The sequence below is a fragment of the Pseudomonas sp. Leaf129 genome, from assembly GCF_001423465.1.
Classification (GTDB): domain Bacteria; phylum Pseudomonadota; class Gammaproteobacteria; order Pseudomonadales; family Pseudomonadaceae; genus Aquipseudomonas; species Aquipseudomonas coleopterorum.
This window is the reverse complement of the sequence record NZ_LMOC01000006.1, coordinates 477,472-708,157: the sequence shown is the minus strand read 5'-3', so window position 1 is coordinate 708,157 and position 230,686 is coordinate 477,472. Positions and strand designations below refer to the sequence as shown.

Sequence of the window (230,686 nt, the reverse complement as noted above, 5' to 3'; positions counted from 1 at the left end):
TATAGCCTGTTGCTGCGCAACCTGTGGCAGCCCGAGGGCTGGCAATGGCTGGCCAACGAGTTGCTACACGATGTGCTGCCCGTGGCGTTCGTGGTGTATTGGGCGTGTTGCGTGCCAAAAGGCACGCTGCACCTGCGGCACGTGGCGGCCTGGGCGATCTACCCTGTGGTCTACTTCGCCTACCTGTTGCTGCGTGGACACAGCATCGGCGTGTATCCCTATCCGTTTCTGGACGTCTCGAAACTGGGCATGGGCCAGGTATGGCTGAACGCACTGGGAGTGCTGCTGGCCTTCATTGGGTGCTCCGCGCTGGTGCTGGTGATAGACCGCTGCTGGGGACGCGCTGGCGCGCGCTAGGCGCCCGCGCAAGTACCCCTGGCGACAGCCTCACTCGCTGTCGTCACCCTCATGACGCCAGTAGCCGGCGGCCTTGATCTGCTCCTCGCTCAACTTGTGGTCGTCCAGCAGCACGCGCCGCAACTTGCGTGACAGCCCGGCCTCCGTCGCGATCCAGCCATAGACCACACCGTCGGGCAGGCGTACGTCCTTGACGGTCTGCAGCAGGTCGCCCTGGTGCCGGTCGACCCAGATCACGTCGAAGGTCGCCGCGCTGTCGAATGATTGCCGCTCCTGAGGGTTCTCCACTTCGATGACCAAGAGCGCGCGGCGGTTGCCCGGCAGCTCTTCCAGGCGTCGGGCCATGGCCGGGATGGCGGTTTCGTCGCCTATCAACAGGTAGGCATCGAACACATCCGGTACGTGCATCGAACTGCGGGGGCCGCCGATGTGCAGGAATTGCCCTGGCTCGGCCTGGGCCGCCCAGGTGGCCGCGGGACCGTCGCCATGCAGGACGAAGTCGATGTCCAGCTCGCCAGCCGCAAGGTCGATGCGCCGCGGGGTGTAGTCGCGCATCTCGGGCTTGGCGCCTTCGGGCGTGGGCGCACCGAGCACCATGGTGTCGAGCGCCGCCTGCTGCTCCGGGGTGGTGGCGAACATCAGCTTGATGTGGTCATCGCAGCCTTCGCTGACGAAACCGGCCAGCTCCGGACCGCCGAGGGTGATGCGGCGCATGCGCGGGGTCAGTTGCGCCACGCGCAGCACCTGCAGGCGGCGACGTTTGATCTCGTGCATGACGCGCTGAATACCGAACGGATTTTCTGCCTTCATTGCGAGGGGCTCCTGGGCCGATAGGGGGCTATCGATATAGCTTATTACGCGGCCACACGAGAGTCGATGAATTCGCAGCCCCGTTCAACGCGCCGCCTGCAAGGGCGCATTGCACTGTGTATGAGCCCCCGGCTGCAGGTAGGGCGTCAGGATCGGCGCCATGCCCTTGAGCACCTGCACCGGCAGCGCCGAGGTGAAGCGGAAGCCCTCGGCGGCCTTGCCCGGCACGAAGGCGGTCAGGGTGCCGAAATGGTTTTCGCCGATGAAGAATACGAAGGTCGCGGTACGGTTGATCGCCTTGGAGCTGATCACCCGGCCTCCGGCGCCGAAGCTTGCGATGCGGTTGTCCCCTGTGCCGGTCTTGCCGCCCACCACCAGCGCAGTGCCGTCATCGCTCTTGAAACTGCCCGACACGCGCCGCGCGGTGCCGGCATCCACCACCTGCGACAAGGCTTCGCGCATGGCTGCCGCGACCTCGGCAGGCAGGACCCGCTTGCCACGGTCCGGGTCACTGATCACCCGTGTGTCATAGGGGGTGTCGGCGGCGAAATGCAGGGTGTCGATGCGCACGGTGGGCAGCTTGATGCCGTCGTTCTGAATGATGCCGATCAGCTCGGCCAACGCTGCAGGACGGTCACCCGAACTGCCGATGGCGGTTGCCAGCGAGGGTACCAGATGATCGAACGGATAGCCCACGCGCTGCCAGCGCTGGTGAATATCGGTAAAGGCTTCGATCTCCAGCATGGTGCGGATGCGGTTATCGCGGGCGCGCTTGTGGCGGCTGTTGAACAGCCAGCCGTAGACTTCCTGACGCTCGAACCGGCTGGTCGCACTCGCTTCGCCGAAAGTCGCCTCCGGGTGATTGAGCAGGTAGCCCAACAGCCACAGGTCCAGTGGATGGACTTTGGCGATATAGCCTTGATCCGGCAGGTTGTAGCGGCCAGGGCCATAGCTGACGTACATCTCGTTCAGGCGCTTGTCGGTGACGCTGTCGCTCTTGCTGTGCTCGCGCACGAAGCGATCGAAGGATGCCTGCGTCGCGTTGGGGTAGAGGTAGCGGTGCACCGCGGCCAGGCGCTGCGGGGTCGGGCGCATGCCGTCGAGAAAGGTTTCCAGGCGTTGCTCGGTGCTCTTGCGCTGGTACTTCTTCCAGAACCGCTTGAGGAATTCGGTGCCTTCGCGGTCGGCGAAGCGTGCCAGGTATTCCTGCCGACGCGGATCGTCATCGTCCTTGAGCAACTGGCCGCTGTTGCCCGGCGCCGAGTAGGTGCTGTAGCGCACCAGGTCGCGCATCAGGCGAATGAAGGGCAGGTTGATGGACTCCTGCAGCGCTTCCTTGAGCGTGGGAATACGGCCGTTGTCCTCGCGGCGAAAGTTGCCGAAGGTATGAATCCCGCCGCCGGTGAAGAAGCTTTCGGCCGGGCTTGCCGAATACTTGCGCTCCAGGGCTGCGGCGAGCAGCGTCCGTGCGTCCATGCCCGGGTTCTGGATCAAGGTATCGAGCACCCAGCGCGACAGCCGATCGGCGTCCTCGATCTTCACCTGGCGCAGTTGCGCAGGCGTCTGCCCGGCATAGCGTTCATGCAGTTCGTGGATGATTTCCAGGTAGGTGGTCAGCACACGCATTTTGGCGGTCGAGCCCAGCTCCAGCTTGCTGCCTTCGTTGATGTCGAATGGCTGGTCGGTGTTGTCGGTCTGTACCCGCACGCGCGAGCCGTCAGCCGTGCGCTCGAAGAGGGTGAAGCTGTAGCTGACTTCACGGGTGCTCGCCGGGGTCAGCAGGCGCTCGCCGATCAGGCCGATCTGCTGGGCGAAGGCCGGGTCGGCGAGTTGGCGCAGGTAGTCGCTGGCCTGTTTCTGCAGGTCGGCATTGAGGGTCGTGGTGGCTGAAAGATCCAGACGGTCGAGGTCGTACAGCGGCCGGTCGAGCATGGACGACAGGCGATTGCGCACTACGCTGATGCCCTTGTTCGACTCGTTGGGTTGCCAGGTCGGCTCCTGCACCCAGTCGCGGTAGATGACCTGGCTGGCCAGCGCGGCGGCTGCCAGGGTCGGATCGACGATGCCATTGGCGGCGAGCAGGCGAATGTGACTGTCGGTCAGCTCGACGAGGTCGTCATGGCCCTTGTTGAGAAAGTACGACGGCCGACGCTGGGCGATCATCAGCGACAGCACCTGACGCAGGGCCAGGCCGCGCGCGGCCTCGCTGGCAGGGTCGGTGGTGGTGCTGGCAAGCGCGCGGTTGACCTGCTCGAAATCGGCGCCGTACCAGACTCGCAAGCCTTCGGCCATGCCATGCACCTCGCCGTGGCCGGGCACCGCCGACAGCGGCACGCTGTTGAGGTAGTCACGCACGATGCGCTGACGCGCCTCCAGCGTCTGCGGACCGCCTTGATAGGCCCTCACACTGGCCGAAATCATCTGGCGGATCTTCTCCGGCCCCGAGCCGGTCAGGCCGTCGGGCGAATGGCGGTACTTTTCTAATTGCGTGGCGAGGGTACTGCCACCGGCCGATTGTCCAGGCAGCGCGAACATCCGCGCCACTTGCGACCAGGCCGCCTTGGCGAAACGCGGCCAATCCACAGCCGGGTTGAGCAGCGGTTCGGGGCTGTCGAGCAGGCCGCGGTTTTCGACGAACAGCAGGCTGTCGACCATCACCGGTGGTATCTGGGCGAATTCGGTGTAGAGCTGCTGCGGGTAGCGATACAGGTACAACGGATCGCCCCGGCAATCGGTGATCACCAGCCCGGCCTGGGATTTTTCCTGGTAGGGCACGAACAGGTCATGCCCGGCGTAGCTCATCAAGGCCGGCGAGAACTGGGTCTGCCGTTCAATCACGTAGTTGCGCTTGAGCAGGCGCGGCAGGAAGTCACCCAGTGCGCTGTAGCCCAGACGCTTGTCGAACGGGCCGGCGCCTGGGTAGACGATGGCCTGGCTCGGTCCCGGCCGCACCTCATAGGTCAGCGAGTTCGCCCAGCGACTGAACTCGCGCGCCTGCAGACGCGAGGTGCGCATCTCGGCATACATCGCGTACGCCAGCGCGGCGATCGTGATCACGACCAACAGCCAGAACAGACGCCGCCACAGGTGACGTTGACGTGGGCTATCTGGCAATGGCGACGGATCAGGACGGGTAGCGTTGGCTGCAGTCTTGTCAGGTTCGGTTTGCCACAGGACGCCCATAGATATTCACACCGGTCACGGAAAATTCATCGCACCTGAAGCAAGTCTAGACGCTAGAGCGGTCGCGTGAAAAAAATGTGAAAACCAATGTATCGAATCGTGTGAGAAGGTTTTGCGTGAACAAGCGGGCCCGGGCAGGCCCGCAGGGGTATTCAGCGCAGCATGTCCTTGACCAGCCGGTCCTGCTCGATCAGCTCCCGCTGCCGAGCGTCGATGCGCGAAGCGAGCTGGAAGTTGTCCGCAGCTCGGCGCTTGGCCAGGTCCAGTTGCTGGATAGCCTGGTCGAACTCGCCGACCAGTGCGAAAAACTCGGCGCGCGCCTGATGCAGGCCGATGATATTGCCATTCTGCCCGCGGGTTTCGGCCACCAGGTACCACACGTCCGGGTCGTCCGAACGGGTCTTGAGCAGGTTTTCCAGCGCTCTCTCTGCATCGGCCATGCGGTTCTGCTTGAGCAGTACATCGACCCGCTTCTGGTTGATCGGGTAGTTGCCCGGGTACTGCGTCAGCAGCCGGTCGATGCGCTGTTGGGCGTCGGGAATGCGGTTGTTGGTAATGTCCAGGTCGACCTGCGCCAGGTTGACGGTGATGTCGTCCGGCTGCTTGGCCAACAGCAGCTTGAGGTTTTCACGCGCCTCGTTCAGCTGCCCTGCTTTGATCTGGGCCAATGCCAGACCGTAGCGCGCAGGCAGCGCGTTGGGGTTGTCATCCAATTGCGCGCGAAAGCGTTTGGCCGCGAGCCCCGGCGTTTCCTCGTAGTACAGCTGCACTCGGGCACGCATCAGCTGGTACCACAGGCTGTCTTCCTTGCCCCCTGGGGCGGCCTGCTCGGCGCGGTTGCGGGTGTCGGCGATACGCGATTCGCTGACCGGGTGGGTCAGGAGAAATTCCGGCGGCCGGGCATCGAAACGATACTGGCGCATCAGCCGTTCGAACATGGTCGGCATGTTGCGGGGATCGTACCCGGCCTTTTCCATGTTGATGATGCCGATGCGGTCGGCCTCCTGCTCGTTCTGCCGAGAGAAGCGCCGTTGCTCCTGAATGGCCGCCGCCTGGCTGCCGGCAATCGCCGCGATGCCAGCATCCCCGGCACCCGAGGCGGCAATCACGATACCGGCCAGCAACGCCGCCATCATCGGCAATTGCATGCGCTGCTGAGCCTCGACGCCCCGGGCGAAGTGGCGTTGCGACAAGTGCGCCAGTTCGTGGGCCAGCACGCCGATGTACTCGCCCTCGGTTTCGGCATTGAAGAACAACCCGCCGTTGACCCCGACGATGCCCCCCGGCGCTGCAAAGGCGTTGAGCTCCTTGCTGTCGATCAGAATGAATTCCAGGCGCCGATCGTTCAGTTGGCTGGTCTCGGAGAGGCGATACACGCTGGTCTCGACGAAGTCCTTGAGCAACGGGTCATTGAGCTGCTTGACCTGGCCGCGCAACAGGCTCAGCCAGGCACGACCCAATTGATGCTCCTGCTGGGGCGAGACGATCGCCGAGCTGGCGTCGCCAAGCGAGGGCAGGTCGCTGGCGTGGCCGGGTAGCGCCAGCAGGCAGGCGAGGGTCAGCAGGGTAGGGCGCAGAAAGGGCATGCACTGAGCTCGGCAGATGAAAGGCCCTACTGTAGCCGCCCCATTCGGCGACCACCAGAGGCGGCAACCTTGGGTTATTCTGTCGCGCCGCAGTCTGCCGGGATTCACCGCAGCGCCACGGCACCCTTTGGCTGGAGAAGATATCGATGAACGATGTGCCCGAATGTGACGTCGAGCTGGACACCAGCGGTCTTAATTGCCCGTTGCCATTGCTCAAGGCCAAGCTGGAACTCAACCGCATGGCCAGTGGTACGGTACTGAAGGTGATCGCCACCGACGCCGGCTCGCAGCGCGACTTCCGTTTGTTTGCCACCTTGGCAGGTCATGCGCTGTTACACGAAAAGGCGCTGGACGGGGTCTACTCGTATTGGTTGCGCAAGGCCTGAGCCACCACCCTGGTAGCTGGGTCATTCAAGGGAATTTCAATGTTCAAAGTGCTACGCGACTGGATCCAGCGTTACTTTTCCGATGAGGAGGCCGTCATTCTGGCGGTGCTGCTGGTGCTGGCGTTCACCGCCGTTCTGACCTTGGGCGGGATGCTGGCACCCGTGCTGGCGGGGATGGTGCTGGCGTTCCTCATGCAAGGCCTGGTCAACATTCTGGAGCGCCTGCGGGTGCCCTCTGGCGTGGCCGTCGGCGCGGTGTTCGCGCTGTTCATGGGCGCGCTGGCGCTGTTCATGCTGGTGCTCGTGCCGCTGCTCTGGCACCAAGTGATCACCCTGTTCAACGAGCTGCCCGGCATGCTCGGCAAATGGCAGTCGCTGCTGTTGCTGCTACCCGAGCGCTATCCGCACCTGGTCAGCGACGAGCAGGTGTTGCAGGCCATCGAAGCGGCCCGCGGCGAGATCGGCAAATTCGGCCAGTGGGCACTGACCTTTTCTCTGTCCAGCCTGCCTCTGCTGGTCAACGTCATGATCTATTTCGTACTGGTGCCCATCCTAGTGTTCTTCTTCCTCAAGGACCGGGTGATGATCGGCCGCTGGGTCAGCGGTTACCTGCCGCGCGAGCGTGCGCTGCTGACTCGCGTGGCGCAGGAAATGAACCGGCAGATCGCCAATTACATCCGCGGCAAGGTCATCGAGATCTTCATCTGCGGCGTGGTGACCTACATCGCCTTCGTCGCACTGGGGCTGAACTACGCCGCTCTGCTGGCACTGCTGGTGGGGTTGTCGGTGGTGGTGCCCTACGTGGGGGCAGTGGTGGTGACGGTCCCGGTCACGCTGATCGCGCTGTTTCAGTGGGGCTGGGGTGACCAGTTCATCTACCTGATGGTGGTGTACGGCATCATCCAGACCCTGGATGGCAACGTGCTGGTGCCGTTGCTGTTCTCCGAGGCGGTGAACCTGCACCCGGTGGCGATCATCTGCGCGGTGCTGTTGTTCGGCGGGTTGTGGGGATTCTGGGGCATCTTCTTCGCCATTCCCCTGGCGACCCTGTTCAAGGCCGTGCTGGATGCCTGGCCAAGGCAGGAGCCTACCGTCGCGCCGATGCTCTGAAGACTGCAGTGCGTTCTTCGCGGCCACTGACCGCTCCTACGGGTGATCCTGTCTGTAGGAGCGGTCAGCGGCCGCGAAGGGGCCACCGCCGATATCAACCCTTGCTCAACGCCTGGGCCGCCTCCAGCACACTCTGCACATGCCCCGGCACCTTCACGCCACGCCATTCCTGGCGCAATACGCCGTCCCGATCGATCAGGAAGGTGCTGCGGTCCACGCCCAGGTACTCCTTGCCATACAGCTTCTTCAGCTTGATCACATCGAACAGCTGGCACAGCGACTCGTCCTTGTCGCTGATCAGCTCGAAGGTGAAGCCCTGCTTGGCCTTGAAGTTCTCGTGGGACTTGAGCCCGTCGCGCGACACACCGAACACCTCGGTGTCGGCGGCCTTGAACTGCTCGAGCAGGTCGCGGAAGTCCTGGCCCTGAGTGGTGCAGCCCGGCGTGCTGTCCTTGGGGTAGAAATAGACCACCACCTGGCGGCCCTTGAGCTCGCTCAGGCTAACGGTCTGGCCGCCAGTGGCCTGGGCTTGGAAATCGGCAACAGGTTCATTGAGAGCGACAGCCATCGGTCAATCCTTACATGGGGTTCTGTGGACGCCAGGGTTCGATCAGCGCATCCAGGTTCAGCGCATCGGCGAAGTCCAGGAACTGGTCGCGCAACCAGCTGATCTGCACACCGGCAGGCAGCGTCACGGTGAACGTGGCATTGAGCATGGTGCCACCGGTCTGCGGCGCTTGGTAGGTGTCGCAGGTCAGGTTCTCGAGCTCGACGTTGTGGTCGATGAAGAACTGGCACAGCTCGTTGATGATGTCGGAACGATACGCCGAACTGACATAGGCCACGTAAGGCAGCGCCTGCGGGCGGCTGTCCAGAGTGGCGCTGCGCACCAGGCTGACGGTGAAGTCGTGCTTCTTGGCCAGCGAGCTCAAGCCGGTTTCCAGGCGCGCCAGGGCGTCCCAGTTACCCGATACCTGCAGAACCAGGGCGCTGTATTCGCCATGACGGGTCAGGCGCGAGGTGGACACCGAGCAGCGGGCGTCGTGGGCCGCGCGGCACAGTACATTGGTCAGTTCCATGGGGTTGCGGCCCAGGGCGCTGATGACGAGGAATTGTTCGCGAACTGTGGGGGTGGACATGCAGCATTCCTAAAGCGATGAGCGGTCGGCAGCTTGAAGGGGCCGGATGACTGGTTCAAGGCCTGCGCCGTACCTCGTGCGAACCTGCGCTGACTGCCCGGCAACGCCCGCAGATACGGGGTGACACCAGGTGACAAGGCTCAGGGACGGGGTTCGAAGCGCCGTTACGGCAGGCGATGACCAGGCAAGAAAGGCAACCCCTGCCGATCAAAGTCTGAAAGGGTATAGAAAAGCGGCGCGAAGGGGAATGCTCGCGGCGTGGTACTTCGCTTGTGCAAGGTGGTTGGCGCCAGTACCATTACCGCTCTCTTTTTCCGGCAGGAGCGGTTGCATGATTGCGGGCAGTATGGTGGCACTGGTCACACCCATGGACGCCCAAGGGCGTCTGGACTGGGACAGCCTGAGCAAGCTGGTGGACTTCCATCTGCAGGAGGGCACCCATGCCATCGTCGCCGTCGGCACCACCGGCGAGTCGGCGACCCTTGATTACGAAGAGCACATCAAGGTCATCGAGCACGTGGTCAAGCAGGTGAACGGGCGTATCCCGGTCATTGCCGGCACCGGTGCCAATTCCACCCGCGAGGCCGTCGAGCTGACCCGCAATGCCAAGCGCGCCGGCGCCGATGCCTGCCTGCTGGTGACCCCGTACTACAACAAGCCGACCCAGGAAGGCCTGTACCAGCATTTCAAGCACGTCGCCGAAACCGTCGACATCCCGCAGATCCTCTACAACGTTCCCGGTCGCACCGCCTGCGACATGCTGGCCGACACCGTCGTGCGGCTGTCCAAGGTGCAGAACATCATCGGCATCAAGGAAGCCACCGGCAACCTCGAGCGCGCCAAGGACATCATCAGCCGTGTCGACAGCGATTTCCTCGTGCTGTCCGGTGACGATCCGACAGCCGTCGAGCTGATTCTGCTGGGCGGCAAGGGCAATATTTCGGTCACTGCCAACGTCGCCCCGCGCGCCATGGCCGACCTGTGCAACGCGGCGTTGAACGGCGAGGCGGAACTGGCTCGCGCCATCAACGACAAGCTGATGCCGCTGCACAAGAACCTGTTCCTGGAAGCCAACCCGATTCCGGTCAAATGGGCGTTGCACGAAATGGGCTTGATGCCCGAAGGCATTCGCCTGCCGCTCACCTGGTTGAGCGCCACCTGTCATGAACCGCTGCGGCAGGCCCTGCGCCAGTCCGGCGTCCTGGTTTAATTGAGGAAGTAAGACGCATGAAGCGATTGGCTGGCCTTTCTGCCCTTGCCTTGGTCATTTCGAGCACCAGCGGTTGCGGGTGGCTCTGGGGCGAAAACGGTTATTTCCGCGATCGTGGCAATGATTACCTCGAGGCGACCCAAACCGCCCCGATGCAACTGCCGCCCGGCGTGCAAACCGACAAGCGTCTGGATCCGCTGCTGCCGATCCCGCGCAACGTCGCCGACGACAACGCCAAGGCGTCCGAATTCGAAGTACCGCGTCCACTGCCCTTGCAGGTGGCGGCCCAGGCCAGCGACTTCTCGCTGCAGCGCAGCGGTGAAAACCGCTGGATCCTGGCCCAGCGCGCGCCTGCCGAAGTCTGGCCGATCGCGCACCAGTTCTTCGAGGACAACGGTTTCCGCATCGCCGAAGACCGCCCGCAGACCGGTGAATTCACCACCACCTGGCAGCGCTTCGACGAGCTCTCCGCCTCCATGGCGCAGCGCCTGAGCGGCGCGACCACCTCCGGTGAAAGCGAAACCCGCGTGCGCGTGCGCATCGAGCCAGGCGTGCAACGCAACAGCAGCGAAATCTACGTAGTCAGCGTCGAGCGTCCGGGTGGCAGCACCAGCGAGCCCGATTTCCCCGCACGTTCGGTGAACACTGGCCTGGATTCGATTCTGGTCGACCAGATGCTCGCCAGCATGACCCGCGACTCGGAACGCGGCGGCTCGGTGTCTCTGGTTGCCGCGCGTGATTTCGACGCGCCCAGCCGTGTAGCCATGAGCGAAGACGGCAGCGGCAACCCGGTGCTCAACGTCGGCGCCGACCTGGACCGTGCCTGGTCCAGCGTGGGCCGTGCCCTTGAACAGGGCCAGTGGCGCATCGAAGACATCAACCGCAGCCTGGGCCTGTACTACATCAACCTCGCCGAGTCCGCCCAGCGCGCCGACGACAAGCCCGGCTTCTTCAGCCGCGTGTTCGGCAATGCGCCGAGCAAGGAAGAAATCGAAGCCCGCGCCGAGCGTTACCAGGTGCGCCTGAGCAAGGTGGGCGACACCGTTCAGGTCACCGTCGAGAAGAACATCAACACCGTGGCCCCGGCAGACGTTGCCCGCCGCGTGTTGGGTGTGATTCAAGACAACCTGGGCTAAGCGATGCGTTTTGCCGTTCTCGGAAGCGGTAGCCAAGGGAATGGCACGCTGGTCAGCAGCGAAGACACTCACGTGCTGGTCGACTGCGGTTTCTCCCTGCGCGAAACCGAACGTCGGCTGGCCCGTCTGGGCCTGAGCGCCGCGCAATTGAGCGCCGTGCTGGTGACCCACGAACATGCCGACCACGTGCATGGCGTGGAGCTGCTGGCGCGGCGTCATGGCGTGCCCGTCTACATGAGCCAGGGCACCGAGCGCGGTCTGCGCAAGCCGGTGCCGGTGCGCAGCCATGTGCGCTGTGGCGACGTGCTGGACGTCGGGGCGTTGCACATCGAAGTGGTCTCCGTGGCCCACGATGCTCTGGAACCCACCCAGTACGTATTCACCGACGGCAAGCGCCGCTTCGGTCTGCTGACCGACCTGGGCTCCCATTGCGCAAGGGTTCGCGACCACTATCAGGGCCTGGACGCCTTGATGATCGAAAGCAACCATTGCCGCGACATGCTCGCCCGTGGGCACTACCCTTATTTCCTCAAGCAGCGCGTCGGCGGTGACTGGGGTCATCTGAACAATCACCAGGCTGCCGGCCTGGTGGAACAGTTGGGCTGGAAGAACCTGCAACACCTGGTGCTGGCCCATCTGAGCAGCAAGAACAACCTGCCGCAGCTGGCTCGGCAATGCTTCGTCGACACCCTGGGGTGCGACGCGGACTGGCTGCAAGTGGCCGATCAAGATTCAGGGCTCGACTGGCGCCACATCGCCTAGCGTCCCAAAGGGGCGCCTAGCCCATACTTTTAGCAAGCGGAGCCCATCATGGAAAAACGTGAAGAACTCTACCGCGGCAAAGCCAAGTCGGTGTACAAGACCGACGACGCTGACCGCTTGATCCTGCTGTTCCGCAACGACACCTCGGCGTTCGATGGCAAGCGCATCGAACAGCTCGACCGCAAGGGCATGGTGAACAACAAGTTCAACGCCTTCATCATGCAGAAGCTGGAAGCGGCGGGCATCCCGACTCAATTCGACAAGCTGCTGGCCGACAACGAAGTGCTGGTCAAGAAGCTCGACATGATTCCGGTCGAATGCGTGGTGCGCAACTACGCCGCCGGCAGCTTGGTCAAGCGTCTGGGCGTCGAAGAGGGCATGAAGCTGAACCCGTACACCTTCGAGCTGTTCCTCAAGGACGACGCCAAGGGTGACCCGTTCATCAACGAATCCCACGTCGTGGCCTTCGGCTGGGGCACCGCCGAGCAACTGGCGAAGATGAAAGAGCTGTCGCTCAAGGTCAACGACGTGCTGACCAAGCTCTTCGACGACGCCGGCCTGCTGCTGGTCGACTTCAAGCTCGAATTCGGCGTGTTCAGCGACGGCTCCATCGTCCTGGGCGACGAATTCAGCCCTGACGGCTGCCGCCTGTGGGACAAGGACACCCGCAAGAAAATGGACAAGGACCGCTTCCGCCAGGGTCTGGGCGACGTCATCGAAGCCTACGAAGAAGTGGCCAACCGCCTGGGCGTGCCGCTGTAACACCGCTGTAGACGCGCAAGCGCCTGAATTCGCAAATTATTTTGCATCAGGGGCTTCGCGTTTGGCGCAGACGCTGGTATGATTCGCGCCGTTGGAGAGATGCCAGAGTGGCCGAATGGGACGGATTCGAAATCCGTTGTACCTTCACCGGTACCTAGGGTTCGAATCCCTATCTCTCCGCCATCATTTGGAAAGCCCCGAGTGCTCATAGCCTCGGGGTTTTTTTGTTTCTGCATTGTACGTAATGATTGTACGTAAATCCCTTCCTGAGCTTTTCTGTGAGCGGCCCTGTAAGGCTGCTAGAGGCTTGCTATTAGCAACCCTTCCTCCTAGGTTGACTTACCAGCCTACTCGCCTTGTACGATTCTACAGCCGCTCCTGTGCTATAGATAATATGTGGGTCGTTAGTCATGGTAGTACATTCATAAAGGCATTCGAAAAACGCTCAATTATCTCACGCTAAACCACATGAAAGTATGAGTTATTTGGCTTCGCTATGGCTCTTGGCTGTCGGGAAGCGTCCAATTTCCGGGGCTGTTGCTTAGCAAAGGTTTGATTGCGACCCAGTTTGAGGTTTACCGCACTACTAATGCATAATCATGCTCAAAACCGGTCCCCGATTCGAAGTTCTACCCTTCAACGCAGGCCAGTAATGACGCAGGCTCCAGCATTTGTTAGTCAGTGGTGTAGAAGAACGCTTGAATTTGCAAGTATAGGAGGGGGACTCCGAGTGAGAGTGTTCATCTGCAGGGCGGTCAGTGTGTGAGTGAGACAAGTGAAGAGAAGACAAAAATAAAGTATCTGACAGTCCTTCGTGGTTACCAGTGGTCATACCAACATTCAGTCTTCTACGATGATCCAGAACGAAGCCTCGGGTTATTGAAAGAAATGGTTTCGTTTAAGCAAATGCTTCGTAGGCGGTGTCCTGATCAACCATTCCTGATTCGGGTACAGGCACTGAAGAAGGGTGCTGTCCATCAGGCGTTTCTCTCGATCATCACCACAGCTAAGGTGGATGACCTAGTGGAGATCGCGAACAAGACGTTCCCTGCGAAAATGAATGTCGTTGGTCGTCGTCTCTCAGCTGAGAGGCTGTCCCAGCAGGCAGGCGTTATTGAAGAAGCCAAGCCGCATGATCTATCTAAGCTGTTCGACAAGTCTGGGATCAATCGGTGGACATTGCTGAACAAGTATCATCTAGCTGATGTGGATGATGCGTTTTGATTGAAGGATGGTTAGAGTATGGCCCAGTGTGGCGTTCCGTCAGTCCCATAGCGTAGGTCATCGAGGAGCTGTGATGGGTGAGGAAAACAAGGTCAAGGAAACGGTTGAGGCTGTCACAGGGCTCGTCCAAGCCATCCCAATTTATCAGGACTTGGCTCAGCCTGCTGTGAAGCAAGTAGGCAAGGCACTTGAAACTGTAGGGAAGGCGATTAATGTCGCTCTTGCCCCTGTAGGAGCACTGGTTTGGGGTTATGAGAAATGCCAAGACTTCATATCCACCAAGGTGGCAGATCGCCTCAAGGATATTCCACCAGAAGACATCATTACACCAAAGCCAAATGTGGCAGGTCCAGCTATTGAGGCTCTAAGGTACACGGGCCACGAGGAAGTCCTTAGCGACCTGTATGCAAATTTGCTTGCATCCTCAATGGACAGAAAAACAGCCTCAGGGGCTCATCCTGCATTTGTTGAGATTATCAAGCAACTCACGCCAGATGAGGCGAAGCTTGTAAAACTCTTCACAGCGGATCGGGCATACGCGCTGTTGAGTCTTCGCTCGAGCTACCGGGTGGAGGACGAGATACACAGAGGGGGGAATGAGGTTCTGGTCAATTTCTCTTTGCTAGGAGTTGAAGCTGGCGTTGAGTTCCCACATTTGACGCCTGCTTATCTCGATAATTTGTGCCGTTTGGGTCTGGCTGAGATACCTGGGATGGGTTATGAGTACACGGCAAAGGGAGTTTATGAGCCTTTGGAAAATCATCCGGATGTATTGTTCACGAAGCAGCAGATTGAGCTCGATCCTGCAAGGGTGTGCGAGATGATGCGGGGAGGGCTTCGAGTGACGACGCTAGGAAAGCAGTTTGCTCAAGTGTGCGTCTTGCGAGCACAGTGAAGCTAGTTTCTAACCTTCCGCCGAGTTTTAGCGTCGTATGTTTACCGACGTGAAGCCTCGATTTTCATCCTGCATTACCATGGGCTTGTAGTGGTCAACTGATCCCGGACACTAAATTGAGTTTTTCCTCAGCGACCGCAGGCGCTAACCCTTTGTTGAACTGATGCGGTCGCCGCCGGTTGTATCGCTCCATCAGGAACCGGCCAATATCCTGTTGCGCTAGCGAAGCGCTCATATAGCCCACCGTCGGTATCCATTCAGTTTTCAGGCTGCGAAATAGCCGTTCCATGGGCGCATTGTCATGGCAGTTACTGCGCCGACTCATGCTCTGTGTGAAGCGGTATCGCCATAGTCTTTGGCGGAAACTTCGGCTGCCATATTGGCTGCCCTGGTCGCTGTGAAGCAATACGTTTTGCGGCCTGCCACGCTGCTCGTAAGCCATGTCCAGTGCCTTGATTACCAGGTCGGCGTCGGGCTTGGGTGACAACGCCCAACCCACAACACGGCGGGCGTAAAGGTCGATGACAGCCGCCAGATAGTGCCATCGGCCTCCAGCCCAGACGTAGGTGATGTCACCGCACCAGACCTTGTTTGGGGATGCGACGCTGAATCCTCGATCAAGCACGTTCGGAATATCAGGTCGCTCCACGGTCGCTTTTTATAGGCGTGCGAACCGGGCTGGTTGCTGATCAGGTTCATCTCGCGCATCAACTTGCAGTACCTTGAATCGCCCGATCTGCATGCCGTCCTCTTTCATCATCAGCATGATGCTCCGGCTGCCCGCAGCGCTTCGGCTTTGCGTAAACAGCTCGTTCACGCGGCTGCACAAAACCACCCGTTCGGCATTCTGATACCGACGTTTCCGGCAGTACGCGTAGTAGCAAGATCGGGTTACTTTAAATACCGAGCACAACAGATCAATCGGCTCTTGAGCCCGCAATTGATCGATTAACGCGAACGCTCGTGTTCCTCGGCCATCAAGAGCGCGGTGGCCTTTTTTAAAATCGATTTCTCTCGTTCCAGGCGGTTGATTCGGGCTTCCAGTTCCTGGATTTTCTGCTGCTCGGGTGTCAGCGCTTTGCTAGTCGGCGTGGCACCGCCTCGTTCCTGCTGGAGCTGGTTGACCCACCGGCGCAAGGCCGACTCTACCAACCCAAGCGACTGGGCTGCATCAGCGTGGCTGTAGCCCTGGTCAAGCACCAAGCTGGCAGCTTCGCGCTTGAATTCGGGGGTGAAGGTACGTCGTTGTCTGCTCATCGAACACCTCTGTGTGGCGAGCATTCTCGCCTAAATGAGTGTTCGGGGTTAGTAGACCACTACAGTTGCACGAGGGGCGCTCGACGTAAATCTTGACACAATCTAATCGACCAAAAAGTTGCGACCCCCTTGATCTGGCAGTAAGTTCGATCTCCCCACACCAAGGAGGGTGTGACAAACAGGCGGTAACCTTAACCCCGGGCAAGTTACGCCCAACCTAATTGGCGTAGCCTGCGCCCGAGACTTTGACGTTCAGGGAGAACCGATAAATGCAAAAAACTTCAAGCCCGCTGCTGTCCATTATCACCGACCGCTCCAAACTTGCTGGGCTTTTGACGATTCTTCTGCCCGTGCTGCTCGTCACCCTCGACAACACTATCCTTAACTTCGCTCTACCCAAAATCGCCGGCGCCCTAGGCCCTTCGGCTGCCGAACAGCTATGGGTAATCGATGCCTATTCATTAGTGCTCGCTGGCCTTTTGATCACCATGGGCAGCGCTGGTGATCGCGTAGGCTACCGGCGTCTGTTGTGTGTGGGATGCACTGGTTTCGCCGTTGTCTCGGTTGCCATTGTGTTCTCTCAACAGGCCTGGCACCTAATCGCTGGCCGTGCAGTATTAGGGTTGTTTGGCGCGATGATCTTACCTGCGACGCTCGCCCTGATCCGCACCGCCTTCGACGACCGAGAAGAAAGGCGCCTTGCCGTCGCGGCATGGGCGACTTGCCTGACATTGGGTGCGGCGGCTGGACCACTGCTCGGTGGTGTGCTGCTCCAATTCTTGAGTTGGCAGTCGGTGTTTCTTGTTGCAGTACCGTTCCTGCTACCGGTGTTGCTGCTTTCACCAATGATTCCAGAGTCCCAAAGGCAGGCCGGGGTGATGATCGATTATCCGAGCATTCTGTTGAGTCTAGGGGCTATGACGGGCGTGATGCTTTCTCTCAAGCATTTGGCCACGGTGGGTGTAGATGCCTACGCAACTGTGGGAATGCTGATGGGTCTTCTCATGGGGATCGCTTTCGTCCAACGGCAGCTGCAGTTGCAAGAGCCCCTACTCGATCTACGCCTGTTTGACTCGAGCACATTCTGCGTGTCTATCACCGTCAATCTCGTCAGCCTGGGGGCGTTGATAGGGTTCCTCTTTTTCGCTACCCAGCTGTTGCAGCTGGTCTTGGTTCTGCAACCCATTGCCGCAAGCTTGATACTGCTACCTGGTCAAGTCTGTGCAGTGGCCGCAGGTATCGCTATCGTACCGATTGCACAACGGGTGGCGCCGAACATAGTCATTCCAGGTTGCTTGTGTTTGGCAGCGAGTGCGTTTGCGGTAATGGCGTTATTTACAGCGACGGCGATGAGCGTAGCAGCGGCTTTTATACTGCTCAATGCTGCAGTTGCAGCGATTACCAGCGTTTCCAACGACCTTGTACTGAGCGCAGTGCCCGCTGACAAGGCAGGGAGCGCGTCTTCTGTGAGCGAGACGGCGTATGAGGTCGGCGTGGTGTTGGGGACAACTTTAGTGGGAGGGGCCGTGGCGGCTTGGTATCGATTGAGTCTGGTTTTGCCCGAGGAGCTAAAGGACACAACGGCTGCTATTACGGCGACGTTGGGAGGTGCTCATTCACTTGCGCAGGATTTACCTGCCGAAGTTGGACTGGTGTTGACTGAAGCCGCGAACACCGCTTTCAGTGTAGCAGTAGCAATCGCCAGTGGTCTGGTCGCGGGAGTGATCGTTTTGTTTGCCATATATGCCCGTCATGGCTTACGCAAGGTGTGACGGCCTGAATTGATTCTTGGGCTGGGTGTTGTCGACCTCAAGCATCAACCAACTGGGTCCCAGGGAATGAGGGATATTGAAATGCTTTGTTATGGCGGTGGAACTTGGATGGTATCCGCCTAGCATGGCTAGCCGCTGAGTTTCTATGAGGCCATGATGTAATAATAAACTGGGATACTGCAAGGTTTAGGCTACTTGGGTAACCTGGGTTTAAGACATACAAACTCGTACTTAATCGTTGCGGCGTAGTTCGTCTATCAGTAAGTTGCGAATTCGCAAGTAAAGGAGGTTGTGAAATGGCGCCGTCTAGACGTGACGCAGAATTTGTTGATTGGTGGCTCGATGTCAACACACGCTTCGGCAACTGCGTAACGTCCGATGATCTTTTTGCGCAAGTGGAACAGGAGATTCGGGCGTTGGATTTCGACTGTTTCGCGTACGGATATCGAAGGCCTGTTCCTTTCAATCAGATCGAAGGATGCGTTAAGGGAAGTTATCCCGCAGAGTGGCTGTCGTACTATGAGGAGAGACGTTACGGGGAGATTGATCCGTCAGTGATTATGGCTCGAGAAATAGGATTTGTGATCTGGGCCGACCACAGGGAAATGATGGGTTCTCCAATTTTTTGTGAGGCAAGGGAGTGGGGTTTGAACATCGGTGCGACCTTCATGATGCGTGGCAGAGATCAGACTGTGCATGCGATAGGTGTTTCACGCCGTAGTGGATCAGTGTCTGCAAACGAAGCGCTGCTACTACGATTGAAAATTAGCAATATCTTGGCATTATTGGAGGACTACATCCATCCAGTGGATATAATCACCGCGTCGAATATAAAGTTGAGCTGCAGGGAGCTCGAAGTTCTGAGATGGATCGGTGATGGAAAATGCTCACAAGATGTTTCTTGCATTTTAGGTATTTCTGAGAACACTGTGAATTTTCACGTCAAGGGAATTCAACGGAAATTTGGATCAAGTAACAGAGTGCTAGCAGCGGCATATGCTGCCGCATTGGGATTAATCTAAGTGCAGCAAAATAAATCTACGCTATGACTGACTATTGCGACCGGGTCTGCAGCGATAATCCGACCTAGAAGCTGCCCTGTCGACCTAGCAAACCTACTTTTTTTAGTAGTTGTGAGCTCTTTTTGGTTGTTCTAAATTCTACCCTGTTGCACGAGAATAGATAGCCACAGGGGATACTCTCAATGTACCGGTTTGAGTGTAAACAATATATCCAATTGGATGAGGGCGTGATTCAAGATTTAGGGAGATTTAGGGACAGGATATTCATTGGCAGGCTCAAGTGGAGCATCGGCGATACGCAAGAAAATGCAGGTGTGGAATTAGACCAATTTGACGTGCCGAATACTTACTACGTAATTGCTCGGGATGCTAGCGGGAATATCGTTGGATGTACTCGATTATTGCCTACCGTGAAGCCTTTTCTGTTGGGGGATATTTTTCCCGAACTATGTGGCGAGGGCGTGCCTCGAAATCAACACACATGGGAGATATCCCGCGGCGCAGCATTGAATATCAACAAGGGTCGCTTGGCGGCAGAACTGTTCGATCTTTCACTTCGATTCGCACTGGCACAGGGTGCTCTAAATGTTGTTGCTGTGGTGACCTGCAGCCTTGAACGCTACTTTAAGCTACGAGGGTTCGACTGTGTTCGATTGGGTACGGCGGTGAATTATGGGCGCGATCTGCTAGTCGCCCTGAGCTTCTCCACCGAACAGTTTTAGTTTAAAGCTAGAAGTAGATAATTCTGAAGCAATTTTTGAACATGCTTATTAGTTCAATTAGCTTGTGCCTTTGCGTAGGCTGCATGTTTTTAAAGTGATTGCTACTATGATTTGATAGCTTGGAGGCGGGGATGATTTACGATGTAGTAGTTGTTGGAAGTGGAGCTATAGGCGGCTCGATTGCGTTTGAGTTGGCTAGCCGAGGCTTGAAAGTATGCAGAGTGGGAGAAACTTTTCGTACTAATGCTGCTTCAAAGGCTGCCGGCGCTATGAACGGATGCTTTGGTGAGGTCACTGCAGGCCTGATGGCCAGTGAGCATGGCCGCCTTAAGTTACAGATGGATATTCAGGCGAAAGGAATGTGGGATGCGTGGTCGGAACGACTTACTAATGCTTCAGGGGACACGAGACCACTCTTCGCTGCGCATGGAACGCATGTGATCCTTAATTCCGCCGGTATGGCCGACATTGACAGCGTCAACTATGCTGCGATTGTGCAGGCACTGGATGACCATGGTGAGCCCTCGACAGTATTGAATCCATCTGAACTTGACTGGATTAAAGCCAATGACTTGGTACGGCTACTACAGGCGCTTCTAATCGCTAACGAACATGCCCTGAATTCTCACGTGCTGCTTGAAAAACTTGATAAGGCGTTGCTTTCGTCGAGCGGAGAGGTTGTCGAAGCGAATGTCCGCACGTTAGTGACAGAGCAGCGTGCTATCTCTGGAGTAGAGCTAGAGAGTGGAGAAGTAATATCCGGCAAGCAGGTCGTAGTAGCCGCTGGAGTTCATTCTCTTGGACTGTTTGATAGCTTGCATGATGTAAAAGACCTTATTCCACCTGTGTTCGCCGGCTACGGTGTATCGATATTAGTCAAAGTCAAACGAGGGCACACCGTTCCCTCCACGGTCATTCGCACTCCTAATAGGGCTTTCGCCTGCGGCCTGCATTGTGTGCCGCGCTCACCTGAACTGCTCTATCTAGGAGCAACCAACATTTTGGCTGAAGAGCCCCGTTCTCATGCATCGGTTTCCGACGTACAGTTTCTCCTTGACTGCGCGGTCGATCAGTTAAACCTAGACCTGCACGATGCGGAAATTATGAGTATTCAGGTCGGTAATAGGCCTATACCGGCTGATGGTTTCCCACTGATTGGCCCATGCGGCTATAAGGGGCTGTGGATGGCTACAGGCACTTACCGGGATGGTCTGCACCAGTCTCCGCTGTTAGCTAACTGGATGGCTGATCAGATACTAGGTATTGCTAATGATATAGATCTATCCCGCTTCACCCCTATGCGTAAGCCGTTACAAGGTATTTCACGAAGCATGACTGTTGTGGAAACAGTTAAGCAGATGTTTGCTACAGGTTATGAGTATCGTTGGAATATCAAGCCGTACTGGCTGCCGCTGTTAGATAAGGGCATGACCAATAACTACGAAGATTTAATCAATTCTCTGCATCCAGAATTCACTCCCCCGCCTGAACTTGTCGCGTTCGCTTATCTGTATCCCTCGATGTATGACCGTCTCGCCCGCTATTACGGAGCATGGTCATGAGTACAGAGCTAGAACAGGAGCGTGCATGCGCGCTGGCAGCATTGCTCAAAGCGGGTGTCTGGGATGCTGAGGGTGATCTACAAGCTCTGGTTGAACAAAATTTTCCAAGTACTGAGGTGCTAAGCGACCGAGCAGTCAAAACATTTCGGCAAGACGTTTCCGAACGCTGCTTGCGGATTCCGCTAGGGCATATTCTCGGTTACGCCGACTTCGCAGGTATCCGCTTCGTAGTGGGTAGTGGGGTATTTGTTCCCCGGCGGCAGAGCATGGCTATTGTGCAGTGGGTGGAAAAAAAGCTAAACCTGGATAGGACATCAAAAGTTTACGACCTGTGTGCCGGGGTAGGGGCGATTGGCTTATCTATAAGTTCTCGGTTAGGAGTTGGCGTGGTGTGTGTCGATAAAGATCCCACGGCGCTAGCCTATCTACAACGCAATTTTTACCGACTTGGCGCCTCAAAATATGGTGCCATATATAAGTCAGCAGATATTATGAATCTTGCGGAATTTCAAGCCGCCGCCGGTACTGTCGATGTCGTAGTTTCCAATCCGCCATATGTTCCTGAAGGCACGACATTGGAGCCTGAGTGGAGTGAGAACCATCCCCCTGGTTCTATCTTCGCACCTGATGAGGGCAAAGGTCTGATTGAAGCGTCGGCAAGTGTAGCCAGCCTGCTACTCAAACCTGGTGGTACGTTTTTACTTGAGCATAGTGAAGTGCAATCTTTTCAAGTAAGTATGATTCTAGATGGTGCTGGATTCAACACGGTGCGCACCTTATTGAGCGAAGAGTTTAGCGACGCCACAGGGCCGTCTGTAATCACCGTTGGAGTTAGAGCATGAAAAAAATTACAGGAGATTCAAAGAGTAATACTAATGTTCGTAGAGATACCTGGATGAACATTCGAGAGCGACGTACAAGTGACGTAACGACCACGGCTTCTGGAACAGGCGTTACAGCCTTTGAAGTAGTTTCTCGCAAGGGAAAAGTACTCATGTTGGCAGATGGGACCAGCTGTACCGAGTTCATATCATGTTCGTATCTTGGATTGGAAAGCCACCCGGCATTAGTCGGAGCAGCTCAATCGGCTTTAGAGCGCATAGGAGTTCATCTATCTGCCAGTCGGAGCGCGATGAGCCCTTCATATCTGCGAGAGCTCGAGCAATTGCTAAGTGATATCTATGGAGGCTGCAGCATTACTGTCTTCACCTCAACAAGTAATGTGCATCTTGGTGTCCTACCTCTCTTGGGTAGTGGAAGGATGGAAGGCTATCCCACAAAGCGCGCCGTTAAGTGGCTAGTTGATCGCACAGCTCATGCGTCGATGCAGATCCTCCGCGGGGTAATGTCTCAGTTCGGAAACGTCGATCGTGTGGATACTCGAGATCTAACAGGGTTGAAGACAGCGTTGGCAACGTGTGTCAGAGATCACATTACGCCTGTCCTGCTTATTGATGGAGTGGGCTCCATGTCAGGGTTGCTCCCGGTGAATGAGCTCAGCGATCTTCTGGCAACCGCTGGGGGTTACCTTTATGTCGATGACGCACATGGCATCTCCATCACGGGGCGTCATGGTGCAGGTTATGCGTTCGAAGCACTCGGGTACTGCCTACGTCCAAATACGCTGATTGCTGGCTCGCTGAGCAAGGCATTTGGCGGCGCAGGTGGTTTCATAGTTCTAAACGCAGATTATAACTCGGCGCAGCTACGCGCTCTCGCTAATCCGCTAGTATTCGGACACACCGTGTCGGTACCACTTTTGGCTGCCAATGTCGCTTCAGCTCGGCTCCATCTCTCCTCGGATATAGTTGAGTTACAGAATGCCTTGTGGGCAAACGTTCGTCGTTTCGATGGACAAATGGAACACAAATTAATGAACGATTCTCTACCTGCGCCTATTCGTGGTGCGTTGTTCCACACTGAAAAACAGGGCGTTACCGCAGCTAGCAACTTGCGGGATGCTGGTCTTGTGGTATTTCCGGTCTTCTATCCAATTGTTGAAACCGGTAAGGCAATGCTGAGGTTCGCTTTTTCGTCGCTTCACACTCCAAGTCAGATAGATGCTTTGGCCCATCAAATCACTAGTCAACTTTACCACGCTGAGCTTTGAATAGGGTAAGGAGTTCCCATGTCCACAGATAGCGATACAGATCTATCACGCGCCAGTCTGGTACTTTCACCTTACCGCGAGCAGATTGACCAGCTAAATCATATACTTGTGGATCTTTTGGCGAAGAGGATGGAAATCTGTCGGGGGGTCGCGAGGGTCAAGTGTGCTAATAATATCGCCATGATGCAGCCGCAGCGCGTGACATCAACTTTGGATCAGATGAAATTGCTAGCTCCTTCGCGGCAACTTAGGCCTGAGTATCTAGCGGAAATCTTTAACATCATTATTGAGGAGACTTGTGAAGAAGAACGGCGCTTAATGGACGCGATTTCGAATTCAAAAAAGGAGGGTTAACTGTGAAAATTTTGATCGTGGATAATTTTGATTCCTTCACCAATAATATTTCTCAATACCTTTATGAAGCGTCTGGTGAGCATCCAACGGTCTTGCCCAATACTGTTACTTTTGAGTGCCTAGAGCTTGATAAATACGATGCAGTAGTTCTATCTCCAGGGCCAGGGCATCCAGCACGCGAAGCGGATTTCGGCATCTGCCGTCAAGTATTGGCTCGCAGCAAATTACCGATACTAGGCGTATGTCTTGGTCATCAGGGAATCAATTGCTTCTATGGCGGAACGGTTGATCATGCGCCGAAGCCTGTACATGGTTACCGAGCGCGTATTAGCCACTCGGGCACAGATCTCTTTGAAGGTGTTCCCCAGTACTTTGAAGCAGTTCGATATCATTCATTGGTCTGCACTGATATACCATCCTGTCTTGAGGTCACGGCAAGTTCAGCATGTGGGTTAGTGATGGGGATTGCCCATCGTGATCTGCCGATCTGGGGAGTGCAGTTTCACCCCGAGTCAATTGAATCAGAATATGGTATTAAGATATTTAGAAATTTTGTTCAGATGGCAAAAACATATGCCATAGACTGTGAGGACTCCGAAGGAAGTACCGTTCAAGCCGCAATTCAGAAGGTTGGCGGCCCTGCGCACTTGTTCGTCACTTTCGAGCGTCTAGCGCAGAGAGTATCTTGTGCGGAGCTTTTTACCGCTAATTTTCCTGACAGTAAACCGGTGTTTTGGCTTGACTGTGAATTATCTAGTAACTCGCAATCGCACTACTCGTTGATGGGTAACTGTGGTGCTGATTGTGCTTTGATTTTCAGTTATGATGTCAAAAACAGAGTTCTATCCATCCATGGCCCTGCAGGATCCGCGACAGTCACAGGTGATTTCTTCAGCTTGATGGAGAAGTTTACCAATTTGCTTACGGTCGAAACGCCACGCCAACTTCCTTTTCCTTTCAAAGGCGGGCTGGTTGGCTACCTCGGCTATGAACTAAAAGCCTTGGTCGGTACAAGCAACTCACATGAGTCGGAATTGCCAGACGCCATATTCTATCTTCCTCAGAATATTCTTGTGATTGATCATGCTGAAGAAGTTACTTACTCATGCCATCTATGGGGACGAAATCCTGTAGTGCTTGCTTCTAATTCAACGACCCCGTTGAATAAGTTAAAGTACTCACCAGGGCCCGTTGAAGAATCTAAGCTTTCGTTGGCGGATAGTTCAGCCGCGTATATGGCAAAGGTTAATGAGTGTCTTCAGCAAATAATCAATGGAGAGTCATATGAGATCTGTCTAACCAATCGAGCCCAGGTTAAGTGTAAAGTGTCTCCCATCAGCTGTTATTTAAGAATGCGGCGTATCAGTCCGGTTCCATATGGCGCTTACATTAATACCGGCGCGTTCTGGATTTTGAGCGCATCACCTGAGACGTTTCTCACCATTCAGCCTTCTGGCCGTATTACCTCAAGACCTATTAAGGGGACTCGGCCTAGAGGTCAAACGCCTGAGACAGACGCCATGCAAAAACAAAGCCTTGCTTCCTCGGCTAAAGATCGCGCAGAAAATCTGATGATCGTTGACCTTGTGCGCCACGATTTAAATAGCGTTTGCGTGCCTGGCTCCGTCAGGGTTCCCCAGGCCTTCGATATCATGAGCTACTCCTCCGTTCATCAACTGGTTTCCACTGTAGAGGGTAGGCTGCGCATGGGGGTTACACCCTTCGCAGCAATCAAAGCATGTTTTCCAGGTGGTTCAATGACGGGCGCGCCAAAGCTCCGTACCATGGAGATTATCGACCAGCTTGAGACGTCCGCGAGAGGTATCTACTCTGGAGCTCTGGGTTGGATAGGACTGGACGGTTATACGGATCTAAGTATTGTCATTCGGACCGCGGTGATTAAGGATGGAATTGCTTGTTTTGGGATTGGTGGTGCTATCGTCGCAGACTCTGTTCCTTGCGAAGAAATGGAGGAAACGTTAGTCAAGGCGAGTGTGCCTTTCCATAGCATCACAGGGCAGGAGTAACAACTTGAATAATGTTCTGATATTGGGCGGCGCGGGAAGGGTGGGGCAATTCATGGCTAAGATTTTAGAGCCTCACACCAGCGCTATAACTATAGCCGATCTTGTAGCGCCACCGCCGCAGTATCGCCACTACCTTCTGAGCGCGCTGGACGTGGTTGAACATAGATCGGATATATTGCAGGAAAACACAACAATTGTTTTTGCATTGGCTGAGGACTTGGCGATCGCAACACTCGAAAGTCTTTCCCGAAAACATTCTCCAGTCGAAGTCATCATAAATACTTGCTCAATTCAAGAGGCATTTCATGCGAAGACCGCGGTGTTGTTTCCAGGCGTAGTTTCAGTAGGAGTAAATTTTATGTTCTCCCCAGATCTTGACTGCCGTGGTCGGAGTGTAGCGGTGTGCGAGTACCGTCAGAGCAAGGCAGGAGAGTTACTTGAGACAATACTTTCGCACAATGAAATGGAGGTTGCCAAGGTGGCGCCTGCTGAGCATGACGAACTAATGGCTGTATGCCAAAGCCTGCCTCATGCTGCGATTCTAGCCTTTGCTTTAGCACTGCAGCGATCAGGATTTGACATAGAAACATTGAACGCTCTGTCCCCTCCGCCTATGAAAGCTATGTTGAGTATGGTTGCTAGGGTTCTCCGGAATTCGCCTGAGACGTATTGGGATATCCAAAAATATAACGCCGGCGCTCAGCAGCAGCGTGATCAGATGATTTCAAGCCTAGGGCTGCTCACTGATTTAAGTCTAGAGAATAGCAGTAACAACTTTTCTGATGAGTTGTGTAAAGTAAGGCAGTATCTGGGTAAGCATCTCCAGATCTATACTGACGCGAGCGCGCAGTTTCTCGATGTTCTCAATCGTACTCGGATCATCAGTTGAGCTATCGATTTATAGGGCGCCATAACCGCTGCTGCATTTATTGCCAGCATAGAAGGCAACCTGCAACACTAGTCCTTCAATATCGCACTTGATACTCAGTGAGACTCGCCCAGCAGGTGGCTAAGGTTTTACTTGCGGTAATGTTCCAGTCATCGACGGCGTTATTTCGCCAGTTATCGCTGTCGGAAGGCCGTAGATTTTTTTTGCTTGCGCTTTTTCTATGCAAGGGGCTGCGGTGTCCGTCGGTTTAAATGATTAGCGGTAGACGCTGACCTTCTCTTCTTAGCGGTTGGTGTTATTGCTATTAGGATGATGAAAGTTTGTAGATCACTAGATCTTGATGCACCTCCTAATAAACACCTCCAGCTTGCCCGGCTCAGATCGATGCCTGGGGTGACACAAAACGACCTCGTCGCTACCCTGCACTAACCCTCAGGGCCTGCACGTAGGTTACGTGACGCTGATTTGAGATTGACTAGCCCGGCCATCCACAGCACTATTTGCCCATGATCTACATACGCCAAATGAACATGATGTATCCCTCCATGACCGCCGCTGGCGGGCCATGAGGCCATACGTGCTTAGCATTTGACGTATGACCCCAAGCCCCGCCAGAGATGGACGGGGCTTTTTAGTTCTCCGTCCGAACAAGGTTAACGGAGAGTGAAATGTTCGAGATTAGACGCGCCAACCACAGTGATTCCCAGACAGCATTCACCATTCGTCTTCTAGCGATCCGGCATCAATGCATTGGAGCCTATTCCGAGGCGCAGCTATTGGCTTGGACGGCCGGTGCGGCAGAGGATGGATATTACTCCCTGATGGAAAAGCATTTCTATCTAGGCTGTATTGAGGGAGAGCCTGTGGCGACTGGAATGCTTGACTTTGAGAACGGTGAAATCGGCGCGATCTTTGTGCATCCTGGCTATGTGCATCGAGGTATCGGTAGGAAGGTTTTGGATCATCTCGAATGTCTGGCACGAAATTTGGGCCTGAAAGAAGTCAAGCTAGATGCTACTTTGAATGCAGCTGACTTTTACCGACGTTATGGTTTCACTGGTGAGGAAACTGCGATTTACCATTCTCCTTCGGGGCTTCAGTTGGCGTGTGTCCCTATGGTGAAACGGCTGATACTGGTCTGAATGGATGCTCAGAGCTTGGGGCGGAAAATGATACTATCGTAGTTTTCTGAAGAATCGACTTTCAAGTTTCTAAGGCAGAGTGCGCTTACGCGATGGAGTTATGAATAACCTGAGGCGGCACGTGGAGCTTGCCGTCGGTTCATAATCCACCTTAGGTGGTGTTTTCTTTCGAGTGTGTCACGAGAAAAACGCCTACCCGACTGGATTACAATAGTTATACGAAACCTCACTTGCACTGGCCTTTGCCAAACTGGACACCAACCCTTCGTAGGAAAAAGTATGAAGCGCTGTGGCCATGAAACTGCTCGCCGGTATCGCCTGGTTAAGCGCGCTATTCATCCCGGGTCTGATGGGATTTATGGAGCGCTTACGATTTCCAGAGCTGAATGATCCAGTCCCTGCTATTCGTGTCCCCAAGCCTCACCAGCCCCCCGGAAAAAGCGCGGCACACTTATTGCTCTGCTAACAATAAATTCATAGATAGCTAGCAAAGTCAGGGCCTCGAATCATGATCGCTACCTCTTCTCATGCTGTGATCTGCACGCCTCACGCCCAAGCCAGTGCCGCAGGGATGCAGATCCTCGATGCGGGTGGCACGGCCATTGATGCCATGCTGGCAGCCAGTGCCATGCTGGCCGTGGTGTTCCCGCACATGACCGGCCTGGGTGGGGATGCCCTCTGGATGATCCACGACACCCGGGTCCGCACCATCGTGGGGATCGGGCAGGCCGGGCAGCGGTTGCCCGACGGCGGAGTCATCGGTTTGAGAGGTCCATCGTCGGTCGCCACCACGGCGGGTGCGCTGGCGAGTTGGCAGACGGCGGCGACTATCAGCCGGCAGGAGTGGGGCTCCCATTTGGGTTGGGCCGACCTGTTGCAGGACGCCGCAAGCGTGGCGGAGGCGGGCACGCCTGTTTCACAGTCCCAGCTGTTTTGGCAGACACTGCGGCAGCCACTCATCGAGCAGTTGCCGGACCTGCACGGTGTCTGCAAGACCGATGGGCGCTGGTTGCGCGCAGGCGATACGCTGCGTCAGCCGGCGCTTGCCAACACCCTGCGGCATCTGGCCAGGTACGGTGTCGAGGATTTCTATCAGGGCGAGTTGGCTCACGCGTTCGGGGCGGCGTTCGATCGGCTCGGTTGTGGCTTGACCCAGGCCGACCTGGCGGCCACGCACGCACCGCTGGTGGCCCCTGTTTCGGTGCCTTACCGGCAGGGCCGACTCTACAATGTCGCACCGCCGTGCCAGGGTCTATACACCCTGCAAGCCATGGCCGCACTGCAGCATAAGCCACTCGCGCAGGTCGGCAATGGCAGCGCGCTTTACTACCACTATCTGGTCGAAGCCATCAAACAAGGTCTGCTGCGCCGCAACGCGCAATTGTGCGATCCGCTGAGCACCGCTTGGGATTTCGCCGCCAGTCTCGATGAGCGGCACGTTCAGGGGTATGCCGATGCCATCGACGACCAGCGTGCAGCGCCGTGGAACGAGCCGGGACGCCCGGCCGATACGGTCTGGATGGCTGCGACCGATGCCCAGGGCCGGACGGCCTGCCTCATCCAGAGCCTGTTTCACGACTTCGGCTCGGGCTGTATTCTGGGCGACACCGGGGTGCTGTGGCAGAACCGTGCTGCGGGTTTCAACGCCAATCCCGAACACGTCAATGGCTGGGCCCCCGGCAAGCGTCCCGCGCACACGCTCAACCCATCCTGTTACCTGGCCGACGATGGTCGCCGCTGGTTCTTCGGCACTCAGGGAGGCGATGGTCAACCGCAGACGCAGATGGTCCTGGCGACGCAGCTCATCGACTATCAGCAGCCTATCGATCAGGCCTTGGGCTTCCCCCGCTTTTTGCTGGGCCGCAGTTTTTTCGACAGCACCGACAACCTCAAACTCGAAGGCGACATGAGCGCCGCGAGCATCGAAGGCCTGGCGGCGCTGGGTCATGGGGTGGAAATCATACCGGCGCAGAGCCCAATGACGGGCCATGCCGGTATCATCGCCATCGATGCCCAGGGGCGGCGCAGTGCCATGCATGATCCGCGAGGCGAGGGTACGGCACTTGGTCAGGCAGACTGAAGGTTGAACGGGTATTTGCCGGATACTAGCCATCTCGTGTATAGGCATGAGGCTTTCTAGACAACAGAGGAAACGATGGGGTTGAGTACCGTCACTGCCAAACAGCTTGAGGTGCAGCGTATCGTCGATGCGCTGTTCAAGGCTATTGCCCACCATCGCCTGCCGCCTGGCACTCGGTTGGTCGAAGCCCACATCGTCGAAACCTTGCAGGCCAACCGCAACCATGTGCAAGTCGCCCTGCAGCGGTTGGCGATGCAGAAAGTAGTGACCATCGAAGCCAATCGGGGCGCCATGGTGGCCCAGCCCACCGCCAAGGAAGCGCGGGATATCTTCAGCGCCCGTCGCGCCATCGAACGGGCGATCGTCGAGGCCATTACCCCGGCCTTGATGCGCAAGCACCGCCAGCGCATTGCCAGCCATATGAACAACGAGCGCAAAGCCACCAGCGATACCGATCGACGCGCCATCGTTCGCGAGCTGAGTGAATTTCACCTCATGCTCGGCGAGATCAGTGGAAACGTCGTGCTCAGCGATATCCTGGGCAATCTGATGGTGCGCAGCTCATTGATCGTGGCGCTGTACCAGCGTAACGATGTGCCGTCATGCGCGTCGGACGAACATCAGCAGATCATCACCGCGCTGGAACAGGGCGATAACGCGGGGGCCGTACGGGTCATGCTGGAGCACCTGGACGAACTGGAAGGGCAGTTGGCGCTGGAAGAGCGAGCCTTGGAGGAGTTCAACCTCAAGCAGGCGCTGAGTGGCTGACGAGCAGGCTTGCCCGTTCAATCATGGCCTCAGCAACGTCCCGACCGGTCGACTGAATGTTTGCCTGCCACCCTTGAAGCCCATCACTGGGGCGCTTATCTCGGCGATCACCGCTGCGGGCGACGGCGCGTCGAACACGATGAAGTCGGCGCGGCAGCCCGGTAGCAGGCCGTAATGTTTCAGCCTGAGCAGGCGTGCCGATTCGCTGGATACCCAGGCCAGGCACTGCAGCAATTGCGGCACTGTGCCCATCTGGCTGACGTTGGCGAAAAGGTTGGCCTGACGCACCAGCGAAGCATCGCCATAGGGCGTAAAGGGGTTGCCGACATTGTTGGTGGACACCGAACACGTCACGCCGCAGGCGTGCAGATGCGCCAGCGGTGCCAGCCCCCGAGGTTTGTTGTGGAACACGTCGCGACCCATCAGGAACAGGTCGGTGCTGGGCAGGCAGGTCACCTGAACGCCCGCTTCGGCCAGCTCCAGTGCGAGCACCGTCAGTGACTCCTGGGGCAAGGCGGACAGCTTGGTCACATGGCCGATGGTCACGCGTCCGCCCCAACCATGCAGCCGAGTGCAGCGCGCGACTTCCATGACGGTCAGGCCTTCGGGGTTCAAATCGAAATCCAGATGCAGGTCCAGGTCGCAGTCGTAGCGTGTGGCCAGTTCGAATAGCCGCTGGATCTGCCCCAGCGGGTCGCTGTCCATATACGGGCACCCACCCAGGACCGTTGCACCGCTTTCCAGCGCCTGGCACAACAGTGCCTCGGTCCCTGGGTTGTTGAGCATTCCTTCCTGCGGAAACACACACAGTTCCAGGGTGATCGCCCATGCATAGTCGGCCTGCAAACGGCGAATGGCATGGAAACCGGTCAAGCCGATCTGCGGATCAAGCTCCACATGAGTGCGCATGTGCGTGGTGCCTTGCACGATGGCCTTGTCCAGCACCTGCGCGCCGCGCCTATACACATCGTCTTCGGTAAACCCGGCTTTGGCCGCTCGGGTTTGGGCCACCGCTTCCGCCAGCGTACCTTCCTGAAGATGGCATCGCTGCATGATGCAGGCTTTGTCCAAGTGAATGTGGGTTTCGATCAGGCCGGGCATGACGAGCTGCCCATGCAAATCGAGGGTTTCCCGCGGGCTTGCGTCAGCGCTCAAGGCTTCGACGAAATAGCCGTTCTCGACCTGCAGTTCGCTCAGGTGGTTATCGGCGCCAAGCCGCACATTGATGATCTTCATCGCCTTCATGCACTGACACCTTCGCCCAGGTAGGCCGCAGCCAGGTCTTTGTCTTCGCGTAATTGAGCGGCGCTGCCGGTTTTCACGATGGTCCCGGTTTCCAGCACATACGCACGATCTGCCACTTGCAGCGCCAGGTTGGCCATCTGGTCCACCAGCAGAATGGTCACGCCCTCGTCACGCAGGGCAGCCAGCGCGTCGTAAAGCTCGCCGATCATGGCGGGCGACAGGCCCAGGGAGGGTTCGTCGAGCAACAGGATTTTCGGCTTCGCCATCAGGCCGCGACCCACGGCGACCATTTGCTGTTCACCACCGGACAGCAGGCCGGCCGGGTTGTCGATGCGATCGCGCAGGCGAGGGAAGCGCTTGAGGATGGCCTCGATTTCAGCGTCGGTATCGAAGGCTTCGCGGCGTGAGTAACCGCCCAGTAGCAAATTGTCGCGCACGCTCAGGTAAGGGAAGACCTGACGGCCTTCGGGCACCAGTGCCAGGCCCTGTGCGGCAATCAGGCTGGCGCTGGTCTGTTCGATATTTTCGTTGTCGAGCAGGATGCTGCCGCTGCTGGCGCGATGCAGGCCGGCCAGGCATTGCAGAATGCTCGATTTGCCAGCGCCGTTCGCGCCGAGAATGGCCACCAGCTCGCCAGGATTGACCAGCAGATTGACCTTGTTGACTACGGCGGACGCGCCGTAGTCAATGACCAGATCCTTGACGTACAGACGCGCATCGCGGCTACCGGCCCATGGTTGTGCACGCGCGGTGGCCTGATAGTCGGTGCCGCCCAGATAGGCCGCGATCACTTGCGGATTCTGGCGTATTTCAGACGGCGGCCCCGAGGCGATCGGCTTGCCAGCGTCAAGCACCAGTAAATGCTCGGACACCGACATGACCAGCGTCATGTCGTGCTCGACCAGAATGACCGTGAGGCCGAAGTCCGCCAGCTTGCGCAGCAGTGTCGCCAGATCGTCGGTGTCGCGACGACTGAGGCCTGCCGCAGGTTCATCCAGCAGCAATACCGCCGGTGCGGTCGCCAGCGCCCGGGCTATTTCCACCAAACGACGGTCTACGTGAGGCAAATCTTCGGCGGGAATATTCACCTCGCCGCGGTAGCCCACCAATGCCAGCAGATCCAGCGCCAGGCTGCGTTGTGTGTCCAGGGCGCGGCTGAATGGCAGACCCAGGCGTCCCATCTGCATTGCCACCAGCAGGTTGTCGAGTACGGACATTTCGCCGAACAGCAAGGTGGTCTGGTAAGTACGGGCGATGCCGGCCCTGGCGGTTTTCCAGGCGGGTAGGCCGGCCAGCGGTTGCTGCAATTCGATCTGGCCGCTGTCTGGTGCGTAGAATCCACTGATCATATTCAGAACGGTGGTTTTGCCCGCGCCGTTGGGGCCGATGATGCTGGTGATACTGCCAGCGGGTGCCTGCAGGCTGACGTGTTGCGCGGCCTGCACACCACCGAAGCGAATGCCGATATCGGAAACCCGCAACCCCGAGGACGGGCCACGGCTGCGTAGATGCGCGGCCATGCGTGCTTGATCGATGGACGTCGGCGGCAGCAAGCGCACCGGTTTGATCAGGCGTCGGGCAAGGGCGCCCAGCAGTCCGTTGGGCGCGATCCACAACACGATGAGCAGGAGCAGGGAGAAGATCAACAGCCGGTATTCGGCAAAATCCGAGAGCAGTTCCGGGACCAGCACGATCAACACTGCGCCGATCAGCGGCCCGAACAGCATGCCACTGCCGCCCACGATCACGGCCAGAACGAACAGGATGGATTGGGAGAAGGGAAAGGATTCCGGGTTGATGAACATCAGCAATGGCGCGAGCAAACCGCCTGCCAGCCCGGTCAGGGCCGCGGACAATGCGAACGCCAGGGTCTTGCTGATCACCGGATTGAAGCCCAGCGAGCGTGCCGCGATTTCCGAGGTTTTCACCGCACGCATGGCCTTGCCCCAGCCGCTCTGGCTCAGGCGTCGATAGAACAGCAGCGCGCCGATCATCAGCGCGGCGGCCAGCAGGGCGAGCAGGATCGCCGGATCCAGGCCGGCGAACTCCGGTAACGGGATACCCATCAAGCCGTTGGAGCCTCCGGTCACGTCCCGCCATTCGATCAAGCCGTGATGCACCACGAACGCAAAGGCGATGGTGATCATCGCCAGGTAAGGGCCGCTGACCCGAAGCGCGGGGATCGCCAGCAGCGCGCCAATCAGACCCGCCACCGCACCGGCCATTGGCAGGGCCAGCCACAGCGTCCATCCGGCCATGCTCAAGAGTGCCGATACATAGGCGCCTATCGCGTAGAACGCGATATGTCCGAAAGAAATCTGTCCGCTCAGGCCAATCAGGATATTGAGGCCGACGCCGACCACTGCCGCCAGGGCGCAGAGGGTGAAAACCAGTAACGAGTAGCTGTCGAGCGCGAACGCCATGACGCCGCAGACCACAGCGAGCAAGGCGATGAACGCTGGAGCGACCAGGGTTTTGAGGTTGTTCATACTTTCACCAATACCCGGCTGCCGAACAGGCCGTTAGGCCGAATCGCCAGCGCCAGAATGACCAGCGCAAACGTGAATATCTGGGTGAATGCCGAGCCGAAGTACAGGGTGATCAACGCCTCGGCCAGGCCGAACAGCAATCCGGCGGCGAACACACCGCCCGCGCTGCCGATGCCACCGAGAATCGCCACCGCAAAGGCTTTCAATCCGAACAACATGCCCATTTCCGCGTTGACGCTGAACAGTGGCGCAATCAACAGGCCCGCCACCGCCGCGAAGACGGTCGACAGCGCAAAGGCGATGGCGACCACACGATTGACGTTGATGCCCATCAGCATCGCGGCGCGCGGATTTTGCACGCAGGCTTCCAATACCTTGCCCAGTCGGGTGTAACGCCGTACCAGGTACAGCGCCAGGGCGACAGCCGCGCCTGCCAGTGGAATCAACAGCTGCAGAGCGCTGATATGGCTGCCGAACAGCTCGACATTCAGGTTCACCAAGCGGCTCTCGAACTGCCGAGGTTCCTTGCCGAAGGTAAACAGCGCAAGGTTGTCCACCAGAATCCCGCCCGCCACCGTTGCCATCAGCCAGGCCTGCGAACCACGGCTGTGGAAGGGCCGCACCAGGTAGCGCTCGATCACCAAGCCATACAAGGCACAGAGGATCAGTGTCAGTGGCACGCCCAGCCACAATGGCCAGCCCCAGTTGATGCAAAACAAGTAGCCGAGCACCGCACCCACCATCATGGCGCTGCCCTGGGCAAAGTTGACGGTGCGCGATACGACGTAGGTGAGGTGAAAACCCAATGCCAACAAAGCGTACATGCTGCCCAGGCCGAGCCCGGTGATAACGGCGGCGGTGAACATCGCTTACTCCTGAGGCTTGAGCGGTACGATCTGGTCGTTGACGAAGTGGGTGAAGATATAGTCGTCAGGGCCCAGGGCATCATGCTTGGATGGGCTGAACGGCTGCTTGTAGTGCTTGATCAAGCCGTCATAGTCCGTGACTGCGTAGAAACCGTCGCGCACGGCAGGGCCCTGCGTGGTGCCGGCCTTTTCGATGGCTTGAGCGGCGAGATGCAGCGCGTCGTACGCATTGGCGATGCCGACTGCCGGGGTGACGTCGGCCACGGTCTTGATCTGCGGGTAGGCCGTCTTCAATGCGGCCAGCAATGCATCGCCCTTGGCACCGTTGTGTTCCGTGAACACGTAGGTCTGAATGAAATGGACCTTGGACGCGTTCGGCCCCGCCAGTTCGCCGAAACGACCACCCGCCGGCCCCCAGTGAGAAACCACAGGCACGTCCCAGCCCATGCGGTCCAGGGATTTGACCACCTGTGCCGAAGGACCCACGTTGCCCACCATCAGCAGAGTGTCCGCACCGGCGTTTTTCAGGCGAGTCAGTTGCGGAACCACGTCCAGGTCGCTGTCCTGAATGCGCTCGACACCGGCATTGGCCAGGCTGCGTTTTTCCAGGGCGCGCTTGAAACCTGCCTCGTTGGATTCCCCCCAGGGATTATTGATGAGGATCATGCCCGGCTTTTTCATGCCGTTGTCGACCCCGTATTGCACCAGGGCCTCGTCCACCAGCTCATCGACGGCAGAGACCCGGAACACGTAGTTGTCTGCCGCACCGTTTTCGGTGATTTTCGTACCCGCGGCCCAGATGCCCATGAACGGTACTTTCAGCTGATTGGCCAGCGGCACGATAGCCAGAGAGACCGGCGTGTCCAAGCCGCCGAACAGCACGGTGACCTTCTCGCGCTGGACCAGTTCGCGCGCGGCGAGCATCCCCTTGGACGGGTTGCTTTCATCATCTCGACGCACCAGCTCCAACTGACGGCCAAGCACGCCGCCGCTGGCATTGACCTCATTGATGGCCATGGTGAGGCCGCGGGTCAGGGCTTCCCCGGACTTGGCCGATTGGCCCGAAAGGGCGGCTACCAAACCGACTTTGATCGGCGGTTCGACCGCTTGCGCGCCTTGGATCATCGCCAGGTTGAGCGTGGCTGCCGCAGCCACGGGGAACAGCAGACGTTGCAGGTTTGGAAGCCAGGTGGCCATGGTTTACTCTCCTGATTGCTAGCATTTGCATATTTATTGCTAGCAAGTAGGATGCCAGTCGCTGGATCCACAAAAATGGCTGATATGTCCGTGAATACCGCGGTCTGCGCGCCAAAATAAAGCGTTTCGCACCAAGCGGATGCATCCGCCATCAGCGGACTTACCTTGATTCAGGAGTTATGACGATGATCGAGATGAACAAAGACGTACAGATTGTTAGCAGTTTCCTCGAAGCCTCGATGGCTCCGGATCCGGTCCGCGCCGCGACGTTCATGAGTGAGGATGTGCAGATCACCTTTACCGGCGGACGGGTGATGCCCGATCCCCGGGCAATCACTGCGTTCAACGGTTCACGTTACGCGTGGGTCAAGAAAGCCATGGGTAATTTCGACTGGATGGACCGTGGTGATCACACCGTGGTGTATTCAAACGGAACGCTTTATGGCGAATGGGCTGATGGCCGCAGTTTCTCGGGCAACCGTTACCTGGATCGATTCGAGGTGCGTAATGGCAAGATAGTCCGCATGAACGTCTGGAATGACAGTGCCGAATGGCTGCTGACGCCAGAAATTGCCAAGGCCTGAAAAACGACCTGGCAAACCTCCGGCCCGAGTGTCTGCCCCCCCGTATCTATGGGCAAAGTGAGCCGTTGCGTTCCGGCTCGCTAACCCGTGCTTTCGCCAAAAAAGCTGCGCAGCAGAAACCCTGTAAGAAAAATCTGAAAATCCCCCCTTCGCCTATCATCCCACCCCGTCCACTGCCAACCTCCCGCATCCCTACCTGAGACCCGAGCCGGAGAGCTGCATGGACGTCGCCTTGTGCACCATCAACAACACCGTTTACGACATCGCCGGATTCGAGGCGCTGAGCCCCAAGTGCATTGGTGTCATGCGGCGCAATCTGTTGTGTCCGCGTTGCATGGGGCCAGGGTTCTATCGCAAGGCGGCGCGCAGTGGACAGGCCTCCTGCTTCGGTGCCCGGCCCCATGCCGAGTTCTGCGACATGGGCGGGCCGCAGAGTGCGTCGTACCGCGGTGACACGCTGGAGCAGGACGATGTGGTCAACCGGGGCGAACGCATCGAGGTGGACTTTGCCTTTGGCGCACCGTTGCATCATCACGCCGTGGAGGAGGGCGCAGAGGCCACCTATGGCGCAGGCCGGCAGAGTGGCGGGCATGCCGCACAAAGAACCCAGACCCGTCATCGGCGCTTGAGCACGTTGCTGAAGAACCTGATCCTGAGTGAGGACTTTCGTCGTTCGGAGCAGTTGATCTCGGTGGAAAGCGGGCTGTTCAAGGTCCGCGATTTCTTCGTGCCGTTCGCCCATGCCGAGTGTGATGAGCTGGAGCGCATGCGCGGTTATTGGGGCTTGATCTCCGATGCGGCGCAGTCGGGCGATCAGCCGCCGAGCCTGTGGCTCAACACCGGCGGGCGGCAGGACTTGAGCGTGGTGGTCGACAGTTCGCTGGCCGATGATTTCACCCAGCGCTTTCCCATTCACGACCTCGAGGACCTGGCCGGTGCCTACGTGCTGGTGTTTGGATGCGTGCGTGTGTCGAAGAATGCCAAGAAGTACATCGCGGTCCACGATATCTCGCGTATAACGCTCAACAAGACGCCTTGATGTCGCGCCGGATCTACACGACCGGCGCAGTTGGTTCGATTGTGAAGGAGTGATGCATGTTGTTGGAGTACGGTGCTATCACCGTGATGTTCCCCATTGCGCTGGTGATTGCCGGTTGGTTGTGGTTCAGCTGCGCCCGCGCCGCATGTGCCGTGTGGTTGCTGACGGTGCTGTGCGCCTACGCCCTGGTCGGCGCCAGCAAGATTCTGTTCAAGGGCTGGGGCATCGGCCTGCCGTCGTTGAACATTGCCGTGTTCAGTGGCCATGCGATGAATGCGTGTTTGATGATGCCGGTGCTGGCGAGTGTGCTCGCGCGGCAGATCCACCGACGGATGCGATGGCCAGCGGCGCTGGCGGGTCTTGGCTTTGGGGTCTGGTTCGCGGCAACGCTGGTGGGCAATGTGATCCACCCGATGGCGGAGGCCATCATGGGTGCGGTGATCGGCGGGAGTGCCGCGTTCGCGTTTCTTCTGGTGTTGGAACGTTGGAACCTGCGGCGTCTCGGGCTGGCTGCGCTGGTGCCTGGGTTGATGCTGATCGTGCTCGCTGCCAGTGCGCCAAAATTTACCGCCGAGCATTGGCTCGATCAGGTGGCCACATCCTTGTCCGGGGCGACCAAACCGTTTCGCCATGCGGACCTGAAGCGCGAATCCTCGGCGCTGTGAGGACTGTGGAAGCGGCGCGCCTGCGCCGCCTCCCATGCTCGCACTAGCCCAGCTGCTGGACGATCTTGTCCTTGATCAGCAGACGTTTTTCCTTGAGCTTCTTGACCTCGTCGTCCGGCGCGGCGCGGTCTTCGGCCTTGACCACGTCGGCGTCGCTGACGTGGTATTCGGTGAGTAGCTGGCTGAGTCGATCATCGCTCTTGGCGCGGGTTTCGACCTCTTCCTTGCTCAGTTTCAGGTCAGCGAACAGGTTGTGTTTTACCGGCATCTCAACACCTCTGGTCAGTGTGGATAGAATGGCGGGCCATCGAAAACGACCCCATGCCTAGGTTCGACCCACAACGAGGGGCGGATCGTTCAATGCATGTGCCCGCAACAGGTACTCTCAGGATTGGCGACCGCAGGCACGGATGGATGTCCCCGTGGAAGCAGGGCCGATATATACTGCGCGCCATTATTCGTGGGAGAGGCTTGTGGCCATCGATATTCACTGGATTCGCGACGATGCCAGCCTGGCTGAGCATTGCGCCCACTGGCAGCGCCTGCCGTACGTCGCCCTCGACACCGAATTCATGCGGGTCGACACCTTCTACCCGATCGCCGGACTGCTGCAGATCGGCGACGGCGCCAGCGCTTTTCTGATCGACCCCTTGTCGATCACCCAATGGCAACCGCTGACTCAACTGCTGGAAAACCCTGCGGTGATCAAGGTGCTGCACGCCTGCAGCGAAGACCTGGAAGTTTTGTTGCGCCTGACCGGCAGCCTGCCGGCCCCGCTGTTCGACACCCAATTGGCGGCGGCCTACCTCAACCTTGGTTTCTCCATGGGTTACTCGCGCCTGGTTCAGGAAGTGCTGGGCATCGAGCTGCCCAAGGGCGAGACCCGTTCGGATTGGCTGCAGCGACCGTTGTCCGATACCCAGGTCAGCTATGCCGCCGAAGATGCCGTGCACCTGGCCGAAGTATTCGAGAAGCTGCGTCCGCAGTTGTCCGAGAACAAGTACGCCTGGGTCCTTGAAGACGGCGCGGAACTGGTTGCCCAGCTGCGCCGCGAAGTGAACCCCGACGAGCTGTACCGTGACGCCAAGCTGGCGTGGAAGTTGTCGCGCGCACAGTTGGCGGTGCTGCGCGAGTTATGCGCCTGGCGCGAGCGCGAGGCCCGTGCGCGCAACCTGCCACGCAACCGCATCGTGCGTGAGCAGTCGCTGTGGCCATTGGCCAAGCTGCAACCGGACAACCTGCAGACCCTGGCCAAGATCGAAGACATGCATCCGCGTACCGTCCGCCAGGATGGCGAGCAGATTCTGGAGTTGATCAAGACCGGTGCCAGCGTTCCGCCTGAGCAGTGGCCGGCGGCGCTGCCCGAGCCTTTGCCCATCGAAAGCTCGGCCGTGCTCAAGCAACTGCGCGCCATCGGCCAACGCGAAGCGGAGCGCCTGAACATGGCACCCGAGCTGATGCTGCGCAAGAAAACCCTTGAGGCCTTGCTCAAGACCGGCTACCCCGATGGCCCTTATCAATTGCCCGATTCGCTGCGTGGATGGCGACGCGAGCGCATGGGGCAGGCCCTGCTCGACAGCCTGGCCAACGCTGGAGACCCGTCATGAAACGCATCTGCTCGATCTATCGCAGCCCGCGCAAGAACGAAATGTACCTCTATGTGCTCAAGAGCGACGCGTTGGAGCGCGTGCCCGAAGGCCTGCTGGGGGTGTTCGGCAAGCCGGTGCACGCCTTCGACCTGGTATTGAGCCCCGAGCGCGCCCTGGCGCGTGAAGATATCAATCTGGTGCTGGAACACCTGGACACCCAGGGCTACCACCTGCAGATGCCGCCCGCCGAAGACGAGTACATCGAGCATCTTCCCGAAGAACTGCTGCGCCGCAACGACCCCATCTGATCATCCCTATCTGCTGCCGCCCTGCTGAAACAGGGTCGGCCAGCTGTCTTGACCAAGGTTTCGCAATGACCCGCGTTCTGATCGCCGAACACGATTACGCCGTTTACGCCAGGTTGCTCGGCGCAGCTGCTCCTCATTTGAATGTACAGACCAGCGGCGATCCGGCCGAACTGGCGAGGTTGGCGGCAGACTGCCCGGTGTGGCTCGGCCAGCCGGACCTGTTCGTCAACCTGTTGCGCACCGGCGCGACCCCGCAATGGGCGCAGTCGACCTGGGCGGGGATTACGCCGCTATTGAAGGAAGGCTTGCCGCGCGGCTATCGCCTGACCCGTGCGGTGGGTATTTTCGGTCAGGTCATGGCCGAGTACATGCTGACGTACATGCTCGGCCATGAACGCGAGGTGCTGGCGCGACTGGTCAGCCAGGTCGAGCGCAAATGGGATCCGCGTCCCGGCTCGAGCCTGGCCGGGCGTAGCGTGCTGATCGTCGGTGTCGGCGAGATTGGCCAGGCGGTGGCGAGTTTCCTGCAACCCTTCGGTGTCGCCCTCAATGGGGTCGCGAGCAGTGCAAGAACGCTGGCGCCTTTCGCCGAAGTGGCGCCGCTCGCCGAGCTCGGGCGACTGGTGGCGCAGGCCGACTATGTCATCAATCTGCTGCCCGACACCCCGCAGACCCACGATCTGTTCGATGCGGCGATGTTCAAGCGTTTCAAGCCCGAAGCACTGTTCATCAACGCCGGACGCGGCGTGGCGGTGGTGGACGCGGATCTGGTGGAAGCGCTCAAGGAAGGGCACCTGGCCGGTGCGGTCATCGACGTCTGTCGGCAGGAGCCGTTGCCGGTCAAGCATCCCTTCTGGACCGCGTGGGGCTTGCTGCTCACCGGCCACAGCGCAGCACCGACCTCGCCGTCGGCCATGGTTGAGCTGTTCGTCGAGAACCTGCAGGCGTGGCAGGACGGCAAGCCGCAACGCGGCGAAGTGGATTTCGCTCGCGGCTATTGAGTTGCGAAGATGGGGAAGCAGGGTCGGCGGCGGATGGCGCGCCGACCCTTCGGATCACAGCGTGAAGTCGCCTTCGGCCACCAGTTGGCTCAGAGGCAGACGCGGGCTCGGCAGCTCGCGGCCTTGCAGGTATTCGGCCAGGGTGGCCTTGTCGCCCAGCTTGCCGATGGCCACGGCGGCGTGCAGCGCGTATTCGGCGGGGACTTTCAGCTCTTCACGGGTCTTGTCCTGGTCGAAACCGGCCATGCCGTGGGTGTGCCAGCCGCTGATGCTGGCTTGCAGCGCCAGGTGAGCCCAAGCCGAACCGGTGTCGAAGGTGTGCCACAGCGCGGGCGATTCCTCGGTCGCGCCGGGTGCGGTGAAGGTGGTCTTCGAGGCGATGATCACGATCGCCGACGAATGCTGCGCCCAGGAGCGGTTGAATTCATTGAGCAGGCCCAGGTAACGCTCCCAGTTCGGCGTGCCACGGCGCGCGTAGAGAAAGCGCCAAGGTTGCGAGTTGTAGGCCGAAGCGGCCCAGCGAGCGGCTTCGAAGAAGCTGAGCAGGGTGTCCTGTTCGATCTCGACCGGCTCGAACGCACGGGGCGACCAGCGATTGATGAATTGCTCGTGGATGGCGTAGTCGGCGATGCGGGGATTGGCGCTCATGGCATTCCTGAATGAGAGAGTGATGGATGACAGGGGCAAAACCTACTGCGAATCGATCGCGCCTGACAAGTGAAGCTTGACCGATAGTCGCCAAGGCTTGGCCCGCGCGCCGCAGCGCACTAGACTGGCGGCCCTTTCAGGTACCGCCCATGCCTGAACCGTCAATTTCGTACAGGACACTCGGTAACATGGCCGCCATCGTCGAACCCTTCTGGATGCGCAAGACGCTCGACCAACTCGATCAGGTCGAGTGGGAGTCGCTGTGCGACGGGTGCGGCCTGTGCTGTCTGCAGAAGCTCGAGGACGAAGACGACGAGAGCGTCTACTACACCCGCGTGGCGTGCAAGATGCTGGACCTCAAGACCTGCCAGTGCAGCGATTACCCAAGGCGCAAGCTCGAAGTGCCTGACTGTATCCAGCTGACGCCGGGCCAGGCCGACCAGTTCAAGTGGCTGCCGCCTACCTGCGGCTACCGCCTGGTCAGCCAGGGGCAGGACTTGCCGCTGTGGCATCATCTGGTCTGTGGTGATCGCGAACAGGTGCACAAACAGCGTATTTCGCAGTCTGGAAAAATGGTCAGCGAGAAAGATGTCGATGAAGACGACTGGGAAGACTATCTGATTTTTCGGGCGGGCTGATCGAGCGCAGGGCTCGTTTGGCGAGGGTCGATTCACGCGGGTGAAACGCATCCCCGCAGCGTGCAGGGATGCGCCTGATACCGGACGCTTAGACCTTGGGGGTCACAGCCGGATCTTCACCGGTCACGGTCGCCGTGTCGGTGGCCGAATCGGCATTCTTCTTCAGATTCAGCAGGTCTTCGCCAGCGCGCTCGATCTTGCTGCGGATCTCTTCCAGATCGCTACGACCTTTTTCGGCCAGCGACTTGGCTGCGCAGTGACCGCTCCAACCGCGTGCCAGGGCGGCGCCGCCGATGGCCACCTGGATCAGGCCGAAGATCCCGCCGCGGCGCAGACCCTTGCCGATCGTGACGACGCCTACCAGCAGCGAGCCGGCACGTTCCCAACCCTTGACGTTATGGTAGTCGGGCTGAGTAACGGATTTGATGACGTCCACGGTTTTGCTGTCGCTCATGGTGAATCTCCTGATAGGGCAGTGATAACAAGCTGACTGCCAAATCGTCACGCTGTTCCATCGGCTTATTTGAATTTGGGCCCGGAACGCGTGTTGTTGCCCTTGGCCAGTCGATCGTAGAGCACGACGTTGACCGTGGCCGCCAGGTTCATGCAGCCGCTGGTGGGAATGTAGATGGTGTCTTCGCACCAGTCGCGCACGCTCTGGTCGAGGCTGCCGTCTTCGGGGCCGAAAATGTAGATGGCACGGTCCGGGTGGGTGTACTCGGGCAGCGGGCGTGCGCCGTCGACCAGTTCCACGGCCACGGGCGTGCAGCCCAGGGGGATGATCTTCTGCAGGTCGTCGATGCCGATGAGCGGGATGTCGTAGTGAACCCGCTTGGTGTCGGTGACGAAATCCCGCGCACGCTCGTAGCGCTTGCCGGTGTAGAACACCGAATTGACCCCGTAGCAACCGGCGGCGCGCATCACCGAGCCGACGTTTTCCGGGGATTTGGGGTTGAACAACCCGATGCAGCTGTACCGTTTGTTGGCCACGTGCTCGCTCAGTCTTTTTTCATCAATCCGGCCAGGGCCGCGAAGGGGTTGTGGGTCGCCTTGGCGATGGTCGGGCTGCTGGTCGAGCCTTCGGCGTAGTACTGCTGGTCGGTGTAGCGCGAGTGCTCGTTGTCGTGGCAGTACAGGCACAGCAGTTCCCAGTTGGAGCCGTCCTGGGGGTTGTTGTCGTGGTTATGGTCGCGGTGGTGCACGGTCAGCTCGCTCAGGCGCTTGCCGGCGAACTCGCGGGCGCAACGGCCGCATACATGGGGGTACATGCGCAGGGCCTTGTCGCGGTAGCCGCTTTCGCGCTCGCGCTGGGTATCGGCCAGAATGCGATCGAGCTTGGCGGTGTGGGGTGTGGACGAACTCATGGGGTTCACCTCGGATAATGACGGTCGTGCACTATATTAACGGTTTCCCTCGTCCGTAGGAGCGGTGCTTGGCCGCGAAAAGGGCGGCGCATCCCATGACCGCTCCTGCATCAGGCTGTGATGTATACTGCGCGCCGGTTTTTTGAGGTGCCGCCCCATGAGTACAGAAGATCCCCGTTTCGCCGGTATTGCCCGCCTGTATGGTCTGGAGGGCATGCAGCGCCTGCGTGATGCGCACGTGGCCATCGTGGGTGTGGGCGGCGTCGGCTCCTGGGCGGCGGAAGCGATTGCCCGCACCGGGGTGGGCGAGATCTCGCTGTTCGACCTGGACGACGTCTGCGTCAGCAACGCCAACCGTCAGTTGCATGCGCTCGACAGCACCGTGGGCAAGCCCAAGGTCGAGGTGATGGCCGAGCGGCTGCGCGGCATCAACCCCGGTTGTACCGTGCACGCGGTGGCTGATTTCGTCACCCGCGACACCATGGCTGAATACATCACGCCGAACATCGATTGCGTGATCGACTGCATCGACAGCGTGAATGCCAAGGCCGCGCTGATCGCCTGGTGCAAGCGGCGCAAGATCCAGATCATCACCACGGGCGGCGCCGGCGGGCAGATCGATCCGACCCTGATTCAAGTGTGCGACCTGAACCGGACGTTCAACGATCCGCTGGCGTCCAAGGTGCGCTCGACACTGCGTCGCGACTATGGCTTTTCGCGCACGGTCACCCGTCACTACAGCGTACCCTGCGTGTTCTCCACCGAGCAGCTGCGCTATCCCAAGGCCGATGGCAGCATTTGTCTGCAGAAGAGTTTCGTCGGTGACGGGGTGAAACTGGACTGCGCGGGGGGCTTTGGCGCCGTGATGATGGTGACGGCGACTTTCGGCATGGTGGCGGCGACCAAGGCGGTCGACAAGATCGTCGCCGGAGTGCGGCGGCCGGCGGACCGGGTCAAGGCGGGAGTCTGAGGGAAGGGCTGCTCACCCGACCAACAGGTTCACGCCAGTTCGCTCATCCGCTTCAATACCGCGTTCAGCCCATTGCTGCGCGAAGGTGACAGCTGGCGGCCCAGGCCCAGTTGCTCGAACCAGGCGTTAAGATTCAACTCACGCAACGCTTGGGAATCGAGCCCCTGAACCCGCACCAGCAGCAGCGCCAGCAAGCCGCGGATCATTCGGGCATCGCTGGCCGCCTTGAAGTGCCAGTGCTCGCCCTGCCGCTCCGCCACCAGCCACACCACGCTCTCACAGCCGTGCACGCGATTGGCCTCCACTTTCTGCTCGTCGCTCAGCGGTTCCAGGCGTTCGCCCCACTGCATCAGCAACCGCGCGCGTTGCTCCCACCCGGCGGCCTGGGTGAACACCTCCAGTGCTTCTTGCGCCTGTGGACTCATCGTCATACGAGTATCTCCAGCGACTTGTCCAACGCGTCGAAAAACCGCTGCAAATCCCCTGAGTCGTTGTACAGGCCAAGGGAAACACGAATGGCGCCCGACAAACCCAGGTGCTTCATCAGCGGCATGGCGCAGTGATGTCCAGCCCGCACGGCGATGCCCTGATCGGTCAACAGGTGCGCCAGGTCGGCGTTGTGCACGCCCTCCACGACAAAGCTGGCCAACGCCACCTGCGGTGCGCCGAGCAGTTGAACGCCACTGCGCGCGCGCAACCCTGCCAGCAGTTGTGCATGCAGGGCTGCCTCGTGTTCGGCGACCGCCTGCGCATCCAGGCCGCTCAGGTAATCCAGAGTCGCGCCCAGGCCGATGACGCTGGCGATAGGCGGTGTGCCTGCCTCATGGCCCAAGGGCGCGGGATGAAAGCTGGCGCTCTGGTAGTCGGCCTGGTGCACCATCTCGCCGCCGAACTGCCAGTGCGCGAGCTTCTGCAACGCCTCGCGGCGTCCATACAACACGCCGACGCCGTCCGGGCCGTACAGTTTGTGGCTGGAAAACACATAGAAGTCGCACTGCATGTGTTCCACATCATGGCGTCCGTGCACCACGCCCTGGGCGCCATCCACCACCGTGATCGCACCCTGAGCCCGAGCCAGGGTCAGCAGCTCCGGTAGCGGTTGCCACGCACCGAACACATTGGACAACTGACTCACTGCCAATACCCGAGTACGTGGGCCGATGATCTGTGCGGCCGCTTGCAGATCAACCACGCCGCTGGCTTCCAGTGGCAGAACCCGCAACGACAGGCCACGACGCTTGGCCAGTTGCTGCCAGGGCAGCAGGTTGGCGTGGTGCTCGGCGGCGCTGATCACCAGTTCATCGCCTGGCTGAAACTGCTCGGCCAGGCCATACGCCAGCAGGTTCAGGGCACTGGTTGCACCGTGGGTGAAAACGATCTGCTCCGCACTGCTTGCATTGAGCCACTGCGCGACCTTCTCGCGGCTGGCTTCGAACGCACGCGTGGCCAAGGAGCCAGGCAGATGCTGCGCGCGATGCACATTGGCCGCACCCTGCGCGTAGTACTGGCCGATGGCGTCGATCAGGGCGTGTGGTTTCTGCGTGGTGGCAGCGCTGTCCAGGTAGGTCTGCTGCTGGTGTTGCAAGGCGGCGATGGCTGGGAAGTCAGAGCGCCAGGGGGAGGCGTGGAACATGGTCGAAGACCCCGGGCAAGAGGCCCGGCAGAGATGCCGGGCCCGATATCGCCACTTAGTTGTGAGCGTGCAGCGCTTCGTTGAGTTCGATGGCCGACTTGTGGCTCTTGCACTCCACGGCGCCGGTGACCGAATTGCGACGGAACAGCAGGTCGGGCTGGCCCGCCAGGTCGCGCGCCTTCAAGGTCTTGACCAGTTGGTTCTGCTCGTCGAGCAGGGCCACCTTGGTGCCCGCCGTGATGTACAGGCCGGCTTCGACGGTGTTGCGGTCGCCCAACGGGATGCCGATACCGGCATTGGCGCCGATCAGGCAGCCTTCACCGACCTTGATCACGATGTTGCCACCACCGGACAGGGTGCCCATGGTCGAGCAGCCGCCGCCCAGGTCCGAGCCCTTGCCGACGAACACACCGGCCGAAACCCGGCCTTCGATCATGCCCGGGCCCTGGGTGCCGGCGTTGAAGTTGACGAAGCCCTCGTGCATGACGGTGGTGCCTTCGCCGATGTAGGCGCCCAGTCGCACGCGCGCGCTGTCGGCGATGCGCACACCGGCCGGCACGACGTAGTCGGTCATCTTCGGGAACTTGTCCACCGAGAACACTTCCAGCAACTCGCCCTTTAGGCGCGCTTCCAGCTGACGCTCGCCCAGTTCGGCCAGATCGACCGCGCCCTGGCTGGTCCAGGCGACATTGGGCAGCAACGGGAAAATGCCGGCCAGGTTCAGACCGTGCGGCTGGGCCAGACGGTGCGACAGCAGGTGCAGCTTCAGGTACGCCTCGGGCGTGGAGGTCAGCGCGGCGTCTTCGGCCAGCAGGGTCGCGACCAGTGGCTTGTGGCTCTCGGCCAGGCGAGTGAGCAGGGCAGCCTGGGCCGGGTCGACGTGCTTGAGCGCCTCGGCCAGCTGCGAAGCCTGGGTGTTACTGAAGGTGATGGCCTGGTTGCCGCCGGTGTAGTTCAACAGGGGTGCAATGGCGTCGACCAGCGCGGCAGACGGGTTGGTCAAGGGCTGGGCGTAGAACACTTCCAGCCAGGTGCCTTGACGGTTTTGCGTGCCGACGCCGAAGGCCAGGCTGAACAGAGAATGGGACATGGAATTACCTCGTGCAGAATGAGTGCGGGCCCGTGTCAAGCAAGGGCCGCTGCGTAGATGTCGGGCTTGAAGCCGATCACGGTCTTGTCGCCAAGCTGCAACACCGGGCGCTTGATCATCGACGGCTGGGCGAGCATCAGCTCGATGGCACGGGCCTGGTCGATGTCAGCCTTCTGTTCGTCGGCAAGCTTGCGGAAGGTGGTACCGGCCTTGTTCAGCACGATCTGCCAGCCGTGCTCGTCGCACCAGCGGGCCAGGTGCTCGCGGTCGATGCCAGCGGTCTTGTAGTCATGGAAGGCGTATTGCACCTGGTGCTCGTCGAGCCAGGTGCGGGCCTTCTTCATCGTGTCGCAGGCTTTGATGCCGTAGAGAATATGCGTCATTGATCTAGGAGGGGCTACGAATGCGCCCCACTGCCTCCCGAAAACGAATCGGGGAATTATGCGGCATCGACTGTGACAGCGCCATGCTTGCGTGGACTGGGCTTGACGGGATTGCTGAACTGCGACATCCCGGTCGCGTCCAAACCTGTTGCAAACCGTTACCATGGCTGCTGCCTGTCGATTCAAAGGAAATCCTGCCCCATGCAAACCGCCTACACCGTGCTGATCCTGTTGATGCTGGTCGGCGTTTCGCGGTTGTTCGCCCGCGTCATTCCCTTGCCATTGCCACTGCTGCAGATCGCCGCCGGGGCCATCCTCGCCTGGCCGACCCTGGGCCTGCACGTTGCGCTGGAACCCGAGCTGTTCCTGTTTCTGTTCCTGCCGCCACTGCTGTTTTCCGATGGTTGGCGCATTCCCAAGCGCGATCTCTGGCATTACCGCGGCCCTGTGCTGATGCTGGCGGTGGGCTTGGTACTGTTCACGGTACTGGGGGCGGGATACTTCATTCACTGGCTGCTGCCCGACATTCCGCTGCCGGTGGCCTTCGCCCTGGCGGCGGTACTGTCGCCGACCGACGCCGTGGCGGTGTCGGCGATTGCCCAGGACCGCTTGCCGACCCCGCTGATGCGCATCCTTCAGGGCGAAGCGCTGATGAACGATGCCTCGGGCCTGGTGACCTTCAAGTTCGCCCTGGCGGCAGCGATCACCGGCGTGTTCTCGCTGGCCGATGCTAGTGTCACGTTCGTCCTGGTGGCGGTCGGCGGCCTGGCATTGGGCGTGCTGCTGAGCTGGGTGGTGGGGCGCCTGCGGGTCTGGATGATCGCGCGCGGCTGGGACGATCCGGCGACCCATGTGGTGTTCATGCTGTTGCTGCCGTTTGCCGCCTATGTGCTGGCCGAGCGCCTGGGTGCCTCGGGCATCCTCAGCGCGGTGGCTGCCGGCATGATGCAGAGCTGGCTGGACCTGCTGCCCCGGCAGACCCGCACGCGCATCCTCAACCGCAGCGTCTGGGCGCTTCTGGAATTTGCCTTCAACGGCTTGATCTTCCTCCTGCTCGGCTTGCAGTTGCCGGACATCGTCAAGGCAGTGCTGAGCCACGAGCCGACGTTGTGGCCTGCGTTGTCGTGGCGCTGTCTGGAGGTGCTGGCGATCTTCGGCGTCTTGCTGGTGCTGCGTTTCGTCTGGGTGCAAAGCACTTGGCGCGCGATGACGTGGATACGCCGCCTGCGCGGCAAGGCCACCATCACGCGGCTGCCCGATGCCCGCTCCTGCGCCCTGCTGACCCTGGGCGGTGTGCGCGGCGCGGTAACCCTGGCGGGCGTCATGTCGGTGCCGCTGTTGATGGCACCCGGTCAGGACTTCCCCCAGCGGGACCTGCTCATCTTTATCGCGGCCGGTGTCATCCTGTTGTCGCTGGTCGTGGCCTGCATCGCCTTGCCGCTGTTGCTGCGCGGCGTGGCCACCAGTGATGATCAGGGCGCTCACCAGGAAGTGCGGGATGCCTGGCGCCACACCGCCGAGTCGGCCATTCGCTCGCTCGAAGAGGAAGATCCGACGCAAAAAGCCACCGAGCAGGACGCCAGTCAGGCGGCCTTGGCGACCGAGCTCAAGGCGCGGATCATGTCCGAGTACCGCCAGCAGTTGGACGCATTCGAGGATTCTGCCGAGGCTCAGGCGCTGGCGCGGCAAATGGATCAGCTCGAACGCCACTTGCGGATCAAGGCACTGCGCGCGCAGCGCCTGGCACTCTATGAAATGCGCCGCGAACGCCGGATCGGCGACGATGCCGTGCGCGAGGTGCTGGCCGAGCTGGACATGAGCGAGGCCAACCTTGGCCACGGGCGCTGAGCCTTGGCCGCGGGCTTGAAAGCGCTCTGCGGCGGGCCGCCAATAGAGCTCCCGCAGAACGAGCGCCGCGCTGGATGATCAGCGCTGCGCGTCTGTGGAGGAAGCTAACCCAACGGCACCTGTGGGAATCTCGACGACAAACACGGTGCCCGCTTCAGCGCTCGAGGTGACGTCCACATGCCCCTGACAGGCGCATGAAGACGGATCCGTTGTCATGAAGCCCCTGATGGCACCCCGGTGTACGGATTAAACCATTAATGCGCCGGTGGGTGTTCCGCAACCACGCCAGCGATCTTGAGGAGCCTGTTGAATCATGCTGAGTGCAGAGCTGAAGGCGTTCTACACCGTCGCCCTTTTGGGTAGTGTCACCCAGGCAGCCAAGAAGCTTGGCTTGAGCCAGCCGACGGTCACTACGCAGATTCGGCAGCTGGAAAGCCGCTACGCGGTCGAGTTGTTCTATCGAGGCGGGCGTCGTCTGACCGTCAGCGATGAGGGGGCTAGGCTGTTGCCCAAGGTGAAAGTCCTGCTTCAGCATGAAGCCGATATCGAGTTCCACCTGCGAAACTGCGGCCAGGGCAGGGGGGCACTCAGAATAGGTGCGACAGCGCCTTATTACATACTCGATCTGGTCAAGACATTTCGCGAACGTTTGCCCCACATCGACGTGTCAGTGGAAATAGGCAACTCTCAGGACGTCCTCGAGGCGCTGGAAGAGTACCGAGTAGACCTGGCGGCGTCCTCGCAATGGCTGGAGGATCCGCGTTTGATGCACCTGGTGCTGGGCACCGATCCCTTGGTGCTGGCCGTCCACAAGCAGCACCCGCTGGCCATGCATGATTGCGTGCCGCCCAGCGCGCTGGCCGGACAATGCCTGTTGATGCGTGAGCACGGTTCCACCACCCGAACGTTGACCGAGACCTTCTTGACCACCCATCAGGTTCGCCCTGTTATCGAACTGGAAATCGGCAGCCGCGAATCCATTCGCGAGGCCGTTCTGCGCAATATCGGTGTGAGTCTCATTGCCCGCCAGGAGGTACCCGTCAATCCGGATCTGCGAATCATCGCGGTAGAGGGCGCGCCGCAGATCGCCGAGTATCTGTATTGCCTCAAGGATCGCAGGCAGGCACGTTTGCCCGCCGCCTTTCTCGACGTCGCTCGCGACAGTCTTGAGCGGTAGATGCTTAACAAATTTGCCGATATGACTATCGCCAGCTTTTGGCTATCTGCCACATCGCCGTCGCAATAGCACCCTAGCATTGCCTCATCGACACGAATGCCGCGTTGCACACGCGGCTCGTGCTCCATTTGATGAGGTGCATCCATGCTCTGTTCCCTTCCCACCGCTGAAGCCTCCCCGAGCGTACAGGTTCGGATCGCTGACTTGCAGAAGAGCTTCGGCGCCTTCAAGGCATTGGATAATGTGTCATTGGCCGTCTCGCCTGGCGAGCTGGTCTGCCTGCTGGGGCCATCGGGGTGTGGCAAAACCACCTTGCTGCGATGCATCGCCGGATTGGAGCGCCAGAACCGGGGCACTATCTATCTGGGGGGCAGGGATGTATCCAATCTACCGCCCCAGGCCCGGGACTACGGCATTGTGTTCCAGTCGTATGCCTTGTTTCCGAATCTCAACGTCGAGCAGAACATCGGCTATGGGCTCACCGGCAGCGCCCGTGACATCGTTCGTCAGCGGGTTGGCGACATGCTTGAGCTGGTAGGGCTGACCGGAAGCGAGAAGAAGTATCCCGGCCAGCTGTCCGGCGGTCAGCAGCAGCGCGTGGCACTGGCTCGCGCACTGGCACCCGCACCGTCGTTGCTGCTGCTGGATGAGCCCATGTCGGCGCTTGATGCGCAGGTGCGCGAACACCTGTGTATGGAGTTGCGCAGCCTGCAGCAGCGCCTGGGCATCACCACGTTGATGGTCACGCACAATCAGGAAGAAGCCATGCTGATGGCTGATCGGATTGCGGTGATGAACCAGGGATGCATCGAGCAGTACGCCAGCCCGCAATCGATCTATGAACATCCGCAGACGCCATTCGTGGCCAATTTTGTTGGCCAGGGCAACTGGTTGAGTTTCGAAGGCAATGGCAGCGGTCACGCGCAAGTCGGGGCACTGCAGTTGCGACTGGCCGGTGGAGTCGCGCCTCGCGCCGCTGGGCGACTTTTTTGTCGTCCCGAGGCAATCTGCGTGAATCCTCTGCAGGGGGAGGAAAACCTTTTCGCTGCGCAGATGAGGGACGTGACCTTCCTTGGCAACAGATGCCGAGTGAGTTTCGAATTCGACGCATTGCCGGGTCAATCACTGACCGCCGAAATCAGTGCGCGTCAGTTGCCATCTCCGGGGACGCGCAATATCCAGGTAGCCCTGCCTCCAAGTAGCCTGCAGGTGTTTGCCTAATATGCTTGACGTGAACATGCCGGTTGGCGACCGGGTCCAGATCCGCCGGATCGAACGCTCCGGTTGGGCCGACCGATTATTCGTATTCGGCGGGAAAGTACTGTTTCTCGTCGTTCTGGCGATGGCGCTGCTTCTGCCCCTGCTGGCGATCTTCTGGCGCGGCTTCAGCAACGATATGGGGCAGGGCGGCGGATTTGCCGCAGCTCGGCAATTGCTGGCCAGCGAGCATTTCCATTGGTTGCTGGGCAACAGCCTGCGTGTCTCCTTGACTGTCGCGATCATTGTGGTGCCTCTGGCCTATGTGTTCGCCTACGCGCTGCAACGCACGTTGATTCCCGCCAAGGGCCTGTGGCGCGCAATATCCCTGCTGCCGCTGTTGGCGCCATCGATGCTGCCCGCCATTGCGTTGATCTACCTGTTCGGTAACCAGGGACTGCTGCGCGGCCTTTTTGCAGACAATATCTATGGTTTTTGGGGCATCGTGATCGGCGAGGTGATCTACACGTTTCCCCACGCGCTGATGATTCTGCTTTCGGCCCTCTCGCTGAGTGACGCGCGTCTGTTCGACGCGGCATCGAGCATGGGTGCAAGCGCCTGGCGGTCTTTCCACAGCATCACCTGGCCCGCCTCTCGACAAGCCGTGTTTGCCGCGTTCTGCCTGGTCTTCACGCTGACCATCACCGACTTCGGCGTGCCGGTGATTGTCGGTGGCGACTATCAGGTGTTGGCCATCGAGGCCTACAAGGCTGTGGTGGGGCAGCAACAATTCGGTCGTGGAGCTCTCATCGGTATGGTCTTGCTGGTGCCCGCGCTGATCAGCTTTTCCATGGATGCCTGGTTGCGCCGGCGCCAACGTTCGTTCATGAGTGGCCGCGCGCAGGTATTCATGCCACAGCCTTCGACATGGCGAGATGGCGGTTATCTGGTGATCGTCGTACTCATCTGCACAGCACTGCTGGCCGTATTGGGGATGGCGGTGTTTTCCTCTCTGGTCAAGTTCTGGCCCTACAACCTGTCGTTGTCGCTCAAGCACTACCTGTTCAATGAAAACGCAGGCGGTGGATGGCTGGCCTATCGCAACAGCCTGGTACTGGCGAGCTGCAGTGCGGTGATCGGCAGCGCGTTGATCTTCACCGGTGCCTATCTGATGGAGAAAACCCGTGGGCAGGCTGGCCTTGATCTGGCCCTGCGCATACTCACCTTCATACCCATGGCCGTGCCGGGGCTGGTGCTCGGACTTGGCTATGTCTTTTTCTTCAATCTGCCCGACAACCCGTTGCACCGCCTATACGGGAGCATGGCGTTGCTGGTGATCTGCACCATTGCCCATTACCTGACCACGGCGCACATGACCGCGACCACTGCCTTGCGCCAGTTGGACACCGAGTTCGAAGCGGCGGCGCTTTCGCTCAAGGTCCCTTTGCATCGGCACTACCTGCGGGTCACCTTGCCGATTTGCCTACCTGCAGTGCTGGACATCGTCCGTTACTTGTTCGTCTCGGCGATGACCACCGTTTCCGCAGCCATTTTCCTGTACTCGCCAGACAGCATTCTCGCTGCCGTGGCAGTACTCAACATGGACGACGCAGGCAATGTCGGCGGCGCAGCCGCCATGTCGACGCTGATTCTGTTCACCTCGGCGGCCGTTTCACTGTTGCTCGCCTGGACGTCTCGAGGGCTGTTGCGACGTTCACAAGCCTGGCGCCAGAGCACCCCATCCCACTGATCTGCGGAGACCCTGATGCACTATCGATCCCCCATACGGCTGCAGGCGGCCATTCTCGACTGGGCTGGCACCGTCGTCGATTTCGGCTCGTTCGCGCCTACTCGAATCTTTGTCGAGGCCTTCGCCACATTCGATATCGAGCTGAGCCTCGAAGAAGCCCGTGGCCCCATGGGCATGGGCAAGTGGGACCACATCCGCAGCCTGTGCAACCAGCCACAGATCGCTGCGCGTTTCGAGCGACGACCCAGCGATGCCGACGTGACAGCCATCTACGAGCGGTTCATGCCGTTGCAGATCGCCAATGTCGGCAAGCACAGCGCCCTCATTCCCGGGGCACTCGCCGCAATCGAGCACCTGCGCCAGACCGGACTTAAAATCGGTACCACTTCGGGATATCCCCGGCAGGTGATGGATCATGTCGTGGCCATGGCCGCCGTGGCCGGCTATCGGCCCGATCATGTGGTCGCGGCCGATGACCTGCTCACTGGGCGACCTGGCCCAGCTCAGGCGCTGGCCAATGTGATCGCGCTGGGCATCGGTGACGTCGCCGCCTGTGTGAAAGTCGATGACACCCTGCCGGGTATTCTCGAAGGCCGCAGTGCCGGAATGTGGACGGTCGGGCTGCGCTTCTCCGGTAATTTCCTCGGTCTGGATTACCCGGCCTTCGAGGCGCTCACCCCCTCCGAGCTCGAGCAGCATCGACAGCGCATCGATGCGCTGTTCACCCCGGCACGCCCGCATTACTTGGCAGACACCATCGCTGATCTGCCAGCGCTCATCGATGAAATCAACCTACGTATGACCCGGGGTGAAACACCCTGCAGTCCATGACCAAGCGTCTGACTGATCGACAACTTCTTCGCGAACCTCTCAGGATCACTTCATGTTCAAGCCCCTCGCCCTTGCCGCAGTGCTCGCAGGCTTCAGCCTCCACGTTCAGGCCGCCACGGAACTTACGGTGTATACCGCCCTGGAAGCCGAGCAACTGCAGACCTACGAAAAAGCTTTCGAGAAAGCCAACCCGGATATCGATATCAAATGGGTGAGGGACTCGACCGGAATCATCACGGCCAAGCTGCTCGCGGAAAAGGCCCGTCCGCAAGCTGATGCCGTTTGGGGGCTGGCAGCCTCGAGTCTGGCCATCCTCGATCAACAAGGCCTACTCGACGCCTACGCGCCCAAGGATCTGCCCAAGATTGGCGCCCAGTACCGTGATCCGGCCAACCCGCCGGCGTGGGTCGGCATGGATGTCTGGGCCGCCACCCTTTGCTTCAACACCATCGAAGCCGAGAAGCAGAACCTGCCGCGCCCTGTCAGTTGGCAAGACCTGACCAACCCGGTCTATCGCGGCAAGATCGTGATGCCCAACCCGGCCTCGTCCGGTACCGGGTTCCTGGACGTAAGCGCCTGGCTGCAGACTTTTGGCGAAGCGCAGGGCTGGGCCTACATGGACGATTTGCATCGCAACATCGGTCAGTACGTCCACTCCGGTTCCAAGCCTTGCAAGATGGCTGCAGCGGGCGAGTTCCCTATCGGTATTTCGTTCGAGTACCCCGCAGTACAGCTCAAACGCCAAGGGGCTCCGCTGGATATCATCCTGCCCAAAGAGGGCCTGGGCTGGGAGATCGAGGCAACAGCCGTGATCAAGGGCACCGCTCACCCCGAGGCTGCCAAGCGTCTGGCTGACTTCTCGGCGAGTGCCGCGGGCATGGCGCTGTACCAGGAAAACTTTGCAGTGCTGGCCCAGGCAGGCTTGGCCAAGCCGCCCACCGAGCTACCGGCCGACTATGAGCAGCGCCTGATCAAGAATGACTTCGCCTGGGCCTCGAGAGAGCGCGACAACATTCTGGCCGAGTGGCGCAAACGCTACGACGGTAAATCGGCCAAGCAATAGGGAGGAGGTTGAAATGGATCGGTTTGCAAGCGACCTGCTGGTGGTAGGCGCGGGGATTCTCGGGCTTTCCCACGCCTATGCGGCTGCCAGGCGAGGACTGAAGGTGCGTGTGTTCGAGCGTTCAGCCACTCCCGTGGGCGCCTCGGTACGCAACTTCGGCCAAGCGTTGGTCACCGGGCAACCGCCCGGCGTCATGCTCGAATTGGCCAAAGCCAGCCGCGGGCTCTGGGCCAATTGGAGCGTAGCCGCAGGCTTCGAGCTCAAGCGCAATGGCTCGTTGCTGTTCGCGCGCACCGAAGCGGAAGAAACACTGCTCGCCGCCTTTTGCGCCGGGCGAGCCCAGCAACACGATTATCGGGTAGAACTGTTGAGCCGCGCACAACTAAGCGATTTGTATGGCGGTCGATTCAACCATCATCGAGCTGCCTTGCACGGCTTCGATGATCAGCAGCTGTATTCCCGCGAGGCCATACCGAAACTGATCGGCTATCTGCAGCGCGAACTGGGCGTCGAGTTTCATTTTTCGACCTTGGTCAGCGGAGTCGAACCTGGGCACCTGCAGAGCACTGCCGGTAGCTTTCGCGGTCGGCAGGTGGTGGTGTGTTCAGGGCATGACTATCTGACGCTGCTGGCCGAGCCCATGGCGGCACTGAATCCCAGGGTGTGCCGCTTGCAGATGCTGAGGGGGCGGCCCGACTCAAATCTGGATCTTCAGCATTCTGTACTGACCGGACTGAGCTGTGTTCATTACGCAGCCTTTGCAGATCTGCCTGAGGCCGCCGCCGTGCGCGCCGAAATCCAACGCAATTATCCTCATCTGGAAGAACACGGCATTCACCTGCTGGTCAGCCCCACACCGTATGGGGATCTGATCATCGGTGATTCCCATGATTACGCCACGGACGCTTCACCGTTCAACTCCGAGCAGGTGGACCAGTGGATGCTGGCGCTCGCAGAGGACACCCTGGGTTGCAAGATCCAAGTCATGGAACGCTGGCAAGGTGTCTATGGCGCCAAGGGACCGAATCCCTTTTCGCGGTTGGACATCGCGCCGGGGTTGAGTGCAACGCTGATGCACAGTGGGGTCGGCATGAGTGTCGGCCCAGCGTTGGGGGAACAGGCAGTGACCGCCATGTTCGGCGCACCCGACTGAACCCTGTAAAGCACGCAGGATGGGCCGCACGCCTTGGGCGTCAATTGGTCCGCCGAGCGGGAACCTCTCAGGGATTGATCACACAGCCCAGACTGGGTTACTGTATAAACATACAGTAACCCATGTGAGGTCATACCCCATGCGCAGATTATCCAAACTGTGGACGGCCGTTGGTAGCGCCATACCTGTGGTGGTTGGCTCGGCGCTCGGTGGGTTGGGGTTGGTCGACCTCAACCTGATGCTGGCAATCGCGCTCATACCCCAGGTGATTTTCCTCGTCATCGGTGAGTGGTCCGATTTCGAGCGGACCTCTCGCCAACAGGTGTGGGTGGAGCAGGAATACGAACAGCTTCCACGCTACGTCGTGCGCCGACAGCACTTGACCAACGCTGCGGCTATGAACGAAGCGCTGGTCGAGTTCGACCTCGATCAAGCCAGCCTCGGCCGGGCCCGCTAGGCGACCACCTCAGGATATATGCGCCGCACGAACTTGCGGTCGCGGCGGCTCAAAGTGTGATTGATGCCCACTTCCCAGTCGCCCACGGTCTGCTCCTGCAGCACCGAGTAATGCATGATCGAGGTACGGTCATACGCCGTGCCCTTGGCCAGTGCCTTGTCGATCTTGTCCAGCAGGTTGATGTCGACGGTCTGCTGATCGATGCCCTTGGCTGCAAAATACGCATACAGCTTGGGGACGTCCCACGGAATATCCGCGTTGGGGTGTTGATGTTCGTGCAGCAGCCCCAGCACGTGACCGAACTCGTGCAGCACGGTTCGCCCGAACATTGGATCATCTGGCTTGATGCCCAGGGCCATGGTCGCATCCATCGGGCTGGCCAGCAGCGCATCGGTGCCGACTTGGCTGTAGTTGTCTTCGCCACCGGTATAGATGCGGATGTCGGCGAACGGGCTGTCGACGAAGTCGAACTTCAGGTTGGCCCAGCACAGCCACTGCCGTGACACTTTCTCGATGGCCGCTTGGTGCTCACGTGGGGTGTCGTTGAAAAAGCCGATGGTCAACGTGCGGCCGGGTGCCCAGAATTTCGAGAACTGGCCCAGAGCGCGTTTTGAACGTCCGGAGGAAGAGGCGCTCAACGCATTGGTCGGGCGCTCGGCCAGGGCCACGCGGCGGGAAGCCTCGATGTCGAAGGCAGGAAGGGGTTTGTAGAACAGTAGATCGCACATCATCAAGGGCTCCTGAAAAAGAGCCACCGATGATGGCGATCAAACGCCCGGCAAAAGCGTAGCTATGTGTTATCGACGCTCGATAAACTGGCGAATGCGCTGAGCGGCTTCGACACACTCGCTCAACGGTGCGACCAGCGCCATGCGTACGCGTCCGGCACCCGGGTTGAGTCCATCGACTTCGCGGGACAGGTAGGATCCGGGCACCACCGTGACATGCTCCTGCTCGAACAGCTCGCGGCAGAATTGGGCATCGTCCATCGGCACCTTGGCCCAAAGGTAGAAGCTGCCGTCGGGGCGCTTGACGTCCAGTACCGGCGTCAGGATGTCCAGCACGGCATCGAATTTTTCCCGGTACAGATCGCGGTTGGCCCGTACGTGAGCTTCGTCCTGCCAGGCGGCGATGCTGGCTAGTTGAGTTTGTACGGGCATGGCGCAGCCATGATAGGTGCGGTACAGCAGGAATGCCTTGAGGATATCCGCATCGCCCGCCACAAAACCCGAGCGCAGGCCCGGCAGGTTGGAGCGCTTGGACAGGCTGTGGAACACCACGCAACGCTTGAAATCACTGCGACCCAGCTCGGCGCAGGCCGTCAGCAGACCGGGCGGCGGTGCGTCTTCGTCGAAGTACAGCTCGCTGTAGCACTCGTCCGCGGCGATCACGAAGTCGTACTCGTCGGCCAGGGCAATGAGTTTCTTCAGGGTCGCCAACGGCACCAGGGCACCGGTCGGGTTGCCGGGCGAGCACAGGAACAGGATCTGGCAGCGCTGCCAGACATCGGCCGAGACCGCGTCGAAATCCGGGTTGAAGCCGTTCTGGTCCAGGCAGGGCAGGTAGTGCGGCTTGGTGCCCGCCAGCAGCGCTGCGCCCTCGTAGATCTGATAGAACGGATTGGGGCTGACCACCAGCCCGTCGATGTCGCGCTGGGCAACGGTCTGGGTGAAGGCGAACAGCGCCTCACGGGTGCCATTGACCGGCAGTACGTGGCGCGCCGGATCGAGCCAACCCGCCGGGACCTGAAAGCGCCGCTCGCACCACTGCGCAATGGCTTCGCGCAGGGCCGGGATGCCCTGGGTGGTGGGGTACACGGCCATCTGGTCGAGGTTGTCGGCCAGTGCCTGCTTCACGAAGGCCGGCGAGCTGTGCTTGGGTTCACCGATGGACAGGGCGATCGCACGCTTATCCGCGGCGGCGGTTACGCCACTGAGCAAAGCACGCAACTTCTCGAAAGGGTAGGGCTGCAGCTGGTTCAACGCATGGTTCATATCAAATGCTCAAACGGGACAGCTCGACGCCGGGCGCCTGGCTGACACTGAGTTGGTCGACGATGGTGGCCTGCAACCGACTGCACAGCTGCGGGTCGGACAGGGGCAGATTGTGCGCATCGGTAATGAAGAAGACGTCCTCCACGCGTTCGCCCAGTGTGGACACCTTGGCGTTCTGCAACGACAAATCGAACTCCAGGAAAATCTTGCCGATGCGGGCCAGCAGGCCAGGCCTGTCAGGCGCGCTCAGTTCCAGGATGGTGACCGGGCGCTGGGCATCGTTCTGGATGGTCACCTGTGGCGGGAAAGCGAAGTGCTTGAGTTGACGCGGCACGCGGCGATGGATGATGTTGGGGTAGTCATCGGGATTGCGCAGCGCATCGCTCAGGCCCTGGCGAATCTGCGCGACGCGGCGCGGGTCGTTGCCGATCGAGCCGCCGTCGTTGTCCAGCACGATGTAGGTGTCGAGGGTGAACTGGCTGCTGGAAGTGATGATGCGTGCGTCGTGGATGTTCAGGTTGAGCTGGTCCATGGCCGCGACCGTCACCGCGAAGAAGTCGTGCTGGTCGGGCGCATAGATAAAGATCTGCGTGCCGCCCTCGAACTCGCGCTGGGTGGTTTCCTTGATCAGCACCAACGGGTCGCCGTTGGCGGGCTGCTGGAGGATGGCGTCCGTATGCCAAGCCACGTCGCCGGCGTTATGGCGCAGGAAATAGTCGTCGCCCAACTGCGACCAGAGCTGCTCGATGTCGTCCTGATCGGTGCCGCCGCGTACCAGTATCTCCAGGGCTGCGCTCTGCGTGCGACGAATCTGCTCCTCACGGTCCAGCGGGTTTTCCAGACCCCGACGCAGCGCGCGCTTGGTCTCGGTATAAAGCTGGCGCAACAGGCTGGCCCGCCAGGAATTCCACAAGCTGGGGTTGGTCGCGTTGATGTCGGCCACGGTCAGCACGTAGAGATAGTCCAGGTGCACCTCGTCGCCGACCTGCTGGGCGAAATCGTGGATGACCTGCGGGTCGGAGAGGTCCTTGCGCTGCGCGGTGGTCGACATCACCAGATGGTTCTGCACCAGCCAGACGATCAGGCGACTGTCCCAGGCCGGCAACTGGTGACGCTGGCAGAAGTGCTCGGCATCCACTGCACCCAGCTCGGAGTGGTCGCCGTTACGCCCCTTGCCGATGTCGTGGTACAGCCCGGCCAGGTAGATCAGCTCCGGCTTGGGCAGGCGGCCCATGACCTTGCTGGCCAGTGGGAATTTCTCCGAAACCTGGGTGTACTGCAGCTTGCGCAGGTGCTTGATCAGGTTGAGCGTGTGCGCATCCACCGTATAAATGTGGAACAGGTCGTGTTGCATCTGCCCAACGATATGGCCGAACTCGGGCAGGTAGCGGCCGAGGATGCCGTAGCGGTTCATTCGGCGCAGGTTGCGGTGAATGCCCACTTCGCACTTGAACAGCTCGATGAACAGGCTGGTGTTGCGAATATCGTTGCGGAACGTATCGTCGATCAGGTGGCGGTGCTCACGCAGCAGGCGGATGGTGTCCGCGCGTACGCCCTTGATCTCCGGGTTCTGCGCCATCAGCACGAAGATTTCCAGCATCGCGAACGGAGTGCGCTTGAACACCTGGGTGTGAGTCGCCTCGATATAGCCATCATGCAGCTGGAAGCGCGAGTTGATCGGTACCGTGGAGCCGGCATCGGGGTCACCGAGAATCACTTCCTCGAAATGCTGGATGATCAGGTCGCTGAGCTCGGCGATGCTCATGACCACGCGGTAATACTTCTGCATGAACCGCTCGATCGCCAGCTTCGCGTCGCTGTCCTTGTAACCCAGCAGGCCGGCGATGGAACGCTGGTGATCGAACAGCAAGCGGTCTTCGGCACGCCCGGCGAGCATGTGCAGGGCATAGCGGACCTTCCACAGGAACTCCTGGGAAGAGGCCAGCAGGTTGTTTTCGCTTTCCACCAGGAAACCTTCCCCGGCCAGCGCGTGCAGGTTCAGCGTGCCGAACTGGCGGCGCGCCACCCACAGCAGGGTCTGGATATCGCGCAGGCCGCCGGGGGAGCCCTTGACGTTGGGCTCCAGGTTGTACTCGGTGTCGTTGTACTTGTGATGACGGGCGGACTGTTCGGCGCGCTTGGCCAGGAAGAACTCGCGGCTGGGCCACATGCGCTCGGTGCTGGTGACCTCGAGCATGCGCTTGCGCAGCCGCTCGGGCCCGGCGATGGTGCGGCTTTCCATCAGGTTGGTGATGACCGTGATGTCGGCACGCGCCTGCTCGGCGCACTCATCGATGGAGCGCACGCTCTGGCCCACTTCCAGGCCAATGTCCCACAACAAGGTGAGAAAGCGCTCGATCGAATCGCGAAAAACCTCGTAGTCGGGGCTTTCGAGCAGGATCATCAGGTCGATGTCGGAGTAGGGGTGCAGTTCGCCGCGACCGTAGCCGCCCACGGCGACCAGGGCGATGTCGGCATCCTCGCTCCAGTCGAACTGGTTCCACGCCCGTTCCAGGATATTGTCGACGAACCAGGCACGGTCTTCGATCAGCCGACGAATGTCGCGGCCGTTGCGAAAGCGCTCGTCGAGCACGTCGTGAGCCTGGCGAATCGCCTTCTTGAAAGCCGCGATGGGGCTTGCCTTCAATGCCAGTTCGGCCTGGAACTGGCCGCGATCGAACAACTCCGGATCCACCTGCGGCATGTCGTATTCCTGAAGAGATTAGTGGCCTGAACGGTTCGCCTGCCTGCGCGGCATCAAGCCGAAGCGCGGGCGATGGTGTCGTCGCTGCGCAAGGTGAAGATCTCGTAGCCGGTAGCCGTCACCACCAGGGTGTGCTCCCACTGCGCCGACAGCTTGCGGTCCTTGGTGATCGCCGTCCAGCCATCACCCAGCACCTTGGTGTCAGCCTTGCCCTGGTTGATCATTGGCTCGATGGTAAAGGTCATGCCTTCCTTGAGCTCCATGCCGGTACCGGCGCGCCCGTAGTGCAGCACCTGCGGTTCTTCGTGAAACACCTTGCCGATGCCGTGGCCGCAGAATTCGCGGACCACGGAAAAACCGTTCTTCTCGGCGTGCTTCTGGATGACTTCGCCGATGTCGCCCAGGCGGCATCCTGGCTTGACCAACTCGATGGCCTTGTACAGGCATTCCTGGGTCACTTGCGACAGACGCTCGGCCCATACTGGCACGGTGCCGACGTGGAACATGCGGCTGGTGTCGCCGTGGTAGCCATCCTTGATCACGGTGACGTCGATGTTCAGCACGTCACCGTTCTTGAGCGGCTTGTCGTTGGGGATGCCGTGGCAGACCACATGGTTGATCGAGGTGCAGATCGACTTGGGGTAGCCTTTATAGTTGAGCGGGGCAGGGATCGCCTGCTGCTCGTTGACGATATAGTCGTGGCACAGGCGGTCGAGCTCTTCGGTGGTGACACCGGACTTGACGTGAGGCGCGATCATCTCCAGCACCTCGGCCGCCAGGCGGCCGGCAATTCGCATCTTCTCGATGTCTTCGGGGGTCTTGATGGTCACGGTCATTCGGGGCTCTCTGAGCGCTTGCGCGCATTCGCAGGCTGGAAATCGAGGCGATTCTACCAGAGCCACCGCGGACTGCCGCGCGGCGCTGACGACGCCTCTATATAAGAGGTGATGGGCGCCATTGTCGCGCGAATCCGGCAGCGGCGCAAAAGCCGTTGTGCATCGACGCTATTTCAGGTTTCTATATCGAGGCGGCTATGGTATAAAATGCGCCGCTTTCCGGGGATGCCCCGGGAGCAACCAAACCCACACACGTGTCGACACGATGACCTGGGTGCCGGTGGTTCTGCCACGGGTTGGTCATTGGGATACGTGGAGGCTTAACCCGACTTATCAAGGAACTATCATGTCCCAAGTCAACATGCGCGATATGCTGAAGGCCGGTGTGCACTTCGGTCACCAAACCCGTTACTGGAATCCGAAAATGGGTAAGTACATTTTCGGCGCGCGTAACAAGATCCACATCATCAACCTCGAAAAAACCCTGCCGATGTTCAACGAAGCGCTGACCTTCGTAGAGCGCCTGGCCCAGGGCAAGAACAAGATCCTGTTCGTCGGTACCAAGCGTTCCGCCGGCAAGATCGTGGCCGAGGAAGCAGCACGTTGCGGCTCGCCGTACGTCGATCATCGCTGGTTGGGCGGCATGCTGACCAACTTCAAGACCATCCGTGCTTCGATCAAGCGTCTGCGCGACCTGGAAACCCAGGCCGAAGATGGCACCTTCACCAAGCTGACCAAGAAAGAAGCTTTGATGCGCACCCGTGATCTGGAAAAACTGGATCGCAGCCTGGGTGGTATCAAGGACATGGGCGGCCTGCCTGACGCACTGTTCGTCATCGACGTCGACCACGAGCGCATCGCGATCACCGAAGCCAACAAGCTGGGTATCCCGGTCATCGGCGTCGTCGACACCAACAGCAGCCCTGAAGGCGTTGACTACATCATCCCAGGCAACGATGACGCCATCCGCGCCATCCAGCTGTACATGGGTTCGATGGCTGACGCGGTCATCCGTGGTCGCAACCACGTGGCTGGCGGTACTGAAGAGTACGTTCAGGACGCACCTGCCGCAGCGGTAGAAGGCTGAGTCTAGACGCCCAGCGTTTACTCGGTACGCAAAAAGGGGGCTAGGCCCCCTTTTTGCCACCTCGAGAACCATTGCCGGCATCGTCATCGCTCGAATTGTAAAGAGCCGCTGGCAAGGTCAAGAATTGAGCGCCCGTTAACGGGTGGAATGGTTAGACACCTATCCAAGAGGAATTTGAAATGGCAGAGATTACTGCAGCGTTGGTCAAAGAACTGCGCGAGCGTACCGGCGAAGGCATGATGGATTGCAAAAAGGCCTTGACCAAGGCCGGCGGCGACATCGAAAAAGCCATCGACGACATGCGTGCTTCCGGTGCCATCAAGGCCGCCAAGAAAGCCGGCAACATTGCTGCCGAAGGCGCTATCGCCGTCAAGGTTGCCGCTGACAACAAGTCCGCAGTCATCCTGGAAGTCAACTCGCAGACCGACTTCCTGGCTCTGCAGGACGACTTCAAGAACTTCGTCGCCGCCAGCGTTGAAAAGGCTTTCGCCGACAAGCTGACCGACGCAGCTCCACTGATCGCCGCTCAAGAGCCGGCTCGTGAAGCGCTGGTTGCCAAGGTTGGCGAAAACGTCAACATCCGCCGCCTGGTGCGTGTAGAAGGCGACGTGGTCGATGCCTACCTGCACGGCAACAAGATCGGCGTTATCGTCGCCCTGAACGGCGGCAACGCCGAACTGGCTCGCGACATCGCCATGCACGTGGCTGCCAGCAACCCGGAATTCCTGCTGCCATCGCAGGTTTCGGCCGAAGCGATCGAGCGTGAGAAGGGCGTCTTCATGAGCCTGAACGAAGACAAGATCAAGGGCAAGCCAGCCGAAATCGTCGAGAAGATGGTTGCTGGTCGTATCAGCAAGTTCCTCGCCGAAGCCAGCCTGGTCGAGCAGGCGTTCGTCAAGAACCCTGAAGTCAAGGTCGGTGACCTGGCCAAGAAAGCCGGTGCTGAAATCGTTTCGTTCACCTACTTCAAGGTAGGCGAAGGCATCGAGAAGCCTGTCGACAACTTCGCTGACGAAGTTGCCGCACAAGTGGCCGCTGCCAGCAAGCAATAAGACGGATTCGTCCTGTTGCCCCAAAGAGGCTGCCCGCTCACGCGCGCAGCCTCTTTTTCAAAGTTGGCACCCGGATTTAGCCGCTTACAAGGCGCAGGTCCGGTGGTACTGTCGCAGTGCCGCAAGCTAGAGTTAGGCGCGCCGTACACCGGCCCGTCCAGAATTTATTAAACGCCGCAGGAGAGACACGCAATGGCTCAGCAGGTGAGTGGTCGTCAACCTCGCTATAAACGCATTTTGCTCAAACTTAGCGGCGAGGCCCTGATGGGCTCCGAAGACTTCGGGATCGACCCGAAAGTGCTGGACCGCATGGCCCTCGAAGTAGGCCAACTGGTTGGCATCGGCGTTCAGGTAGGCCTGGTCATCGGCGGGGGTAACCTGTTCCGCGGTGCCGCCCTCAGCGCGGCCGGCATGGACCGTGTCACCGGCGACCACATGGGCATGCTGGCCACGGTCATGAACGCCCTGGCGATGCGCGATGCGCTGGAGCGCTCCAACATTGCCGCCATCGTCATGTCGGCCATCTCGATGGTCGGCGTGACCGACCATTACGATCGTCGCAAGGGTATTCGTCACCTCAACTCCGGCGATGTGGTAATTTTCGCCGCCGGTACCGGCAACCCGTTCTTCACCACCGACTCCGCAGCGTGCCTGCGCGCCATCGAGATCGATGCCGACGTGGTCCTCAAGGCGACCAAGGTGGACGGTGTCTACACGGCCGATCCGTTCAAGGATCCGCATGCTGAGAAATTCGACCGCCTGACGTACGATGAAGTACTGGATCGCAAACTGGGCGTGATGGACCTGACCGCCATCTGCCTGTGCCGTGACCACAAGATGCCGTTGCGGGTATTCAACATGAACAAGCCTGGCGCTCTGCTGAACATCGTAGTGGGCGGCGCCGAAGGAACTCTGATCGAGGAAGGCGAAGTATGATCAACGAAATCAAGAAGGATGCGCAGGCGCGCATGCAGAAATCCCTGGAGTCGCTGCAGCACGCGTTCGGTCGTATCCGTACCGGCAAGGCGCACCCAAGCATCCTGGAAGGCGTCCAGGTTCCCTACTACGGTGCCGACACCCCGATCAACCAGGTCGCCAGCATCACCGTGAAGGACTCGCGTACCCTGCAGGTCGTTGCGTTCGAGCGCAACATGCTCGCTGCGGTCGACAAGGCCATCGGTGCTGCCGGCCTCAACCTCAACCCGACCAACCTGGGCGAGCTGCTGCTGATCTCCATGCCGGCGCTGACTGAAGAGACCCGCAAGGGCTTCACCAAGCAGGCCCGCGACGCTGCCGAAGATGCCCGCGTGGCCGTGCGCAACATCCGTCGTGATGCCTTGAGCCAGTACAAGGATCTGGTCAAGGAAAAGGAAATCAGCGAAGACGAAGAACGTCGTGCCGCCGATGATATCCAGAAGCTGACCGACAAGTTCGTCGCGGACATCGAAACGGCCGTGAAGCAGAAAGAAGCGGACCTGATGGCCGTTTAAGGAATTAGTCCGTCTCATGGAAAAGACCAAGTTGGCTGTACCTTCCACGGTACCGCGGCATGTTGCGATCATCATGGATGGCAACAATCGCTGGGCCAAGAAACGTTTGTTGCCCGGTGTCGCTGGGCACAAGGCCGGTGTGGATGCCGTGCGCGCGGTCATCGAGGTGTGTGCCGAGGCCAAGGTCGAGGTACTGACCTTGTTCGCCTTTTCCAGCGAGAACTGGCAGCGCCCGGCCGACGAGGTCGGGGCGTTGATGGAGTTGTTCTTCAGCGCGTTGCGTCGCGAAGCGCGTCGGCTGAACGACAACCGCATCAGCCTGCGGATCATCGGTGACCGCTCGCGGTTCCACCCCGAACTGCAGGCGGCCATGCGTGAAGCCGAAGCGGCCACTGCCGGCAACGACCGCTTTGTCCTGCAGATCGCCGCCAACTACGGCGGTCAGTGGGACATCGCTCAGGCGGCCCAGCGTCTCGCGCGGGAAGTCCAGGCCGGTCACCTGAAACCGGAAGACATCACCCCCGATCTGCTGCAGACCTGCCTGGCCACAGGCGACCTGCCCTTGCCGGACCTGTGCATCCGCACCGGCGGCGAGCATCGCATCAGCAACTTCCTGCTATGGCAGCTGGCGTATGCCGAGCTGTATTTTTCCGACCTGTTCTGGCCGGATTTCAAACACGAAGCCATGCGCACGGCGCTGGCCGATTTCGCTTCGCGCCAGCGCCGGTTCGGTAAAACGAGCGAGCAGGTCGAAGCCGGAGCCCGTGCTTAATGCTTAAACAACGCATCATCACTGCGCTGATCCTGCTGCCGATTGCCCTGTGCGGTTTTTTCCTGCTCGAAGGAGCAGGCTTCGCCCTGTTCATCGGCGTGGTGGTCACCCTGGGTGCCTGGGAGTGGGCGCGCCTGGCCGGCTTCGAAAAGCAGTCCGCGCGCATCGCCTTCGCGGCGGTGGTTGCGGGCCTGTTGTTCTTCCTTTACCTGACGCCAGGTCTGGCGCCGTTCGTGCTCGGCGCCGCAGTGCTGTGGTGGTGTCTGGCCACTTTTCTGGTGCTGACGTACCCGCGCACCAGCGAGCATTGGGCCAGCCTTGCCTGCAAGCTGCTCATCGGCCTGCTGATTCTGCTGCCTGCCTGGCAAGGCCTGGTGTTGCTCAAGGGTTGGCCACTGGGCAACTGGCTGATCATGACTGTCATGGTGTTGGTCTGGGGTGCCGACATCGGCGCCTACTTCACCGGCAAGGCTCTGGGCAAGCGCAAGCTGGCACCTCAGGTCAGTCCTGGCAAAAGCTGGGAAGGTTTCTACGGTGGTCTGGTGACCAGCCTGTTGATCACCTTGGCCATTGGCCTGGTGCGTGACTGGGGCGTGGGCCAGATGCTCGCGGGCCTGCTCGGCGCCGCGATCGTGGTGGCCATTTCGGTCGTGGGTGACCTCACCGAAAGCATGTTCAAGCGTCGTTCCGGCATCAAGGACAGCAGCAACCTGCTGCCCGGCCATGGCGGCGTGCTCGATCGCATCGACAGCCTGACCGCAGCGGTACCGGTGTTCGCCGTACTGCTGTGGGCCGCTGGCTGGGGCGTGATGTGAGCGGCGTGCAGCGTATTACCGTACTGGGTGCGACCGGCTCCATTGGTCTGAGCACGCTCGACGTCATCGCCCGGCATCCGGACCGCTATGCCGCATTCGCCCTGACCGGCTTCTCGCGCATGGACGAACTGTTGGCGCTGTGCCTGGTGCACCGTCCGGTGTTCGCCGTGGTGCCCACTGCGGCGCGTGCCAGCCACTTGCAGCAAGCGCTTCTTCAAGCTGGGTCTCGCACTGAAGTGTTGGTAGGCGAGGAGGGCTTGTGCCAGGTGGCGGCGGCGCCGGAAGTGGATGCGGTCATGGCTGCCATCGTCGGCGCAGCCGGCCTGCGCCCCACGCTGGCCGCCGTCCGTGCGGGCAAGAAAGTGCTGCTGGCCAACAAGGAAGCGCTGGTCATGTCAGGCGCCTTGTTCATGCAGGCCGTGCGCGACAGCGGCGCGGTCGTGCTGCCGATCGACAGTGAACACAACGCGATTTTCCAGTGCATGCCCGGTGACTTCGAGCGTGGCCTGAGCAACGTCGGTGTGCGCCGGATTCTGCTGACCGCATCGGGCGGTCCGTTTCGGCAGACCCCCCTTGAGCAGTTGGAACAGGTCACCCCAGAGCAGGCTTGCGCCCATCCGAACTGGTCGATGGGGCGCAAGATCTCCGTCGATTCGGCGAGCATGATGAACAAGGGGCTGGAGCTGATCGAGGCCTGCTGGCTGTTCGATGCGCGTCCAGCCCAGATCGAGGTCGTGGTCCATCCGCAGAGCGTGATCCATTCCCTGGTCGATTATGTCGACGGCTCGGTGCTGGCGCAGTTGGGCAACCCCGACATGCGCACGCCAATCGCCCATGCCATGGCCTGGCCTGAACGTGTGGACTCCGGCGTGGCACCTCTGGACCTGTTCGCCATCGCCCGGCTGGATTTCGAGGCGCCGGACGAGCAGCGGTTTCCCTGCCTGCGTCTTGCGCGGCAGGCGGCGGAGGCGGGCGACAGCGCCCCGGCCATGCTCAACGCGGCGAACGAGATTGCGGTGGCGGCGTTCCTCGAGCGTCGCATACGCTATCCGCAGATCCCGCGTATGATCGAAGACGTCTTGAACCAGGAGCCTGTCGTTGCGCTGGATACGCTCGACACGGTGTTCGCCGCGGACGCCCGCGCGCGGGATCTGGCCCAGCAGTGGTTGAGCCAGCACGGGAACTGACACCCGTATGGCCGTCGTTCGGAGAGAGTTATGAGTGCGCTCTACATGATTATCGGCACCCTGGTGGCCTTGGGGGTGCTGGTTACCTTTCACGAGTTCGGCCACTTCTGGGTCGCACGGCGCTGTGGCGTCAAGGTGCTGCGTTTTTCGGTAGGCTTCGGCACACCGCTGCTGCGCTGGCACGACCGCCAGGGCACCGAGTTCGTCGTTGCGGCCATTCCCTTGGGCGGCTACGTCAAGATGCTCGACGAGCGTGAGGGTGAGGTGCCGGTCGACCAGGCTGACCAGTCCTTCAATCGCAAGAGCGTGCGTCAGCGCATCGCCATCGTCGCTGCCGGACCGGCGGCCAACTTTCTTCTGGCCCTGGTGTTCTTCTGGCTGCTGGCAATGCTGGGTACCCAGCAACTCAAGCCGGTGGTCGGATCGGTCGATCCGGGCAGCATTGCAGCAACCGCCGGTCTGATGGCGGGCGAAGAAATTGTTGCGGTAGATGGCGAGAGCACTGCAGGTTGGGCAGCGGTGAACCTGCAGATGGTCCGTCGACTGGGTGAAACCGGATCCTTGCAACTGACCGTGCGCGAGCCGGGCTCAGATGCCCAGGCTACCCGTTCGCTGGCGCTGAGCCAGTGGCTGCAGGGTTCCGACGAGCCCGATCCGATCCGCTCGCTGGGCATCCGTCCGTGGCGCCCAGCGCTGGAGCCGATCCTGGCCGAACTCGATCCGAACGGTCCGGCCCAATCCGCTGGGCTGCGCAACGGGGACCGTCTGTTGGCACTGGACGGCCAGCCACTGGGCGATTGGCAGCAGGTCGTGGACCTGGTGCGCCAGCGCCCGGACAGTCGAATCGTATTGCGCGTTGAGCGTGACAATGCCCAACTGGACGTACCGGTAAACCTGGTCTCAAAGGGCGAGGGTAAAGCCACGGGGTACCTGGGCGCCGGGGTGAAACCGGTCGAGTGGCCACCACAGATGCTGCGCGAAGTCAGCTACGGGCCGCTCGATGCCGTGGTCGAAGGCGCCAGGCGTACCTGGACCATGAGCGTGCTGACCCTTGATTCGCTGAAGAAAATGCTGTTCGGCGAGCTGTCGGTAAAAAACTTGAGTGGACCGATAACCATTGCTAAAGTGGCGGGCGCTTCGGCCCAGTCGGGTTTTGGGGATTTCCTGAATTTCCTTGCCTACCTGAGCATAAGCCTCGGAGTTCTCAATTTGCTGCCCATTCCAGTACTGGATGGGGGGCATCTGCTGTTCTATCTGATCGAATGGGTGCGTGGTCGCCCAGTGTCCGATCGGGTACAGGGTTGGGGAATCCAGATCGGCATCAGTCTGGTGGTTGGGGTCATGTTGCTTGCCCTGATAAACGATCTGGGTCGACTGTAACGCTTCGCTCGTTCGCGAACCTGCCGCTTTTGCGGCAGTTTGTTTATTGCCAGTTGGAATAAGAAAGGACTTCATGAAACGTCTGCTGCTAACTGCGGCTCTTGCCGTACTGATGATCGCTGAAGTTCACGCCGCGTCCTTCACCATCTCCGATATTCGTGTCAACGGTCTGCAGCGGGTTTCCGCCGGCAGCGTGTTTGGCGCGTTGCCGTTGAACGTAGGTGACCAGGCCGACGACGGTCGCCTGGTGGAATCGACCCGTGCACTCTTTAAAACCGGGTTCTTCCAGGATATCCAACTGGGCCGGGACGGTAATGTCCTGGTGATCACCGTGGTCGAACGACCTTCGGTGGCCAGTATCGACATCGAAGGCAACAAGGCCATCTCCACCGAAGACCTGATGAAGGGCCTCAAGCAGTCCGGCCTGGCCGAAGGCGAGATCTTCCAGCGTGCGACCCTCGAAGGCGTGCGCAACGAGTTGCAGCGCCAGTACGTCGCCCAGGGTCGCTACTCGGCGTCGGTCGACACCGAAGTGGTCACCCAGCCGCGCAACCGCGTGGCCCTGAAGATCAACATCAACGAAGGCACGGTCGCGGCCATCCAGCACATCAACGTGGTGGGCAACTCGGTGTTCCCCGAGGAAGACCTGACCGACCTGTTCGAACTCAAGACGTCCAACTGGCTGTCGTTCTTCCGCAACGACGACAAGTACGCACGCGAAAAGCTGTCCGGTGACCTGGAGCGTCTGCGTTCCTACTACCTGGACCGCGGCTACATCAACATGGACATCGCGTCCACCCAGGTATCGATCACCCCGGACAAGAAGCACGTCTACATCACCGTCAACGTCAACGAAGGTGAAAAGTACACCGTTCGCGACGTCAAGCTCAGCGGTGACCTGAAAGTGCCTGAAGATCAGGTCCAGCAGCTGATGCTGGTGAAGAAGGGCCAGGTGTTCTCGCGCAAGGTCATGACCTCGACTTCCGAGTTGATCACCCGCCGCCTGGGTAACGACGGCTACACCTTCGCCAACGTCAACGGCGTGCCTCAGCCGCACGACGAAGACCACACCGTCGACATCACCTTCGTGGTCGATCCGGGCAAGCGTGCCTACGTCAACCGCATCAACTTCCGTGGCAACACCAAGTCGGAAGACGAAGTGCTGCGTCGCGAGATGCGCCAGATGGAAGGCGGCTGGGCCTCGACCTACCTGATCGACCAATCCAAGACCCGCCTCGAGCGCCTCGGCTTCTTCAAGGAAGTGAACGTCGAGACCCCGGCCGTGCCCGGTACCGATGACCAGGTCGACGTCAACTATGCCGTGGAAGAGCAGGCGTCGGGTTCCATCACCGCCAGCGTCGGCTTCGCCCAGAGCGCCGGTCTGATCCTGGGTGGTTCGATCAGCCAGAACAACTTCCTGGGTACCGGTAACCGCGTGTCGATCGGCTTGACCCGCAGCGAGTACCAGAGCCGCTACAACTTCAGCTACACCGACCCCTACTACACGCCGGACGGCGTCAGCCTGGGCTACAACGCGTTCTACCGCACCACCGACTATGACGACCTCGACGTCGACGTGGCCAGCTACGCGGTGGACAGCCTGGGCGCCGGCATGAACTTCGGCTACCCGATCAGTGAAACCTCGCGCCTGACCTTTGGCCTGAGCGTGCAGAACGACAAGATCAAGACCGGTAAATACACCGTTGAAGAGATTTTCGACTTCATCGAGAAGGAAGGTGAGAACTTCACCAACTTCAAGGCTTCGGCCGGCTGGTCTTCGTCAACGCTGAACAAGGGTGTGCTGCCGACCCGCGGTGCCTCGCAAAGCCTGACCGGTGAAGTCACCATTCCGGGCAGCGACCTGTCGTTCTTCAAGATCGACTATCGCAACCAGGCGTTCGTGCCGGTCACCGAAAACTACACCATGCGCTTCCACACCGAGCTGGGTTACGGTGACGGCTATGGTTCTACGGACGGCCTGCCGTTCTACGAGAACTACTACGCAGGTGGTTTCAACTCGGTACGTGGCTTCAAGGACAGTACGCTTGGCCCGCGCAGTACACCTAGCCAGGAAAACTTTCGTCGCGGCACACTCGCAGATCCGGACCAGGATCCACTGGCCTTCGGTGGCAACGTACAGATCACCGGTGGTGCCGAAGTCCTGTTTCCGCTGCCGTTCGTGAAGGATCAGCGCTCATTGCGTACTTCCCTGTTCGTCGACGTTGGTAACGTATTCGATACCAACTGCAACGACAGCAAAACCGCAACCGGTGAAACCGTCCGCTGCAACGACATCGACATCGCCAACATGGCCGTCTCTGCCGGTTTGGGTGTGACCTGGATCACCGCCCTGGGCCCGTTGAGCTTCAGTCTGGCAATGCCGGTCAAGAAACCTGACAACGCCGAAACCCAAGTCTTCCAATTCTCTCTGGGTCAGACCTTCTAAGGTCTGCTCCTTGGCAACAACAACGGATTTTGTAGGAGTTTATTGTGCGCAAGTTGACTCAAATGGTTGTTCTGGCCGCGACCCTCGCCGCCTCACTGGGTGCCACTCCGGCTTTCGCTGACATGAAAATTGCCGTTCTGAACTATCAGATGGCACTGCTCGAGTCTGACGCGGCCAAGAAGTATGCCGTCGATGCCGAGAAGAAATTCGGTCCGCAGTTGAGCAAGCTCAAGACCCTGGAAAGCAGTGCCAAGAGCATTCAGGACCGCCTGGTCGCCGGTGGCGACAAGATGGCTCAGCCTGAGCGCGAGCGCCTGGAACTCGAATTCAAGCAGAAAGCCCGCGACTTCCAGTTCCAGTCCAAGGAACTGAACGAAGCCAAGGCCGTTGCCGATCGCGAAATGCTCAAGCAGCTCAAGCCCAAGCTTGATGGCGCCGTCGAAGAAGTCATCAAGAAAGGTGCCTTCGACCTGGTGCTGGAGCGCGGTGCGGTGATTGATGTCAAACCTCAGTTCGACATCACTCGCCAGGTCATCGAGCGCATGAATCAGTCGCGCTGATATGACAGCGACCATGAAGCTCGGTCAACTGGCCGAGTTCCTGGGCGCCACGGTCAGTGGCGACCCGGAGAAGATCATCACTGGGCTGGCCACCTTGCAGGAGGCCGGCCCAGCTCAGCTGAGCTTTCTGGCCAATCCGCAGTACCGCAAGTTTCTGCCCGACAGCCACGCCGGGGCCGTACTGCTCAAGGCCGCTGACGCCGAAGGGTTCAAGGGCGACGCGCTGATCGTTCCCGACCCATATCTGGCCTATGCGCGCATCTCCCACTTGTTCGATCCCAAGCCCCGCGCCAGCACTGGTGTGCACCCTACTGCGGTCATCGCTGCCGATGCCCAGGTCGATGCTGCTGCCAGTGTCGGGCCGTTCGCGGTCGTGGAGAGCGGAGCCAGGATCGCGGCCGGTGTGACCGTCGGTGCGCACTGTTTCATCGGTGCACGCTGCGAGATCGGCGAGGGCGGCTGGTTGGCGCCCCGGGTCACGCTCTATCACGACGTGCGCATCGGTAAGCGAGTAGTCATCCAATCCGGTGCCGTGCTGGGTGGCGAGGGCTTCGGCTTTGCCAACGAGAAAGGCGTTTGGCAGAAGATCGCCCAGATCGGCGGCGTTAGCATCGGCGACGACTGCGAGATCGGTGTAAATACCGCCATCGACCGTGGTGCACTGGCCGATACCGTGATCGGCAATGGCGTGAAGCTCGATAACCAGATCCAGATTGCCCACAACGTGCAGATTGGCGACAACACCGCCATGGCAGCCTGCGTTGGCATTTCGGGAAGCAGCAAGATCGGCAAGAATTGCATGCTCGCAGGCGGTGTAGGCCTGGTCGGGCACATCGAGATCTGCGATGGGGTATTCATCACTGGCATGACCATGGTGACCCATTCGATCACCGAGCCGGGTGCCTATTCCTCGGGTACGGCGATGCAGCCGGCAGCCGAGTGGCGCAAGAGCGCTGCGCGATTGCGGCATCTGGATGACATGGCTCGGCGCCTCAAGCAGGTGGAAAAGCATGTCGAGGCAGTGACCCAAGGCGGTAAAGCGTCATCTGATGGCTGATACCTTTTCCATATCAAGTGTGCCCAGCCGCTAGACTGCCCCTTGATTTGCAATAGGAGTGTCGCGCGTCAGCCGCGCGCTCCCTATCTTTACTACAGGCTTCCCCCCGAAATGATGGACATCAACGAGATTCGCGAATACCTGCCGCACCGCTATCCCTTCCTGTTGGTGGATCGGGTCGTGGAGCTGGACGTCGAAAGCCAGAGCATTCGCGCCTACAAGAATGTCAGCATCAACGAGCCGTTCTTCAATGGTCACTTTCCCGCGCACCCGATCATGCCGGGCGTGCTGATCATCGAGGCCATGGCCCAGGCCGCCGGTATTCTCGGTTTCAAGATGCTCGACGTGAAACCGGCCGACGGCACGCTGTACTACTTCGTGGGTTCGGACAAGCTGCGTTTCCGCCAGCCTGTGCTGCCGGGTGATCAGTTGATCCTGGAAGCCAAGTTCATCAGTTGCAAGCGCCAGATCTGGAAGTTCGACTGCAAGGCTTCGGTCGATGGCAAGCCGGTCTGCTCGGCCGAGATCATCTGTGCGGAACGCAAGCTATGAGTTTGATTGACCCTCGCGCCATCATCGATCCGTCCGCCGTATTGGCAGATGGCGTCGAAGTCGGCCCTTGGTCGATCGTTGGTGCGGGCGTGGAAATTGGCGAAGGCACCGTGATCGGGCCTCACGTCATTCTCAAGGGGCCGACCCGCATCGGCAGGCACAATCGCATCTACCAGTTTTCCTCGATCGGGGAAGACACGCCGGACCTCAAGTACAAAGGCGAGGAAACCCGCCTGGTCATCGGTGACCACAACGTGATCCGCGAAGGTGTGACCATCCACCGTGGCACCGTGCAGGACCGCGCCGAAACCACCTTGGGCGACCATAACCTGATCATGGCCTACGCCCATATCGGGCACGACAGCGTGATCGGCAACCACTGCATTCTGGTCAACAACACGGCCCTGGCTGGCCATGTGCATGTTCACGACTGGGCGATCCTCTCCGGCTTCACCTTGGTTCACCAGTACTGCCACATTGGCGCCCACAGCTTTTCGGGCATGGGTACCGCCATCGGCAAGGATGTGCCGGCCTATGTCACGGTGTTCGGCAACCCGGCCGAAGCTCGCAGCATGAATTTCGAAGGCATGCGCCGCCGCGGTTTCAGCGACGAAGCGATCCACGCGCTGCGCCGTGCCTACAAGACGGTTTATCGTCGTGGCCTGACCGTCGAGCAGGCCCTGCTCGATCTGGAAGAACCTGCGCGGCTGCACCCTGAAGTCGACGTGTTCCTCAAGTCGATCCAGTCCTCGACTCGCGGCATCACCCGCTGATGTCTTACCCCGCACCGCTGACCGTGGCACTGGTGGCAGGCGAAGCCAGTGGCGATATCCTGGGTTCCGGGCTGATGCGTGCGCTCAAGGCGCGCCATCCGTATGTCCAGTTCATCGGTGTCGGCGGCCCGCTGATGGAAGCCGAAGGACTGGTCAGTCGCTTCCCGATGGAGCGCCTAGCAGTGATGGGCCTGGTCGAAGTGCTGGGTCGTCTGCGCGAACTGCTGGCGCGGCGCAAGCAGCTGATTGCCGAGCTGATTGCCTGCAAGCCGGACGTGTTCATCGGCATCGACGCACCCGACTTCACCCTGAACATCGAACTCAAGCTGCGCCAGGCCGGGATCAAGACCGTGCACTACGTGAGCCCCTCGGTCTGGGCATGGCGGCAGAAGCGTGTATTGAAGATTCGCCAGGGTTGCGACCTTATGCTCACGTTGCTGCCCTTCGAGGCTCGCTTCTACGAGGAGCAGGGCGTGCCGGTGCGTTTCGTCGGTCACCCGTTGGCCGATACCATCGCCCTGCAGGCGGACCGTAGCCAGGCCCGCACCCAGCTGGGCCTGGCCGGCGAGTTCCCGCTGGTGGCCTTGATGCCCGGCAGTCGTGGTGGGGAAGTCGGCCGCTTGGGCGAGTTGTTCCTCGACAGTGCCCAGTTGCTGTTGCAGTCGAAACCGGATGCACGCTTCGTGATTCCCTGTGCCAACCCACAGCGGCGGGCGCAACTGGAGCAGATGCTTGCGGGCCGCACGCTGCCGGTGACCTTGCTCGACGGCGACTCGCACACGGCGCTGGCTGCCTGTGACGCGGTATTGATCGCTTCCGGTACGGCCACTTTGGAAGCTTTGCTGTACAAGCGCCCGATGGTGGTTGCGTATCGACTGGCGCCCCTGACGTACTGGATTCTCAAGCGCATGGTCAAGAGCCCCTACGTGTCGTTGCCCAACCTCCTGGCCCAGCGCATGCTGGTGCCCGAGCTGCTGCAGGATGACGCTACGCCCCAGGCGCTGGTCGAGCGCTTGCTGCCGCTGCTGGCCGGTGGCGAGGAGCAGACCAGCGGTTTCGACGCGATTCACCGCACGCTGCGCCGCGACGCCTCCAACCAGGCGGCCGACGCCGTGCTGCAACTGATAGGCAGGAACGATGGCTAAGCCTCTACAGACAAGCAGGCAACTGCAAATGGGCCTGGATTTCGATCTGGTCGAAGAGTTGGTCGCCGGTGTCGATGAGGTCGGCCGTGGCCCGTTGTGTGGCGCGGTGGTGACGGCGGCGGTGATCCTCGATCCGCGTCGGCCGATCCTGGGCCTCAACGATTCGAAGAAACTCACCGAAGCGCGTCGCGAATTGCTCTACGACGAAATCTGCGAGAAAGCGCTGGCCTGGTGTATCGCCCGTGCCGAGGTCGAAGAGATCGACCGCCTGAACATTCTGCACGCGACCATGCTGGCCATGCAGCGGGCGGTACAGGGCCTGAGCATCACGCCAAAACTGGCGCTGATCGATGGCAATCGCTGCCCGCAACTGGATGTGCCAAGCGCCCCGGTGATCCAGGGCGACGCGAAGGTCCCGGCCATCGCCGCTGCTTCGATCCTGGCCAAGGTCAGTCGCGACCGGGAAATGTCCGCGTTCGAATTGATCTACCCGGGCTACGGCATGGGCGGGCACAAGGGCTACCCCACGCCGGTGCATCTGGAAGCCTTGGCGCGGCTGGGTCCGACGCCCATTCATCGGCGATCGTTCGCACCGGTCCGCGCGGCGTGGCAGGCTCGCGAAAGCATCGATCAAACCCCCGCCTGGGTCTAGCAGGCTGATGTTTTGATCAGGGCCCGGTACAATCCGGGCCTTGTCGTTTTACCCGTCACCATAGGATCAACATGTCGGTTTCCTTCGTTCATCTTCGCCTGCACACCGAATACTCGCTGGTCGACGGCCTGGTGCGGATCAAGCCGCTGGTCAAGGCGCTGGCCGGCATGAATATGCCAGCGGTGGCGGTGACCGACCAGAACAACATGTGTTCGCTGGTGAAGTTCTACAAGGCGGCCATGGGCGCCGGCATCAAGCCGATCTGTGGTGCTGACCTGTGGCTGGCCAATCGCGACCCCGACGGGCCCCTGAGCCGCATCAGCCTGCTGGCGATGAACGCGGTCGGCTATCGCAACATCACCGAGCTGATTTCCCGCGGTTTCATCGATGGCCAGCGCAATGGCCAGGTGATCGTCGAGCGGCAATGGGTCGCCGAAGCCAGCGAAGGGGTGATCTGCCTGTCGGCGGCCAAGGAGGGCGAGATCGGCATGGCCCTGTTGGGCGGCTACCCGGGCGATGCCGACAACCTGCTGCGCGAGTGGATGGCGGTGTTCCCCGAGCGCTTCTACGTCGAGGTGCAGCGGACCAACCGCACCAACGACGAAGAGTACCTGCACGCCGCCGTCGCTCTGGCCGACCGCCTGGGCGCCCCCCTGGTCGCCACTAACGATGTACGCTTCATCAAGCAGGAAGACTTCGAGGCCCACGAGACGCGCGTGTGCATTGGTGAAGGCCGGGCGCTGGACGACCCGCGCCGCAACAAGAACTACAGCGACCAGCAGTACCTCAAAAGCGCCGAGGAGATGGCCGAGCTGTTCAGCGACCTGCCCGAGGCGCTGGAAAACACCGTCGAGATCGCCAAGCGGTGCAACATCGATGTCAAGCTGGGCAAGCACTTCCTGCCCGATTACCCGATCCCCGATGGCATGACCATCGATGAATATTTCCGCAAGGTCTCGTTCGACGGCCTGGAAGAGCGCCTGGCCGTGCTGCTGCCCAAGGACACCACCGAGAACTACGAAGCGCGCCGGCAGGTGTATGTCGACCGGCTGAATTTCGAGCTCGACATCATCATCCAGATGGGCTTTCCCGGTTACTTCCTGATCGTGATGGATTTCATCCAGTGGGCGAAGAACAACGGCGTGCCGGTGGGCCCGGGCCGGGGGTCGGGCGCAGGCTCTCTGGTGGCTTATGTACAAAAGATCACCGACCTTGATCCACTGGAATACGACCTGCTGTTCGAACGCTTCCTCAACCCCGAGCGGGTGTCCATGCCCGACTTCGACGTCGACTTCTGCATGGACGGTCGCGACCGGGTCATCGACTACGTGGCCGACAAGTACGGCCGCAACGCGGTCAGCCAGATCATCACCTTCGGCTCCATGGCGGCCAAGGCGGTGGTGCGCGACGTGGCGCGGGTACAGGGCAAATCCTACGGACTGGCTGATCGCCTGTCCAAGATGATCCCCTTCGAAGTCGGCATGACCCTGGAAAAGGCCTACGAGCAGGAAGAAATCCTGCGCGATTTCATCAAGATCGATGAAGAGGCGGCAGAAATCTGGGAAATGGCGCGCAAGCTCGAAGGCGTGGTGCGTAACGTCGGCAAGCACGCCGGGGGTGTGGTGATCGCGCCGACCAAGCTGACCGACTTCGCGCCGATCTACTGCGACGAGGCCGGTGACGGCCTGGTGACCCAGTTCGACAAGGATGACGTTGAAGCGGCCGGCCTGGTCAAGTTCGACTTCCTCGGCCTGCGTACCCTGACCATCATCGACTGGGCGCTGAAGACCATCAACCGCGACCGGGCCAAGGTCAACGAGGCGCCGCTGGACATCGCCTTCATTCCGCTCGACGACAAGCCGACCTACCAGTTGCTGCAGAAGGCCGAGACCACTGCCGTCTTCCAGCTCGAATCTCGCGGCATGAAGGAGCTGATCAAGAAGCTCAAGCCCGACTGCCTGGAAGACCTCATTGCACTGGTGGCGTTGTTCCGGCCAGGCCCGCTGCAATCGGGCATGGTGGACGACTTCATCAACCGCAAGCACGGTCGCGCCGAGCTGGCCTACCCGCATTCGGACTACCAGTACGAAGGTCTGAAACCGGTGCTGGCGCCCACCTACGGCATCATCCTGTATCAGGAACAGGTGATGCAGATCGCTCAGGTGATGGCAGGCTACACCCTCGGCGGCGCCGACATGTTGCGTCGCGCCATGGGCAAGAAGAAACCCGAAGAGATGGCCAAACAGCGTGGCGGCTTCATCGAAGGCTGTGCCACCAACAACATCGACCCGGACCTGGCGGGCAACATCTTCGACCTGGTGGAAAAATTCGCCGGCTACGGTTTCAACAAGTCCCACTCCGCCGCCTATGGCCTGGTGTCCTACCAGACCGCCTGGCTCAAGGCTCACTACCCGGCGCCGTTCATGGCCGCAGTGCTCTCGGCGGATATGCACAACACCGACAAGGTCGTGACCTTGATCGAAGAAGTGCGCACCATGAAGCTGCGCCTGGACGCGCCGGACGTGAACAACTCCGAGTTCAAGTTCACGGTCAACGACGATGGCCGCATCGTCTATGGGCTGGGCGCGATCAAAGGCGTGGGCGAGGGACCGGTGGAGGCGATCATCGAAGCCCGTCAGGCCGGCCCGTTCAAGGACCTGTTCGACTTCTGCGAGCGCGTCGATCTCAAGCGCATCAACAAACGCACACTCGACGGTCTGATCCGCAGCGGTGCGATTGATCGCCTGGGCCCGTATTTCCACGATGAGCCCAAAGCCTACCAAGCCAACATCGACCGCAATCGCGCGGTACTGTTGTCGGCCATGGAGGGCGCGATCAAGGCGGCGGAGCAGACCGCACGCACCCACGACAGCGGCCACGACGACCTCTTCGGCGGTGTGTTCGTCGAAGCGGACGCCGATGTCTATGCCGACCATCGCAAGGCCAAGGAGCTGACCCTCAAGGAGCGGCTGCGCGGCGAGAAGGAAACTCTGGGGCTGTACCTCACCGGGCACCCGATCGACGAATACGAAGGCGAGATCCGCCGCTTCGCTCGGCAGCGCATCATCGACCTCAAGCCTTCGCGCGAAACCCAGACCGTGGCCGGCATGGTCATCGCGTTGCGGGTGATGAAGAACAAGAAGGGCGACAAGATGGGCTTCATCACCCTCGACGACCGCTCGGCGCGCATCGAGGCCTCACTGTTCGCCGATGCCTTCATGTCCGCGCAATCGCTGTTGCAGACCGACGCGATGGTGGTGGTGGAAGGGGAGGTCAGCAACGATGACTTCTCCGGTGGCCTGCGCCTGCGCGTCAAGCGCGTGATGAGCATGGAAGATGCGCGCACCAACCTGGCCGAAAGCTTGCGTCTGAAGGTGCACGCCGACGGGCTGGGTGGCGATCGGCTCGACTGGCTAGGCGAATTGTGCCGTCAGCACCGCGGCGCCTGCCCGATCACCATGGAATACACCAGCAACGACGCCAAGGCGACGCTGCAGTTCGGCGAAGGCTGGCGGATCGACCCGGCCGACAGCTTGATTCAAGCGTTGCGTGACCAGTTCGGTCGCGAGAACGTCTTTCTGCAATATCGTTGAACTTGACCGTTGAGCTGGCCCCCGCGGGCCGGGCTCGACCACAATTAATAAACTCGACCTGAACGCGCCGTTTCCTTTAAGGTATGGCGCCAAACGGATCAACCGGCCGGCCGCTTGGCCGTCGACCCAAGACGGATGCCTATGAACCCGAATTTTCTTGATTTCGAACAGCCGATCGCTGACCTGCAAGCCAAGATCGAAGAGCTGCGCCTGGTAGGCAACGACAATTCGTTGAACATCGGCGACGAGATCTCTCGCCTGCAAGACAAGAGCAGCACGCTGACCGAAAGCATCTTCGGCAACCTGACCAGCTGGCAGATTGCCCGGCTGGCGCGTCACCCGCGCCGCCCGTACACCCTGGACTACATTCAGCACATCTTCACCGAGTTCGATGAGCTGCACGGCGACCGTCATTTCTCCGACGACGCCGCCATCGTCGGCGGTGTCGCTCGTCTCGACGAGCAGCCGGTGATGATCATCGGCCACCAGAAAGGCCGCGAAGTGCGCGAGAAGGTCCGTCGCAACTTCGGCATGCCGCGTCCGGAAGGCTACCGCAAGGCGTGCCGCCTGATGGAAATGGCCGAGCGCTTCAAGATGCCGATCCTCACCTTCATCGACACGCCGGGCGCGTACCCGGGCATCGATGCCGAAGAGCGCAACCAGAGCGAAGCGATCGCCTGGAACCTGCGCGTGATGGCACGCCTGAAAACACCGATCATCGCCACGGTGATCGGTGAAGGCGGTTCGGGTGGTGCATTGGCCATCGGTGTCTGCGATCAACTGAACATGTTGCAGTATTCGACCTATGCGGTGATTTCGCCGGAAGGTTGCGCGTCGATTCTGTGGAAGACGGCCGAAAAGGCGCCGGATGCCGCCGAAGCCATGGGCATCACGGCCGAGCGCTTGAACCACCTGGGCATTGTCGACAAGGTGATCGACGAGCCACTGGGTGGCGCCCATCGCGATCCGGTCGCCGCCTCGGCCCTGATCCGCGCCGAGCTGACCAGCCAACTGGACATGCTCAAGGGTTTCGACACCGAGACGTTGCTCAGCCGCCGGTATGACCGGTTGATGAGCTACGGGTTGTAAGGTTCGAGACCGAGGCGCGCCCTTCGCGGGCAGAGCCCGCTCCCACAAGTATGGGTTCACTCCGTCCACTGTGGGAGCGGGCTCTGCCCGCGAAGGGCGCACCGCCGATTCAAGGCCCAGCCCCGATCCGTGTGGGAGCGGGGCGGGCGGCTGAGTCCTCTGCCCGCGAAGGGAGCACCGCTCATACCTCGCCTTGCCCAGTGAGGGCCGCACCTTATGCGTGAATCCTCAGTCTTGATGCAACGATTACAGGCCCGGTTGCAACCCTACCTCTCAGCCCCTGCCTGGTACGTTGCCTTCTCCGGTGGCCTCGACTCCACTGTCCTGCTGCACCTGTTGGCCGGTCTGCCCCAGCGTCCGCCGCTGACTGCTCTTCATATCCATCACGGTCTGCAATCGGTCGCCGATACCTGGCCCGCACACTGCCAATCCCTGTGCGATCAGCTCGGTGTGCCGTTGCGCATTATCCGGGTGCAGGTCGAGAACGGCCCCAGCCTGGAACAAGCCGCGCGCCAGGCGCGCTACCGTGCTTTCGATGCGGTGCTCGGAGTCGGCGATGTCCTGTTCGCCGCCCAGCACCAGGATGATCAGGCAGAAACCCTGCTGTTTCGTCTGCTGCGCGGCGCGGGCGTGCGGGGACTTGCGGCGATGCCACATCAGCGACCGCAAGGGCAGGGGATCTTGGCCAGGCCGCTGCTCGATGAGCCTCGCAGCGAACTGGTCGCGTACGCTCGTGCCGAGGGCCTGGACTGGATCGACGACCCCTCCAACACCGATACCCGTTTTTCGCGCAATTACCTGCGCCGAGACGTGCTGCCCATGATCACGGCGCGCTGGCCCCAGGCGGCCGGCAGCATTGCCAGGGCCGCGGCCCATCTGGGCGAGGCAGCGCAGTTGCTGGAGGAACTGGCCGAAGCGGACCTGGAGCCTGCGCGCGTGTCGGTCGAGCATTCCTGGCTGTCCGTACCGAGCCTGGCCCTGGCGCCGCTGCAAGCGCTGTCCAACAGCCGTCAGCGCAATGCTCTGCAGTTCTGGCTGGCACGCCTGACGCGCCTGCCCGACACCCAGCACTGGGTCGGATGGACATCCTTGCGCGACGCCGATGCCGCAGCCACGCCCGTCTGGCGACTGACCGACGGCGAGCTGCACAGGGCCCACGGACGGATCTGGTGGGTCAGTGGCCAATGGTCGCAGGCTCAGCCTGCGGTCCAAACATGGCCGCGTCTTGAGCAGGCCTTGCAACTGCCGGGTAACGGTGAGGTGCGATGGCAGGGCAGTCCGCCGTCCGGTCAGGCGCAGATTCGCTACCGCCAGGGCGGCGAAGGCCTGCGGTTGCCCGCTCGCGGGCAGCGAGACCTCAAACGCCTGCTCAATGAAAGCCGCCTGCCAGGCTTCGTGCGTGATCGCCTGCCCCTGCTGTTCGTCGACGACCATTTGGTGGCCGTGGCCAACCTGCCGCTGTCCAGTGTCGATGGCCACCTGTTGTGGTCGCCGCCGACCGGCGAGCAGAGTTTGAGATGAAAGGGGGAATCCGGTAGACTACGCTCCCTTCTTGATACAGCTTCTGTGAGCCCACCGGATTCACGGACGTTGCCGATTGCCAAACCGTTTTTGGCCGTCGGGGGCTTCGGCCTTCCTTCGCTTTCCCCGGCGGCTTCTGCCGCTTTAACGCAGACTTCTAGGGTTTTTCATGACGCGCTACATCTTCGTCACGGGCGGTGTTGTTTCTTCATTGGGGAAAGGCATTGCCTCGGCTTCATTGGCGGCCATCCTGGAGGCGCGGGGGCTCAAAGTCACCATGCTCAAGCTTGACCCGTACATCAACGTCGACCCGGGCACCATGAGCCCGTTCCAGCACGGTGAAGTGTTCGTCACCCACGACGGCGCCGAGACCGACCTGGACCTGGGGCACTACGAGCGGTTCATCCGCACGACCATGACCCAGAACAATAACTTCACCACCGGCCGCGTCTACGAGCACGTGTTGCGCAAGGAGCGTCGTGGTGACTACCTGGGCGCGACCATCCAGGTCATCCCGCACATCACCGACGAGATCAAGCGCCGCATCATCAAGGGCGCCGGCGATGCCGACGTGGCCATGGTCGAGATCGGCGGCACCGTGGGCGACATCGAATCGCAACCGTTCCTGGAGGCGATCCGCCAGCTGCGCTTCGAAGTCGGCGCCAAGCGCGCGATGCTGATGCACCTGACGCTGGTCCCGTACATCGCCACTGCCGGCGAGACCAAGACCAAGCCGACCCAGCATTCGGTCAAGGAGCTGCGCTCCATCGGCCTGCAGCCCGATGTGCTGGTGTGCCGCTCCGATCACCCGATCGACACCTCGTCGCGTCGCAAGATCGCGCAGTTCACCAACGTCGAAGAGCGCGCGGTCATCGCCCTGGAAGACGCCGACACCATCTACAAGATCCCGGGCATCCTGCACTCCCAGGGCCTGGACGATTTCGTCGTCGAGCGCTTCGGTCTGCAGTGCGGCAGCGCCGACCTCTCCGAGTGGGACGCGGTGGTCGATGCCAAGCTGAATCCGGAACACGAAGTGACCATCGCCATGGTCGGCAAGTACATGGAACTGCTCGATGCCTACAAGTCGCTGATCGAAGCGATGAGCCATGCCGGTATCAGCAATCGCACCAAGGTCAACCTGCGCTACATCGACTCCGAAGACATCGAGAATCAGGGCACTGCGCTGCTCGAAGGCGTGGACGCCATCCTGGTTCCCGGCGGCTTCGGTCTGCGCGGTGTGGAAGGCAAGATCACCGCCGTGCAGTACGCCCGCGAGAACAAGGTGCCGTACCTGGGCATCTGCCTGGGCATGCAGGTGGCCGTCATCGAATTCGCTCGTAACGTGATGGGCTGGAAAGACGCCAACTCCACCGAATTCGATCGCGCCAGCGGCCACCCGGTGGTCGGTCTGATCACCGAGTGGGAAGACGCCACCGGTGCCGTGGAAACCCGTACCGAAGCTTCCGATCTGGGCGGCACCATGCGCCTGGGTGCGCAGGACTGCCAGCTGATCAGCGGTTCCAAGGTGCACGATTGCTACGCCCGCGATGTGATCGTCGAGCGTCATCGTCATCGCTACGAAGTGAACAACAACCTGCTGCCGCAACTGGTCGACGCCGGCCTGGTGGTTTCCGGTCGTTCGGGTGATGGTGCGCTGGTCGAAGTGGTCGAGTCCAAGGATCACCCATGGTTCGTGGCCTGCCAGTTCCACCCCGAGTTCACCTCGACGCCGCGTGACGGTCACCCGCTGTTCAGCGGTTTCGTCAAGGCTGCATTGGCTCAACATCAGAAGAAGGCCTGATCCTCATGGCGCAGAAGATCATCCGCGTTGGCGACATCGAGATCGCCAACGACAAGCCATTCGTCCTGTTCGGCGGCATGAACGTGCTGGAATCGCGCGACATGGCCCTCAAGGTCTGTGAAGAATACGTGCGCGTGACCGACAAGCTCGGCATTCCCTACGTGTTCAAGGCCAGCTTCGACAAGGCCAACCGTTCTTCCGTGACCTCCTACCGCGGCCCCGGCCTGGAAGAGGGCATGCGCATCTTCGAAGAGATCAAGCAGACCTTCAATGTGCCGCTGATCACCGACGTCCATGAGCCTGCGCAGGCCGCCGTGGTCGCCGAAGTCTGCGACATCATTCAGCTGCCGGCCTTCCTGTCGCGCCAGACCGACCTGGTGGTCGCCATGGCCAAGACCGGTGCGGTCATCAACATCAAGAAGGCCCAGTTCTTGGCTCCGCAGGAAATGAAGCACATCCTGACCAAGTGCGAGGAAGCCGGTAACGATCAGTTGATCCTCTGCGAGCGTGGTTCGAGCTTCGGTTACAACAACCTGGTGGTGGACATGCTCGGCTTCGGCATCATGAAGTCGTTCCAATACCCGGTGTTCTTCGACGTCACCCATGCCCTGCAGATGCCGGGCGGTCGCAGCGACTCGGCCGGTGGGCGCCGTGCCCAGGTCACCGACCTGGCCAAGGCCGGCTTGAGCCAGGGCCTGGCAGGTCTGTTCCTGGAAGCCCATCCGGACCCGGACAACGCCAAGTGCGACGGTCCGTGCGCACTGCGTCTGGACAAGCTGGAGCCGTTCCTGGCCCAGCTCAAGGCGCTCGACGAACTGGTCAAAGGTTTCCCGGCGATCGAAACGGCCTGATTGCGGTAAAGTAGTGCCCGATTTGTTGTGGTGAACCCTTCGCGGGCAGAGACCCACTCCCACATCGATTCCTTGTGGGAGCGGGGCGGGCGGCGAGCCCTCTGCCCGCGAATGGGCCACCAAGACCCCCGCTGCGTCGTTCTCGTCTACTTTGGAGTGTTCATAACAATGGCAAAAATCGTCGACATCAAAGGTCGTGAAGTTCTCGACTCCCGTGGCAACCCTACCGTGGAAGCCGACGTGCTTCTGGAAAACGGCATCATCGGCACTGCCTGTGCACCGTCGGGCGCGTCCACCGGCTCGCGTGAAGCGCTGGAGCTGCGCGATGGCGACAAGAGCCGCTACCTGGGCAAGGGTGTTCTGAAAGCCGTGGCCAACATCAATGGCCCGATTCGCGATGCGCTGCTGGGCAAGGACCCGGTTGACCAGAAGGCACTGGACCACGCCATGATTGCCCTGGACGGAACCGAGAACAAGGCATCGCTGGGCGCCAACGCCATCCTCGCCGTGTCCCTGGCTGCCGCCAAGGCTGCCGCGCAGGACCAGGACCTGCCCCTCTACGCGCACATCGCCAACCTCAATGGCACCCCGGGCGTCTACTCCATGCCCGTGCCGATGATGAACATCATCAACGGTGGCGAGCACGCCGATAACAATGTCGACATCCAGGAATTCATGGTCCAGCCCGTTGGCGCCAAGACCTTTTCCGACGCCCTGCGCATGGGCACCGAAATCTTCCACCACCTCAAGGCGGTACTGAAGGCTCGCGGCCTGAGCACTGCGGTAGGTGACGAAGGTGGCTTCGCCCCTGACCTGGCCTCCAACGAAGACGCTCTGAGCGCCATTGCCGAAGCCGTCGAGAAGGCCGGCTACAAACTGGGCACCGACGTGACCCTGGCACTGGACTGCGCTGCCAGCGAATTCTTCGAAAACGGCACCTACGATCTGGCCGGTGAAGGCCACAAGTTCGACGCCGAAGGTTTCGCCGAATACCTCAAGGGCCTCACCGAGCGCTACCCGATCATCTCCATCGAAGACGGCCTGGACGAGTCCGACTGGGCTGGCTGGAAGATCCTCACCGACAAGATCGGCGAGAAAGTTCAGCTGGTAGGTGACGACCTGTTCGTGACCAACACCAAGATCCTCAAGGAAGGCATCGACAAGAAGATCGCCAACTCGATCCTGATCAAGTTCAACCAGATCGGCACCTTGACCGAAACCCTGGAAGCTATCCAGATGGCCAAGGCCGCAGGTTACACCGCGGTGATCTCGCACCGCTCCGGCGAAACCGAGGATTCGACCATTGCCGACCTGGCCGTGGGTACCGCTGCCGGGCAGATCAAGACCGGCTCGCTGTGCCGCTCCGACCGCGTTTCCAAGTACAACCAACTGCTGCGTATCGAAGAGCAATTGGGCGCCAAGGCGATCTACCGTGGTCGCGACGAGTTTCGCGGCTAAGCAATAGATGGTAGAAAGACGACATGCGGAGCCTGGCGGATGCCAGGCTTCGTGCTATCTGGTCGCAGAGTTGAAGTTTTTTACCACTGGGTAATGTGATGCGCAGTCCTTATTGGTTGTTTCTCGTCTTGCTTCTGCTCCTGGGTGGTTTGCAGTATCGCCTGTGGGTCGGAAACGGAAGTCTCAAGCAGGTAGCCGAGCTGAAACAGCAGATCGCCGAACAGCACGCCGAGAACGAGCGGCTGCTGGAACGCAATCGCGTGATGGACGCTGAAGTACTCGAATTGAAAAAGGGCATGGAGACCGTGGAAGAACGCGCTCGCCATGAACTGGGCATGGTCAAGGAGGGTGAAACCCTCTACCAGTTGGCCCAATGAAGACCTCGCTGCCAGCCTTCTGGGCAGTGATTCCCGCTGCGGGCGTAGGTGCGCGCATGGCGGCAGACCGTCCCAAGCAATACCTGAGCCTGGGCGGTCGTACCATTCTGGAACACAGCATCGATTGTTTCCTCGGGCATCCACAGCTCAAGGGCGTGATCGTCAGCCTCGCTGCCGATGATCCGTTCTGGCCCGAACTGCCCAGCGCGCGCAACGAATTGATCCAGCGGGTGGCCGGCGGCCGCGAGCGCGCCGATTCGGTGCTCAACGCGTTGCTGCATTTGCATGCCCAGGGTGCGGACGAAGGCGATTGGGTGCTGGTGCACGATGCGGCGCGTCCCAACCTGTCCCGCGCCGATCTGGACAAGCTGCTAGCCGAACTCGCCGACGACAGCGTGGGCGGGCTGCTGGCCGTACCGGCGCGGGACACGCTCAAGCGTGCCGATGCGACGGGGCGCGTTCAGCACACCGTGGATCGCAGCACGATCTGGCAGGCGTTCACGCCGCAGATGTTCCGCCTGGGCGCCCTGCATCGAGCACTGGCCGACAGCCTGGTGGCCGGCGTGGCCATCACCGACGAAGCCTCGGCCATCGAATGGGCCGGGTTTGCGCCGAAACTGGTCGAAGGCCGGGCGGACAACCTCAAGGTCACCCGACCGGAAGATCTCGAGTGGTTGCGTCAGCGTTGGGCCATGCGCGGCTGAGGCGCGCGCTGGCCTGGTTCGCGGCCGATGACCGCTTCTACAGATATTCCGGCCTCTCACTCAACCCTGTCCGCAGATAGTCCACCAGCTTTCTGACCTTCGGCGACAGGTGACGCTGTTGCGGATAAAGCCCCCATACCGCCGTATTGGGCGGCTGGTGGGCGTCCAGCAGCGATACCAGCGCACCGCTGCGCAGATGTTCGAGCACATAGTAGTCGGGCAACTGGCACAGCCCTACACCCTGCAACGCTGCTTCGAGCACCGCCTGACCGCTGTTGCAGCGCCAATTGCCTTGTACCCGCTGCGCCTGCTCCTTGCCATCGACCTGCAACGGCCAGATATCCGAGCTGCCCACCAGGCAATTGTGCCGCGCCAGTTCCGACACGCTGTGCGGACGGCCGTATCGCGCCAGGTACAAGGGTGAGGCGCAGAGGAACATCCGCCGTGGGGCCAGTCGTGTCGCTACCAGCCGTGAGTCTTGCAGGCGTCCCAGCCGGATGGCCAGATCCAGGCCCTCGTGCAGCAGGTCCAAGGTGCGGTTGCTCAGTTCGATGTCCACGCGCAGTTGCGGGTACAGCCCCATGAAGCGCGTGACCAACGGCACGATGAAGCGCTCGCCGTAGGCCACGGCACAGGTCAGGCGCAGCAGCCCCTTGGGTTCCCCGGTCAGATCGCTCATGGCACGCCAGGCTTCGTCGCGGCCATCCTGCAGGCGTTGGCAATGTTGCAGGAATGTCTGGCCCGCCTCGGTCAGCGCCACGCGCCGCGTGCTGCGGTAGAGCAGGCGCGTCTGCAGGCGTTCTTCCAACCGCGCGATCTGGCGGCTGACATGGGACGACGATACGCCCAGGCGCTGGGCCGCAGCGCTGAAATGAGCGCACTCGGCCACTGCGACGAACTCGTCGATCCCCTCCCAGCGGTTGTCACTCATCCGATTATCCCTGTACAGCATCAATGTTTTGCCGAAGGGGTGATTATTCCGTATTAGTCGATGAATTACACTGTGGTTAGTCCCGTTCATTTCAGGAGCAGCATTGATGATCAAGTCCCGCGCCGCCGTTGCATTCGAAGCCAACAAGCCGTTGGAAATCGTCGAGATCGACGTGGCCATGCCCAAGGCCGGTGAAGTCCTGCTGCGCGTGGTCGCGTCCGGCGTCTGCCACACCGACGCGTACACCCTGTCGGGCGCGGATCCGGAAGGTATCTTCCCGTCGGTACTGGGCCATGAAGGTGGCGCGATCGTCGAAGCCGTGGGCGAGGGCGTCACCTCGGTTGCGGTGGGTGATCACGTCATTCCGCTGTACACACCCGAGTGCCGTCAGTGCAAGTTCTGCAAGTCGGGCAAGACCAACCTCTGCCAGGCCATCCGCGCCACCCAGGGCAAGGGCCTGATGCCTGATGGCACCACGCGCTTCTCGTACAACGGCAAGGAACTGTTCCACTACATGGGGACTTCGACGTTCTCCGAGTACACCGTGCTGCCGGAGATCTCGGTGGCCAAGATCGACAAGCAGGCGCCCCTGGAAAAGGTCTGCCTGCTGGGCTGCGGCGTCACTACCGGTATCGGCGCGGTGCTCAACACGGCCAAGGTCAAGCCAGGCGACACCGTGGCCGTGTTTGGTCTGGGTGGCATCGGCTTGTCGGCCATCATCGGTGCGGTCAAGGCCAAGGCCGGTCGCATCATCGCCATCGACATCAACCCGAGCAAATTCGAGATCGCCCGTCAGCTGGGTGCCACCGACTGCATCAATCCCAAGGAATATGATCGTCCGATTCAGGAAGTCATCGTCGACCTCACCGACGGCGGCGTGGATTTTTCCTTCGAGTGCATCGGCAACGTGCAACTGATGCGTGCAGCCCTCGAATGCTGCCACAAGGGCTGGGGCGAATCGGTGATCATCGGTGTGGCAGGCGCCGGCCAGGAAATCGCCACGCGGCCATTCCAGCTGGTCACCGGTCGGGTCTGGCGCGGTTCGGCGTTCGGCGGCGTGCGCGGCCGGACCGAGTTGCCCAGCTATGTCGAAATGGCCGAGACCGGCGAAATCCCGTTGGACACCTTCATCACCCACACCATGGGCCTGGAAGACATCAACAAGGCCTTCGACCTGATGCACGAAGGCAAGAGCATCCGCTCGGTCATCCACTTCTGAGGTCTGCCATGAGCCTGGAAAACCTGTCGTGTCAGAAGAGCTTCGGCGGCTGGCACAAGCGTTACAAGCATCGTTCCAAAACGTTGAATTGCGACATGACCTTCGCCGTGTACCTGCCGCCGCAGGCCGAGGAGGGCGGCAAGTTGCCCGTGCTGTACTGGCTGTCGGGGCTGACCTGCACCGACGAGAACTTCATGCAGAAGGCCGGTGGCCTCAAGCTGGCCGCGGAACTGGGCCTGATCATCGTGGCGCCCGACACCAGCCCTCGCGGTGCCGAGGTGCCGGATGATCCGGAGAAGGCCTGGGATTTCGGTCTGGGTGCCGGGTTCTATCTGAACGCCACCGAACAGCCGTGGGCGCAGCACTACCGCATGCACGACTACGTGGTGCATGAGTTGCCTGACCTTGTGGAAGCGCACTTTCCCGCGTCGGACAAACGCTCGATCAGCGGCCACTCGATGGGCGGCCACGGTGCGCTGGTCTGCGCGCTGCGCAACCCAGGGCGCTACCGATCGATCTCGGCGTTTTCGCCCATCAGCAATCCGATGGATTGCCCGTGGGGGCAGAAAGCGTTTTCCCACTATCTGGGGGAAGAGCGCTCGCGCTGGCGCGAATGGGACGCCAGCGTGCTGATTGCCGATGCGGCGGAACATCTGCCGTTGCTGGTGGATCAGGGCGATCGCGACGACTTCCTCGAGAACCAGCTCAAGCCGCAGGCCTTGAGCCAGGCGGCAAAGGCTGCAGGCTATGCACTGACGCTGCGCATGCAGCCGGGCTATGACCACAGCTATTACTTCATCGCCAGCTTCATCGATGACCATTTGCGGCATCATGCCAAGGCCTTGGGGTGACTGGACGGGCCCTTTCGCGGGCAGAGGGCTCGCCGTCCGCCCCGCTCCTACAAGAGATGCAGTGGTCCTCAGAGCGGCGCGATCCCTGTGGGAGCGGGCTCTGCCCGCGAAAGGGCCATCACTATCATCGACAGATGTTTTGATCCGCCCAACCTGTGCCAAAGCAGGTAGAATCACGCCCTGACTCAATCAGGGCGTTTTTTCTATGCGTATTGGCCACGGCTACGACGTGCACCGATTCGCCGAGGGTGACTTCATTACCCTGGGCGGCGTGCGAATCCCTCACAAGTTCGGCCTGCTGGCTCATTCCGACGGCGATGTCGTGCTGCACGCCTTGAGCGATGCTTTGCTCGGCGCCGCTGCGCTGGGCGACATCGGCAAGCACTTTCCGGACACCGATCCGCAGTTCAAGGGCGCGGACAGCCGTGTGCTGCTGCGTCATGTGGTGTCGGTAGTGGCACAGAAAGGCTGGAAAGTCGGGAACGTCGACGCAACCATCGTGGCCCAGGCACCCAAGATGGCGCCGCACATCGAAACCATGCGGGAACGGATCGCCGCCGATCTGGGCGTGGAGCTGGACCAGGTCAACGTCAAGGCGACCACCACCGAGAAGCTGGGCTTCGCCGGGCGCGAGGAAGGTATCGCCGTGCATGCGGTCGCCTTGTTGCTGCGCGCATGACCGAACTCGAACTGCTCGGCCCGCGAGCTTCAGGCGACAGCCTGGGCAGCGCCGTACTCAAGGCCAGCGCCGAAGATTTCCAGGTCGATGAAGTGCTGGACATCCCCTTGTCCGGTCAGGGCGAGCACCTCTGGCTATGGGTCGAAAAACGCAACCTCAATACCGAAGAAGCGGCCCGCCGCCTGGCCAAGGCCGCTGGCGTACCGCTGCGCACCGTCAGCTACGCAGGCCTGAAGGACCGCCAGGCGCTGACCCGGCAGTGGTTCAGCCTGCATCTGCCTGGCAAGGCCGATCCGGACCTGAGTGCTGCGCAGAACGACACCTTGGTCATCCTCAAGCACGCCCGGCACTCGCGCAAATTGCAGCGCGGCGCCCACTCGGCCAACGGCTTCACCGTTCGCTTGACCGCGCTCAAGGCCGATCGCACAGCACTCGATGCGCGCCTTGAAGAAATCCGGCAGGCCGGCGTACCGAATTATTTCGGCACCCAGCGCTTCGGTTTTCAGGGCGGCAACCTGCACGACGCTCGGCAGTACGCCGAACGCCAGGCGCTGCCCGAGCAACGCAACGTGCGTTCGCGCCTGCTCTCCACGGCGCGCAGTTTTCTGTTCAACCAGATACTCGCCGCGCGTGTTGCTGACGGTACCTGGAACCGAGCCCAGGTCGGTGATTTGCTGGCCTTCACCGACAGCCGCAGTTTCTTTGTGGCCGGTGAAGCCGAGTGCAGCGACCCGCGACTGGACATCCTCGACCTGCACCCCACCGCAGCGCTGTGGGGCGAGGGCGCTTCGGCCGCCGGCGGCCATTGCGCCGACCTGGAAAACACCGTGGCCGGTCAGCATCCATCTCTCTGCGCCTGGCTCGCCCGGGCCGGTCTGGAGCAGGAGCGACGCATTCTGCGGCTGCCCATTGGCGAGCTGACGTGGCATTATCCCGAGCCTGACATCCTGCAGTTGCACTTCGTCCTGCCGGCCGGTTGCTTCGCCACTGTCGTGGTGCGCGAACTCGTCGATCTGGTGCCGACAGGGCAGACGGAAAGTCCATGCGTATTCTGATTTCCAACGATGATGGGGTCACCGCCCCCGGCCTCGCCGCGCTTCACGACGTGTTGCAGGGCTACGCCCAGTGCACGGTGATCGCCCCCGACCAGGACCGCAGCGGCGCCAGTAGTTCGCTCACGCTGGATCGGCCGCTGCACCCGCAGACCTTGCCGAACGGCTTCATCAGCGTCAACGGCACGCCCACCGACTGCGTGCACCTGGGCCTCAACGGCCTGTTGCCCTTCGAGCCGGATCTGGTGGTTTCAGGCATCAATCTGGGCGCCAACCTGGGCGACGACGTGCTGTATTCGGGCACTGTGGCCGCCGCCCTTGAAGGGCGCTTCCTGGGGCACACCTCGTTTGCCTTCTCGTTGCTGTCGCGTCAGTCCGAGCACCTGCCGACCGCTGCGTACTACGCGCGCAAGCTCATCGAGGCCCGTGACCAGTTGAATCTGCCGCCGCGTACCGTGCTCAACGTGAACATTCCCAACCTGCCGATCGACCGCATTCGCGGCATGGTCCTGACCCGTCTGGGCCATCGGGCCCGAGCCGCCGCACCGATCCGCATGGTCGACCCGCGCGGCAAGCCTGGCTACTGGATCGCGGTAGCCGGTGATGCCGAGGACGGCGGTCCTGGTACCGATTTCCATGCGGTGATGCAGGGCTACGTGTCGGTCACCCCGCTGCAACTGGACCGTACCTTCAACCAGGCCTTCGAACAGGTTCAAGGCTGGCTCGAGGGGCTCGCTTGATGCGTAATAGAGACAATCAGCACCACGGCATCGGCATGACCTCGCAACGCACCCGCGAGCGCCTGATCCAGCGGTTGTGCGACGAAGGCCTGGCCAATACCCAGGTGCTCGAAGTGCTGCGCCGCACGCCTCGCCACCTGTTCGTCGACGAAGCCCTTGCCCACCGCGCCTATGAAGACACGGCGCTGCCCATCGGCCACAACCAGACCATTTCCCAGCCCTATATGGTCGCGCGCATGAGCGAGCTGTTGCTCGCGGCGGGTCCCTTGGACAAGGTCATGGAGATCGGCACGGGTTCGGGCTATCAGACAGCCGTATTGGCCCAACTGGTCGAGCGGGTATTCTCCGTGGAGCGGATCAAGGTCCTGCAGGATCGCGCCAAGGAGCGCCTGCAGGCCCTCGATCAACGCAATGTGGTGTTCCGCTGGGGCGATGGCTGGGAGGGCTGGCCTGCGCTGGCGCCGTACAACGGCATCATCGTGACCGCCGTGGCAACCGATGTTCCGCAAGCCTTGCTCGATCAACTCGCGCTCGGTGGTCGGCTGGTGATTCCGGTAGGCTCCGGCGACGTCCAGCAATTGATGCTGATCGTACGCGAAGAGCACGGCTTCTCCCGGCATGTCCTGGAGGCGGTACGTTTCGTGCCGTTGCTCAACGGTCCGTTGGCGTGATCGGTGTGACCGTGCGGAGTGAATTCTGCTGCCCGCCGCCTGTCTGACAGCGGGTCGTGGCGCAGGTACGGCCAGAGCCTGCATCCAGGCGCGTCGAAGGCGAGCAGTGAAGTTGGATATTTTTTTGTCACCACAACAAAGGAGCGGCGGGTGAGCCTCACAATCATTGGGCAGCGTGCAGGTAGTTCGAGCTTCAAGCTCCTGATGCTCGGGGTTGCGGTCGCAGCCTTTCTGTCCGGCTGTTCCAGCACCTCCAGCCAGGTCAGCGTGGTCGATCGCAACAATGCAGCCAAGGCGGCACAGCGCCAGCCCGTGACCACCGGCCAATACGCGGTCAAGCGCGGCGACACATTGTTTTCCATCGCCTTCCGCTATGGTTGGGATTACAAGGCTCTGGCCGCGCGCAACAATATTCCCGTGCCCTATACCATTCGCCCCGGTCAGGTGATTCGCTTCGACGGTAGCTCGGGCACGCCAGCGACCACCGTGGTCACCACCCAGAGTGGCGCCTCGGCGTCGTCCTCGAGCCGTACCACCGTCACTCGCCGACCGTTGACCACGGCGCCGACCACGACCACCAGCAGCGCTGCCATCCCCGTGCCTTCGCCCACGCCGGTACCCGCTGGCGAGCGCATACAGGGTGGTTGGGCATGGCCAGCCAACGGTGTTCTGATCGGCAAATTCGCTTCAAACGGTAGTTTGAATAAAGGAATTGATATCGCCGGTGATTTGGGACAGCCTGTTTTTGCTGCGTCTGATGGTGCTGTGGTTTACGCCGGGAGTGGATTGAGGGGCTACGGCGAGTTGGTCATCATCAAACACAGTGATACCTACGTCAGTGCCTACGGTCACAACCGCAGGTTGTTGGTTCGGGAGGGTCAGCAGGTCAAGGTCGGTCAGACAATTGCCGAAATGGGTTCAACGGGGACGGACCGGGTGAAGCTGCATTTTGAGATTCGCCGCCAGGGCAAGCCCGTAGATCCGCTGCAGTTCCTGCCACGTCGTTGATTTGCACTGCCAGCCTGTTCCTTCACGTAGTGGGGACGGGCTCAAGCGCTGCCATGGAGATTGGCGCCGCTGGAGCTTGAGGTCGAACTCAGCAAAGGACTATAACAATGGCTCTCAGCAAAGAAGCGCCGGGGTTTGACATCGACGATGAGGTGCTCCTTATGGAACCCGGCATCGTATTGGATGTGATGTCGGACGAAGAACCTGCTGCACCCGCGGTTCGCACCAAGGCCCGCAGTTCCACATCGCTCAAACAGCACAAGTACATCGATTACACACGGGCGCTCGACGCGACCCAGTTGTATTTGAATGAAATCGGCTTTTCGCCTCTGCTTTCACCCGAAGAAGAGGTGCACTTCGCACGGCTTTCCCAGAGCGGCTGCCCAGCCGGTCGCAAGCGCATGATCGAAAGCAACCTGCGCCTGGTCGTGAAGATAGCCCGTCGCTACGTCAATCGCGGCCTGTCCTTGCTCGACCTTATCGAGGAGGGCAACCTGGGGCTGATTCGTGCGGTCGAGAAATTCGACCCCGAGCGCGGCTTCCGCTTCTCGACCTATGCCACCTGGTGGATCCGGCAGACCATCGAACGGGCGATCATGAATCAGACCCGCACCATCCGCCTGCCGATTCACGTGGTCAAGGAACTCAACGTGTACCTGCGCGCCGCGCGCGAGCTCACGCAGAAGCTCGACCACGAACCGTCCCCCGAAGAAATCGCAAATCTGCTGGAAAAGCCCGTGGGCGAGGTCAAGCGCATGCTTGGGCTCAACGAACGTGTGTCTTCGGTGGACGTATCGCTGGGGCCGGATTCGGACAAGACCCTGCTCGACACCCTGACCGACGACCGGCCCACCGACCCGTGCGAGCTGCTGCAGGATGACGATCTGTCACAGAGCATCGACCAGTGGCTGTCCGAGCTGACCGACAAGCAGCGCGAAGTGGTGGTGCGCCGTTTCGGCCTGCGCGGGCACGAGAGCAGCACGCTGGAGGATGTCGGTCTGGAGATCGGCCTGACCCGCGAACGCGTACGCCAGATCCAGGTGGAAGGCCTCAAACGATTGCGCGAGATACTCGAGAAGAACGGGCTGTCCAGTGAGTCGCTGTTTCAATAGGCTCGCCGACATGGCCAACGACTACGCCCCTTTCGCAGGGGCGTTTTTATTGGTCGCTGTAATGTTGCAGGTGATTGTCAGTATTTCTGGCGACGTTATGTAAGCCTTTGGCTATAAAGCGAGTCAAAGTTCCGTAATTTGAAATCCCGCAGGTTGCAACTGTCTGTTCCGCTGCAACTTATTCAATAATCTGACAACAAAGTCAGCTTCCCGCGAGAATCAGCCGCAGTTGTCTTAACTCCTGGATACGTTAATATCAAGGCGTGTTCAGGGACGACACAGGTGCTCAGGATCGAGTGCCCAAAAGGGATATCGCAGTGACGCGATTCATCAGGACGATGACAGGGATAAAAGGGACAGGGAAAGGTGGGCGGCTCATTACCGCCCCTTTTTTTTGTCTTTTTTTTGGGTGGGAAGCAAACCACCAGCCGCTCGAACGGGCGTCACCTCAGTGATTGCGGCCGAACGGGGCTGGCGCGGGGCAGCAGGTGCGACTTAGCGCTCCAGATCCTTGATCTTGCCTTTGACGCCGTCGAATTCTTCGGCTTCAGGCAGTGCATCCTTCTTCTCGGTAATGTTGGGCCAGACTTCGGCCAACTCCACGTTCAGCTGGATGAACTCCTGCATGTCTTCGGGCACCTCATCTTCCGAGAAGATGGCTTGGGCCGGGCATTCTGGCTCGCACAGTGCGCAGTCGATGCACTCATCCGGGTGAATCACCAGGAAATTCGGGCCTTCGTAGAAGCAGTCCACCGGACAGACTTCCACGCAGTCGGTGTACTTGCACTTGATGCAGTTGTCGGTGACGACGAAGGTCATTTCTATTTCTCTCCTCAGGCGGCGGCAGCGAAGCCCTTCACAGGGCCGCTTGGTTTGGGACAGGCAGCCGCAGACCAGGCTAATAGCCGTTGGCATTCCCAAACCGCGCGGGATTCTAGCAGCTTGTAGGAATAAGCGTTAGACCCGGTTCTTCAGTGCATAGAGCAATTCCAGCGCTTGGCGCGGGGTCAGTCCATCGATATCGGTCTTGGCAAGCTGCTCCAGTACCGGGTGTGGCAGGCTCGCGAACAGGTCGGCCTGATGCGGCGCAGCGGTCTTGCCAGGCGCGGCCGTCGGGGCCTCGTGGGGCAGGCTGGTGGTTTCCAGACGGCTCAGGTGCTCCTTGGCCCGCTGGATCACCGCGCCTGGCACGCCGGCCAACTGCGCTACCGCCAGACCATAACTCTGGCTGGCGGGACCGGCGAGCACATGGTGCAGAAAAACGATGCGTTCGTTGTGTTCGGTAGCGCTCAGGTGCACGTTCGCCACCAGTGGCTGGCTCTCCGGCAGCACCGTCAGCTCGAAGTAATGAGTGGCGAACAGCGTGTAGGCGCGCAGTTCGGCCAGGCATTCGGCGGCAGCCCAGGCCAGCGACAGGCCATCGAAGGTGCTGGTGCCGCGACCGACTTCGTCCATCAGCACCAGGCTGCGCTCGGTGGCGTTGTGCAGGATGTTCGCGGTCTCGCTCATTTCCACCATGAAGGTCGACCGACCGCCGGCCAGATCGTCACTCGAACCGATTCGGGTGAAGATGCGGTCGACCAGCGACAACTCGCAACTGGCCGCCGGCACGAAGCTGCCGATGTGCGCCAGCAACACGATCAAGGCGGTCTGCCGCATGTAGGTGGACTTACCGCCCATGTTCGGACCGGTGATCACCAGCATGCGAGTGCTGTCGTCCAGGCTCAGGTCGTTGGCCACGAACGGCGTGGTCAACACCTGCTCGACAACCGGATGGCGACCCTGGCCGATGCGCAGGCACGGCTCCTCCACGAAGCGCGGACGATTGAGGTCCAGGTTCAGGGCGCGCTCGGCCAGGTTGCTCAGCACATCGAGTTCGGCCAGCGCTGCTGCAGTGTCCTGCAAGGGTGGCAAATGGCCGATGAGGTTTTCCAGCAGTGCTTCGTACAACGACTTCTCGCGCGCCAGGGCGCGACTCTTGGCCGACAGCGCCTTGTCTTCGAAGGCCTTGAGCTCTGGAGTGATGAAGCGCTCGGCGCCCTTGAGCGTCTGCCGCCGGATGTAGTCCGCCGGTGCCTGCTCGGCTTGCTTGCTGGGCAGTTCGATGAAGTACCCGTGCACACGGTTGTAGCCCACCTTCAAGTGGGACAGGCCGGTACGCGCCTTTTCGCGCGCTTCGAGATCGATCAGGAACTGCCCGGCGTTCTCGCTGAGCGACAGCAGTTCGTCCAGCTCGCTGTCGTAACCGGTCTTCAGCACACCGCCGTCGCGGATCACCGCAGGCGGGTTGTCGACGATCGCCTTGGCCAGCAGATCGGCCAGCTCTGGATAGGTCCCGGCGATGGCCGCCAGCTGCGCCAGATGCGGCGCATCGAGTTCGGCCATCGCCACCTGCAGCTCGGGCAGCGCGGCCAGGGCGTCACGCAACCGCGCCAGGTCCCGCGGCCGGGCATTGCGCAACCCGATCCGCGCGAGGATTCGCTCGATGTCGCCGATTTCCTTGAGCTGGGGCTGCAGACTTTCGAAGCGGTAACCTTCCAGCAGGCAGCTGATCGAGCCCTGGCGTGCCTGCAGCACCTTGAGGTCACGCAGTGGGCGATTGAGCCAGCGCGTCAGCAGACGGCTGCCCATCGCGGTCTGGCAGCGGTCGATGACCGATTGCAGGGTATTGTCGCGCCCACCGGCCAGGTTGGTGTCCAACTCCAGGTTGCGACGGCTGGCACCGTCCAGCACCACCGTGTCATCCAGGCGTTCGTGACGCAGGCTGCGCAGATGGGGCAGGGCAGTGCGCTGGGTTTCCTTGGCATAGCCGAGCAGGCAACCGGCGGCGCCGATGGCCAGGGTCAACTTCTCGCAACCGAAGCCCTTGAGGTCCTGGGTGGCGAACTGTTGACACAGACTCTTGTGCGCGGTGTCGCGCTCGAAGTCCCATGGGGCGCGGCGGCGAGAGCCCTTGCGCTTCTCGGCCGGCAGCCCCTGGGGCCAGTCATCGGGAATCAGCAACTCGACCGGATTGATCCGCTCAAGCTCCGCCAGCAGGTTTTCCCAGCCCGCCAGCTCCATGACCATGAAGCTGCCGCTGGTGATGTCCAATACCGCCAGACCGAACAGACGTTCGTCGCCCAGTACGGCCGCGATGAGGTTGTCGCGACGCTCGTCGAGCAGCGCTTCGTCGCTGACCGTGCCCGGGGTGATGATGCGAACCACTTGCCGCTCGACCGGCCCCTTGCTCGTCGCCGGGTCGCCGATCTGCTCGCAGATCACCACCGATTCGCCCAGCTTGACCAGCTTGGCCAGGTAACCCTCGGCCGCATGGTAGGGAATACCGCACATGGGGATCGACTGCCCCGCCGACTGCCCGCGGGCAGTCAGGGTGATGTCGAGCAGTTTGGCCGCTTTCTTCGCGTCTTCGTAGAAGATTTCGTAGAAATCGCCCATGCGGTAGAACATCAGCTGTTCAGGATGCTGGTTCTTCAGCTTCCAGTACTGTTGCATCATCGGGGTGTGGTTAGAAAAATCGGACATTCAAGGACTTAGCTCGCGGGTGTCTTGGGGGACGTAAGGCAGGTTGCCAATAGTACAGGGATTTTTTTTGCGATGTAGGACGTTGGCAGCGCAGACGCAGTCGCACGAATGTCCGTCGGCTCGGTCGTATTCAGGCAGGCCACGGCGACTTTTGACCTGCATGGCGCGAGGGCGTAGCCTCGTTGGCCGCCTCATCAAGGAGCTGCTATGGACGCCTCGACCTCACTCTCTGCCGACCTCGGTGAGCGCCTGCTTGCCCTCGGCGCCCAGGTCACTACGGCGGAGTCCTGCACAGGCGGTGGCATTGCCGAAGCCATCACACGAATCGCCGGCAGCTCGGCATGGTTCGAAGCGGGTTACATCACCTATTCCAATGCGCAGAAAACCGCCCAGTTACAGGTTCCGACCGAGCTGTTCGAACAGGTCGGTGCCGTCAGCCGCGAGGTAGTCGAAGCCATGGTGCGCGGTGCTCAGCAGCACAGCAGAGCACGCTTCGCCGTGGCGGTCAGTGGCGTCGCCGGTCCTGGCGGTGGCTCGGCGGAGAAGCCGGTGGGCACGGTGTGGCTGGCCTGGGCCGACGGCACTCGGGTGTTCAGCCGGCGCGAGCAATTTGCCGGCGACCGCGACGCCGTGCGCCGGCAAACCGTGGTCGCTGCCCTTCAGGGTTTGTTACACCTTGCCGCTGGAGAAAAACCGTTTCCGGGGTAGGCGAGGGGCGTGGTATGTGGAATAATACTGGCTACTTATACAGGTGTTCTGGCCGTCAGGCCTTATTGATTACGTGAGGACTTCAATGGACGACAACAAGAAGCGTGCCTTGGCTGCGGCCCTGGGTCAGATCGAACGTCAATTCGGTAAGGGCGCCGTCATGCGCATGGGTGACCACGATCGCCAAGCGATCCCGGCCATCTCTACCGGTTCGCTCGGTCTGGATATCGCGCTGGGTATCGGCGGTCTGCCAAAAGGCCGGATCGTCGAGATCTACGGCCCGGAATCGTCGGGTAAGACCACGCTGACGCTTTCGGTCATCGCCCAGGCTCAGAAGGCCGGTGCAACCTGCGCCTTCGTCGACGCCGAGCACGCGCTGGATCCCGAATACGCCGGCAAGCTGGGCGTCAACGTCGACGACCTGCTGGTCTCCCAGCCGGACACCGGCGAGCAAGCGCTGGAAATCACCGACATGCTGGTGCGCTCCAACGCGGTCGACGTGATCATCGTCGACTCCGTGGCCGCACTGGTACCCAAGGCCGAGATCGAAGGCGAGATGGGCGACATGCACGTGGGTCTGCAGGCACGCCTGATGTCCCAGGCGCTGCGCAAGATCACCGGTAACATCAAGAACGCCAACTGCCTGGTCATCTTCATCAACCAGATCCGCATGAAGATCGGCGTGATGTTCGGCAGCCCGGAAACCACCACCGGTGGTAACGCGCTGAAGTTCTACGCCTCGGTTCGCCTGGACATCCGCCGTACCGGCGCAGTCAAGGAAGGCGACGAAGTGGTTGGCAGCGAAACCCGCGTCAAGGTCGTCAAGAACAAGGTGGCACCGCCATTCCGTCAGGCCGAGTTCCAGATCCTGTACGGCAAGGGCATCTACCTGAACGGCGAAATCGTCGACCTGGGTGTGGCCAATGGTCTGCTGGAGAAGTCGGGCGCCTGGTACAGCTATCAGGGCAGCAAGATCGGTCAGGGCAAGGCCAACTCGGCCAAGTTCCTGCAAGACAACCCGGAAATCAAGGCCACTCTCGAGAAGCAGATCCGCGACAAACTGCTGACCGGTGGTACCGACAAGGCGGCAGCAGACAAGGCATCGGCGGCGACTGCACCCGCTGCAGACACGGCTGAAGCAGAAGCTGATTTCTGATTAGCCCATGCCACCTGTCGTACTGGATACACCCGTCGCCGTGCGACGGTCTGCCATGGACCTGCTCGCACGTCGCGAGCACGGTCGAGTCGAGCTGACGCGCAAATTGCGTCAGCGCGGCGCCTCTCCCGAAATGATCGACACCGAGCTTGATCGTCTCACCGACGAAGGCTTGTTGTCCGAAGCGCGTTATCTGGAAAGCTTCATTCGCTACCGAGCCAACTCGGGCTATGGGCCTGCGCGGATACGCGAAGACCTGACCCAGCGCGGTCTGCAGCGGGCTGATGTCGAGCAGGCACTTCGTCAAAGCGGATTCGATTGGGGGGTACAGCTGCGTGATGTCTGGGAGCGCAAGTTCGCTGCCAGGCTTCCCATTGAAGCCAAGGAGCGGGCTCAGCAGACACGCTTTCTGGCGTATCGGGGCTACCCGATGGAGCTGATTTCCCGTCTACTCAACGGCAAGGATCTGGACTGATCCTTGCCGTTGAGTCAGCGGTGCTCGTCGAGGAGCACCGTTACTTTTCTCAGAGTATTACTTGCCGCAATCCTTGGCGGTGTAGGACTGAGTGCCGATGGTGCGATTGGTCTTGTATTCGGTGAAGTCGTAGCGCATCACGGCGCCCTGTGCCATCAGGTTGCGGAATCCCTTGTTGCGACACACGCTGGCACCCAGCTGCAGGTACACGGTTTTGGGATCACGGCGCATCTCTTCGGCCTGGCTTTCGCGAACGCTCAGATGGTTGATCAACTGGTTGCCTTCGACGGTGAAACCTTGATCGAGGATGTCCTCGTTGATTGCGCGCGGCGTACCCACACTGCTTTGCTGAGCGACTTTCTGCAGGTTTTTCGACAGCTCCATCTCCTTCAACGAGGCAGCGTGGGCGGCCAGCGGCAGGGCAAGCAGCAAGGCGAAGGATGGGGCGATAAAGCGCAGCATGAAACACTCCTGGGCAAAAAGCCGGGCAAGACAAGTGGGCGTATGACCTGTCGATGGTACAGGCGTTCACCCACCTCTGAGGGTAGGCGGATTATACGGTGCGACACGTCCGCTCACCATCGGCATCGCTGCCAGGGTCAGCTCTGCTAGAATCCGCGCCCCAGTTCCCAGCGTGATCTGCAATGAGCCATGCCGTTTTCCGTCTGCGCAGCGAGCGTCTGGCGCGCAGTACCCAGCCATTTACCGCAAGGGGTTCGCGTGCGCCGCGCTGCCCGCGTTGCCGGGTCATTCCCCAGTACTGTCTGTGCGCCTGGCGCCCCAGCGTCGCTGCGCAGTCGGCCATGTGTCTACTGATGCATGACGTCGAACCCATGAAGCCCAGCAATACCGGTTGGCTGATCGCGGACGTGATCGCCGACACCCATGCCTTCATGTGGTCGCGGGTGGGTGTCGACCCACAGTTGCTGGCGCTGCTGGCCGACCCACAGTGGCAACCCTACCTGGTCTTTCCCGGAGAATTCGTCGAGCCGCAGCGGGTGACGAACAGCGTGACTCCCCAGCCCGGCCGGCGTCCGCTGTTCATCCTGCTGGACGCCACCTGGACCGAAGCGCGAAAGATGTTCCGCAAGAGCCCCTATCTGGCATCGCTGCCGGTGCTGAGCCTGGCGCCTGAGCAACTGTCGCGCTACACCTTGCGCCGTTCCAAGCGTGATGATCACTTCTGCACGGCCGAGGTGGCCGCGCTGTGTCTGGAGTTGGCCGGGGACGAGGCGGCAGCGCGAGTGCTGGATGCCTATCTGGACGTGTTCAGTGCACACTACCTGGCGGCGAAATTTCAGGAGCCCGTCGACGAGACGGATGCGGGGCATCGGTTCCTGGCCGACTACCTATAATTCCGGGCACTGTGTCGAATCCGAGTCGACTCTGGCCGTGGAGTCGCTTGACCACCATGAGCGGGGTCGGCATTCTTGGCGCCGAATCGGGCGGTACTGTCCGAGCGGCTTCATTTCCTGGAATCCTGTGATCGATGGCCACTTACGAAATCCTGATCGCCGACGACCATCCGCTGTTCCGCAGTGCGCTGCACCAGGCCTTGACCATGGGACTGGGCGCGGACGTACGTCTGGTCGAGGTGGCGAGCATTGCCGAGCTCGAGGGGCGTCTCGATGAAAAGGCCGACTGGGACCTGGTGCTGCTGGATCTCAACATGCCAGGCGCCTATGGCTTCTCGGGACTGGTCTTGCTGCGTGGCCAGTACCCGCAGATCCCGGTGGTGATGGTCTCGGCCCAGGAAGACGCCTGGGTCATGGTGCGCTCGCGTGAATTTGGCGCCAGTGGTTTCATCCCCAAGTCGAGTCCGCTGGAAACCATCCAGGCCGCCGTGCGTGATGTGCTGGATGGGGAGGTGTGGTGGCCGCCGCAGGCGTTCGAGGCGGTCAGCGTCTCGGCTGAAGCCAAGGCTGCCAGCGAAGGACTGGCCAGCTTGACGCCGCAACAGTTCCGGGTGCTCACCATGGTCTGCGAAGGGCTGCTGAACAAGCAGATCGCCTACGAGCTGGGCGTGTCGGAAGCCACGATCAAGGCCCATGTGACGGCGATCTTCCGCAAGCTGGGCGTGCGGACTCGCACCCAGGCCGCCTTGCTGTTGCAACAACTGGAGTCCACCTCCGCGAACTGAGCTGTACCGTCACCTCTTTCAATGCCGAACGTTTCAGTGTCGGCCGTTTTCCCTTTCCGGATCGTCGCGCATGTCACCTTTCAAGGGCCAGACCGGCCTCAAACGTATTCTCAACGCCACCGGCTACTCCTTTGACGGCCTGCGCGCCGCGTTCACCGGCGAAGCAGCGTTCCGCCAACTGGTACTGCTCAACGTCGTGCTGGTGCCCGTAAGCTTTTTGCTGCAGGTCAGCCGCGTTGAGCGGGCGGTGCTCATTGCCGTGTGTCTGCTGGCGTTGATCGTGGAGTTACTCAACTCGGCGATCGAGGCGGCCATCGACCGCATCTCGCTGGAGCGTCACCCGTTGTCGAAGAATGCCAAGGACATGGGCAGCGCCGCCCAGTTCGTCGCGCTGACCATGATCGTGCTGGTGTGGGCAGTGATTCTGCTGTGACCGGCGCCTGAGGTCAGGCGATGTCGGGCAGCACGATTTCGTCGCTGCGCTGGGCGCCGGCGGTGAAGGCGCGGCACAGTTCGAGAAACTCGCGCATCGCTGACGTCTGGTATTTGCGTTTGTGCCAGATGAAGTAGAACTGTCGCGCCAGATCCAGTTCGGGCGTATGCACCGGCACCAGGCTGCCGCGCCGAAAGGCGTCGCGCAAGGCCAGTCGCGAGATGCAGCCGATGCCCAGCCCGGACTCCACGGCACGCTTGATCGCTTCGGTGTGTTCCAGTTCGAGGCGGATGTTGAGTGCCAGGCGATGGTGGCGCATGGCTTGGTCGAAGGTCAGGCGCGTGCCCGAGCCTTGTTCGCGCAGAATCCACGCCTCCTGGGTCAGCAGCGCTAGGCTGGCGCTGGATACGCGAGCCAATGGGTGACGCGGTGCGCAGAACACCACCAGTTCGTCTTCGACCCAGGGCTGCACCTCGATGTCGGGATGACTGCAGTCGCCTTCGATCAAGCCCAGATCGATTTCGTAATGGGCGACTTGCTGGACGATGTTGGCGGTGTTCTGTACGTGCAGTTTCACCTGACTTTCCGGGTGCACCTGCATGAAGCGGCCGATCAGCAAAGTGGCCAGGTAGTTGCCGATGGTCAAGGTCGCGCCCACCGCCAGCGAGCCGAATCCGGACTTGCCGTTGAGCAGGTCTTCGATTTCCTTGGCCTGGTCGAGCAGGGCCACGGCCTGGGGCAGCAATTGATGGCCCAGGGCGTTGAGACTCAGGCGCTTGCCGGCGCGGTCGAACAGCTGACAGCTCGATTGCCGCTCAAGCTCGGTGATGGAGGTGCTGGTCGCCGATTGCGACAGCGACAGCAGGTTGGCAGCGCGCGACACGCTTTCCTGCTGGGCCACGGTGACGAAGACTTGCAATTGGCGGAGTGTGAATCGCATATCTATATAACCGATTACCCATATCTCAATAATCCATTTAACAGATATTGTCGATCCCCGTAAACTACTGCGCACTCGCGCCCCTGTCAGGCGTACGCTTTTTCTAGGAGCCCCGTACATGAGCAACATGAACCACGAACGTGTACTCAGTGTTCATCACTGGAATGACACCCTGTTTAGCTTCAAGTGCACCCGCGATCCGGGCCTGCGCTTCGAGAATGGGCAGTTCGTGATGATCGGCCTGCAGCAGCCCAACGGCCGCCCGCTTATGCGCGCCTACTCGATCGCCAGCCCGAACTGGGAAGAGCATCTGGAGTTCTTCAGCATCAAGGTGCCTGACGGCCCGCTGACCTCGCAGCTGCAGCACCTCAAGGAAGGCGACGAGATCATCATCAGCAAGAAGCCCACCGGCACCCTGGTCCTCGACGACCTGAAGCCGGGCAAGCACCTCTACCTGCTGAGCACCGGCACTGGCCTGGCGCCGTTCATGAGCGTCATCCAGGACCCGGAAACCTACGAGCGCTTCGAGAAGGTCATTCTCTGCCACGGCGTGCGTTACGTGAACGAGGTCGCCTACCGCGAGTTCATCACCGAGCACCTGCCGCAGAACGAGTTCTTCGGTGAAGCCCTGCGCGACAAGCTGATCTACTACCCCACCGTGACGCGCGAGCCGTTCGAGAACGAAGGCCGCCTGACCGACCTGATGCGCAGCGGCAAGCTGTTCAGTGACATCGGCCTGCCGCCGATCAACCCGCAGGACGACCGGGCCATGCTGTGCGGCAGCCCGAGCATGCTCGACGAGACCAGCGAAGTGCTCAACAGCTTCGGCCTGACCGTTTCGCCACGCATGCGTGAGCCGGGTGACTACCTGATCGAGCGCGCCTTCGTCGAGAAGTAAGCGGCTGAGCAGCATCCTGAAAAAACCGCCATAGGGCGGTTTTTTTGTGGCCTGTGAAAAGGTCTAGGGCAACACCACTTCCAGCACACGAATCAGGTCGGGTTGCGGATAATGCCAACGCACGTCCACATCCCAGAACCGCGCACCGTACTCGCGCTCCGGCGCGGGTTTCTGGTACGCCGGACGCGGATCCTGGGCCAGGCACTGTTCGATCAGTTCGACCAAGGGCTGCTGCAGGCGAGCGGCATGCGTTCGGGCCTGCGCCAGACCGGCCTCCTGCCACTGCACGGCAATGAGCGCGGGCGCGGCGCTGGCGATCGCATTGACGGCGCCAGGCACGTTATCGGCATAGGGCACGTAGGGCTTGATGTCCAGCACGGGCGTGCCGTCCAGCAAATCGATACCGGACAGGTGCAAGCGCGAGCCTTCGATCTTGTCCAGGCGCACCACTGACTGGCCGATGCCGTTGGGCCGATGGGTAGCGCGGGTGGCGAAGACGCCGATCGACTGGTTGCCCCCCAGCCGTGGTGGACGAACCTTCAAACGTGGCTTGTCTTCCAGAGCCTCATGGAACAGGAACAGCAGCCACACATGGCTGACCTCTTCCAGCCCCTGCACAGCCTCGCCCTGATCGAACGGTGGCAGCAGCTCAAGCACACCACGCGCGGCCGGCGCCAGTTGGGGCTGGCGCGGGATGGCGAATTTTTCCTTGAAACAGGAGCGGACAAAACCGATGGGTTCGACGCTATAGGCCATGGGGCTTAACCGCGGACTCGCAGGGTCAGGCCCTTGAGGAAGTTGCGCAGCAACTGGTCGCCACAGGGACGGTAGTTGTTGTGACCGAACTTGCGAAACAGGGCGCTCAGCTCGGGCTTGGACACCGGAAAGTCCACCGACTTGAGCACGGCGTGCATGTCGTCTTCCTTGAGCTCGAAGGCCACGCGCAGTTTCTTCAACACGATGTTGTTGGTCACTGGTAGCTCGACCGGCTGAGCGGGGCGGTTCTCGTCACGACCACGGCGATAGATCACCAGGCCATCGAGAAAGTGCGCCAGGACCGCGTCCGGGCAATGCACGAAGCCTTCTTCCTCGTCCTTTTTGGTGTAGGCGATGACGTCGGCCTTGCTGATCTCCAGTCCGCCCAGGGCAGTGATGTCAGCCACCTTGCCATCGCTGATGTCGAGCATGTAGCGCACGCTGCGCAGTACATCGTTGTGAATCATGGTGTAGGTCCTGGTTGAACGACACTGCCCAGGCAGCGCCGGAAAAAGAGAGGGTTCAGAATTTTTCCTTGCTCGTCAGGTAGCGCCACTGGCCCAGCGGCAGCTTGCCCATCGACACCCCACCGACACGGATGCGGCGGATCGAGACGATGGTCAGGCCGACACTGGCGCACAGTTGCTGCAATACGCCCGGTGCAGGGTTCTTCAGGGCGAAGCGCAGGCGTGTCTCGTTCTGCCAGCTGGCCTTGACCGCCGGCAGTGCCTTGCCTTTGTACAGCGCGCCGTGATTGAGGCGATTGAGGCCGTGGGGGCTCATTTCGCCCGTCACTTCCACGACGTATTCCTGTTCGATCTTGGCCGCGTCGGCGGTCAGCTTGCGCAGGGTCTTCCAGTCCTGGGTGAAAATCTGCAGGCCACTGGCGTTAGCCGGCAGCTCGGCCGCGCAGCTCAGGCGCAGGAAGTGGCCCTTGAGCGGGCGTTTGCCGAAGGCGTGCTCGCTGGACAAGGTCTGCGCGTCAAGGGTGGCCAGCGCCTCTTCGGCGCTCTGTCCCGGCGCCTGGTGCAGCAACAGGGTGACCGGTTCCGGCGCTTCGGCTTTGGCCTGCGGGTCGAGCTCGACCTTCTGCGTGTCCACCTTGAACTGCGGTTCGTCGACCACCACGCCGTCAACGGACACCCAGCCGCCTTCGATGAAGAGTTCAGCCTCGCGGCGGGAACACCCGACCAGTTCGATGAGGCGTTTGGAGAGACGAATGGGTTCAGACATGACTGCGGCCGTAGCTGGGAAAGGGCGCTAGTGTAACTGTCTGGCGGCGGTTAAGCCCGCGCAGATTACCCAGCGACCGGCAACGGGAGTGGGCGCGACGGCGAACCGGTTCGGTCGCCGCCTGCTTGCACGGTGGGTCAGAGCGCCTGGAGTCAGGCCAGTTCGGCCCACAAATCGTATTCGTCGGCGTCGACGATGGTGCACCAGACCTTGTCGCCCGGCTTGAGGTGAGTGGCATCGTCGATGAACACGTTACCGTCGATTTCCGGCGCATCGAAGAAGCAGCGGCCGACAGCGCCCTGTTCCTCGACCTCATCGATCAGCACTTCCACACGCTTGCCGATGCGCATCTGCAGGCGTGCCGCACTGATCGCCTGCTGGTGCGCCATGAAGCGGTCCCAACGGTCCTGCTTCACGTCGTCCGCAACGATGTCGGCGTCCAGCAGGTTGGCCGGCGCGCCTTCGACCGGCGAGTACTGGAAGCAGCCGACGCGGTCCAGCTGGGCCTCGCTCAGCCAGTCCAGCAGGTACTGGAAGTCTTCTTCGGTCTCGCCTGGGAAGCCGACGATGAAGGTCGAACGGATGATCAGATCCGGGCACTGCTCGCGCCATTTTTTGATGCGCGCCAGGGTCTTGTCTTCGAAGGCCGGGCGCTTCATCGCCTTGAGCACTTTCGGGCTGGCATGCTGGAACGGGATGTCCAGGTACGGCAGGATCTTGCCGGCGGCCATCAGCGGAATGATGTCGTCGACGTTGGGGTAGGGGTACACGTAGTGCAGGCGGACCCAGACGCCCAGGCTGCTCAGCGCTTCGCACAGTTCGAGCATGCGCGTCTTGACCGGGCGACCGTTCCAGAAATCGGTCTTGTACTTGACGTCCACGCCGTAGGCGCTGGTGTCCTGGGAGATGACCAGCACTTCCTTGACCCCGGCCTTGACCAGGCGCTCGGCCTCGCTCAGGACATCGCCCACCGGGCGGCTGACCAGCTTGCCGCGCATCGAGGGAATGATGCAGAAGCTACAGCTGTGGTTGCAGCCTTCGGAAATCTTCAGGTAGGCATAGTGACGCGGCGTGAGCTTGATGCCCTGCGGCGGTACCAGGTCGATCAGCGGGTTGTGGTCCTGACGCGGTGGCACCACTTCATGCACGGCGTTGACCACCTGCTCGTATTGCTGAGGGCCGGTGACCGACAGCACGCTGGGATGCACCTTGCGAATGGCATTCTCTTCGACGCCCATGCAGCCGGTGACGATGACCTTGCCGTTTTCCTTGAGCGCCTCGCCGATCACTTCCAGCGACTCGGCCTTGGCGGTGTCGATGAAGCCACAGGTGTTGACCACCACGACGTCGGCGTCTTCATAGGTCGGTACCACTTGGTAACCTTCCATGCGCAACTGAGTCAGGATGCGCTCGGAATCGACCAGGGCCTTGGGGCAACCCAGCGAGACGAAGCCGACCTTTGGAGCGGCCGACGAAGGAGTGGTGGACATGGCTAACCTCGGTATCGATAGGGCCTCGTGGGCCGCACAGGCGGGCGCTGGGTACGCCTCTGATCAAAAAGTGCGCAATTCTAGCGATGGCGAGGTCTCTTGACCAGCATTATGCGAGGAATTACGACGAGTGCTGCGCTATGCTTCGCCGCGTCGCGCCACATGGCGTTACAAATCAAGGTCGCAGGAGTAGTCGATGGTTCAGGCAAGTAGTGACGGCAATGGTGGGCATTCGACAGCCCGCCCGATCGGCATGCTGGTGGCAGCGGTCGGCGTCGTATATGGCGACATCGGCACCAGTCCGCTGTACACCCTCAAGGAGGTCTTTTCCGGGGGCTACGGCGTACCCATTTCCCACGATGGCGTGCTGGGCATCCTCTCGTTGATCTTCTGGTCGCTGATCTGGGTGGTCTCGATCAAATACATGCTGTTCGTGCTGCGCGCCGACAACCAGGGCGAGGGCGGCATCATGGCCCTGACAGCACTGGCGACCCGTGCCACTTCAGCACTGCCCAGGCTGCGCGCGTTGATGGTGGTGTGCGGATTGGCCGGTGCGGCGCTGTTCTACGGCGACAGCATGATCACTCCGGCCGTCTCGGTACTTTCGGCGATCGAGGGCATGGAGCTGGCCTTCGATGGCCTGGAGCGCTGGGTAGTGCCGATGGCCCTGGTGGTGCTGGTGGCCTTGTTCCTGATCCAGAAACACGGCACCCAGCGCATAGGCAAGCTGTTCGGGCCGGTGATGGTGATGTGGTTTCTGGTGCTGGGGCTGCTCGGCGCGTACGGCGTGTACCAGCACCCCGAGGTGCTCAAGGCGTTGAATCCGGTGTGGGCAGTGCGCTTTTTCATCGTTCATCCCGGCATGGGCGTGGCGATCCTCGGAGCCGTGGTGCTGGCATTGACCGGTGCCGAAGCGCTGTACGCCGACATGGGCCATTTCGGCCGCAAGCCGATCGCTCGCGCCTGGTTCATCCTGGTATTGCCCGCTCTGGTGCTGAACTACTTCGGTCAGGGTGGCCTGCTGCTGGAGAACCCCGAAGCGGCGCGCAACCCGTTCTTCCTGCTGGCGCCGGGCTGGGCCCTGGTGCCCTTGGTGGCATTGTCCACCCTGGCCACCGTGATCGCTTCGCAGGCGGTGATTTCCGGCGCCTTTTCCCTGACCCAGCAGGCCATTCAGCTGGGCTATATTCCGCGCATGCACATTCAGCACACGTCGAGCAGCGAGCAGGGGCAGATCTACATCGGCGCCGTGAACTGGGCACTAATGGTCGGCGTGGTGCTATTGGTGATCGGCTTCGAATCCTCCGGCGCTCTGGCTTCGGCCTACGGTGTGGCGGTCACGGGCACCATGCTGATGACGACCATTCTGGTCTCGGCGGTGATGCTGCTGTTGTGGAAATGGCCGCCGGTGCTGGCGGTGCCGGTGCTGATCGGCTGCCTGCTGGTGGATGGCCTGTTCTTCGCCGCCAACGTGCCGAAGATCATCCAGGGCGGTGCCTTTCCGGTGCTGGCGGGGACCGTGCTGTTCATCCTCATGACCACCTGGAAGCGCGGCAAGCAACTGCTGGTCGAGCGGATCGACGAGGGCGGACTGCCGCTGCCGATCTTCATCGGCAGCATCAGCGTGCAGCCACCGCATCGCGTCCAAGGCACGGCGGTGTTCCTGACCGCGCGCTCCGATGCCGTACCCCATGCGCTGTTGCATAACCTGCTGCACAACCAGGTGCTGCATGAACAAGTGGTGCTGTTGACGGTGGTCAACGAGGACACGCCGCGGGTGCCAATGGGCCGTCGATTCGAAGTGCAAAGCTATGGTGAGGGGTTCTTCAGGGTGATTCTGCACTACGGCTTCATGGATGAACCGGACGTACCGGGTGCCTTGGCCCTCTGTGATCTGCCGGACCTGGACTTCAGCCCGATGCGCACCACCTATTTCCTCAGTCGCGAAACGGTGATCCCCTCCAAGCTGGCCGGCATGGCGCGTTGGCGCGAGCAGTTGTTCGCCTTCATGCTGAAGAACGCCAACGGCAACCTGCGCTTCTTCAAGCTGCCAGTGAATCGGGTGATCGAGCTAGGCACGCAGGTGGAGATGTAGGGAGAGGCAGCGGCAGGGCATGCCCATTGCTGACTCGACTCCCCTGCAGGAGCGAGCAGTGCCCGCGAAGAGGCCCTACCTGACCCCCACAAAAAAGCCCCGGCACCTGTTGTCCGGGGCTTTGTTTTTAGAGCCGGATCAGTTCGAGCCGGTACGCTTGTCGATCTGCTGCACCAGACGCTTGGCCAGCGCCGGGTAGTTCTCGTCGAAGTGATGCCCGCCTGGCAGCTTCATTTTCTCACCCACTGCGGTGGCTTCGGTGCAGCCGCTTTCATCGGCCTCTTCCTCACCATAAACGCAGACTACCTTGGCGGCCGGCAGCTTGGCCATTTCCGGGCCGGTAGGTGCCTCCTTGCCCGCATTGCCCAGCCATCCCTCGACCTCGATCTCGAAGCTGCCACTGCGCGCGAAGGCCAGCAGGATGATCGCGCTGACGCTGTTCTGCTCCTCGGCGGGCAGCCGGTTGTAAATGGCTGGCAGCACGTCGGCACCGAACGAATAGCCGGTCAGCACGAAGCGCTTCGCGCCCCATTTCTGTCGGTAGTAATGCATCAGTTCGACCAGATCGTCGGCGCTTTGCTCGGGTGTCTTGTGCTCCCAATAATAGCGCAGGGTGTCGATCCCTACCGTCGGGTAACCCATGGTCGCCATGTCCCCGGCCACCGCCTTGTCGAGGTCGCGCCAGCCGCCGTCGCCGGAAAGGAACAGGCTGACGGTGTCGTTGCTCTGCGTTGCGGGCACCTCGACCACCGGAATGGCCAGGTGGGTACCTTCATCGCCGACCAGAATATCGGTGACCTGATTCTTCAACACCTGCGGCAGCTTCACGTCGTAATCGCTGATGACGGTCTGGGCATTGGGTTGGTCGCGCACGAACGCGGCGCTGGCGTCGTCGGGGTTGTCGTTCCAGGCCACCATCCATTGACCATGCTCGGCCTTCTTCGGCAACTCCGGTACACAGCCGTCGGGCTTCTCCACGCTCAGATCCACCGACACGGCCTGGGCCTTGTCGTTGTCCTGCGTGGCCAGCCAGCGCCAGGCCAGCGAGGCGCCCGGACCGATCCCCGCCACCAGATCCGGTTTGGCGTCGAGGCGCTCGATGGCGGCATTCAAGGCGGCTTGCTGCGCGCTGCAGTCGGTTTCCGGCAGGATCACCTGGACGATGTGCGCGGAGGCGTCCCGGCTCAAGTCCAGCAACTGCTTGTCGGTCAGGGCTTCGGCGGCGGGCAGTGCGATCGCCACCCGGGACTTGGTCCGCGTACCGGGGACGACATCGCGAGCTTCGCTGCCGTTGCTCAGGCGTTGTACGCTGAGCTGGGCAGCCGGGACAGGGCGAGTGGCCCACCAGTAGTAGCCGGCAGCTGCCAGCAGCATTACCACGATCAAGGCGAACAACTTGCGCCAGTAACGTCGAATCATCAGCGTTTCACCAATCCTGTCAGGCCACCTGCAATGAGGGCGGCGGTATCGGCCAGTGCCACCAGCGGATCAAGGCCCGCCGGCACGGCCATGTAGCGAGGCTCCCAGGTAGGCTGGAACTTGTCCTTGAACCGGCGCAGGCCCTGGAAGTTGTACAGCTGCTCGCCACGATTGAACACCATCGAGCCAAGGCGCTGGGTCAGGGGAGCACCGCGTCGCGGTTGCAGACCGGACAGCGGCACCATGCCCAGACTGAAGCGCCCGTAGCCGTGTTTCTTGTAGTGCTGGATCAAGCCTACCATCATGAACTCCATGGTCAGCTTGGGCGCCTGGGGATGCGCACGCATCAGGTCCAGGCTGGCCAGCTCCTTGCTGTCGGTTTCCAGCAGGTTGGCGAACGCCACGGGCTTGCCTTCGAAATGGACGATCGCGATGCGGAAATGGTTCAGGTATTCCGGACTGAAGCGGCCCAGGGAAAAACCCTTCTCCCGTACGTTCTTGCCCGTGAGCCAGGCATCGGAAATGACCTTGAGCTCGTCCAGCGGCGCCTGTCCCGGTTCGTAGATCTCCAGTGACAGACCGTCGCGGGTGCCGCGGTTCCAGGTGTAGCGCAGGTCCTTCATCTCCTTGCCCTTGGCTTCCAGATCGAAAGCGTACAAGTCGACCCGGGCTTCTTCGCCCAGCTTGATCGCGGTCAGGCCGATGTCCATGTAGAACGGCAGGTTCTCGGCCCGGACCTGATAGAACACCGGGCGCGCGTGGTGAAAGTCGCAGAGGTCGCGGAACTGCCAGATCATTTCGGCGCGCGGCTGGGTCGGGCCGATGGGGTCGTACAGCGCAACCAAGCTGCGCCCGCGGCGGGCATACATCAGAAAGGCTTCATCCTTGGGGTGGAACAGCAGCGCCTTGTCGCCGGTCAGGGCCAGGCCACCATCGGGCTGGTGAGACGCCTTGAGAATGGTCGCGGCGCGCTGCAGTTCCTCGGGTGTGGGCAGATGGATCACCGGGCGCGCGGTGCGCAGCAGCCAGGTCAGCGCAACCACGATCAACAACACTGCGCTGCCCAGGGCCGAACGCAGGCCGCGAGGTGCATCGGCATCCAACGCAAACTGCCACCACAGCTTGGTGCTGTAGGGTACGTCCTGGTAGGCGAAGAACAGCAACCAGATCGATGCACCCACCACGCACACGCTGGCGATCAGGTACAGCGGGGAGAACGGCAACTCCAGCAGTCGGCTGGGCCGGTAGAAGGAGCGCTTGAAGACGGCGAGCAGCAGTGCGGTCATGCACAGCAGCGAGGCCTCTTCCCAGTCGAAGCCCTTGAGCAGCGACAGCACGGCACCTACCAGCAGCAGCACCATGGTCAATACCCACGCGGCCGACAGGCGACGGCGCAACCCCTGTGCCAGCAGCAGGCACAGCACGCCCACCAGACTGGCACCCAGGTGCGAAGCATCGATCAGGCGGTGGGGGATCAGAAAGCCGAGGTCCTGCAGGCGCGTATCGATCTCTGGGGTCGCACCGGAGAACAGCAGCACGACGCCGGACAGGAACACCAGCACCGCCAGGATCGGAGCGGCAAGCCCGGAGGCCACGCGAATGGCCTGCTGGGCGAAGAACAGACGGCGCGCTTCGTTGGCCAGCAGCAGCACGCACGCCACCAGCATCGGCAGCACGACATAGATCAGGCGATACAGCAGCAGCGCCGCTGCCAGGGGCGCGGCGCCCAGGGTGTCGGCGAACGCTGCGAGCAGAATCGCCTCGAAGACCCCGACACCGCCAGGTACGTGGCTGAGCACACCGGCGGCCAGGGCCAGCAGGTAGATCAGCACGAAGGCACCGAACGGCGGAGCCTCGGGCAGCAACAGATAGAGCACGGTGGCGGCTGCCACCACGTCCAGTGCGGTGATGACCAGTTGCAGCAGGGTCAGGCGCGCACTCGGCAAGCGCAGGGTGCGGCGTCCGGCACGGACCAGCAGGTTATCGGCCAGCGGCTGCTCGGCAAGACGACGTCGATAGACGCCCAGCACCAGCAGGGCAGTCAGTAGCAGCACGATCGCGGCGATGGTTCCCAGCAGCCCTTGCGAAAGCCCCAGGGCCAGCGAAGCGGCGGGCAGGCTGCTCAGGGTGGCCACGGCGGCAAGCGGCGGCAATGCACAGCCCAGCGAAAGGCTGGCGAACAAGGTCATGCGCGCGACTTCGCCCGCGCCTACGCCCAGTCGCGAGTACAGCCGGTAACGAACCGAACCGCCGGACAGCATCGACAAGCCGATGGCGTTGCCGATGGCGAATGAGGTAAAGCCCCCCAGGGCCAAGGTGCGTGCCGGGAGAGCCACATTGGCATAGCGGCTGGCGGACCATTCATAGCCCAGCAGAATGATGAAGCCGCAGACCATGGCCAGCAAGGCTCCGCCCAGTGCGGCGGGCGGCGTGGCCAGTACCGAGTCGTGCAGCGCGTAGATGTCCAGTTCGCTGAGCAGATGCCGACAGGCGAGCAGGGCGATGGCAAACAGCAACAGGGTAACGGCCAGCCCCACCGGCTGCCGGTAGCGGCTCAGCAGATCCAGCCAGCGAGCGCGCTCGGGCTTTATCGGGCCGGCGGCAGCGGCAGGTGGGAGTTCCATAGCGGTTGAGTCGGGCAAGTCAGAGCGCATCAATCACCTCTTGGATTGTGCGCAACAGGATGCCGGGATCCCGTCAAAGTACCAATCCCTGTGGAAAAAATAATTCGCGCCATTCTAACGCCTGTGCGCCATGGGTGACCGGCGCCTGGCCAACTGTAAAGCAATTTTCACATTGCTCGCGCGCAGCCTTCGTTAGGTGGCTATGGGCTTTTTCGAGCGCATACGAAAAAGGCCACCCGTTTATAGAGTGGCCCTTCCGATGTTTGGTTGCGGGAGCCGGATTTGAACCGACGACCTTCGGGTTATGAGCCCGACGAGCTACCAGACTGCTCCATCCCGCGTCTGTGGAGGCGCATTCTACAGATACCTGGCAGGCTGTCAACGCATTAGATGCATTAAGCTTCAAATCAGCCCGGATATCTGAGCGGCAGGCAAGAAAAAGCCCCCGGCGCGTTGGCGGCGGGGGCTGATTCACACGCAATGATTACACCAGCGGCTTGGGCTCGTCCTGAGTACCCTGCGCGCTGTCGGCTGCGCTCGATACTTCAGTTTCAGGCTTGAGCGCGGCGAGCTTCGCTGCTTCCTCGGCTTCGCGCTTGCGACGACGCACTTCGCGAGGATCGTTGGGCGCACGGCCGTTGCTCGGCAGCACCGGTGCCGGTTCGGCTTCCTTGAGCGGCTCGGGTTGTGCAACCACCACAGGCTCGCTCGCAGGCGCAGGTTCGGCAACCGGCGCGATGACCGGTTCGACCGTCACAGGCTCGACGGCGGCAGGTTCGACCGAGACTGGCTCGACAGGCGACGGCTCCACAGCAGCAGGTTCGCTGATCTGGTGCAGGGCAGGCTCGGCAGGCAACGAAGGCACTTCTTCTGCGGCTGGCACGGCGCGCGGCTGGAACGCAGGCTCGTTGACCTGTGCTGGATCGACGACCACCGGTGCGTCCACTTCGACATCGGTGCCTGGCTGGCTGATCGGCTCTGGCGTAGTGTCGAACGGAGGCGTTACTTCCACCGGTTCCGCGACGTCCTGCTGCACCGGCTCGTGGGTCTCGGCAGGCTTGGCTGCTTCGACGACGGGCTGTTGCTCGACCACAGGTGCAGCGCTTTCGTTGGCAGGCGCAGCCCAGGTGTCGGGTGCCGAGACCGTTGCAGGGCGTTCGACTTCGGCAGGGCTATCTGCCTGGACAGGGGTGGCAACCGGTGTGTCGACGGCGGCTTCGGCAGTCGGCGCAGTGGCGACGATTTCCGGCGCGGCCAGGCTTTCGCCTTCGGCGTTGGCTTCCTGGGTAGCGGCAGGTTGCACGCTGCGATTGGCCTGTTCGGCCTGCTCGTGGGCCTGGGCTTCGGCAGAAGCGCTGATGGCGTTTTCCGCGACCGCTGCAGTCACGGCAACGCTGGCTGCAAGGGCTGCACCGTTGGAATCGCCTTCGGTCGTCGACTCGTTGGACTCTTCCGAGCCTTCGATCACGTCGCCGTTGGCATCGCGTTGACGTTCGCGACGGTTGCTGCGGCGACGCTGACCACGGGAGCGGCGACGCGGACGATCGCCGTCGTTGCCTTCCTGGTTGTCGTCCTGCAGCAGCTCTTCGTTGTTGAGCACGTCTTCGGTGGTGTCGGCGTCGGTTTCGGATGCCTGTTCCGGATGCGCTGCGCGCTCTTCGCGGGCAACGCGAGGCTGACGTTCTTCACGGGCCGGACGTTCCTCGCGTGGTGCGCGTTCTTCACGGGCTGGGCGCTCTTCACGCGGTGCACGTTCCTCACGAGGAGCGCGCTCTTCGCGGGTCACGCGCTCTTCACGTGGAGCACGCTCTTCGCGGGCGGGGCGTTCTTCGCGAGCGGTCGGTGCGTCCAGAGGCTCACGCAGTTCACGTACCCGTGGTGCGTCGTCGCCACCATTGCGTGGACGGCGGTCCTCACGTGGGGCGCGCGGCTGGCGCTCTTCACGCGGTGCGCGGGCAGGGCGTTCTTCGCGTGCTGCGGGTGTATCTTCGCGGGCGGCGCGGTCTTCACGCGGTGCGCGTTCTTCGCGCGGCTTGCGTTCTTCGTCGCGGCGATTGCTGCTGCGGTTGCGGCTCTGCTGACGACCGTTGCGACGCTCTTCGCGTGCTGGGCGCTCGGGAGTGGTGGTGGCAGGCTTCTCGACGACCACCGGAGCGGCAGGCGTTTCCTTGGTGGCGAACAGGCTGACCAGGGACTTGACCAGACCCTTGAACAGGCTTGGCTCGGCGATCTGTGGAGCCGGTGCGGGCGCAGCTACCGCAACGGGCGCTGCTTCTTCGGCGGCAACCGGAGCGGCAGTGCGGGTCGGCGCGGTTTTCACCGCCGCTTCCTGGCGAACCAGGGTGCGGGTCGCGGCCACTGGTTGTACTTCTTCCACTTCGGCGGCGGCGATTTCGTAGCTGGACTGGCTGTTCTGCGCTTCCGGGCTGTCGTCGCGCAGGCGCTGCACTTCGAAGTGCGGCGTTTCCAGGTGATCGTTCGGCAGGATCACGATGCGGGCGCGGGTGCGCAGCTCGATCTTGGTGATCGAATTGCGTTTTTCGTTGAGCAGGAAGGCAGCGACTGGAATCGGCACCTGGGCGCGGACTTCGGCAGTGCGGTCCTTCAGGGCTTCTTCTTCGATCAGGCGCAGGATGGCCAGCGACAGCGATTCGACGTCACGGATGATCCCGGTGCCGCTGCAGCGTGGGCAGACGATGCCGCTGCTTTCGCCCAGCGAAGGGCGCAGGCGCTGACGGGACATTTCCAGCAGGCCGAAACGGGAGATACGACCCACCTGGACACGAGCGCGGTCGGCTTCCAGCGATTCACGGACCTTGTCTTCCACGGCGCGCTGGTTCTTGGCCGGAGTCATGTCGATGAAGTCGATGACGATCAGGCCGCCGATGTCGCGCAAGCGCAGCTGACGAGCGATCTCTTCGGCGGCTTCGAGGTTGGTCTGCAGGGCGGTTTCTTCGATGTCGCTGCCCTTGGTGGCGCGCGCCGAGTTGATGTCGATGGACACCAGTGCTTCGGTCGGGTCGATGACGATCGAGCCACCGGAAGGCAGTTCGACCACGCGCTGGAAAGCGGTTTCGATCTGGCTTTCGATCTGGAAGCGGTTGAACAGGGGGACGCTGTCTTCGTACAGCTTGATCTTGCTGGCGTACTGCGGCATCACCTGGCGGATGAAGGTCAGGGCTTCGTCCTGGGCTTCGACGCTATCGATCAGCACTTCGCCGATGTCCTGGCGCAGGTAGTCGCGGATGGCGCGGATGATGACGTTGCTTTCCTGGTAGATCAGGAATGGCGCGGAGCGGTCCAGGGAGGCTTCCTTGATCGCGGTCCACAGTTGCAGCAGGTAGTCCAGGTCCCACTGCATCTCTTCGCTGCTGCGGCCCAGGCCGGCAGTGCGGACGATCAGGCCCATGTCGGCAGGAGCCACCAGGCCATTGAGTGCTTCGCGCAGCTCGTTGCGCTCTTCGCCTTCGATGCGACGGGAGATGCCGCCGGCCCGTGGGTTGTTGGGCATCAGCACCAGATAACGACCGGCCAGGCTGATGAACGTGGTCAGGGCTGCGCCCTTGTTGCCGCGCTCTTCCTTCTCGACCTGGACGATGACTTCCTGGCCTTCGCTCAGGACTTCCTTGATGTTGACGCGGCCTTCAGGGTTTTTCTTGAAGTATTCGCGGGAGATTTCCTTGAGGGGCAGGAAGCCGTGGCGTTCCGAGCCGAAGTCGACGAAGGCGGCCTCAAGGCTGGGTTCGATGCGAGTGATGCGGCCTTTATAGATGTTGGCCTTCTTCTGCTCGCGGGCGCCGGACTCGATGTCCAGGTCGTAGAGGCGCTGGCCGTCTACCAGGGCAACACGCAACTCTTCGGGTTGAGTTGCGTTAATCAGCATTCTTTTCATGTAGTACCGTCGGTTTCCGGGCTGCCGGAAACGGCGTTCGGCACACACGACTTCTCACGGTCGGTGTCAGGTGCGTCAACAGGGCCTAGGCCACTGCAGTGTCCAGCGATATCTGCCCAACAGGGGCGGAACCGCGACGACGCGTCCTGCTTGCTGTGGTGTCAAAAGCACTCAGTCAGGAGGAGGAATCAATCGTCTGGCGTGGACGCCCTTGAGCGTCTTGTTCAAGACCGGCATGGCAGAAGTGCCTGAGGCTGCTTCCTGCCGTGACGCGGTACTACACGGTCCGACGGTTGTGCATCTCCACCCTACACGTATCCCTGATAATTCGGGTGCTGCCGTGCGCTGAATCCGCAACGGGTTGGCAATATCGCGAACTTCAATTCGTAAAGTTCGCCCTGTATGACTAAGGCGTTGGGTTTCCGAAGCTTGTGCCTGAACTGGGTGAGAGCGACTGCGAAGCGGGAGTGGCGTCGAACAAAGGCAGGAAGGTGTCCGGTATGCCGGGGTTCCTGGGCTTTCATCGGCCTTCTCGCACCTGCGCGGGCGTTGCCCTCAAATACTCCGTAACTGGCAAAAGCCCCGTAGGACGGCCTCGCGTCCTCGAGAATTGCGTTGGTCAGGGCTGGTTCATAACCGCTTGTCCGCTGCCCAGCCGCTTATGGCGGCGTTCGCGACTATAGCAGCAATCATTAAGTGCTTCAAATCCATAAAAAATTGTTATGATCGCGGCCATGACGACTACTACTCCCCCAACCTCCGGCGTTCAGCTGATCGAGGTTGCGCCGGAACTTGCCGGCCAACGCATAGACAACTTCCTCATCACGGCGCTCAAGGGCGTGCCCAAAACCTTGATCTATCGCATCCTGCGCAAGGGCGAAGTGCGAGTGAACAAAGGGCGCATCAAGCCGGAATACAAGCTGCAGGCTGGCGACATCGTGCGCGTGCCGCCGGTGCGCCTGCCCGAGCGCGACGCGCCGGTGCCGGTGGCGCAAGGGCTGCTGCAGCGCCTCGAGGACGCCATCGTCTACGAAGACAAGGCACTGATCGTGCTGAACAAGCCGGCAGGCATTGCCGTGCACGGCGGCAGTGGCCTGAGCTTCGGTGTGATCGAAGCCTTTCGCCAGTTGCGTCCCGATGCCAAGGAGCTCGAGCTGGTGCATCGCCTGGACCGGGACACCTCCGGCCTGTTGATGATCGCCAAGAAGCGCAGCATGCTGCGCCACCTGCACGCGGCGCTGCGTGGCGACGGTGTCGACAAACGCTACATGGCCCTGGTTCGAGGGCATTGGGCGACTGCCAAGAAACAGGTCAATGCGCCTTTGCTCAAGAGTAACCTGCGCTCCGGCGAGCGCATGGTCGAGATCAACGAAGAAGGCAAGGAAGCGCTGACCCTGTTCAAGGTGCTGCGTCGCTTCGGCGACTTCGCGACCATCGTCGAAGCACGCCCCATCACCGGGCGCACCCATCAGATCCGTGTGCATGCCCTGCACGCCGGTCACGAGATCGCGGGCGATACCAAGTACGGCGACGAGAACTTTTCCAAGGAGATTCGCGACCTGGGCGGCAAGCGGCTGTTCCTGCATGCCTACGCGCTGACCGTGCCGCTGCCCGATGGCGGCGAGCTGAAGGTCGAGGCGCCGGTTGACGAGGTCTGGGCCAAGACCGTGGAGCGACTGAGTGCAAGCTGATTACAAACTGCTGATTTTCGACTGGGATGGCACCCTGTGCGACTCCATTGGCCGGATCGTCGAGGCCATGCACGCCGCAGCGGCGGCATCGGGGTATCCGCCCTGCAGTGACGAGGCGGTCAAGGGCATCATCGGCCTGGCCTTGCCGGAAGCCATCAGCGTGTTGTATCCCCAGCTCGACGACGTACAGGTGATGGCTATGCGCGATCACTATGCCGATGCCTACATGGCCCTGGACGCTAGCCCTTCCTTGTTGTATCCCGGGGTCCGCGAGGCCTTGCTCGGGTTTCGCGAGCAGGGTTACCGCCTTGCGGTGGCCACCGGCAAGGCGCGCCGAGGGCTGGACCGTGTGCTCAAGGCCCACGGCTGGGAGGACTTTTTCGACATCACCCGGGCGGCCGATGAAACCCGCGGCAAGCCTCATCCTCTGATGCTCGAGCAGATCATGAGCCATTGTGAGGTGGGGCCTGAGCGTTCGCTGATGGTCGGCGATGCCTCGTTCGATCTATTGATGGCCCGCAATGCCGGCATGCACAGCGTCGCAGTGGGTTATGGCGCCTTGCCGCTGGACGTGCTGCGGCAATACGAACCGCAGCTGTGTATCGAGTCGTTCGATCAACTGCCGCAGTGGCTGGACAGTCGCCGCGCCGGTGCGCGTGGCCTTGAGCAAGGAGTAGAGAATGTCTGACCAATGGAAAGCGCCGCGCAGCGAAGAAGAAAGCGCTCCGATCGGCGACGAGAAGAGCTGGCGATTGCTGGAAAAGACTCTGCTGGCCAGTGTTCAGGAGCAGCGCCGCGCACGCCGCTGGGGCATATTCTTCAAGTTCTTGACCTTTATTTACCTGTTCGGCGCGATCTTGCTGTTTTCGCCGTTGCTGGACATGGAAAAGGCCGCCACCAGTGGTGCATCCGGATACACCGCCGTGATCGACGTTCGCGGTGTGATTGCCGACAAGGAAGCGGCGAGCGCGGACAACATCGTCGGCAGCCTGCGCAGCGCCTTCGAAGACACCAAGGTGAAAGGCGTGATCCTGCGCATCAACAGCCCTGGCGGCAGCCCGGTGCAATCCGGCTACGTATACGACGAGATCCGTCGCCTGCGCGGTGAGCACCCGGACATCAAGGTCTATGCAGTGATCGCCGACCTGGGCGCCTCCGGTGCCTATTACATTGCCAGCGCGGCTGATCAGATCTATGCGGACAAATCCAGCCTGGTCGGCTCCATCGGTGTGACCGCGGCCGGCTACGGCTTCGTCGGCACCATGGAAAAGCTGGGCGTGGAGCGACGCGCCTATACCTCGGGTGAGCACAAGGCCTTCCTGGATCCGTTCCAACCGCAGCGCGCCGATGAGACCGAGTTCTGGAAGGGCGTTCTGGCCACGACCCATCGACAGTTCATCGACAGCGTGAAGGCCGGGCGTGGCGATCGACTCAAGGACAAGGAACATCCGGAGCTGTTTTCCGGGCTGATCTGGTCGGGCGAGCAGGCGCTGCAACTGGGCCTGGTCGATGCCTTGGGCAGTAGCAGTATGGTTGCCCGTGACGTGATCGGCGCCAAGGATATGGTCGACTTCACCGTGAAGGAGTCGCCGCTGGACCGTTTCTCGAAAAAGCTGGGTGCCAGCGTTGCCGACCAGATCGCCATGTGGATGGGGTTTCAGGGGCCGAGTCTGCGCTGAGGTCATGCGGGGCGGTCAAGGGCCCTTTCGCGGGCCCTCTGCCCGCGAAGGCGACCGTGATCGCCCTGCAGGACTCAAGGGATTTGCACACCTTCTTTGAGCAGCATGTCCACCAGGCGAATCAGTGGCAGGCCGACCAGGCTGGTGGCGTCCGGGCCTTCGGTGCTCTGGAACAGGCTCACGCCCAGCCCTTCGGCCTTGAAGCTGCCGGCGCAGTCATAGGGCTTTTCCGCCAGCAGGTAGCGCTCGATGGCTACGGTCGAGAGCCGGCGCATGTTCACCGTGAACGGCACCACATCGACCTGGCACTCGCCGCTGTCCACATTCAATAGCGCAAGACCGGTGAGAAACGTGACGGATGCACCGCTGGCAGCGACCAACTGTTCGCGCGCACGTTCGAAGTCCAGCGGCTTGCCCAGGATCCTCTCGCCCAGCACCGCGACCTGATCCGAACCAATGATCAGATGCCCTGGGTGGGCGGCCGACAGTGCCCTGGCCTTTTGCTCCGCAAGGCGTTTGACCAAGGCGCACGCCGGCTCGTCTGGCAGGTGGCTTTCATCGATATCGGGCGAGGCGCAGGTGAACGGCAGACGCAGCCGCGACAGCAGTTCGCGGCGGTAGGGCGAGCTTGAAGCGAGTAGCAGGGCGGGCATGGCAGGCTCCTGTGGATGAACGGCCACTCTATCACGCACCCAGGTCCGAATTTCCTTTGACAGGCGAGGGGGGCGTCCCTAGAATGCTGCGCCTATGTTGAATGACCCGATTCCACCTCACGTTGACCCGCGCAAATTGGCAGATCGTGGCGTAACCCTTGAAGGTTCGCTGCAGTTGGCCGATTTGGAGAGACTCTGCGACCCGCTTTCCGACAACGTCGGTACGGTGCAGGCCAAATTCATCTTCGAACGAGACGAACGCAAGGCCGTGGTCATCCACAGCTGCCTGGACGTCGAAGTCAAGATGGTTTGCCAGCGTTGTCTTGAGCTGGTAACCCTGCCGATCCACAGCGAATGCAGTTACGCCGTGGTGAAGGAGGGTGCGAACACCCAGTCGTTACCGAAAGGTTATGACGTGCTGGAACTGGGCGAAGATCCATTGGATCTGCAGGCGCTGGTCGAGGAGGAGCTGTTGCTCGCCTTGCCCATCGTGCCTGCTCATCATCCGGAAGAATGCCAGCAGCCGGCGGGAGCAGATGATCCCGATCCGAGCGAGGACGAGGTAACGCGGTCCAACCCGTTCAGTGTATTGGCGCAGTTAAAGCGTGACCCAAACGTTTAGGAGTTAATCAATTATGGCTGTTCAGCAGAACAAAAAATCCCGCTCTGCCCGTGACATGCGCCGTTCGCACGACGCACTCGAGGCAAGCACCCTGTCGGTCGAAAAGACCACCGGTGAAGTGCACCTGCGTCACCACGTATCGCCAGAAGGCGTATACCGTGGCCGTAAAGTGATCGACAAGGGCGCTGACGAGTAAATCTTGTCCGCTCAGTCCGTCGCGATTGATGCAATGGGCGGGGACTTCGGTCCCCGCAGCATTGTTCAGGCCAGCCTTGCCTGCCTGTCCGCTACGCCCTCGCTGCACCTGACCCTCGTCGGTCATCCTCAACTCCTTGAAGAACTGATTGCCAGCCAGCCGGCGGTGGATCGCTCACGCCTGCACGTCGCTGCCGCCAGCGAAGTGGTCGGCATGGACGAGCGTCCGTCACAGGCGTTGCGCGGCAAGCCCGATTCCTCGATGCGTGTGGCGCTCCAATTGCTGCGCGACGAGCAGGTCCAGGCCGTGGTCAGCGCGGGCAACACCGGGGCCTTGATGGCGCTGTCCAGGCACCTGCTCAAGACCTTGCCCGGTATCGACCGCCCCGCGATGATGGCCGCCATCCCCACGCGGGGAGGCTACTGCCAGTTGCTCGATCTGGGCGCCAATGTCGATTGCAGCGCCGAGCATCTGTATCAGTTCGCTGTGATGGGGTCGGTGGCCGCTCAAGCGCTGGGTGTCGAACGGCCACGGGTGGCGCTGCTCAACGTCGGTACCGAGGACATCAAGGGCAACCAGCAGGTCAAGCTGGCGGCGACTCTGCTGCGCAAGGCTCAGGGCTTGAACTACACCGGCTTCATCGAAGGCGACGGGGTGTTCCGAGGCGAGGCCGATGTGGTGGTGTGCGACGGTTTCGTTGGCAATATTCTGCTCAAGTCCAACGAGGGGCTGGCCGGGATGTTTGCCGAACGCGTTCAGGCGCTGTTCCAGAGCAGCCTGATGGCGCGGGCCGTGGGCGCCCTGGCCATGCCGCTGCTCAAGCGCTTGCAGGCCGATCTGGCGCCGGCGCGCTACAACGGCGCCAGTTTCCTCGGCCTGCAGGGTATCGTGGTCAAGAGCCACGGCGCCGCGGGCGTGGAGGGCTTGCAGTGCGCGATAGACCGTGCACGCGACGAGATTCGTGAAAACCTGCCCCAGCGCCTGCACGGGCGGTTGGCGCAGATGCTGCTTTAGGCATGCCTGGCCCCCAGTGCTTGAATGTGACCACGGGCGGGCATAGGTTATCCAACTCTGAGTTCAGCGCGCCGGGTACGCTTCCGGCGTCGAAATTTTCGGCAACAAGATCACACAAGGGCTTGTTCAATGTCTGCATCCCTCGCATTCGTTTTTCCGGGGCAAGGTTCCCAGTCGCTCGGCATGCTGGCCGAACTGGGCGAACAGTATCCTCTGGTCATGGACACTTTCAAGGAGGCGTCCGACGCCCTGGGTTATGACCTCTGGGCGCTGGTCCAGCAAGGCCCGGTCGAAAGCCTCAACCAGACCGACAAGACGCAACCTGCCATCCTCGCTGCCTCCATCGCGCTTTGGCGCCTGTGGCTGGCCGAGGGTGGCGAGCGTCCGGCCTATGTCGCCGGCCACAGCCTGGGCGAATACAGCGCGCTGGTTGCCGCTGGCTGCCTGTCGCTGGCCGATGCGGTCAAGCTGGTAGAGCGTCGTGGCCAACTGATGCAGGAAGCCGTGCCGGCCGGGCAGGGCGCCATGGCGGCCATTCTCGGCCTGGAAGACGCCGATGTGCTGGCTGCTTGCGCCGAAGCTGCGCAGGGTGAAGTCGTCAGTGCAGTCAACTTCAATTCCCCGGGCCAGGTAGTGATTGCCGGTGCCGCACAGGCCGTTGCCCGTGCCATCGAACTGTGCAAGGCCAAGGGCGCCAAGCGCGCCATGCCATTGCCGGTCAGCGTGCCGTCGCACTGTGCGTTGATGAAGCCGGCTGCCGAACGCTTCGCCGAATCGATCAACGCCATCGACTGGCAGGCGCCGCAGATCCCGGTCGTACAGAACGTCAGTGCCGGCGTACCGGCCGATCTCGAAACCCTCAAGCGCGACCTGCTCGAGCAGCTGTACAAACCGGTGCGCTGGGTCGAAACCGTGCAGTACCTGGCAGCCCAGGGTGCACCACGTCTGGTCGAGTGCGGTCCGGGCAAGGTCCTGGCCGGCCTCAACAAGCGCTGCGCCGATGGCGTGAGCACCGAAAACCTGAACACCCCCGAAGCTTTCGCTGCCGCTCGCGCGGCGCAAGCCTGATCAAGGAGAACTTGCATGAGCCTGCAAGGTAAAGTTGCACTGGTCACTGGCGCAAGCCGTGGCATTGGCCAGGCGATCGCCCTGGAACTGGGTCGCATGGGCGCCACCGTCATCGGTACCGCCACCTCCGAGAGCGGCGCCGCGCGCATTGCCGCAACGCTCAAGGAGCATGGTATCGAAGGTACCGGCCTGGAACTCAACGTGTGCAGCGACGAATCGGTGGCCGCCACCCTGGCCAAGATTCAGGAGCAGTTCGGCGCGCCGGCGATTCTGGTCAACAACGCCGGTATCACCCGCGACAACCTGATGCTGCGCATGAAAGACGACGAATGGCATGATGTGGTCGATACCAACCTCAACAGCTTGTTCCGCCTGTCCAAGGCCGTACTGCGTGGCATGACCAAGGCACGTTGGGGCCGGATCATCAGCATCGGCTCGGTTGTGGGTGCAATGGGCAACGTCGGCCAAGTAAACTACGCCGCAGCCAAGGCCGGTCTCGAAGGCTTCAGCCGTGCCCTGGCCCGTGAAGTGGGTTCGCGCGCGATCACCGTGAACTCGGTGGCGCCTGGCTTCATCGACACCGACATGACCCGCGAGCTGCCTGAAGCGCAGCGGGAATCCCTGCAGGTGCAGATTCCGCTGGGTCGTTTGGGGCAGGCCGACGAAATCGCCAAAGTGGTCGGTTTTCTGGCTTCCGACGGTGCAGCCTACGTGACCGGCGCTACAATTCCGGTGAACGGCGGCATGTACATGTAACGAAAATTGTGACGGATGGCTTCAAAAAAATGTCTTACCCGGCATCCAAAATCCGTTATAAAGCTGCATCCGAATTCTAGGTGGCGGGCTCGCGTAGGGTCGCAGTGACGCTTTCAGTTTGAAAAGCCGAGCTTCTTCTATAAACTTACGTACCGGCCAGCCGCCTGACATATGTCCATTAGGAGTGAAAACAAGGTATGAGCACCATCGAAGAACGCGTCAAGAAGATCGTCGCCGAGCAACTGGGCGTCAAAGCGGAGGAGGTCACCAACTCTTCTTCCTTCGTTGAAGATCTGGGTGCCGATTCCCTGGACACCGTTGAGCTGGTGATGGCTCTGGAAGAGGAATTCGAAACCGAGATTCCTGACGAAGAAGCCGAGAAAATCACCACCGTTCAAGCTGCCATCGATTACGTCACTGCCCACCAGGCGTAACGTTTTGTAATCGCCGTTGCTTGTCATGGAAAAACCGCACTGCCTTCGTTGGCGTGCGGTTTTTTCTTTAGACGGCCGCGCGTTGATGTTTCCAGAATAAGGAGAGTGCTGTGTCGCGTAGACGCGTCGTGGTCACAGGTATGGGCATGCTGTCACCGCTGGGCACCGACGTGCCGAGCAGTTGGCAGGGCATCCTGGCCGGCCGCAGTGGCATAGGTCCTATCGAGCATACGGATCTATCGGCCTATTCGACCCGTTTCGGCGGCTCGGTGAAGGGGTTCGAGGTCGAGCAATACCTCTCGGTCAAGGAGGCACGCAAGCTCGACTTGTTCATTCAATACGGCCTGGCGGCGGGTTTCCAGGCGGTACGCAACGCCGGTCTCGAAGTCACCGACGCCAATCGCGAGCGTATCGGCGTGGCCATGGGTTCGGGCATTGGTGGCCTGACCAATATCGAAGAAACCTGCCGCATCATGCATGACAGCGGACCGCGCCGGATATCGCCCTTCTTCGTGCCTGGCTCGATCATCAACATGATTTCCGGTTTCCTGTCGATCCACCTCGGCGCTCAGGGGCCCAACTACGCGATCGCCACGGCCTGCACCACCGGCACCCATTGCATCGGCATGGCCGCGCGCAACATCGCGTATGGCGAAGCTGACGTGATGATCGCCGGCGGCGCTGAAATGGCCGCATGCGGCTTGGGCATGGGCGGCTTCGGCGCGGCCCGTGCGTTGTCCACGCGCAACGACGAGCCCACCCGTGCCAGTCGTCCGTGGGACAAGGGCCGTGACGGTTTCGTGTTGTCCGACGGTGCTGGCGCGCTGGTACTCGAAGAACTCGAGCATGCGCAGGCGCGCGGCGCGACCATCTATGCCGAACTGATCGGTTTCGGCACCAGCGGCGATGCGTTCCACATGACCTCGCCGCCCGAAGACGGCGCCGGCGCGGCGCGCTGCATGGCCAACGCCCTGCGCGATGCCGGCATCACGCCCGACCAGGTGCAATACATCAATGCCCATGGCACCTCGACCTCGGCGGGCGACCTGGCCGAAGTCAGTGCCATCAAGACCGTGTTCGGTGAGCATGCCTACAAGCTCGCAGTCAGCTCCACCAAGTCGATGACCGGGCACCTGCTCGGCGCCGCAGGTGCGGTCGAGGCGATTTTCAGTGTGCTGGCGATCAACAGCCAGATGGCGCCGCCCACCATCAACCTCGACGAGCCTGACGAAGGCTGCGATCTGGACTTCGTGCCCCATACCGCACGCAGCATGCCGATCGATGTGGTGCTGAGCAACTCGTTCGGGTTCGGTGGCACCAACGGTTCGCTGGTCTTCCGGCGCTTCGCCGGTTGATGCAGGCCTGGCTCGACGGGCAGCCATGCGATGCGCTGGGCCTGAAGAGTCGGGGCCTGGCCTACGGTGACGGTGTATTCGAAACCGTCGCCGTGCGCGGTGGCCAGGCGGTACTTCTCGAGCGTCATCTGACGCGCGTTGCGCTGGGCTGCCAGCGTCTGGCCATCCTGATCGACTCGGATGTGCTGCGCGACGAAGTTGTCCGCTATGCCGCAGCGCTGGAGAAGGGCGTGCTCAAGCTGATCGTCACCCGTGGCGACAGTGCCCGAGGTTACGCGCCCGATCCGCAGGCCGGTGCGCGACGTATTCTGCAAGGCGGTCCAAGCCCCGCCTATCCTCAGATCAACGGCGCGCAGGGCGTGGAACTCTACCCCTGCAGTACGCGCCTGGCCGAGCAGCCATTGCTGGCGGGACTCAAACACCTCAATCGCCTGGAGCAGGTCCTGGCACGCGCCGAATGGAGCGACCCGAGCTTCGCTGAAGGTTTGATGCTGGACATGTCCGGGCGCTTGGTCGAAGGGGTCTACAGCAATCTGTTTCTGGTCATCGACGGGGTGCTGCACACGCCTTCCCTGCAGCGCTGTGGCGTGGCCGGGGTGATGCGTGCCGAACTGCTGGAGCAGGCCGCAAGCCTGGGTCTGGAGGTTGTCGTGGACGACCTGTGGCCAGCGGACCTGGCACGGGCCGAGGAAGTCTTCGTGTGCAATAGCGTCTACGGCGTGTGGCCTGTGCGCGCATTCACGTCACTGAGGTGGCCGGCGGGTCCGCTCACCCGTAAACTGCAAGGCATTGCCCACGCGCTATTGGATGCCTGATTTGTGAAGCGTAAATTTCTGCTGTTGCTGGAGACGCTCATCGTGGTTGCCGTACTGGCAGCGGGCGTGGCGGCCTGGAAAGTCGACAGCGCCTTGAACCAGCCGCTGGCCGTCACTCAAGAACAATTGCTCGATGTACCCAACCGCGCAACCCCCGGCGGCACGATCCTGCGCATGGAGGCGGCGGGTACCCTGCGGGATGCCTTCTGGCTGCGCCTGTATTGGCGCTTCAACCGCGCCGGGCAGCCGCTGCATACCGGCGAATATCGCCTGACGCCGGGCATGACCGTGAACGAGCTGTTCAATGTCTGGCAGCGCGGCGAAGTGGTGCAGTACAGCCTGACCCTGGTCGAGGGCTGGAATTTCCGTCAGGTGCGCGCCGCGTTGGCGCGCCAGGAAAAGCTCGAGCAGACCTTGGGAGGCCTCAGTGACAGTGAAGTCATGGCGCGCATCGGCCACCCCAAGGTGTTTCCCGAAGGCCGGTTTTTCCCCGACACCTACAAGTACGTGCGTGGCATGAGCGATGTCGAGCTGCTGCAGCAGGCCTACGGGCGACTGGAAGAGGTGCTGGCCAGCGAATGGGCCGAGCGCGCCGCCAGCGCACCGTACAGCGAACCCTATCAGGCGCTGATCATGGCTTCTCTGGTGGAGAAGGAAACAGGTGTGCCCCAGGAGCGTGGCGAGATCGCCGGCGTCTTCGTGCGCCGCCTCAAGGCGGGCATGTTGCTGCAGACCGACCCGACCGTGATCTACGGCATGGGCGAACGCTACAACGGCAAGCTGACCCGCGCCGACCTGCGCGAGCCGACGGCCTACAACACTTACGTGATCGCCGGAATGCCGCCTACACCCATCGCCATGGTGGGCCGCGAAGCGATTCACGCCGCGCTCAACCCAGTTTCCGGTAGCAGCCTGTATTTCGTTGCGCGCGGCGACGGCAGCCATGTCTTTTCCGACGATCTGGATGCCCACAACGCTGCCGTGCGTGAGTACCAGCTCAAACGCCGCGCCGACTATCGCTCAAGCCCCGCGCCCGCGGCGGCGCCGAGCGAGACCGGCACGCGCGAGCCACAAGAGAAGCCGGACGCCGCCGAGGCGCCCGCTCAATGACTTTGCAAGGACACTCTGTGACCGGTTTATTCATTACCCTGGAAGGGCCGGAAGGCGCGGGCAAGAGCACCAATCGCGAATACCTGGCCGAGCGTTTGCGCGCCAGTGGGCTGGACGTCGTACTCACCCGCGAACCGGGCGGCACGCCGTTGGCCGAACGTATCCGTGAACTGCTGCTGGCACCCAGCGACGAAACCATGTGCTTGGATACCGAACTGCTGTTGATGTTCGCCGCACGGGCCCAACACCTGGCTCAGGTGATTCGCCCGGCGCTGGCGCGCGGTGCGGTGGTGCTGTGCGATCGGTTTACCGATGCCACCTACGCCTACCAAGGCGGCGGTCGCGGGCTTTCCCACGAACGCATCGCCCAGCTCGAAACCTTCGTTCAGGGAGACCTGCGCCCGGACCTCACGCTGGTGTTCGACCTGCCAGTAGAGATCGGTCTGGCCCGTGCCAGCGCGAGGGGCCGTCTGGATCGCTTCGAGCAAGAGGGTCGAGCATTCTTCGAAGCTGTGCGCACTGCTTACCTGGCGCGCGCCGCTGCGGCGCCTTCGCGGTACCGTGTGATCGATGCCGGGCAAAGCCTGGCGCAGGTTCAGCAGGCGCTGGATGCACTGCTGCCCGAACTGCGAGGCCTGCCGCGTGGCTGAAGCCTACCCCTGGCAAGACGACCTGTGGCACAAGCTCGCCGGACGTACCCAGCATGCCCACGCCTATCTGCTGCACGGGCCACAGGGTATCGGCAAGCGTGCCCTGGCCGAGCGGCTGATGGCGTTGCTGTTGTGCCAGCGTCCCGCCGCGCAGCAGGCCTGTGGCGCCTGCAAGTCCTGTCTGCTGCTGCACGCCGGCAGCCATCCGGACAACTTCATCCTCGAACCCGAGGAAGCGGACAAGGCGATCAAGGTCGACCAGGTCCGCGAACTGGTGGCGTTCGTGGTGCAGACGGCGCAGTTGGGTGGGCGCAAGGTGGTGCTGATCGAGCCCACCGAAGCCATGAACATCAACGCGGCCAATGCCTTGCTGAAGAGCCTCGAAGAGCCCTCGGGCAATACCGTGTTGCTGTTGGTCAGCCATCAGCCCAGCCGCCTGCTGCCTACGGTCAAGAGCCGGTGCGTGCAGCAGGCCTGCCCGCTGCCGAGCCAGGCAGTCAGCCTGCAATGGCTGGCCACGGCGCTGCCGGACGTGGACGAAGGCGCGCGCGCCGATCTGCTGGCCCTGGCTGCCGGCTCGCCTCTGGCCGCCGTCAGGTTGCAGGCTGCGGGGATCGTCGAGCAGCGGGCTCTGGTCGTCGACGGCGTGAAGAAGCTGTTGAAAGGGCAGCAGACGCCCAGCCAGTTGGCCGACGCCTGGAGCGGTGTACCGTTGCTGCTGCTGTTCGACTGGTTCTGCGAGTGGTCGAACCTGCTGCTGCGCTATCGCCTGACGGCGGACGAGCAGGGCCTGGGCTTGAGCGACATGCGCAAGGTGCTGCAATATCTGGCCGACAAGAGCACTCAGGACAAGGTGCTGGCCATTCAGGACTGGGTGCTGATGCAGCGCCAGAAGGTTCTGGCCAAGGCCAACCTGAATCGGGTATTGCTGATCGAATCTCTGCTGGTGTCCTGGATGGCCTTGCCGGGGCAGCGGTGATGGGTGCATTGTGATCGCACGCTGCCGACGCTGGTCGTGGTTTGTCTGATATACCGCAGCGATACCGGACGCGGCTTGCACCGCTGCTACAGGGGCGGCCAAATGCAGCCTGCATGTGAATGTGTAGCAGCGGCGCAAGCCGCGTCAGGGCGCACGGGATTTTTCCGATACAACGCGGCACTGCCAACCGTGGCCACAACAATCGACCACCAGTAAGGGAGCACGAATGAATCAACCCGTCAGTCCCGGACCGCGCAACGGCATTCTGTCCCTGACCATCAAGGACAAGGCCGTCCTGTATGCCGCCTACATGCCGTTCATCAAGAACGGTGGCCTGTTCATCCCAACCAGCAAGAGCTACAAGCTGGGCGATGAGTTGTTCATGCTGCTCAACCTGATGGACGAACCGGAAAAGATTCCGGTCGCGGGCCGCGTGGCCTGGATCACCCCCAAGGGCGCCCAGGGCAACCGTGCTGCCGGAGTCGGCGTGCAGTTCAACGATGGCGACAACACCGCGCGCAACAAGATCGAAACCTACCTGGCCGGTGCCTTGAAGTCCGACCGTCCCACTCACACGATGTAGTTGTCCTATCCTCATGCTTGTAGATTCCCACTGTCACCTGGATCGCCTCGACCTCGCCGAACACAACGGCTGCCTGGACACCGCGCTCGATGCCGCGCGCGCCTGCGGTGTCGGCCACTTCCTGTGCATCGGCGTGAGCGCCGACAATGCTGCAGCGGTCAAGGCCCTGGCCGGCCGCTACGACGATGTCGATTGCTCGGTCGGCATTCACCCCCTGGACCTGGCACCGGGGCAGCCACCGGCCCTGGACTGGCTCCTGGGCGAGCTCGATGATCCCCGCGTCGTGGCGATCGGCGAAACCGGCCTGGATTACCACTACGAACCCGAGGCCGCAGAGTTGCAGCAGGCATCGTTCCGATTGCACCTGCAGGCGGCCAACCTGACCGGCAAACCGGTCATCGTGCATACCCGCGGCGCGCGTGCCGACACCCTGGCCCTGTTGCGCGAGGCGCAGTTGCCCCAGGCCGGCGTACTGCACTGCTTCACAGAAGATTGGGACATGGCCAAGGCTGCCCTCGACCTGGGCTTCTACATTTCGCTGTCGGGCATCGTGACGTTCCGCAATGCCGATGCCCTTCGCGAAGTCGCCCGCCAGGTGCCTGCCGATCGCCTGCTGGTCGAGACCGATTCGCCTTACCTGGCGCCCATCCCCTACCGTGGCAAGTCCAACCTGCCGCAGTACGTTCGGGAAGTGGCGCAGTGCATCGCCACGGTCCGGGGCGAGACGTTCGAAAGCCTGGCCGAGCGCACCACCGACAACTTTTGCCGGCTGTTCCCCTTGGCACGGGTTCGTCGTCAGGGCTGAGCGTTGCGCAGGCAAAAAAAACCCGGGCTCTGGGGGGAGAATCCCGGGTCAAGACCATTAGGAGTCACTACAGGCGCGTGGTCCATCGACGCCTTGCCGACGCGTCATTGGGGGAGATGATGCGACGACTCCTTGAGTATCGTCGAGTGCCCGTCGGGCGCCAGTGCCCATGCGGGTTTTCTTAAACGTATTTGGAATACGCGCAAGGTTGCTCAGCACCGATTTCGGGGTTGTGTGGCATATCCGCCATAACGCCAGAGATTTCGGATGATCCGTGCATTTTGACCTCATACAGGCATAATGACGGCCTTCGCTTTCGATCCAGTCCTTCCTATGCAAAAAGAACCTCGTAAGGTCCGTGAGTTTCGCCGCCGTGAGCAGGAAATCCTCGACACCGCGCTTGCGCTCTTTCTCGAGCAGGGCGAAGACAGCGTCACGGTCGAGTTGATCGCCGACACCGTCGGTATCGGCAAAGGCACCATCTACAAGCACTTCAAATCCAAGGCCGAGATCTACCTGCGCCTGATGCTCGACTACGAGCGCGATTTGAACGCACTGTTGCATTCGGCCGACATCGATCGCGACAAGGAAGCCTTGTCCCGCGCCTATTTCGAATTCCGCATGCGCGATCCGCAGCGCTACCGACTTTTCGACAGGCTCGAAGAGAAGGTCGTCAAAGGCAATCAGGTGCCCGAACTTGTCGAGCAGCTGCACACGATTCGCGCGTCCAATTTCGAGCGACTGACCTTCCTCATCGAGGGACGGATCAGCGAAGGCAAGCTGGAGGATGTGCCGCCGTACTTCCACTACTGCGCAGCCTGGGCTCTGGTGCACGGCGCGGTGGCGCTGTATCACTCGCCGTTCTGGAGCAATGTGCTGGAAGATCAGGAAGGCTTTTTCCAGTTCCTGATGGACATCGGCGTGCGCATGGGCAACAAGCGCAAGCGCGATCCGGAACTGCCGGGTCCCAAGGAATCCTGAGCCTGGGCACTCCCCAGCGTCGCGAACTGGCGCAGAAGCTGCATCAGCCAGCCAATCGCCGGGATCTTGTCGCCGGCTCTGGAGGATGCATGCGTAACCTGGTCGTGCTGCTGGCGCTCTTGGCGTTGAGCGGCTGCATGAAGGTCAGTGATCTGGGCGAGGGCGCTCGCTACCACTTGAGCGATGCAGGCGTGCTGAACCACAGCGAAACCCGCCGCTTCAATAACCTGCGCGTGCAGCCCGACTCTTTCATCTACATCGCCCAAGGCTCGTTCGTGCCTCCCGGCGGCGCCTACCCCAGGCCCAACGTGGTCGCCGAAGAAGCGTTCGAAGCCTTCGTCGAGTACTTTCCCCTGGTACGCCGTGCCCCGGCACCGCTGGGCCTGGAACAAGCCATGGGCGAAGCCCGCAATGCCGGTGCGCATTACCTGCTCTATGCCCGTTTTGCCCGTGCCGACGACCGCATCGGCAACACGGACGAGTGGGCCGACCAAGAGGCCCTGGATCGACTCGGCGTCGACAGCAGCGTGATCCAGATCATGCTCATCGAAACCAGCACTCACTACCTCATCGACACCGCCACCATCCGCAGCCGTGGCGGACTGCTGACGATGCATGACAACAAACCGGAAGATTTGCTTGGCCCGCCCCTGGAGGACTACGCTCGTAGCCTGTTGGGCGTAAGCCGCTGAGGAGACAGGCATGACGGGCAAGGCCGACGATTTGCTGGCGCACATTCCCACTCGCGAAAAGGGTTTGCCGCCCGTGCACCTGTGGAATCCCGATTTCTGCGGGCACATCGACATGCGCATTGCCCGCGACGGCACCTGGTTCTACCAGGGCACGCCGATCGGTCGGCCGGCGATGGTCAGGTTGTTCGCGGGAATCCTGCGCCGCGATGGCGACGAGTACGTCCTGGTCACCCCGGTGGAGAAGGTGGGCATCGTCGTCGATGACGCGCCGTTCGTGGCCGTCGACATGCAGGTATCGGGTGAAGGCGAGCAGCAGACGCTGCGCTTCACCAGCAATGTCGAAGACAGTTTCGATGCGGGTGAGGAGCATCCGCTGCGGGTGGACATCGACCCCTGCAGCCAAGAGCCTTCGCCCTACGTACGGGTGCGCACCAACCTCGAAGCGCGTATTCACCGCAACGTGTTCTATCGTCTCGTCGAGTTGGCGGTTGTGCGTGATGGTTGGCTGGGGGTCTGGAGCGGTGGGGTGTTCTTCCCCATAGGCCAGGATCCAGGGCAATGATCAGCCCCCGCCCGAGTGGTGGGGGACCGTCATGGGCCGTTGAGGCGGTTACTTCTGCGGCGTCAGCGTCAGTCGCTTGATGCCATAGGCCTTCTCGAAGTTCTGCGGCTGCATCGGAAAACTGACGTACTGATTCTTGAGCCAGGCATCGATGCCATCGGTGTAGTTGGCACTGGCCGGATTGCCGGATTGCCCGCTGCTGTTGAGGCCGATCATGGGTTCGGTCTGGGCGAAGTCGACGACGATGCGCAGGGCCGGTATCGACGCGGTGTCGAAACTGTCGCCCCAACGGTAGGCTGCAGCATTGAGCGTGGTGTGATCGCCGCCAGTGGCCACCGGGCCGCGTACTGTCTGGCCAGCGACGTCCGTCCAGCTGGTGCGGTGCAGGCGGCCCCACTGCCATTTGCTGCGGTCGGCGCCCAGTTGTGTCTCGCCAGCCGTGACCGCCGCAGCCAGGCTGCGAGCCAGGATGGCAGGCTTGTCTTCCTTCTGAGGCGTGGTCACGTCGTCCCAGAACGGGCTGTCGTCGCGCCCCAGCAGATGATCGGCCTGGGCCGAATAGGAAGCCATGCCCTGAGCGACGAAGGCCTTCCAGACGGCACTGTCGATCGGGCCCAGTTCGTCGAGGAAGGTGCGCTGCATGCTTTGTTGCAGAAACAGCTCGTACAACGCGGCGTCGGCGGATTGCGCGCTCAGCCGGCCATCGAAGGCCATCAGCCGGGTGTAGGCCTCGCGGGCCTTGGTGCGATCGGCGTCGGGCAGGGCGTCGATGGCGCTCTTCAGCGGTTGCGCCATGCCGGGTGAGAGAAACATCTTCTTCAGTTTGGCGGCGAACGGGGTGGTCTGGTCGGACTGCATGGCGATCATGCTGCGGGTGTCATGCTTGCCGGCGCCGGCCAGTTCGGCCAGGCGCTCGCTGCGCTCAGGGTAGTACCAGCCGTTGGACAGCTGAATACCGTAACCCGGCGGCACGATGCGCTGGTTGGCGGTCCCCAGCCAGCCCTGCGGCGGGTCTTGGTCGTAGGGATGGAGCATCGGGTCGGCCAGGCCGTCCCAGTCATACCGGCCATCCCAGCCGGGGGAGGGCAGCATGCCCTTGCCCTCGAGGCGATTGGGGAAACGGCCGGTGACTTGCCAGCCGATGCTGTTGGCGTCGGCGAACAGCAGGTTGGTAGCCACCGCGCGGATCTGCCGGCTGGCATCCGAGGCCTTCTCGACATTGCTGGCGCGCGACAGATCGAACAGGGCGTCCAGGCTCTTGTCTTCGGTCAGGTCCGGCAGCTGCAAGGCCAAGCCATAGCCACCGCTGGCCGACAGGCCGGCGAGGTCGTTGAGCAGTGCACCATGTCCGGTCTCGTACACGGCTTCGCGCAGTGGCCGCTGCCCCTTGGCCAGGAAGGTTTCCTGACGTACCCGCGCCGGTAGCCATTTGCCGTTGGACTGATACAGCACGCGGCCGCCTTCGCTTTTGACCTTTTCAACAAATAGATCCTGGTTGTCGCCCATCACGGCCGACATGCCCCAGGCCACTTGACCATTGAAGCCGGCGAGCACGCCCGGCAGACCGGCCAGGGCGACGCCCGCGGCCTGATAACGCGGTGCCCGCAGTTGGACGAAGCTCCAGGCGGAGGGTACCGCAGTGGCGGCATGTAGATCGTTGGCGAACAGGCTTTTTCCGGACCGCGCGCGTTGCGGGGCGATGGCCCAGTTGCTGGAGCTGGCCGTGCCGAGCCGCTTGAGTTCATGGTTCAAAGTGCCGAGCCCCGCCACATGGGTCAGCGAGTTGCCCAGAGACACACCCTTGAGTTTCTCGGCCTCGGTGAACGGCAGGCTCTCATCCGGATAGACCGGCAGTAACCAGGCCAATTTATCGGTGCCCACTTTCTGCGCCAGTGCCAACGAACCCAGCTCTTCCTGCAGATTGAGCGACTGGCTGAACGACCACAGGGCGAATATCAGCGCCGAGTCTTCGGCCTTCCAGTATTCGGGGGTGTAGCCACTGAGCGGTGTCGGCAGCTTGCCGCGATAGCGGAACAGGTAGGCGTTCACGCCCCGCGCGTACACATCGAAGAAGCGCTTGAGCCGCGGTGATGCAGCGGCATACAGCTGGTCGGTGTTCTTCTTCAGGTTGATCCTGCGCAGCAGGCGGTCGCTGTCCAGTGCATCGGCACCGTCCAGCTCGGCCAGGCGCCCTTGAGCCAGCAGACGCATGCGTACCATCTGGGTGATACGGTCGCTGGCGGCGACATACCCCTGAGCAAACAGGGCATCGTGGAAGGTGTTGCTCTCGATCAGCGGCATCCCCAGGCCGTTGCGCCGTACCGAGACGTTCTGCGCCAGACCCTTGAGCGGCTGTACACCCACGCTGGGCGGCAGGCTTTGTTCGGCAGAGCCGCCCAGCCATTGTTGACAGCCAGTCAGGCTGAGCATGCCGGTCACCACGGCGGCGCAGCCGAACTTGGGCATGAAGAAAGAACGGGCGGGCGAGGCCATGGCGAAGCTCCTGCGGGGGCTGGCGTAAAAGGCGCTACGTTAGAGAGGGAGAAGGAAGCGCGCAAGCGTCTGGCGGGGGTTATTTTTGCCTGGGTCGAGCCGCTTGCGGACAGTATGCGCCGCGGTCAGCCTCGGGCTAGGTCTTGGGTTACAGAGGGGACTGCCAGAGCGCAGCCCCTTCACGCAGAGGCTCGGCTTAGGCGCCGTGGCACTTCTTGAATTTCTTGTCGCTGCCGCACGGGCATGGATCGTTGCGGCCAACGTCCTTGAGGGCATTGCGCACCGGTTCCTGCGGGGCATGATTGCAGTGCGGGCCATGCACGTGACCGTGGTCGTGCTCATGGTGATGGTCGTGATCGTGGTTGCAGTCAGGACCGTGCACGTGAGGTTGCTGGGACATCGGGGGAGCTCCGTGATTGAAATTGGCCGGAATTATCTCACCCTGGGTCTGGAATAGAAGGGCTGCGCCAAGAATCTTTGCGATGGTCAGTGGCCGGGCAGGCCGCGGGCGTTGATTTCACCGGTGTGATTCAACACCACATCGTGACCGAACAGCACCCCGGTACGCAGTTCACCGCGAAGCTCGTAGCGGATCGGTCGATCCGGATGCTTGAGCAGCTTCGACAACTCGCGCACGTGTTGCCAGAGGTTGGTGCGCACCGGCACTTCATAGTATTCGCCGCTTCTGCCGGCCACGCTGAACCAGTCGCTGGTCTCGCCCTCGCTGAGCAGCATGTCTTCCAGGCGCACGCTGTAGCTCATGCCACGTACGGGCAGGCTGCGGCGGTTGGGATTGTCGATGCGAAACCGGAGTATGAAGCGCTGCTGCAGCAGGTTGGCCTTGACCACTTCGACCTTGACCAAGTGCACCTGGGGGTCCTCGTAGTTGCCGGTGAACCAGGTCGCGCATCCCGTGAGCGCCAGCACTGAGAGCAAGCCGATGCTGCGCAGAACGAGAGTGCAAGCGGACATGGCGCGGACCTCTGGATTTGCCCTGAGTCTAACAAGGCCCGTGCGCATGACAAGGGCGAGCTTGTTGCGCCGAAACATCGTGGTCCATAATCATCGTCACGGTGCTGGCCCTTCGGCATCTAGCTGCCCATCCCCACTGCCGGCAACGGTGTCACGCCAGGAGAGTTGCCATGAGCTTGTACGAGATCGTTTTCAGCGGTGAATGCGTGCCTGGCGCGTCGCTGGATCAGGTCAAGAGCAACCTGGCGACCCTGTTCAAAGCCGATGCCCAGCGCATCGAGCTGCTGTTTTCCGGGCGCCGACTGGTGCTCAAGAACAACCTCGATGCCCAGGCGGCGGAAAAGTACCGCGCAGCCCTGGCGCGCGCAGGTGCGGTGGCGAGCATCGACGAGATGGCTCAGGAGATCGAGGAAATCATCATGACCGCGCCCGCCGCGGCAGGTGACTTCGGCCAGAAACCCATGGCCGTGGCACGCCGCGCCGAGGTCGTGCCGCGCGATGCCTACATGGCGGCGTTCGTGGCCGTCGACGCCCCCGATTTCGCCATCGCCGAGCTGGGCGCCGATCTGCAGGAGGAAAAGCCCGCAGTACGTGCGCCGAACCTCAACCTGCAGCAGTTCAGCCTGGCGCCCGCAGGCAGCGACATGGGGCAGTTGCGGCACGAGGAAAGCATTCAGGTGCCAGATATTTCCCATCTCAGGGTCATTGGCTGATGTAGCTGGCGCAGCACTTCTTGAACTTCTGCCCGCTCGCGCAGGGGCAGCTGTCGTTGCGGCTGGCCTTGAGCGGCACGGTCGGGTCGATGAAGTACCAGCGGCCGTCGTGCTGCACGAAGGCGGAGCGCTCGCGGTGGCAGTGTTCGCCAGCGCTGTCGTGCCAGCGGGCGCTGAAGGTCACGAAGGCATGTTCGGGTTGGCCGCCGAAGACTTCCGCCGCGACGACTTCCAGGCCCAGCCAGGTACTTTGAGAACTCCACTGGGCAATGGCCTGGCGGTCGAGACCGGCCTGCTGGGCGTGCAGGGTGGTGGCCACCAAATAATCGACCAGGCCCAGCACGTAGGCGCTGTAGCGCGAGCGCATCAGGCTCTGCGCATCGGGGGCCGGCTGGCCTTCGTGATAGCGGCCGCAACAGGCCGGCAGCAGATTGCCACTTGCGCACGGACAGATCGAAACGCTCATATCACCACCAATACTTGCCGAAGTTTTCCGGGTTTGCCCAGAACTTGGCGTTGAGCCAATCCGGGACTTGTTTGTATTCGCGCACATCATAGGTGTACAGCGTGAGCACCTGCTGGTCACGGGCAAAGCGCTCGCTGGCCTGCAGGGCCAGGGCGTAGAAGTCGGTGTCGTTCCACCCGCTGGCGACCGGGTCGGCCAGCACGGCGATGCAGCTCGCATTGAGGTTGCGGATGCCGGCCAGCAGGCGCGTGCCTTCGGGCTTGCTCAGGTGTTCCAGGCAATCCAGCGCCAGCGCCAGGTCGAAGCGCTGTCCGGCCAGATGCGCGGGCAGGGGGCCGGGTGCCGCTCTGGAGATCTGGGTTTCGGAGTGCGCCGCCTCGAACGCCGCCAGGGCGGGGAAGTCGCTGGCGCCGATCAGCAGCAGGCGCTGGGGCGCATGGCGTTCGAGCAGGGCCGCCAGGGCCTGTTGCGGGGTGCGGGCAGAAAATGCGTCGGTCATTGCTACTCCTCGGTCTTGGCCGTCACATTATAGGGCCTCGGCCTGATGGCCCAGCACTGATTGATCCGCCCCGACATGGCTTATTGCTGGCGCATATGGCCTGGGCAGTCTTTACTCCCTGAACATCGGCCCCTGTCGCCGATTTCCCTGAGGAGAAACCTAGATGAGCATAGTTCGGACGGCGTTACCCTTGATCCTGGTCAGCAGCGTGCTGACCGGTTGCGCAGGCTTGCAGAAAACCGACTGGCCGATGTGTGCAGCCGTGGGCGGCGTGACCGGCGCGGCGCTGGGTGCCATCGAAAGCGGATCGCTGGCCGCCGGTGTCGGCGCAGCGGCGGCCGGTGTCGGCGCGGCCTATTGCTGGGTGCATGGCGATGGCGACGAGGATGGTGATGGCGTACCGGACAGCCGCGACAAGTGTCCCGGCACGCCCAAAGGCACACCGGTCGACGCCAACGGTTGCCCACCGCCCGCTCCAGCGCCGATGCCCGTGGCCGCCGAACCGGCACCGCTGCCCAAGGAGGAAACGATCGTCATCCGCAACGTGCATTTCGAATTCGACAAGGCCACCCTCACCGCCGCCGACCGGGCGCAACTCGATACCGTCGCTACCCGCTTGAAAACCGAGGCCACCACGGCGCGCCTGAGCGTCAGCGGTCATACCGACAGTGTTGGCAAAGACGCCTACAACCAACGCTTGTCCGAGCAGCGCGCCAAGGCGGTGACTGACTACCTGGTGAGCAGCGGTGTGCCACGTGCCAGCGTGGTATCGGTCAAAGGCATGGGCGAAGCTCAACCGGTCGCCGACAACAACACCGCAGACGGTCGCGCCATGAACCGGCGTACCGAGATTCTCATCCAGCGTTGAACCTTTGCCAGTGACCGCCAGTCGCCTTGTACATCGACCGGCGGCACGCTTTACTTCTCAGTTGCCGGCACCCGCCGGCGACTCAGGAGCCTTGAATGATGCTGAAAGATCTATCGCGGGCCGTACTTCCCGCTCTGCTGGTCGCTGGTGTGCTGGGCGGTTGCAGTACCACCCGTGATGGCGCATCTCCACTGAATTCGCGTACCTGGCCGGTTTGCAGCGTGCTGGGCGGCCTGGCCGGTGGTGGCCTGGGTGCCATCGAAAGTGGCGCATGGGCCGCCGGTGGCGGTCTGGCGGGCGCCGTAGCCGCTGGCCTGGTCTGCTACGCGCAGGATGGCGACAAGGACGAAGACGGCGTGTTCGACCGCCGCGACCGTTGCCCCGACACTCCTCCCAACACCCCGGTCAAGCACAATGGCTGCCCGTTGCCCGTGTATCCGGCGGTTACCAAGGCGCCTGAGCCACCCGTGGCGGATATCCCTGAAGTCGTGACCCTGAGCGATGCCGGCGATGTACCGTTCGAATTCGGCAGTGCCGAGCTCACCGGCAGCGCCCGTACCGAGCTGACTGCCCTGGCCTCGCGCATCAAGGCCTCCCAGGTGGCCACGGTCAGGATCATCGGCCATACCGACAGCGTCGGCAGCGATGCCTTCAACCAGAAGCTGTCCGAGCAGCGTGCTGCCAGCGTGGTCTCCTTTCTGCTGTCGCAAGGCGTTGCGGCAGACAAGCTGAGCAGCGAAGGTCGTGGCGAAAGCGAGCCGGTCGACAGCAATGACACCGACGCCGGACGTGCCAAGAACCGTCGCGTGGAAATCCATCTGACGCATTGATGAATAGAGGCCGACAGAGCTTTTTCCTGCCGGCCTCTGGTCACCGCCACCCCCCAGCCGTTAATGTGCGCCTAGCCGATGCCGTGGGGGGCACATGAAAGGATTTCTGATTCTGGGTAAATGTCTGACGCTGCTGTTCTGGTGGGTGGTGCTGCTCAACCTATTCATGCCGATGGTCAAACCGTTTCATGCATTGATCAACCTGGCCGGCGGCACGCTGTTGCTGCTGCATGTGATCGAAGTCGTCGCTTTCACCAAGCGCCTGCGCGGGCGCAGCCATCCCTGGCTCGATCGCGTGCAGATCCTGCTGGCCGGGATCTTTCATATCCAATCCATTCCTGCACCGCTCGATACCGAGGCTAGCCATGCGTAAGCTGGGTCTATTGGCAGTACTGTTTGCGCCGCTGGCATTGGCCGAGTCGGTCAGTGTCGAACCTCATTCCCTGCTGCGCCTGCCGGCCAGCTCCAGCGTGCTGCAGCTGCAACGGCTGGACGTGGCGGATTACGGCACCCTGTTGATTCCGGCTAACTTGACCGACCTCAGTGTCGAGCAATTGCGCCTGGGACATGAGGCACGCATCGCTGTGGTGCCGGGCGAGCAGGAACTGCGCCTGCGAGCGCAGCACGCCGAACTGGGCAGTGGCAGCCAGATCCTGGCCCGTGGGGCACCAGGCACTCATCAAAAGGCGGCGCGCGCGGGGCGTAATCTCGACGTACAGCTGCAATCGCTCAACGCTCAGGAATTGAACATCGATGCGCGCGGTGGCGCGGGCGCCGATGGCTATGCCGGTCTCGATGGCGGCAATGGCGAGGCGCCCGGCTGCACCTGGGGTTCGGCGGGACGCGGTGGCAATGGCGACAATGGTGGCGATGGGCTGCCGGGGGCCTCTGGCGCCAACGTCCGTCTGCGCGTACCGGCCACCTTTGCCAGCGAATCGATCAAGGTCCGCACCGATGGCGGCCAGGGCGGTGCAGCCGGTGTACCGGGACGTGCAGGCGCCGGCGGCAAATCCAAGGGCTGCGTGGTGTACCGCGCCGAAGGCGGCAAGTCGGGCCGTGAGGGCTTGCCGGGACGTGTCGGCGAGGCGGGCGCCGCGGGCACCTTGAGCGTCCAGCGCTTTTAAACGTCGTTGAGCTGTCTGGCCACGGCCAGCACCACGACGGCCAGGCCCAGCAGCAGACCCGCGATGGACAGGCGTCGCAGTTTTTTCGTGGCAGCCATGCCGTCCGCCCAGTCCTGGGCCGCGACGGCTTTGCGCAGTGCGGGCAGTTGCAGCCCCTGCATGCGCAGGAACAGCGCCGCCATGATCACGTACAGGCCCATCATGATCTGGACATCGCGTGGCGCCGTCTCGAAGCCGGTGAAGTGCAGGCGCACCAGGGCGACGCCGCTGATCGGAAGAATCAGCACGGCTGCCCAGATCCAGCCGAACACCCGTGGGAAAATATCCGCCAGGCGCGTCAAGCGCCGAGCTCGCGAAGCCGCTGCAAGACCGGCGGGGCGCAGGATCATCCAGGTCGCGAGCATGCCGCCCAGCCACATCAGTACAGCGAGCCCGTGCAGGGTTTGGAAGACGCCGTCGGCGCTCATGGTTATCTCCAGCCAGCACATCGAAGTCGAGCAGGGTATGATAGCGACCCGATGAGAAACACTGAAAATATATCCAGCCTTTCGCCATGACCAGTCGATGATCAGTAACGAACTCAAAACCACGATCCAGGGCGCCTACACGCGTTTTCTCGAAGCCAAGAGCCTCAAGCCGCGCTACGGCCAGCGTCTGATGATCGCCGAAATCGCCAAGGTATTGGGCGACATCGCCTGCGACGAAGAAGGTCGTCGCAGCGGCGATCCGGCCGTGGTGGCGGTCGAGGCGGGTACCGGTACGGGCAAGACGGTAGCCTACAGCCTGGCCGCCATTCCGGTCGCCAAGGCAGCCGGCAAGCGCCTGGTGATCGCCACGGCCACGGTGGCGCTGCAGGAGCAGATCGTCTTCAAGGACCTGCCCGACCTGATGCGCAACAGTGGTCTGAACTTCACCTTTTCCCTGGCCAAGGGCCGTGGGCGCTATCTGTGCCTGTCCAAGCTCGACGTGCTGCTGCAGGAGGGTCATGCGCAGAGCGCGACCGCGCAGTTGTTCGAAGAGGAAGGCTTCAAGATCGAGGTGGACGAGGCGAGTCAGAAACTGTTCACCAGCATGATCGAGAAACTGGCCGGCAATAAATGGGACGGCGACCGCGACAGTTGGCCGGTGGCCCTGGAAGATCAGCAATGGTCACGCCTGACCACCGATCACAGCCAGTGCACCAGCCGTCATTGCCCGAACTTCCAGCAATGCGCCTTCTACAAGGCGCGTGAAGGCATGGGCAAGGTCGATGTGATCGTGACCAACCATGATATGGTGCTCGCCGACCTGGCCTTGGGCGGCGGCGCAGTACTGCCCGATCCGCGTGACACCGTCTATGTGTTCGACGAAGGTCATCACCTGCCCGACAAGGCCATTGGTCATTTCGCCCACTACAGCCGCCTGCGCTCCACGGCCGACTGGCTGGAAACCACGGCCAAGAACCTGACCAAGCTATTGGCCCAGCATCCGCTGCCCGGCGACCTGGGGCGCCTGATCGAGCAGGTTCCGGAACTGGCCCGCGAGATCAAGACCCAGCAGCAGTTCATGTTCAGCGCCTGCGAGCAACTGGCGGACTTCAAGCCGGGCGAAGACATGGAAGGCCGCGAACGGCCACGCCATCGCTTCGTGGGCGGTGTGATTCCCGAGCACATGCGGGAAATGGGCATCGAGCTGAAGAAGGGCTTCTCCAAACTGACGGATCTGTTCACCCGCCTGAGCGAGCTGCTCAAGGAAGGCATGGACGGCGAGAAGAACGTCGGCATCGCCAGTCATCAGGCCGAAGAGTGGTACCCCCTGTTCGGCAGCCTGCTGGCACGCGCACAGGGCAGCTGGGAGCTGTGGACCGCGTTCACCGCCGAGGACCCCGAGGACAGTCCGCCCATGGCCCGTTGGCTGACCTTGGCCGACAGCAGTGCGCTCTATGACATCGAGGTCAATGCCAGCCCGATCCTGGCGGCGGAAATGCTGCGTCGCAACCTGTGGAACGTTGCCTACGGCGCCCTGGTGACCTCGGCCACTCTGACTGCCCTGGGCAAGTTCGACCGGTTCCGCATGCGCGCCGGTATCCCGAAAGCTTCGGTGACTGCCATCGTGCCCAGCCCCTTTCACCATGAGCAGGCAGGCGTGCTGCGGGTTCCCGACCTACGCGCCGACCCCCGCGATGCGGCGGCGCACACGGCGGCCATCATCCGTGACCTGCCGGACCTGGTGGAAGGCTATCGCGGCTCGCTGGTGCTGTTCTCCTCGCGCAAGCAGATGCAGGACGTGTTCGACGGGCTGGACCGCGACTGGCGCAAGCAGGTGTTCATCCAGGGCAACCTGTCCAAGCAGGAAACCCTGAACAAGCACAAGGCGCGGGTCGATGGCGGTGACTCCAGCGTACTGTTCGGCCTTGCCAGCTTCGCCGAAGGGGTCGACCTGCCAGGCGCCTACTGCGAGCACGTGATCATCGCCAAGATCCCCTTTGCGGTGCCCGATGACCCGGTGGAGGCGGCGCTGGCGGAATGGATCGAGGCGCGTGGCGGCAACCCGTTCATGGAGATCGCCGTGCCCGATGCCTCTCTGCGCCTGATCCAGGCCTGTGGGCGGTTGCTGCGTACCGAGCAGGACCGCGGCACCATCACGCTGCTCGATCAGCGCCTGGTGACCCAGCGCTACGGCAAGGCGATCCTCAATGCCTTGCCACCGTTCCGCCGCGAAATTTCGTGATGGGCTGTGCAGGCCAGATGAAACAATTCTCCCTGGCAGGGCGGTTCCCAAAGCGCTGAATCGCTGAAACAATGCCCTTCATTTTTTGCCGCGCGGTCGATGGGAGTCAGGGTGCAGATACAAGGTCACTTCGAGCTGCAGTTCGAAGCCGTGCGCGAGGCGTTCGCGGCATTGTTCGACAACCCTCAGGAGCGCGGTGCCGCACTGTGCATCCAGATCGGTGGGGAAACGGTCGTCGACCTGTGGGCGGGCACCGCCGACAAGGACGGTGCGCAGGCCTGGCACAGCGATACCATCCTCAACCTGTTCTCCTGCACCAAGACCTTCACCGCCGTGACCGCCTTGCAGCTGGTCGCCGAGGGCAAACTTGCGCTGGACGCGCCGGTGGCACAGTACTGGCCGGAATTCGCCGCTGCCGGCAAACAATCGATCACCCTGCGTCATCTGCTCAGCCACCAGGCCGGTCTGCCGGCCCTGCGTGACCTGTTGCCGCCCGAAGCGCTTTACGACTGGCCACGCATGACCGCCGCACTGGCGGCGGAAACGCCGTGGTGGTCGCCGGGCACGGGCCATGGCTATGCCGCCATCACCTACGGCTGGCTGGTCGGCGAGCTGCTGCGCCGGGCCGATCATCGCAGCCCCGGCGAATCGATCATGGCGCGGGTAGCCCGGCCTCTCGGGCTGGACTTCCATGTCGGGCTGCCGGACGAGGAGTTTCACCGCGTTGCACACATTGCCCGTGGCAAGGGCAATGTCGGCGACGAAGCGGCCCAGCGTCTGTTGCAGGTCACCATGCGCGAACCTGAAGCCATGGCTACCCGCGCCTTCACCAATCCACCGTCGGTGCTGACCAGCACCAACAAGCCGGAATGGCGCCGCATGGAGCAGCCTGCGGCGAACGGTCATGGCAATGCCCGCAGTCTGGCCGGTTTCTACGCCGGCCTGCTCGATGGCAGCCTGCTCGAGCCCGAGCTGCTGGCAGAGCTGACCTGTGAACACAGCCTGGGCATGGACAAGACCCTGATGACGCCAACGCGATTCGGTCTGGGCTGCATGCTCGACCAGCCGAAAGTGGCCAACGCTACCTTCGGCCTCGGCGCCGGTGCCTTCGGTCATCCCGGAGCAGGGGGGTCGGTCGGCTTCGCCGATCCGGAGCACGATGTTGCCGTGGGCTTCGCCGTGAATACACTGGGCCCCTATGTACTGATGGACCCGCGAGCGCAGCACCTGGTCCGCGTTCTACGCGCTTGCCTCTGAAGCAATTGATCAGAAATCGACCAGCGGTCGTCCGCTGGGCTATGCCTGCACTACTCTATCAATCAATAATTTAGGCCGGTTTGTTAAACCGGTTTGTATTTACCAACACCTTGTGGAACCACCATGTCACCGAATAAATCCATCGCGTTTGCCTTGTGCCTGGCCGCTACCGGTTGTGCTCAAACTCCCCAGGATTCCTCGGCCCAGGGCGGGCATAGCTGGTGGCCATTTGGCCGTGACGCAGTCGCCAGCAAGACGGCTGACAAGGACGTCGAGCAGGCCATCAACGAAAAGGTGGCCAAGGCCGACTCCAAGTCCGACAGCGAAAGCCGCTGGTGGTGGCCGTTCGGTGCCAGCAGCACGCCTGCTCAGGCCAAGGTCGCCGAAGTGCCCAAGGTTGACCCCAAGGTCACCCAGGCCTGGCTCGACGCCTATGAGCCTAAGCTGCGCGAGGCCATCAAGGACAGCAAGTTCGAGCTCGAGCGTCGCGAAGACCTGTTGGTGATCACCGCGCCGGTCGACTCTTCGTTCAACCCGGACCGCCCTTCGATGCTGCTGCCGATCAGCCTCGGTCCGATCACCCGTGTGGCCAAGGCCATCGACGCCGACCACAAGACCGCCGTCCTGATTCTGGGCCACGCCGACACCAGCGGTGCTGCGCCGTTGAACCAGAAACTGAGTCAGGAACGCGCGCAGTCGATCGCCTCGATCTTCCGCCTCAGCGGCTTGCAGCGTGACCGCCTGACGTTGCGTGGCATGGGCTCGGTCATGCCGCGCGCCGCCAACGACAGCGTCGAAGGCCGGTCGCTGAACCGCCGCGTGGAAATTCTCCTGACCCCGCAGAACACCATGCTGGCGCTGCTGGCCAAGTACAACCAGCCGACCTTCACCGCCGCTGAAATGCTGGCGACCCAGGACGTCAAGGCTGTGCCGGCGCCGGTTGCCAAGCCAGCCGCCAAGGCGCCAGCCAAGGCTGCTACCGCCAAGAAGACCGCAGCCAAGCCCGCCGTGGCCAAGAAAGCTGCACCGGCTGCCAAGAAAACCGAGGCCAAGAAAGCTGTCGCCAAGAAAACCGTGAACAACGACCAGGCCAAGGCGCACTAATGCAAGGATCGATGCCATGACGCAAGCCCTGGCCGATATGCGCCGTAGCTACACCCGCGATGGCCTGGACGAGGCCCAGGCGCCGTCCGAGCCGTTCAGCCTGTTTCGCCAGTGGTTCGGCGATGCGGTCAACACCGAACAGGCGCCGGTGGAAGCCAACGCGATGACGCTGGCGACCGTCGATGCCGACGGTCGTCCGCACTGCCGCGTGTTGCTGCTCAAGGGCCTGGATGAACAGGGTTTTACCTTCTTCAGCAACTACGACAGCGCCAAGGGCCAGCAGCTGGCGGAACGGCCGTTTGCGGCCATGACTTTCTTCTGGCCGACCCTCGAGCGGCAGGTCCGCATCGAGGGGAGGGTGAGCAAGGTGAGTGCGGCCGAGTCCGACGCCTATTACCAGGTCCGCCCACTGGGCAGTCGCCTGGGTGCCTGGGCGTCGCCGCAGAGCCAAGTCATTGCCGATCGTGGCGAACTGGAAGCGTTGCTTGAAGCGACAGAGCAGCGTTTCAGCGGTACCGAACCGCAGTGCCCGGCGCACTGGGGCGGCTACCGCCTGGTTCCTGATCGGATCGAGTTCTGGCAGGGGCGACCCAGTCGCTTGCACGACCGCCTGAACTACCGCCTCGACGCCGGTTCGTGGATCCGCGAACGCCTGGCGCCCTGACCCTGCTCTGACCTTTTGCCACTGAACGTTGTCCAGACGTTCAGTGGCCGGTCGAGCTTCCTGGCCTGCATCAGCCCCGTCTGACGCCAACATGACTTAAATTTTTATAGACCGTGTCGTGACAGCCGTTGCTCTGCGGCGTCTAATGAGCACATGTCCCATGGAGTCCTGCCAAAATGCGCAAGTCAGTTCTGTTAGTTGCCTGCTTCACCACGATGTCCCTGTTGCTGGGCGGATGCGCCTCCAATCTGTCGGGCGACTCCTATTCGCGCGATGAAGCGCGCCGCGTGCAAACCGTGCGCATGGGCACCATCGAGTCGCTGCGTCCGGTCAAGATCGAAGGCACCAAGACGCCAATCGGCGGCGGTGCTGGCGCGGTGGTCGGTGGTGTTGCCGGCAGCGCGGTAGGCGGTGGCCGTGGCAGCATCGTCGCGGCCGTGATCGGCGCCGTGGCCGGTGGCCTGTTGGGTTCGGCGACCGAGGAAGGTTTCACCCGTACCCAAGGCGTGGAAATCACCGTGCGCGAGGATGACGGCAGCATGCGTGCCTACGTTCAGGCCGTGCAGGAGAACGAGATTTTCCGCGTTGGTGAACGTGTCCGCATCATGACGGTAGACGGCACCAGCCGCGTCGCTCACTAAGCGAACCCTGTCATGAAAAAACCGGCCTCGGCCGGTTTTTTCATGCTTGCGAATCGGCCACCTAGGTCGGCTGCAGGCCAAGGATGTCGCGGGCCACGGCTTCGGCGATGCGTACACCATCGACACCTGCGGAGAGAATCCCGCCGGCATAGCCTGCGCCTTCACCGGCTGGAAACAGGCCTTTGAGATTGAGGCTCTGGTAGTCGACGCCGCGGGTGATGCGCAGCGGCGAGGACGTACGGGTCTCGATACCGGTCAGTACGGCGTCGTGCATCGAGAAGCCTCTGATCTGGCGCTCGAAGGCCGGCAGCGCTTCGCGGATCGCTTCGATGGCGAAGTCTGGCAACGACAGCGCCAGGTCGCCCAAAGTGACGCCGGGCTTGTAGGAAGGCTCGACGCTGCCCAGTGCGGTGGACGGCTTGCCGGCCACGAAGTCGCCCAGCAGCTGTGCGGGCGCCTGGTAGTTGCTGCCGCCCAGCAGATACGCAGTGGATTCGAGCTGCTCCTGCAGCTCGATCCCGGCCAGCGGGCCGCCTGGATAATCCTGCTCGGGTGTGATGCCGACGACGATGCCGGAGTTGGCATTACGCTCGTTGCGCGAGTACTGGCTCATGCCGTTGGTGACCACGCGACCCGGTTCCGACGTCGCCGCCACCACGGTACCGCCAGGGCACATGCAGAAGCTGTAGACCGACCGGCCATTCTTGGCGTGGTGCACCAGCTTGTAGTCAGCCGCGCCCAGCTTCGGATGCCCGGCGTATTTGCCCAGCCGCGCCCGGTCGATGATGCCTTGCGGATGCTCGATACGGAAACCGATGGAAAAAGGCTTGGCTTCCATGAACACGTTGCGCGCGTGCAGCATGCGGAAGGTGTCGCGGGCGCTGTGCCCCAGGGCCATGATCACGTGATTGGAATGCAGCTGCTCGCCGCTTTCCAGGACTACACCCTGCAGACGCTCGCCATCGATCAAAAGATCGGTGACCTTTTGCTCGAAACGGATCTCGCCGCCCAGGGCGATGATCTGCTGGCGCATGTTCTCGACCATGCCGGTCAGGCGGAACGTCCCGATGTGCGGCTTGCTGACGTAGAGGATTTCCTCGGGCGCGCCGGCCTTGACGAACTCGTGCAGCACCTTGCGCCCGTGGTGGTACGGGTCCTTGATCTGGCTGTAGAGCTTGCCGTCGGAGAAGGTACCGGCGCCACCCTCGCCGAACTGCACGTTGGATTCGGCGTTGAGCACGTTCTTGCGCCACAGGCCCCAGGTGTCCTTGGTGCGCTGACGCACCTCCTTGCCACGCTCGAGCACGATGGGCTTGAAGCCCATCTGGGCCAGCAGCAGGGCGGCAAAGATGCCGCAAGGTCCGAAACCTACCACCAGGGGGCGCTGGGCATAGTCCTGCGGTGCATGCCCCACGACCTTGTAGCTGACATCCGGAGCCACGTTGACGTTGTGGTCATCGACGAAGCGCTCGAGCACGTCGGCTTCGCCGTTCACCTGCAGATCGATGGTGTAGATGAACTGCAGTTCGCTGTTCTTCTTGCGCGCATCGTAGCTGCGCTTGAACAGGGTGAAGTCCAGCAGGTCGGCGTCGGCGATGCCCAGGCGGTGCACGATGGCAGGGCGCAGGGCGTCGTCGGAGTGGTCCAGGGGCAACTTGAGTTCGGTGATTCGTAGCATGACAGGTCCAAAAATCCGGGCGCGCCCCGGGGGCATAACAGAACCCGGCATTATAAACGCGATGCGCCGCCCGACGTCAGGTAAAAAACGCCGGACGGTGCGGGTTACTGGTTGCGCGCTCCGCCGAAGGTGGCGCAGCCACGCTGTACCTCGCCGTTCACGCGCAGTTCGGCGGAGAGGAACTGCACACCGTTGTTGCGCGAATCCACACAGCGCTGGGGAGCCACCCACAGTTCGATGCGCTGGTTGTTGGCTTCGGTGGACAGGTTGAAGCGACCGCCGCCGACCTGTTCTTCGACATAGGGCAACGCGAAGGGGGGCTGACCTTCACGGTCCACGACCATGCCCTGGCCCGTGACCCTGACCTGCCAGCGCGGGGACTCGCCACCGGCGCTCAGGCTGGACAGTTTGAAGTCCGGGTCCTTGCACGCGGCCAGCGAGCGATCGAGTCGATACAGTTGATGCAGGCGCAACTGGCCATCGGTGCCGCCATTGGTGCTGGCATCGAAACGCCCGCGCAGGTCGGCGTAGACCACAGGGCGATTGCCCGCCAGCTGCGAAGCTTCCTGCAGCACGCCGGTATCGTTGCTGTCGATGACCGCGTAGCGGCGCGGATCGCCGCAGGGCTGGAAGAACAGCCGGCCGTTGTCACCTTGCAGCGCGCCTTGCATGCGCGTCAGACCGGCGGTGGAGGGCGCGTCAGGTGCGCGGTTGAAGAAGGATTGGCAACTGGCGAGCAGCGGCAGCAGGACGAGCATGGCAAGGGAGCGGGGCAGGTGCATCGTGGGTCTCCTGAACAATGGAGGGCACGGTAGCACAGGGGGCGTGAAAAGCGTGTTCATGGGGATTGGGCTACGCCGCTCACTCCATTTCACGGTCTACCGTAGGAGCGGTCCGCGGCCGCGAAGGCCCTACCGCGGTCTGTCAGTCGAGCCGCGGTGATGGCTTCGCGGCCGCAGACCGCTCCTACGGGTAGCGGAGCGGCAACTCCCATGTATGAGCCTGGCGGCCCACTCAACCGCCCAGATAGGCCTCGCGCACCTTTGGATCGGTAAGCAGGGCTTCGCCGCTGCCCTGCATGACCACTCGGCCGTTTTCCAGCACATAGGCGCGGTCGGCGATCTTCAGGGCCTGGTTGGCGTTCTGCTCCACCAGAAACACGGTCACGCCGTCGCGGCGCAGCTGTTCGATGATGTCGAAGATCTGCTGGATGATGATCGGCGCCAGGCCCAGCGAGGGTTCGTCGAGCAGCAGCAGCTTGGGTTTGCTCATCAGCGCGCGACCGATGGCAAGCATCTGCTGTTCACCGCCGGACATCGTGCCGCCGCGCTGGCTGAAGCGCTCCTTGAGCCGCGGGAACAACGCCAGGACCTTGTCCATCTGTTCCTGGTAATCACCCTTGTCGGTGAAGAACCCGCCCATGGCCAGGTTTTCCTCGACGGTCAGGCGCGCGAACACCCGTCGGCCCTCGGGCACCACGGCAATGCTCTTGCGCATGATTTCCGCCGATTCCTTGCCCACCAGCTCTTCGCCCATGTAGCGAATGCTCCCCGAGTGCGCCCTTGGCGCGCCGCAGAGGGTCATCAGCAGGGTCGACTTGCCCGCGCCGTTGGCGCCGATCAGCGTGACGATCTCGCCCTGGCGGACCTCCACGTTGACCCCGTGCAGCGCCTGGATCTTGCCGTAGAAGGTGGAAACGTTTTCGAACTGCAGCATTTACGCTTCCCCCAGATAGGCTTTGATGACTTCAGGATTGTCACGGATCTGTTCGGGCGTGCCATCGGCCAGGGGGGTGCCCTGGTTGATCACGACGATGTGGTCGGAAATGCTCATCACCAGCTTCATGTCATGCTCGATCAACAGCACGGTGGCGTTGTGTTCTTCACGCAGAACGCCGATCAGCGCCTTCAGGTCATCGGTTTCACGCGGGTTGAGGCCGGCCGCAGGTTCGTCGAGCATCAGCATGCGCGGTCGCGTCATCATGCAGCGAGCGATTTCCAGGCGGCGTTGCTGGCCATAGGCGAGCGTGCCCGCAGTGCGGTTGGCGAACTCCTTGAGGTTGACCTTTTCCAGCCAGTATTCGGCGTACTCCATGGCGTCCCTTTCGCTCTTGCGAAAGTTCGGCGTCTTGAACAGACCGGCGAAGAAGTTGGTGTTCAAGTGCCGATGCTGGGCGATCAGCAGATTCTCCAGCGCGGTCATTTCCTTGAACAGGCGTACGTTCTGGAAGGTGCGCACCACGCCCTTGCGGGCGATCTGATGGCCTGGCAGACCCTGGATCGGCTGGCCATCGAGCAAGATGGTTCCGCCGCTGGGCTTGTAGAAACCGGTCAGGCAGTTGAACACCGTGGTCTTGCCTGCGCCGTTGGGGCCGATCAGGGCCACCACCTGCTTTTCCTTCACGCTCAGGGCCACACCGTTGACCGCCAGCAGGCCGCCGAAGCGCATGCTCAGGTCAGTGACTTGCAGAATGTTCTGGCTCATTTGCGCAGCTCCAGGTGGGGACGCTGCATCGGAAGCAAGCCTTGCGGACGCCAGATCATCATCAGCACCATCAGGGCGCCGAACATCAACATGCGGTAGTCGCTGAACTCACGCATCAACTCGGGCAGCAGGATCATCACGATGGCGGCGAGGATCACCCCCAGCTGCGAACCCATGCCACCCAACACGACGATGGCGAGAATGATCGCAGACTCGATGAAGGTGAACGACTCAGGGGTAACCAGGCCTTGGCGCGCGGCGAAGAAGCTGCCGGCAAAGCCTGCAAAGGCTGCGCCCAGGGTGAACGCGGAAAGCTTGATCACGGTCGGGTTCAGGCCCAGCGCGCGGCAGGCGATCTCGTCTTCGCGCAAGGCTTCCCACGCGCGGCCAATGGGCATGCGCAACAGGCGATTGATGACGAACAGCGCGGCCAGGGCCATCAGCAGGGCGATCAGATAGAGGAAGATGACCTTGCTGATCGGGCTGTATTCCAGACCGAAGAACTGGTGGAAGGTCTGGCTGCCTTCGGCGGCGCGGCGTTCGAACGTCAGGCCGAGCAACGTCGGTTTCTCGATGTTGCTGATGCCGTTCGGGCCTCCGGTGATGTCGGTGAGGTTGCGCAGGAAGATCCGGATGATTTCGCCGAAGCCCAACGTGACGATAGCCAGGTAGTCACCGCGCAGACGCAGCACCGGGAAGCCCAGCAGGAAGCCGAAGGTGGCCGCCAGCAGGCCTGCCAGCGGCAGGCATTCCCAGAAGCTCAGGCCGAAATAGTGCGACAGCAGGGCGTAGCCGTAGGCGCCGACGGCGTAGAAGCCGACGTAGCCCAGGTCGAGCAGGCCCGCCAGACCGACCACGATGTTCAGCCCCAGGCCGAGCATGACGTAGATCAGGATCAGAGTCGCGATGTCGACCGCGCCGCGTGAACCGAAGAACGGCCAGATGAAGGCCAGCACCACCAGGGCCAGGATGGCCCAGCGCTGAGTGCTGGGCAGGGTCAGGAAGTTCGAGGCCTTGGCCGGTATCAACGGGCGGCTCGAATCGCGGCGCAGGCCGCCGATGCGTTCGGCGAACAGCACCCGCAGGAACATCAGCACCGAGCAGCCGGCAATGGTCAGCAGCGTGCCGGTGCTGGCGTTCTGCACAACCAGGGTGACACCGGAGAAGGCCAGTTTCAGGCCCAGTACCGGGTAGGCCACGGCCCACACCAGTGCCGCGCTGAAGAGCGCGGATCGAAGAGACTTGCTCATACTTTCTCAACCTCCGGACGGCCCAGGATGCCGGTCGGCCGGAACAATAGAACCAGGACCAGCAGGCCGAACGAAACGACGTCCTTGTACTGGTCACCGAAGATATCCGCGCCGAAGGCTTCGGCCACGCCCAGAACCAGGCCGCCGAGCATGGCACCTGGAATGCTGCCGATGCCGCCCAGAACAGCAGCGGTAAAGGCCTTGAGCCCGACCAGGAAGCCGGCGCTGGGGTTGATCACGCCGTACTGCATGCTCAGCAGCACCGCTGCGACGGCCGCCAGGGCCGCGCCGATGACGAAGGTCAGGGCGATGATCGCGTTGGTATTGATGCCCAGCAGGTTGGCCATCTTCATGTCCTCGGCGCAGGCGCGACAGGCGCGGCCCATGCGCGAGCGGGAAATGAACAGGGTCAGGCCGTACATCGCGGCGAGCGTCACCATGAACACCAGGATCTGCATGTAGGAAATCTGCACTTCCTCGGCGCCGCCAGGGCCGAAGGTCAGGCTGCCGGGAAGCAGGTTGGGGATGGCGAAGTTGCCCGAGCCCTGGGACAGCTGCACCGAGTTCTGCAGGAAGATCGACATGCCGATCGCCGAGATCAGCGGGATCAACCGGTTGCTGTTGCGCAGCGGCCGATAGGCGACCCGTTCGATGCTGTAGCCATAGGCGCTGGTGACCAGGATGGCGGCGGCGAAGCCGGCGATCATCAGGATCGGAAGACTGTGGATGCCCAGCATGGCCAGGCCTGCCAGGACAATGAAAGTGACATACGAACCGATCATGTACACCTCGCCATGGGCGAAGTTGATCATGCCGATGATGCCGTACACCATCGTGTAGCCGATGGCGATCAATGCATAGGTGCTGCCGATGGTCAGGCCATTCACCAACTGCTGCATGTAGTGGAATAGTTCAGGCATTTACCGCGCTCCTAAAAACCTGTTCGCATTTCTCCAGCCGTGTCCGAGCGCTCTCCTTGGCGCAGTGTTGCCGGGCAGGGCAGGTGAACCGCTGGTCACGGTTTCAAGATTTTCAGGGGGCCAGACGGTGGATTGCACCGGCTGTACCCGTCACTCGTAAAACAAAGCCCACTGCGGTGCAGTGGGCTTTGTGGGGGTGTTGCCAGGCTTACTGGGCGGCTTCGGTCTTCGGCTTGCCGAAGTGCCACTCGTAGACCACGAACTGGAAGTTCTTCAGGTCGCCCTTGGTGTCGTAGCTCAGCTCACCCATTGGCGTCTTGAAGGTACCGGCGTGAATGGCCGCAGCCACCTTGTCGGTGTCTTCGCTCTTGGCGGCGGTGATGCCGTCGGCAATCACTTGCACGGCCGAGTAGGACGGGTAGACGAACGGACCGCTAGGATCCTGTTTCTTGTCCTGGAAGGCCTTGGTCAGAGCGACGTTGGTCGGGTCCTTGTCGAAGGATTTGGGCAGGGTGACCAACAGGCCTTCGGAGGCTTCGCCGGCGATCTGCGAAATCGAGTCGTTGCCCACGCCTTCAGGGCCCATGAACTTGGCGTTCAGGCCTTTTTCCTTGGACTGGCGCAGAATCTGGCCCAGTTCCGGGTGGTAGCCGCCGTAGTAGACGAAGTCGACATTGGCCTGCTTGAGCTTGGCGATCAGCGAGGAGAAGTCCTTGTCGCCGGCATTGATGCCTTCGAACACGGCGACCTTGACGCCTTTGCCTTCCAGGGTGGTCTTGACCGCGCTGGCAATGCCTTCGCCGTACTGCTGCTTGTCGTGGATCACGGCCACGGTCTTGGGCTTGACCACATCGGCGATGTAGTTGCCGGCGGCAGGGCCCTGGGCGCTGTCCAGGCCGATGGTACGGAAGACCAGCTTGTAGCCACGCGCGGTGAGCTCGGGGCTGGTGGCCGCCGGGGTGACCATGATGATGCCTTCGTCTTCGTAGACGTCGGAGGCAGGCTGGGCGGAGCTGGAGCACAGGTGACCGACGACGAACTTGACGCCGTCGTTGACCACCTTGTTGGCGACCGCAACGGCTTGCTTCGGATCGCAGGCATCGTCGTATTCGACCGCTTCGAGTTTCTTGCCGTCGACGCCGCCCTTGGCGTTGATCTGCTCGATGGCCATCTTCGCGCCGTTGAACTGCATCACGCCGTATTCGGCGACCGGACCGGTCTTGGGACCGGCGATACCGATCTTGATGGTGTCGGCCGCCATCGAGTGGCTGGCGACGCCGGCCAGAACCAGAGCGGCAAACAGTTTGGAAATCTGCTTATTCATTAGTGCTCCCTTTTTGCGTTGTATTTTTTATAGTCCTGGCCGAACAGGCGACGGACCGAATCTTGGCCATCCTCACCGCTTTACCCCCTCGGCGAGACATGGCAGACGACATCCGAATCTGCACCCGACAACTGTACCGGTACAGTGTAGAGCGCCGCTTTATCCGTTGGAAAGCTGGCGTTTGCAGCGAAATCGATCGGTTGTCGCTAAATCGACATAAAGTTACAGATTCGAGTACATTTCGGCGGGTGACAGCGCCAGAACGCCCCGATTACAAGGGCAAAACTCGAAGCTGTATATTGCAACCGGGTTTTTCCAGGTGATTCGGACGGCTATCATGGCGCCGATTTTTTTCCTGACGGTAGAACCCATGACTGAAAACGCTAGCACCCTCTATGCCAAGCTGCTGGGCGAGACTGCAATTATCGAATGGCAGGCGCTGCAACCCTTTTTCGCCAAGGGTGCCCTGTTGTGGGTCGATCCTGCGCTGGATCTGATCACGGTGGCGCAAGCGTTGGCTGAAGACGCGCACGCCTTGGTAGCTCAATGGCTGGCCGATGGGCAGGTCGAGAAGCTGTCTGCGCCGCGGGCTCTGGATTTCTGCGAGCGCGATCCGACGCTATGGGCGGTGGTGGTTTCGCCCTGGGTGGTGATCCAGGAAAGGGCGTCGCAGTAAAAGCTGCACCGCATTGGTGCAGTACTAAATCATTATTGGCGGGGGCTGTTCAGCGCTGCGTCCGATGGCGAGACAAGCGCAGGGCGTAAGAGTGAGCGAGCGACACGCTCAGTAACAGGTGGGGTGAAACCGTAACGCCTTGCCCCGCAGGCTTGGGCCTGCGAGGCAAGTGATGAATCAGCCTGCCACCAGAACCCGGATCGCTTCCAGGCGCAGGGCGGCCTTCTCGAGCATCGCCAGGCCTTCCTCACGCTGCTTTCGCAGGGCGACCAGTTCACTGTCACGCACGGTTGGATTGACCGCCTGCAGAGCGGTCAGTCGGGCCAGTTCTTCATCCGTCTCGGCGGCCAGACGATGTTGTGCCTGGGCCACGCGTTCGGCATGACGCGGCGCGATCTTGCTTTCGCCGGCAGTGATACGCGGTGCCAGCACATCGCGCTGGGCCTGGATGAACTTGTTGGCGCTGGCCTTGGGCACGCTTTCGAGCTGGTCGTTGAGGGTTTCGAACGACACGCGCGACGCCAGGTCGTTGCCGTTGGTGTCGAGCAGGCAGCGCAGGGCAGCCGGCGGCAGGTAACGGCCCAACTGCAACGAGCGCGGTGCCACCACTTCGCTCACGTAGAGCAACTCCAGCAGCACGGTGCCAGGCTTGAGCGCCTTGTTCTTGATCAGCGCCACCGCGGTGTTGCCCATGGAACCCGCCAGCACCAGGTCCATGCCGCCCTGCACCATGGGGTGTTCCCAAGTGATGAACTGCATGTCTTCACGCGACAGCGCCTGCTCGCGGTCGTAGGTGATGGTCACGCCTTCGTCGTCGCCCAGCGGGAAGCTGGCATCCAGCATCTTTTCGCTGGGGCGCAGGATGAGCGCGTTGTCGGAATGGTCCTCGCTGTCGATGCCGAAGGCGTCGAAGAGGGTTTCCATGTAGATCGGCAGGGCGAATTGGTCGTCCTGCTCCTCGATCGCGGCCACCAGGGCCTGTCCCTCGCCGTCGCCGCCGGAGTTGAGCTCCAGCAGCCGGTCACGCCCGGTGTGCAGCTCGCTTTCCAGCGCTTCGCGACAGCCGCGGGCTTCGTCGATCAACGCTTGCCATTCACCGTCGTCGGCGTTTTCCAGCATTGGCAGCAAACGCGGACCGAATTGATGCTGCAGCGCGTTGCCGGTCGGGCAGGTGTTGAGGAAGGCATTGAGCGCACCGTGGTACCACTGGAACAGACGCTCCTGCGGGCTGTTTTCCAGGTACGGCACGTGCAGCTCGATGATGTGCTTCTGACCAATCCGGTCGAGACGACCGATGCGCTGCTCCAGCAGGTCGGGGTGCGCAGGCAGGTCGAACAGCACCAGGTGGTGGGCGAACTGGAAGTTGCGCCCCTCGCTGCCGATTTCCGAGCAGATCAGGACCTGTGCGCCGAATTCCTCGTCGGCGAAGTAGGCCGCCGCACGGTCACGTTCCAGGATGCTCATGCCTTCGTGGAAGACCGTGGCCAGAGTGCCGGAGCGCACGCGCAGGGCGTCTTCCAGGTCCATCGCGGTTTCGGCATGGGCGCAGATGACCAGCACCTTGGTGCGCTTGAGCATCTTGAGGGTGTCGATCAGCCATTCGACCCGTGGATCGAAACGCCACCAGCGCTCGGCTTCAGCGTCCTCGGCCTGGGCCTGGGCCTGGAAGCTGACTTCCGGGTACAGGTCGGCGTGTTCGCCCAGCGGCAGTTCCAGGTATTGGTCCGGGCTCGGCAGCGGGTAGGGGTGCAGCTTGCGCTCCGGAAAGCCCTGCACCGCCGCACGGGTGTTGCGGAACAGCACGCGCCCGGTGCCGTGGCGATCGAGCAGTTCACGGATCAGGCGCGGCCCGGCTTCCTCGTCGCCGGCATTGACCGCCGCGACCAGGGTGTCGCCATCGGCGCCAAGCAGGCCGTGGATGGTCTGTTGCGCGGTGGTCGACAGGCGACCCTTGTCCAGCAGCTCCTGCACGGCCTCGGCGACCGGGCGGTAGTTCTCGCTTTCGGCGCGGAAGGCGGCCAGGTCATGGAAACGGTTCGGATCGAGCAGGCGCAGACGGGCGAAATGACTGTCCTGGCCCAATTGCTCGGGGGTAGCGGTGAGCAGCAGCACCCCGGGAATGACCTCGGCCAACTGCTCGACCAGCGAATACTGCGGGCTGGCCTTTTCCTCGTGCCACACCAGGTGGTGCGCCTCGTCGACCACCAGCAGGTCCCAGCCGGCGGCGAACAGCGCATCCTGGGCCTTCTCGTCTTCGGTCAGCCATTCCAGCGAGACCAGCGCCAGTTGTGCATCTTCGAACGGGTTGCTGGCATCGCTTTCGATGAAGCGCTCGGCATCGAACAGCGCCACCTGCAGGTTGAAGCGTCGACGCATCTCCACCAGCCATTGGTGCTGGAGGTTTTCCGGCACCAGGATCAGCACGCGGCTGGCGCGGCCAGACAGCAGCTGGCGGTGAATCACCAGGCCGGCTTCGATGGTCTTGCCCAGGCCCACTTCGTCGGCCAGCAGTACGCGCGGGGCGATCCGGTCGGCCACTTCGCGGGCGATGTGCAACTGGTGCGCGATGGGTTGCGCACGCACGCCGCCCAGGCCCCAGAGCGAGGACTGCAACTGCTTGCTGGTGTGTTCCAGCGTGTTGTAGCGCAGCGAGAACCACGGCAGTGGATCGATCTGCCCAGCGAACAGGCGGTCGCTGGCCAGGCGGAACTGGATGAAGTTGGACAGCTGGGTTTCAGGCAGCGTGCATTGCTCGTTCTGCGCATTCAGGCCGTGGTAAACCAGCAGGCCGTCGGCGTCGTCGACTTCGCGTACGGTCAGTTTCCAACCTTCGAAGTGGGTGATCACGTCGCCTGGGGAAAAGCGCACGCGCGTCAATGGGGCATTGCGCAATGCGTACTGGCGGGTTTCGCCGGTGGCCGGGTAGAGCACGGTGAGCAAGCGACCGTCCTGGGCCAGGACGGTGCCCAGGCCGAGTTCCGCTTCGCTGTCGCTGATCCAGCGTTGCCCCGGTTGATACTGCTGCGCCATGCTGCCTGTCTCCCGCTTTTGAAAAGGCGCTGATTCTAACGGATTGGGGGGCGCAGGGCCAAAGGTATGCTGAATAATCTGGGCGCCGGGCGCCGATGCCGTGGACGGCCTGCCGGCGCGCGCGCAAATCCAATCTGCCGGTGCCTGGGCAGACGCGTTAGGATAGCCGCCTGTTTTGCTCAGTCTTTGATCGGGAGTAGCCATGAGCACCGTGAATCGCGCAGCGGTGGAAGCCGTCCTTCGCCAGTACACCGACCCTTACCTGAACCAGGATCCGGTCAGCGCCGGTTGTGTGCAGGCCATCGATATCGACGGCGGGCAGGTGCAGGTGCGCCTGCAACTGGGGTACGCCGCCGGCCTGTTCAAGAACGGCTGGGCCCAGGTGTTGCAGACCGCCGTCGAAAACATCGCCGGCGTCGACCGTGCCCGCGTGCAGATCGATTGCGTGGTCCAGGCGCACAAGGCGCAGGCGCAGATTCCCGGCCTGGCCAACGTCAAGAACGTGGTGGCCGTGGCCTCGGGCAAGGGCGGGGTCGGCAAGTCGACCACCGCGGCCAACCTGGCCCTGGCCCTGGCCCGCGAAGGCGCCCGGGTGGGGATTCTCGACGCCGACATCTATGGCCCCAGCCAGGGCGTGATGTTCGGCATCGCCGAGGGCACACGGCCCAAGGTCAAGGATCAGAAATGGTTCGTGCCCATCCAGGCCCATGGCGTGGAAGTGATGTCGATGGCCTTCCTCACCGATGACAACACGCCCATGGTCTGGCGTGGTCCGATGGTCTCCGGGGCGCTGTTGCAACTGGTCACCCAGACCGCCTGGGACGACCTGGATTACCTGGTCATCGATATGCCGCCCGGCACCGGCGACATCCAGCTGACCCTGGCGCAGAAGGTTCCGGTGGCGGGTGCGGTGATCGTCACCACGCCTCAGGATCTGGCCTTGCTGGATGCTCGCAAGGGTGTGGAGATGTTCCGCAAGGTGCACATCCCGGTGCTCGGCGTGGTCGAGAACATGGCCGTGCACATCTGCTCCAACTGCGGCCATGCCGAGCACCTGTTCGGCGAAGGCGGAGGCGAGAAGCTTGCGTCGCAATACGGGGTCGAGCTGCTGGCGTCGTTGCCACTGTCGATGCTGATTCGCGAGCAGGCCGACGGCGGCAAACCGACCGCAGCGGCCGAGCCGGAAAGCCAGATTGCCATGGTCTATCAGGAACTGGCCCGGCATGTCGGCGCGCGGATCGTCCTGCAGGAAGCCGATGCACCGGCGATGCCCAGCATCACCATGACTGACGACTGATTACCGTCGAATGGGCGGTGGGTGCACTGGGTGCACTCGCCGCTTTTGGGCAAAGCCCACGAATCGCGGGCATAAAAAAACCCCGCCGGTGAGGGCGGGGTCTTTTAGAAGCTGTTCAGCTCAAGTTAGACAACTTGAACTTCTTCAGCTTGCATGCCTTTCTGACCGCGGGTAGCGATGAAAGAGACCTGCTGGCCTTCTTTCAGGCTTTTGAAGCCGTCAGCCTGGATGGCTTTGAAGTGTACGAACAGGTCGTCACCGGATTGTGGAGTGATGAAGCCGAAGCCTTTTTCATCGTTGAACCACTTGACGGTACCGGTTTGGCGATTGGACATGGTGTATCTCCTTGGACAAAGTTAACTGCGGTTCGGGAAGAGCCCTGGCCGAGACTGAGTGCAAAGAGCAGGAAAATTCATGAAGATGTTGGACATCGGGTAGAGATTCTCAGTGACACAAGCAACACAGTGACGCCACCTTAACCCTTTTTCGGGAACGTGCCAATGGTCTTTTGAGGGTTTCTTGCAAATGTTGATCGGCGGCCTCGCGTCGACCTGTGGCAGGTTGGACGGGCATTGGGCGAGGCAGTCTTTGAACCCTGGCGCGAGGCCCGGTAAGATGCCGCTCGGATTCTATTCACCTCGCTATTCAGGACACCCGCCATGAGCATCAAATCGGACAAGTGGATTCGCCGCATGGCGCAAGAACACGGCATGATCGAACCCTACGTCGAACGCCAGGTGCGCGGCGAGGGCGCCGATCGCGTGATTTCCTTCGGGGTGTCCAGCTACGGCTACGACGTGCGCTGCGCCGACGAATTCAAGGTGTTCACCAACATCAATTCGGCCACCGTCGACCCCAAGAATTTCGACGAGAAGAGCTTCGTCGACATCAAGAGCGACGTCTGCATCATTCCGCCGAACTCCTTTGCCCTGGCGCGCACCGTCGAGTACTTCCGCATCCCGCGCAACGTGCTGACCATCTGCCTGGGCAAGAGCACTTACGCGCGTTGCGGCATCATCGTCAACGTCACGCCGCTGGAGCCGGAATGGGAAGGGCACGTGACTCTGGAGTTCTCCAACACCACGACGTTGCCGGCCAAGATCTATGCGAATGAAGGGGTGGCGCAGATGCTGTTCCTGGAGTCCGATGAGGAGTGCGAAGTCTCCTACAAGGACCGCGGTGGCAAGTATCAAGGTCAGCGCGGCGTCACCCTGCCGCGTACCTGAAACCGGCAGTGGGCGAACTAGTTGCCCATTTCCCACTCCATATGAGTGAACTCCCCGGCTTGCTTACCGCAGGCCGGGCCATCGCTCAGGAGTGTCTATGAAAATCGACCCGACTATCAGTGCTCAACTGGCTCAGCTGCAACCCAACCAGATTGGCATACTTGCCTGGTCGCTTCTGGCCGACTCTTACGGCCACATGGCCGGTGGAGTACCCGGCCAACCCGATCCTGATACCCCGCAGCCGACCGAACCCGGCAGTCCGACCATCCCCGACGAGCCTCCGCCCGCGCCTGTGGCCTGATCGCTCAAGCGACCTGCCAGACGCCACCGTCGCCGACCACGTACACACGCTGGTCGGCGTCGTTGTTCATGTTGAATCCGCCGGTGAACGCGCCGAAGGCCGGTAGCAGGCTGACCTTGCCGCCCAGCAGGTAACACGGCAGCCGCAGACTCTGTCGGCCCCGCCCATGCAGCCGATACACAGGGTGTATGTGACCGGCCAGCACGTGCAGCGCCGGATGCGCGTCCGGTTCGTGTTGCAGTGCGAATGGGCCCATTTCCAACGGTTCCGTCACCACGTCGAAATGCAGCTCGGGCGGCGGGTCGCCTGCGCGCTTGTCGTGGTTGCCTCGAATCAATGTGATGCGCAGATCTGCGACTTCCGCACGCCAGGCAGCCAGCGCGCCCAGCGTTCCTGCCGAGTGCGATCCCGGACCGTGCAGAAAATCACCCAGAAAGATCAGGTGCCGGGTCGGGTATCTGCCCATGATCCGATCGATCACCTGCAGATTGCTGGCGGTGGTGCCGTGAGGCACGGGTTGCCCCAACTTGCGGTAGGCGGCCGCTTTGCCAAAGTGCGCGTCGGCGATCAGCAGGACTTCACGTTCAGGCCAGTAGATGGCCTTTTCGGCCAGCAACCAGAGTTCGGCACCCGCCAGTTGTACGCTGCAATACTCACTCATCCTGCGGCTTTCTCCAGGTCGCCGACCATGCGGCGGATACGATCGGCCAGCTTCTCCGAGCTCAGGCTTTCGCGGAAGCGTTCCACCAGCAGCGGAAAGCCCAGCGGTGTGGGGCGCTTGACGGCGTGCAGATCCAGTCGACGGCTGGCGATCTGTTCCAGCACGTGTTCCAGTCGCTCAACTTCGAGCTCCTGTTTCAGGACCTCTTCCTGGGCCTGGGTCAGCAGCAGGTTGCCGGCGTCGTATTGCTTGAATACCTGGAAGAACAGACCGCTGGAGGCCTGCACCTGTCGGGTACTTTTTTGCGATCCGGGATAGCCGCCGAAGACCAGCCCGGAGATCCGCGCAATCTCGCGGAAGCGTCGCAGGGCCAACTCGCCGGCGTTGAGGCTGGCCAGCACGTCGCTCAACAGACCCTGGGCGCTGAGCAGCGCCGGGTCGAGTTGGGTGGCCCAGTCCACTTCGGTGGCGCTGAGCAGCTCCAGGCCGTAGTCGTTCACGGCAATGGAGAAGGTCAGGGGTTGGCGTTGGGCCAGGCGCCAGGCCAGCAGACTGCCCAGCCCCAGGTGCACCTGACGACCGCCGAAGGGGTAGAGGAACAGGTGCCAGCCCTCGCGCGACTTGAGGGTTTCCGCCAGCAGCGTGGTTTCGCTGGGCAGCGCTGACCATTGCTGCTGTACGTCGAGCAGCGGGCGTACGGCGCGCATCTCGGGACTGTCGTACTCACCACGGGCCGCCGCGCCCAGTTTCGCCACCAGCGCGTCGGCCAATTCGCCGGACAGCGGCATGCGGCCGCCATTCCAGCGCGGCACGGCAGCTTTCTTGGCGGTGCTGCGCTTGACGTAGGCAGTCATGTCCTCGACCCGCACCAGTTCCAGTTGGCGACCAGCGAAGAGGAAACCATCGCCCGGCTTGAGGCGGGCGATGAAACCTTCCTCGACACTGCCCAGGGAGCGTCCGCCGCCGCCCTTGCTCCAGTATTTGAGCTGCAGGCTGGCATCGCTGACGATGGTACCGATGCCCATGCGGTGACGGCGGGCCAGGCGCGCGTCGGGCACGCGCCACAGGCCGTGCTCGTCCGGCTCGACTCGGCGGTAGTCCGGATAGGCCGTCAACGAGTGGCCGCCGTAACGGACGAACGCCAGGGCCCATTGCCATTCGTCATCGCTGAGGTTGCGGTAGGCCCAGGTCGTGCGCACCTCGGCCAGCAGTCGTTCGGGCAGGAAGCCGCCGCCCAGGGCCATGCTGACCAGATGCTGAACCAGCACATCCAGCGGTTTTTCCGGTGATTCGCGCGGCTCGATGCGCCGCTGTGCGACCGCATCATGGGCCGCCGCCGCTTCCACCAGTTCCATGCTGTGGGTCGGTACCAGGGTGACCCGCGAAGCACGGCCCGGGGCATGTCCGGAGCGGCCGGCCCGTTGCATCAAGCGCGCAATGCCCTTGGCCGACCCGATTTGCAGGACCCGTTCCACCGGCAGGAAGTCGACCCCCAAGTCCAGGCTCGAAGTGCACACCACCGCCTTGAGCTGGCCATCCTTGAGCGCGCGCTCGACCCACTCGCGCACCTCACGCGACAACGAACTGTGGTGCAGGGCGATGATGCCCGCCCAATCCGGACGGGCGTCGAGGATCGCCTGGAACCAGATTTCGGACTGCGCGCGGGTGTTGGTGAACACCAGGCAGCTGCTGCTGCGATCGATTTCGGCCACCACCTGATCGAGCATGCGCAAGCCCATGTGACCGCCCCAGGGAAACCGTTCGATGGCTGTGGGCAACAGGGTGTCGACCTCGATGGTCTTGGCCTGGGCTCCCTGTACGCTGACGCTGGGTTGACCGGGTAGCAGAACTTCCTGCGCATGAGCCTGGTTGCCCAAGGTGGCAGAAATACCCCAGACGATGAGATGCGGATTCCACTGCCGCAGCCGCGCCAGCGCCAGTTGCAGCTGCACCCCGCGCTTGTTGCCGATCAGTTCGTGCCATTCATCGACGACAACCATGGCAACGCTGCTCAACTCTTCGCAGGCCTTGTCGCGGGCCAGCAGCAGCGTCAGGCTTTCCGGTGTGGTTACCAGCGCCGACGGCAGTCGGCGGGTTTGCTTGGCACGGTCGCTGCTGCTGGTATCGCCGGTGCGCAGGCCCAGGCTCCAGCCGATCTGCAATTCGTCGACCGGTACCTGCAGGGCGCGCAGGGTGTCGGCGGCCAGGGCGCGCATGGGGGTGATCCACAACACCGTCAACGGTGCCATGACGGGCTTGCGTTTGCCCTTGGGTATGACAGGACCGGCCTTGGCGAAACGTTGCAGGGCGGCGAACCAGACCGCGTAGGTCTTGCCGGCACCAGTGCTGGCGTGAAGCATGCCCGACTCGCCGCGTTTGACGGCGGCCCAGACGTCCTTCTGGAAAGGAAACGGCTTCCATTGACGGCTGGCGAACCAGTGTTTGGCAAAAGCGCTGGGGGTCGGCATGCCTTGAAGGAGCGTCCTGAGGTATTTGTACAAGGACCGCTGCGACGCCGGTTGGTTTGATATTTGTACAAAAAGTCGTGCGTGTATCAGTATCCGGTCATTTCCAGATAGCCTTCGCCGCCGTGGCTCCCGGTCAGGGTCACTGGGCCTTCCCAGTAGGGCGTGCCTACCGCCATCCAGGCCTTGGGGTTCAATGCCGTGGTTTCCACATGCAAGGCATGGCTGGGGATGTCGATGGCCCAGCGCGTGGGCACCTGCCTGCCGGCCACACGGGTGTCCTGCAGTGGGCGCAGGCTGATGCTGCCAGGTGCCAACGGCGTGCTATGGCCCTGCGCGTCTATCCAGTTGCCGCTGAGAAAATGTTGTTCGCCGGCGCCACGCAGACGAAACACCATCAACTGCTGACCGTCGTCCAGGTGCAGGGAAAACCAGTCCCAGCCGGACTGATCGGCGGCCAATGGTTGGCTGCTCCATTCCCGGTCGAGCCAGGCACGGCCCTTGACCTGATAGCGCTTGCCTTCGATCTGCACCTGCCCGGCTGCGCTGAAAAATGGCTGGCTGTAGTAATACGAAGCCTGCCCGGCATCGGACTTGCGGCTGTAGCCCTGCTCGCCCTGAAGTACCAGCGCACGCTCGCTGGTCAGTGCCAATTGGTAGGCGAAGCCCTGGCCTTGGGCCTGCACGTCCATGGCCGCAAGGCTGCCCGCAGCGCCTGGCTGGCTGCGCAGGTGCCAGTCGTCGATCCAGGCGTTGAAGGGTTTGACCTCTACACCTGCCTGGCCGATACCGCCTCGGGCCAAGGTCTGCGCGCTGTAGTGGTCAGTCGCCGAAGTGAGTCCGGCATGACCGATCCACAGATTGCGGTTGTTCCAGCCGGACGCCGTGCTGCCCGGCGCCAGGGCGCTGCGGAACAGGGTCCATTGCACACCGAAGCGCTGGCCCTGGTCGTCTTCGAGATTGGCGGTCAGGTACCACCATTCGATGCGGAAGTCCGGGTGGGCGCCATGATCGGCCGGAAAGCTGAAGACCTTGCCCGGTTTGACCTGGGCGAAGTCGCCAGCCTGTCCGCCCAGACCGGCGAAACCGGCCGGCGGCGGCGTCGGTTCGCACCCGCTCACTGCGAGCAATACAGCCAGCAACAGGGTTTGGATTAGCTTAGCGTTCACTGGCCATCACTCGCAGCAGGTCGGTGGGTTGGCTGCGTTGCAGACGCCGCATGGGCCAGGCCGAAGCCAGCATCGCGGCGATCAGTGCCAAGCCGCACAGTTGCAGAATCTGCAAGGGAAACACTTGCAACGGCAGGCGCCAGCCGAAGGCCTGCACATTGATCACCGCGACCAGGCACCAGGCGAGCAGAATGCCCAGCGGCACGGCGAGCAGCAAGGTCAGCAGGGCCAGGATCAAGGTCTGCGCCACACTCAACAGGATCAGTTGGCGACGGCCGACACCCATCGCCCACAGCGGCGCGAGCTGGCCCAAGCGACTCTGGCTCTGGGTCAGCAAGCCAATGAACAGGGCGACCCCGGCCACACCCAGGGTCAGCGCATTCAGCGCGGCGGTGGCGCTGAAGGTGCGTTCGAAAACCTGCGAGGCCCAGCGCTTGAGTTGTTGCTGCTCCACCACATGGCTGTCGTCCAGGCCGAACGCTTGTTGCACCTTGTCTTTCAGAGAGGCGGTATCGGCCTCGGCCATGCGCAACGCGAAGCGCGCGGGCGGGGTGCCGGGCCAGTGCCGCTGGAACTGCTCGGCACTGACCAGGATATGCCCCTTGGGGTTGCCGTAGTCGGCGTAGATACCTACCACCGTCGGGTTCCATTGTCCCTGGGCGGCGGGCAGTGTGAGCCGCGCGCCGATGCCCCCATTCAGGCGGCGGGCCAGTTGCTCGCTGAGCATCAGGTTATCGCCGGAAAACAATTGATCCCACGGGTTGCCGGCGGCCTGTTCGAGCAGCGGCCAGTGCTGGCGATAGAGAGGAGCATCGATCACCGCCGCCAATTCGGTTGGCCAGCCTTGCTGACGGATCTGCATTTCCCAGCCCGGCAGCACCTGTCGCACTTCATTCTGTTGCTGCAACCATTGCTGCAACGCCTGAGCCTGCTCGGGGTGTTGCGGGCGTAGGTATAACTCCGCGCTCAGGCGCTGTTCCAGCCAGCCGCTGAAGGTCTGGCGGAAACCCTCGGTCATGCTCGCGGCGCCAATGTTGGCGGCCAAGGCCAACAGCAATGCCATGAGCGCCAGGCTCAGGCCTGGCAACTGCTGACGGCAGTCGGCAAGAAACCATTGTCCCAGTACGCCCCAACGACGCCGGGCAAGCAGGGCGAGGACAGTGCTGAGCAGGACCGGCAGGGCCAGTGCCGCCGCCAGCAAGAGGCTGCCCATCAGCACGAAGCCACTGGCCAGACCGTTGCCGAACACGGCACACGCCAGCGCCAATACGGCTGCCGCCGCAGCCACCACGGCCTGACGCCGCAGCCATTGGCGATGGGCCTGGTGCCAGGCTTCGCCACCCGACAGAGACAGCAGCGGCAGACGTGCAGCGCGCCACAGGCTGTCGGCACCGGCCAGCAGTACGCCGCCCAGGCTCAGCGCCAGGCCTGCCAGCCACCACGACGGACTCAGGTTCAACTGCCCGGCGACTTCTGCGCCATATAGACCGCGCAGGCTGGCGGCGACGTCCGGCAGCAGCAAGCTGGCCAGTCCGTAGCCGCTGGCAATGCCGGCCAGGCCACCGAGCAGCGCCAGCAGGCCCAGCTCCAGCACCAGGGCCAGCACCAGCAAGGCCGCGCTCACGCCACAGGCGCGCAGGGTGCGTAGCAGGGCGCGGCGTTGCTCCAGCGCCAGGCCGATGGCGGCGTGGACGATGAACAGACCGACCACGAAGGCCAGCAGGCCCAGGGCGGTCAGGTTCAGGTGGAAACTGTCGGTCAAACGGGCAAGGTCGCCATCGGCGTCGCTGCGGTTGATCTGCAGGCGCTCGGTGTAAGCCTCGGGAAGAGCGTGCTGGAACGTCCTGGGCAGCAGCAGTCGGCTCAACTGGTCGGGCATCTGCAGGACCGTCTGGGCCGCACCGATGTCCATCAGCAACACCCCGGGTGCCGCCTGGGCGCGTGTCTGCAAGGGAGGCAGCGTGCTGCCGTTGCTGGTCTGCAGGCGCGCGCCTTCCTCTGCGCCCAGTTCGCGCAAAGTCTGTGGTGCCACCCAGGTTCGGCCGGGTGCGCCGATGAAGGCGCTCAGCTCATCCACACTGGGCACCGCGCCCGCCACGGGACTGCCCACCGGCAACGTCAAGGGTTCGATTCCCACCACCTGCAGGCGCAGTTGCGGGTGGGAGGGCAGGGTGATCCGACCTTCGAGCACTGGCGAGACCGGCCAACCCTGCAGGCGCAGTGCAACGAAGGTCGATTGCGCCAGCTCTGCGCCGTCGCGTGCCAGGATGTTCGCCTGGGCCTGACCCCCAATCATTTGGCTGGCCAGTGCATAGCTCTGCCGCGCCTGGCTGTTCAGCGCGAGCACGCCGGTGAACAACGCAGTGGCCAACCACAGGCCGGTGATCAGTGCTACGCCCTGAACCGGATGCCGGCGCCAATGGCTGAGCAGGCTGCGCAGGGTCCAGTACAGCACCGCCACGTCAGCGATCCGCCCAGGCGACGATGCGGCCGGCCTTGAGCACCACGCGATGTTCAAGGCGCGCAGCCACCAGCGGGCTGTGAGTCACCATCAAAAGCGTGCTGCCCGTGGTTTGCAGCAGCTCCAGCATCAGGTCCAGCGCCTGTTCGCTGGTGGCCTCGTCGAGGTTGCCGGTGGGCTCGTCGGCCAGCAACAGGGGCGGGCGCGAGGCCAGGGCGCGGCCCAGGGCCACGCGCTGCTGCTGCCCGCCGGACAGTTGCTCGGGGTAGCGCTGCAACAGGGCCGACAGGCCCAGCCGTTCGGCCAGTTCGCGCTGCCACTGAGGGTCCAGGCGTCCGGCCAGACGGGCCTGGAAGGCCAGGTTGTCGGCCACGCTGAGGCTGCCGATCAGGTTGAACTGCTGGAAGATCAGGCCGATGTCGCAGCGCCGCCAGCGCGCCAGTTCCCGTTCGCTCATCTGGGTAAGCACCTGCCCGGCGGCTTCGATTCGCCCGCTGTCGGCGACATCCAGACCGGCCACCAGGTGCAGCAGGGTACTTTTGCCGCTGCCCGATTCACCCATCAGGGCCAGGCTGGCGCCACGCCCCAGGTGCAGGTCGATGCCTTGCAGCACGGGCAGCGGGCCTTGCGGTGTGGAGTAGGTCTTGTGCAAACCCTGGATACGCAACATGGGCTGGTTTCTTCATGACGGTGAAGCCGCGACGCTCACGCCTCGGCAGCGGAGGGGGCTGTGACTGTGAGTACCGGCCCCCGAGCAGGTTCAAGCTTTGTTGCGTATCAGGCGCCGCAGCGCGAAGCGATTCGGATGACACGCCCAGGACACCTCGCGTGGCAGAGGCAAAGGCTCGTCGTCCAGCCAGGCAGCGATCAGTTCACCCGACAGCGGGGCAGTGATCAGCCCCCGCGAGCCATGCCCGCTGTTCACGTACAGCCCCGGCAGCCACGGGCAAGGCTGCTCGGGCACCTGACGGGCGTCCTTGGCCAGGATCGCAAAGCGCTCGGCGAAGGCCTGAGCGTCGGCCACCGGCCCGATGATGGGCAGGTAGTCAGGGCTGGTGCAGCGAAATCCGGCCCGGCCTTGCAGTTGCTCGATAGGCATTGAGGCGCTGTCGATGCGACTCGCCAGATCCGGGGAAATGGCCTCGAGCAGCGCCAGGTTGTCGAGGTTGTCGGCCTGGGTCGGTGTCAGGTCGTCGCTGTGGAAATCGAAGCTGGCGCCCAGCGTGTGTTCGCCCGAACGGGCAGGGGCGACGTAGCCTTCGGCGCAGACCACCGTCGACAGCGCAGCGCTGCGCGCCGTTTCGGGCAGGCGGGTGATCTGTCCGCGAATGCGCTTGAGCGGCAGCGCGGCGGTCTGGGCAAAGGCACTGACCTGGGCGGCGCAAGTCAGCACGGCCACTGGCGCACTGGCCAGGTGGTGGTCACCGTCGAAGGCCTGCCATTGACCGTCGAGGTAGCGCAGTTCGGCCACGTCATGATGGCGCAGCAAGGTGATGCGCGGATGGCGGGCCAGATGCTCGCACAGCGCCGGCGGGTGGACCCAGCCACCTTCAGGGTAGAACAGACCGCCGCTGGGCAGTTCGACACCTGCCTGCGCTTGAGCTTCGAGACGATCCAGTCGGTGCAGCAGTTCGGGTTGGAATGCATCGGCCAGTTGCTGCTGGCGCTGCGCTTCCTTGGCGTCGAAGGCCAGTTGCAGCACGCCGCAGGCGTCCCAGTCGTACCCGCGTTGCAGTTGTTCGAGCAGGCGACGGGTATGACCGAAGCCGGCCAGGATCAACTGGGAAAGCGCCGTGCCGTGGGCCGAGAGTTTCAGATACAGCACGCCCTGGGGATTACCCGACGCTTCCTGGGCGACCTCGGCATGCCGTTCGAGCAACGACACGCGCCAGCCGCGCGCCGCCAGGCTGGCTGCGGTGGCACACCCTGCCAGGCCGGCACCGATGACCAGCGCGTGGCGCTCACCCGTGAGCGGCTCGGGGCGGGCGAACCAGGGCTTGGCCGCAGGCGCAGGCGCGCCGCTATCGCCCAGGAACACGCCTCGGGACACATGCCATTTGTTGCCGATGCCCGGCACCCGTTTCATCTTGAAGCCGACCGCCGCCAGACCGCGGCGCACCCAGCCGGTACTGGTGAACGTTGCCAGCGTCGCCCCGGGCGCCGCCAGCCTCGCCAGCTCGGCGAACAGCTCGGGGGTCCACATGTCGGGGTTGCACGCCGGGGCGAAACCATCAAGAAACCAGGCGTCGACCTGGCCCTCGAGGCATGGCAGCTGCTCCAGCGCATCGCCGATCAGCAGCGTCAGGGTGACCCGGCCGCCGTCGAAGACCAAGCGTTGAAAGCCTTCATGCACGGCCACATACTGCGCCAGCAGTGCGTCGCTGTAGGCCGACATTTCCGGCCACAGCGCCAGGGCACGGGTCAAGTCGGCGGCGCTCAGGGGGTATTTTTCCACGCTGATGAAATGCAGACGGGCGCCCGGTGCGGCCGAGGCAGCGAAACATTGCCAGGCGCAGAGAAAACTCAGCCCGGTGCCGAAGCCGGTCTCCCCGATCACCAGACGACCGTCGTCCGGAAGGGCGGCGAAGCGTGCGGCCAACTGATTCTGCTCGATGAACACGTGGCGGGTTTCGGCCAGGCCGTCGGCGGCGAAATACACGTCGCCAAAGGCGCGCGATCGAGGGTGACCGGTGTCGGTCCAGTCCAGCTGGGCGAGAAGGCTCGGGGTTTTCATGACGGCTTCGGCAATGGGCAAGCGGGCATTGTAACGCGCAGGCCCGGGTTCGCGAGCGCAAGGACGCTTGGGCCGCAGCGCAGCTCATGGCCGTCTTCAGGTGGTGATTAATACACGTCCCGGCAGGTTCCGCACTGGCTACCGTGCACGCTTCCTCTTTCGGCAAGGAGCCGAGCATGCACACGATCTACCCCCCAATGAGTGAAGCGGCCAGTGCCCGAGACAGTCGCCACGCACGCATCGTCGCGCAGCGGCTGCCCACCTGGTTGGCCCAGGCCAGCCCGGCGATGCGCCAGGCCTTGAGCGCCAGTCAGAACGAGAGCCATGCCGCCAAGCTGGCCCTTGCTCCAGTGCTGGCCGAGTTGCGCGATGTCACCGAGTTCTGCGCCGACCTGGTAAGCGAAGCGATCCGCGAGCAGTTTCAACTCGACATCGACCCGCGTCGTTATTCGTTGGTGCGCGCCATGCACAACGTTGGGATGGGTTTCAGCCACCGCTGGCCCATCGAGCAGAACCTGCTGGTTGCCGCCATGCAGAACTTCGAGGCGAACCTGCAGTTTGCGCAGGGTTCGATGGTGCTGCCGGTCGGCGGGGTCGAGTACGTCACGGCCGACAAGGACATCGATTTCCGCGCCCGCAGCGACAAGCCGGCGATCTCCATCGATCCGAAGCGATTCACCACGATGTGCCGCAGCCTGGACTTGGGCAAGCAGTACCAGGCTCATCTGGATAAGGTGCTCAAACCCGAACACGTGGCGGCATTGTTCAAGCGCAATGATCGCGCCCACTTTGCGGTGCTGACCCACATCGCCCGGTTGCGTGACGATATCGACGAAGATGCCTACCGCATGCTCCTGCAGGTTGCCGAAGGTGCAACGCCGGCCTGGGCGGGCAACGCGGTGCGCTATCACTGGCTGCGTCTGCTGGGCAGCGCCGATTTCGCCGCCGTGGCGCTCTACGGCGTGCAGTTGATCGAATCGACCGTGGATGGCCGCTGCGTGGTGCTGATGCCGGGCGAGCCGGATCATCCGGTCAAGCTATACCCGTCGTTCAAGGCCTTCGCCGCAGCATTGGGAGAGAAGCTGAAGCAGACCGATTACCGAAGCTATTTCGGCGCACTGGTTGGCGAGAAGTTCGCCGCACCGTTCATCCAGCGTCTGCTGCAACGGCTCGACAACCCGGCTGGCGATTGGCAACAGCACCTGAACCTGGAAAAGCGCCCGGTGCTGGGCGATCTTTTCGAGTTGCAGCACAGCGATCGCTTGATCAAGGTCTACCAGGATGCCCGAGTGATGGCGGTGCCGACCGCCGATGAAGACGCCATTGCCCTGGAGCGTGAGCGCCGACGGTACCTGGGTGCCGGCATGACCCTGCTCAATATTGCCGGGCTGCTGGTCCCGGCACTGGGTACGGCGATGCTCGCCTGCGCTGCCGCACAGTTGCTGCATGAGGTGCTCAGCGGCATCGACGATTGGCGCCAGGGCGATGACCACGCCGCGTTCACCCACGTCATGAGCGTGGCCGAGAACCTGGCGACCATGGCGGTCTTCGCTGGCGTCGTGCACGCCGGCCGGACATGGATAGCGCCCAAAGTGCCCGAAGTGGCTGCCCAGACCCAGTTGGCAGAGCTGATACCGGTAACGCTCACTGACGGTCGCCACCATCTCTGGCATCCCAACCTGGACGAATACGTCGCCGTTCAGGCCTTGCCTGCCGATTTGCTGCCAGAAACCGATCGCCTCTACCACGATGAAACGCGTGACAGCGTAGTCATCGATGGTCGCGTCCACGACCTGCGCTTCGACGATCGCTACCGGCAATGGCGCATCACTCACCCAAGCGACACACAGGCCTATGAGCCCCTTATTGAAGAAACCAGTACGGGTTGGCGACTGGCCGCCGAGCAGCAACCCGAGGCACCTGGCACTACGCTACGTGACCGCCTGGGCTGGCGGCTGTCAGGCATGGAGCCGCAGGATCTTCACCATGCCCTGGCCAGCACCGGTCTGCCACAGGCCGCATTGGACGACATCCATGCCCAGGCCGATCAACCCGCCGCCCTGCTGACCGACGCGCTGCAACGCTTCGCCCTGCATCGTCAGGTGCAAAGCGCCGGACTGGCCGACGACGCCGCTCAGGCCCGGTTCGAAGCACTCTACGACGCCACCCATTTCGGCAGCGGCCCTGCCAGCCAACTGATTCGTCGCGATTTTCCTGCCCTGAGCGTGGCAGCCGCCGAAGAGGTGTTGCTTGATGTACCGCCGGGCGAACAGGCGCAGATGCTGTCCAACCGCCGCATTCCCCTGAAACTGGCCGAACGTGCCCGCATCTATCAGCAGTGCCAACGCCTGAACCGCGCGTTCGAAGGCCTGTGCTTCAGCGTCGCGCAGTCGGTGGACAGCCTCGAGCTGGAGCAGGCCATCAAGGTGGTGCTGGGTGAAACCGCCCAGGCCGATGCGGTGCGTGACTACGCTTTCGCCCATCGCGACGACTGTGCCCGCTGGCTGGGGCAGACGCCGTCACCGGATCGCTTCAGAGCACCGATGCGCGATGGATACGGGCGCGTGGGTTACCCCATGAGCGGCCGGCGCGAGGTGGCCCTGTCGCGCCGAGTGCTGGTGGCGCGCATTCGTCGTGTCTACCCCGGCACCAGCGAACGGGCCGCGCGCGAATTATTGGGATTGTACGAGGAGACCGGCATGAGTCGCGCCGGCATCATGCAGGGGTTGGACAACCTCACCTACGAGCGCGGGCAAATGCACGCTCAACTGGAAGCCTGGTCCCGTCGACCGGCGCCGGCCAATCTACCGGCGCGGTACAACGCCAGCAGCGGCGACCTGGTGTACTACCGCGCCGACGTCACGGCACGCCTGGACATTGCCTGGCGCCGCCAACTGCCCTCCGAGCGCGCCGCCCATGGCTTCAACTATTACCTCAACCTCACCTACGTGCCGCTGCTCGACTTTCCCGCCCTGAGCGCTGACCTGCGCTTCGTCACACACCTGAACCTGACCGGCAGCACGATAGATGCTCAGGCGCTGACCAACCTATTGGGCAGCTTTGCGCAACTGCGCAGTTTGACGCTGCGTGAATGCGCCCTCGGCCATCTACCCGAAGCGGTCGATCGGTTGACTCAACTGACCGAGCTGGACTTGACGTTGTGCAATCTGACCCTGGATCAGGCGTTACTCGACCGGCTTGGCCGCCTGCCCAATCTGAGCATGCTGAACCTGAGCGGCAACACCGTGGGCCAGATCGCTTCGTCCAGCGGCTTCGCCCAGCTTCAGCAACTGAACCTGGCAGGCCTGGCTCTGCCTCATTGGCCGCAGTGGGCTTCGCGCCTGCCAGCGTTGCGTACCTTGAACCTGTACCGCACTCGACTGCGTCACATCCCCGATGCAGTATTTACCGAAATGGCCGAGGAGCGCAGTGTCGATGTCTTTCTCGATCATAATTCGTTGGACACTCAAACGCTGCGTCAGCTGGGCAGCGCACGGCCGCAACGACGGTTCCAGTTTTATACCCACCGCACCAACGACGTCCGTCCGACTCGGGTGGGACGGCCTGCGGTCGACCCCTGGCTGCAGGGTGCAAGTGAAGTGGAGCGACGCCATCGGGCGCAGCTTTGGCAGGGACTGACCGAAGAAGAGGGGTCGGCGGCCTTCATCGACCTGATCGACAATCTGCGCCGTACGCCGGATTTCATCAGCAATGCGGCCGAAATGACGCGGCGCGTGTGGAACGTCATCGTCGGTGCCTCCGCGAATCGTCAGTTGCGCCAGCGTCTCTATACCATGGCCGAGCAGTTGGACACCTGCGTGGATGGCGAGCGGCTGATGTTCAGTGACATGGAGGTGCAGGTGCTGCAGCACGACGCCCTGCAAGGCGCCACTTGGGCGCAGCGTGGCCAGCGTCTTTATGAACTGGCCCGTGGGCTGTTCAGGCTCGACCAGCTCGAAGCCATCGCCCGCCGTATCATCACCGAGCGCCGACGCCGGGGCATCGTCGTCGATGAAGCGGAAGTGCGCATGGCCTTGCGGACCTACCTGGCTCGTCGTCTGAGCTTGCCCGGGCAGCCGCACAGCATGGCGTATGCGGCGACTGCCGGCATTGGTGTCGAGATCTACGACGCGGCGCAGACCGAGGTCCTGCAAGCCGAAAACGGATCGGCATTCGCGACGTTCATGCCGCGTCAGACCTTCTGGGCCGACTACCTGCGCGAACGCTACGCACGAACCCTGGAGGTGCGCCTGGCGCCCTTCGCCGACGAACTCACTGCGCTCGATGACAGCCAGGAGCCGGGCAGCAGTGGTGATTACCTGCGCCGCGCCAACGACATCGCCCGGCGTCGCCAGGACGCCGAGAACACCTTGCTTGCCGAACTAACCCTGCTCGAACAGGTCGGCTTCAATAGCGATACGCAGCGTAGCGCCGAGCCCAGCGAGGTTCAGTCAAGCTAACCGACGAGGAATGCCTGCCCCATGTTCGAATCTGCCGAAATTGGTCATGCCATCGACAAGGACACCTATGAAGCGCGCTTGCCAGCCCTGCGCGAAGCGCTGCTGGAGGCCCAGTACGAGCTCAAGGAGCAGGCGCGCTTTCCGGTGATCGTGCTGATCAATGGGGTCGAAGGGGCCGGCAAGGGCGAGACGGTCAAGTTGCTCAACGAATGGATGGACCCGCGCCTGATCGAGGTGCGGACCTTCGACGACAAGACCGACGAAGAACTCGCCCACCCACCGGCCTGGCGCTACTGGCGTCAGCTGCCGGCCAAGGGCCGCATGGGCGTGTTCTTCGGCAACTGGTACAGCCAGATGATCCAGGATCGCGTCCATGGCGATATCAAGGACGGCCGTCTGGAACAGGCCATCAACGGTGCGCAGCGGCTGGAGCGGATGCTCTACGACGAAGGCGCGCTGATCTTCAAATTCTGGTTCCATCTGTCCAAACAGCAGATGAAGGCGCGGCTCAAGTCGCTGCGTGACGATCCATTGCACAGTTGGCGAATCAGCCCGCTGGACTGGCAACAATCCAAAACCTACGACCGCTTCGTGCGCTTCGGCGAACGCGTGGTCCGCAGGACCGACCGCGACTATGCGCCGTGGCATGTGATCGAAGGTGCCGATGCCCACTACCGCAGCCTGGCGGTTGGACAGATTCTTCTGGAGGGTTTGCAGGCCGCCCTCAAGGCGCCTGCCAAACCCAAGGCTCAGGCTGTGGCCACTTTGGGCGAGAGCATCGACAAGCGCAGCCTGATCGGCAGCCTGGACCTGAGCAAGCGGCTGGAAAAAGACGATTACGAACGCCAACTGATCGCCGAGCAGGCGCGTCTGGCCGGGCTGATGCGCGACAAGCGCATGCGCCGTCATGCCTTGGTGGCCGTGTTCGAAGGCAACGATGCGGCCGGCAAGGGCGGTGCGATCAAACGCGTCGCCGCTGCGCTGGACCCGCGCCAGTACCACATCGTGCCCATCGCCGCGCCCACTCAGGACGAACTGGCCCAGCCCTACCTGTGGCGGTTCTGGCGCCAGCTGCCGGCGCGCGGCAAATTCACCGTGTTCGACCGGTCCTGGTATGGCCGGGTACTGGTGGAACGGGTCGAGGGTTTTTGCAGTGCGTCTGATTGGATGCGAGCCTACAGCGAAATCAACGACTTCGAAGAACAACTCACCGAGGCCGGCGTGGTGCTGGTCAAATTCTGGCTGGCCATCGACGAGCAGACCCAGCTCGAGCGCTTCAAGGAGCGCGAGCAGATCCCCTTCAAGCGTTTCAAGATCACCGAAGACGATTGGCGCAACCGTGAGAAATGGGGCGCCTATCGCGATGCCGTGGGCGACATGGTCGACCGCACCAGCAGCGAGGTGGCGCCCTGGACGCTGGTGGAGGCCAATGACAAGCGTTGGGCACGGGTCAAGGTGCTGCGCACGATCAACGACGCGCTCGAAGCGGCGTTCAAAAGAGACAAAAAGGACTGAGCGATCGCATCGCACCGTTCACGGCCGATGACCGCTGCTACTTCTGACGTGCGCATGTTCGTAGGAGCGGTCCGTAGCCGCGAAGAGTGCGCCGCGCTGGTTCAGACGAGCCACGGCGTCAGTTTCGCGGCCGATGACCGCTGCTACGGGATGCGACGCGGACAAAACGGTCGATAACCGATAGAGTGCGCGGCCTGTTCATACTTCGAGGACCCTGCCCATGCCCCAGACTTTCGACATCGCCGTGATCGGCGCCACCGGTACGGTCGGCGAAACGCTTGTGCAGGTGCTGGAAGAACGGGACTTTCCGGTCGGCGCGTTGCATCTGCTGGCCAGCAGCGAATCGGCTGGCGCGTCGGTGGCGTATCGCGGCAAGAACGTGCGTGTGCGTGAAGTCGATCAGTTCGATTTCAGTCTGGTCAAATGGGTGTTTTTCGCGGCCGGTCCCGCAGTGACCCGCAGCTTCGCCCCGCGTGCGACGGCGGCCGGTTGCACGATCATCGATCTTTCGGGCGGCCTGCCGGTGAACGAGGCACCCAATGTGGTGCCGGAAGCCAACGCCGCCATACTTGCCGATCTACCGGTGCCCGTGCAGGTGGCCAGCCCCAGCGCCGCCGCCATTGCCCTGGCCGTGATCCTGGCGCCCCTGCGCGCTGTGATGGATCTTCAGCAGGTCCACGTCACGGCGTGCCTGGCCGTGTCGGCCCTTGGTCGCGAAGCGGTCAGCGAACTGGCCCGGCAGACTGCCGAACTGCTCAATGTACGGCCGCTGGAGCCGCGCTTCTTCGACCGCCAGATGGCCTTCAACCTGCTGGCGCAGGTTGGCACGCCCGACGCGCAGGGCCATGTGCCGCTGGAACGCCGTCTGGTGAGCGAACTGCGTGAGCTGCTCGGCATGCCGACCTTGAAGATTTCGGTGACCTGCGTGCAGGCCCCGGTGTTCTTCGGCGACAGCTACAGCATCGCCGTGCAGAGCGGCACCGCGCTCGACCTTGCCGCCGTCAACCAGGTCCTGGCGACAGCGCCGGGTATCGAAACGGTGGAAGACGACTACCCTACAGCGGTGGGCGATGCGGTGGGCCAGGACGTGGTGTACGTGGGCCGTGTGCGTACCGGCATCGATGATCCTCAGGCGCTGAGCCTGTGGGCCACGGTGGACAACGTGCGCAAGGGTGCAGCCCTGAATGCGGTACAAGTGGCCGAGTTGTTGATTAAAGGTCATGGCTAAAAGATACTTGCCGACAATTTGCAGAGAGTTGGCACGCTTTGCCCAGCTGATCGCGTGTAACAGTCGTTCGTGCGACAGTGCAAGCTTCTTCTCGCTTGCCGAGGAATGTTCAAACAAGGATTAGGCCATGGTTCAAGTTCGCAAACTGGTGTTAGCAATGGCTGCCGCTTCGGCGTTGTCCTCCGGTATCGCCAACGCCCTGGAGCTGGGGGAATTGACCCTCAGGTCCGCGGTGAACCAGCCTCTGCTGGCCGAGATAGAACTGCTCGACGTGCGCGGTCTGAGCGCCGCCGAGGTCCAGCCCGTGCTGGCCCCGGCCGAGGAGTTCAGCAAGGCGGGCGTCGAGCGCCAGGCGTTTCTGGACAGCCTGCGCTTCACGCCGGTGATCAACGCCAATGGCCGCAGCGTCATCCGTGTGACCTCGACCCAACCCTTGTCCGCGCCGCTGGTGAAGTTTCTGGTTCAGGTCAACTTCCCCAGCGGTCGTCTGCTGCGCGACTACAGCATGCTGCTCGATCCGGCGCAGTTTGCTCCGCAGGCCGCGCAAGCCGCGCAGAACGCTCCTCGACCTGCAGTGAGTGCGCCGGCGGCCACCGTCAACCAGGCGTCCTACACAACCGGTTCGCGCGATACGCTGTGGGAAATCGCCGCGCGCAATCGCCAGGGCGGTTCGGTCCAGCAGGCCATGCTGGCCATCCAGGCGCTCAACCCCGACGCGTTCCTGGACGGTAACATCAACCGTCTCAAGACCGGGCAGGTCCTGCGCATGCCTGACGTGCAACAGACATCGGCCACTGCGCCTGGGCCGGCAGTGGCCGAAGTCGCGCGACAGAATGCTGCGTGGCGCGAAGGCCGTCGGCTGGGCCCGCGTGCCCAGCAGGTCGACGCCACGCGGCGCGGCAATGGCACGCCAGCCCCGGCCGCTGCGCCGCCGCAGGACAACCTCAGCCTGGTGTCGGGTGCCAGCGAGGCCAACGGTCCGGCAGGCGATGCCAAGGCATTGGACCAGAAGCTTGCCGTGACCCAGGAAGCGCTGGATGCCACCCGGCGTGACAACGAAGAACTGCGCAGCCGCAACGCCGATCTGCAGAGCCAGCTCGACAAGTTGCAGAAGCTGATCCAGCTCAAAAACGACCAACTGGCCAAGATGCAGGCGGCTGGCGCCGATGTGCCGGTGCCTGCCGAAGCCCTGGTCCCGGCCGAGGCGCTGGCGCCCACAGCCGATGGCAGCGCGCCTGCCACCGGTGACCCCACTGCGACAACCAACGCCGAGCTGGTTCCGGCACCGACCGTGCCGGGTGCCACCGAACAGGTCAACCCGGACGCTGCCGCCAGTACGCCGGTAGCGCCTCAGGGTGAGCCGCTGGACGCCGTCAACGATCCGGCCGACGACGCCGCTTCCGACCAGCCCGCCGACAATTCCACCCTGCTGATGGTGGTCGGTGCCAGCGCCCTGGCCGCGCTGCTGTTACTGCTGCTGTTGCTGGCCCGCCGCCGCAAGGCGCAACAGGAAGCCGAAAAGCACATGCGCATGGCCCGTGCCCTGGCCGAAGAGCCGGACCACGGCCCTGACCTCGACCTGCCGCCCAACAGCTTCGAAGGGCTGGAGCGCCCGGCCGCGACCGTGCACCTGACCCCGGCAATGGTCGCCGCCTCGGTAGCCGGCGCCCGAGCCAGCGCCGCGCCTTCCACGTTCGCTGCGGCGCCTGAGCAGACCGTACTGCCCACGCCGCCACTGCGCCCCAGCATCGACACCGATGAAGGTCTGTTCGCGGAAGTGGAACAGAGCATTGCCCGGGGCCGTCTCAATCACGCCGCCGAATTGCTGGAAGCTGCGACCGAACGTGAGCCCAAGCGCAGCGACCTGCGCTTGAAGCTGATGGAAGTCTACGGCTTGCAAGGTGACCGCGATGGTTTCGTCAGTCAGGAGCGACAGCTGATTGCCACGGGCCAGAACCACGCCGATGTCGAGCGCTTGAAGACCCGCTTCCCGGCCATGCTCGGTGCCGCTGCGGCAGCTGCCGGTGCGGCGGCGGTTGCTGCGCAAATGGATGCGGAGTATGTCAAGCAGCTGCTGCAGGACGAGCCTGGCGCGGCCGATTCGCTGGACGGTACCTTCGACACCGATTTCGATCTGAACCTGGACGACACTCAGGACACCGCGCCCACCACGGACAGCAACATCGATTTCGACACCCTGCTGGCCGAACAGAAAGCGGCAGCCGCGAGCCCGGCCGACGACAACGACACCACGTTGCCGGAAGATTTCGACCTGTCTCTGGCCGAAGATGCTCAAGAGCCGCAAACACCGGAATCGCGCCTGACCGAGATCAACGCGGAGCTGGAAAAACTCTCCGACGGCTTTGCGCGCACGCCCATGGCCGAACCGTTCGCCACGCCACCCAAACCCGAAGACCTCCCGCCGATCGAAGGCGAAGATGATTTCGACTACCTCGACGGGGGCGACGAGGCCGGTACCAAGCTGGACCTGGCCCGTGCCTACATCGAGATGGGCGACAACGATGGCGCCCGCGACATTCTCGGCGAAGTGTTGAAGGAAGGCAGCGCCGGGCAGCAGGGTGAGGCACGCGAGATGCTGGGGCGTATCAGCCGATAATCCGGGGGTGCCGTCGCCGGCCCCCTGTGGGAGCGGGCTCTGCCCGCGAAGGCGGCGGACCAGGCGCCGCAATTTCAGGATCCGGTATAATCGCCGCCATCGCTTAACCAACAGGCTGCAACTTCGTGCAAAACATCGACAACTCGGCCGCCGAATCGGCGGCCGACGGCTTTTACCGTATCGCGCTGGGTGTGGAGTACAAAGGCTCGCGCTATCGCGGCTGGCAGCGCCAGGCGTCGGGCGTGCGTACCGTTCAGGAAACCCTCGAAGACGCTCTGAGCAAGGTCGCAGCCTCGCCCGTCTCGCTGATGTGCGCCGGCCGCACCGACGCCGGGGTTCACGCCTGCGGCCAGGTGGTGCACTTCGACACCCAGGCCGAACGCAGCATGAAAGCCTGGGTAATGGGCGCCAACATCAACTTGCCCCACGACGTCAGCGTCACCTGGGCCAAGGTCATGCCGCCCAATTTCCACGCGCGCTTCAAGGCCATCGCCCGACGCTACCGCTACGTCATCTACAACGACCAGATCAGGCCCGCCCACCTGGGCGAGGAAATCACCTGGAATCACCGCCCGCTGGACGTCACCCGCATGGCTGCCGCCGCACAGGCGCTGGTCGGCACCCATGATTTCAGCGCCTTCCGCGCCGGTCAGTGCCAGGCCAAGTCACCGATCAAGCAACTGCATCACCTGCGGGTCACCCAGCACGGCAAGATGATCGTCATCGACGTGCGCGCCAATGCCTTCCTGCACCACATGGTGCGCAACATCGCCGGCGTGCTGATGACCATCGGAACCGGCGAGCGGCCCATCGAGTGGGCTGCGCAAGTGTTGCAGAGCCGGGTGCGCAGGACCGGCGGTGTCACTGCCCATCCGTTCGGGTTGTACCTGGTGCAGGTCGAGTACCGTGACGAGTTTCCTCTGCCCGAACGCTACATCGGCCCGCACTTCCTGACCGGGTTCGACACACTGGCTGACGTTACCGACAGCATTTGCTAACATCCGCCGTTCCCTAGCCAAGTCGAGGTACTCGCCGACATGTCAGCCGTTCGCAGCAAAATCTGCGGTATTACCCGCATAGAGGATGCTTTGGCCGCTGCGCACGCCGGTGCCGATGCGATCGGGTTGGTGTTCTATGCCAAAAGTCCGCGGGCGGTGAACGTCCAGCAAGCCCGCGCGATCATCGCCGCGCTGCCGCCGTTCGTGACCACTACGGGCCTGTTCGTCAACGCCAGCCGCTGCGAGTTGGGCGAAATCCTCGATGCCGTGCCGCTGGACCTGCTGCAGTTCCATGGCGACGAAACGCCGGCCGAGTGCGAGGGTTACCACCGTCCGTACATCAAGGCCCTGCGGGTGCGCCCCGGCGACGACCTGCAGGCAGCTTGCCGCGCCTATCGCAACGCCAGCGGCATTCTGCTCGACACCTTCGTGGCCGGCGTGCCCGGCGGTACTGGCGAAGCCTTCGACTGGTCGCTGGTGCCCGAGCACCTGGACAAGCCGATCGTGCTGGCCGGCGGGCTTCACGCGGGCAACGTCGCCCAGGCCATCACGCAGGTCAAACCCTGGGCGGTGGATGTCAGCGGCGGGGTCGAGTCGAGCAAGGGCATCAAGGACCACGGCAAGATCGACGCTTTCATCAAGGCGGTGCGTGGGAGCGGCATGTGACGGCGCGCTGCCCGGCACCGTCCATACGTTTCGCGAAACGCGCGGCACGCAGGTATCAAGCCTGCGCCACGCTCGCCCACGCATTCGTTTCATATCTGAACACGCTCAAGAGCATGCGCGGGACCTGGCCAGGCCAGCAGTCCCCGGTACTGGAGAAATAAAGCATGAGCAACTGGTTGGTAGACAAGCTGATCCCTTCGATCATGCGATCGGAAGTGAAGAAAAGCTCGGTGCCCGAAGGCCTGTGGCACAAATGCCCGTCCTGCGAAGCAGTGCTGTACCGTCCGGAGCTGGAGAAGACCCTCGACGTCTGCCCCAAGTGCAACCACCACATGCGTATCGGTGCGCGCGCGCGCCTGAATATCTTCCTCGACGAAGAGGGCCGTGCCGAGCTGGGCGCCGATCTGGAGCCGGTCGATCGCCTGAAATTCCGCGACGGCAAGAAGTACAAGGATCGCTTGACCGCCGCGCAGAAGCAGACCGGTGAAAAGGATGCGCTGATCTCCATGAGCGGCACCCTGCTGGGCATGCCGGTGGTGGCCAGCGCCTTCGAATTTTCCTTCATGGGTGGCTCCATGGGCGCCATCGTCGGCGAGCGCTTCGTGCGCGCTGCCAACTATGCCCTGGAAAATCGCTGCCCGATGATCTGCTTCGCCGCCTCCGGTGGTGCGCGCATGCAGGAAGCCCTGATCTCGCTGATGCAGATGGCCAAGACCTCGGCGGTCCTGGCGCGCCTGCGCGAAGAGGGTATTCCGTTCATTTCGGTGCTGACCGACCCGGTCTACGGTGGCGTCTCCGCCAGTCTGGCCATGCTGGGTGATGTAATCGTTGCCGAGCCCAAGGCGCTGATCGGTTTCGCCGGCCCGCGCGTGATCGAACAGACCGTGCGCGAGAAGCTGCCCGAAGGCTTCCAGCGCAGCGAGTTCCTCATCGAACATGGCGCCATCGACATGATCATTTCGCGCCAGGAACTGCGTCCGCGTCTGGGCAGCCTGCTGGCTCAGTTCATGGGCCTGCCGACGCCCACGTACGTGGCCGCTCCGATCGAGCCCATCGTGGTGCCACCGGCGCCTGCCAACGTATGACCGAGCGTAGCCTGAGCCAGTGGCTCGCCTACCTGGAGCAGTTGCATCCGGCGGCCATCGACATGGGCCTGGACCGTTGCCGCGAAGTCGCGCAACGCCTGGGCCTGGGCAAGCCGGCCGAACGTGTGGTGACGGTCACCGGCACCAACGGCAAGGGTTCGACCTGCGCCTACATCGCTGCACTGATGCAGGACCGCGAGCTGAAGGTCGGGGTCTATGCCTCGCCGCATCTGTTGCGCTACAACGAGCGGGTCGTGATCGATGGCCAGCAGGCCACCGACGCCCAGTTGTGCGAAGCGTTCACGGCCGTTGAAGCGGCGCGTGGTGCGACCACCCTGACCTATTTCGAGATGGGCACCCTGGCCGCGTTCTGGTTGTTCCAGCGTGCCGAGCTCGACGCCGTGGTTCTGGAAGTCGGCCTGGGTGGTCGGCTCGACGCCGTCAACCTGGTGGATGCCGACCTCGCCGTGATCACCAGCATCGGTCTGGATCATGCCGAATACCTGGGCGATACCCGCGAGTCGGTGGCCTTCGAGAAGGCCGGTATCCTGCGTGCCGGCGTGCCGGCCTTGTGCGGCGATATCGATCCTCCACAGCCATTGCTCGATCAGGTGGCCACCTTGGGCTGTCCGCTCTATCTGCGTGGTCGCGACTACGATTTCACCGAGCATGACGATCACTGGTCGTGGCGAGGCGTGGACGTCGAAGGCTACCCGGTCGAGCTGCTGTCGTTGCCGCTGCCCAGCCTGCCGCTGGAGAACGCGGCGCTGGCCCTGCAAGTCTACGTCGCCCTGGATCTGCCGCGCGACGCCGCGCGCATCGGGTGGGCACTGGCGCACACCCGCGTGGCCGGTCGCCTGGATCGCCACCGGGTGAACGTGGCAGGCAAGACGGTCGAGATTCTCCTGGACGTAGGGCACAACCCGCACGCTGCGCGCTTCCTGGCCGAGCGTCTGGCCCGCCAGCCTCTGACGGGCCGGCGTCTGGCGGTGTTCGGCCTGCTGGCCGACAAGGATCTGGCCGGCGTAGTCGAGCCACTGGTTCCTGTCATCGCCGACTGGGCGGTGGCACCGCTGAAAACGCCTCGCACCCGGCCAGCCGCCGAGTTGAATGCTGCACTCCTGAACCTTGGCGCCACCACGACGTCTCATGGCAGCCTCGCCGATGCGCTCGAAGCGCAGTGCGAAGCAGCGGGCGAGGGTGACGAGATTCTGGTGTTCGGCTCGTTCCACTGTGTCGCCCAGGCCTTGAAATGGATGTATGGCAACGTAGAACGGGAGAACGTGGATGGCATTGCCCAGTAAGGTGTTCAAGCAGCGCATGATCGGCGCGTTGGTGCTGATCGCGCTGGCGGTGATTTTCCTGCCGATGCTGTTTTCGCGGCAGGACGACACCGTGCGCCAGGTTCAGGTGCAGGCCCCGGCAGCACCCCAGGCGCCGGCCGCGCCACAGGTACAGGTCGAGCCGGTTGCCGTGCCCGAGCCGCAGATCATCGAGTCCGAGCCAGTGCCTCAGCAGGCCCCGGTGCAGGCGAGCGCGCCGAGCCAGCCCATCCAGCCGGTGCCCACAGCGCCTGCCGCAGCTGCGAAGAAGCCAGTGGAATCGGTGCAGCCCTCGGCACCGATTGCAGCCGCCAAGGTGGCACCGGCTGCCAAGCCGGACACCGCCAGCAAGATCGACCCCAACGGGCTGCCGGTCAGCTGGTCGGTGCAGTTGGCCAGTCTGTCCAACCGTGCCGGTGCCGACGCTCTGCAGAAGAGCTTGCGTACACAGGGCTACAACGCCTACGTGCGCTCGGCCGATGGCAAGAACCGGGTATTCGTCGGGCCATTGGTCGAACGCGCCGAGGCCGAACGGCTGCGCGATGTGATCAATCGCCAGCAGAAGCTGCAGGGTTTCGTGGTGCGCTTCGAGCCTGAGCGCGGCTGAGGACTTGGTCCGCCGTTGGATCGTGTCGCTTTCTTCGCGGCCGCTGAGCGCTGCTGCGGGAAGCTGAAGGAGCGGTCAGCGGTCGCGAAGGGGCGCGCTGCGGTGCAGGCGACAATCGCCGCTTACTACCGCGCCCGCGCTCTGCTAAAATGCGCCGCCTTATCCGTATGCAGGCCGCACCGTGGCATTTACCTGGGTCGACTGGGCGATCATTGCGATCATCGCCATCTCCGCACTGATCAGCTTGACACGCGGCTTCGTCAAGGAAGCCCTGTCGCTGGTCACGTGGATAGTCGCAGGTGGCGTGGCCTGGCTGTTCGGCGGTTCGCTCGCCGGTTACTTCGAAAATTACATCCAGACGCCATCGGCACGTGTCATCGCAGGCTGTGCCGTGCTGTTCGTGGCCACCTTGCTGGTTGGCGCCATGGTCAACTACCTGATCGGCGAACTCATTCGCGTCACCGGACTGTCGGGCACCGACCGCTTTCTGGGCATGGTCTTCGGCGCCGCGCGCGGTGGCTTGCTGGTGGTGGTGGCCGCCGGACTGCTGAGCCTGGGGCCGGTTCAACAGGATGCCTGGTGGCAGGAATCACGCCTGCTGCCGCAATTTCTTTTGGTTGCTGATTGGTCGAAAAACCTCATCCTGGGGATGTCCAGTCAGTGGCTCGCCAGCGGAATCAGCGCACCGGCTGACATTCCGTTCAAGGAACACCTCTTGCCTGCCGCGAAAGCGCAGTGAGTGGTGCTCAGTTCAGATTCATTAAGTAGGGGTTGCGTCGCATGTGTGGCATCGTCGGTATCGTCGGTAAGTCGAACGTCAATCAAGCGCTGTATGACGCGCTAACGGTCCTCCAACACCGCGGCCAGGATGCTGCCGGTATCGTTACCAGTAGCGATGGCAAGTTGTTCCTGCGCAAGGACAACGGGCTGGTACGGGACGTTTTCCAGCAGCGCCATATGCAGCGGCTGGTCGGGCACATGGGTATTGGCCATGTGCGCTATCCCACGGCAGGCAGCTCGACCTCGGCCGAGGCCCAGCCGTTCTACGTCAACTCGCCCTACGGCATCACCCTGGCGCACAACGGCAACCTGACCAACGTCGAGCAGCTGGCCAAGGAGATCTACGAATCGGACCTGCGTCACGTCAACACCAACTCCGACTCCGAAGTGCTGCTCAACGTCTTCGCTCATGAACTGGCGGTGCGCGGCAAGCTGCAGCCTACCGAGGAAGACGTGTTTGCGGCCGTCACCGACGTGCACAAGCGCTGCACCGGCGGTTACGCAGTAGTGGCCATGATCACCGGCTACGGTATCGTCGGTTTCCGCGACCCGCATGCGATCCGCCCGATCGTGTTCGGCCAGCGGCACACCGACGAAGGCGTGGAGTACATGATCGCTTCCGAAAGCGTGTCCCTGGACGTGCTCGGCTTTACCCTGATCCGCGACCTCGCACCGGGCGAAGCGGTGTACATCACCGAAGACGGCAAGCTGCACACTCGCCAGTGCGCACCCAACCCGCAATACGCGCCGTGCATCTTCGAACACGTCTACCTTGCACGTCCAGACTCCATCATCGATGGCATCTCGGTGTACAAGGCACGTCTGCGCATGGGCGAGAAGCTGGCCGACAAGATCCTGCGCGAGCGTCCCGAGCACGACATCGACGTGGTCATCCCGATCCCGGACACCAGCCGCACCGCAGCCCTGGAACTGGCCAACCATTTGGGCGTGAAGTTTCGCGAAGGCTTCGTCAAGAACCGCTACATCGGCCGTACCTTCATCATGCCCGGCCAGGCTGCGCGCAAGAAATCGGTACGCCAGAAGCTCAATGCCATCGAGCTGGAATTCCGCGGCAAGAACGTGATGCTGGTGGACGACTCGATCGTACGCGGCACCACCTGCAAGCAGATCATCCAGATGGCGCGCGAAGCGGGCGCCAAGAATGTCTATTTCTGCTCGGCTGCTCCAGCCGTGCGCTACCCGAACGTCTACGGCATCGACATGCCGAGTGCGCATGAGTTGATCGCGCACAACCGCAGTACCCAGGAAGTGGCCGATCTGATCGGTGCCGACTGGCTGATCTACCAGGACCTGCCCGACCTGATCGACGCGGTCGGTGGCGGCAAGGTCAAGATCGAGAACTTCGACTGCGCGGTGTTCGACGGCAAGTACGTCACCGGCGATATCGACGAGTTCTACCTGAACAAGATCGAACAGGCGCGCAATGACTCCAATAAGAGCAAGTCTCAGGCGGTCAGCGCGATCATAGACCTCTACAACAACTGATTGGGAGCAACGGCATGACACAGGAATGGGATGCCGGGCGACTGGATAGCGATCTGGAAGGGGTGTCCTTCGACACCCTGGCCGTTCGCGCCGGCCAGCACCGCACGCCGGAAGGCGAACACAGCGATCCGCTGTTCTTCACTTCCAGCTACGTTTTCCGTACCGCGGCCGATGCCGCGGCGCGTTTTGCCGGCGAAGTGCCGGGTAACGTCTACTCGCGTTACACCAACCCCACCGTGCGCTCCTTCGAGGAGCGCCTGGCCGCCCTGGAAGGCGCCGAGCAGGCCGTCGGTTTCGCCACCGGCATGGCGGCGATCACTGCGGTGGTCATGAGCCTGTGCAGCGCGGGCGACCATGTGCTGGTGTCGCAGAGCGTGTTCGGCTCGACCATCAGCCTGTTCGAGAAGTACTTCAAGCGCTTCGGCATCGAGGTGGACTACGTGCCATTGGCTGACGTCGGCGGCTGGGAGCGGGCCATCAAGGCTAACACCAAGCTGCTGTTCGTCGAGTCGCCGTCCAATCCGTTGGCCGAACTGGTCGACATCACCGCCCTGAGCGCGGTGGCCAGGGCCGGTGGTGCGATGCTGGTGGTCGACAACTGCTTCAGCACGCCGGCCTTGCAGCAGCCGCTGGTTCTGGGTGCCGACATCGTCGTGCACTCGGCGACCAAGTTCATCGACGGCCAGGGTCGTTGCATGGGCGGCGCGGTGTGTGGGCGCAGCAAGGAGATGAACGAGGTGCTCGGTTACCTGCGCACCGCCGGTTCGACCCTGAGCCCGTTCAACGCCTGGATCTTCCTCAAGGGCCTGGAAACGCTCAACCTGCGCATGCGTGCCCATTGCGCCAGTGCCCAGGCGCTGGCCGAGTGGCTGGAAGCGCAGGACGGGATCGAGAAGGTGCATTACTCGGGTCTGGCGAGCCATCCGCAGCACGAGCTGGCCAAGCGTCAGACCAAGGGTTTCGGCGCAGTGGTCAGTTTCGAGGTCAAGGGAGGCAAGGAGGGCGCCTGGCGCTTCATCGATGCCACGCGCTTGATCTCCATCACCGCCAACCTGGGTGACAGCAAGACCACCATCACCCACCCGGCCACCACCTCGCACGGGCGCCTGTCGCCAGCCGAGCGCGAAGCGGCAGGTATTCGTGACAGCCTGATCCGGGTGGCGGTAGGCCTGGAAGACGTGGGCGACCTGCAGGCCGATCTCGCGCGCGGGCTGGCTGCGCTGTAAGGGCTGAAGGCCTCTTCGCGGGCAGAGCCCGCTCCCACAGGGTCCTCGGATGAACTGGGGTTGTGTGGGGGCGGGGCGGGCGGCGAGCCCTCTGCCCGCGAAGAGGTCCGCAAGGTTTCACAAGCTCTGGGGTTTGACACCTTTTTCAAAAAAACTTCATACAGGGTATTGACTTAGGTTCGGTACCTGCGTAAATTTCGCGGCCTCAGCGAAGCAAAGGGTGATTAGCTCAGCCGGGAGAGCATCTGCCTTACAAGCAGAGGGTCGGCGGTTCGATCCCGTCATCACCCACCATTTCGTTGAAATGCAGCTGAGAACGCTACACCAAGCAAGACGTGCTGAAGTTCGAGAGCACACACTGCGCAGCGGTAGTTCAGTCGGTTAGAATACCGGCCTGTCACGCCGGGGGTCGCGGGTTCGAGTCCCGTCCGCTGCGCCATTTTATACACTGATTCGGTTCGCCGGGTCAGCGATCGAGAAACTCGAGAGTTCTCGATCAACAGGTTTCAAACGGACGCAAGTCCGAGCGATACGCAGCGGTAGTTCAGTCGGTTAGAATACCGGCCTGTCACGCCGGGGGTCGCGGGTTCGAGTCCCGTCCGCTGCGCCATACACAGCTTCGAGGCCCTTGAACTCTTCGAAGCGAACAAAGAAAGCGACCTTAGGGTCGCTTTTTTTGTGGGCGCGATTTGGCGGGGCCGTTGTCCAAACGATTCGGCCATCCTCGAGTACCGTTATCCATGAGCAGCAAGAACCCCTGTATCAGCGTCTGCAAGTTCACCGATGACACCTGCATCGCCTGCGGACGGACCAAGCCTGAGTGCAAGGCCTGGAAGAAGATGGACAAGGATGAGCGCCGCGACGTGAACGAGCAGGCGGCACAACGCCTGAAGGACATGAAGGGCACCGCCAAGCGGAAAAAAAAGAAAGGCTGAAAAAATCGGCTAGCCTTGGATGCGCAACACCCGTGTTGCGCGTATCATTCGCGGCCCTCCGGCGCGCCTGCGCCGAGCAGTATTCCATTCGACCCACCGGGAGGTGCTTACGATGAAAGATCTCGATCAGCAAGACGGCAGCCAGGAAATCGGCCCCGCCGGCGAAAAACTGCAGAAAGTATTGGCCCGTATCGGCGTGGGTTCGCGCCGTGACGTAGAGGCGTGGATCAGCGAAGGCCGGATCAAGGTCAACGCCAAGGTCGCCACCCTCGGCCAGCGCGTCGATCTGCACGACGCCATCACCGTGGACGGCAAGGTGATCAAGCGCGAAGAAGCCTCGGAAACCGTGCGCCGCGTGATCATCTACAACAAGCCCGACGGTGAAATCTGCACCCGCGACGACCCTGAGGGCCGCCCGACCGTATTCGACCGCCTGCCGCGCCCGCGCGAAGGCCGCTGGATCAACGTCGGCCGCCTGGACATCAACACCACCGGGCTGTTGATGTTCACCACCGATGGCGAACTGGCCAACCGCCTGATGCACCCTTCGTTCGAAATGGACCGCGAGTACGCCGTACGTGTACGCGGCGAAGTCGACGAAGACATGCTGTTGCGCCTCAAGAACGGCGTGATCCTGGAAGACGGCCCTGCGCGTTTCACCGACATCCAGGAAGCACCGGGCGGTGAAGGCTTCAACCACTGGTACCACTGCGTGGTCATGGAAGGCCGTAACCGTGAAGTGCGTCGCTTGTGGGAATCCCAAGGCCTGGTGGTCAGCCGCCTCAAGCGTGTGCGCTTCGGTCCGGTGTTCCTTAATTCCGACCTGCCGATGGGCCGGTGGCGTGAGCTGACCCAGGGTGAAGTCGATACCCTGAGCGCCGAGGTGGGCCTGGCTGCGGTCGCCATGCCGTCGATGACAACCAAGACCAAGGACAAGCTGGAGCGCATGCAGCGCAAATCCTCGCGCCCGATGGGCCGTGGCGAGCGTGTGCGTACCCTGCGTCCGGCCCACGACGGCGCGCCGTCCACCGAACAGCGCCCGGCTCGCCAGCCGCGTGGCGATTCGGCACCGGCTTCGCGCAAGGACAGTGGCCGTGGCACGCCTGTGGCTGAGCGTCCGGCGGACATGAACAAGCGTCCGGGCAAGCCAGGTGCCAAGCCTGCGGCCAAGCGTCCGGGCATCAAGCTGGTGGACGACGCGCCTTCGGGCAATCGTCGTGGCCCGGCAGCGGGCACGGGTCAGCGTCCAGGCTTCGGCCGTCGCAAGCCCAAGCCTGAGTAAGGACAGCTGATGTCCACGTGCGCCAACCTTCCAGGGTTGGCGTTTTTTTGTGGGGTGTCGGTGGGGGCCTCTTCGCGGGCAGAGACCCGCTCCCACAGAACACCAGCGTGAAGCGATAGGCTATTGCGCCTTCGATACTTCAAGCATTGAACAAGTGACTTCTCCCTGATGACTGAACCAAACCAGCTCAAGCGTGGGCTGAAGAATCGCCACATCCAATTGATCGCCCTGGGCGGAGCCATCGGCACCGGGTTGTTCCTGGGGTCTGCGGGCGTGCTCAAATCGGCCGGGCCGTCGATGATCCTGGGTTACGCCATCTGCGGCTTCATCGCCTTCCTGATCATGCGCCAGCTGGGCGAGATGATCGTCGAGGAGCCGGTCGCCGGTTCCTTCAGTCACTTCGCCCACAGCTACTGGGGCCGGTTTCCCGGTTTCCTGTCGGGCTGGAACTGCTGGGTGCTGTACATCCTGGTGGGCATGTCGGAGCTGACCGCCGTCGGCAAATACGTGCACTACTGGTGGCCGGAGATACCGACCTGGGTATCGGCCGCGGTGTTCTTCGTGATGATCAATGCCATCAACCTGACCAACGTCAAGGTGTTCGGGGAAGCCGAGTTCTGGTTCGCCATCATCAAGTTGGCGGCGATTGTCGGCATGATCGCCCTGGGCAGCTACCTGCTGGTCAGCGGCAATGGTGGTCCGCAGGCAGGTGTCAGCAACCTTTGGGAGCATGGCGGCTTCTTCCCCAACGGTGTCGGCGGCTTGGTCATGGCCCTGGCGATCATCATGTTCTCGTTCGGCGGCCTGGAAATGCTCGGTTTCACGGCGGCCGAGGCGGACAGCCCGAAGACGGTGATCCCCAAGGCCATCAATCAGGTGATCTACCGTATTCTCATCTTCTACATCGGCGCGCTGGTGGTGCTGTTGTCGCTGACCCCGTGGGATGGCCTGCTGGCCAGCCTGAATGCCTCGGGCGACGCCTACAGCGGCAGCCCGTTCGTGCAGGTGTTCTCGATGCTGGGCAGCGACACGGCGGCGCATGTGCTCAACTTCGTGGTCCTGACCGCGGCCCTGTCGGTGTACAACAGCGGCACCTACTGCAACAGCCGCATGCTGCTGGGCATGGCCGAGCAGGGCGATGCACCGCGCGCGCTGGCCAAGGTGGATGCACGCGGCGTACCGGTACGTGCGCTGCTGGTGTCGGCGGCAATCACGCTGGTGGCCGTGGCGTTGAACTACTTCGTGCCACAGCAGGCGCTGGAGCTGTTGATGTCGCTGGTGGTCGCGACCCTGGTGATCAACTGGGCGATGATCAGCTACTCGCACCTCAAGTTCCGCCAGCACCTGCAGCGCCAGGGCCAGGTGCCTTTGTTCAAGGCGCTGTGGTATCCGTACGGAAACTACCTGTGCCTGGCGTTCGTGGCGTTCATCTTGATCATCATGTTGATGATTCCGGGTATTCGCATTTCGGTGTATGCGATTCCACTGTGGGTCGGCGGGATGTACCTGTGCTATCGCCTAAAGCCCAAACCCCTGTTCTGAGCGGAGTGCCGCATGCTGGAAATCTCCAACGCCGTCCATTTGCCCGACGCTGAAATCGAACTCAGCGCCATCCGCGCGCAAGGCGCGGGTGGGCAGAACGTCAACAAGGTTTCCAGCGCGGTGCATCTGCGCTTCGACATCGGCGCCTCGTCGTTGCCGCCGTTCTACAAGGAGCGGCTGCTGACGCTGCGTGACAGCCGGATCACCGGTGATGGCGTGATCGTGATCAAGGCGCAGCAGTTCCGTACCCAGGAGCAGAACCGGGCCGATGCGTTGCAGCGCTTGCGTGAGCTGATTCTGATGGCCACCAAGGTCGAGAAGAAGCGGCGGCCGACCAAGCCCACGCTGGGCTCCAAGACCCGCCGCCTGGAAGGCAAGACCAAGCGGGGCGCGATCAAGGCCGGGCGTGGCAAGATCGACTTCTGAAAGGCGTTATCCTCAGACCAGCTTGTCTTCCGGTGGTGGGAGGCGAGCGGCCTGGCGGTACAGATAGAAGGTCAGGCCCAGGCCCGTGCACGCAGCAGCAGCGGCAAACAGGAAGATCGAACTGAAGCCGAAGCCCGCGGCTATGGCGCCGGCCACCGGCCCGGTGATGCCCAGCGACATGTCGATGAACAGCGAGTAGGCCCCCACTGCAGCACCGCGGCTCGACGCTGGCACCAGATTGACCGCTTCGACGCCGAGCGCCGGGAATACCAGGGAAAAACCGAAACCGGTCAACGCCGCACCCGCCATGGCCAGTTCCTGGCTGGGCGCCAGCCATAGCAGCAGCAAGCCCAGGGTCTCCACACTCAGGCAGACAATCGCCACGCGAAAGCCCCCCAGACGGTTGATCAGGTTGCCGAACAACAGCCGCGCGAGAATAAAGCTGGCACCGAACAGGCTCAGACACAGTGCCGCGTTGTCCCAAGCATTGCTGGCGTAGTACAGGGTGATGAACGTGGCGATGGTGCCGAAGCCGATGCCACCCAGGGCCAGTCCGGTGCCGTGGGGCAGCACGCGACCCAGGACGTGCAGAAACGGCAGGCGCTCGCCGGCCACCACTGGCGCAGGCAGCTTGTTCCAGGCCAAGGCGATGCCCACGCCTGCCAGAACGATGATGCTCGCGCCCATGCTCCACAAGCCCAGATGCTTGACCATCAACACGCCCAGCGGCGCGCCGATGGCCAGCGCGCCGTAGCTGGCGATGCCGTTCCAGGAGATGACCTTGGCCGTGTTGGCCGCCCCGACGCGACCGATCCCCCAGCCAATGGAGCCGGAGCCCACCAGGCTTTCTGCCGATCCGAGCAACACCCGACCCACCAGCAGGCTGGCCAGGCTCAGTGCTGGCCAGCTTTGCAACCAGCCGGCCAGCAGCATGAACAACCCGCTGATGCCGCAGCCGACCAACCCGTAGATCACGGCCTTCTTGCTGCCCAGGTTGTCGATGATCTTGCTCGCCTGGGGACGGCTGAGCAGGGTGGCCAGGTATTGAACGCTGATCACCAGGCCAGCGATCACCGCGCCGTAGCCCAGATCGCTGTGGACGAAGCCGGGCAATACCGCCAGGGGAATGCCGATGCTCAGGTAGCCAATGAAGGTGAACAGCACGATGGAAACGACTTGCAGCGTGACCGTCAGGGGGCGCTGGGAGTGGGGCATGGGCAGATCCGTCGCAAAAGCAGAAAGTAGGCGCAGGCACCGCCAGGCAGGTGGAGTGCTCGATGCGCGTGAAAGCATGGACAGGCTTACGTGACGCTCATGATAGAGGCACGAGGCACAAAAAGAGAGGTCGGGAGAGGAAAGGCTTGGTTTGCGTGCAGCGCCAGTGGCGTGTGGCAGGAGCCAGCAGCGGGGCCTGGGCCCCGGCGCTGAAAGGTGCTCAGCTGTTGGTACAGCCGTTGCCCATGACGTGGTATTCCATGATGTGGCGCTTGCCCTGCGAGTCTTCGTAGGTCAGGCGCGCCGGTACCACGGCGCAGACATTGGGGATCGCCGAGTTGGAAATGACATGGGCGATGTCCGGATGCTGTGAATAGTCATAGGGTTCCACCACGGGTTTCTGTGTGGCGGCAGTGGTCGTCTCATCGGCCAGGGCGATACCGCTCGAGCCAATCAGCGCAAGAATCAACAAAGCTTTCATTTTGATTTTCCTGTTTTACAGTCGTCAGGGGGCACGCGGCCCTTGTGAGGTCACGTGTGAAACTTGAGAGTGGGAAAGTTGCGATCGACAGCCTTCGTGGGGGATGCAGTCTTTGTCGATCGCAGTGCCGTTGCTGGCGAAATCGATTTTAGGCCCCGGTGCCTGTGGTAAACAGAGCGGGTTTGGATAAACAGTTTTATCCGAATCTGCATTAATCCCGCCTCGCCGAGCAGGCCCGGTACTAATCTGGGTACGGACCTAGATACTGGTCTCGGTACTACCATCGTCGAATGGCTGCCTGGGGCAGATACCCTTAAAACAGGTCTATACAACAACAACTATTCAACCGAGGTAAGAATGATGAGTGCGGCTTCCCTGTATCCCGTTCGTCCCGAAGTGGCAGCGTCCACGCTGACCGATGAGGCGACCTACAAGGCGATGTACCAGCAGTCCGTGGTCAACCCGGACGGTTTCTGGCGCGAGCAGGCGCAGCGTCTCGATTGGATCAAGCCCTTCACCAAGGTCAAGCAGACCTCGTTCGACGACCACCATGTCGACATCAAGTGGTTCGCCGACGGCACCCTCAACGTTTCCTACAACTGCCTGGACCGGCACTTGGCCGAGCGCGGCGATCAGGTCGCGATCATCTGGGAGGGTGACGATCCCTCCGAGAGCCGTCACATCACTTACCGTGAGCTGCATGCCGAAGTGTGCAAGTTCGCCAATGCCCTGCGCGGCCAGGACGTGCACCGTGGCGACGTGGTGACCCTGTACATGCCGATGATCCCCGAGGCGGTGGTGGCCATGCTTGCGTGCACGCGCATCGGCGCGGTGCATTCGGTGGTGTTCGGCGGATTTTCACCCGAGGCGCTGGCAGGGCGCATCATCGACTGCCAGTCCAAAGTGGTGATCACCGCCGACGAAGGTCTGCGCGGTGGGCGCAAGACGGCGCTCAAGGCCAACGTCGATCGGGCCCTGACCAACCCTGAAACCAGCAGCGTGCAAAAAGTCATCGTGTGCAAGCGCACCGGCGGCGACATCGAGTGGAACCGCCATCGGGACATCTGGTACCACTCTTTGCTGGAAGTGGCGTCGAGCACCTGCGCGCCGAAGGAAATGGGCGCCGAGGAGGCGCTGTTCATCCTCTACACCTCCGGCTCCACCGGCAAGCCCAAGGGCGTGCTGCACACCACCGGCGGCTACCTGGTGTATGCCGCGCTGACCCATGAGCGGGTGTTCGACTACAAGCCTGGCGACGTCTACTGGTGCACCGCGGACGTGGGTTGGATCACCGGCCACAGTTACATCGTCTACGGTCCCTTGGCCAACGGCGCCACCACGCTGCTGTTCGAGGGCGTGCCCAACTACCCGGACATCACCCGGGTGTCGAAGATCGTCGACAAGCACAAGGTCAATATCCTCTACACGGCGCCCACGGCAATCCGCGCGATGATGGCCGAGGGCTCCAAAGCGGTCGAGGGCGCCGATGGCTCCAGCCTGCGCCTGCTCGGTTCGGTCGGCGAGCCGATCAACCCGGAAGCCTGGAACTGGTACTACAACACGGTCGGCAAGCAGAACTGTCCGATCGTCGACACCTGGTGGCAGACCGAAACCGGCGGCATCCTGATCAGTCCGTTGCCGGGCGCGATCGGCCTCAAGCCGGGCTCGGCAACCAAGCCGTTCTTCGGCGTGGTGCCGGCGCTGGTGGACAATCTGGGCAACATCATCGAAGGCGCCGCCGAGGGCAACCTGGTGATCCTTGATTCGTGGCCAGGCCAGTCGCGCACCCTGTACGGCGATCACGATCGCTTCGTCGATACCTATTTCAAGACTTTTCGCGGCATGTACTTCACCGGCGACGGTGCGCGTCGCGACGAAGATGGCTACTACTGGATCACCGGGCGGGTCGATGACGTGCTCAACGTTTCCGGGCACCGCATGGGCACGGCCGAGATCGAAAGTGCGATGGTCGCCCATCCCAAAGTGGCCGAAGCCGCTGTGGTGGGCGTGCCTCACGACCTCAAGGGGCAGGGCATCTACGTCTACGTCACGCTCAATGGCGGCGAGCAGGCCAGCGAGGAATTGCGTCTGGAGCTCAAGAACTGGGTGCGCAAGGAGATCGGTCCCATCGCGTCGCCGGATGTGATCCAGTGGGCGCCGGGGCTGCCCAAGACGCGTTCGGGCAAGATCATGCGGCGCATCCTGCGCAAGATCGCTACGTCCGAGTACGACGCGCTGGGTGACATCTCCACCCTGGCCGATCCGGGGGTGGTGCAGCAGTTGATCGATACTCACAAGGACATGCATCGGGCTTCTGCGTGATTTGAGGTGATGTGATGTGATCTTGAGGGCCTCTTCGCGGGCAGAGGGCTCGGCCGCCCGCCCCGCTCCCACATGTGCGCGTTAGTGCACACTCATGTGGGAGCGGGGCGGGCGGCCGAGCCCTCTGCCCGCGAAGGGGCCATCAAAGCTTATCGACGATTGCCTGTGTTACTGCATGAAAGTCCAGCACACACCACCTGCCACTCAATACCCCACTGCTACGCCTACCTGCTTCCACCTGCAACGCCACACTTGCCGTCCTAGAAGGCTTTGCCAATAATGGGCGCGCTAATTGCTTCAGTCTCAGATTACCTCTCATTTTTCCAAACCACACTCGATGGGGGCTGTCAATCCCCTGGTCTGGGTGTCTCGTTGCTTCTGTAACTACTTGTCGCATTGACGAAATATCGACTGGCACAGTGCCGTTAGAATGCGCTCACTCGCCGGACCCTGCGGCGTCGCCTGTTCAGCCTCATTTTTTCGCATTCTGGGCCTGCGCTCACTTTGCCCATACTGCCCTTTTCGCTGGAGCTCACCCAATGAAGAAACTCGCACTGTTTGGCGCATTGGCACTGTCCGTGCTGTCGGCGGCGTCGTTCGCCGATGAAAAGCCGCTGAAGATCGGCATCGAGGCCGCTTACCCACCGTTCGCCTCCAAGGCGCCGGATGGCAGCATCGTTGGCTTCGACTACGACATCGGCAACGCGCTGTGTGCCGAGATGAAGGTCAAGTGCACCTGGGTCGAGCAGGAATTCGACGGCCTCATTCCAGCCCTCAAGGTGCGCAAGATCGACGCCATTCTGTCGTCGATGTCGATCACCGATGACCGCAAGAAATCCGTCGATTTCACCAACAAGTACTACGCCACGCCGGCGCGCCTGGTCATGAAGGCGGGCACCACGGTCAGTGACGACATGAGCGAGCTCAAGGGCAAGAAGATCGGCGTGCAGCGCGGTACGATCCATGACCGTTATGCCACTGAAGTGCTCAAGCCACTGGGTGTCGAAGTGATGCCGTATGGCTCGCAGAACGAGATCTACCTGGACGTGGCCGCCGGTAGACTCGACGGCACACTGGCCGACGCCACCCTGTTGCAGGACGGTTTCCTCAACACCGATGCCGGTAAGGGCTACGCCTTCGTCGGCCCATCGGTCAACGATCCGAAATACTTCGGTGACGGCATCGGGATTGCCGTGCGCAAGGGCGACAAGGCCAACCTGGAGCGCATCAACGCGGCCATCGCGGGCATTCGTGCCAACGGCGAGTACAAGAAAATTCAGGACAAGTACTTCGACTTCGACATCTACGGCAAATAAGCCGGCAGGCGTTACCTGACTGATGGTGCCAACGGCGGGGAACCGCGGTTCGCACCATTTTTCATTCTCCGGGCGAGGATCTCTACATGTTGAAAGGCTACGGGGCCGTCATTCTCGATGGCGCTTGGCTGACGCTGCAGCTCGCCTTGTCGTCCATGGCGCTGGCCATCGTGCTGGGTCTGTTGGGCGTGGCCCTGCGCCTGTCGCCGGTACGCTGGCTGGCCTGGCTGGGCGATCTGTATGCCACGGTGATCCGCGGCATTCCCGATCTGGTGTTGATCCTGCTGATCTTCTATGGCGGCCAGGACATCATCAACCGCGTTGCGCCGCTGGTGGGCTACGACGACTACATCGACCTCAATCCACTGCTCGCCGGTATCTTCACCTTGGGCTTCATCTTCGGGGCGTACCTCTCGGAAACCTTCCGTGGCGCGTTCATGGCCATTCCCAAGGGCCAGGCCGAGGCTGGCATGGCCTATGGCATGAGCAGCCTGCAGGTGTTCTTCAGGGTACTGGTGCCGCAGATGATTCGCCTAGCGATCCCCGGTGTGACCAACAACTGGCTGGTGCTGACCAAGGCCACGGCATTGATCTCGGTGGTCGGCCTGCAGGACATGATGTTCAAGGCCAAGCAGGCGGCGGATGCCACCCGCGAGCCGTTCACCTTCTTCCTCGCAGTAGCGGCGATGTACCTGGTGATCACCAGCGTGTCGCTGCTGTTGCTGCGCGCCGTCGAAAAACGCTATTCGGTGGGCATCAAGGCGGCTGAACTATGATCTTCGATTACAACGTCGTCTGGGACAGCCTGCCGCTGTACATGAGCGGCATGCTGGAAACCTTGAAACTGCTGGCCATCTCGCTGTTCTTCGGTCTGCTGGCGGCATTGCCACTGGGCTTGATGCGGGTGTCCCGGCAGCCACTGGTCAACGGTGTCGCGTGGCTCTACACCTATGTCATCCGCGGCACGCCCATGCTGGTGCAGCTGTTCCTGATCTACTACGGCCTGGCCCAGTTCGAGGTCGTGCGCAACAGTGTGCTCTGGCCCTGGTTGTCGAGTGCCACGTTCTGCGCCTGCCTGGCGTTTGCCATCAACACCAGCGCCTACACCGCCGAGATCATCGCCGGCAGCCTGCGCGCCACGCCGCCGGGCGAGATCGAAGCGGCGCGGGCGATGGGCATGTCCAAGGCCGGGATGTATCGACGCATTCTATTGCCGTCGGCACTGCGTCGGGCGCTGCCGCAGTACAGCAACGAAGTGATCATGATGCTGCAGACCACCAGTCTGGCCTCGATCGTGACCCTGATCGACATCACCGGCGCTGCGCGTACGGTGAACGCCCAGTACTACCTGCCGTTCGAAGCCTACATCACGGCGGGCGTTTGCTACCTGTGTCTGACGTTCATTCTGGTGCGCCTGTTCAAGCTGGCCGAGCGCCGCTGGCTGGCCTATCTCGCGCCACGCAGGCACTGACCGCGTGCAGCGAAAACCCTTTCGTCGCGAGCCAGTGAGCCGTGACTGACCGATCTGCGAGACCCCCGATCATGTACAAACTTCAAGTTCAGGACCTGCACAAGCGCTACGGCTCGCACGAGGTGCTCAAGGGTGTCTCGCTGGCGGCCAAGGCGGGCGATGTGATCAGTATCATCGGCTCCAGCGGATCGGGCAAGAGCACGTTCCTGCGCTGCATCAACCTGCTCGAGCAGCCCCATGCGGGCAAGATCCTGCTCAATGACGAAGAACTCAAGCTGGTGCCCGGCAAGGACGGCGCACTAAAGGCGGCCGATCCCAGGCAATTGCAGCGCCTGCGCTCGCGGCTGTCGATGGTGTTCCAGCACTTCAACCTGTGGTCGCACATGACCGCGCTGGAAAACATCATCGAAGCGCCGGTGCACGTATTGGGTGTTTCGAAGAAGGAAGCCCTGGAGAAAGCCGAGTACTATCTGGCCAAGGTCGGCGTCGCGCACCGCAAGGATGCCTATCCGGGGCACATGTCCGGTGGCGAGCAGCAGCGTGTGGCCATCGCTCGCGCGCTGGCGGTGGAGCCTGAGGTGATGCTGTTCGACGAGCCGACTTCGGCGCTGGATCCCGAGCTGGTCGGTGACGTGCTCAAGGTGATGCAGGCCCTGGCCCAGGAAGGACGGACCATGGTCGTGGTGACTCACGAGATGGGCTTTGCCCGCGAAGTGTCGAACCAGCTGGTCTTCCTGCACAAGGGGCTGGTCGAGGAGACCGGCGACCCCCGCGAGGTGTTGGCCAATCCGCGCTCCGAGCGGTTGCAGCAGTTTTTGTCCGGCAGCCTCAAGTGATCGTTGCTTGAAACATTTTGCCGAGTGTTTTCGTGTGTGCAGGGCAGGCATGCCTGATCCGGCGCAGTACCATGTCCCATTCGGTTTTTGATACTTAAGGTTTCGGTCCGCATCAGATGACAGCCCAACGAATCGGTTTCCTCTATTGGCCCAGCACGCGAGCCCTGACCTTGGCGCTGGCCGAGGAGGCCCTGCGGGTGGCGCAGAAGGTGCACCCGGACGTGACCTACGAGTTGCTGTTCCTGCAGGCCGAGCCGCCCGTGCCGGGTGGTTGGCAACTGCCGGGGGAGGCGTGGAACGGTCGCCTGGAAGGGTGCCACAAGCTGTTCCTGCTGGCGGACGAGCCACCGGCGGCATTGGCGCCGGCACTGTCCACTGCGCTGAAGCAGACCGTCCGAGCAGGCTGCATGGTCGGTGGACTGTCGGCCGGGGTGTATCCGCTGGCGCAATTGGGGCTGCTCGACGGTTACCGCGCGGCCGTGCACTGGCGCTGGCAGGATGATTTCGCCGAGCGCTTCCCCAAGGTCATCGCCACCAGCCACCTGTTCGACTGGGATCGCGACCGGATGACCGCTTGCGGCGGTCTGTCGGTGCTCGACCTGCTGCTGGCGGTGCTGGCCCGTGATCATGGCGCCGAACTGGCCGGGGCGGTTTCCGAGGAACTGGTGGTGGAGCGTATCCGCGAAGGCGGGGAGCGCCAGCGCATTCCTCTGCAGAATCGCCTGGGCTCCAGCCATCCGAAGCTGACCCAGGCGGTATTGTTGATGGAGGCCAACATAGAAGAACCGTTGACCACCGACGAGATTGCCCAGCACGTGTGCGTATCCCGGCGTCAGCTGGAGCGCATCTTCAAGCAGTATCTCAATCGTGTACCAAGCCAGTACTACCTCGAGCTGCGCCTGAACAAGGCTCGGCAGATGCTGATGCAGACCAGCAAGTCGATCATCCAGATCGGCCTGTCGTGCGGGTTTTCTTCCGGGCCGCACTTCTCCAGTGCCTACCGCAATTTCTTCGGCGCCACCCCCCGCGAAGACCGCAACCAGCGCCGCAGCAGCAGCCCGTTCGAACTGTCTTCGGTGCCGGCCGAGCGCGGCTGACCCTGCCTCTGGAATGCGCTGTGTCAGGCGAAGCGCGGTGTGGCCTTCGCGGGCAGAGCCCGCTCCCACAGGGAAGCAGAAGCAAGCTATGTCCGCGAAGGGTGCCCTCGCACCAGAATGTGGGAGCGGGCTCTGCCCGCGAAGGGCGCGCCGCGGTATATCGGGCTGAATCGCAAGGCGAGCGTCTTTCTATTCCTCTTTCTATCCCTATATGTCGCATTCGCGACAACCCCCGTAGAATGGCGGTTTGGCGCTGTAACAAGTTGTCGCATGGCGGCAATGCCGCGCGCGAACCAGTCCTTACAATTCCCCATCGCTCGCCCATTTTGCGCTGAGCGTTCCTTGACAGGAGACTCCGATGTCCGTTGAGCAAGCCCCCGTGCAACGTGCCGATTTCGACCAGGTAATGGTTCCCAACTATGCGCCGGCCGCTTTCATTCCCGTGCGCGGTGCCGGCTCCAGAGTGTGGGATCAGGCCGGTCGCGAGCTCATCGATTTCTCCGGTGGCATCGCCGTCAACGTGCTGGGCCACGCGCACCCGGCATTGGTCGGCGCGTTGACCGAACAGGCCAACAAGCTTTGGCATGTGTCCAACGTCTTCACCAACGAGCCGACCCTGCGCCTGGCCAAGAAGCTGGTCGACGCCACCTTCGCCGACCGGGTGTTCTTCTGCAACTCCGGCGCCGAAGCCAACGAGGCCGCCTTCAAGCTGGCCCGGCGTGTGGCGCACGACAAATTCGGTCCCGAGAAATACGAGATCGTTTCGGCCATCAATAGCTTCCACGGTCGCACGTTGTTTACCGTCAGCGTCGGCGGTCAGCCGAAATACTCCGATGGCTTCGGTCCGAAAATCACCGGCATCCGGCACGTTCCGTACAACGACCTCGAAGCGCTGAAAGCGGCGGTGTCGGAGAAGACCTGCGCCGTGGTGCTTGAGCCGGTCCAGGGCGAAGGCGGCGTGGTGCCGGCCGACCCGGCCTACCTGCAAGGCGCGCGCGCCCTGTGCGACCAGTTCAATGCCCTGTTGGTGTTCGACGAAGTGCAGAGCGGCATGGGCCGCAGCGGCGAGCTGTACAGCTACATGAACTACGGCGTGACCCCGGACATCCTCTCCAGCGCCAAGAGCCTGGGGGGCGGCTTCCCCATCGGCGCGATGCTGACCACCGACGCCCTGGCCAAGCATTTCGCGGTCGGCGTGCATGGCACTACCTATGGCGGCAACCCGTTGGCTTGCGCGGTCGCCGAGGCGGTGCTCGACGTGGTCAACACCCCGCAAGTGCTGGCCGGCGTCAAGGCCCGGCACCAGCGCTTCAAGACGCGCCTGGAACAGATTGGCCAGCGCTATGGCGTGTTCACCGAGGTGCGCGGCCTGGGCCTGCTGATCGGCTGCGCCTTGAGCGACGCCTGGAAGGGGCGCGCCAAGGACTTCTTCAATGCTGCCGAGCAGCACGACCTGATGATCCTGCAAGCCGGTCCCGACGTGGTGCGCTTTGCCCCGAGCCTGGTCATCGAGGAAGCCGACATCGATGAAGGCCTGGACCGTTTCGAGCGCGCCGTGGCGCACCTGACCCAGGCCTGAACGGCCTGCTCGCGGCGCCTGCCCCCGGTCGGCGCCGCCTTTGCAATCGACCGCTGCAATCGACCGCTTCAATCGACAAGGAGTGACACCATGCTGGTAATGCGCCCTGCGCAAATGGCTGACCTGGCCGAGGTTCAGCGGCTGGCCGCCGACAGCCCCATCGGTGTCACTTCCCTGCCTGACGACGCCGGCCGGTTGAGCGACAAGATCAGCAAGTCGGAAGCGTCCTTCGCTGCCGAAGTCAGCTTCAACGGTGAAGAGAGCTATTTCTTCGTGCTCGAAGACCTGGCCACCCAGCGTCTGGTGGGGTGCTCGGCGATCGTCGCCTCCGCTGGTTATTCCGAACCGTTCTACAGTTTTCGTAACGAGACCTTCGTGCACGCTTCGCGCGAGCTGAAGATCCACAACAAGATTCACGTCCTGTCGCAGTGCCACGACCTGACCGGCAACAGCCTGTTGACCAGCTTCTACGTGGTGCCCGAGCTGGTGGGCAGTATCTGGGCCGAACTCAACTCCCGCGCCCGCCTGCTGTTCATGGCCAACCACCCGGAGCGCTTCGCCGATTCAGTGGTGACCGAGATCGTCGGCTACAGCGACGAGCAGGGTGATTCGCCCTTCTGGGACGCAATCGGCCGCAATTTCTTCGACCTCAACTACGCCGAGGCCGAACGCCTGTGCGGCATCAAGAGCCGCACGTTTCTTGCCGAACTGATGCCGCATTACCCGATCTACGTGCCGCTGCTGCCCGACCAGGCCCAGGAGGCCATGGGCCAGGTGCATCCACGGGCTCAGGTGACGTTCGACATCCTGATGCGCGAAGGCTTCGAGACCGATCATTACATCGACATCTTCGACGGCGGGCCGACCCTGCATGCCCGTGTGTCGGGCATTCGCTCCATCGCCCACAGCCGGGTGGTCCCGGTCAAGCTGGTCGCGGCCAGCGATGAACGTGGTGGCCCGGGCCGACCCTATCTGGTTTCCAACGGGCTGCTGCAGGATTATCGCGCGGTGCTGCTGGAGCTCGACTGGGTGCCCGGCAAGCCGGTCGGCCTGGATCTGGCGACAGCCGAAGCGCTGGGTGTGGGCGAGGGCGCCAGCGTGCGTCTGGTTGCAGTTTGATACCTGGTTGAACAGGCCGAGTTCTGCGGGTGCCGCGCGGTGCCCGCTCGAGGAGAAAGCATGATCGTTCGTCCCGTACGCAGCAGCGACCTGCCAGCGCTGATCGAATTGGCCCGCAGCACCGGCCCCGGCCTGACCACCCTGCCAGCCAACGAAGAGCGGCTGGCGCACCGCGTCGGCTGGGCCGAGAAGACCTTCCGTGGCGAAGCCGAGCGCGGTGATGCCGATTACCTGTTCGTCCTTGAAGACGACGACGGCACGGTCGTGGGCATTTCGGCCATCGCCGGCGCCGTGGGTCAGCGTGAGCCCTGGTACAACTACCGGGTAGGGCTGACGGTCAGCGCCTCGAAGGAATTGAACATCTATCGCGAGATTCCCACGCTGTTCCTGGCCAACGACCTGACCGGCAATTCGGAACTGTGTTCGCTGTTCCTGCGCGAGGGTTACCGCAAGGGCCTGAACGGCCGTTTGCTGGCCAAGGCGCGGCTGCTGTTCATCGCCCAGTTTCCGGAGCTGTTCGGGCGCAAGGTGATTGCCGAGATGCGCGGCATTTCCGATGCCGACGGACGCTCGCCGTTCTGGGAAAGCCTGGGTCGGCATTTCTTCAAAATGGAATTTAGCCAGGCCGACTACCTCACTGGCGTTGGCAACCGCGCCTTCATCGCCGAGCTGATGCCCAAGTTCCCGCTGTACAGCTGCTTTCTGTCACCGGCCGCGCGGGAGGTGATCGGCAAGGTTCACCCGGACACCGAGCCGGCGCTGACCATGCTCAAGGCCGAAGGCTTCAGTTACCAGGGTTACGTCGACATCTTCGACGCAGGCCCGGCCGTGGAATGCGAAACCAGCAAGATCCGCGCGGTCCACGACAGCAAAAGCCTGGTCCTGGCCATCGGCACCCCAGGTGACGATGCGCCCCCGTTCCTGATCTACAACCGCGAGCGCGAAGCGTGCCGCATCACCGCAGCCCCTGCGCGTTTCGCCTCCGGCACCCTGGTGGTCGATCCTTTGACTGCCCGCCGCCTGCAACTGAGCGCGGGCGATCAGGTGCGCGCGGTGCCCATGACCCCGCCAGCACGGGAGGTGCTCTAATGAATACTCTGTACATCGATGGCCAGTGGCTGCCAGGCGAAGGCGAACAGCTGACGTCCCTCAATCCGGTGGGCCAGGCCGTGGTCTGGCAAGGGCGCAGTGCCAGCGCCAGTCAGGTGGATCAAGCCGTCCTGGCCGCGCGGCATGCCTTTTTCAACTGGGCGAGCCAGCCGCTGTCGGCGCGCATCGCCGTGCTGCACGCGTTCGCCGATCGGCTCAAGGCCTGCGCCGACGAACTGGCGCAGTGCATTGGCGAAGAAACCGGCAAGCCACTGTGGGAGGCGGCCACCGAAGTAACCAGCATGGTCAACAAGGTCGCCATCTCGATTCAGAGTCACGCCGAGCGCACCGGTGAGAAGAGCGCACCCCTGGCCGATGCTACGGCGGCCCTGCGGCACAAGCCCCACGGTGTGGTGGCGGTGTTCGGTCCGTACAACTTTCCTGGTCACCTGCCCAACGGCCATATCGTGCCGGCGCTGCTGGCCGGCAACTGCGTGCTGTTCAAACCCAGCGAGCTGACGCCCAAGGTGGCCGAGCTGACCGTGCGTTGCTGGGCCGAAGCCGGGCTGCCAGCGGGCGTGCTGAACCTGCTGCAGGGTGGTCGCGAGACGGGTATGGCGCTGGCCGCCAACGCCGGGCTCGACGGGCTGTTCTTCACCGGTTCCAGTGCCACCGGCAATCTGCTGCACCAGCAATTTGGCGGCCAGCCAGGCAAGATCCTGGCGCTGGAAATGGGTGGCAATAACCCGCTCGTGGTCGAGCAGGTCCAGGACCTGGATGCGGCGGTCTATACCATCATCCAATCGGCGTTCATTTCCGCCGGGCAGCGGTGCACCTGCGCGCGGCGCTTGCTGGTACCCGCCGGGGCGTGGGGCGACCGGTTGCTCGAGCGGCTGGTGCAGGTCTGCGCCACCCTCGAAGTCGGCGAATACGACCGCCAGCCGGCGCCGTTCATGGGTTCGGTGATCTCGCTGCAAGCGGCGCAGGCGCTGCTCGAGGCGCAGGAACACCTGCTGAACAGCGGCGCGCTCACCCTGCTGAGAATGACCCAGCCACGGGCCGACGCGGCCTTGCTCACCCCCGGCATCCTCGACGTCACCCAGGCTCACGGTCGTCGCGACGAAGAGCTGTTCGGCCCGCTGCTGCAAGTGGTGCGCTACGTGGATTTCGATGCGGCCATCGCCGAGGCCAACGCCACCCAATACGGGCTGGCGGCAGGATTGCTGTCGGATTCCGAACAACGCTATCGTGAATTCTGGCTGCGCAGCCGGGCGGGTATCGTCAACTGGAACAAGCAGCTGACCGGCGCCGCCAGCAGCGCGCCGTTCGGCGGTGTCGGCGCGTCCGGCAACCACCGCGCCAGCGCCTACTACGCCGCCGACTATTGCGCCTATCCGGTGGCCTCGCTGGAAACCCCCGCGCTCAGTCTGCCGGCGACCCTGAGTCCGGGCATCACGCTGTAGAACGTCGTAGCAACGTTGCGTACAAGAACAGATCCACGGAGCCGAACCGATGAAACCCTGTGAAGTGAATTTCGATGGCCTTGTGGGGCCAACCCACAACTACGGTGGGTTGTCCTACGGCAACGTGGCGTCGCAGAGCAACAGCCAGCAAGGCTCGAACCCGCGCGAAGCGGCTCGTCAGGGCCTGGCCAAGATGAAAGCGCTGATGGAACTGGGGTTCACCCAGGGTGTGCTGGCGCCCCAGGAACGCCCTGATGTGGCTGCGCTGCGGCGCCTGGGCTTTACCGGCAGCGATGCCGAGGTGATCGCCCAAGCCGCGCGCGACGCCATGCCGCTGTTGGTGGCCAGTTGCTCGGCGTCGAGCATGTGGGTTGCCAACGCGGCGACCGTCAGCCCCAGCGCGGACACCGCTGATGGCCGCGTGCATTTCACCGCCGCAAACCTCAACTGCAAGTTCCACCGCAGCATCGAGCACCCCACCACAAGCCGTGTGTTGCAGGCGATGTTCGCCAACCCGACCTATTTCGCTCATCACCAGGCGCTGCCAGCCGTTGCCCAGTTCGGCGACGAGGGCGCCGCCAACCACACCCGCCTGTGCCGGGACTATGGCGAGGCGGGGGTGGAATTCTTCGTCTACGGTCGCAGTGCCTTCGACGCGCGCCTGCCCGCGCCGCAGAAGTATCCCGCGCGCCAGACCCTGGAAGCGTCCCAGGCCGTGGCCCGGCTGCATGGGCTGAGCGAGGAGGGCGTGGTGTTCGCCCAGCAGAATCCGGACGTCATCGATCAGGGCGTGTTTCACAACGACGTGATCGCGGTCGGTAATGGCGAGTTGCTGTTCCACCACCAGGACGCGTTCCTCGACAGCGACCGCGTGCTGGCCGAACTGCAGACCAAGCTCGCCGCGCGGGGCGGGCGTTTGCAGGCGATCGGCGTGCCCCGCGCCGAGGTCTCGGTGGACGATGCCGTGCGCACCTACCTGTTCAACAGCCAGTTGCTCAGCCGCGCCGACGGCAGCATGCTGCTGGTGGTCCCGGAAGAGTGCCGCGCCAACCCGCGGGTCTGGAGTTATCTGGAACGCCTGACCGGGCAAGGCACCGGCATTGCCGAGGTCAAGGTGTTCGACCTCAAGCAAAGCATGCGCAATGGTGGCGGGCCGGCCTGCCTGCGACTGCGCGTGGCGCTCAAGCCCGAGGAGCTGGCAGCGGTCAACCCTGGCGTGATCCTGACGCCTGCGCTGTACGAAACGCTGAACGACTGGGTCGAGCGCCATTACCGCGACCGCTTGGTCGAGGCCGACATGGCCGACCCGCAACTGCTCATCGAATGCCGCGAGGCATTGGACGAGCTGACTCGGATCCTGGCACTGGGTTCGGTCTATCCTTTCCAGCTCTGACCATTTGTTCAACACTGAATATCATTGAGGTAACTGTATGTCCGACGCCCTGCGCTTGATTCTCGAAGACACCGACGGCACCCAACTGGAAACCTCCTGCACCCGCTTCTGCGTGGTCTGGCAGGGCAAGGAAGTCTGGATCCAGCACGACGGCCGTGGCCAGCTGCTGATCGGCGTGGACGTCGAAGAAGGCGATGCCGAATACGCCAACCTGTTGCTGCGACCCCTGGCGACCAACCTGGTCAGCCTGCAGCTGGAAATGGAACCGGCCGATGCGGGCGCCGAAGAAGAGGACGGTCACGTTCACGGTCCGGACTGCAACCACTAAAACTCCATCCTTCAGGGACGCCGCCCCATGCTCGCTCTTGGCAAACTGCTCGACTTGACCTTGGCCGGCCGCGAGCCGGCGCAGAAGATCCAGCTGACCACCGGCGGCGTCAGCCTGCGCTGGCTCGGGGAAGGCGCCCTGGAAGTGCGCCCCGCGGCCAACACCGACAGCGGCCTCGACTTGCTGCTGTCGGCCGGTGTGCACGGCAATGAAACCGCGCCCATCGAATTGCTCGACACGCTTGTTCAGGCCATCGCCCGCGGCCAGTTGGTTCCCCGGGCACGTATCCTGTTTCTGTTCGGCAACCCTGAAGCGATGCGCCGTGGCGTCCGCTACATCGAGCGCGACGTCAACCGGCTGTTCAACGGCCGACACGACGCTGTCAGCGGCAACGAAGCCTTGCGTGCCTGCGAACTGGAACGCCTGGCCACGACCTTCTTCAGCCTGCCGCAGCGCACGCGCCTGCACTACGACCTGCACACCGCCATCCGTGGTTCACGGATCGAGCAGTTCGCCCTCTATCCCTGGAAGCAGGGTCGCGAGCATTCCCGGCAAGAGCTGGTGCGCCTGCAGGCGGCAGGCATGCGCGCCGTGTTGCTGCAGAACAAGCCTTCCATCACGTTCAGCGCGTTCACCTACGAGCAGCTCGACGCCGAAGCCTTTACCCTGGAACTGGGCAAGGCCAGGCCATTCGGGCAGAACGCCGAGGTCGACCTGAGTCGTCTGGAGGCCAGCCTGCGGCAGTTGATCGAAGGGGTCGAGACGGACCTTGAACAGCCACTGGACCAGTTGGTGCTGTTTTCCGTGTCACGTGAAGTCATCAAGCACACGGATGCCTTCCGTCTGCACCTGGATGACGATATCGAGAATTTCACCGAGCTGGATCAAGGCTACCTGCTGGCCGAAGACGGACGCGAACAGCGCTGGGTCGTGGAAGAACAGGGCGCGCGGATCATCTTCCCCAACCCCAAGGTTGCCAATGGCCTACGCGCCGGCATTTTGATCGTGCCGACAACGCAGGTGTGAGCCTCAGGGGTAGTTCAGGCGTGGCGGCAGACCCAACTCGCGGCGCAGGCTGTTTTCATTGAACGGATCCGGATTGGTGTTCACCGGCGGTGTTTGCGGGTCGTCGTCGAAGTCGAACGGGGGATGTTCGGTAGGCAGGCCGACCACCTGACGCTCGTGATCGAAGCCGAACATCGACCCTGTGGCGAAGTTATAGGCATGGCACAGCTCGTGGTACAGCACCACCACGGGAAAACTACCCGGCGGTTGCCAGGCGGGGTTGTAGACCAGTTCGCCGGATTGTCCTGCGGGTGCGCGCTGACCATCGATCACCGGCCAATGCGGGTGGCCGAAATAGCCATTGGGTTCATGGGTAAAGCGCACGGTTACCTGTGTGCCATGGGCACTGGCTGCCTCATCCAGCGCCTGCAGCAGTAAACGCGCAGTGGGCGAGGTGCGCAGCAGATCAAGGTCGGCTTCTACCCGTTTGACGAATCCATCGCTGCCTTCGATGCGCAGGGCTTGATCGCCTGCGCGGTGACTGCCGCCTCGATGCAGGCGCAGCGTGCCTTTCTCGCGCAGGATCAGATCGTTCTCGTCACTGCTGTAGACCACGTTGCTGCCTGAGCCGGGGAATATCGAATCCTCGCCCGGGCCGGGACTGATGATGCTCAGGCCTGCGCCTGCTACCAGGCGATCATCACCTTCGCCGCCGGCCATGAAGGTCAGCTGTTCACCGCCAAAGCAGGTGTCGTCGCCGTCTCCGGCATAGATCGTGTGCATCCCGTGACCACGGGTCAGTACGGTGTCGTTGCCTGCACCGGAGTCGATGTAGAAGTTGCCCGCCCCGACCTTTATCAGGTCATCGCCGGTACCGGTGCGCAGCGTTATCTTGCCTCGCAGTCTTTCCGTGCGCACCGTGTCGTCGCCGGCATCGGTGTCGATGATCAAGTCAAGCGGCTCAACGATGGGTTCGATACGGTACTGCAGGCCGTTGAGCGTCAGCAGCAGCGTGCCATCGCTGGCGTCGAGGCGCAGTTGGTCATCGGCGCTCGTCGTGGCGATCAACAGACGCGGTACGGGGGCAGCCTCGAAGTCGATGCGAACCTGCAGATCGGCATAGGGCAGCGAATGACTGTCGGGCTCGTGGGCAGGCTCCTCATTGCGGCGAATGAATACCCGAGGGGGGAGATGTTCCATGGCAGGCTTCCTGTATCCGATAGAGAAGCCGCAGCGTAGGGGGAGGGCAATGCGGAAGAGTGCTACACATGTATCGGGTATGAGGGTTGATGCCGGTACGTGCGGCGAACCGGCCACGGGACCTTGTCGGAACCCATGGCCGAACGAACTGCACGCCGTGGAACGTCAGGCGATTTTCTGCTGCTGCTGCAGGCGACGCAGCGCGCGTACTTTCTGTACGGTATCGGCCACGGTGCGCGCGGCTTCCGCGCCTTTGTGCAGGAAATGGTTGAAGAAGTAGGTGTGATGCTGCTCGCCGTCGTGGAAATGGTGCGGGGTCAACACCACCGAGAATACCGGTACTTCGGTTTCCAGCTGCACCTGCATCAACGCGCTGACCACCGACTGGGCGACGAACTCGTGACGGTAGATACCGCCGTCCACCACCAGGGCCGCGCCGACCACGGCGGCATAGCGCCCGGTCTTGGCCAGCAGCTTGGCGTGCAGGGGAATTTCGAATGCACCGCCGACTTCATAGAAGTCGATATCGGCTTCCTGGTAGCCCAGCACGCGCATTTCTTCGACGAAGCCTTTGCGGCTCTGGTCGACAATATCCTTGTGCCAGCAAGCCTGCACGAAAGCGATTCGTTCGTGGGTGTGGCTCTTGCTGTCAATTGCAGTGGGTTGCATCGGTTCACTCCTGTTCAAGAAAAAAACAGGGCATGTGGATCGAAGGGGATCTGTGGGTACATGCGCATGGCACGGCCCTGCGTTGGCCTTTTGAAGGTGTCGCAATCCCGTTCTCTCTTCATCCGGACTATGACCGTCGGCCCCGGGATCACACCGGGTCTGCTGACCTTGCAGGCCGTTACCGGCTCACAAGCGCTCGCGGGCTCGACGCGTTGCGCGCCATCACCGCCGGTGGGGAGTTGCACCCCGCCCTGAGAACGTTTGCCACCCCCATGGGGCGGCGCTGGTTTTGTAACATACTTGCGGACGCGCTGAACAGCGGCCCGGACAATTGTTTCACCAAGGCTTGATTCGTGGCCGCGCAACCCGCAGTAATAGAAGCTGACACACATTCGAGGCCATCATGTCCATCATCGACCTGCGCAGTGACACCGTTACTCAGCCCACGCCCGGCATGCTTGCGGCCATGCACGCGGCGCCGACCGGCGATGATGTCTATGGCGAAGACCCGACGGTCAACCGCCTCGAAGCCGAGCTGGCAGCCGATCTGGGTTTCCAGGCGGCGCTGTTCGTGCCCAGTGGCACCATGAGCAACCTGCTCGGCCTCATGGCTCACTGCGAGCGTGGCGAGGAGTACATCGTCGGGCAGCAGGCACACACCTACAAATACGAAGGCGGCGGGGCCGCCGTGCTCGGCTCCATCCAGCCCCAGCCCCTGGAATTCCAGCCTGACGGCACGCTGGACCTGGATCAGGTCAAGGCGGCGATCAAGCCCGACGATTTCCATTTCGCCCGCACCCGTCTGCTGGCGTTGGAAAACACCATGCAGGGCAAGGTATTGCCGCTGAGCTACCTGGCCCGGGCCCGCGACTTAACCCGCGCGCACGGCCTGCAACTGCACCTGGACGGAGCCCGGCTGTACAACGCAGCGGTCAAGCTGGGTGTGCCGGCGAGTGACATCACCCAGTATTTCGATTCGGTCTCAGTGTGCCTGTCCAAGGGCCTTGGCGCACCGGTTGGTTCGGTGCTGTGCGGTTCCCAGGCGTACATCGGCAAAGCGCGGCGTCTGCGCAAGATGGTCGGCGGCGGCATGCGTCAGGCTGGAATTCTGGCAGCAGCCGGGCTCTATGCGCTGGATCACCAGGTGCAGCGCCTGGAACAGGACCATGCTCACGCTGCCCAGCTCGCCGAGGGCCTGCAGGCACAGGGTTACACCGTCGAGCCGGTACAGACCAACATGGTCTACGTGCAGCTGAACACGCGCGCCAGTGAGTTCAAGGCATTCGCGGCCGCCCGTGGCGTTACCGTGACGGCCGCGCCGCGGCTGCGCATGGTCACCCATCTGGATGTCGATGCGCAGCAGATCGAGCAGGTCGTCGGTGTATTCGCCGATTTCGCGCGCAGCTGACCGCTTTGCTGTCCAATTGAGTGGACCAATCGTATAAACACACTGTACCCAGGCCGCAGGGCCTATATAATGCGGCCCTTTGCCGTCGCATTGCCTGTTGGGCGTGCGCACTGGCCTCTGGCCGCAGCCTGTCGTGGAAGAACCTATGAAAAGCGCAGAAATCCGTGAAGCCTTCCTTCGCTTCTTCGAGGAGCAAGGCCACACCCGAGTCGCCTCCAGCTCCCTGATCCCGGGCAACGACCCGACCCTGCTGTTCACCAACGCGGGGATGAACCAGTTCAAGGACTGCTTCCTGGGCCAGGAGAAGCGCGCCTACACCCGTGCCGTGAGCAGCCAGAAGTGCGTACGCGCCGGTGGCAAGCACAACGACCTGGAAAACGTCGGCTACACCGCCCGCCACCACACCTTCTTCGAGATGCTGGGCAACTTCAGCTTTGGCGATTACTTCAAGCGTGACGCGATCACCTATGCCTGGACGTTCCTGACGTCCGAGCTGTGGCTGAACCTGCCCAAGGAAAAACTCTGGGTCACGGTCTACGCCAGCGACGACGAAGCCTACGATATCTGGACCAAGGAAATCGGCGTGCCGGCCGAGCGCATGGTTCGCATCGGTGACAACAAGGGCGCTCCCTATGCGTCCGACAACTTCTGGACCATGGGCGACACTGGCCCCTGCGGTCCCTGCACCGAGATCTTCTACGACCACGGCGCCGACATCTGGGGTGGCCCACCCGGCTCGCCCGAGGAAGACGGCGATCGCTACATCGAGATCTGGAACAACGTGTTCATGCAGTTCAACCGCACCGCCGACGGGGTTCTGCACCCGTTGCCGGCGCCGTCGGTGGACACCGGCATGGGCCTGGAACGGGTCAGTGCGGTCCTGCAACATGTCAATTCCAACTATGAGATCGACCTGTTCCAGAGCCTGCTCGAAGCGTCGGCCAGCGCCATCGGCTGCGCCAACCAGGGCCAGGCCTCGCTCAAGGTCGTGGCCGACCACATCCGTTCCTGCGGCTTCCTGATCGCCGACGGCGTACTGCCGTCCAACGAAGGCCGTGGCTACGTGCTGCGCCGCATCATTCGCCGGGCCTGCCGTCACGGCAACAAGCTGGGTGCCCAGGGCAGCTTCTTCTACCAGATCGTCGCCGCCCTGGTGGCCGAGATGGGCGATGCCTTCCCGGAACTCAAAAGCCAGCAGGCGCACATCGAACGCGTGCTCAAGGCCGAGGAAGAGCAGTTCGCCAAGACCCTGGAGCAGGGCTTGAAGATCCTCGAGCAGGATCTGGCCGAGCTCAAGGGCAGCGTCGTGCCGGGTGATGTGGTGTTCAAGCTCTACGACACCTACGGCTTCCCGATGGACCTGACCGGTGACATCGCCCGCGAACGCGAGCTGACCCTGGACGAGGCCGGTTTCGAGCGCGAAATGAACGCACAGCGTGAACGCGCCCGTTCGGCCAGCTCGTTCGGCATGGATTACAACAGCCTGATCAAGGTCGATGTACCCACCGTGTTCCTGGGCTACGACGCCAACCACGGCAATGGCAAGGTCATTGCGCTGTACAAGGACGGTGTCGCGGTCGACGTATTGAAAGAGGGCGAGGAGGGCGTGGTCATCCTCGACCAGACGCCGTTCTACGGCGAGTCCGGTGGCCAGGTCGGTGACCGTGGCTACCTGCTGGCCGGCGGTTCGCGCTTCGACGTGCGTGACACCACCAAGACCAGCGGTGCCTTTGTGCACCACGGCGTGGCCGTGCTCAGCGACCTGGCGGTCGGTGTCGAAGTCAGTGCCGTGGTCGACGAAACCCTGCAGCGGGCCACCGGCCTGAACCACTCCGCGACCCACTTGCTGCACGCGGCCCTGCGCCAGGTGCTGGGTGATCACGTTCAGCAGAAAGGCTCGTTGGTCGACAGTCAGCGCCTGCGCTTCGACTTCAGCCACTTCGAGGCGATCAAGCCCGAGCAGATCAAGGCGCTGGAAGACATCGTCAACGCCGAGATTCGCAAGAACACCCCGGTGCAGACAGAAGTGATGCCGATCGACGAGGCACGCAAGAAAGGCGCCATGGCCCTGTTCGGCGAGAAATACGGCGACACCGTGCGCGTGCTGACCATGGGCGGCGATTTCTCGGTGGAGCTGTGCGGGGGCATCCATGCCAAGCGCACCGGCGACATCGGCCTGTTGAAGATCACCAGCGAAGGCGGTGTGGCGTCAGGCGTGCGCCGCATCGAAGCGGTCACCGGCGCGACGGCGCTGAACTACCTGAACCAGGCCGAAGAGCAGCTCAAGGAAGCCGCGCAGCTGGTCAAGGGCAGCCGCGACAACCTGATCGACAAGCTTTCGGCAGTCATCGAGCGCAACCGTGCCCTGGAAAAGCAGCTGGAACAGTTGCAGGCCAAGGCCGCCAGCGCCGCTGGCGACGACCTGTCCGCCTCGGCGGTCGAGGTCAAGGGCGTGAAGGTCCTTGCCGCACGCATCGACGGTCAGGACGGCAAGGCACTGCTTGCGCTGGTCGACCAGCTGAAGAACAAGCTGGGCCAGGCCGTGATCCTGCTTGGCGGCGTGCACGACGACAAGGTCGTGCTGGTGTCCGGCGTGACCAAGGACCTGACGGCCCGGCTCAAGGCCGGCGACCTGATGAAGCAGGCGGCGACAGCCGTCGGCGGCAAGGGCGGTGGTCGTCCGGACATGGCCCAGGGCGGCGGCGTGGACGCCAGCGCCCTGGACGCTGCACTGGCCCTGGCCTTGCCGTTCGTGGAAAACGCGAACTGATTCAACCCTCGCCAGGGCTCGTGCCTTTCGCGGCGAGCCCGGTGTTGTATTTAATGGGCGCCCTTCACGGGCTGAGGCGGCTTTGAAATGGCTTTGATCGTACAGAAATTTGGCGGCACCTCGGTGGGCACTGTCGAGCGTATCGAACAGGTCGCCGACAAGGTGAAGAAATTCCACGATGCCGGCGATGACCTGGTGGTCGTGCTGTCGGCCATGAGTGGCGAGACCAATCGCCTGATTTCCCTGGCCAAGCAGATCAGCGACCAGCCGGTACCGCGCGAGTTGGACGTGATCGTTTCCACCGGCGAGCAGGTCACCATCGCGCTACTGGCCATGGCCCTGATCAAACGCGGGGTGGATGCGGTGTCGTACACCGGCAATCAGGTGCGCATCCTCACCGACAGCGCGCACAACAAGGCGCGCATCCTGCAGATCGACGACCAGAAGATTCGCGCCGACCTCAAGGCCGGCCGAGTGGTGGTCGTGGCGGGTTTCCAGGGGGTCGACGAAAGCGGCAACATCACCACCCTGGGGCGCGGCGGCTCGGACACCACCGGCGTTGCCCTGGCGGCTGCGCTGAAGGCCGACGAATGCCAGATCTACACCGACGTCGATGGTGTCTACACCACCGACCCGCGCGTGGTTGCCCAGGCTCAGCGCCTGGACAAGATCACCTTCGAGGAAATGCTGGAAATGGCCAGCCTCGGTTCCAAGGTGTTGCAGATTCGCGCGGTGGAATTCGCCGGCAAGTACAACGTCCCGCTGCGCGTCCTGCACAGCTTTCAGGAGGGTCCGGGCACCCTCATTACCATTGACGAAGAGGAATCCATGGAACAGCCGATCATTTCCGGCATCGCCTTCAACCGCGATGAAGCCAAGCTGACCATCCGTGGTGTGCCAGACACCCCCGGCGTGGCCTTCAAGATCCTCGGCCCGATCAGCGCGGCGAACATCGAAGTCGACATGATCGTGCAGAATGTTTCTCACGATAACACCACCGATTTCACCTTCACCGTGCACCGCAACGATTACCAGGGCGCACTGGCCGTGCTGGAGCAGACCGCCAGCGAGATCGGCGCGCGCCAGGTAGTGGGCGATACCAAGATCGCCAAGGTGTCCATCGTCGGTGTCGGCATGCGCTCGCACGCCGGTGTGGCCAGCCGCATGTTCGAGGCCCTGGCCAAGGAAAGCATCAACATCCAGATGATCTCCACTTCCGAAATCAAGGTTTCGGTGGTCATCGAGGAGAAATACCTGGAGCTGGCAGTGCGTGCGCTGCACACGGCCTTCGAGCTCGATGCCGCTCGACAGGGTGAGTAACGTGCAGTGAGAGAAGGGCGCGGCTAACCGCGCCCTTCTTTGTTTTCGGGCGATGTCCATGGCTTCCCACCATGGGTGAGTGCCCTTTTTTGCAGACTGTGTTGTCCCTGAAATGAAAGCGTAAGGAGAAAGGTATGCTGATTCTGACTCGTCGGTGCGCGGAAAGCCTGATCATTGGCGACGGTGAAATCACCATCACGGTGCTTGGCGTGAAAGGTGGCCAGGTACGAATCGGGGTGAATGCACCCAAGGAAGTGGCCGTTCACCGCGAAGAAATCTACCTGCGGATCAAGAACGAGAAGGACGACGAACCAAGCCATTAATTTTTATCGTTTTTTATGTTTGCAAACGGGGAAGAAGGTGGTTAATATACGCCCCGTGTTGCGGAGAGCTGGCCGAGTGGCCGAAGGCGCTCCCCTGCTAAGGGAGTACACCTCAAAAGGGTGTCGGGGGTTCGAATCCCCCGTTCTCCGCCATTATTTGCGTAGTACGTTGAATCTGGCTTTTTCTGTAAGTTGTTGAAATTACTGAAAAAAGCGCTTTACAAAAGAAATCGACGGCCTATAATGCGCGGCAACAAATGCACTCGTAGCTCAGCTGGATAGAGTACTCGGCTACGAACCGAGCGGTCACAGGTTCGAATCCTGTCGAGTGCACCATACAAGAAGCTGCTTTCAGCAATGTCTACAGCTTCTGCGTCAACCAGTGGTAACCTGGTCCAACAAAATGCCACCTGCACTCGTAGCTCAGCTGGATAGAGTACTCGGCTACGAACCGAGCGGTCACAGGTTCGAATCCTGTCGAGTGCACCATACAAGTGAAAAGCCCGCATTCAATGCGGGCTTTTTGCTTTCTGCGTTTTAAGTTTTCTGGCGGGCGGCGTCTGCTCTTCAGCCAGATACTTGGGTCTTCTCTTTTTCTTCATGCGACTGGCTTTTTTCGGTGCCTTGACGGGCGGCGTGGGTGGCGCTGCCAACCGTGTACGTGTGCCGTCCTCGACGATCGTCACTGGCAACCGACGGGGCGCCGTCTTGCGCGCCATGGGTTTTCTTCCGGATGCCGGGTTCAGTGCTCGCTGACGCACCCAGGGCTGGGTTTCGGGGCAGTTTGAGTGCGTGAAGGTAATGTGCCCCTGGGGACCTTGGCAGCGCTGCACGACAGCGGCGTCGGCCGATTGCGCCAGCGAAGCCAGCAGCACAAGCGTGAAGAAGGGTCTGTACACCGGTATCCGTCCTTGGTTGTGGTCATGTTGCCTAGCAGACTAGTCAGCCTTGGCGAAGCACGCGTTGTGCTTTGTTTACCGAATGCGTCGTCCCACCCACGGTGATGCATGATTTGCGAGCGTTGCACGCAAGCAGTTGTTTCAACCCTGTTTTTTTCGCTATGAATCCGTACAAGTTGTGTATGATTGCGCCCGTCAGCCCCGCCGGGGCTTTGGAAAACCTCCATGGACTTACCCAGTAGTTACTCGCTGAAGCTGTATACCCATCAAGAATCGACCGATTGATTCTCCCGGCGTGCCCACTGCTGGGAGTGGAGTTCGCCTATGTCTGAAGTAGAAGCAAAGAAAACGCAGGAAAGCTTGCAGGATCGTCTGGCCCAGGTCGTCGACCTGTTGCAGCGCCAGCGTATCGTCGAAAGCCTGGCTCATCGCCAGGAAGGCCAGCACAACGATCTGGTCGAAAATCTGGTTCACCGGCAGAACCTGGTCGAGTTGCAACGCAAGCTCGACGACCTTCACTCCGCCGACGTTGCCTACATTCTCGAAGCCTTGCCTCTGGAAGAGCGCCTGACCGTCTGGCAGTTGGTCAAGGCCGAGCGCGACGGCGACATCCTGCTCGAAGTATCGGACTCGGTACGCGAAACCTTGCTCGCGGACATGGACGATTTCGAGATCCTTGCTGCGGCCAAGGAAATGGACGCCGATGAGCTCGCCGACCTGGCTTCCGAACTGCCGCGCGACGTGGTTCACGAGCTCATGGAAACCCTGGATGCCCAGCAGCGCGAGCGCGTGCGTTCGGCCCTGAGCTACGAGGACGACCAGGTCGGTGCGCTGATGGACTTCGAGATGGTCACCATCCGCGAAGACGTCAGCCTGGAAGTGGTGCTGCGTTACCTGCGCCGTCTCAAGGAGCTGCCTGGCCACACCGACAAATTGTTCGTGGTCGACTCCGACGGCATTCTCAAGGGCGTGCTGCCGATCAAGCGCCTGCTGGTCAACGATCCGGAAAAACAAGTGGCCGCAGTGATGGCCAGCGACACGGTCAGCTTTCATCCCGACGAAGACGGCTACGAAGCCGCTCAGGCGTTCGAGCGCTACGACCTGATTTCCGCGCCCGTGGTGGACAAGCACGGCAAGCTGATCGGCCGTCTGACCATCGATGTCATGGTCGACCTGATTCGTGAAGAAAGCGAAAGCGAAGCGCTGCGCACGGCTGGTCTGCGCGAGGAAGAAGACATCTTCGCCTCGGTATGGCGTTCGCTGCGCAACCGCTGGTCATGGCTGGCGATCAACCTGATCACGGCGTTCATGGCCTCGCGGGTGATCGGTCTGTTCGAAGGCTCGATCGAAAAGCTGGTGGCCCTGGCGGCGTTGATGCCGATCGTGGCCGGTATTGGTGGCAACTCCGGCAACCAGACCATCACCATGATCGTACGTGCCATGGCGCTGGACCAGGTCAGCCCTGGCAACGGCAATACCAAGCGCCTGATGCGCAAGGAACTGGGCGTTGCGCTGGTCAATGGCGTGGTCTGGGGCGGCGTGATCGGGGTTGTGGCGTATCTGCTGTATGGCAGCTGGTCACTGGGCGTGGTGATGACCGCGGCGATGACCCTGAACCTGCTGCTCGCCGCTTTCATGGGTGTATCGATTCCCATGGCCTTGGCCAGGTTCGGTCGCGACCCGGCCATGGGCGCCAGCGTGATGATCACCGCCGTCACCGACAGTGGCGGGTTCTTCATCTTCCTGGGCTTGGCCACCCTGTTCCTGATGTAGGCCCCTTGCCCGCGTCGCGGACCGCTGGATCGTTATCCGGCGGTCCGCGACGAGGGCAGGGTGCTTGTTTGTCTCCTCGGCGAATTACGCCTGCACATCTGCAAAGTGCTTTACCGCCAGCGCCTTGCCGATGGGCCCGCGCCAGATACGTTGTGCTTCATCACCCTGCTCCTGCTGCCAGCGCAAGCCCAGCATGCGTTGATCCGGCCGCTTGATGTGGGCCTTTTCGAACTGCTCGAACCCCGCCCGCTCCCGACGGTAGTGAAAGTGTGCATACCACAGCGGGACGGGTGGCTCGACGGTGAGGTCGCGGATGACGTACTCCTGGAGGAAGTCGGGTTCGGCGCGTCCGGCGCCGAGGGAAGCTCGATCCCCCAGTCTGACGATGTCCACCTGACGTTGCTCGAGCAGATAGTCCAGATACCCCTCGGTCGGCGTTTGGCTGCTCATCGCCTGCCGGATCCGCATGGCCCGCCCCTTTGCCCGCAATTCCCGGGCACGTCTGCGCAGGCGCTGTGCCAGTTCCTGCGCAGGCTGCCGCTGCTCGATGGCCGAGGCACGCAGTTCCAGCTGCCGGCCCTGGTTGACCATCAGGTCTTCGAGATTGGCCGGTGCTTCACCGGGAACGGCATAGCGTTCCACTCGCCGTTCGTGGGCGTCGCTGGCCTCAAGCCACTTGCGGCCCTCGGCGAGCAATTCGGCCAAGGGCTGCGAAGGCTCCGGTGGCGAAGCGCTCAGCGGATCATCCTGCAGACGCCACTGGTTGCCCACGCGGCGATAGGTTTCAGGCCTGCCCGCGCTGCCGGTGAGGGTGAAGATCTGTTCCCCGTCCGCGGTCCGGCCTTCGTCGCCAATGAAAAAATCATGCTCGTGGGTTTCGAACACTCTGCGGGCTGAGGAGGCCGGTTGCTTCGGTCGTCGGGTGATGGTGCTCAGCTGCGGCATCATCCGGTCCGCGTGGTCGATCAATCGGTCCAGAGACTGGATCATCCGTTCGAATGCGTCGAGCTCGAAGCGATCCGGCCGGTTGCGCCGCCAGGTGTTCATCTGGTTGCGGTAATCGATATAGATCTGGCGCGAGCTGCGCAATACGTTCTGCCGCTCGCGCAGGCCGGCCGCCGTTTCGAGCAATCGGAAGTGGCTTTCCAGGCCATGATGGAAGCGGTTTCTCAAGGGCCGGGTGTCGAGCAGGTGAAACATCTGCGATACGTCTCTGACGTCTGCGGTTCTGTGCGCCAATTGAGTCAGGTTGGACGCGCGGGCGATTTCCAGGTCAGCGTCTGCCACCGCTTCCAGCACCTGGCGCACCTGAGCGCGGTCGCCGCGTTGGCTCACCCGCCTGGCCCAAACTTCGGCCTGCTGCAACCGCTGCTCCATAAGGCTGAACTGGTGGTCCATGCTCAGACGCATGCGCCGTTGCTCGCGCATTTGCGAGGCGGGCAGGTCGAACAGCTCCCCAGGCGCGCGGACCTGATCGAGGGATCCGATCAGTTCGTTGATCGTGCGCCGAGCCATGTTGGCGTGGTTGATCCTGCGTCCGGCAATGATGTAGGCGACTTCGCTCTGGAATTGCTTGTTACGCCGCAGGAAGTCGCGGGAGACCAATCCTTCGTGCTCCCGCAACAGTTCGTAGAGAGCCTCGGCCCGCTCGATGTCGCTGGTACAGGCCGTTTCGGCGCTGGCCCGCCGCTGCGGATCGGCGGCTTGGGTCATGATCAGTGATTCATGACGGTTCAGCTGCTCGTGCAACAGCCTGTTGTGGTGATCGATGCTGCTGGAAAGCTCGAAGTGACGGCGATACTGGCGATCCACCAGCCAGCGCGGCAATCGCTCGCGGACGGCGGCCGGCCAGAGCGGCTGCAAGCCGTCAGCGGCGCGATGGCCAAGGTAGCCCAGCACGCCACCGCCGCCTGCCAGGCCGTCCTTGATCAATGTGCCGTAGAGCGCACCATGAGTCTGCCAGCGCCCGCCTGGATCCAGCGCAATGGGCTGAGGATAGGTCTTGCTGGCCGTGCCCTGCAGGCGCCATGTCTGCGGGCTGGCGTGAAGCGTGACTTGGTAGACCTGACCGTCACGCAGGATGAAATCGCCCTCGGCATGGCGGTAGATACCCCGGTACAGGCCCTGGGTGGCCGGTTGCAGGTTACTCAGGTCCAAGGGCAGCGTGTAGCGATAGCCGCTGAAGGGATCGGGCCTGCCTGCCGCAGACCCTTTCGCCGCTTGTGGGGCGCCTGCGCGCCTGGCGAGCGCCGACCACTGGCGGCCGCGAGCCAGCAAGCGGCTGCCGCCAGGGACGGCAACGGCGCCCGGAACGGTATCGATAGCCACATCGATCAGTGCGCCGAGCATGGCTTCCAGCTGATCCAGGCCTTCGCTGACGAGACCTGCACGCCACGCACCGACAGCGGCATTGGCGGCTGTCCAGGCGTCGAGCAGCGCCAGCGCGGTGCCCACCAGGGGCAGCACGCCAAAGGCCATTTTCAGGTAGTCGAACACGTTGCCGTGGGCCACGGCCGCTTGCTGCAGGTACAAGGCATCGTTGCTGCGGCCCCGTTGGCGTTGGGTTTCGATGAGGCGACCCATGTGCGCATCGAGCAGATGGCTGGCCAGCGAGGTCGTGGCTGGCCAGGGATGGCCGACACCGATCAAGGCATCGAAATTGTGCAGCCCTGCTTGGTCGATGCGCGCCTTGTGACTGGCGGCACTGCCAGCGATGGCCCGATCGGCCAGGTAGTTGCCCATCGTGCTGTCGACGCTGAGCGTGAAAAGCCCCAGGCGGGCGGCCTCAAGGCTTGGGTACTCGCGCAGGCAACGCTGGTCGGGAGCGTCGGGCAGATACAGCAGGGTCTGGCCGCCGTTACGGTCATGAATGAAGGACAGGCCGGACAGTGTGGTGGGTCGATCACCGGTATCGCTGCCGCCGACCGTTAGCCGTGCCGGCAGCAGTTGCACGTCGCGGCCCCGCGAACGCCAGGCCGCCGCGTCGCTGGCGTCGATGGCGAGCATTGCCAAAGCGTGGCCGTCAGCGCTGATCCGACCGCGATGACGGGCATAGTCGCTTTGCATGTGCAGCATCAGCCGCGTGGGTTCGATCAGGCACTCGCGCTGATGAGCCAGGGCATGGGCGGACTGCCCGACGTGACCGAGGAATGCCTGGCGGATCTTGTCTTCGCACGCCTGCGCCAGGTTCAGATCATGCACTGTTCGACGCAGATAGCTCAGATCGATACCGGCCGTTACCCGAGCGCGCTGCTCGGCGTCGGCGCCGCTCACCTGAACCTGCATGAAGCCCAGGCGTTGCAGCATGTCGGCGTCGAGATTGTGCTGCGCCAGACGGGCGAGCGGCCATGGCGTGCGTTCCGGACCTGCGGTGGCCACGGTTTGCTGCGGCGTACCAGGGGCGCCAGAGCCGGACACGGGTTGTTTACGATGGATGAGCCGGTCAGGGATGTCGATCAGCACATGCACGTCGTCGGTCAGGTTGAAGTCGGTTCGCAGTCGCTCCTGCAGCAGGGCATCGGCGTACTGATCGAGGTCCGGCAGGTCGCGTTCCAGTTGCCCATTGGTCGCCCGCACAGCGCGGATATAGTCGCTGATCAAAGACTTCAGGCGCCCACGGTCCTCAGGTGCAAGGTTCTTCAGCCAATCGGGCAGTTCACTTTCCAGGCGCTCACTGAAACCCTCTTGGGCCAGTTGCACGTAGGCGCGGTCACGCGCGGCGTGGGCGGGCACCACGAGGTGTTCGTAAGTGGAGGAGGTCAGTTGCTGCAAGGCCTCCTGGCGCTGTGGCTCATGAGTGGCTGCGGGCAGCTGTTCGAGAAGCTGGTTGGCTTGCTCCTCGCAGGCGTGCAGTTGATTCTGCAGGCCGTAATCGAGGAAGTCGCCGGTCACCGGAGACAGATGCAGGGTGGCATCGTTGCCAAAGGCGCTCAGGCGAAACAGCGTGCGCTTGAGGTGTGCGACCGACTCGAACGGCTCCAGGCCGCCGCCTGAGCCTGGCCAGTACACCAGCACGAAGTTGTCGTCTGTTGGGTTTGGCGTTTGCATGAATGCCACTACACCGTGCAACTCCTCGGTGCGGATGGTGGTCGTGGTGCCGTTGACGTCGGCAATCGACAGTGACAGCGCGTAAGCGGTGCCGTTCTCGGCGCTGCGTTGGCTTGATTGAGGGTGCGCCAGAATCGTTTGCATCAATTGCACCTGGGGCAGGGTCAACAGGCCCAGCGCCTGTTGCAGGGCGACTTCGGCGCGCAAGCCTTCCAGTCGCGCCTGGTACAGGGACGAATAATGGGGGTTGGGTAAATAGCGCAGTCGGTAGAGATCTTCCAACTGCTGCGCTGCCAACAGCCCGGCCGCAGCCTGTGCTGCGCGTTCCTGGGCAGCGGACAGGGCGGCCAGCAGGTCCTTGAGGCGTACCCATCCCGGGCTTTCGGAGCCTGCTCGCAGGTCGTCCCCGAGCAGGTTCAGCATGGCCTGATGCTGACGTTTGAGCTCTGCCCAGCGATGGCTTTGGGGAATGTCCGGGCTGAGGCTGCCGAACGCCGTGAAGTTGTCGGCGCCCTCTGCCGGTTCGGGCGCATCGAAGGCGGGCAGGTCGGCGAACGGTACGACGTTTGTGGGCAGGACTGCGGCGTCGTCTGCTTCTGCGCTCTCGCCGTCACTGCCCGAGCGCGCCGTCTTCAGATAGAGCAAGCGGCTGTGGCTCAACCACTGCTTGCAGGCGCTGGAGAGCTGGGCTGGCTGGTAGCTGAGCTCCACGGCGGCATCGGCGTGCAGATTCGCGTGGGACCAGATCTGGCGGCGATCCTGCAGCAGGTAGATCTGCAGCGATTGACGATCGGCGAAAGCCTGCAACGCGGGGTTGCGTGAGGGCAGGTAGAGCAGCTGCGCGACCGGCGTGTCGCTGTCCACAGTCAGTAGAAGTGCGCCTGCCGTTTTCACGCGAGTGCCGTCGGGCGTCTGCAAGGCAACGGTCTCTACGTAGATTTTTTGTGATCCGATTTCGGTGCCGCCTTCGAGCAGGGTCAGCAGCGGCCGTAACTGGGTGTGGTTCAGTTGGCCGTGGTAGTAAGCCAGTTGCGCAGCGGCATGCAGGTGGTCGAGGAACGCCTGCTCCGCCTCCGCTCGACGCGAAACCGCCGCATAGGGCGCGCGGCCGTTCCAATAGTCGATCCAGTGTTGCCGGCGGTGATCCTCCAGCGTCTGGTCGTTCAGCGCTGGCGGCTGCGCCGGCAACGCCTCGACCGCACGTGGCGCTTGCGCAAGCAGGGTTTGCAGGCGAGTGCGTGCGCGCTGCCAGAGCAGGGAGCCCTCCTGCAGCAGGTTGTCGTGACGCATCGGATAGGCCCGGTACGTCAGCGC

General features: G+C 62.2%; 205 protein-coding genes, 8 tRNA genes, 1 pseudogene and 1 riboswitch (2 of these 215 running past the window's edge). Of the genes and pseudogenes, 150 read left to right on the top strand and 64 right to left on the bottom strand.

Annotated features, from left to right (window positions below; all coding sequences use genetic code 11):
* On the top strand, positions 1-357 hold the 3' portion of the coding sequence (locus ASF66_RS11305; RefSeq protein WP_236707093.1) for a Pr6Pr family membrane protein. 285 nt of this gene lie to the left of the window's left edge; 357 of the gene's 642 nt are visible here — the last part of the coding sequence; its start codon lies off the left edge, out of view; it ends in the stop codon at positions 355-357.
* Positions 358-387: 30 nt separating this feature from the next.
* Here the strand turns inward: ASF66_RS11305 and ASF66_RS11300 are convergent, their stop codons facing one another.
* From ASF66_RS11300 to ASF66_RS11290, 3 genes are all read right to left on the bottom strand, one after another.
* Positions 388-1,167: a siderophore-interacting protein gene (locus ASF66_RS11300; RefSeq protein WP_056843903.1), complete on the bottom strand. Its 780-nt coding sequence runs from the start codon at positions 1,165-1,167 to the stop codon at positions 388-390.
* 84 nt (positions 1,168-1,251) lie between these two features.
* Positions 1,252-4,350, bottom strand: coding sequence for a transglycosylase domain-containing protein (locus tag ASF66_RS11295; RefSeq protein WP_056843902.1), 3,099 nt, complete (start codon positions 4,348-4,350; stop codon positions 1,252-1,254).
* 152 nt (positions 4,351-4,502) lie between these two features.
* Positions 4,503-5,936: a M48 family metalloprotease gene (locus ASF66_RS11290; protein WP_056843901.1), complete on the bottom strand. Its 1,434-nt coding sequence runs from the start codon at positions 5,934-5,936 to the stop codon at positions 4,503-4,505.
* A 146-nt stretch (positions 5,937-6,082) separates the two neighbouring features.
* On the opposite strand from ASF66_RS11290, the gene ASF66_RS11285 reads away from it, so the two are divergent.
* A complete protein-coding gene (locus tag ASF66_RS11285; protein WP_056843900.1) occupies positions 6,083-6,322 on the top strand; it encodes a sulfurtransferase TusA family protein in 240 nt (79 codons plus the stop codon).
* 39 nt (positions 6,323-6,361) lie between these two features.
* Positions 6,362-7,432 carry an AI-2E family transporter gene (locus ASF66_RS11280; RefSeq protein WP_056843899.1) on the top strand — a complete coding sequence of 357 codons (1,071 nt, stop codon included), beginning with the start codon at positions 6,362-6,364 and terminating at the stop codon, positions 7,430-7,432.
* 94 nt (positions 7,433-7,526) lie between these two features.
* Here ASF66_RS11280 and ASF66_RS11275 read toward each other — a convergent pair whose 3' ends face one another.
* Positions 7,527-8,000, bottom strand: a complete 474-nt coding sequence (locus ASF66_RS11275; protein ID WP_056843898.1) for a peroxiredoxin — start codon at positions 7,998-8,000, stop codon at positions 7,527-7,529.
* Between the two features lie 10 nt (positions 8,001-8,010).
* Positions 8,011-8,571, bottom strand: coding sequence for a glycine cleavage system protein R (locus ASF66_RS11270; RefSeq protein ID WP_043184988.1), 561 nt, complete (start codon positions 8,569-8,571; stop codon positions 8,011-8,013).
* Between the two features lie 331 nt (positions 8,572-8,902).
* On the opposite strand from ASF66_RS11270, the gene dapA reads away from it, so the two are divergent.
* From dapA to ASF66_RS11235, 7 genes are all read left to right on the top strand, one after another.
* Positions 8,903-9,781: a 4-hydroxy-tetrahydrodipicolinate synthase gene (gene dapA / locus ASF66_RS11265; protein ID WP_056843897.1), complete on the top strand. Its 879-nt coding sequence runs from the start codon at positions 8,903-8,905 to the stop codon at positions 9,779-9,781.
* A gap of 17 nt (positions 9,782-9,798) precedes the next feature.
* The gene (gene bamC, locus ASF66_RS11260; RefSeq protein WP_056843896.1) at positions 9,799-10,917 is read left to right on the top strand and encodes an outer membrane protein assembly factor BamC; all 1,119 of its coding nucleotides are present in this window, start codon (positions 9,799-9,801) and stop codon (positions 10,915-10,917) included.
* A 3-nt stretch (positions 10,918-10,920) separates the two neighbouring features.
* Positions 10,921-11,679, top strand: coding sequence for an MBL fold metallo-hydrolase (locus tag ASF66_RS11255; RefSeq protein WP_056843895.1), 759 nt, complete (start codon positions 10,921-10,923; stop codon positions 11,677-11,679).
* Between the two features lie 48 nt (positions 11,680-11,727).
* Entirely contained in the window at positions 11,728-12,441 is a 714-nt protein-coding gene (gene purC, locus ASF66_RS11250; protein ID WP_056843894.1) for a phosphoribosylaminoimidazolesuccinocarboxamide synthase, read from the top strand.
* A gap of 93 nt (positions 12,442-12,534) precedes the next feature.
* A tRNA-Ser gene (locus ASF66_RS11245) sits at positions 12,535-12,624 on the top strand.
* 579 nt (positions 12,625-13,203) lie between these two features.
* Positions 13,204-13,665: a hypothetical protein gene (locus ASF66_RS11240; protein WP_156463177.1), complete on the top strand. Its 462-nt coding sequence runs from the start codon at positions 13,204-13,206 to the stop codon at positions 13,663-13,665.
* Positions 13,666-13,738: 73 nt separating this feature from the next.
* On the top strand, positions 13,739-14,560 hold the full coding sequence (locus ASF66_RS11235) for a DUF4393 domain-containing protein (RefSeq protein WP_082484634.1): 822 nt from the start codon (positions 13,739-13,741) through the stop codon (positions 14,558-14,560).
* Positions 14,561-14,654: 94 nt separating this feature from the next.
* Here the strand turns inward: ASF66_RS11235 and ASF66_RS22055 are convergent.
* Positions 14,655-15,817: pseudogene (locus ASF66_RS22055) on the bottom strand (IS3 family transposase).
* A 269-nt stretch (positions 15,818-16,086) separates the two neighbouring features.
* Between ASF66_RS22055 and ASF66_RS11220 the strand changes: the two are divergent.
* From ASF66_RS11220 to ASF66_RS11170, 12 genes are all read left to right on the top strand, one after another.
* A complete protein-coding gene (locus tag ASF66_RS11220; RefSeq protein ID WP_056843890.1) occupies positions 16,087-17,589 on the top strand; it encodes an MFS transporter in 1,503 nt (500 codons plus the stop codon).
* Between the two features lie 296 nt (positions 17,590-17,885).
* A complete protein-coding gene (locus ASF66_RS11215; RefSeq protein WP_056843889.1) occupies positions 17,886-18,611 on the top strand; it encodes an autoinducer binding domain-containing protein in 726 nt (241 codons plus the stop codon).
* Between the two features lie 182 nt (positions 18,612-18,793).
* Positions 18,794-19,333, top strand: coding sequence for an acyl-homoserine-lactone synthase (locus ASF66_RS11210; protein WP_056843888.1), 540 nt, complete (start codon positions 18,794-18,796; stop codon positions 19,331-19,333).
* A gap of 131 nt (positions 19,334-19,464) precedes the next feature.
* Entirely contained in the window at positions 19,465-20,895 is a 1,431-nt protein-coding gene (locus tag ASF66_RS11205) for an NAD(P)/FAD-dependent oxidoreductase (RefSeq protein ID WP_056843887.1), read from the top strand.
* Positions 20,892-21,737, top strand: coding sequence for a N5-glutamine methyltransferase family protein (locus ASF66_RS22045; protein WP_082484631.1), 846 nt, complete (start codon positions 20,892-20,894; stop codon positions 21,735-21,737). Before ASF66_RS11205 ends, ASF66_RS22045 begins: the two co-directional genes overlap by 4 nt.
* The gene (locus tag ASF66_RS11200; protein WP_056843886.1) at positions 21,734-23,005 is read left to right on the top strand and encodes an aminotransferase class I/II-fold pyridoxal phosphate-dependent enzyme; all 1,272 of its coding nucleotides are present in this window, start codon (positions 21,734-21,736) and stop codon (positions 23,003-23,005) included. Before ASF66_RS22045 ends, ASF66_RS11200 begins: the two co-directional genes overlap by 4 nt.
* An 18-nt stretch (positions 23,006-23,023) precedes the next feature.
* Positions 23,024-23,359, top strand: coding sequence for a chorismate mutase (locus ASF66_RS11195; protein WP_056843885.1), 336 nt, complete (start codon positions 23,024-23,026; stop codon positions 23,357-23,359).
* Between the two features lie 2 nt (positions 23,360-23,361).
* A complete protein-coding gene (pabB, locus tag ASF66_RS11190; RefSeq protein WP_056843884.1) occupies positions 23,362-25,386 on the top strand; it encodes an aminodeoxychorismate synthase component I in 2,025 nt (674 codons plus the stop codon).
* A gap of 4 nt (positions 25,387-25,390) precedes the next feature.
* Entirely contained in the window at positions 25,391-26,275 is an 885-nt protein-coding gene (locus ASF66_RS11185; RefSeq protein WP_056843883.1) for a prephenate dehydrogenase dimerization domain-containing protein, read from the top strand.
* A 668-nt stretch (positions 26,276-26,943) separates the two neighbouring features.
* Positions 26,944-27,417, top strand: coding sequence for a GNAT family N-acetyltransferase (locus ASF66_RS11180; RefSeq protein ID WP_056843882.1), 474 nt, complete (start codon positions 26,944-26,946; stop codon positions 27,415-27,417).
* Between the two features lie 508 nt (positions 27,418-27,925).
* The gene (locus ASF66_RS11175; protein ID WP_056843881.1) at positions 27,926-29,497 is read left to right on the top strand and encodes a gamma-glutamyltransferase family protein; all 1,572 of its coding nucleotides are present in this window, start codon (positions 27,926-27,928) and stop codon (positions 29,495-29,497) included.
* Positions 29,498-29,572: 75 nt separating this feature from the next.
* Entirely contained in the window at positions 29,573-30,265 is a 693-nt protein-coding gene (locus ASF66_RS11170; protein ID WP_056843880.1) for a GntR family transcriptional regulator, read from the top strand.
* 21 nt (positions 30,266-30,286) lie between these two features.
* On the opposite strand, the gene ASF66_RS11165 is transcribed toward ASF66_RS11170, so the two are convergent.
* Genes ASF66_RS11165 through ASF66_RS11150 form a run of 4 tightly spaced genes read right to left on the bottom strand, consistent with a single transcriptional unit; the run spans position 30,287 to position 36,062 of the window.
* Complete coding sequence (locus ASF66_RS11165) at positions 30,287-31,510, bottom strand: amidohydrolase family protein (protein ID WP_056843879.1); 1,224 nt, start codon at positions 31,508-31,510, stop codon at positions 30,287-30,289.
* A complete protein-coding gene (locus ASF66_RS11160) occupies positions 31,507-33,999 on the bottom strand; it encodes a branched-chain amino acid ABC transporter ATP-binding protein/permease (RefSeq protein ID WP_056843878.1) in 2,493 nt (830 codons plus the stop codon). Before ASF66_RS11160 ends, ASF66_RS11165 begins: the two co-directional genes overlap by 4 nt.
* Positions 33,996-34,865: a branched-chain amino acid ABC transporter permease gene (locus tag ASF66_RS11155; protein WP_056843877.1), complete on the bottom strand. Its 870-nt coding sequence runs from the start codon at positions 34,863-34,865 to the stop codon at positions 33,996-33,998. The genes ASF66_RS11160 and ASF66_RS11155 overlap by 4 nt, the downstream gene beginning before the upstream one ends.
* Before the next feature lie 3 nt (positions 34,866-34,868).
* On the bottom strand, positions 34,869-36,062 hold the full coding sequence (locus tag ASF66_RS11150; protein WP_056843876.1) for an ABC transporter substrate-binding protein: 1,194 nt from the start codon (positions 36,060-36,062) through the stop codon (positions 34,869-34,871).
* Positions 36,063-36,247: 185 nt separating this feature from the next.
* Here ASF66_RS11150 and ASF66_RS11145 point away from each other — a divergent pair, with 185 nt between their 5' ends.
* From ASF66_RS11145 to ASF66_RS11135, 3 genes are all read left to right on the top strand, one after another.
* The gene (locus ASF66_RS11145; protein WP_056843875.1) at positions 36,248-36,646 is read left to right on the top strand and encodes a nuclear transport factor 2 family protein; all 399 of its coding nucleotides are present in this window, start codon (positions 36,248-36,250) and stop codon (positions 36,644-36,646) included.
* 220 nt (positions 36,647-36,866) lie between these two features.
* Entirely contained in the window at positions 36,867-37,685 is an 819-nt protein-coding gene (locus tag ASF66_RS11140) for a hypothetical protein (protein ID WP_056843874.1), read from the top strand.
* 56 nt (positions 37,686-37,741) lie between these two features.
* A complete protein-coding gene (locus tag ASF66_RS11135) occupies positions 37,742-38,350 on the top strand; it encodes a hypothetical protein (protein ID WP_236707092.1) in 609 nt (202 codons plus the stop codon).
* A gap of 43 nt (positions 38,351-38,393) precedes the next feature.
* On the opposite strand, the gene ASF66_RS11130 is transcribed toward ASF66_RS11135, so the two are convergent.
* Positions 38,394-38,618 (bottom strand): DUF465 domain-containing protein, encoded by a 225-nt coding sequence (locus ASF66_RS11130; protein ID WP_049862317.1) that lies wholly within the window; start codon positions 38,616-38,618, stop codon positions 38,394-38,396.
* 205 nt (positions 38,619-38,823) lie between these two features.
* Here ASF66_RS11130 and rnd point away from each other — a divergent pair, with 205 nt between their 5' ends.
* From rnd to ASF66_RS11115, 3 genes are all read left to right on the top strand, one after another.
* Positions 38,824-39,957: a ribonuclease D gene (rnd, locus tag ASF66_RS11125; protein WP_056843873.1), complete on the top strand. Its 1,134-nt coding sequence runs from the start codon at positions 38,824-38,826 to the stop codon at positions 39,955-39,957.
* Positions 39,954-40,247, top strand: a complete 294-nt coding sequence (locus ASF66_RS11120; RefSeq protein WP_049862315.1) for a YcgL domain-containing protein — start codon at positions 39,954-39,956, stop codon at positions 40,245-40,247. The genes rnd and ASF66_RS11120 overlap by 4 nt, the downstream gene beginning before the upstream one ends.
* A 65-nt stretch (positions 40,248-40,312) precedes the next feature.
* Complete coding sequence (locus ASF66_RS11115) at positions 40,313-41,248, top strand: D-2-hydroxyacid dehydrogenase (RefSeq protein ID WP_056843872.1); 936 nt, start codon at positions 40,313-40,315, stop codon at positions 41,246-41,248.
* Between the two features lie 54 nt (positions 41,249-41,302).
* On the opposite strand, the gene ASF66_RS11110 is transcribed toward ASF66_RS11115, so the two are convergent.
* On the bottom strand, positions 41,303-41,896 hold the full coding sequence (locus tag ASF66_RS11110) for a nitroreductase family protein (RefSeq protein WP_043185056.1): 594 nt from the start codon (positions 41,894-41,896) through the stop codon (positions 41,303-41,305).
* A gap of 188 nt (positions 41,897-42,084) precedes the next feature.
* Here ASF66_RS11110 and ASF66_RS11105 point away from each other — a divergent pair, with 188 nt between their 5' ends.
* Positions 42,085-42,534: a YcgN family cysteine cluster protein gene (locus ASF66_RS11105; RefSeq protein ID WP_056843871.1), complete on the top strand. Its 450-nt coding sequence runs from the start codon at positions 42,085-42,087 to the stop codon at positions 42,532-42,534.
* A gap of 88 nt (positions 42,535-42,622) precedes the next feature.
* Here the strand turns inward: ASF66_RS11105 and ASF66_RS11100 are convergent, their stop codons facing one another.
* From ASF66_RS11100 to ASF66_RS11090, 3 genes are all read right to left on the bottom strand, one after another.
* Positions 42,623-42,988: a YgaP family membrane protein gene (locus ASF66_RS11100; protein ID WP_049862311.1), complete on the bottom strand. Its 366-nt coding sequence runs from the start codon at positions 42,986-42,988 to the stop codon at positions 42,623-42,625.
* Between the two features lie 65 nt (positions 42,989-43,053).
* Positions 43,054-43,524 (bottom strand): RNA methyltransferase, encoded by a 471-nt coding sequence (locus ASF66_RS11095; protein ID WP_056843870.1) that lies wholly within the window; start codon positions 43,522-43,524, stop codon positions 43,054-43,056.
* A gap of 8 nt (positions 43,525-43,532) precedes the next feature.
* Positions 43,533-43,898 carry a YajD family HNH nuclease gene (locus tag ASF66_RS11090; RefSeq protein ID WP_056843869.1) on the bottom strand — a complete coding sequence of 122 codons (366 nt, stop codon included), beginning with the start codon at positions 43,896-43,898 and terminating at the stop codon, positions 43,533-43,535.
* A gap of 157 nt (positions 43,899-44,055) precedes the next feature.
* Here ASF66_RS11090 and tcdA point away from each other — a divergent pair, with 157 nt between their 5' ends.
* The gene (gene tcdA, locus ASF66_RS11085; protein ID WP_056843868.1) at positions 44,056-44,868 is read left to right on the top strand and encodes a tRNA cyclic N6-threonylcarbamoyladenosine(37) synthase TcdA; all 813 of its coding nucleotides are present in this window, start codon (positions 44,056-44,058) and stop codon (positions 44,866-44,868) included.
* A 29-nt stretch (positions 44,869-44,897) separates the two neighbouring features.
* On the opposite strand, the gene ASF66_RS11080 is transcribed toward tcdA, so the two are convergent.
* From ASF66_RS11080 to ASF66_RS11065, 4 genes are read right to left on the bottom strand one after another with little or no spacing between them, the layout of a single operon-like run.
* Positions 44,898-45,299, bottom strand: coding sequence for a SufE family protein (locus ASF66_RS11080; protein ID WP_056843867.1), 402 nt, complete (start codon positions 45,297-45,299; stop codon positions 44,898-44,900).
* Positions 45,296-46,501 (bottom strand): aminotransferase class V-fold PLP-dependent enzyme, encoded by a 1,206-nt coding sequence (locus ASF66_RS11075; protein WP_056843866.1) that lies wholly within the window; start codon positions 46,499-46,501, stop codon positions 45,296-45,298. The genes ASF66_RS11080 and ASF66_RS11075 overlap by 4 nt, the downstream gene beginning before the upstream one ends.
* Before the next feature lie 55 nt (positions 46,502-46,556).
* Entirely contained in the window at positions 46,557-47,591 is a 1,035-nt protein-coding gene (gene dapD, locus ASF66_RS11070; RefSeq protein WP_056843865.1) for a 2,3,4,5-tetrahydropyridine-2,6-dicarboxylate N-succinyltransferase, read from the bottom strand.
* Positions 47,592-47,626: 35 nt separating this feature from the next.
* On the bottom strand, positions 47,627-47,974 hold the full coding sequence (locus tag ASF66_RS11065; protein WP_056843864.1) for an ArsC family reductase: 348 nt from the start codon (positions 47,972-47,974) through the stop codon (positions 47,627-47,629).
* A 201-nt stretch (positions 47,975-48,175) separates the two neighbouring features.
* Between ASF66_RS11065 and ASF66_RS11060 the strand changes: the two genes are divergently transcribed.
* From ASF66_RS11060 to ASF66_RS11025, 8 genes are all read left to right on the top strand, one after another.
* A complete protein-coding gene (locus ASF66_RS11060; protein ID WP_056843863.1) occupies positions 48,176-49,822 on the top strand; it encodes a Na+/H+ antiporter in 1,647 nt (548 codons plus the stop codon).
* A gap of 313 nt (positions 49,823-50,135) precedes the next feature.
* Positions 50,136-50,999: a LysR substrate-binding domain-containing protein gene (locus tag ASF66_RS11055; protein ID WP_056843862.1), complete on the top strand. Its 864-nt coding sequence runs from the start codon at positions 50,136-50,138 to the stop codon at positions 50,997-50,999.
* 144 nt (positions 51,000-51,143) lie between these two features.
* Positions 51,144-52,220, top strand: coding sequence for a putative 2-aminoethylphosphonate ABC transporter ATP-binding protein (locus ASF66_RS11050; protein WP_049862300.1), 1,077 nt, complete (start codon positions 51,144-51,146; stop codon positions 52,218-52,220).
* Between the two features lie 16 nt (positions 52,221-52,236).
* Positions 52,237-53,946, top strand: coding sequence for a putative 2-aminoethylphosphonate ABC transporter permease subunit (locus ASF66_RS11045; protein ID WP_442962769.1), 1,710 nt, complete (start codon positions 52,237-52,239; stop codon positions 53,944-53,946).
* Between the two features lie 15 nt (positions 53,947-53,961).
* The gene (gene phnX / locus ASF66_RS11040; RefSeq protein WP_056843860.1) at positions 53,962-54,777 is read left to right on the top strand and encodes a phosphonoacetaldehyde hydrolase; all 816 of its coding nucleotides are present in this window, start codon (positions 53,962-53,964) and stop codon (positions 54,775-54,777) included.
* Positions 54,778-54,829: 52 nt separating this feature from the next.
* Positions 54,830-55,840 carry a putative 2-aminoethylphosphonate ABC transporter substrate-binding protein gene (locus tag ASF66_RS11035; protein WP_056843859.1) on the top strand — a complete coding sequence of 337 codons (1,011 nt, stop codon included), beginning with the start codon at positions 54,830-54,832 and terminating at the stop codon, positions 55,838-55,840.
* Between the two features lie 13 nt (positions 55,841-55,853).
* Positions 55,854-56,993 carry a TIGR03364 family FAD-dependent oxidoreductase gene (locus ASF66_RS11030; protein ID WP_056843858.1) on the top strand — a complete coding sequence of 380 codons (1,140 nt, stop codon included), beginning with the start codon at positions 55,854-55,856 and terminating at the stop codon, positions 56,991-56,993.
* Between the two features lie 139 nt (positions 56,994-57,132).
* Positions 57,133-57,450, top strand: coding sequence for a hypothetical protein (locus ASF66_RS11025; RefSeq protein WP_056843857.1), 318 nt, complete (start codon positions 57,133-57,135; stop codon positions 57,448-57,450).
* Here the strand turns inward: ASF66_RS11025 and ASF66_RS11020 are convergent.
* The 4 genes from ASF66_RS11020 to map form a co-directional block, all read right to left on the bottom strand.
* Positions 57,447-58,181: a M12 family metallopeptidase gene (locus ASF66_RS11020; RefSeq protein ID WP_056843856.1), complete on the bottom strand. Its 735-nt coding sequence runs from the start codon at positions 58,179-58,181 to the stop codon at positions 57,447-57,449. The two genes, ASF66_RS11025 and ASF66_RS11020, sit on opposite strands and share 4 nt — an antisense overlap.
* A 66-nt stretch (positions 58,182-58,247) precedes the next feature.
* Positions 58,248-59,444, bottom strand: a complete 1,197-nt coding sequence (gene dapC, locus ASF66_RS11015) for a succinyldiaminopimelate transaminase (RefSeq protein ID WP_056843855.1) — start codon at positions 59,442-59,444, stop codon at positions 58,248-58,250.
* 1 nt (position 59,445) lies between these two features.
* Positions 59,446-62,148, bottom strand: a complete 2,703-nt coding sequence (locus ASF66_RS11010; protein ID WP_056843854.1) for a [protein-PII] uridylyltransferase — start codon at positions 62,146-62,148, stop codon at positions 59,446-59,448.
* A 53-nt stretch (positions 62,149-62,201) separates the two neighbouring features.
* Entirely contained in the window at positions 62,202-62,984 is a 783-nt protein-coding gene (map, locus tag ASF66_RS11005; RefSeq protein ID WP_056843853.1) for a type I methionyl aminopeptidase, read from the bottom strand.
* A gap of 346 nt (positions 62,985-63,330) precedes the next feature.
* Between map and rpsB the strand changes: the two genes are divergently transcribed.
* From rpsB to ispD, 23 genes are all read left to right on the top strand, one after another.
* Positions 63,331-64,071 (top strand): 30S ribosomal protein S2, encoded by a 741-nt coding sequence (rpsB, locus tag ASF66_RS11000; protein ID WP_049862289.1) that lies wholly within the window; start codon positions 63,331-63,333, stop codon positions 64,069-64,071.
* Positions 64,072-64,250: 179 nt separating this feature from the next.
* Positions 64,251-65,123, top strand: coding sequence for a translation elongation factor Ts (gene tsf / locus ASF66_RS10995; RefSeq protein ID WP_049862288.1), 873 nt, complete (start codon positions 64,251-64,253; stop codon positions 65,121-65,123).
* Positions 65,124-65,315: 192 nt separating this feature from the next.
* Complete coding sequence (gene pyrH, locus ASF66_RS10990; protein WP_049862287.1) at positions 65,316-66,059, top strand: UMP kinase; 744 nt, start codon at positions 65,316-65,318, stop codon at positions 66,057-66,059.
* On the top strand, positions 66,056-66,613 hold the full coding sequence (gene frr / locus ASF66_RS10985; protein ID WP_049862286.1) for a ribosome recycling factor: 558 nt from the start codon (positions 66,056-66,058) through the stop codon (positions 66,611-66,613). The genes pyrH and frr overlap by 4 nt, the downstream gene beginning before the upstream one ends.
* A 16-nt stretch (positions 66,614-66,629) precedes the next feature.
* Positions 66,630-67,385 (top strand): polyprenyl diphosphate synthase, encoded by a 756-nt coding sequence (gene uppS, locus ASF66_RS10980; RefSeq protein WP_043185089.1) that lies wholly within the window; start codon positions 66,630-66,632, stop codon positions 67,383-67,385.
* Positions 67,385-68,200, top strand: coding sequence for a phosphatidate cytidylyltransferase (locus tag ASF66_RS10975; RefSeq protein ID WP_049862285.1), 816 nt, complete (start codon positions 67,385-67,387; stop codon positions 68,198-68,200). The genes uppS and ASF66_RS10975 overlap by 1 nt, the downstream gene beginning before the upstream one ends.
* Positions 68,197-69,387 (top strand): 1-deoxy-D-xylulose-5-phosphate reductoisomerase, encoded by a 1,191-nt coding sequence (gene ispC, locus ASF66_RS10970; protein ID WP_056843950.1) that lies wholly within the window; start codon positions 68,197-68,199, stop codon positions 69,385-69,387. Before ASF66_RS10975 ends, ispC begins: the two co-directional genes overlap by 4 nt.
* Positions 69,388-69,417: 30 nt before the next feature.
* Positions 69,418-70,767: a sigma E protease regulator RseP gene (gene rseP / locus ASF66_RS10965; protein WP_056843852.1), complete on the top strand. Its 1,350-nt coding sequence runs from the start codon at positions 69,418-69,420 to the stop codon at positions 70,765-70,767.
* Between the two features lie 73 nt (positions 70,768-70,840).
* Positions 70,841-73,213, top strand: a complete 2,373-nt coding sequence (bamA, locus tag ASF66_RS10960) for an outer membrane protein assembly factor BamA (protein WP_056843851.1) — start codon at positions 70,841-70,843, stop codon at positions 73,211-73,213.
* Between the two features lie 44 nt (positions 73,214-73,257).
* Positions 73,258-73,773, top strand: coding sequence for an OmpH family outer membrane protein (locus tag ASF66_RS10955; protein ID WP_049862282.1), 516 nt, complete (start codon positions 73,258-73,260; stop codon positions 73,771-73,773).
* Position 73,774: 1 nt separating this feature from the next.
* Entirely contained in the window at positions 73,775-74,830 is a 1,056-nt protein-coding gene (gene lpxD / locus ASF66_RS10950) for a UDP-3-O-(3-hydroxymyristoyl)glucosamine N-acyltransferase (protein ID WP_056843850.1), read from the top strand.
* Positions 74,831-74,941: 111 nt separating this feature from the next.
* Complete coding sequence (gene fabZ / locus ASF66_RS10945) at positions 74,942-75,382, top strand: 3-hydroxyacyl-ACP dehydratase FabZ (RefSeq protein ID WP_043185101.1); 441 nt, start codon at positions 74,942-74,944, stop codon at positions 75,380-75,382.
* Positions 75,379-76,155, top strand: coding sequence for an acyl-ACP--UDP-N-acetylglucosamine O-acyltransferase (gene lpxA / locus ASF66_RS10940; protein ID WP_043185103.1), 777 nt, complete (start codon positions 75,379-75,381; stop codon positions 76,153-76,155). The genes fabZ and lpxA overlap by 4 nt, the downstream gene beginning before the upstream one ends.
* Complete coding sequence (gene lpxB, locus ASF66_RS10935) at positions 76,155-77,300, top strand: lipid-A-disaccharide synthase (RefSeq protein ID WP_056843849.1); 1,146 nt, start codon at positions 76,155-76,157, stop codon at positions 77,298-77,300. The genes lpxA and lpxB overlap by 1 nt, the downstream gene beginning before the upstream one ends.
* A 22-nt stretch (positions 77,301-77,322) precedes the next feature.
* Complete coding sequence (gene rnhB, locus ASF66_RS10930) at positions 77,323-77,952, top strand: ribonuclease HII (RefSeq protein WP_056843949.1); 630 nt, start codon at positions 77,323-77,325, stop codon at positions 77,950-77,952.
* A gap of 71 nt (positions 77,953-78,023) precedes the next feature.
* On the top strand, positions 78,024-81,545 hold the full coding sequence (gene dnaE / locus ASF66_RS10925) for a DNA polymerase III subunit alpha (protein WP_056843848.1): 3,522 nt from the start codon (positions 78,024-78,026) through the stop codon (positions 81,543-81,545).
* Between the two features lie 141 nt (positions 81,546-81,686).
* Positions 81,687-82,634: an acetyl-CoA carboxylase carboxyltransferase subunit alpha gene (locus ASF66_RS10920; RefSeq protein WP_043185110.1), complete on the top strand. Its 948-nt coding sequence runs from the start codon at positions 81,687-81,689 to the stop codon at positions 82,632-82,634.
* Between the two features lie 216 nt (positions 82,635-82,850).
* Complete coding sequence (gene tilS, locus ASF66_RS10915; RefSeq protein WP_056843847.1) at positions 82,851-84,155, top strand: tRNA lysidine(34) synthetase TilS; 1,305 nt, start codon at positions 82,851-82,853, stop codon at positions 84,153-84,155.
* Between the two features lie 169 nt (positions 84,156-84,324).
* Complete coding sequence (locus tag ASF66_RS10910; RefSeq protein WP_049862275.1) at positions 84,325-85,956, top strand: CTP synthase; 1,632 nt, start codon at positions 84,325-84,327, stop codon at positions 85,954-85,956.
* Positions 85,957-85,961: 5 nt separating this feature from the next.
* Positions 85,962-86,807, top strand: coding sequence for a 3-deoxy-8-phosphooctulonate synthase (gene kdsA, locus ASF66_RS10905; protein WP_049862274.1), 846 nt, complete (start codon positions 85,962-85,964; stop codon positions 86,805-86,807).
* A gap of 168 nt (positions 86,808-86,975) precedes the next feature.
* Complete coding sequence (gene eno / locus ASF66_RS10900; protein WP_049862273.1) at positions 86,976-88,265, top strand: phosphopyruvate hydratase; 1,290 nt, start codon at positions 86,976-86,978, stop codon at positions 88,263-88,265.
* A gap of 98 nt (positions 88,266-88,363) precedes the next feature.
* Positions 88,364-88,642 carry a cell division protein FtsB gene (ftsB, locus tag ASF66_RS10895; RefSeq protein ID WP_043185120.1) on the top strand — a complete coding sequence of 93 codons (279 nt, stop codon included), beginning with the start codon at positions 88,364-88,366 and terminating at the stop codon, positions 88,640-88,642.
* Positions 88,639-89,346 (top strand): 2-C-methyl-D-erythritol 4-phosphate cytidylyltransferase, encoded by a 708-nt coding sequence (gene ispD / locus ASF66_RS10890; RefSeq protein ID WP_056843846.1) that lies wholly within the window; start codon positions 88,639-88,641, stop codon positions 89,344-89,346. Before ftsB ends, ispD begins: the two co-directional genes overlap by 4 nt.
* Before the next feature lie 37 nt (positions 89,347-89,383).
* Here ispD and ASF66_RS10885 read toward each other — a convergent pair whose 3' ends face one another.
* The gene (locus tag ASF66_RS10885; RefSeq protein ID WP_049862271.1) at positions 89,384-90,277 is read right to left on the bottom strand and encodes a LysR family transcriptional regulator; all 894 of its coding nucleotides are present in this window, start codon (positions 90,275-90,277) and stop codon (positions 89,384-89,386) included.
* Between the two features lie 106 nt (positions 90,278-90,383).
* On the opposite strand from ASF66_RS10885, the gene ASF66_RS10880 reads away from it, so the two are divergent.
* From ASF66_RS10880 to rpoS, 8 genes are all read left to right on the top strand, one after another.
* Positions 90,384-91,496, top strand: a complete 1,113-nt coding sequence (locus ASF66_RS10880; RefSeq protein ID WP_043185129.1) for an S-(hydroxymethyl)glutathione dehydrogenase/class III alcohol dehydrogenase — start codon at positions 90,384-90,386, stop codon at positions 91,494-91,496.
* A gap of 8 nt (positions 91,497-91,504) precedes the next feature.
* On the top strand, positions 91,505-92,347 hold the full coding sequence (gene fghA, locus ASF66_RS10875; RefSeq protein ID WP_056843845.1) for an S-formylglutathione hydrolase: 843 nt from the start codon (positions 91,505-91,507) through the stop codon (positions 92,345-92,347).
* A 205-nt stretch (positions 92,348-92,552) separates the two neighbouring features.
* Positions 92,553-93,026: a 2-C-methyl-D-erythritol 2,4-cyclodiphosphate synthase gene (gene ispF / locus ASF66_RS10870; RefSeq protein WP_049862269.1), complete on the top strand. Its 474-nt coding sequence runs from the start codon at positions 92,553-92,555 to the stop codon at positions 93,024-93,026.
* Positions 93,023-94,081, top strand: a complete 1,059-nt coding sequence (truD, locus tag ASF66_RS10865) for a tRNA pseudouridine(13) synthase TruD (protein ID WP_056843844.1) — start codon at positions 93,023-93,025, stop codon at positions 94,079-94,081. The genes ispF and truD overlap by 4 nt, the downstream gene beginning before the upstream one ends.
* Complete coding sequence (gene surE, locus ASF66_RS10860; protein WP_056843843.1) at positions 94,069-94,818, top strand: 5'/3'-nucleotidase SurE; 750 nt, start codon at positions 94,069-94,071, stop codon at positions 94,816-94,818. The genes truD and surE overlap by 13 nt, the downstream gene beginning before the upstream one ends.
* A gap of 35 nt (positions 94,819-94,853) precedes the next feature.
* On the top strand, positions 94,854-95,489 hold the full coding sequence (locus ASF66_RS10855) for a protein-L-isoaspartate(D-aspartate) O-methyltransferase (protein ID WP_162240085.1): 636 nt from the start codon (positions 94,854-94,856) through the stop codon (positions 95,487-95,489).
* Between the two features lie 150 nt (positions 95,490-95,639).
* Entirely contained in the window at positions 95,640-96,497 is an 858-nt protein-coding gene (locus ASF66_RS10850; protein WP_056843841.1) for a peptidoglycan DD-metalloendopeptidase family protein, read from the top strand.
* A gap of 107 nt (positions 96,498-96,604) precedes the next feature.
* A complete protein-coding gene (gene rpoS, locus ASF66_RS10845; RefSeq protein ID WP_049862264.1) occupies positions 96,605-97,609 on the top strand; it encodes an RNA polymerase sigma factor RpoS in 1,005 nt (334 codons plus the stop codon).
* 495 nt (positions 97,610-98,104) lie between these two features.
* Here the strand turns inward: rpoS and fdxA are convergent, their stop codons facing one another.
* Positions 98,105-98,428, bottom strand: a complete 324-nt coding sequence (fdxA, locus tag ASF66_RS10840; protein WP_043185148.1) for a ferredoxin FdxA — start codon at positions 98,426-98,428, stop codon at positions 98,105-98,107.
* A 138-nt stretch (positions 98,429-98,566) separates the two neighbouring features.
* The gene (gene mutS / locus ASF66_RS10835; RefSeq protein ID WP_082484629.1) at positions 98,567-101,134 is read right to left on the bottom strand and encodes a DNA mismatch repair protein MutS; all 2,568 of its coding nucleotides are present in this window, start codon (positions 101,132-101,134) and stop codon (positions 98,567-98,569) included.
* 207 nt (positions 101,135-101,341) lie between these two features.
* Between mutS and ASF66_RS10830 the strand changes: the two genes are divergently transcribed.
* The 3 genes from ASF66_RS10830 (at position 101,342) to recX (ending at position 103,473) form a co-directional block, all read left to right on the top strand.
* Positions 101,342-101,842 (top strand): CinA family protein, encoded by a 501-nt coding sequence (locus ASF66_RS10830; protein ID WP_056843839.1) that lies wholly within the window; start codon positions 101,342-101,344, stop codon positions 101,840-101,842.
* A gap of 85 nt (positions 101,843-101,927) precedes the next feature.
* Positions 101,928-102,998: a recombinase RecA gene (recA, locus tag ASF66_RS10825; protein ID WP_043185156.1), complete on the top strand. Its 1,071-nt coding sequence runs from the start codon at positions 101,928-101,930 to the stop codon at positions 102,996-102,998.
* Between the two features lie 7 nt (positions 102,999-103,005).
* Entirely contained in the window at positions 103,006-103,473 is a 468-nt protein-coding gene (gene recX / locus ASF66_RS10820; RefSeq protein WP_082484628.1) for a recombination regulator RecX, read from the top strand.
* A 57-nt stretch (positions 103,474-103,530) separates the two neighbouring features.
* Here recX and ASF66_RS10815 read toward each other — a convergent pair whose 3' ends face one another.
* Complete coding sequence (locus ASF66_RS10815) at positions 103,531-103,935, bottom strand: PA3611 family quorum-sensing-regulated virulence factor (RefSeq protein ID WP_049862260.1); 405 nt, start codon at positions 103,933-103,935, stop codon at positions 103,531-103,533.
* Positions 103,936-104,117: 182 nt separating this feature from the next.
* On the opposite strand from ASF66_RS10815, the gene ASF66_RS10810 reads away from it, so the two are divergent.
* The 3 genes from ASF66_RS10810 (at position 104,118) to ASF66_RS10800 (ending at position 106,046) form a co-directional block, all read left to right on the top strand.
* Positions 104,118-104,828, top strand: coding sequence for a tRNA-uridine aminocarboxypropyltransferase (locus tag ASF66_RS10810; RefSeq protein ID WP_056843837.1), 711 nt, complete (start codon positions 104,118-104,120; stop codon positions 104,826-104,828).
* Positions 104,829-104,962: 134 nt separating this feature from the next.
* The gene (gene erdR / locus ASF66_RS10805) at positions 104,963-105,613 is read left to right on the top strand and encodes a response regulator transcription factor ErdR (protein ID WP_049862258.1); all 651 of its coding nucleotides are present in this window, start codon (positions 104,963-104,965) and stop codon (positions 105,611-105,613) included.
* A 70-nt stretch (positions 105,614-105,683) separates the two neighbouring features.
* The gene (locus ASF66_RS10800) at positions 105,684-106,046 is read left to right on the top strand and encodes a diacylglycerol kinase (RefSeq protein WP_056843836.1); all 363 of its coding nucleotides are present in this window, start codon (positions 105,684-105,686) and stop codon (positions 106,044-106,046) included.
* A 13-nt stretch (positions 106,047-106,059) separates the two neighbouring features.
* Here ASF66_RS10800 and ASF66_RS10795 read toward each other — a convergent pair whose 3' ends face one another.
* The gene (locus ASF66_RS10795) at positions 106,060-106,986 is read right to left on the bottom strand and encodes a LysR family transcriptional regulator (protein ID WP_056843835.1); all 927 of its coding nucleotides are present in this window, start codon (positions 106,984-106,986) and stop codon (positions 106,060-106,062) included.
* A gap of 118 nt (positions 106,987-107,104) precedes the next feature.
* Between ASF66_RS10795 and fpr the strand changes: the two genes are divergently transcribed.
* Positions 107,105-107,884 (top strand): ferredoxin-NADP reductase, encoded by a 780-nt coding sequence (gene fpr / locus ASF66_RS10790; protein WP_002554680.1) that lies wholly within the window; start codon positions 107,105-107,107, stop codon positions 107,882-107,884.
* Between the two features lie 63 nt (positions 107,885-107,947).
* Here the strand turns inward: fpr and tsaA are convergent, their stop codons facing one another.
* The 4 genes from tsaA to rimO all read right to left on the bottom strand — a co-directional run bounded on the left by tsaA (position 107,948) and on the right by rimO (position 111,363).
* On the bottom strand, positions 107,948-108,640 hold the full coding sequence (gene tsaA, locus ASF66_RS10785) for a tRNA (N6-threonylcarbamoyladenosine(37)-N6)-methyltransferase TrmO (protein WP_049862254.1): 693 nt from the start codon (positions 108,638-108,640) through the stop codon (positions 107,948-107,950).
* A gap of 5 nt (positions 108,641-108,645) precedes the next feature.
* On the bottom strand, positions 108,646-109,107 hold the full coding sequence (locus ASF66_RS10780; protein ID WP_049862253.1) for a DUF1456 family protein: 462 nt from the start codon (positions 109,105-109,107) through the stop codon (positions 108,646-108,648).
* Between the two features lie 55 nt (positions 109,108-109,162).
* On the bottom strand, positions 109,163-109,873 hold the full coding sequence (locus tag ASF66_RS10775; RefSeq protein ID WP_056843834.1) for an rRNA pseudouridine synthase: 711 nt from the start codon (positions 109,871-109,873) through the stop codon (positions 109,163-109,165).
* A 152-nt stretch (positions 109,874-110,025) separates the two neighbouring features.
* Entirely contained in the window at positions 110,026-111,363 is a 1,338-nt protein-coding gene (rimO, locus tag ASF66_RS10770) for a 30S ribosomal protein S12 methylthiotransferase RimO (RefSeq protein ID WP_049862251.1), read from the bottom strand.
* A gap of 196 nt (positions 111,364-111,559) precedes the next feature.
* Between rimO and ASF66_RS10765 the strand changes: the two genes are divergently transcribed.
* Positions 111,560-113,458, top strand: coding sequence for a potassium transporter Kup (locus tag ASF66_RS10765; RefSeq protein ID WP_056843833.1), 1,899 nt, complete (start codon positions 111,560-111,562; stop codon positions 113,456-113,458).
* Positions 113,459-113,596: 138 nt separating this feature from the next.
* On the opposite strand, the gene ASF66_RS10760 is transcribed toward ASF66_RS10765, so the two are convergent.
* From ASF66_RS10760 to rne, 4 genes are all read right to left on the bottom strand, one after another.
* A complete protein-coding gene (locus tag ASF66_RS10760) occupies positions 113,597-114,877 on the bottom strand; it encodes a virulence factor family protein (RefSeq protein ID WP_056843832.1) in 1,281 nt (426 codons plus the stop codon).
* Positions 114,877-117,531: a bifunctional lysylphosphatidylglycerol flippase/synthetase MprF gene (mprF, locus tag ASF66_RS10755; RefSeq protein ID WP_056843831.1), complete on the bottom strand. Its 2,655-nt coding sequence runs from the start codon at positions 117,529-117,531 to the stop codon at positions 114,877-114,879. Before mprF ends, ASF66_RS10760 begins: the two co-directional genes overlap by 1 nt.
* Before the next feature lie 234 nt (positions 117,532-117,765).
* Positions 117,766-117,842, bottom strand: a tRNA-Met gene (locus tag ASF66_RS10750).
* A 143-nt stretch (positions 117,843-117,985) separates the two neighbouring features.
* Positions 117,986-121,393 carry a ribonuclease E gene (gene rne / locus ASF66_RS10745; protein WP_156463175.1) on the bottom strand — a complete coding sequence of 1,136 codons (3,408 nt, stop codon included), beginning with the start codon at positions 121,391-121,393 and terminating at the stop codon, positions 117,986-117,988.
* 734 nt (positions 121,394-122,127) lie between these two features.
* On the opposite strand from rne, the gene rluC reads away from it, so the two are divergent.
* The 3 genes from rluC to ASF66_RS10730 are packed head-to-tail and all read left to right on the top strand — an operon-like array spanning position 122,128 to position 124,763.
* Positions 122,128-123,084 carry a 23S rRNA pseudouridine(955/2504/2580) synthase RluC gene (gene rluC, locus ASF66_RS10740; RefSeq protein ID WP_049862372.1) on the top strand — a complete coding sequence of 319 codons (957 nt, stop codon included), beginning with the start codon at positions 122,128-122,130 and terminating at the stop codon, positions 123,082-123,084.
* Positions 123,074-123,772, top strand: a complete 699-nt coding sequence (locus ASF66_RS10735; RefSeq protein WP_056843829.1) for an HAD-IIIA family hydrolase — start codon at positions 123,074-123,076, stop codon at positions 123,770-123,772. The genes rluC and ASF66_RS10735 overlap by 11 nt, the downstream gene beginning before the upstream one ends.
* Positions 123,765-124,763, top strand: coding sequence for a S49 family peptidase (locus ASF66_RS10730; protein WP_056843828.1), 999 nt, complete (start codon positions 123,765-123,767; stop codon positions 124,761-124,763). The genes ASF66_RS10735 and ASF66_RS10730 overlap by 8 nt, the downstream gene beginning before the upstream one ends.
* A 74-nt stretch (positions 124,764-124,837) precedes the next feature.
* Here ASF66_RS10730 and ASF66_RS10725 read toward each other — a convergent pair whose 3' ends face one another.
* The gene (locus ASF66_RS10725) at positions 124,838-125,416 is read right to left on the bottom strand and encodes a Maf family protein (RefSeq protein ID WP_056843827.1); all 579 of its coding nucleotides are present in this window, start codon (positions 125,414-125,416) and stop codon (positions 124,838-124,840) included.
* A gap of 94 nt (positions 125,417-125,510) precedes the next feature.
* Between ASF66_RS10725 and ASF66_RS10720 the strand changes: the two genes are divergently transcribed.
* The 16 genes from ASF66_RS10720 to ASF66_RS10645 all read left to right on the top strand — a co-directional run bounded on the left by ASF66_RS10720 (position 125,511) and on the right by ASF66_RS10645 (position 138,038).
* A complete protein-coding gene (locus ASF66_RS10720) occupies positions 125,511-126,038 on the top strand; it encodes a YceD family protein (RefSeq protein ID WP_043185209.1) in 528 nt (175 codons plus the stop codon).
* Positions 126,039-126,051: 13 nt separating this feature from the next.
* A complete protein-coding gene (rpmF, locus tag ASF66_RS10715) occupies positions 126,052-126,234 on the top strand; it encodes a 50S ribosomal protein L32 (protein WP_003179396.1) in 183 nt (60 codons plus the stop codon).
* Between the two features lie 3 nt (positions 126,235-126,237).
* Positions 126,238-127,248, top strand: a complete 1,011-nt coding sequence (plsX, locus tag ASF66_RS10710; RefSeq protein ID WP_082484626.1) for a phosphate acyltransferase PlsX — start codon at positions 126,238-126,240, stop codon at positions 127,246-127,248.
* A 129-nt stretch (positions 127,249-127,377) separates the two neighbouring features.
* The gene (gene fabD / locus ASF66_RS10705) at positions 127,378-128,316 is read left to right on the top strand and encodes an ACP S-malonyltransferase (protein WP_056843825.1); all 939 of its coding nucleotides are present in this window, start codon (positions 127,378-127,380) and stop codon (positions 128,314-128,316) included.
* Between the two features lie 15 nt (positions 128,317-128,331).
* Positions 128,332-129,072, top strand: a complete 741-nt coding sequence (gene fabG / locus ASF66_RS10700) for a 3-oxoacyl-ACP reductase FabG (RefSeq protein WP_049862240.1) — start codon at positions 128,332-128,334, stop codon at positions 129,070-129,072.
* A gap of 197 nt (positions 129,073-129,269) precedes the next feature.
* Positions 129,270-129,506 (top strand): acyl carrier protein, encoded by a 237-nt coding sequence (gene acpP, locus ASF66_RS10695; protein WP_049862239.1) that lies wholly within the window; start codon positions 129,270-129,272, stop codon positions 129,504-129,506.
* Positions 129,507-129,616: 110 nt separating this feature from the next.
* Entirely contained in the window at positions 129,617-130,861 is a 1,245-nt protein-coding gene (gene fabF, locus ASF66_RS10690) for a beta-ketoacyl-ACP synthase II (protein ID WP_056843824.1), read from the top strand.
* The gene (gene pabC / locus ASF66_RS10685; protein WP_056843823.1) at positions 130,861-131,676 is read left to right on the top strand and encodes an aminodeoxychorismate lyase; all 816 of its coding nucleotides are present in this window, start codon (positions 130,861-130,863) and stop codon (positions 131,674-131,676) included. Before fabF ends, pabC begins: the two co-directional genes overlap by 1 nt.
* A gap of 3 nt (positions 131,677-131,679) precedes the next feature.
* Positions 131,680-132,786, top strand: a complete 1,107-nt coding sequence (mltG, locus tag ASF66_RS10680) for an endolytic transglycosylase MltG (RefSeq protein WP_049862236.1) — start codon at positions 131,680-131,682, stop codon at positions 132,784-132,786.
* A gap of 17 nt (positions 132,787-132,803) precedes the next feature.
* The gene (gene tmk, locus ASF66_RS10675) at positions 132,804-133,436 is read left to right on the top strand and encodes a dTMP kinase (RefSeq protein ID WP_056843822.1); all 633 of its coding nucleotides are present in this window, start codon (positions 132,804-132,806) and stop codon (positions 133,434-133,436) included.
* Positions 133,429-134,415, top strand: a complete 987-nt coding sequence (locus ASF66_RS10670) for a DNA polymerase III subunit delta' (RefSeq protein WP_056843948.1) — start codon at positions 133,429-133,431, stop codon at positions 134,413-134,415. Before tmk ends, ASF66_RS10670 begins: the two co-directional genes overlap by 8 nt.
* Before the next feature lie 226 nt (positions 134,416-134,641).
* Positions 134,642-134,998, top strand: coding sequence for a PilZ domain-containing protein (locus ASF66_RS10665; RefSeq protein ID WP_043185228.1), 357 nt, complete (start codon positions 134,642-134,644; stop codon positions 134,996-134,998).
* Between the two features lie 13 nt (positions 134,999-135,011).
* Positions 135,012-135,803, top strand: coding sequence for a TatD family hydrolase (locus tag ASF66_RS10660; protein ID WP_056843821.1), 792 nt, complete (start codon positions 135,012-135,014; stop codon positions 135,801-135,803).
* Positions 135,804-136,136: 333 nt separating this feature from the next.
* A complete protein-coding gene (locus ASF66_RS10655; RefSeq protein WP_049862225.1) occupies positions 136,137-136,784 on the top strand; it encodes a TetR/AcrR family transcriptional regulator in 648 nt (215 codons plus the stop codon).
* Positions 136,785-136,873: 89 nt separating this feature from the next.
* On the top strand, positions 136,874-137,476 hold the full coding sequence (locus ASF66_RS10650) for a DUF4823 domain-containing protein (protein ID WP_049862224.1): 603 nt from the start codon (positions 136,874-136,876) through the stop codon (positions 137,474-137,476).
* A 10-nt stretch (positions 137,477-137,486) separates the two neighbouring features.
* Positions 137,487-138,038, top strand: coding sequence for a DUF1285 domain-containing protein (locus ASF66_RS10645; protein WP_056843820.1), 552 nt, complete (start codon positions 137,487-137,489; stop codon positions 138,036-138,038).
* Between the two features lie 48 nt (positions 138,039-138,086).
* On the opposite strand, the gene ASF66_RS10640 is transcribed toward ASF66_RS10645, so the two are convergent.
* The 3 genes from ASF66_RS10640 to ASF66_RS10630 form a co-directional block, all read right to left on the bottom strand.
* Positions 138,087-140,531 (bottom strand): penicillin acylase family protein, encoded by a 2,445-nt coding sequence (locus ASF66_RS10640; protein WP_056843819.1) that lies wholly within the window; start codon positions 140,529-140,531, stop codon positions 138,087-138,089.
* Positions 140,532-140,727: 196 nt separating this feature from the next.
* Positions 140,728-140,931: an SEC-C metal-binding domain-containing protein gene (locus ASF66_RS22040; RefSeq protein ID WP_082223728.1), complete on the bottom strand. Its 204-nt coding sequence runs from the start codon at positions 140,929-140,931 to the stop codon at positions 140,728-140,730.
* 86 nt (positions 140,932-141,017) lie between these two features.
* The gene (locus ASF66_RS10630) at positions 141,018-141,503 is read right to left on the bottom strand and encodes an LEA type 2 family protein (RefSeq protein WP_056843818.1); all 486 of its coding nucleotides are present in this window, start codon (positions 141,501-141,503) and stop codon (positions 141,018-141,020) included.
* 170 nt (positions 141,504-141,673) lie between these two features.
* Between ASF66_RS10630 and ASF66_RS10625 the strand changes: the two genes are divergently transcribed.
* The gene (locus tag ASF66_RS10625) at positions 141,674-142,216 is read left to right on the top strand and encodes a hypothetical protein (protein WP_056843817.1); all 543 of its coding nucleotides are present in this window, start codon (positions 141,674-141,676) and stop codon (positions 142,214-142,216) included.
* Here ASF66_RS10625 and ASF66_RS10620 read toward each other — a convergent pair.
* Both ASF66_RS10620 and ASF66_RS10615 read right to left on the bottom strand, forming a co-directional pair.
* The gene (locus ASF66_RS10620; RefSeq protein ID WP_056843816.1) at positions 142,206-142,682 is read right to left on the bottom strand and encodes a YchJ family protein; all 477 of its coding nucleotides are present in this window, start codon (positions 142,680-142,682) and stop codon (positions 142,206-142,208) included. The two genes, ASF66_RS10625 and ASF66_RS10620, sit on opposite strands and share 11 nt — an antisense overlap.
* A gap of 1 nt (position 142,683) precedes the next feature.
* Positions 142,684-143,181 carry a DUF6231 family protein gene (locus ASF66_RS10615; protein ID WP_056843815.1) on the bottom strand — a complete coding sequence of 166 codons (498 nt, stop codon included), beginning with the start codon at positions 143,179-143,181 and terminating at the stop codon, positions 142,684-142,686.
* A 163-nt stretch (positions 143,182-143,344) separates the two neighbouring features.
* On the opposite strand from ASF66_RS10615, the gene ASF66_RS10610 reads away from it, so the two are divergent.
* The 4 genes from ASF66_RS10610 to ASF66_RS10595 all read left to right on the top strand — a co-directional run bounded on the left by ASF66_RS10610 (position 143,345) and on the right by ASF66_RS10595 (position 146,003).
* On the top strand, positions 143,345-144,049 hold the full coding sequence (locus tag ASF66_RS10610) for an OmpA family protein (protein ID WP_056843814.1): 705 nt from the start codon (positions 143,345-143,347) through the stop codon (positions 144,047-144,049).
* 101 nt (positions 144,050-144,150) lie between these two features.
* Entirely contained in the window at positions 144,151-144,879 is a 729-nt protein-coding gene (locus ASF66_RS10605) for an OmpA family protein (RefSeq protein WP_156463182.1), read from the top strand.
* A gap of 94 nt (positions 144,880-144,973) precedes the next feature.
* Positions 144,974-145,252, top strand: a complete 279-nt coding sequence (locus tag ASF66_RS10600; RefSeq protein WP_056843813.1) for a DUF1145 domain-containing protein — start codon at positions 144,974-144,976, stop codon at positions 145,250-145,252.
* Complete coding sequence (locus tag ASF66_RS10595; RefSeq protein ID WP_049862208.1) at positions 145,245-146,003, top strand: hypothetical protein; 759 nt, start codon at positions 145,245-145,247, stop codon at positions 146,001-146,003. Before ASF66_RS10600 ends, ASF66_RS10595 begins: the two co-directional genes overlap by 8 nt.
* Here ASF66_RS10595 and ASF66_RS10590 read toward each other — a convergent pair.
* Positions 146,000-146,470, bottom strand: a complete 471-nt coding sequence (locus ASF66_RS10590) for a CopD family protein (protein WP_056843812.1) — start codon at positions 146,468-146,470, stop codon at positions 146,000-146,002. The genes ASF66_RS10595 and ASF66_RS10590 overlap by 4 nt on opposite strands.
* 97 nt (positions 146,471-146,567) lie before the next feature.
* On the opposite strand from ASF66_RS10590, the gene dinG reads away from it, so the two are divergent.
* From dinG to ASF66_RS10565, 5 genes are all read left to right on the top strand, one after another.
* A complete protein-coding gene (gene dinG, locus ASF66_RS10585; protein ID WP_056843811.1) occupies positions 146,568-148,712 on the top strand; it encodes an ATP-dependent DNA helicase DinG in 2,145 nt (714 codons plus the stop codon).
* Positions 148,713-148,823: 111 nt separating this feature from the next.
* A complete protein-coding gene (locus tag ASF66_RS10580; protein WP_056843810.1) occupies positions 148,824-149,969 on the top strand; it encodes a serine hydrolase domain-containing protein in 1,146 nt (381 codons plus the stop codon).
* 123 nt (positions 149,970-150,092) lie between these two features.
* Positions 150,093-151,073, top strand: coding sequence for an OmpA family protein (locus tag ASF66_RS10575; protein WP_056843809.1), 981 nt, complete (start codon positions 150,093-150,095; stop codon positions 151,071-151,073).
* Between the two features lie 16 nt (positions 151,074-151,089).
* A complete protein-coding gene (pdxH, locus tag ASF66_RS10570) occupies positions 151,090-151,737 on the top strand; it encodes a pyridoxamine 5'-phosphate oxidase (protein WP_056843808.1) in 648 nt (215 codons plus the stop codon).
* A gap of 176 nt (positions 151,738-151,913) precedes the next feature.
* The gene (locus tag ASF66_RS10565; RefSeq protein WP_049862202.1) at positions 151,914-152,378 is read left to right on the top strand and encodes a glycine zipper 2TM domain-containing protein; all 465 of its coding nucleotides are present in this window, start codon (positions 151,914-151,916) and stop codon (positions 152,376-152,378) included.
* A gap of 61 nt (positions 152,379-152,439) precedes the next feature.
* Here the strand turns inward: ASF66_RS10565 and ASF66_RS10560 are convergent, their stop codons facing one another.
* From ASF66_RS10560 to ASF66_RS10530, 7 genes are all read right to left on the bottom strand, one after another.
* The gene (locus ASF66_RS10560) at positions 152,440-154,056 is read right to left on the bottom strand and encodes an NAD(P)/FAD-dependent oxidoreductase (protein WP_056843807.1); all 1,617 of its coding nucleotides are present in this window, start codon (positions 154,054-154,056) and stop codon (positions 152,440-152,442) included.
* A 104-nt stretch (positions 154,057-154,160) separates the two neighbouring features.
* Positions 154,161-154,838: a hypothetical protein gene (locus ASF66_RS10555; RefSeq protein ID WP_056843806.1), complete on the bottom strand. Its 678-nt coding sequence runs from the start codon at positions 154,836-154,838 to the stop codon at positions 154,161-154,163.
* Between the two features lie 232 nt (positions 154,839-155,070).
* Positions 155,071-155,772 (bottom strand): ABC transporter ATP-binding protein, encoded by a 702-nt coding sequence (locus ASF66_RS10550; RefSeq protein ID WP_049862199.1) that lies wholly within the window; start codon positions 155,770-155,772, stop codon positions 155,071-155,073.
* Complete coding sequence (gene livG, locus ASF66_RS10545) at positions 155,773-156,540, bottom strand: high-affinity branched-chain amino acid ABC transporter ATP-binding protein LivG (RefSeq protein WP_056843805.1); 768 nt, start codon at positions 156,538-156,540, stop codon at positions 155,773-155,775.
* Positions 156,537-157,790 carry a high-affinity branched-chain amino acid ABC transporter permease LivM gene (locus tag ASF66_RS10540; protein WP_056843804.1) on the bottom strand — a complete coding sequence of 418 codons (1,254 nt, stop codon included), beginning with the start codon at positions 157,788-157,790 and terminating at the stop codon, positions 156,537-156,539. The genes livG and ASF66_RS10540 overlap by 4 nt, the downstream gene beginning before the upstream one ends.
* On the bottom strand, positions 157,787-158,710 hold the full coding sequence (gene livH, locus ASF66_RS10535; protein ID WP_049862196.1) for a high-affinity branched-chain amino acid ABC transporter permease LivH: 924 nt from the start codon (positions 158,708-158,710) through the stop codon (positions 157,787-157,789). Before livH ends, ASF66_RS10540 begins: the two co-directional genes overlap by 4 nt.
* A gap of 208 nt (positions 158,711-158,918) precedes the next feature.
* Positions 158,919-160,034 carry a branched-chain amino acid ABC transporter substrate-binding protein gene (locus ASF66_RS10530; protein ID WP_056843803.1) on the bottom strand — a complete coding sequence of 372 codons (1,116 nt, stop codon included), beginning with the start codon at positions 160,032-160,034 and terminating at the stop codon, positions 158,919-158,921.
* 370 nt (positions 160,035-160,404) lie between these two features.
* Between ASF66_RS10530 and ASF66_RS10525 the strand changes: the two genes are divergently transcribed.
* Positions 160,405-160,710 carry a DUF2288 domain-containing protein gene (locus ASF66_RS10525; RefSeq protein ID WP_049862369.1) on the top strand — a complete coding sequence of 102 codons (306 nt, stop codon included), beginning with the start codon at positions 160,405-160,407 and terminating at the stop codon, positions 160,708-160,710.
* A 177-nt stretch (positions 160,711-160,887) separates the two neighbouring features.
* On the opposite strand, the gene rapA is transcribed toward ASF66_RS10525, so the two are convergent.
* Positions 160,888-163,740 (bottom strand): RNA polymerase-associated protein RapA, encoded by a 2,853-nt coding sequence (gene rapA, locus ASF66_RS10520; protein WP_056843802.1) that lies wholly within the window; start codon positions 163,738-163,740, stop codon positions 160,888-160,890.
* Positions 163,741-163,942: 202 nt separating this feature from the next.
* Here rapA and apbC point away from each other — a divergent pair, with 202 nt between their 5' ends.
* Positions 163,943-165,037, top strand: coding sequence for an iron-sulfur cluster carrier protein ApbC (gene apbC / locus ASF66_RS10515; RefSeq protein ID WP_056843801.1), 1,095 nt, complete (start codon positions 163,943-163,945; stop codon positions 165,035-165,037).
* A 125-nt stretch (positions 165,038-165,162) separates the two neighbouring features.
* Here apbC and ASF66_RS10510 read toward each other — a convergent pair whose 3' ends face one another.
* Entirely contained in the window at positions 165,163-165,372 is a 210-nt protein-coding gene (locus ASF66_RS10510) for a cold-shock protein (RefSeq protein ID WP_049862192.1), read from the bottom strand.
* 324 nt (positions 165,373-165,696) lie between these two features.
* Here ASF66_RS10510 and dcd point away from each other — a divergent pair, with 324 nt between their 5' ends.
* A complete protein-coding gene (dcd, locus tag ASF66_RS10505) occupies positions 165,697-166,263 on the top strand; it encodes a dCTP deaminase (RefSeq protein WP_043185284.1) in 567 nt (188 codons plus the stop codon).
* Between the two features lie 97 nt (positions 166,264-166,360).
* Positions 166,361-166,564 carry a hypothetical protein gene (locus tag ASF66_RS10500; RefSeq protein ID WP_049862190.1) on the top strand — a complete coding sequence of 68 codons (204 nt, stop codon included), beginning with the start codon at positions 166,361-166,363 and terminating at the stop codon, positions 166,562-166,564.
* A gap of 4 nt (positions 166,565-166,568) precedes the next feature.
* Here ASF66_RS10500 and pdeM read toward each other — a convergent pair whose 3' ends face one another.
* From pdeM to mnmC, 6 genes are all read right to left on the bottom strand, one after another.
* A complete protein-coding gene (gene pdeM, locus ASF66_RS10495) occupies positions 166,569-167,225 on the bottom strand; it encodes a ligase-associated DNA damage response endonuclease PdeM (protein ID WP_056843800.1) in 657 nt (218 codons plus the stop codon).
* A complete protein-coding gene (locus ASF66_RS10490) occupies positions 167,222-169,693 on the bottom strand; it encodes a ligase-associated DNA damage response DEXH box helicase (protein WP_056843799.1) in 2,472 nt (823 codons plus the stop codon). Before ASF66_RS10490 ends, pdeM begins: the two co-directional genes overlap by 4 nt.
* An 86-nt stretch (positions 169,694-169,779) precedes the next feature.
* A complete protein-coding gene (locus ASF66_RS10485) occupies positions 169,780-170,859 on the bottom strand; it encodes a lipocalin-like domain-containing protein (RefSeq protein ID WP_056843798.1) in 1,080 nt (359 codons plus the stop codon).
* Positions 170,849-173,320, bottom strand: a complete 2,472-nt coding sequence (locus ASF66_RS10480) for an ABC transporter permease (RefSeq protein WP_056843797.1) — start codon at positions 173,318-173,320, stop codon at positions 170,849-170,851. The genes ASF66_RS10485 and ASF66_RS10480 overlap by 11 nt, the downstream gene beginning before the upstream one ends.
* A gap of 1 nt (position 173,321) precedes the next feature.
* Positions 173,322-173,990, bottom strand: a complete 669-nt coding sequence (locus ASF66_RS10475) for an ABC transporter ATP-binding protein (protein WP_056843796.1) — start codon at positions 173,988-173,990, stop codon at positions 173,322-173,324.
* Between the two features lie 90 nt (positions 173,991-174,080).
* Positions 174,081-176,054, bottom strand: coding sequence for a bifunctional tRNA (5-methylaminomethyl-2-thiouridine)(34)-methyltransferase MnmD/FAD-dependent 5-carboxymethylaminomethyl-2-thiouridine(34) oxidoreductase MnmC (gene mnmC, locus ASF66_RS10470; RefSeq protein WP_056843795.1), 1,974 nt, complete (start codon positions 176,052-176,054; stop codon positions 174,081-174,083).
* Positions 176,055-176,230: 176 nt separating this feature from the next.
* Here mnmC and ASF66_RS10465 point away from each other — a divergent pair, with 176 nt between their 5' ends.
* The 19 genes from ASF66_RS10465 to arfB all read left to right on the top strand — a co-directional run bounded on the left by ASF66_RS10465 (position 176,231) and on the right by arfB (position 198,249).
* Positions 176,231-180,514: an NEL-type E3 ubiquitin ligase domain-containing protein gene (locus tag ASF66_RS10465; RefSeq protein WP_082484625.1), complete on the top strand. Its 4,284-nt coding sequence runs from the start codon at positions 176,231-176,233 to the stop codon at positions 180,512-180,514.
* Positions 180,515-180,535: 21 nt separating this feature from the next.
* Positions 180,536-182,029, top strand: a complete 1,494-nt coding sequence (pap, locus tag ASF66_RS10460) for a polyphosphate:AMP phosphotransferase (RefSeq protein ID WP_056843793.1) — start codon at positions 180,536-180,538, stop codon at positions 182,027-182,029.
* A gap of 220 nt (positions 182,030-182,249) precedes the next feature.
* Entirely contained in the window at positions 182,250-183,257 is a 1,008-nt protein-coding gene (locus tag ASF66_RS10455; RefSeq protein WP_056843792.1) for an aspartate-semialdehyde dehydrogenase, read from the top strand.
* A gap of 127 nt (positions 183,258-183,384) precedes the next feature.
* Positions 183,385-185,874 (top strand): FimV/HubP family polar landmark protein, encoded by a 2,490-nt coding sequence (locus tag ASF66_RS10450; protein ID WP_056843791.1) that lies wholly within the window; start codon positions 183,385-183,387, stop codon positions 185,872-185,874.
* A 125-nt stretch (positions 185,875-185,999) separates the two neighbouring features.
* Positions 186,000-186,872 carry a tRNA pseudouridine(38-40) synthase TruA gene (gene truA / locus ASF66_RS10445; RefSeq protein WP_056843790.1) on the top strand — a complete coding sequence of 291 codons (873 nt, stop codon included), beginning with the start codon at positions 186,000-186,002 and terminating at the stop codon, positions 186,870-186,872.
* Between the two features lie 39 nt (positions 186,873-186,911).
* A complete protein-coding gene (locus ASF66_RS10440) occupies positions 186,912-187,538 on the top strand; it encodes a phosphoribosylanthranilate isomerase (RefSeq protein ID WP_049862178.1) in 627 nt (208 codons plus the stop codon).
* A gap of 164 nt (positions 187,539-187,702) precedes the next feature.
* Positions 187,703-188,623, top strand: coding sequence for an acetyl-CoA carboxylase, carboxyltransferase subunit beta (accD, locus tag ASF66_RS10435; RefSeq protein WP_049862177.1), 921 nt, complete (start codon positions 187,703-187,705; stop codon positions 188,621-188,623).
* Entirely contained in the window at positions 188,620-189,927 is a 1,308-nt protein-coding gene (gene folC, locus ASF66_RS10430) for a bifunctional tetrahydrofolate synthase/dihydrofolate synthase (RefSeq protein WP_056843789.1), read from the top strand. The genes accD and folC overlap by 4 nt, the downstream gene beginning before the upstream one ends.
* A complete protein-coding gene (locus ASF66_RS10425) occupies positions 189,911-190,552 on the top strand; it encodes an SPOR domain-containing protein (RefSeq protein WP_049862175.1) in 642 nt (213 codons plus the stop codon). The genes folC and ASF66_RS10425 overlap by 17 nt, the downstream gene beginning before the upstream one ends.
* A 181-nt stretch (positions 190,553-190,733) precedes the next feature.
* Positions 190,734-191,291: a CvpA family protein gene (locus tag ASF66_RS10420; RefSeq protein ID WP_049862174.1), complete on the top strand. Its 558-nt coding sequence runs from the start codon at positions 190,734-190,736 to the stop codon at positions 191,289-191,291.
* A gap of 41 nt (positions 191,292-191,332) precedes the next feature.
* Positions 191,333-192,838 (top strand): amidophosphoribosyltransferase, encoded by a 1,506-nt coding sequence (purF, locus tag ASF66_RS10415; protein ID WP_056843788.1) that lies wholly within the window; start codon positions 191,333-191,335, stop codon positions 192,836-192,838.
* A 14-nt stretch (positions 192,839-192,852) separates the two neighbouring features.
* The gene (locus ASF66_RS10410) at positions 192,853-194,064 is read left to right on the top strand and encodes an O-succinylhomoserine sulfhydrylase (RefSeq protein WP_056843787.1); all 1,212 of its coding nucleotides are present in this window, start codon (positions 192,853-192,855) and stop codon (positions 194,062-194,064) included.
* Positions 194,065-194,282: 218 nt separating this feature from the next.
* Positions 194,283-194,358: transfer RNA gene (locus ASF66_RS10405), tRNA-Val, on the top strand.
* Positions 194,359-194,426: 68 nt separating this feature from the next.
* Positions 194,427-194,503: transfer RNA gene (locus tag ASF66_RS10400), tRNA-Asp, on the top strand.
* 94 nt (positions 194,504-194,597) lie between these two features.
* Positions 194,598-194,674 (top strand) — tRNA-Asp (locus ASF66_RS10395).
* Between the two features lie 130 nt (positions 194,675-194,804).
* A complete protein-coding gene (locus tag ASF66_RS10390) occupies positions 194,805-194,999 on the top strand; it encodes a DUF1289 domain-containing protein (protein WP_056843786.1) in 195 nt (64 codons plus the stop codon).
* A gap of 112 nt (positions 195,000-195,111) precedes the next feature.
* The gene (rluB, locus tag ASF66_RS10385; protein ID WP_056843785.1) at positions 195,112-196,281 is read left to right on the top strand and encodes a 23S rRNA pseudouridine(2605) synthase RluB; all 1,170 of its coding nucleotides are present in this window, start codon (positions 195,112-195,114) and stop codon (positions 196,279-196,281) included.
* Between the two features lie 168 nt (positions 196,282-196,449).
* Entirely contained in the window at positions 196,450-197,823 is a 1,374-nt protein-coding gene (locus tag ASF66_RS10380) for an amino acid permease (RefSeq protein ID WP_056843784.1), read from the top strand.
* A 12-nt stretch (positions 197,824-197,835) separates the two neighbouring features.
* Complete coding sequence (gene arfB, locus ASF66_RS10375; protein ID WP_056843783.1) at positions 197,836-198,249, top strand: alternative ribosome rescue aminoacyl-tRNA hydrolase ArfB; 414 nt, start codon at positions 197,836-197,838, stop codon at positions 198,247-198,249.
* Between the two features lie 12 nt (positions 198,250-198,261).
* Here arfB and ASF66_RS10370 read toward each other — a convergent pair whose 3' ends face one another.
* Together ASF66_RS10370 and ASF66_RS10365 are read right to left on the bottom strand one after the other, a co-directional pair.
* Entirely contained in the window at positions 198,262-199,464 is a 1,203-nt protein-coding gene (locus ASF66_RS10370; protein WP_056843782.1) for an MFS transporter, read from the bottom strand.
* A 220-nt stretch (positions 199,465-199,684) separates the two neighbouring features.
* Positions 199,685-199,945 carry a DUF2790 domain-containing protein gene (locus ASF66_RS10365; protein ID WP_043185340.1) on the bottom strand — a complete coding sequence of 87 codons (261 nt, stop codon included), beginning with the start codon at positions 199,943-199,945 and terminating at the stop codon, positions 199,685-199,687.
* A 360-nt stretch (positions 199,946-200,305) separates the two neighbouring features.
* Between ASF66_RS10365 and acs the strand changes: the two genes are divergently transcribed.
* From acs to astE, 13 genes are all read left to right on the top strand, one after another.
* Positions 200,306-202,267, top strand: a complete 1,962-nt coding sequence (gene acs, locus ASF66_RS10360; RefSeq protein ID WP_056843945.1) for an acetate--CoA ligase — start codon at positions 200,306-200,308, stop codon at positions 202,265-202,267.
* Positions 202,268-202,806: 539 nt separating this feature from the next.
* The gene (locus ASF66_RS10355) at positions 202,807-203,583 is read left to right on the top strand and encodes an ABC transporter substrate-binding protein (RefSeq protein WP_056843781.1); all 777 of its coding nucleotides are present in this window, start codon (positions 202,807-202,809) and stop codon (positions 203,581-203,583) included.
* An 86-nt stretch (positions 203,584-203,669) separates the two neighbouring features.
* The gene (locus ASF66_RS10350) at positions 203,670-204,359 is read left to right on the top strand and encodes an ABC transporter permease (protein WP_056843780.1); all 690 of its coding nucleotides are present in this window, start codon (positions 203,670-203,672) and stop codon (positions 204,357-204,359) included.
* A complete protein-coding gene (locus tag ASF66_RS10345) occupies positions 204,356-205,054 on the top strand; it encodes an ABC transporter permease (RefSeq protein ID WP_049862162.1) in 699 nt (232 codons plus the stop codon). Before ASF66_RS10350 ends, ASF66_RS10345 begins: the two co-directional genes overlap by 4 nt.
* Positions 205,055-205,125: 71 nt before the next feature.
* Positions 205,126-205,890: an ABC transporter ATP-binding protein gene (locus ASF66_RS10340; RefSeq protein ID WP_056843779.1), complete on the top strand. Its 765-nt coding sequence runs from the start codon at positions 205,126-205,128 to the stop codon at positions 205,888-205,890.
* 116 nt (positions 205,891-206,006) lie between these two features.
* Entirely contained in the window at positions 206,007-206,987 is a 981-nt protein-coding gene (gene argR, locus ASF66_RS10335; RefSeq protein ID WP_049862160.1) for a transcriptional regulator ArgR, read from the top strand.
* A gap of 358 nt (positions 206,988-207,345) precedes the next feature.
* Positions 207,346-208,566: an aspartate aminotransferase family protein gene (locus ASF66_RS10330; RefSeq protein ID WP_049862159.1), complete on the top strand. Its 1,221-nt coding sequence runs from the start codon at positions 207,346-207,348 to the stop codon at positions 208,564-208,566.
* A gap of 90 nt (positions 208,567-208,656) precedes the next feature.
* A complete protein-coding gene (gene aruF, locus ASF66_RS10325) occupies positions 208,657-209,685 on the top strand; it encodes an arginine/ornithine succinyltransferase subunit alpha (protein ID WP_056843778.1) in 1,029 nt (342 codons plus the stop codon).
* A 60-nt stretch (positions 209,686-209,745) separates the two neighbouring features.
* Positions 209,746-210,774 carry an arginine N-succinyltransferase gene (astA, locus tag ASF66_RS10320; RefSeq protein ID WP_049862157.1) on the top strand — a complete coding sequence of 343 codons (1,029 nt, stop codon included), beginning with the start codon at positions 209,746-209,748 and terminating at the stop codon, positions 210,772-210,774.
* On the top strand, positions 210,774-212,237 hold the full coding sequence (astD, locus tag ASF66_RS10315) for a succinylglutamate-semialdehyde dehydrogenase (RefSeq protein ID WP_056843777.1): 1,464 nt from the start codon (positions 210,774-210,776) through the stop codon (positions 212,235-212,237). The genes astA and astD overlap by 1 nt, the downstream gene beginning before the upstream one ends.
* A 49-nt stretch (positions 212,238-212,286) precedes the next feature.
* The gene (gene astB / locus ASF66_RS10310; RefSeq protein ID WP_056843776.1) at positions 212,287-213,630 is read left to right on the top strand and encodes an N-succinylarginine dihydrolase; all 1,344 of its coding nucleotides are present in this window, start codon (positions 212,287-212,289) and stop codon (positions 213,628-213,630) included.
* Between the two features lie 37 nt (positions 213,631-213,667).
* Positions 213,668-213,958 (top strand): hypothetical protein, encoded by a 291-nt coding sequence (locus ASF66_RS10305; RefSeq protein ID WP_043185377.1) that lies wholly within the window; start codon positions 213,668-213,670, stop codon positions 213,956-213,958.
* Between the two features lie 27 nt (positions 213,959-213,985).
* Complete coding sequence (gene astE, locus ASF66_RS10300) at positions 213,986-214,984, top strand: succinylglutamate desuccinylase (RefSeq protein WP_056843775.1); 999 nt, start codon at positions 213,986-213,988, stop codon at positions 214,982-214,984.
* 3 nt (positions 214,985-214,987) lie between these two features.
* Here astE and ASF66_RS10295 read toward each other — a convergent pair whose 3' ends face one another.
* Together ASF66_RS10295 and ASF66_RS10290 are read right to left on the bottom strand one after the other, a co-directional pair.
* The gene (locus ASF66_RS10295; RefSeq protein WP_056843774.1) at positions 214,988-216,163 is read right to left on the bottom strand and encodes a M91 family zinc metallopeptidase; all 1,176 of its coding nucleotides are present in this window, start codon (positions 216,161-216,163) and stop codon (positions 214,988-214,990) included.
* A gap of 165 nt (positions 216,164-216,328) precedes the next feature.
* Positions 216,329-216,832 (bottom strand): 6,7-dimethyl-8-ribityllumazine synthase, encoded by a 504-nt coding sequence (locus ASF66_RS10290; protein ID WP_056843773.1) that lies wholly within the window; start codon positions 216,830-216,832, stop codon positions 216,329-216,331.
* A gap of 105 nt (positions 216,833-216,937) precedes the next feature.
* Positions 216,938-217,095: riboswitch (FMN riboswitch) on the bottom strand.
* Between the two features lie 140 nt (positions 217,096-217,235).
* Between ASF66_RS10290 and ltaE the strand changes: the two genes are divergently transcribed.
* The 7 genes from ltaE to ASF66_RS10250 all read left to right on the top strand — a co-directional run bounded on the left by ltaE (position 217,236) and on the right by ASF66_RS10250 (position 223,142).
* Entirely contained in the window at positions 217,236-218,240 is a 1,005-nt protein-coding gene (gene ltaE, locus ASF66_RS10280; protein ID WP_056843771.1) for a low-specificity L-threonine aldolase, read from the top strand.
* Between the two features lie 145 nt (positions 218,241-218,385).
* Entirely contained in the window at positions 218,386-221,010 is a 2,625-nt protein-coding gene (gene alaS, locus ASF66_RS10275) for an alanine--tRNA ligase (RefSeq protein WP_056843770.1), read from the top strand.
* Between the two features lie 87 nt (positions 221,011-221,097).
* Positions 221,098-222,330, top strand: coding sequence for an aspartate kinase (locus tag ASF66_RS10270; RefSeq protein ID WP_056843769.1), 1,233 nt, complete (start codon positions 221,098-221,100; stop codon positions 222,328-222,330).
* 134 nt (positions 222,331-222,464) lie between these two features.
* Positions 222,465-222,653 (top strand): carbon storage regulator CsrA, encoded by a 189-nt coding sequence (gene csrA, locus ASF66_RS10265; RefSeq protein ID WP_043185394.1) that lies wholly within the window; start codon positions 222,465-222,467, stop codon positions 222,651-222,653.
* Between the two features lie 62 nt (positions 222,654-222,715).
* Positions 222,716-222,806: transfer RNA gene (locus ASF66_RS10260), tRNA-Ser, on the top strand.
* 106 nt (positions 222,807-222,912) lie between these two features.
* A tRNA-Arg gene (locus ASF66_RS10255) sits at positions 222,913-222,989 on the top strand.
* A gap of 76 nt (positions 222,990-223,065) precedes the next feature.
* A tRNA-Arg gene (locus tag ASF66_RS10250) sits at positions 223,066-223,142 on the top strand.
* 20 nt (positions 223,143-223,162) lie between these two features.
* On the opposite strand, the gene ASF66_RS22480 is transcribed toward ASF66_RS10250, so the two are convergent.
* Positions 223,163-223,552, bottom strand: coding sequence for a hypothetical protein (locus ASF66_RS22480; protein WP_156463174.1), 390 nt, complete (start codon positions 223,550-223,552; stop codon positions 223,163-223,165).
* A 324-nt stretch (positions 223,553-223,876) separates the two neighbouring features.
* Here ASF66_RS22480 and mgtE point away from each other — a divergent pair, with 324 nt between their 5' ends.
* On the top strand, positions 223,877-225,325 hold the full coding sequence (mgtE, locus tag ASF66_RS10245) for a magnesium transporter (protein ID WP_056843768.1): 1,449 nt from the start codon (positions 223,877-223,879) through the stop codon (positions 225,323-225,325).
* A gap of 84 nt (positions 225,326-225,409) precedes the next feature.
* Here the strand turns inward: mgtE and ASF66_RS10240 are convergent, their stop codons facing one another.
* On the bottom strand, positions 225,410-230,686 hold the 3' portion of the coding sequence (locus ASF66_RS10240; RefSeq protein ID WP_056843767.1) for a dermonecrotic toxin domain-containing protein. The gene runs 33 nt beyond the window's last position; 5,277 of the gene's 5,310 nt are visible here — the last part of the coding sequence; the start codon falls outside the window, past its right edge — the gene reads right to left on this strand; it ends in the stop codon at positions 225,410-225,412.

Coding starts and splice junctions, on each gene's coding strand:
- ASF66_RS11300 (WP_056843903.1), bottom strand. CDS start 1,167: ATGAAGGCAGAAAATCCGTTCGGTATTCAGCGCGTCATGCACGAGATC.
- ASF66_RS11295 (WP_056843902.1), bottom strand. CDS start 4,350: ATGGGCGTCCTGTGGCAAACCGAACCTGACAAGACTGCAGCCAACGCT.
- ASF66_RS11290 (WP_056843901.1), bottom strand. CDS start 5,936: ATGCCCTTTCTGCGCCCTACCCTGCTGACCCTCGCCTGCCTGCTGGCG.
- ASF66_RS11285 (WP_056843900.1), top strand. CDS start 6,083: ATGAACGATGTGCCCGAATGTGACGTCGAGCTGGACACCAGCGGTCTT.
- ASF66_RS11280 (WP_056843899.1), top strand. CDS start 6,362: ATGTTCAAAGTGCTACGCGACTGGATCCAGCGTTACTTTTCCGATGAG.
- ASF66_RS11275 (WP_056843898.1), bottom strand. CDS start 8,000: ATGGCTGTCGCTCTCAATGAACCTGTTGCCGATTTCCAAGCCCAGGCC.
- ASF66_RS11270 (WP_043184988.1), bottom strand. CDS start 8,571: ATGTCCACCCCCACAGTTCGCGAACAATTCCTCGTCATCAGCGCCCTG.
- dapA (WP_056843897.1), top strand. CDS start 8,903: ATGATTGCGGGCAGTATGGTGGCACTGGTCACACCCATGGACGCCCAA.
- bamC (WP_056843896.1), top strand. CDS start 9,799: ATGAAGCGATTGGCTGGCCTTTCTGCCCTTGCCTTGGTCATTTCGAGC.
- ASF66_RS11255 (WP_056843895.1), top strand. CDS start 10,921: ATGCGTTTTGCCGTTCTCGGAAGCGGTAGCCAAGGGAATGGCACGCTG.
- purC (WP_056843894.1), top strand. CDS start 11,728: ATGGAAAAACGTGAAGAACTCTACCGCGGCAAAGCCAAGTCGGTGTAC.
- ASF66_RS11235 (WP_082484634.1), top strand. CDS start 13,739: ATGGGTGAGGAAAACAAGGTCAAGGAAACGGTTGAGGCTGTCACAGGG.
- ASF66_RS11220 (WP_056843890.1), top strand. CDS start 16,087: ATGCAAAAAACTTCAAGCCCGCTGCTGTCCATTATCACCGACCGCTCC.
- ASF66_RS11215 (WP_056843889.1), top strand. CDS start 17,886: ATGGCGCCGTCTAGACGTGACGCAGAATTTGTTGATTGGTGGCTCGAT.
- ASF66_RS11210 (WP_056843888.1), top strand. CDS start 18,794: ATGTACCGGTTTGAGTGTAAACAATATATCCAATTGGATGAGGGCGTG.
- ASF66_RS11205 (WP_056843887.1), top strand. CDS start 19,465: ATGATTTACGATGTAGTAGTTGTTGGAAGTGGAGCTATAGGCGGCTCG.
- ASF66_RS22045 (WP_082484631.1), top strand. CDS start 20,892: ATGAGTACAGAGCTAGAACAGGAGCGTGCATGCGCGCTGGCAGCATTG.
- ASF66_RS11200 (WP_056843886.1), top strand. CDS start 21,734: ATGAAAAAAATTACAGGAGATTCAAAGAGTAATACTAATGTTCGTAGA.
- ASF66_RS11195 (WP_056843885.1), top strand. CDS start 23,024: ATGTCCACAGATAGCGATACAGATCTATCACGCGCCAGTCTGGTACTT.
- ASF66_RS11180 (WP_056843882.1), top strand. CDS start 26,944: ATGTTCGAGATTAGACGCGCCAACCACAGTGATTCCCAGACAGCATTC.
- ASF66_RS11175 (WP_056843881.1), top strand. CDS start 27,926: ATGATCGCTACCTCTTCTCATGCTGTGATCTGCACGCCTCACGCCCAA.
- ASF66_RS11170 (WP_056843880.1), top strand. CDS start 29,573: ATGGGGTTGAGTACCGTCACTGCCAAACAGCTTGAGGTGCAGCGTATC.
- ASF66_RS11165 (WP_056843879.1), bottom strand. CDS start 31,510: ATGAAGGCGATGAAGATCATCAATGTGCGGCTTGGCGCCGATAACCAC.
- ASF66_RS11160 (WP_056843878.1), bottom strand. CDS start 33,999: ATGAACAACCTCAAAACCCTGGTCGCTCCAGCGTTCATCGCCTTGCTC.
- ASF66_RS11155 (WP_056843877.1), bottom strand. CDS start 34,865: ATGTTCACCGCCGCCGTTATCACCGGGCTCGGCCTGGGCAGCATGTAC.
- ASF66_RS11150 (WP_056843876.1), bottom strand. CDS start 36,062: ATGGCCACCTGGCTTCCAAACCTGCAACGTCTGCTGTTCCCCGTGGCT.
- ASF66_RS11145 (WP_056843875.1), top strand. CDS start 36,248: ATGATCGAGATGAACAAAGACGTACAGATTGTTAGCAGTTTCCTCGAA.
- ASF66_RS11140 (WP_056843874.1), top strand. CDS start 36,867: ATGGACGTCGCCTTGTGCACCATCAACAACACCGTTTACGACATCGCC.
- ASF66_RS11135 (WP_236707092.1), top strand. CDS start 37,742: ATGTTGTTGGAGTACGGTGCTATCACCGTGATGTTCCCCATTGCGCTG.
- ASF66_RS11130 (WP_049862317.1), bottom strand. CDS start 38,618: ATGCCGGTAAAACACAACCTGTTCGCTGACCTGAAACTGAGCAAGGAA.
- ASF66_RS11120 (WP_049862315.1), top strand. CDS start 39,954: ATGAAACGCATCTGCTCGATCTATCGCAGCCCGCGCAAGAACGAAATG.
- ASF66_RS11115 (WP_056843872.1), top strand. CDS start 40,313: ATGACCCGCGTTCTGATCGCCGAACACGATTACGCCGTTTACGCCAGG.
- ASF66_RS11110 (WP_043185056.1), bottom strand. CDS start 41,896: ATGAGCGCCAATCCCCGCATCGCCGACTACGCCATCCACGAGCAATTC.
- ASF66_RS11105 (WP_056843871.1), top strand. CDS start 42,085: ATGGCCGCCATCGTCGAACCCTTCTGGATGCGCAAGACGCTCGACCAA.
- ASF66_RS11100 (WP_049862311.1), bottom strand. CDS start 42,988: ATGAGCGACAGCAAAACCGTGGACGTCATCAAATCCGTTACTCAGCCC.
- ASF66_RS11090 (WP_056843869.1), bottom strand. CDS start 43,898: ATGAGTTCGTCCACACCCCACACCGCCAAGCTCGATCGCATTCTGGCC.
- tcdA (WP_056843868.1), top strand. CDS start 44,056: ATGAGTACAGAAGATCCCCGTTTCGCCGGTATTGCCCGCCTGTATGGT.
- ASF66_RS11080 (WP_056843867.1), bottom strand. CDS start 45,299: ATGACGATGAGTCCACAGGCGCAAGAAGCACTGGAGGTGTTCACCCAG.
- ASF66_RS11075 (WP_056843866.1), bottom strand. CDS start 46,501: ATGTTCCACGCCTCCCCCTGGCGCTCTGACTTCCCAGCCATCGCCGCC.
- dapD (WP_056843865.1), bottom strand. CDS start 47,591: ATGTCCCATTCTCTGTTCAGCCTGGCCTTCGGCGTCGGCACGCAAAAC.
- ASF66_RS11065 (WP_056843864.1), bottom strand. CDS start 47,974: ATGACGCATATTCTCTACGGCATCAAAGCCTGCGACACGATGAAGAAG.
- ASF66_RS11060 (WP_056843863.1), top strand. CDS start 48,176: ATGCAAACCGCCTACACCGTGCTGATCCTGTTGATGCTGGTCGGCGTT.
- ASF66_RS11055 (WP_056843862.1), top strand. CDS start 50,136: ATGCTGAGTGCAGAGCTGAAGGCGTTCTACACCGTCGCCCTTTTGGGT.
- ASF66_RS11050 (WP_049862300.1), top strand. CDS start 51,144: ATGCTCTGTTCCCTTCCCACCGCTGAAGCCTCCCCGAGCGTACAGGTT.
- ASF66_RS11045 (WP_442962769.1), top strand. CDS start 52,237: ATGCCGGTTGGCGACCGGGTCCAGATCCGCCGGATCGAACGCTCCGGT.
- phnX (WP_056843860.1), top strand. CDS start 53,962: ATGCACTATCGATCCCCCATACGGCTGCAGGCGGCCATTCTCGACTGG.
- ASF66_RS11035 (WP_056843859.1), top strand. CDS start 54,830: ATGTTCAAGCCCCTCGCCCTTGCCGCAGTGCTCGCAGGCTTCAGCCTC.
- ASF66_RS11030 (WP_056843858.1), top strand. CDS start 55,854: ATGGATCGGTTTGCAAGCGACCTGCTGGTGGTAGGCGCGGGGATTCTC.
- ASF66_RS11025 (WP_056843857.1), top strand. CDS start 57,133: ATGCGCAGATTATCCAAACTGTGGACGGCCGTTGGTAGCGCCATACCT.
- ASF66_RS11020 (WP_056843856.1), bottom strand. CDS start 58,181: ATGATGTGCGATCTACTGTTCTACAAACCCCTTCCTGCCTTCGACATC.
- dapC (WP_056843855.1), bottom strand. CDS start 59,444: ATGAACCATGCGTTGAACCAGCTGCAGCCCTACCCTTTCGAGAAGTTG.
- ASF66_RS11010 (WP_056843854.1), bottom strand. CDS start 62,148: ATGCCGCAGGTGGATCCGGAGTTGTTCGATCGCGGCCAGTTCCAGGCC.
- map (WP_056843853.1), bottom strand. CDS start 62,984: ATGACCGTGACCATCAAGACCCCCGAAGACATCGAGAAGATGCGAATT.
- rpsB (WP_049862289.1), top strand. CDS start 63,331: ATGTCCCAAGTCAACATGCGCGATATGCTGAAGGCCGGTGTGCACTTC.
- tsf (WP_049862288.1), top strand. CDS start 64,251: ATGGCAGAGATTACTGCAGCGTTGGTCAAAGAACTGCGCGAGCGTACC.
- pyrH (WP_049862287.1), top strand. CDS start 65,316: ATGGCTCAGCAGGTGAGTGGTCGTCAACCTCGCTATAAACGCATTTTG.
- frr (WP_049862286.1), top strand. CDS start 66,056: ATGATCAACGAAATCAAGAAGGATGCGCAGGCGCGCATGCAGAAATCC.
- uppS (WP_043185089.1), top strand. CDS start 66,630: ATGGAAAAGACCAAGTTGGCTGTACCTTCCACGGTACCGCGGCATGTT.
- ASF66_RS10975 (WP_049862285.1), top strand. CDS start 67,385: ATGCTTAAACAACGCATCATCACTGCGCTGATCCTGCTGCCGATTGCC.
- rseP (WP_056843852.1), top strand. CDS start 69,418: ATGAGTGCGCTCTACATGATTATCGGCACCCTGGTGGCCTTGGGGGTG.
- bamA (WP_056843851.1), top strand. CDS start 70,841: ATGAAACGTCTGCTGCTAACTGCGGCTCTTGCCGTACTGATGATCGCT.
- lpxD (WP_056843850.1), top strand. CDS start 73,775: ATGACAGCGACCATGAAGCTCGGTCAACTGGCCGAGTTCCTGGGCGCC.
- fabZ (WP_043185101.1), top strand. CDS start 74,942: ATGATGGACATCAACGAGATTCGCGAATACCTGCCGCACCGCTATCCC.
- lpxA (WP_043185103.1), top strand. CDS start 75,379: ATGAGTTTGATTGACCCTCGCGCCATCATCGATCCGTCCGCCGTATTG.
- lpxB (WP_056843849.1), top strand. CDS start 76,155: ATGTCTTACCCCGCACCGCTGACCGTGGCACTGGTGGCAGGCGAAGCC.
- dnaE (WP_056843848.1), top strand. CDS start 78,024: ATGTCGGTTTCCTTCGTTCATCTTCGCCTGCACACCGAATACTCGCTG.
- ASF66_RS10920 (WP_043185110.1), top strand. CDS start 81,687: ATGAACCCGAATTTTCTTGATTTCGAACAGCCGATCGCTGACCTGCAA.
- tilS (WP_056843847.1), top strand. CDS start 82,851: ATGCGTGAATCCTCAGTCTTGATGCAACGATTACAGGCCCGGTTGCAA.
- ASF66_RS10910 (WP_049862275.1), top strand. CDS start 84,325: ATGACGCGCTACATCTTCGTCACGGGCGGTGTTGTTTCTTCATTGGGG.
- kdsA (WP_049862274.1), top strand. CDS start 85,962: ATGGCGCAGAAGATCATCCGCGTTGGCGACATCGAGATCGCCAACGAC.
- eno (WP_049862273.1), top strand. CDS start 86,976: ATGGCAAAAATCGTCGACATCAAAGGTCGTGAAGTTCTCGACTCCCGT.
- ftsB (WP_043185120.1), top strand. CDS start 88,364: ATGCGCAGTCCTTATTGGTTGTTTCTCGTCTTGCTTCTGCTCCTGGGT.
- ispD (WP_056843846.1), top strand. CDS start 88,639: ATGAAGACCTCGCTGCCAGCCTTCTGGGCAGTGATTCCCGCTGCGGGC.
- ASF66_RS10885 (WP_049862271.1), bottom strand. CDS start 90,277: ATGAGTGACAACCGCTGGGAGGGGATCGACGAGTTCGTCGCAGTGGCC.
- ASF66_RS10880 (WP_043185129.1), top strand. CDS start 90,384: ATGATCAAGTCCCGCGCCGCCGTTGCATTCGAAGCCAACAAGCCGTTG.
- fghA (WP_056843845.1), top strand. CDS start 91,505: ATGAGCCTGGAAAACCTGTCGTGTCAGAAGAGCTTCGGCGGCTGGCAC.
- ispF (WP_049862269.1), top strand. CDS start 92,553: ATGCGTATTGGCCACGGCTACGACGTGCACCGATTCGCCGAGGGTGAC.
- truD (WP_056843844.1), top strand. CDS start 93,023: ATGACCGAACTCGAACTGCTCGGCCCGCGAGCTTCAGGCGACAGCCTG.
- surE (WP_056843843.1), top strand. CDS start 94,069: ATGCGTATTCTGATTTCCAACGATGATGGGGTCACCGCCCCCGGCCTC.
- ASF66_RS10855 (WP_162240085.1), top strand. CDS start 94,854: ATGACCTCGCAACGCACCCGCGAGCGCCTGATCCAGCGGTTGTGCGAC.
- rpoS (WP_049862264.1), top strand. CDS start 96,605: ATGGCTCTCAGCAAAGAAGCGCCGGGGTTTGACATCGACGATGAGGTG.
- fdxA (WP_043185148.1), bottom strand. CDS start 98,428: ATGACCTTCGTCGTCACCGACAACTGCATCAAGTGCAAGTACACCGAC.
- mutS (WP_082484629.1), bottom strand. CDS start 101,134: ATGTCCGATTTTTCTAACCACACCCCGATGATGCAACAGTACTGGAAG.
- ASF66_RS10830 (WP_056843839.1), top strand. CDS start 101,342: ATGGACGCCTCGACCTCACTCTCTGCCGACCTCGGTGAGCGCCTGCTT.
- recA (WP_043185156.1), top strand. CDS start 101,928: ATGGACGACAACAAGAAGCGTGCCTTGGCTGCGGCCCTGGGTCAGATC.
- recX (WP_082484628.1), top strand. CDS start 103,006: ATGCCACCTGTCGTACTGGATACACCCGTCGCCGTGCGACGGTCTGCC.
- ASF66_RS10815 (WP_049862260.1), bottom strand. CDS start 103,935: ATGCTGCGCTTTATCGCCCCATCCTTCGCCTTGCTGCTTGCCCTGCCG.
- ASF66_RS10810 (WP_056843837.1), top strand. CDS start 104,118: ATGAGCCATGCCGTTTTCCGTCTGCGCAGCGAGCGTCTGGCGCGCAGT.
- erdR (WP_049862258.1), top strand. CDS start 104,963: ATGGCCACTTACGAAATCCTGATCGCCGACGACCATCCGCTGTTCCGC.
- ASF66_RS10800 (WP_056843836.1), top strand. CDS start 105,684: ATGTCACCTTTCAAGGGCCAGACCGGCCTCAAACGTATTCTCAACGCC.
- ASF66_RS10795 (WP_056843835.1), bottom strand. CDS start 106,986: ATGCGATTCACACTCCGCCAATTGCAAGTCTTCGTCACCGTGGCCCAG.
- fpr (WP_002554680.1), top strand. CDS start 107,105: ATGAGCAACATGAACCACGAACGTGTACTCAGTGTTCATCACTGGAAT.
- tsaA (WP_049862254.1), bottom strand. CDS start 108,640: ATGGCCTATAGCGTCGAACCCATCGGTTTTGTCCGCTCCTGTTTCAAG.
- ASF66_RS10780 (WP_049862253.1), bottom strand. CDS start 109,107: ATGATTCACAACGATGTACTGCGCAGCGTGCGCTACATGCTCGACATC.
- ASF66_RS10775 (WP_056843834.1), bottom strand. CDS start 109,873: ATGTCTGAACCCATTCGTCTCTCCAAACGCCTCATCGAACTGGTCGGG.
- rimO (WP_049862251.1), bottom strand. CDS start 111,363: ATGTCCACCACTCCTTCGTCGGCCGCTCCAAAGGTCGGCTTCGTCTCG.
- ASF66_RS10765 (WP_056843833.1), top strand. CDS start 111,560: ATGGTTCAGGCAAGTAGTGACGGCAATGGTGGGCATTCGACAGCCCGC.
- ASF66_RS10760 (WP_056843832.1), bottom strand. CDS start 114,877: ATGATTCGACGTTACTGGCGCAAGTTGTTCGCCTTGATCGTGGTAATG.
- mprF (WP_056843831.1), bottom strand. CDS start 117,531: ATGCGCTCTGACTTGCCCGACTCAACCGCTATGGAACTCCCACCTGCC.
- rne (WP_156463175.1), bottom strand. CDS start 121,393: ATGAAAAGAATGCTGATTAACGCAACTCAACCCGAAGAGTTGCGTGTT.
- rluC (WP_049862372.1), top strand. CDS start 122,128: ATGACGACTACTACTCCCCCAACCTCCGGCGTTCAGCTGATCGAGGTT.
- ASF66_RS10730 (WP_056843828.1), top strand. CDS start 123,765: ATGTCTGACCAATGGAAAGCGCCGCGCAGCGAAGAAGAAAGCGCTCCG.
- ASF66_RS10725 (WP_056843827.1), bottom strand. CDS start 125,416: ATGCCCGCCCTGCTACTCGCTTCAAGCTCGCCCTACCGCCGCGAACTG.
- ASF66_RS10720 (WP_043185209.1), top strand. CDS start 125,511: ATGTTGAATGACCCGATTCCACCTCACGTTGACCCGCGCAAATTGGCA.
- rpmF (WP_003179396.1), top strand. CDS start 126,052: ATGGCTGTTCAGCAGAACAAAAAATCCCGCTCTGCCCGTGACATGCGC.
- fabD (WP_056843825.1), top strand. CDS start 127,378: ATGTCTGCATCCCTCGCATTCGTTTTTCCGGGGCAAGGTTCCCAGTCG.
- fabG (WP_049862240.1), top strand. CDS start 128,332: ATGAGCCTGCAAGGTAAAGTTGCACTGGTCACTGGCGCAAGCCGTGGC.
- acpP (WP_049862239.1), top strand. CDS start 129,270: ATGAGCACCATCGAAGAACGCGTCAAGAAGATCGTCGCCGAGCAACTG.
- pabC (WP_056843823.1), top strand. CDS start 130,861: ATGCAGGCCTGGCTCGACGGGCAGCCATGCGATGCGCTGGGCCTGAAG.
- ASF66_RS10665 (WP_043185228.1), top strand. CDS start 134,642: ATGAATCAACCCGTCAGTCCCGGACCGCGCAACGGCATTCTGTCCCTG.
- ASF66_RS10660 (WP_056843821.1), top strand. CDS start 135,012: ATGCTTGTAGATTCCCACTGTCACCTGGATCGCCTCGACCTCGCCGAA.
- ASF66_RS10655 (WP_049862225.1), top strand. CDS start 136,137: ATGCAAAAAGAACCTCGTAAGGTCCGTGAGTTTCGCCGCCGTGAGCAG.
- ASF66_RS10650 (WP_049862224.1), top strand. CDS start 136,874: ATGCGTAACCTGGTCGTGCTGCTGGCGCTCTTGGCGTTGAGCGGCTGC.
- ASF66_RS10645 (WP_056843820.1), top strand. CDS start 137,487: ATGACGGGCAAGGCCGACGATTTGCTGGCGCACATTCCCACTCGCGAA.
- ASF66_RS10640 (WP_056843819.1), bottom strand. CDS start 140,531: ATGGCCTCGCCCGCCCGTTCTTTCTTCATGCCCAAGTTCGGCTGCGCC.
- ASF66_RS22040 (WP_082223728.1), bottom strand. CDS start 140,931: ATGTCCCAGCAACCTCACGTGCACGGTCCTGACTGCAACCACGATCAC.
- ASF66_RS10630 (WP_056843818.1), bottom strand. CDS start 141,503: ATGTCCGCTTGCACTCTCGTTCTGCGCAGCATCGGCTTGCTCTCAGTG.
- ASF66_RS10625 (WP_056843817.1), top strand. CDS start 141,674: ATGAGCTTGTACGAGATCGTTTTCAGCGGTGAATGCGTGCCTGGCGCG.
- ASF66_RS10620 (WP_056843816.1), bottom strand. CDS start 142,682: ATGAGCGTTTCGATCTGTCCGTGCGCAAGTGGCAATCTGCTGCCGGCC.
- ASF66_RS10615 (WP_056843815.1), bottom strand. CDS start 143,181: ATGACCGACGCATTTTCTGCCCGCACCCCGCAACAGGCCCTGGCGGCC.
- ASF66_RS10610 (WP_056843814.1), top strand. CDS start 143,345: ATGAGCATAGTTCGGACGGCGTTACCCTTGATCCTGGTCAGCAGCGTG.
- ASF66_RS10600 (WP_056843813.1), top strand. CDS start 144,974: ATGAAAGGATTTCTGATTCTGGGTAAATGTCTGACGCTGCTGTTCTGG.
- ASF66_RS10595 (WP_049862208.1), top strand. CDS start 145,245: ATGCGTAAGCTGGGTCTATTGGCAGTACTGTTTGCGCCGCTGGCATTG.
- ASF66_RS10590 (WP_056843812.1), bottom strand. CDS start 146,470: ATGAGCGCCGACGGCGTCTTCCAAACCCTGCACGGGCTCGCTGTACTG.
- dinG (WP_056843811.1), top strand. CDS start 146,568: ATGATCAGTAACGAACTCAAAACCACGATCCAGGGCGCCTACACGCGT.
- ASF66_RS10575 (WP_056843809.1), top strand. CDS start 150,093: ATGTCACCGAATAAATCCATCGCGTTTGCCTTGTGCCTGGCCGCTACC.
- pdxH (WP_056843808.1), top strand. CDS start 151,090: ATGACGCAAGCCCTGGCCGATATGCGCCGTAGCTACACCCGCGATGGC.
- ASF66_RS10565 (WP_049862202.1), top strand. CDS start 151,914: ATGCGCAAGTCAGTTCTGTTAGTTGCCTGCTTCACCACGATGTCCCTG.
- ASF66_RS10560 (WP_056843807.1), bottom strand. CDS start 154,056: ATGCTACGAATCACCGAACTCAAGTTGCCCCTGGACCACTCCGACGAC.
- ASF66_RS10555 (WP_056843806.1), bottom strand. CDS start 154,838: ATGCACCTGCCCCGCTCCCTTGCCATGCTCGTCCTGCTGCCGCTGCTC.
- ASF66_RS10550 (WP_049862199.1), bottom strand. CDS start 155,772: ATGCTGCAGTTCGAAAACGTTTCCACCTTCTACGGCAAGATCCAGGCG.
- livG (WP_056843805.1), bottom strand. CDS start 156,540: ATGAGCCAGAACATTCTGCAAGTCACTGACCTGAGCATGCGCTTCGGC.
- ASF66_RS10540 (WP_056843804.1), bottom strand. CDS start 157,790: ATGAGCAAGTCTCTTCGATCCGCGCTCTTCAGCGCGGCACTGGTGTGG.
- livH (WP_049862196.1), bottom strand. CDS start 158,710: ATGCCTGAACTATTCCACTACATGCAGCAGTTGGTGAATGGCCTGACC.
- ASF66_RS10530 (WP_056843803.1), bottom strand. CDS start 160,034: ATGAATAAGCAGATTTCCAAACTGTTTGCCGCTCTGGTTCTGGCCGGC.
- ASF66_RS10525 (WP_049862369.1), top strand. CDS start 160,405: ATGACTGAAAACGCTAGCACCCTCTATGCCAAGCTGCTGGGCGAGACT.
- rapA (WP_056843802.1), bottom strand. CDS start 163,740: ATGGCGCAGCAGTATCAACCGGGGCAACGCTGGATCAGCGACAGCGAA.
- apbC (WP_056843801.1), top strand. CDS start 163,943: ATGAGCACCGTGAATCGCGCAGCGGTGGAAGCCGTCCTTCGCCAGTAC.
- ASF66_RS10510 (WP_049862192.1), bottom strand. CDS start 165,372: ATGTCCAATCGCCAAACCGGTACCGTCAAGTGGTTCAACGATGAAAAA.
- dcd (WP_043185284.1), top strand. CDS start 165,697: ATGAGCATCAAATCGGACAAGTGGATTCGCCGCATGGCGCAAGAACAC.
- ASF66_RS10500 (WP_049862190.1), top strand. CDS start 166,361: ATGAAAATCGACCCGACTATCAGTGCTCAACTGGCTCAGCTGCAACCC.
- pdeM (WP_056843800.1), bottom strand. CDS start 167,225: ATGAGTGAGTATTGCAGCGTACAACTGGCGGGTGCCGAACTCTGGTTG.
- ASF66_RS10490 (WP_056843799.1), bottom strand. CDS start 169,693: ATGCCGACCCCCAGCGCTTTTGCCAAACACTGGTTCGCCAGCCGTCAA.
- ASF66_RS10475 (WP_056843796.1), bottom strand. CDS start 173,990: ATGTTGCGTATCCAGGGTTTGCACAAGACCTACTCCACACCGCAAGGC.
- mnmC (WP_056843795.1), bottom strand. CDS start 176,054: ATGAAAACCCCGAGCCTTCTCGCCCAGCTGGACTGGACCGACACCGGT.
- ASF66_RS10465 (WP_082484625.1), top strand. CDS start 176,231: ATGCACACGATCTACCCCCCAATGAGTGAAGCGGCCAGTGCCCGAGAC.
- pap (WP_056843793.1), top strand. CDS start 180,536: ATGTTCGAATCTGCCGAAATTGGTCATGCCATCGACAAGGACACCTAT.
- ASF66_RS10455 (WP_056843792.1), top strand. CDS start 182,250: ATGCCCCAGACTTTCGACATCGCCGTGATCGGCGCCACCGGTACGGTC.
- ASF66_RS10450 (WP_056843791.1), top strand. CDS start 183,385: ATGGTTCAAGTTCGCAAACTGGTGTTAGCAATGGCTGCCGCTTCGGCG.
- ASF66_RS10440 (WP_049862178.1), top strand. CDS start 186,912: ATGTCAGCCGTTCGCAGCAAAATCTGCGGTATTACCCGCATAGAGGAT.
- accD (WP_049862177.1), top strand. CDS start 187,703: ATGAGCAACTGGTTGGTAGACAAGCTGATCCCTTCGATCATGCGATCG.
- folC (WP_056843789.1), top strand. CDS start 188,620: ATGACCGAGCGTAGCCTGAGCCAGTGGCTCGCCTACCTGGAGCAGTTG.
- ASF66_RS10425 (WP_049862175.1), top strand. CDS start 189,911: ATGGCATTGCCCAGTAAGGTGTTCAAGCAGCGCATGATCGGCGCGTTG.
- purF (WP_056843788.1), top strand. CDS start 191,333: ATGTGTGGCATCGTCGGTATCGTCGGTAAGTCGAACGTCAATCAAGCG.
- ASF66_RS10410 (WP_056843787.1), top strand. CDS start 192,853: ATGACACAGGAATGGGATGCCGGGCGACTGGATAGCGATCTGGAAGGG.
- ASF66_RS10390 (WP_056843786.1), top strand. CDS start 194,805: ATGAGCAGCAAGAACCCCTGTATCAGCGTCTGCAAGTTCACCGATGAC.
- rluB (WP_056843785.1), top strand. CDS start 195,112: ATGAAAGATCTCGATCAGCAAGACGGCAGCCAGGAAATCGGCCCCGCC.
- ASF66_RS10380 (WP_056843784.1), top strand. CDS start 196,450: ATGACTGAACCAAACCAGCTCAAGCGTGGGCTGAAGAATCGCCACATC.
- arfB (WP_056843783.1), top strand. CDS start 197,836: ATGCTGGAAATCTCCAACGCCGTCCATTTGCCCGACGCTGAAATCGAA.
- ASF66_RS10370 (WP_056843782.1), bottom strand. CDS start 199,464: ATGCCCCACTCCCAGCGCCCCCTGACGGTCACGCTGCAAGTCGTTTCC.
- ASF66_RS10365 (WP_043185340.1), bottom strand. CDS start 199,945: ATGAAAGCTTTGTTGATTCTTGCGCTGATTGGCTCGAGCGGTATCGCC.
- acs (WP_056843945.1), top strand. CDS start 200,306: ATGAGTGCGGCTTCCCTGTATCCCGTTCGTCCCGAAGTGGCAGCGTCC.
- ASF66_RS10355 (WP_056843781.1), top strand. CDS start 202,807: ATGAAGAAACTCGCACTGTTTGGCGCATTGGCACTGTCCGTGCTGTCG.
- ASF66_RS10350 (WP_056843780.1), top strand. CDS start 203,670: ATGTTGAAAGGCTACGGGGCCGTCATTCTCGATGGCGCTTGGCTGACG.
- ASF66_RS10345 (WP_049862162.1), top strand. CDS start 204,356: ATGATCTTCGATTACAACGTCGTCTGGGACAGCCTGCCGCTGTACATG.
- ASF66_RS10340 (WP_056843779.1), top strand. CDS start 205,126: ATGTACAAACTTCAAGTTCAGGACCTGCACAAGCGCTACGGCTCGCAC.
- argR (WP_049862160.1), top strand. CDS start 206,007: ATGACAGCCCAACGAATCGGTTTCCTCTATTGGCCCAGCACGCGAGCC.
- ASF66_RS10330 (WP_049862159.1), top strand. CDS start 207,346: ATGTCCGTTGAGCAAGCCCCCGTGCAACGTGCCGATTTCGACCAGGTA.
- aruF (WP_056843778.1), top strand. CDS start 208,657: ATGCTGGTAATGCGCCCTGCGCAAATGGCTGACCTGGCCGAGGTTCAG.
- astA (WP_049862157.1), top strand. CDS start 209,746: ATGATCGTTCGTCCCGTACGCAGCAGCGACCTGCCAGCGCTGATCGAA.
- astD (WP_056843777.1), top strand. CDS start 210,774: ATGAATACTCTGTACATCGATGGCCAGTGGCTGCCAGGCGAAGGCGAA.
- astB (WP_056843776.1), top strand. CDS start 212,287: ATGAAACCCTGTGAAGTGAATTTCGATGGCCTTGTGGGGCCAACCCAC.
- ASF66_RS10305 (WP_043185377.1), top strand. CDS start 213,668: ATGTCCGACGCCCTGCGCTTGATTCTCGAAGACACCGACGGCACCCAA.
- astE (WP_056843775.1), top strand. CDS start 213,986: ATGCTCGCTCTTGGCAAACTGCTCGACTTGACCTTGGCCGGCCGCGAG.
- ASF66_RS10295 (WP_056843774.1), bottom strand. CDS start 216,163: ATGGAACATCTCCCCCCTCGGGTATTCATTCGCCGCAATGAGGAGCCT.
- ASF66_RS10290 (WP_056843773.1), bottom strand. CDS start 216,832: ATGCAACCCACTGCAATTGACAGCAAGAGCCACACCCACGAACGAATC.
- ltaE (WP_056843771.1), top strand. CDS start 217,236: ATGTCCATCATCGACCTGCGCAGTGACACCGTTACTCAGCCCACGCCC.
- alaS (WP_056843770.1), top strand. CDS start 218,386: ATGAAAAGCGCAGAAATCCGTGAAGCCTTCCTTCGCTTCTTCGAGGAG.
- ASF66_RS10270 (WP_056843769.1), top strand. CDS start 221,098: ATGGCTTTGATCGTACAGAAATTTGGCGGCACCTCGGTGGGCACTGTC.
- csrA (WP_043185394.1), top strand. CDS start 222,465: ATGCTGATTCTGACTCGTCGGTGCGCGGAAAGCCTGATCATTGGCGAC.
- mgtE (WP_056843768.1), top strand. CDS start 223,877: ATGTCTGAAGTAGAAGCAAAGAAAACGCAGGAAAGCTTGCAGGATCGT.